The organism is Thermococcus argininiproducens, from assembly GCF_023746595.1.
Classification (GTDB): Archaea; Methanobacteriota_B; Thermococci; order Thermococcales; family Thermococcaceae; genus Thermococcus_A; species Thermococcus_A argininiproducens.
Genome location: NZ_CP080572.1, coordinates 283,746 through 511,513, shown reverse-complemented (window position 1 = coordinate 511,513; position 227,768 = coordinate 283,746). Strand labels below are relative to the sequence as shown.

General features: G+C 39.7%; 234 protein-coding genes, 3 tRNA genes, 1 other RNA gene, 2 pseudogenes and 1 CRISPR repeat array (1 of these 241 only partly in view). Of the genes and pseudogenes, 141 read left to right on the top strand and 99 right to left on the bottom strand.

What is annotated here, in order from left to right; translation table 11 throughout:
• The first annotated feature begins 102 nt into the window (after positions 1 to 102).
• Together radA and nucS are read left to right on the top strand one after the other, a co-directional pair.
• Positions 103 to 1,170, top strand: coding sequence for a DNA repair and recombination protein RadA (gene radA, locus K1720_RS02675; protein WP_251949670.1), 1,068 nt, complete (start codon positions 103 to 105; stop codon positions 1,168 to 1,170).
• 45 nt (positions 1,171 to 1,215) lie between these two features.
• The gene (gene nucS, locus K1720_RS02670) at positions 1,216 to 1,968 is read left to right on the top strand and encodes an endonuclease NucS (protein ID WP_251949669.1); all 753 of its coding nucleotides are present in this window, start codon (positions 1,216 to 1,218) and stop codon (positions 1,966 to 1,968) included.
• On the opposite strand, the gene K1720_RS02665 is transcribed toward nucS, so the two are convergent.
• Entirely contained in the window at positions 1,965 to 2,345 is a 381-nt protein-coding gene (locus K1720_RS02665; protein WP_055281052.1) for a DUF473 domain-containing protein, read from the bottom strand. The two genes, nucS and K1720_RS02665, sit on opposite strands and share 4 nt — an antisense overlap.
• A gap of 9 nt (positions 2,346 to 2,354) precedes the next feature.
• Positions 2,355 to 3,077: a proteasome assembly chaperone family protein gene (locus K1720_RS02660; protein ID WP_251949668.1), complete on the bottom strand. Its 723-nt coding sequence runs from the start codon at positions 3,075 to 3,077 to the stop codon at positions 2,355 to 2,357.
• 160 nt (positions 3,078 to 3,237) lie between these two features.
• On the opposite strand from K1720_RS02660, the gene K1720_RS02655 reads away from it, so the two are divergent.
• The 7 genes from K1720_RS02655 (at position 3,238) to K1720_RS02625 (ending at position 10,689) form a co-directional block, all read left to right on the top strand.
• Entirely contained in the window at positions 3,238 to 5,058 is a 1,821-nt protein-coding gene (locus K1720_RS02655; protein WP_251949667.1) for an S-layer protein, read from the top strand.
• Positions 5,059 to 5,140: 82 nt separating this feature from the next.
• A complete protein-coding gene (locus K1720_RS02650) occupies positions 5,141 to 5,914 on the top strand; it encodes an S-methyl-5'-thioadenosine phosphorylase (protein WP_055281059.1) in 774 nt (257 codons plus the stop codon).
• 59 nt (positions 5,915 to 5,973) lie between these two features.
• On the top strand, positions 5,974 to 7,248 hold the full coding sequence (locus K1720_RS02645; RefSeq protein ID WP_251949666.1) for an amidohydrolase family protein: 1,275 nt from the start codon (positions 5,974 to 5,976) through the stop codon (positions 7,246 to 7,248).
• A 40-nt stretch (positions 7,249 to 7,288) separates the two neighbouring features.
• Positions 7,289 to 7,876 (top strand): [protein ADP-ribosylglutamate] hydrolase, encoded by a 588-nt coding sequence (locus K1720_RS02640; RefSeq protein WP_251949665.1) that lies wholly within the window; start codon positions 7,289 to 7,291, stop codon positions 7,874 to 7,876.
• A 355-nt stretch (positions 7,877 to 8,231) separates the two neighbouring features.
• Positions 8,232 to 8,861, top strand: a complete 630-nt coding sequence (locus K1720_RS02635) for a molybdopterin-dependent oxidoreductase (RefSeq protein WP_251949664.1) — start codon at positions 8,232 to 8,234, stop codon at positions 8,859 to 8,861.
• Positions 8,858 to 9,199, top strand: coding sequence for a hypothetical protein (locus tag K1720_RS02630; RefSeq protein WP_251949663.1), 342 nt, complete (start codon positions 8,858 to 8,860; stop codon positions 9,197 to 9,199). The genes K1720_RS02635 and K1720_RS02630 overlap by 4 nt, the downstream gene beginning before the upstream one ends.
• Before the next feature lie 47 nt (positions 9,200 to 9,246).
• Positions 9,247 to 10,689 (top strand): NAD(P)H-hydrate dehydratase, encoded by a 1,443-nt coding sequence (locus K1720_RS02625; RefSeq protein WP_251949662.1) that lies wholly within the window; start codon positions 9,247 to 9,249, stop codon positions 10,687 to 10,689.
• Here the strand turns inward: K1720_RS02625 and K1720_RS02620 are convergent.
• The 3 genes from K1720_RS02620 to K1720_RS02610 are packed head-to-tail and all read right to left on the bottom strand — an operon-like array spanning position 10,686 to position 12,162.
• Positions 10,686 to 11,246, bottom strand: coding sequence for an ArsR/SmtB family transcription factor (locus K1720_RS02620; RefSeq protein WP_251949661.1), 561 nt, complete (start codon positions 11,244 to 11,246; stop codon positions 10,686 to 10,688). The genes K1720_RS02625 and K1720_RS02620 overlap by 4 nt on opposite strands.
• Positions 11,247 to 11,250: 4 nt before the next feature.
• Positions 11,251 to 11,556 (bottom strand): DUF211 domain-containing protein, encoded by a 306-nt coding sequence (locus K1720_RS02615; RefSeq protein ID WP_048160675.1) that lies wholly within the window; start codon positions 11,554 to 11,556, stop codon positions 11,251 to 11,253.
• 24 nt (positions 11,557 to 11,580) lie between these two features.
• Complete coding sequence (locus K1720_RS02610; RefSeq protein WP_251949660.1) at positions 11,581 to 12,162, bottom strand: transcriptional regulator; 582 nt, start codon at positions 12,160 to 12,162, stop codon at positions 11,581 to 11,583.
• Between the two features lie 156 nt (positions 12,163 to 12,318).
• On the opposite strand from K1720_RS02610, the gene K1720_RS02605 reads away from it, so the two are divergent.
• The 4 genes from K1720_RS02605 to K1720_RS02590 all read left to right on the top strand — a co-directional run bounded on the left by K1720_RS02605 (position 12,319) and on the right by K1720_RS02590 (position 16,977).
• Positions 12,319 to 13,707 (top strand): acetate--CoA ligase family protein, encoded by a 1,389-nt coding sequence (locus K1720_RS02605; protein WP_251949659.1) that lies wholly within the window; start codon positions 12,319 to 12,321, stop codon positions 13,705 to 13,707.
• A gap of 119 nt (positions 13,708 to 13,826) precedes the next feature.
• Entirely contained in the window at positions 13,827 to 14,981 is a 1,155-nt protein-coding gene (locus tag K1720_RS02600; RefSeq protein ID WP_251949658.1) for a tryptophan--tRNA ligase, read from the top strand.
• A gap of 223 nt (positions 14,982 to 15,204) precedes the next feature.
• Positions 15,205 to 16,254 (top strand): aromatic amino acid transport family protein, encoded by a 1,050-nt coding sequence (locus tag K1720_RS02595; RefSeq protein WP_251949657.1) that lies wholly within the window; start codon positions 15,205 to 15,207, stop codon positions 16,252 to 16,254.
• 45 nt (positions 16,255 to 16,299) lie between these two features.
• On the top strand, positions 16,300 to 16,977 hold the full coding sequence (locus tag K1720_RS02590; RefSeq protein ID WP_251949656.1) for a fumarylacetoacetate hydrolase family protein: 678 nt from the start codon (positions 16,300 to 16,302) through the stop codon (positions 16,975 to 16,977).
• Between the two features lie 5 nt (positions 16,978 to 16,982).
• Here the strand turns inward: K1720_RS02590 and trm14 are convergent, their stop codons facing one another.
• The 6 genes from trm14 to K1720_RS02560 form a co-directional block, all read right to left on the bottom strand.
• Entirely contained in the window at positions 16,983 to 18,071 is a 1,089-nt protein-coding gene (trm14, locus tag K1720_RS02585) for a tRNA (guanine(6)-N2)-methyltransferase (RefSeq protein WP_251949655.1), read from the bottom strand.
• Between the two features lie 37 nt (positions 18,072 to 18,108).
• The gene (locus tag K1720_RS02580; protein ID WP_251949654.1) at positions 18,109 to 18,831 is read right to left on the bottom strand and encodes an ABC transporter ATP-binding protein; all 723 of its coding nucleotides are present in this window, start codon (positions 18,829 to 18,831) and stop codon (positions 18,109 to 18,111) included.
• Positions 18,828 to 19,535, bottom strand: a complete 708-nt coding sequence (locus K1720_RS02575) for an ABC transporter permease (RefSeq protein ID WP_055281080.1) — start codon at positions 19,533 to 19,535, stop codon at positions 18,828 to 18,830. Before K1720_RS02575 ends, K1720_RS02580 begins: the two co-directional genes overlap by 4 nt.
• A gap of 41 nt (positions 19,536 to 19,576) precedes the next feature.
• Positions 19,577 to 20,605: an ABC transporter substrate-binding protein gene (locus K1720_RS02570; RefSeq protein ID WP_251949653.1), complete on the bottom strand. Its 1,029-nt coding sequence runs from the start codon at positions 20,603 to 20,605 to the stop codon at positions 19,577 to 19,579.
• Positions 20,606 to 20,683: 78 nt separating this feature from the next.
• Positions 20,684 to 21,757: a GTPase gene (locus K1720_RS02565; RefSeq protein ID WP_251949652.1), complete on the bottom strand. Its 1,074-nt coding sequence runs from the start codon at positions 21,755 to 21,757 to the stop codon at positions 20,684 to 20,686.
• Positions 21,714 to 22,046 (bottom strand): TIGR04076 family protein, encoded by a 333-nt coding sequence (locus K1720_RS02560; protein WP_251949651.1) that lies wholly within the window; start codon positions 22,044 to 22,046, stop codon positions 21,714 to 21,716. Before K1720_RS02560 ends, K1720_RS02565 begins: the two co-directional genes overlap by 44 nt.
• A gap of 96 nt (positions 22,047 to 22,142) precedes the next feature.
• Between K1720_RS02560 and K1720_RS02555 the strand changes: the two genes are divergently transcribed.
• From K1720_RS02555 to K1720_RS02535, 5 genes are read left to right on the top strand one after another with little or no spacing between them, the layout of a single operon-like run.
• Positions 22,143 to 23,549 (top strand): DUF515 domain-containing protein, encoded by a 1,407-nt coding sequence (locus tag K1720_RS02555; protein ID WP_251949650.1) that lies wholly within the window; start codon positions 22,143 to 22,145, stop codon positions 23,547 to 23,549.
• A gap of 5 nt (positions 23,550 to 23,554) precedes the next feature.
• On the top strand, positions 23,555 to 24,460 hold the full coding sequence (locus K1720_RS02550; RefSeq protein WP_251949649.1) for a hypothetical protein: 906 nt from the start codon (positions 23,555 to 23,557) through the stop codon (positions 24,458 to 24,460).
• Positions 24,402 to 27,743, top strand: a complete 3,342-nt coding sequence (locus K1720_RS02545; RefSeq protein WP_251949648.1) for an ATPase, T2SS/T4P/T4SS family — start codon at positions 24,402 to 24,404, stop codon at positions 27,741 to 27,743. Before K1720_RS02550 ends, K1720_RS02545 begins: the two co-directional genes overlap by 59 nt.
• Positions 27,744 to 27,754: 11 nt before the next feature.
• Positions 27,755 to 28,816: a type II secretion system F family protein gene (locus K1720_RS02540; protein WP_055281093.1), complete on the top strand. Its 1,062-nt coding sequence runs from the start codon at positions 27,755 to 27,757 to the stop codon at positions 28,814 to 28,816.
• A gap of 4 nt (positions 28,817 to 28,820) precedes the next feature.
• A complete protein-coding gene (locus tag K1720_RS02535) occupies positions 28,821 to 29,747 on the top strand; it encodes a type II secretion system F family protein (RefSeq protein WP_251949647.1) in 927 nt (308 codons plus the stop codon).
• On the opposite strand, the gene K1720_RS02530 is transcribed toward K1720_RS02535, so the two are convergent.
• Complete coding sequence (locus K1720_RS02530; RefSeq protein ID WP_251949646.1) at positions 29,727 to 30,209, bottom strand: FKBP-type peptidyl-prolyl cis-trans isomerase; 483 nt, start codon at positions 30,207 to 30,209, stop codon at positions 29,727 to 29,729. The two genes, K1720_RS02535 and K1720_RS02530, sit on opposite strands and share 21 nt — an antisense overlap.
• A 130-nt stretch (positions 30,210 to 30,339) precedes the next feature.
• On the opposite strand from K1720_RS02530, the gene K1720_RS02525 reads away from it, so the two are divergent.
• A complete protein-coding gene (locus K1720_RS02525; protein ID WP_251949645.1) occupies positions 30,340 to 30,627 on the top strand; it encodes a hypothetical protein in 288 nt (95 codons plus the stop codon).
• Between the two features lie 28 nt (positions 30,628 to 30,655).
• Here the strand turns inward: K1720_RS02525 and K1720_RS02520 are convergent, their stop codons facing one another.
• Complete coding sequence (locus K1720_RS02520; protein ID WP_251949644.1) at positions 30,656 to 31,153, bottom strand: DUF2118 domain-containing protein; 498 nt, start codon at positions 31,151 to 31,153, stop codon at positions 30,656 to 30,658.
• Positions 31,154 to 31,226: 73 nt separating this feature from the next.
• Here K1720_RS02520 and K1720_RS02515 point away from each other — a divergent pair, with 73 nt between their 5' ends.
• The 5 genes from K1720_RS02515 to K1720_RS02495 are packed head-to-tail and all read left to right on the top strand — an operon-like array spanning position 31,227 to position 35,063.
• Positions 31,227 to 32,060 carry a DUF4129 domain-containing protein gene (locus K1720_RS02515; RefSeq protein ID WP_251949643.1) on the top strand — a complete coding sequence of 278 codons (834 nt, stop codon included), beginning with the start codon at positions 31,227 to 31,229 and terminating at the stop codon, positions 32,058 to 32,060.
• The gene (locus K1720_RS02510; RefSeq protein WP_251949642.1) at positions 32,050 to 32,487 is read left to right on the top strand and encodes a hypothetical protein; all 438 of its coding nucleotides are present in this window, start codon (positions 32,050 to 32,052) and stop codon (positions 32,485 to 32,487) included. The genes K1720_RS02515 and K1720_RS02510 overlap by 11 nt, the downstream gene beginning before the upstream one ends.
• Entirely contained in the window at positions 32,453 to 33,406 is a 954-nt protein-coding gene (locus tag K1720_RS02505; protein WP_251949641.1) for an AAA family ATPase, read from the top strand. The genes K1720_RS02510 and K1720_RS02505 overlap by 35 nt, the downstream gene beginning before the upstream one ends.
• 5 nt (positions 33,407 to 33,411) lie before the next feature.
• Positions 33,412 to 34,647 (top strand): DUF58 domain-containing protein, encoded by a 1,236-nt coding sequence (locus K1720_RS02500; RefSeq protein ID WP_251949640.1) that lies wholly within the window; start codon positions 33,412 to 33,414, stop codon positions 34,645 to 34,647.
• Positions 34,644 to 35,063, top strand: coding sequence for a hypothetical protein (locus K1720_RS02495; protein ID WP_251949639.1), 420 nt, complete (start codon positions 34,644 to 34,646; stop codon positions 35,061 to 35,063). Before K1720_RS02500 ends, K1720_RS02495 begins: the two co-directional genes overlap by 4 nt.
• On the opposite strand, the gene K1720_RS02490 is transcribed toward K1720_RS02495, so the two are convergent.
• The 4 genes from K1720_RS02490 to K1720_RS02475 form a co-directional block, all read right to left on the bottom strand.
• Positions 35,060 to 35,890: a carbohydrate kinase family protein gene (locus K1720_RS02490; RefSeq protein ID WP_251949638.1), complete on the bottom strand. Its 831-nt coding sequence runs from the start codon at positions 35,888 to 35,890 to the stop codon at positions 35,060 to 35,062. The two genes, K1720_RS02495 and K1720_RS02490, sit on opposite strands and share 4 nt — an antisense overlap.
• A 34-nt stretch (positions 35,891 to 35,924) precedes the next feature.
• Positions 35,925 to 36,842 (bottom strand): LAGLIDADG family homing endonuclease, encoded by a 918-nt coding sequence (locus tag K1720_RS02485; protein WP_251949637.1) that lies wholly within the window; start codon positions 36,840 to 36,842, stop codon positions 35,925 to 35,927.
• Positions 36,843 to 36,955: 113 nt separating this feature from the next.
• A tRNA-Met gene (locus K1720_RS02480) sits at positions 36,956 to 37,033 on the bottom strand.
• Positions 37,034 to 37,471: 438 nt separating this feature from the next.
• Positions 37,472 to 38,020 (bottom strand): lamin tail domain-containing protein, encoded by a 549-nt coding sequence (locus K1720_RS02475; protein WP_251949636.1) that lies wholly within the window; start codon positions 38,018 to 38,020, stop codon positions 37,472 to 37,474.
• 121 nt (positions 38,021 to 38,141) lie between these two features.
• Here K1720_RS02475 and K1720_RS02470 point away from each other — a divergent pair, with 121 nt between their 5' ends.
• The 3 genes from K1720_RS02470 to K1720_RS02460 are packed head-to-tail and all read left to right on the top strand — an operon-like array spanning position 38,142 to position 40,980.
• Positions 38,142 to 39,302, top strand: a complete 1,161-nt coding sequence (locus tag K1720_RS02470) for an aconitase X catalytic domain-containing protein (RefSeq protein WP_251949635.1) — start codon at positions 38,142 to 38,144, stop codon at positions 39,300 to 39,302.
• A gap of 9 nt (positions 39,303 to 39,311) precedes the next feature.
• Positions 39,312 to 39,704 (top strand): DUF126 domain-containing protein, encoded by a 393-nt coding sequence (locus K1720_RS02465; RefSeq protein ID WP_251949634.1) that lies wholly within the window; start codon positions 39,312 to 39,314, stop codon positions 39,702 to 39,704.
• A 43-nt stretch (positions 39,705 to 39,747) separates the two neighbouring features.
• Positions 39,748 to 40,980 (top strand): site-2 protease family protein, encoded by a 1,233-nt coding sequence (locus K1720_RS02460; protein ID WP_251949633.1) that lies wholly within the window; start codon positions 39,748 to 39,750, stop codon positions 40,978 to 40,980.
• 73 nt (positions 40,981 to 41,053) lie between these two features.
• On the opposite strand, the gene K1720_RS02455 is transcribed toward K1720_RS02460, so the two are convergent.
• Positions 41,054 to 41,587 carry an HTH domain-containing protein gene (locus K1720_RS02455; RefSeq protein ID WP_251949632.1) on the bottom strand — a complete coding sequence of 178 codons (534 nt, stop codon included), beginning with the start codon at positions 41,585 to 41,587 and terminating at the stop codon, positions 41,054 to 41,056.
• 360 nt (positions 41,588 to 41,947) lie between these two features.
• Between K1720_RS02455 and K1720_RS10675 the strand changes: the two genes are divergently transcribed.
• Positions 41,948 to 42,418 carry a class III signal peptide-containing protein gene (locus K1720_RS10675; protein WP_341480972.1) on the top strand — a complete coding sequence of 157 codons (471 nt, stop codon included), beginning with the start codon at positions 41,948 to 41,950 and terminating at the stop codon, positions 42,416 to 42,418.
• Positions 42,419 to 42,465: 47 nt separating this feature from the next.
• On the top strand, positions 42,466 to 42,843 hold the full coding sequence (locus K1720_RS02445; RefSeq protein ID WP_251949631.1) for a class III signal peptide-containing protein: 378 nt from the start codon (positions 42,466 to 42,468) through the stop codon (positions 42,841 to 42,843).
• Between the two features lie 54 nt (positions 42,844 to 42,897).
• Here K1720_RS02445 and K1720_RS02440 read toward each other — a convergent pair whose 3' ends face one another.
• Positions 42,898 to 43,188: a MazG nucleotide pyrophosphohydrolase domain-containing protein gene (locus K1720_RS02440; protein WP_251949630.1), complete on the bottom strand. Its 291-nt coding sequence runs from the start codon at positions 43,186 to 43,188 to the stop codon at positions 42,898 to 42,900.
• A 152-nt stretch (positions 43,189 to 43,340) separates the two neighbouring features.
• Here K1720_RS02440 and K1720_RS02435 point away from each other — a divergent pair, with 152 nt between their 5' ends.
• The 3 genes from K1720_RS02435 (at position 43,341) to prf1 (ending at position 45,476) form a co-directional block, all read left to right on the top strand.
• Positions 43,341 to 43,919 carry a HEAT repeat domain-containing protein gene (locus K1720_RS02435; protein ID WP_251949629.1) on the top strand — a complete coding sequence of 193 codons (579 nt, stop codon included), beginning with the start codon at positions 43,341 to 43,343 and terminating at the stop codon, positions 43,917 to 43,919.
• Positions 43,912 to 44,148 (top strand): pro-sigmaK processing inhibitor BofA family protein, encoded by a 237-nt coding sequence (locus tag K1720_RS02430; RefSeq protein WP_251949628.1) that lies wholly within the window; start codon positions 43,912 to 43,914, stop codon positions 44,146 to 44,148. Before K1720_RS02435 ends, K1720_RS02430 begins: the two co-directional genes overlap by 8 nt.
• A gap of 80 nt (positions 44,149 to 44,228) precedes the next feature.
• On the top strand, positions 44,229 to 45,476 hold the full coding sequence (gene prf1, locus K1720_RS02425; RefSeq protein WP_251949627.1) for a peptide chain release factor aRF-1: 1,248 nt from the start codon (positions 44,229 to 44,231) through the stop codon (positions 45,474 to 45,476).
• On the opposite strand, the gene K1720_RS02420 is transcribed toward prf1, so the two are convergent.
• Complete coding sequence (locus tag K1720_RS02420) at positions 45,456 to 46,343, bottom strand: dihydrodipicolinate synthase family protein (RefSeq protein WP_251949626.1); 888 nt, start codon at positions 46,341 to 46,343, stop codon at positions 45,456 to 45,458. The genes prf1 and K1720_RS02420 overlap by 21 nt on opposite strands.
• Before the next feature lie 86 nt (positions 46,344 to 46,429).
• The gene (locus tag K1720_RS02415; RefSeq protein ID WP_251949625.1) at positions 46,430 to 48,364 is read right to left on the bottom strand and encodes an arginine--tRNA ligase; all 1,935 of its coding nucleotides are present in this window, start codon (positions 48,362 to 48,364) and stop codon (positions 46,430 to 46,432) included.
• 69 nt (positions 48,365 to 48,433) lie between these two features.
• Between K1720_RS02415 and lplB the strand changes: the two genes are divergently transcribed.
• Both lplB and K1720_RS02405 read left to right on the top strand, forming a co-directional pair.
• Positions 48,434 to 48,724: a lipoate-protein ligase small subunit gene (lplB, locus tag K1720_RS02410; protein ID WP_251950457.1), complete on the top strand. Its 291-nt coding sequence runs from the start codon at positions 48,434 to 48,436 to the stop codon at positions 48,722 to 48,724.
• Entirely contained in the window at positions 48,711 to 49,271 is a 561-nt protein-coding gene (locus tag K1720_RS02405; RefSeq protein ID WP_251950456.1) for a stage II sporulation protein M, read from the top strand. The genes lplB and K1720_RS02405 overlap by 14 nt, the downstream gene beginning before the upstream one ends.
• On the opposite strand, the gene K1720_RS02400 is transcribed toward K1720_RS02405, so the two are convergent.
• Both K1720_RS02400 and K1720_RS02395 read right to left on the bottom strand, forming a co-directional pair.
• Entirely contained in the window at positions 49,252 to 51,171 is a 1,920-nt protein-coding gene (locus K1720_RS02400) for a hypothetical protein (protein ID WP_251949624.1), read from the bottom strand. The genes K1720_RS02405 and K1720_RS02400 overlap by 20 nt on opposite strands.
• Positions 51,168 to 52,256, bottom strand: a complete 1,089-nt coding sequence (locus tag K1720_RS02395) for a DUF354 domain-containing protein (protein WP_251949623.1) — start codon at positions 52,254 to 52,256, stop codon at positions 51,168 to 51,170. The genes K1720_RS02400 and K1720_RS02395 overlap by 4 nt, the downstream gene beginning before the upstream one ends.
• Before the next feature lie 299 nt (positions 52,257 to 52,555).
• On the opposite strand from K1720_RS02395, the gene K1720_RS02390 reads away from it, so the two are divergent.
• A complete protein-coding gene (locus tag K1720_RS02390; RefSeq protein ID WP_251949622.1) occupies positions 52,556 to 53,842 on the top strand; it encodes a UDP-N-acetyl-D-mannosamine dehydrogenase in 1,287 nt (428 codons plus the stop codon).
• Entirely contained in the window at positions 53,839 to 54,972 is a 1,134-nt protein-coding gene (gene wecB, locus K1720_RS02385) for a non-hydrolyzing UDP-N-acetylglucosamine 2-epimerase (RefSeq protein ID WP_251949621.1), read from the top strand. Before K1720_RS02390 ends, wecB begins: the two co-directional genes overlap by 4 nt.
• Here wecB and K1720_RS02380 read toward each other — a convergent pair.
• Positions 54,958 to 55,578, bottom strand: coding sequence for a hypothetical protein (locus tag K1720_RS02380; RefSeq protein WP_251949620.1), 621 nt, complete (start codon positions 55,576 to 55,578; stop codon positions 54,958 to 54,960). The genes wecB and K1720_RS02380 overlap by 15 nt on opposite strands.
• Before the next feature lie 84 nt (positions 55,579 to 55,662).
• Positions 55,663 to 56,919: a radical SAM protein gene (locus tag K1720_RS02375; protein WP_251949619.1), complete on the bottom strand. Its 1,257-nt coding sequence runs from the start codon at positions 56,917 to 56,919 to the stop codon at positions 55,663 to 55,665.
• A 144-nt stretch (positions 56,920 to 57,063) separates the two neighbouring features.
• On the opposite strand from K1720_RS02375, the gene trpY reads away from it, so the two are divergent.
• From trpY to K1720_RS02220, 31 genes and pseudogenes are all read left to right on the top strand, one after another.
• Positions 57,064 to 57,564 (top strand): TrpY family transcription regulator, encoded by a 501-nt coding sequence (gene trpY / locus K1720_RS02370; RefSeq protein WP_055281146.1) that lies wholly within the window; start codon positions 57,064 to 57,066, stop codon positions 57,562 to 57,564.
• Between the two features lie 263 nt (positions 57,565 to 57,827).
• A complete protein-coding gene (locus K1720_RS02365; protein WP_251949618.1) occupies positions 57,828 to 58,334 on the top strand; it encodes a Na+/H+ antiporter subunit E in 507 nt (168 codons plus the stop codon).
• Positions 58,331 to 58,579 carry a monovalent cation/H+ antiporter complex subunit F gene (locus tag K1720_RS02360; RefSeq protein WP_055281149.1) on the top strand — a complete coding sequence of 83 codons (249 nt, stop codon included), beginning with the start codon at positions 58,331 to 58,333 and terminating at the stop codon, positions 58,577 to 58,579. Before K1720_RS02365 ends, K1720_RS02360 begins: the two co-directional genes overlap by 4 nt.
• On the top strand, positions 58,576 to 58,989 hold the full coding sequence (mnhG, locus tag K1720_RS02355) for a monovalent cation/H(+) antiporter subunit G (protein WP_251949617.1): 414 nt from the start codon (positions 58,576 to 58,578) through the stop codon (positions 58,987 to 58,989). Before K1720_RS02360 ends, mnhG begins: the two co-directional genes overlap by 4 nt.
• A complete protein-coding gene (locus tag K1720_RS02350) occupies positions 58,982 to 59,257 on the top strand; it encodes a DUF4040 domain-containing protein (RefSeq protein ID WP_055281153.1) in 276 nt (91 codons plus the stop codon). Before mnhG ends, K1720_RS02350 begins: the two co-directional genes overlap by 8 nt.
• Positions 59,251 to 59,964 (top strand): Na(+)/H(+) antiporter subunit B, encoded by a 714-nt coding sequence (locus K1720_RS02345; RefSeq protein WP_251949616.1) that lies wholly within the window; start codon positions 59,251 to 59,253, stop codon positions 59,962 to 59,964. Before K1720_RS02350 ends, K1720_RS02345 begins: the two co-directional genes overlap by 7 nt.
• Complete coding sequence (locus K1720_RS02340) at positions 59,961 to 60,302, top strand: NADH-quinone oxidoreductase subunit K (RefSeq protein WP_251949615.1); 342 nt, start codon at positions 59,961 to 59,963, stop codon at positions 60,300 to 60,302. The genes K1720_RS02345 and K1720_RS02340 overlap by 4 nt, the downstream gene beginning before the upstream one ends.
• A complete protein-coding gene (locus tag K1720_RS02335) occupies positions 60,299 to 61,783 on the top strand; it encodes a proton-conducting transporter transmembrane domain-containing protein (RefSeq protein WP_251949614.1) in 1,485 nt (494 codons plus the stop codon). Before K1720_RS02340 ends, K1720_RS02335 begins: the two co-directional genes overlap by 4 nt.
• Complete coding sequence (locus tag K1720_RS02330; protein ID WP_251949613.1) at positions 61,780 to 63,633, top strand: proton-conducting transporter transmembrane domain-containing protein; 1,854 nt, start codon at positions 61,780 to 61,782, stop codon at positions 63,631 to 63,633. The genes K1720_RS02335 and K1720_RS02330 overlap by 4 nt, the downstream gene beginning before the upstream one ends.
• Positions 63,634 to 63,636: 3 nt before the next feature.
• On the top strand, positions 63,637 to 64,566 hold the full coding sequence (locus K1720_RS02325; RefSeq protein WP_251949612.1) for a respiratory chain complex I subunit 1 family protein: 930 nt from the start codon (positions 63,637 to 63,639) through the stop codon (positions 64,564 to 64,566).
• Between the two features lie 11 nt (positions 64,567 to 64,577).
• A complete protein-coding gene (locus tag K1720_RS02320; RefSeq protein ID WP_251949611.1) occupies positions 64,578 to 65,159 on the top strand; it encodes a NuoB/complex I 20 kDa subunit family protein in 582 nt (193 codons plus the stop codon).
• Between the two features lie 3 nt (positions 65,160 to 65,162).
• Complete coding sequence (locus K1720_RS02315) at positions 65,163 to 65,690, top strand: NADH-quinone oxidoreductase subunit C (protein WP_251949610.1); 528 nt, start codon at positions 65,163 to 65,165, stop codon at positions 65,688 to 65,690.
• Between the two features lie 10 nt (positions 65,691 to 65,700).
• Complete coding sequence (locus K1720_RS02310; protein WP_251949609.1) at positions 65,701 to 66,876, top strand: NADH-quinone oxidoreductase subunit D; 1,176 nt, start codon at positions 65,701 to 65,703, stop codon at positions 66,874 to 66,876.
• A gap of 6 nt (positions 66,877 to 66,882) precedes the next feature.
• Positions 66,883 to 67,494, top strand: a complete 612-nt coding sequence (gene nuoI / locus K1720_RS02305) for an NADH-quinone oxidoreductase subunit NuoI (RefSeq protein ID WP_251949608.1) — start codon at positions 66,883 to 66,885, stop codon at positions 67,492 to 67,494.
• Between the two features lie 51 nt (positions 67,495 to 67,545).
• Positions 67,546 to 68,301, top strand: coding sequence for an N-glycosylase/DNA lyase (locus tag K1720_RS02300; RefSeq protein ID WP_256468524.1), 756 nt, complete (start codon positions 67,546 to 67,548; stop codon positions 68,299 to 68,301).
• 88 nt (positions 68,302 to 68,389) lie between these two features.
• Positions 68,390 to 68,920: pseudogene (locus K1720_RS02295) on the top strand (peroxiredoxin); the annotation flags it as partial.
• Between the two features lie 141 nt (positions 68,921 to 69,061).
• On the top strand, positions 69,062 to 70,774 hold the full coding sequence (locus tag K1720_RS02290; RefSeq protein ID WP_251949607.1) for a 2-oxoacid:acceptor oxidoreductase subunit alpha: 1,713 nt from the start codon (positions 69,062 to 69,064) through the stop codon (positions 70,772 to 70,774).
• The gene (locus K1720_RS02285) at positions 70,771 to 71,643 is read left to right on the top strand and encodes a thiamine pyrophosphate-dependent enzyme (protein WP_251949606.1); all 873 of its coding nucleotides are present in this window, start codon (positions 70,771 to 70,773) and stop codon (positions 71,641 to 71,643) included. The genes K1720_RS02290 and K1720_RS02285 overlap by 4 nt, the downstream gene beginning before the upstream one ends.
• 96 nt (positions 71,644 to 71,739) lie before the next feature.
• On the top strand, positions 71,740 to 72,966 hold the full coding sequence (locus K1720_RS02280) for an FprA family A-type flavoprotein (protein WP_251949605.1): 1,227 nt from the start codon (positions 71,740 to 71,742) through the stop codon (positions 72,964 to 72,966).
• Between the two features lie 140 nt (positions 72,967 to 73,106).
• A complete protein-coding gene (locus K1720_RS02275) occupies positions 73,107 to 73,649 on the top strand; it encodes a ferritin-like domain-containing protein (RefSeq protein WP_251949604.1) in 543 nt (180 codons plus the stop codon).
• 9 nt (positions 73,650 to 73,658) lie between these two features.
• On the top strand, positions 73,659 to 74,750 hold the full coding sequence (locus K1720_RS02270; protein ID WP_251949603.1) for an NAD(P)/FAD-dependent oxidoreductase: 1,092 nt from the start codon (positions 73,659 to 73,661) through the stop codon (positions 74,748 to 74,750).
• An 86-nt stretch (positions 74,751 to 74,836) separates the two neighbouring features.
• The gene (locus K1720_RS02265; RefSeq protein WP_251949602.1) at positions 74,837 to 75,352 is read left to right on the top strand and encodes a rubrerythrin family protein; all 516 of its coding nucleotides are present in this window, start codon (positions 74,837 to 74,839) and stop codon (positions 75,350 to 75,352) included.
• 76 nt (positions 75,353 to 75,428) lie between these two features.
• Complete coding sequence (rd, locus tag K1720_RS02260) at positions 75,429 to 75,593, top strand: rubredoxin (RefSeq protein WP_167888546.1); 165 nt, start codon at positions 75,429 to 75,431, stop codon at positions 75,591 to 75,593.
• A 10-nt stretch (positions 75,594 to 75,603) separates the two neighbouring features.
• Positions 75,604 to 75,963 (top strand): class II SORL domain-containing protein, encoded by a 360-nt coding sequence (locus K1720_RS02255; RefSeq protein WP_251949601.1) that lies wholly within the window; start codon positions 75,604 to 75,606, stop codon positions 75,961 to 75,963.
• Between the two features lie 87 nt (positions 75,964 to 76,050).
• Positions 76,051 to 76,671 carry a hypothetical protein gene (locus K1720_RS02250; RefSeq protein ID WP_251949600.1) on the top strand — a complete coding sequence of 207 codons (621 nt, stop codon included), beginning with the start codon at positions 76,051 to 76,053 and terminating at the stop codon, positions 76,669 to 76,671.
• Positions 76,672 to 76,765: 94 nt separating this feature from the next.
• On the top strand, positions 76,766 to 77,287 hold the full coding sequence (locus tag K1720_RS02245) for a ferritin-like domain-containing protein (protein ID WP_251949599.1): 522 nt from the start codon (positions 76,766 to 76,768) through the stop codon (positions 77,285 to 77,287).
• A gap of 61 nt (positions 77,288 to 77,348) precedes the next feature.
• Entirely contained in the window at positions 77,349 to 78,158 is an 810-nt protein-coding gene (locus tag K1720_RS02240; RefSeq protein WP_251949598.1) for a ZIP family metal transporter, read from the top strand.
• Between the two features lie 79 nt (positions 78,159 to 78,237).
• On the top strand, positions 78,238 to 79,140 hold the full coding sequence (locus tag K1720_RS02235; RefSeq protein ID WP_251949597.1) for a glycine betaine ABC transporter substrate-binding protein: 903 nt from the start codon (positions 78,238 to 78,240) through the stop codon (positions 79,138 to 79,140).
• Between the two features lie 27 nt (positions 79,141 to 79,167).
• A complete protein-coding gene (locus tag K1720_RS02230; protein ID WP_251949596.1) occupies positions 79,168 to 80,262 on the top strand; it encodes an ABC transporter ATP-binding protein in 1,095 nt (364 codons plus the stop codon).
• Between the two features lie 9 nt (positions 80,263 to 80,271).
• Entirely contained in the window at positions 80,272 to 80,904 is a 633-nt protein-coding gene (locus K1720_RS02225) for an ABC transporter permease (RefSeq protein WP_251949595.1), read from the top strand.
• Positions 80,891 to 81,508: an ABC transporter permease gene (locus K1720_RS02220; RefSeq protein WP_251949594.1), complete on the top strand. Its 618-nt coding sequence runs from the start codon at positions 80,891 to 80,893 to the stop codon at positions 81,506 to 81,508. The genes K1720_RS02225 and K1720_RS02220 overlap by 14 nt, the downstream gene beginning before the upstream one ends.
• Positions 81,509 to 81,629: 121 nt before the next feature.
• On the opposite strand, the gene K1720_RS02215 is transcribed toward K1720_RS02220, so the two are convergent.
• The 3 genes from K1720_RS02215 to dps form a co-directional block, all read right to left on the bottom strand.
• Complete coding sequence (locus tag K1720_RS02215) at positions 81,630 to 82,076, bottom strand: ferritin family protein (RefSeq protein ID WP_251949593.1); 447 nt, start codon at positions 82,074 to 82,076, stop codon at positions 81,630 to 81,632.
• Between the two features lie 176 nt (positions 82,077 to 82,252).
• Positions 82,253 to 83,293: an encapsulin gene (locus K1720_RS02210; protein WP_251950454.1), complete on the bottom strand. Its 1,041-nt coding sequence runs from the start codon at positions 83,291 to 83,293 to the stop codon at positions 82,253 to 82,255.
• A 140-nt stretch (positions 83,294 to 83,433) separates the two neighbouring features.
• Positions 83,434 to 83,985: a DNA protection during starvation protein gene (gene dps, locus K1720_RS02205; RefSeq protein WP_251949592.1), complete on the bottom strand. Its 552-nt coding sequence runs from the start codon at positions 83,983 to 83,985 to the stop codon at positions 83,434 to 83,436.
• Between the two features lie 103 nt (positions 83,986 to 84,088).
• Here dps and K1720_RS02200 point away from each other — a divergent pair, with 103 nt between their 5' ends.
• Positions 84,089 to 84,466 carry a Fur family transcriptional regulator gene (locus K1720_RS02200; RefSeq protein WP_251949591.1) on the top strand — a complete coding sequence of 126 codons (378 nt, stop codon included), beginning with the start codon at positions 84,089 to 84,091 and terminating at the stop codon, positions 84,464 to 84,466.
• Here the strand turns inward: K1720_RS02200 and K1720_RS02195 are convergent.
• Complete coding sequence (locus tag K1720_RS02195; protein ID WP_251949590.1) at positions 84,463 to 84,939, bottom strand: ferritin-like domain-containing protein; 477 nt, start codon at positions 84,937 to 84,939, stop codon at positions 84,463 to 84,465. The two genes, K1720_RS02200 and K1720_RS02195, sit on opposite strands and share 4 nt — an antisense overlap.
• A gap of 113 nt (positions 84,940 to 85,052) precedes the next feature.
• On the opposite strand from K1720_RS02195, the gene K1720_RS02190 reads away from it, so the two are divergent.
• The gene (locus K1720_RS02190) at positions 85,053 to 85,577 is read left to right on the top strand and encodes a GNAT family N-acetyltransferase (RefSeq protein WP_251949589.1); all 525 of its coding nucleotides are present in this window, start codon (positions 85,053 to 85,055) and stop codon (positions 85,575 to 85,577) included.
• 68 nt (positions 85,578 to 85,645) lie between these two features.
• On the opposite strand, the gene K1720_RS02185 is transcribed toward K1720_RS02190, so the two are convergent.
• Positions 85,646 to 86,146 (bottom strand): PUA domain-containing protein, encoded by a 501-nt coding sequence (locus K1720_RS02185; protein WP_251950453.1) that lies wholly within the window; start codon positions 86,144 to 86,146, stop codon positions 85,646 to 85,648.
• A complete protein-coding gene (locus tag K1720_RS02180; RefSeq protein ID WP_251949588.1) occupies positions 86,130 to 86,651 on the bottom strand; it encodes a YkgJ family cysteine cluster protein in 522 nt (173 codons plus the stop codon). The genes K1720_RS02185 and K1720_RS02180 overlap by 17 nt, the downstream gene beginning before the upstream one ends.
• Before the next feature lie 63 nt (positions 86,652 to 86,714).
• Here K1720_RS02180 and K1720_RS02175 point away from each other — a divergent pair, with 63 nt between their 5' ends.
• Positions 86,715 to 88,379 (top strand): M1 family aminopeptidase, encoded by a 1,665-nt coding sequence (locus K1720_RS02175; protein WP_251949587.1) that lies wholly within the window; start codon positions 86,715 to 86,717, stop codon positions 88,377 to 88,379.
• Position 88,380: 1 nt separating this feature from the next.
• Here the strand turns inward: K1720_RS02175 and K1720_RS02170 are convergent, their stop codons facing one another.
• On the bottom strand, positions 88,381 to 90,147 hold the full coding sequence (locus K1720_RS02170; RefSeq protein ID WP_251949586.1) for a tRNA uridine(34) 5-carboxymethylaminomethyl modification radical SAM/GNAT enzyme Elp3: 1,767 nt from the start codon (positions 90,145 to 90,147) through the stop codon (positions 88,381 to 88,383).
• A gap of 85 nt (positions 90,148 to 90,232) precedes the next feature.
• Positions 90,233 to 90,994: a tripartite tricarboxylate transporter permease gene (locus K1720_RS02165; RefSeq protein WP_341480971.1), complete on the bottom strand. Its 762-nt coding sequence runs from the start codon at positions 90,992 to 90,994 to the stop codon at positions 90,233 to 90,235.
• A 59-nt stretch (positions 90,995 to 91,053) separates the two neighbouring features.
• Here K1720_RS02165 and K1720_RS02160 point away from each other — a divergent pair, with 59 nt between their 5' ends.
• A complete protein-coding gene (locus K1720_RS02160) occupies positions 91,054 to 91,404 on the top strand; it encodes a hypothetical protein (protein WP_251949584.1) in 351 nt (116 codons plus the stop codon).
• Positions 91,398 to 92,342 carry an RNA-guided endonuclease InsQ/TnpB family protein gene (locus tag K1720_RS02155; RefSeq protein ID WP_251949583.1) on the top strand — a complete coding sequence of 315 codons (945 nt, stop codon included), beginning with the start codon at positions 91,398 to 91,400 and terminating at the stop codon, positions 92,340 to 92,342. The genes K1720_RS02160 and K1720_RS02155 overlap by 7 nt, the downstream gene beginning before the upstream one ends.
• 69 nt (positions 92,343 to 92,411) lie before the next feature.
• Here the strand turns inward: K1720_RS02155 and K1720_RS02150 are convergent, their stop codons facing one another.
• The gene (locus tag K1720_RS02150; protein ID WP_251949582.1) at positions 92,412 to 92,666 is read right to left on the bottom strand and encodes a hypothetical protein; all 255 of its coding nucleotides are present in this window, start codon (positions 92,664 to 92,666) and stop codon (positions 92,412 to 92,414) included.
• 137 nt (positions 92,667 to 92,803) lie between these two features.
• Here K1720_RS02150 and K1720_RS02145 point away from each other — a divergent pair, with 137 nt between their 5' ends.
• Positions 92,804 to 93,562: a Nif3-like dinuclear metal center hexameric protein gene (locus tag K1720_RS02145; RefSeq protein ID WP_251949581.1), complete on the top strand. Its 759-nt coding sequence runs from the start codon at positions 92,804 to 92,806 to the stop codon at positions 93,560 to 93,562.
• A gap of 37 nt (positions 93,563 to 93,599) precedes the next feature.
• On the opposite strand, the gene K1720_RS02140 is transcribed toward K1720_RS02145, so the two are convergent.
• The 9 genes from K1720_RS02140 to K1720_RS02100 all read right to left on the bottom strand — a co-directional run bounded on the left by K1720_RS02140 (position 93,600) and on the right by K1720_RS02100 (position 105,178).
• Entirely contained in the window at positions 93,600 to 94,901 is a 1,302-nt protein-coding gene (locus K1720_RS02140; RefSeq protein WP_251949580.1) for an RNA-guided endonuclease InsQ/TnpB family protein, read from the bottom strand.
• A 757-nt stretch (positions 94,902 to 95,658) separates the two neighbouring features.
• Entirely contained in the window at positions 95,659 to 95,895 is a 237-nt protein-coding gene (locus tag K1720_RS02135) for a hypothetical protein (protein WP_251949579.1), read from the bottom strand.
• Between the two features lie 380 nt (positions 95,896 to 96,275).
• Entirely contained in the window at positions 96,276 to 97,541 is a 1,266-nt protein-coding gene (locus K1720_RS02130) for an outer membrane protein assembly factor BamB family protein (protein ID WP_251949578.1), read from the bottom strand.
• 12 nt (positions 97,542 to 97,553) lie between these two features.
• On the bottom strand, positions 97,554 to 98,945 hold the full coding sequence (locus K1720_RS02125) for a coiled-coil domain-containing protein (protein WP_251949577.1): 1,392 nt from the start codon (positions 98,943 to 98,945) through the stop codon (positions 97,554 to 97,556).
• A 135-nt stretch (positions 98,946 to 99,080) separates the two neighbouring features.
• On the bottom strand, positions 99,081 to 99,467 hold the full coding sequence (locus tag K1720_RS02120; protein ID WP_341480970.1) for a hypothetical protein: 387 nt from the start codon (positions 99,465 to 99,467) through the stop codon (positions 99,081 to 99,083).
• 13 nt (positions 99,468 to 99,480) lie between these two features.
• On the bottom strand, positions 99,481 to 102,207 hold the full coding sequence (alaS, locus tag K1720_RS02115; RefSeq protein ID WP_251949576.1) for an alanine--tRNA ligase: 2,727 nt from the start codon (positions 102,205 to 102,207) through the stop codon (positions 99,481 to 99,483).
• Between the two features lie 102 nt (positions 102,208 to 102,309).
• The gene (locus tag K1720_RS02110) at positions 102,310 to 102,588 is read right to left on the bottom strand and encodes an initiation control protein YabA (protein WP_251949575.1); all 279 of its coding nucleotides are present in this window, start codon (positions 102,586 to 102,588) and stop codon (positions 102,310 to 102,312) included.
• Positions 102,589 to 102,638: 50 nt separating this feature from the next.
• On the bottom strand, positions 102,639 to 104,366 hold the full coding sequence (locus K1720_RS02105) for a hypothetical protein (RefSeq protein WP_251949574.1): 1,728 nt from the start codon (positions 104,364 to 104,366) through the stop codon (positions 102,639 to 102,641).
• A 17-nt stretch (positions 104,367 to 104,383) separates the two neighbouring features.
• The gene (locus K1720_RS02100; protein WP_251949573.1) at positions 104,384 to 105,178 is read right to left on the bottom strand and encodes a nitrilase; all 795 of its coding nucleotides are present in this window, start codon (positions 105,176 to 105,178) and stop codon (positions 104,384 to 104,386) included.
• A gap of 547 nt (positions 105,179 to 105,725) precedes the next feature.
• Between K1720_RS02100 and K1720_RS02095 the strand changes: the two genes are divergently transcribed.
• Both K1720_RS02095 and K1720_RS02090 read left to right on the top strand, forming a co-directional pair.
• Positions 105,726 to 106,385 (top strand): metallophosphoesterase, encoded by a 660-nt coding sequence (locus K1720_RS02095; protein ID WP_251949572.1) that lies wholly within the window; start codon positions 105,726 to 105,728, stop codon positions 106,383 to 106,385.
• Between the two features lie 39 nt (positions 106,386 to 106,424).
• Positions 106,425 to 106,760: a transcriptional regulator gene (locus K1720_RS02090; protein WP_055281232.1), complete on the top strand. Its 336-nt coding sequence runs from the start codon at positions 106,425 to 106,427 to the stop codon at positions 106,758 to 106,760.
• On the opposite strand, the gene K1720_RS02085 is transcribed toward K1720_RS02090, so the two are convergent.
• The 4 genes from K1720_RS02085 to K1720_RS02070 form a co-directional block, all read right to left on the bottom strand.
• Positions 106,737 to 108,422, bottom strand: coding sequence for a DUF4910 domain-containing protein (locus K1720_RS02085; RefSeq protein WP_251949571.1), 1,686 nt, complete (start codon positions 108,420 to 108,422; stop codon positions 106,737 to 106,739). The genes K1720_RS02090 and K1720_RS02085 overlap by 24 nt on opposite strands.
• 133 nt (positions 108,423 to 108,555) lie before the next feature.
• Positions 108,556 to 108,987: a hypothetical protein gene (locus K1720_RS02080; RefSeq protein WP_251949570.1), complete on the bottom strand. Its 432-nt coding sequence runs from the start codon at positions 108,985 to 108,987 to the stop codon at positions 108,556 to 108,558.
• A gap of 5 nt (positions 108,988 to 108,992) precedes the next feature.
• Complete coding sequence (locus tag K1720_RS02075) at positions 108,993 to 109,718, bottom strand: RAD55 family ATPase (RefSeq protein WP_251949569.1); 726 nt, start codon at positions 109,716 to 109,718, stop codon at positions 108,993 to 108,995.
• A 56-nt stretch (positions 109,719 to 109,774) separates the two neighbouring features.
• The gene (locus K1720_RS02070) at positions 109,775 to 110,830 is read right to left on the bottom strand and encodes a glycosyltransferase (protein ID WP_251949568.1); all 1,056 of its coding nucleotides are present in this window, start codon (positions 110,828 to 110,830) and stop codon (positions 109,775 to 109,777) included.
• 131 nt (positions 110,831 to 110,961) lie between these two features.
• On the opposite strand from K1720_RS02070, the gene K1720_RS02065 reads away from it, so the two are divergent.
• Both K1720_RS02065 and K1720_RS02060 read left to right on the top strand, forming a co-directional pair.
• Positions 110,962 to 111,039, top strand: a tRNA-Pro gene (locus K1720_RS02065).
• 19 nt (positions 111,040 to 111,058) lie between these two features.
• A complete protein-coding gene (locus K1720_RS02060; RefSeq protein WP_251949567.1) occupies positions 111,059 to 111,685 on the top strand; it encodes a hypothetical protein in 627 nt (208 codons plus the stop codon).
• A gap of 259 nt (positions 111,686 to 111,944) precedes the next feature.
• Here K1720_RS02060 and K1720_RS02055 read toward each other — a convergent pair whose 3' ends face one another.
• The 7 genes from K1720_RS02055 to coaD form a co-directional block, all read right to left on the bottom strand.
• Positions 111,945 to 112,244 carry a DUF2103 domain-containing protein gene (locus K1720_RS02055; RefSeq protein ID WP_251949566.1) on the bottom strand — a complete coding sequence of 100 codons (300 nt, stop codon included), beginning with the start codon at positions 112,242 to 112,244 and terminating at the stop codon, positions 111,945 to 111,947.
• A gap of 14 nt (positions 112,245 to 112,258) precedes the next feature.
• Positions 112,259 to 113,974 (bottom strand): archaeosine synthase subunit alpha, encoded by a 1,716-nt coding sequence (gene arcS, locus K1720_RS02050; protein ID WP_251949565.1) that lies wholly within the window; start codon positions 113,972 to 113,974, stop codon positions 112,259 to 112,261.
• Between the two features lie 3 nt (positions 113,975 to 113,977).
• A complete protein-coding gene (locus K1720_RS02045; RefSeq protein WP_251950451.1) occupies positions 113,978 to 114,877 on the bottom strand; it encodes a coiled-coil protein in 900 nt (299 codons plus the stop codon).
• A gap of 183 nt (positions 114,878 to 115,060) precedes the next feature.
• The gene (locus K1720_RS02040; RefSeq protein ID WP_055281248.1) at positions 115,061 to 115,903 is read right to left on the bottom strand and encodes an SDH family Clp fold serine proteinase; all 843 of its coding nucleotides are present in this window, start codon (positions 115,901 to 115,903) and stop codon (positions 115,061 to 115,063) included.
• 124 nt (positions 115,904 to 116,027) lie between these two features.
• Positions 116,028 to 116,975, bottom strand: coding sequence for a carbamate kinase (arcC, locus tag K1720_RS02035; protein ID WP_251949564.1), 948 nt, complete (start codon positions 116,973 to 116,975; stop codon positions 116,028 to 116,030).
• Positions 116,976 to 117,131: 156 nt separating this feature from the next.
• Positions 117,132 to 118,394 carry a phytoene desaturase family protein gene (locus K1720_RS02030; protein ID WP_251949563.1) on the bottom strand — a complete coding sequence of 421 codons (1,263 nt, stop codon included), beginning with the start codon at positions 118,392 to 118,394 and terminating at the stop codon, positions 117,132 to 117,134.
• Position 118,395: 1 nt separating this feature from the next.
• Positions 118,396 to 118,866 (bottom strand): phosphopantetheine adenylyltransferase, encoded by a 471-nt coding sequence (gene coaD, locus K1720_RS02025; RefSeq protein ID WP_055281254.1) that lies wholly within the window; start codon positions 118,864 to 118,866, stop codon positions 118,396 to 118,398.
• A 76-nt stretch (positions 118,867 to 118,942) separates the two neighbouring features.
• Between coaD and K1720_RS02020 the strand changes: the two genes are divergently transcribed.
• The 3 genes from K1720_RS02020 to K1720_RS02010 all read left to right on the top strand — a co-directional run bounded on the left by K1720_RS02020 (position 118,943) and on the right by K1720_RS02010 (position 123,870).
• Positions 118,943 to 120,274, top strand: coding sequence for an acetate--CoA ligase family protein (locus K1720_RS02020; RefSeq protein ID WP_251949562.1), 1,332 nt, complete (start codon positions 118,943 to 118,945; stop codon positions 120,272 to 120,274).
• 50 nt (positions 120,275 to 120,324) lie between these two features.
• A complete protein-coding gene (locus tag K1720_RS02015) occupies positions 120,325 to 120,819 on the top strand; it encodes a flavin reductase family protein (RefSeq protein ID WP_423837324.1) in 495 nt (164 codons plus the stop codon).
• A gap of 485 nt (positions 120,820 to 121,304) precedes the next feature.
• A CRISPR array of direct repeats spans positions 121,305 to 122,732; the repeat unit is 30 nt; unit sequence GTTCCAATAAGACTATAATAGAATTGAAAG.
• Positions 122,733 to 122,892: 160 nt separating this feature from the next.
• On the top strand, positions 122,893 to 123,870 hold the full coding sequence (locus K1720_RS02010) for a bifunctional N(6)-L-threonylcarbamoyladenine synthase/serine/threonine protein kinase (RefSeq protein WP_251949560.1): 978 nt from the start codon (positions 122,893 to 122,895) through the stop codon (positions 123,868 to 123,870).
• A 7-nt stretch (positions 123,871 to 123,877) separates the two neighbouring features.
• On the opposite strand, the gene K1720_RS02005 is transcribed toward K1720_RS02010, so the two are convergent.
• From K1720_RS02005 to K1720_RS01975, 7 genes are read right to left on the bottom strand one after another with little or no spacing between them, the layout of a single operon-like run.
• A complete protein-coding gene (locus K1720_RS02005) occupies positions 123,878 to 124,708 on the bottom strand; it encodes an NAD(+) kinase (RefSeq protein WP_251949559.1) in 831 nt (276 codons plus the stop codon).
• Positions 124,705 to 125,724: a flippase-like domain-containing protein gene (locus K1720_RS02000; RefSeq protein WP_251949558.1), complete on the bottom strand. Its 1,020-nt coding sequence runs from the start codon at positions 125,722 to 125,724 to the stop codon at positions 124,705 to 124,707. Before K1720_RS02000 ends, K1720_RS02005 begins: the two co-directional genes overlap by 4 nt.
• Entirely contained in the window at positions 125,724 to 126,875 is a 1,152-nt protein-coding gene (locus tag K1720_RS01995; RefSeq protein ID WP_251949557.1) for an RsmB/NOP family class I SAM-dependent RNA methyltransferase, read from the bottom strand. Before K1720_RS01995 ends, K1720_RS02000 begins: the two co-directional genes overlap by 1 nt.
• A gap of 9 nt (positions 126,876 to 126,884) precedes the next feature.
• Entirely contained in the window at positions 126,885 to 127,397 is a 513-nt protein-coding gene (locus K1720_RS01990; protein WP_251949556.1) for a DUF3201 domain-containing protein, read from the bottom strand.
• Between the two features lie 43 nt (positions 127,398 to 127,440).
• Positions 127,441 to 128,343 carry an LEA/WHy family protein gene (locus K1720_RS01985; RefSeq protein ID WP_251949555.1) on the bottom strand — a complete coding sequence of 301 codons (903 nt, stop codon included), beginning with the start codon at positions 128,341 to 128,343 and terminating at the stop codon, positions 127,441 to 127,443.
• Positions 128,344 to 128,385: 42 nt separating this feature from the next.
• A complete protein-coding gene (locus K1720_RS01980) occupies positions 128,386 to 131,079 on the bottom strand; it encodes a COG1361 S-layer family protein (protein ID WP_251949554.1) in 2,694 nt (897 codons plus the stop codon).
• Positions 131,076 to 133,331: a hydrophobe/amphiphile efflux-3 (HAE3) family transporter gene (locus K1720_RS01975; protein WP_251949553.1), complete on the bottom strand. Its 2,256-nt coding sequence runs from the start codon at positions 133,329 to 133,331 to the stop codon at positions 131,076 to 131,078. Before K1720_RS01975 ends, K1720_RS01980 begins: the two co-directional genes overlap by 4 nt.
• 93 nt (positions 133,332 to 133,424) lie before the next feature.
• Here K1720_RS01975 and K1720_RS01970 point away from each other — a divergent pair, with 93 nt between their 5' ends.
• The 10 genes from K1720_RS01970 (at position 133,425) to K1720_RS01925 (ending at position 140,002) form a co-directional block, all read left to right on the top strand.
• Entirely contained in the window at positions 133,425 to 133,955 is a 531-nt protein-coding gene (locus K1720_RS01970) for a GbsR/MarR family transcriptional regulator (RefSeq protein WP_251950449.1), read from the top strand.
• 33 nt (positions 133,956 to 133,988) lie between these two features.
• Positions 133,989 to 134,495 (top strand): CDP-2,3-bis-(O-geranylgeranyl)-sn-glycerol synthase, encoded by a 507-nt coding sequence (locus K1720_RS01965; RefSeq protein WP_251949552.1) that lies wholly within the window; start codon positions 133,989 to 133,991, stop codon positions 134,493 to 134,495.
• 61 nt (positions 134,496 to 134,556) lie between these two features.
• Positions 134,557 to 134,826, top strand: coding sequence for a ubiquitin-like small modifier protein 1 (locus K1720_RS01960; RefSeq protein ID WP_251949551.1), 270 nt, complete (start codon positions 134,557 to 134,559; stop codon positions 134,824 to 134,826).
• A 1-nt stretch (position 134,827) separates the two neighbouring features.
• A complete protein-coding gene (locus tag K1720_RS01955) occupies positions 134,828 to 135,529 on the top strand; it encodes a ThiF family adenylyltransferase (RefSeq protein ID WP_251949550.1) in 702 nt (233 codons plus the stop codon).
• On the top strand, positions 135,519 to 135,962 hold the full coding sequence (locus K1720_RS01950) for a molybdenum cofactor biosynthesis protein MoaE (protein WP_251949549.1): 444 nt from the start codon (positions 135,519 to 135,521) through the stop codon (positions 135,960 to 135,962). The genes K1720_RS01955 and K1720_RS01950 overlap by 11 nt, the downstream gene beginning before the upstream one ends.
• Before the next feature lie 95 nt (positions 135,963 to 136,057).
• A complete protein-coding gene (locus K1720_RS01945) occupies positions 136,058 to 137,035 on the top strand; it encodes an SPASM domain-containing protein (protein WP_251949548.1) in 978 nt (325 codons plus the stop codon).
• Positions 137,036 to 137,097: 62 nt separating this feature from the next.
• On the top strand, positions 137,098 to 138,306 hold the full coding sequence (locus tag K1720_RS01940) for an RNA-guided endonuclease InsQ/TnpB family protein (protein ID WP_251950447.1): 1,209 nt from the start codon (positions 137,098 to 137,100) through the stop codon (positions 138,304 to 138,306).
• A 61-nt stretch (positions 138,307 to 138,367) separates the two neighbouring features.
• Positions 138,368 to 138,856, top strand: coding sequence for an adenosine-specific kinase (locus K1720_RS01935; RefSeq protein WP_055281277.1), 489 nt, complete (start codon positions 138,368 to 138,370; stop codon positions 138,854 to 138,856).
• 76 nt (positions 138,857 to 138,932) lie between these two features.
• Complete coding sequence (locus tag K1720_RS01930) at positions 138,933 to 139,493, top strand: XTP/dITP diphosphatase (RefSeq protein ID WP_251949547.1); 561 nt, start codon at positions 138,933 to 138,935, stop codon at positions 139,491 to 139,493.
• Between the two features lie 56 nt (positions 139,494 to 139,549).
• Positions 139,550 to 140,002, top strand: coding sequence for an Lrp/AsnC family transcriptional regulator (locus K1720_RS01925; protein ID WP_055281281.1), 453 nt, complete (start codon positions 139,550 to 139,552; stop codon positions 140,000 to 140,002).
• A gap of 107 nt (positions 140,003 to 140,109) precedes the next feature.
• Here K1720_RS01925 and K1720_RS01920 read toward each other — a convergent pair.
• Positions 140,110 to 140,250, bottom strand: a tRNA-Trp gene (locus tag K1720_RS01920).
• Between the two features lie 255 nt (positions 140,251 to 140,505).
• Here K1720_RS01920 and K1720_RS01915 point away from each other — a divergent pair.
• Together K1720_RS01915 and K1720_RS01910 are read left to right on the top strand one after the other, a co-directional pair.
• Positions 140,506 to 141,249 carry a KaiC domain-containing protein gene (locus K1720_RS01915; protein ID WP_251949546.1) on the top strand — a complete coding sequence of 248 codons (744 nt, stop codon included), beginning with the start codon at positions 140,506 to 140,508 and terminating at the stop codon, positions 141,247 to 141,249.
• 12 nt (positions 141,250 to 141,261) lie between these two features.
• Positions 141,262 to 142,107: a transcriptional regulator gene (locus K1720_RS01910; RefSeq protein ID WP_251949545.1), complete on the top strand. Its 846-nt coding sequence runs from the start codon at positions 141,262 to 141,264 to the stop codon at positions 142,105 to 142,107.
• On the opposite strand, the gene speD is transcribed toward K1720_RS01910, so the two are convergent.
• Complete coding sequence (gene speD, locus K1720_RS01905) at positions 142,108 to 142,524, bottom strand: adenosylmethionine decarboxylase (RefSeq protein ID WP_251949544.1); 417 nt, start codon at positions 142,522 to 142,524, stop codon at positions 142,108 to 142,110.
• A 145-nt stretch (positions 142,525 to 142,669) separates the two neighbouring features.
• Here speD and K1720_RS01900 point away from each other — a divergent pair, with 145 nt between their 5' ends.
• The 13 genes from K1720_RS01900 (at position 142,670) to K1720_RS01840 (ending at position 155,903) form a co-directional block, all read left to right on the top strand.
• Positions 142,670 to 143,521 carry a protein translocase subunit SecF gene (locus tag K1720_RS01900; protein ID WP_251949543.1) on the top strand — a complete coding sequence of 284 codons (852 nt, stop codon included), beginning with the start codon at positions 142,670 to 142,672 and terminating at the stop codon, positions 143,519 to 143,521.
• Entirely contained in the window at positions 143,518 to 145,062 is a 1,545-nt protein-coding gene (locus tag K1720_RS01895) for a preprotein translocase subunit SecD (protein WP_251949542.1), read from the top strand. The genes K1720_RS01900 and K1720_RS01895 overlap by 4 nt, the downstream gene beginning before the upstream one ends.
• A gap of 6 nt (positions 145,063 to 145,068) precedes the next feature.
• Positions 145,069 to 145,764: a potassium channel family protein gene (locus K1720_RS01890; protein WP_251949541.1), complete on the top strand. Its 696-nt coding sequence runs from the start codon at positions 145,069 to 145,071 to the stop codon at positions 145,762 to 145,764.
• 168 nt (positions 145,765 to 145,932) lie between these two features.
• The gene (locus tag K1720_RS01885) at positions 145,933 to 146,244 is read left to right on the top strand and encodes a V-type ATP synthase subunit H (protein WP_251949540.1); all 312 of its coding nucleotides are present in this window, start codon (positions 145,933 to 145,935) and stop codon (positions 146,242 to 146,244) included.
• A 3-nt stretch (positions 146,245 to 146,247) separates the two neighbouring features.
• Complete coding sequence (locus K1720_RS01880; RefSeq protein WP_251949539.1) at positions 146,248 to 148,233, top strand: V-type ATP synthase subunit I; 1,986 nt, start codon at positions 146,248 to 146,250, stop codon at positions 148,231 to 148,233.
• Positions 148,234 to 148,246: 13 nt separating this feature from the next.
• Positions 148,247 to 148,732: a V-type ATP synthase subunit K gene (locus K1720_RS01875; RefSeq protein WP_251949538.1), complete on the top strand. Its 486-nt coding sequence runs from the start codon at positions 148,247 to 148,249 to the stop codon at positions 148,730 to 148,732.
• A 34-nt stretch (positions 148,733 to 148,766) separates the two neighbouring features.
• Positions 148,767 to 149,378: a V-type ATP synthase subunit E gene (locus tag K1720_RS01870; protein WP_251949537.1), complete on the top strand. Its 612-nt coding sequence runs from the start codon at positions 148,767 to 148,769 to the stop codon at positions 149,376 to 149,378.
• A 5-nt stretch (positions 149,379 to 149,383) separates the two neighbouring features.
• A complete protein-coding gene (locus tag K1720_RS01865; protein WP_251949536.1) occupies positions 149,384 to 150,493 on the top strand; it encodes a V-type ATP synthase subunit C in 1,110 nt (369 codons plus the stop codon).
• Positions 150,490 to 150,798 (top strand): V-type ATP synthase subunit F, encoded by a 309-nt coding sequence (locus K1720_RS01860; protein WP_251949535.1) that lies wholly within the window; start codon positions 150,490 to 150,492, stop codon positions 150,796 to 150,798. The genes K1720_RS01865 and K1720_RS01860 overlap by 4 nt, the downstream gene beginning before the upstream one ends.
• A gap of 5 nt (positions 150,799 to 150,803) precedes the next feature.
• Positions 150,804 to 152,561: an ATP synthase subunit A gene (locus tag K1720_RS01855; RefSeq protein WP_251949534.1), complete on the top strand. Its 1,758-nt coding sequence runs from the start codon at positions 150,804 to 150,806 to the stop codon at positions 152,559 to 152,561.
• A gap of 5 nt (positions 152,562 to 152,566) precedes the next feature.
• On the top strand, positions 152,567 to 153,955 hold the full coding sequence (locus K1720_RS01850; protein ID WP_167888492.1) for an ATP synthase subunit B: 1,389 nt from the start codon (positions 152,567 to 152,569) through the stop codon (positions 153,953 to 153,955).
• A 28-nt stretch (positions 153,956 to 153,983) separates the two neighbouring features.
• On the top strand, positions 153,984 to 154,628 hold the full coding sequence (locus K1720_RS01845; protein WP_251949533.1) for a V-type ATP synthase subunit D: 645 nt from the start codon (positions 153,984 to 153,986) through the stop codon (positions 154,626 to 154,628).
• A gap of 45 nt (positions 154,629 to 154,673) precedes the next feature.
• Positions 154,674 to 155,903: an alanyl-tRNA editing protein gene (locus K1720_RS01840; protein WP_251949532.1), complete on the top strand. Its 1,230-nt coding sequence runs from the start codon at positions 154,674 to 154,676 to the stop codon at positions 155,901 to 155,903.
• Here the strand turns inward: K1720_RS01840 and K1720_RS01835 are convergent.
• A complete protein-coding gene (locus K1720_RS01835) occupies positions 155,900 to 157,051 on the bottom strand; it encodes an inositol-3-phosphate synthase (RefSeq protein WP_251949531.1) in 1,152 nt (383 codons plus the stop codon). The two genes, K1720_RS01840 and K1720_RS01835, sit on opposite strands and share 4 nt — an antisense overlap.
• A 325-nt stretch (positions 157,052 to 157,376) precedes the next feature.
• Here K1720_RS01835 and K1720_RS01830 point away from each other — a divergent pair, with 325 nt between their 5' ends.
• The 7 genes from K1720_RS01830 to iorA all read left to right on the top strand — a co-directional run bounded on the left by K1720_RS01830 (position 157,377) and on the right by iorA (position 165,261).
• Positions 157,377 to 158,960, top strand: a complete 1,584-nt coding sequence (locus K1720_RS01830) for an ABC transporter substrate-binding protein (RefSeq protein WP_423837323.1) — start codon at positions 157,377 to 157,379, stop codon at positions 158,958 to 158,960.
• A gap of 11 nt (positions 158,961 to 158,971) precedes the next feature.
• Positions 158,972 to 159,913 (top strand): carbohydrate ABC transporter permease, encoded by a 942-nt coding sequence (locus tag K1720_RS01825; protein WP_251949529.1) that lies wholly within the window; start codon positions 158,972 to 158,974, stop codon positions 159,911 to 159,913.
• Positions 159,910 to 160,779: a carbohydrate ABC transporter permease gene (locus tag K1720_RS01820; RefSeq protein WP_251949528.1), complete on the top strand. Its 870-nt coding sequence runs from the start codon at positions 159,910 to 159,912 to the stop codon at positions 160,777 to 160,779. Before K1720_RS01825 ends, K1720_RS01820 begins: the two co-directional genes overlap by 4 nt.
• A 5-nt stretch (positions 160,780 to 160,784) precedes the next feature.
• Positions 160,785 to 161,870: an ABC transporter ATP-binding protein gene (locus K1720_RS01815; RefSeq protein ID WP_251949527.1), complete on the top strand. Its 1,086-nt coding sequence runs from the start codon at positions 160,785 to 160,787 to the stop codon at positions 161,868 to 161,870.
• Positions 161,871 to 161,932: 62 nt separating this feature from the next.
• Positions 161,933 to 162,637, top strand: coding sequence for a diphthine--ammonia ligase (locus tag K1720_RS01810; RefSeq protein WP_251949526.1), 705 nt, complete (start codon positions 161,933 to 161,935; stop codon positions 162,635 to 162,637).
• The gene (locus tag K1720_RS01805) at positions 162,618 to 163,298 is read left to right on the top strand and encodes a DUF4152 family protein (RefSeq protein ID WP_251949525.1); all 681 of its coding nucleotides are present in this window, start codon (positions 162,618 to 162,620) and stop codon (positions 163,296 to 163,298) included. Before K1720_RS01810 ends, K1720_RS01805 begins: the two co-directional genes overlap by 20 nt.
• A gap of 76 nt (positions 163,299 to 163,374) precedes the next feature.
• Entirely contained in the window at positions 163,375 to 165,261 is a 1,887-nt protein-coding gene (gene iorA / locus K1720_RS01800) for an indolepyruvate ferredoxin oxidoreductase subunit alpha (RefSeq protein ID WP_251949524.1), read from the top strand.
• A gap of 2 nt (positions 165,262 to 165,263) precedes the next feature.
• Here the strand turns inward: iorA and K1720_RS01795 are convergent, their stop codons facing one another.
• From K1720_RS01795 to K1720_RS01785, 3 genes are read right to left on the bottom strand one after another with little or no spacing between them, the layout of a single operon-like run.
• Positions 165,264 to 165,530, bottom strand: a complete 267-nt coding sequence (locus tag K1720_RS01795) for a hypothetical protein (RefSeq protein WP_251949523.1) — start codon at positions 165,528 to 165,530, stop codon at positions 165,264 to 165,266.
• Positions 165,527 to 165,805 carry a hypothetical protein gene (locus K1720_RS01790; protein WP_251949522.1) on the bottom strand — a complete coding sequence of 93 codons (279 nt, stop codon included), beginning with the start codon at positions 165,803 to 165,805 and terminating at the stop codon, positions 165,527 to 165,529. The genes K1720_RS01795 and K1720_RS01790 overlap by 4 nt, the downstream gene beginning before the upstream one ends.
• A gap of 5 nt (positions 165,806 to 165,810) precedes the next feature.
• Complete coding sequence (locus tag K1720_RS01785) at positions 165,811 to 166,068, bottom strand: hypothetical protein (RefSeq protein ID WP_251949521.1); 258 nt, start codon at positions 166,066 to 166,068, stop codon at positions 165,811 to 165,813.
• Between the two features lie 73 nt (positions 166,069 to 166,141).
• Between K1720_RS01785 and K1720_RS01780 the strand changes: the two genes are divergently transcribed.
• Entirely contained in the window at positions 166,142 to 166,429 is a 288-nt protein-coding gene (locus K1720_RS01780) for a hypothetical protein (RefSeq protein ID WP_251949520.1), read from the top strand.
• The gene (locus K1720_RS01775) at positions 166,419 to 167,171 is read left to right on the top strand and encodes a YbaK/EbsC family protein (protein WP_251949519.1); all 753 of its coding nucleotides are present in this window, start codon (positions 166,419 to 166,421) and stop codon (positions 167,169 to 167,171) included. Before K1720_RS01780 ends, K1720_RS01775 begins: the two co-directional genes overlap by 11 nt.
• Here K1720_RS01775 and K1720_RS01770 read toward each other — a convergent pair.
• The 3 genes from K1720_RS01770 to trmBL1 are packed head-to-tail and all read right to left on the bottom strand — an operon-like array spanning position 167,154 to position 170,071.
• Entirely contained in the window at positions 167,154 to 167,606 is a 453-nt protein-coding gene (locus K1720_RS01770) for an HIT family protein (RefSeq protein ID WP_251949518.1), read from the bottom strand. The genes K1720_RS01775 and K1720_RS01770 overlap by 18 nt on opposite strands.
• Positions 167,607 to 167,639: 33 nt before the next feature.
• Complete coding sequence (locus K1720_RS01765; RefSeq protein WP_251949517.1) at positions 167,640 to 169,010, bottom strand: glycogen synthase; 1,371 nt, start codon at positions 169,008 to 169,010, stop codon at positions 167,640 to 167,642.
• A gap of 35 nt (positions 169,011 to 169,045) precedes the next feature.
• Positions 169,046 to 170,071, bottom strand: coding sequence for an HTH-type sugar sensing transcriptional regulator TrmBL1 (gene trmBL1 / locus K1720_RS01760; RefSeq protein ID WP_251949516.1), 1,026 nt, complete (start codon positions 170,069 to 170,071; stop codon positions 169,046 to 169,048).
• A gap of 84 nt (positions 170,072 to 170,155) precedes the next feature.
• On the opposite strand from trmBL1, the gene K1720_RS01755 reads away from it, so the two are divergent.
• From K1720_RS01755 to glmM, 8 genes are all read left to right on the top strand, one after another.
• Positions 170,156 to 172,123, top strand: a complete 1,968-nt coding sequence (locus K1720_RS01755; protein WP_251949515.1) for an alpha amylase N-terminal ig-like domain-containing protein — start codon at positions 170,156 to 170,158, stop codon at positions 172,121 to 172,123.
• A 107-nt stretch (positions 172,124 to 172,230) separates the two neighbouring features.
• The gene (locus K1720_RS01750; protein ID WP_251949514.1) at positions 172,231 to 173,496 is read left to right on the top strand and encodes an extracellular solute-binding protein; all 1,266 of its coding nucleotides are present in this window, start codon (positions 172,231 to 172,233) and stop codon (positions 173,494 to 173,496) included.
• A gap of 49 nt (positions 173,497 to 173,545) precedes the next feature.
• On the top strand, positions 173,546 to 174,448 hold the full coding sequence (locus tag K1720_RS01745; protein WP_251949513.1) for a carbohydrate ABC transporter permease: 903 nt from the start codon (positions 173,546 to 173,548) through the stop codon (positions 174,446 to 174,448).
• Complete coding sequence (locus tag K1720_RS01740; protein WP_251949512.1) at positions 174,445 to 175,788, top strand: ABC transporter permease subunit; 1,344 nt, start codon at positions 174,445 to 174,447, stop codon at positions 175,786 to 175,788. The genes K1720_RS01745 and K1720_RS01740 overlap by 4 nt, the downstream gene beginning before the upstream one ends.
• 10 nt (positions 175,789 to 175,798) lie before the next feature.
• On the top strand, positions 175,799 to 179,815 hold the full coding sequence (locus K1720_RS01735; protein ID WP_251949511.1) for a glucodextranase DOMON-like domain-containing protein: 4,017 nt from the start codon (positions 175,799 to 175,801) through the stop codon (positions 179,813 to 179,815).
• 67 nt (positions 179,816 to 179,882) lie between these two features.
• Positions 179,883 to 181,001 (top strand): ABC transporter ATP-binding protein, encoded by a 1,119-nt coding sequence (locus K1720_RS01730; protein ID WP_251949510.1) that lies wholly within the window; start codon positions 179,883 to 179,885, stop codon positions 180,999 to 181,001.
• A 35-nt stretch (positions 181,002 to 181,036) separates the two neighbouring features.
• Positions 181,037 to 181,453: a UPF0146 family protein gene (locus tag K1720_RS01725; protein ID WP_251949509.1), complete on the top strand. Its 417-nt coding sequence runs from the start codon at positions 181,037 to 181,039 to the stop codon at positions 181,451 to 181,453.
• 30 nt (positions 181,454 to 181,483) lie between these two features.
• Positions 181,484 to 182,854 carry a phosphoglucosamine mutase gene (glmM, locus tag K1720_RS01720; protein WP_251949508.1) on the top strand — a complete coding sequence of 457 codons (1,371 nt, stop codon included), beginning with the start codon at positions 181,484 to 181,486 and terminating at the stop codon, positions 182,852 to 182,854.
• Here glmM and K1720_RS01715 read toward each other — a convergent pair.
• A complete protein-coding gene (locus K1720_RS01715) occupies positions 182,822 to 183,637 on the bottom strand; it encodes an MBL fold metallo-hydrolase (protein WP_251949507.1) in 816 nt (271 codons plus the stop codon). The genes glmM and K1720_RS01715 overlap by 33 nt on opposite strands.
• Before the next feature lie 253 nt (positions 183,638 to 183,890).
• Here K1720_RS01715 and K1720_RS01710 point away from each other — a divergent pair, with 253 nt between their 5' ends.
• The 5 genes and pseudogenes from K1720_RS01710 (at position 183,891) to K1720_RS01690 (ending at position 189,419) form a co-directional block, all read left to right on the top strand.
• Positions 183,891 to 185,777, top strand: coding sequence for an OPT family oligopeptide transporter (locus tag K1720_RS01710; protein ID WP_251949506.1), 1,887 nt, complete (start codon positions 183,891 to 183,893; stop codon positions 185,775 to 185,777).
• 72 nt (positions 185,778 to 185,849) lie between these two features.
• Positions 185,850 to 187,112, top strand: coding sequence for a M20 family metallo-hydrolase (locus K1720_RS01705; RefSeq protein WP_251949505.1), 1,263 nt, complete (start codon positions 185,850 to 185,852; stop codon positions 187,110 to 187,112).
• 76 nt (positions 187,113 to 187,188) lie between these two features.
• Complete coding sequence (locus tag K1720_RS01700) at positions 187,189 to 187,935, top strand: RlmF-related methyltransferase (RefSeq protein WP_251949504.1); 747 nt, start codon at positions 187,189 to 187,191, stop codon at positions 187,933 to 187,935.
• Positions 187,936 to 188,021: 86 nt separating this feature from the next.
• Positions 188,022 to 188,144, top strand: a pseudogene (locus tag K1720_RS01695) (IS607 family transposase); the annotation flags it as partial.
• Positions 188,145 to 188,288: 144 nt separating this feature from the next.
• Positions 188,289 to 189,419, top strand: coding sequence for a transposase (locus K1720_RS01690; RefSeq protein ID WP_251949503.1), 1,131 nt, complete (start codon positions 188,289 to 188,291; stop codon positions 189,417 to 189,419).
• Between the two features lie 56 nt (positions 189,420 to 189,475).
• Here the strand turns inward: K1720_RS01690 and K1720_RS01685 are convergent, their stop codons facing one another.
• A complete protein-coding gene (locus tag K1720_RS01685) occupies positions 189,476 to 190,666 on the bottom strand; it encodes a class I SAM-dependent rRNA methyltransferase (protein WP_251949502.1) in 1,191 nt (396 codons plus the stop codon).
• A 74-nt stretch (positions 190,667 to 190,740) separates the two neighbouring features.
• Between K1720_RS01685 and K1720_RS01680 the strand changes: the two genes are divergently transcribed.
• Positions 190,741 to 191,055 carry a DUF5748 family protein gene (locus tag K1720_RS01680; RefSeq protein WP_251949501.1) on the top strand — a complete coding sequence of 105 codons (315 nt, stop codon included), beginning with the start codon at positions 190,741 to 190,743 and terminating at the stop codon, positions 191,053 to 191,055.
• Positions 191,056 to 191,066: 11 nt separating this feature from the next.
• On the opposite strand, the gene K1720_RS01675 is transcribed toward K1720_RS01680, so the two are convergent.
• The 4 genes from K1720_RS01675 to K1720_RS01660 all read right to left on the bottom strand — a co-directional run bounded on the left by K1720_RS01675 (position 191,067) and on the right by K1720_RS01660 (position 195,030).
• Complete coding sequence (locus K1720_RS01675; RefSeq protein WP_251949500.1) at positions 191,067 to 192,218, bottom strand: tripartite tricarboxylate transporter permease; 1,152 nt, start codon at positions 192,216 to 192,218, stop codon at positions 191,067 to 191,069.
• Positions 192,197 to 193,399 carry a single stranded DNA-binding domain-containing protein gene (locus K1720_RS01670; RefSeq protein ID WP_251949499.1) on the bottom strand — a complete coding sequence of 401 codons (1,203 nt, stop codon included), beginning with the start codon at positions 193,397 to 193,399 and terminating at the stop codon, positions 192,197 to 192,199. Before K1720_RS01670 ends, K1720_RS01675 begins: the two co-directional genes overlap by 22 nt.
• Positions 193,400 to 193,485: 86 nt before the next feature.
• Positions 193,486 to 194,265 (bottom strand): RAD55 family ATPase, encoded by a 780-nt coding sequence (locus K1720_RS01665; protein WP_251949498.1) that lies wholly within the window; start codon positions 194,263 to 194,265, stop codon positions 193,486 to 193,488.
• A gap of 15 nt (positions 194,266 to 194,280) precedes the next feature.
• Positions 194,281 to 195,030 carry an ATPase domain-containing protein gene (locus tag K1720_RS01660; RefSeq protein WP_055281427.1) on the bottom strand — a complete coding sequence of 250 codons (750 nt, stop codon included), beginning with the start codon at positions 195,028 to 195,030 and terminating at the stop codon, positions 194,281 to 194,283.
• Between the two features lie 193 nt (positions 195,031 to 195,223).
• Here K1720_RS01660 and priL point away from each other — a divergent pair, with 193 nt between their 5' ends.
• The 3 genes from priL to K1720_RS01645 are packed head-to-tail and all read left to right on the top strand — an operon-like array spanning position 195,224 to position 198,301.
• Positions 195,224 to 196,420 carry a DNA primase large subunit PriL gene (gene priL / locus K1720_RS01655; RefSeq protein ID WP_251949497.1) on the top strand — a complete coding sequence of 399 codons (1,197 nt, stop codon included), beginning with the start codon at positions 195,224 to 195,226 and terminating at the stop codon, positions 196,418 to 196,420.
• Positions 196,413 to 197,441 (top strand): DNA primase catalytic subunit PriS, encoded by a 1,029-nt coding sequence (gene priS, locus K1720_RS01650; protein ID WP_251949496.1) that lies wholly within the window; start codon positions 196,413 to 196,415, stop codon positions 197,439 to 197,441. Before priL ends, priS begins: the two co-directional genes overlap by 8 nt.
• Positions 197,442 to 197,443: 2 nt before the next feature.
• Positions 197,444 to 198,301, top strand: a complete 858-nt coding sequence (locus K1720_RS01645; RefSeq protein ID WP_251949495.1) for a DMT family transporter — start codon at positions 197,444 to 197,446, stop codon at positions 198,299 to 198,301.
• Here K1720_RS01645 and rnpB read toward each other — a convergent pair.
• The 4 genes from rnpB to K1720_RS01625 form a co-directional block, all read right to left on the bottom strand.
• An RNA gene (gene rnpB / locus K1720_RS01640) (RNase P RNA component) lies at positions 198,298 to 198,621 on the bottom strand. The two genes, K1720_RS01645 and rnpB, sit on opposite strands and share 4 nt — an antisense overlap.
• A 40-nt stretch (positions 198,622 to 198,661) precedes the next feature.
• Positions 198,662 to 200,320 carry a COG1361 family protein gene (locus tag K1720_RS01635; protein WP_251949494.1) on the bottom strand — a complete coding sequence of 553 codons (1,659 nt, stop codon included), beginning with the start codon at positions 200,318 to 200,320 and terminating at the stop codon, positions 198,662 to 198,664.
• Positions 200,321 to 200,363: 43 nt separating this feature from the next.
• On the bottom strand, positions 200,364 to 200,630 hold the full coding sequence (locus K1720_RS01630; protein ID WP_055281437.1) for a hypothetical protein: 267 nt from the start codon (positions 200,628 to 200,630) through the stop codon (positions 200,364 to 200,366).
• A 6-nt stretch (positions 200,631 to 200,636) separates the two neighbouring features.
• Complete coding sequence (locus K1720_RS01625) at positions 200,637 to 201,044, bottom strand: DUF61 family protein (protein WP_251949493.1); 408 nt, start codon at positions 201,042 to 201,044, stop codon at positions 200,637 to 200,639.
• Between the two features lie 221 nt (positions 201,045 to 201,265).
• Here K1720_RS01625 and glnA point away from each other — a divergent pair, with 221 nt between their 5' ends.
• A complete protein-coding gene (glnA, locus tag K1720_RS01620; RefSeq protein ID WP_251949492.1) occupies positions 201,266 to 202,588 on the top strand; it encodes a type I glutamate--ammonia ligase in 1,323 nt (440 codons plus the stop codon).
• On the opposite strand, the gene K1720_RS01615 is transcribed toward glnA, so the two are convergent.
• The 8 genes from K1720_RS01615 to K1720_RS01580 form a co-directional block, all read right to left on the bottom strand.
• Positions 202,579 to 203,427 carry an EamA family transporter gene (locus K1720_RS01615; RefSeq protein WP_251949491.1) on the bottom strand — a complete coding sequence of 283 codons (849 nt, stop codon included), beginning with the start codon at positions 203,425 to 203,427 and terminating at the stop codon, positions 202,579 to 202,581. The two genes, glnA and K1720_RS01615, sit on opposite strands and share 10 nt — an antisense overlap.
• A gap of 12 nt (positions 203,428 to 203,439) precedes the next feature.
• The gene (locus K1720_RS01610) at positions 203,440 to 204,204 is read right to left on the bottom strand and encodes an NAD+ synthase (protein ID WP_251949490.1); all 765 of its coding nucleotides are present in this window, start codon (positions 204,202 to 204,204) and stop codon (positions 203,440 to 203,442) included.
• A 4-nt stretch (positions 204,205 to 204,208) separates the two neighbouring features.
• Positions 204,209 to 204,679 carry a hypothetical protein gene (locus K1720_RS01605; RefSeq protein WP_251949489.1) on the bottom strand — a complete coding sequence of 157 codons (471 nt, stop codon included), beginning with the start codon at positions 204,677 to 204,679 and terminating at the stop codon, positions 204,209 to 204,211.
• A 60-nt stretch (positions 204,680 to 204,739) separates the two neighbouring features.
• Entirely contained in the window at positions 204,740 to 205,747 is a 1,008-nt protein-coding gene (locus K1720_RS01600; protein WP_251949488.1) for an ABC transporter ATP-binding protein, read from the bottom strand.
• A 10-nt stretch (positions 205,748 to 205,757) separates the two neighbouring features.
• Positions 205,758 to 206,717 carry an ABC transporter ATP-binding protein gene (locus tag K1720_RS01595; RefSeq protein WP_251949487.1) on the bottom strand — a complete coding sequence of 320 codons (960 nt, stop codon included), beginning with the start codon at positions 206,715 to 206,717 and terminating at the stop codon, positions 205,758 to 205,760.
• 10 nt (positions 206,718 to 206,727) lie between these two features.
• Complete coding sequence (locus tag K1720_RS01590; RefSeq protein ID WP_251949486.1) at positions 206,728 to 208,170, bottom strand: ABC transporter permease; 1,443 nt, start codon at positions 208,168 to 208,170, stop codon at positions 206,728 to 206,730.
• Between the two features lie 11 nt (positions 208,171 to 208,181).
• Positions 208,182 to 209,243, bottom strand: a complete 1,062-nt coding sequence (locus K1720_RS01585; RefSeq protein WP_055281455.1) for an ABC transporter permease — start codon at positions 209,241 to 209,243, stop codon at positions 208,182 to 208,184.
• Positions 209,244 to 209,501: 258 nt separating this feature from the next.
• Positions 209,502 to 212,273 carry an ABC transporter substrate-binding protein gene (locus K1720_RS01580; RefSeq protein WP_251949485.1) on the bottom strand — a complete coding sequence of 924 codons (2,772 nt, stop codon included), beginning with the start codon at positions 212,271 to 212,273 and terminating at the stop codon, positions 209,502 to 209,504.
• Positions 212,274 to 212,777: 504 nt separating this feature from the next.
• Between K1720_RS01580 and K1720_RS01575 the strand changes: the two genes are divergently transcribed.
• The 3 genes from K1720_RS01575 (at position 212,778) to K1720_RS01565 (ending at position 213,749) form a co-directional block, all read left to right on the top strand.
• On the top strand, positions 212,778 to 213,077 hold the full coding sequence (locus K1720_RS01575; RefSeq protein WP_251949484.1) for a hypothetical protein: 300 nt from the start codon (positions 212,778 to 212,780) through the stop codon (positions 213,075 to 213,077).
• Between the two features lie 199 nt (positions 213,078 to 213,276).
• Complete coding sequence (locus K1720_RS01570; RefSeq protein ID WP_055281461.1) at positions 213,277 to 213,450, top strand: zinc finger domain-containing protein; 174 nt, start codon at positions 213,277 to 213,279, stop codon at positions 213,448 to 213,450.
• Positions 213,451 to 213,461: 11 nt separating this feature from the next.
• Positions 213,462 to 213,749 carry an elongation factor 1-beta gene (locus K1720_RS01565; RefSeq protein ID WP_251949483.1) on the top strand — a complete coding sequence of 96 codons (288 nt, stop codon included), beginning with the start codon at positions 213,462 to 213,464 and terminating at the stop codon, positions 213,747 to 213,749.
• Positions 213,750 to 213,846: 97 nt separating this feature from the next.
• On the opposite strand, the gene K1720_RS01560 is transcribed toward K1720_RS01565, so the two are convergent.
• Positions 213,847 to 214,869, bottom strand: coding sequence for a tetratricopeptide repeat protein (locus tag K1720_RS01560; protein WP_251950445.1), 1,023 nt, complete (start codon positions 214,867 to 214,869; stop codon positions 213,847 to 213,849).
• Positions 214,870 to 215,021: 152 nt separating this feature from the next.
• On the opposite strand from K1720_RS01560, the gene thsB reads away from it, so the two are divergent.
• Positions 215,022 to 216,656: a thermosome subunit beta gene (gene thsB, locus K1720_RS01555; protein WP_251949482.1), complete on the top strand. Its 1,635-nt coding sequence runs from the start codon at positions 215,022 to 215,024 to the stop codon at positions 216,654 to 216,656.
• An 11-nt stretch (positions 216,657 to 216,667) separates the two neighbouring features.
• Here the strand turns inward: thsB and taw3 are convergent, their stop codons facing one another.
• From taw3 to K1720_RS01530, 5 genes are all read right to left on the bottom strand, one after another.
• A complete protein-coding gene (gene taw3 / locus K1720_RS01550) occupies positions 216,668 to 217,261 on the bottom strand; it encodes a tRNA(Phe) 7-((3-amino-3-carboxypropyl)-4-demethylwyosine(37)-N(4))-methyltransferase Taw3 (protein ID WP_251949481.1) in 594 nt (197 codons plus the stop codon).
• A gap of 236 nt (positions 217,262 to 217,497) precedes the next feature.
• Positions 217,498 to 217,716 carry a hypothetical protein gene (locus K1720_RS01545; protein ID WP_251949480.1) on the bottom strand — a complete coding sequence of 73 codons (219 nt, stop codon included), beginning with the start codon at positions 217,714 to 217,716 and terminating at the stop codon, positions 217,498 to 217,500.
• A 13-nt stretch (positions 217,717 to 217,729) separates the two neighbouring features.
• A complete protein-coding gene (locus tag K1720_RS01540; RefSeq protein ID WP_251949479.1) occupies positions 217,730 to 218,383 on the bottom strand; it encodes a hypothetical protein in 654 nt (217 codons plus the stop codon).
• Positions 218,384 to 218,468: 85 nt separating this feature from the next.
• Positions 218,469 to 218,813, bottom strand: coding sequence for a thioredoxin family protein (locus K1720_RS01535; protein ID WP_251949478.1), 345 nt, complete (start codon positions 218,811 to 218,813; stop codon positions 218,469 to 218,471).
• Positions 218,814 to 219,007: 194 nt separating this feature from the next.
• The gene (locus K1720_RS01530; RefSeq protein ID WP_251949477.1) at positions 219,008 to 219,394 is read right to left on the bottom strand and encodes a transcriptional regulator; all 387 of its coding nucleotides are present in this window, start codon (positions 219,392 to 219,394) and stop codon (positions 219,008 to 219,010) included.
• Positions 219,395 to 219,732: 338 nt separating this feature from the next.
• Here K1720_RS01530 and hcp point away from each other — a divergent pair, with 338 nt between their 5' ends.
• Positions 219,733 to 221,103: a hydroxylamine reductase gene (gene hcp / locus K1720_RS01525; protein WP_251949476.1), complete on the top strand. Its 1,371-nt coding sequence runs from the start codon at positions 219,733 to 219,735 to the stop codon at positions 221,101 to 221,103.
• Between the two features lie 2 nt (positions 221,104 to 221,105).
• Here hcp and K1720_RS01520 read toward each other — a convergent pair whose 3' ends face one another.
• Complete coding sequence (locus tag K1720_RS01520; RefSeq protein WP_251949475.1) at positions 221,106 to 221,591, bottom strand: DUF1858 domain-containing protein; 486 nt, start codon at positions 221,589 to 221,591, stop codon at positions 221,106 to 221,108.
• A 112-nt stretch (positions 221,592 to 221,703) separates the two neighbouring features.
• Here K1720_RS01520 and K1720_RS01515 point away from each other — a divergent pair, with 112 nt between their 5' ends.
• The 4 genes from K1720_RS01515 to K1720_RS01500 are packed head-to-tail and all read left to right on the top strand — an operon-like array spanning position 221,704 to position 225,630.
• On the top strand, positions 221,704 to 222,885 hold the full coding sequence (locus K1720_RS01515; RefSeq protein ID WP_251949474.1) for an FprA family A-type flavoprotein: 1,182 nt from the start codon (positions 221,704 to 221,706) through the stop codon (positions 222,883 to 222,885).
• Positions 222,882 to 224,219: a DUF438 domain-containing protein gene (locus K1720_RS01510; RefSeq protein WP_251949473.1), complete on the top strand. Its 1,338-nt coding sequence runs from the start codon at positions 222,882 to 222,884 to the stop codon at positions 224,217 to 224,219. The genes K1720_RS01515 and K1720_RS01510 overlap by 4 nt, the downstream gene beginning before the upstream one ends.
• Before the next feature lies 1 nt (position 224,220).
• The gene (locus K1720_RS01505) at positions 224,221 to 224,532 is read left to right on the top strand and encodes a cupin domain-containing protein (RefSeq protein WP_251949472.1); all 312 of its coding nucleotides are present in this window, start codon (positions 224,221 to 224,223) and stop codon (positions 224,530 to 224,532) included.
• Positions 224,533 to 225,630 carry a M24 family metallopeptidase gene (locus K1720_RS01500; RefSeq protein WP_251949471.1) on the top strand — a complete coding sequence of 366 codons (1,098 nt, stop codon included), beginning with the start codon at positions 224,533 to 224,535 and terminating at the stop codon, positions 225,628 to 225,630.
• Between the two features lie 67 nt (positions 225,631 to 225,697).
• On the opposite strand, the gene K1720_RS01495 is transcribed toward K1720_RS01500, so the two are convergent.
• The 4 genes in view from K1720_RS01495 to K1720_RS01480 are tightly spaced (at most 56 nt apart) and all read right to left on the bottom strand, a layout consistent with a single transcriptional unit that may run on beyond the window.
• Positions 225,698 to 226,264, bottom strand: a complete 567-nt coding sequence (locus K1720_RS01495; RefSeq protein ID WP_251949470.1) for a hypothetical protein — start codon at positions 226,262 to 226,264, stop codon at positions 225,698 to 225,700.
• 52 nt (positions 226,265 to 226,316) lie between these two features.
• Positions 226,317 to 227,132 carry a hypothetical protein gene (locus K1720_RS01490; RefSeq protein WP_251949469.1) on the bottom strand — a complete coding sequence of 272 codons (816 nt, stop codon included), beginning with the start codon at positions 227,130 to 227,132 and terminating at the stop codon, positions 226,317 to 226,319.
• 56 nt (positions 227,133 to 227,188) lie between these two features.
• Positions 227,189 to 227,542, bottom strand: a complete 354-nt coding sequence (locus K1720_RS01485; protein WP_251949468.1) for a DUF302 domain-containing protein — start codon at positions 227,540 to 227,542, stop codon at positions 227,189 to 227,191.
• Between the two features lie 11 nt (positions 227,543 to 227,553).
• On the bottom strand, positions 227,554 to 227,768 hold the 3' end of the coding sequence (locus K1720_RS01480) for a cytochrome c biogenesis protein CcdA (RefSeq protein WP_251949467.1). The gene runs 1,051 nt beyond the window's last position; only the last 215 of its 1,266 coding nucleotides appear in the window; the start codon falls outside the window, past its right edge; the stop codon is at positions 227,554 to 227,556.

Sequence of the window (227,768 nt, the reverse complement as noted above, 5' to 3'; positions counted from 1 at the left end):
TTTTGTAATTTCGGCCCCTTTGAACTTTTTCTAAGGCATGAGAAAAATATATAAGCACTTTAAATTCACTACTATTTAGGATTACGCTTATGGGTGATATGCATGGCGAGAAAGAAAAAGGTTGAGAATGAAATTAAAGAACTTGAAGAGTTTGAAGAACTCGATGGGCTTGAGGAATTGCCACTTGAGAAGCCTTCTCAAAAATCTAATAAGAAAAAGATAAAAACTCTTGAAGATCTTCCTGGAGTTGGTCCTGCCACTGCTGAAAAGCTTAGAGAAGCAGGCTATGATAGTTTGGAGGCAATAGCAGTAGCTTCACCATTGGAGTTGAAAGAGCTTGCAGGTATTAGTGAGGGTGCAGCATTAAAAATAATTCAAGCTGCAAGAGATGCAGCCAACATTGGAACGTTTATGCGTGCTGATGAGTATTTTCAAAAAAGAGCAATTGTTGGGAAGATAACAACAGGAAGCAAGTCTCTGGATAAGCTGTTGGGTGGGGGGATAGAAACACAGGCTGTTTCTGAAGTATTTGGGGAATTTGGATCAGGAAAAACTCAACTAGCCCATACTCTTGCTGTCATTGTTCAAAAACCTCCTGAAGAAGGGGGTTTAAATGGGAGTGTTGTTTGGATTGACACAGAGAACACATTTAGGCCTGAAAGAATAAGACAGATCGCTGAGAATAGAGGGCTGGATCCTGATGAAGTCTTAAAGAATATTTATGTTGCAAGGGCCTTCAACTCGAACCATCAGATGCTTCTTGTAGAGAAGGCTGAGGAGATAATAAAAGAAAAATTGCCTACAGATAAACCGGTTAAGCTTCTTGTTGTTGATTCTTTAACTGGCCACTTTAGATCTGAATATATTGGTAGGGGAACTCTTGCGGAAAGGCAACAAAAACTTGCCAAACATTTGGCAGATCTTCATCGTTTGGCCAACCTTTATGATATAGCGGTATTTGTTACAAACCAAGTACAAGCAAGGCCCGATGCTTTCTTTGGGGATCCAACTAGGCCAATAGGTGGTCACATCTTGGCTCACTCGGCTACTGTCAGGGTATATTTACGAAAAGGAAAAGCTGGAAAGAGGGTTGCTAGACTAATAGATTCCCCTCATCTGCCTGAAGGTGAAGCGGCCTTTAGAATAACAGAGAAGGGTATTGAGGACTAATCCTTTAACTTTTTAAACCTCTTTTTTAATTCTCGTTGATGTGTCATGAAGGTAGAAGCAAAGCTTAATCCTAGTAGAGATGATATCGTTGACCTCTTTAGCAAGGGTCTTTCAACCGAAGCTATAGTGACGATTTTTGCCCATTGCAGGGTCTTTTATGATGGTAGGGCAAAGAGTGAGCTTGGGCCGGGGGATAGGGTTATAATAATAAAACCTGATGGCTCATTTTTAATTCATCAGAAAGAAAAAAGAGAGCCTGTTAATTGGCAGCCTCCTGGAAGTTCTGTAAGTTTGGATGTGAGGGAGGATAAGCTAATTCTGAGGAGTGTTAGAAGAAAACCCAAAGAAATCTTGGAAGTTGAACTTATTGATGTTTATCTTTTCTCGTATTTTCAAGCTGAAGATTATGAGGCTCTGGCGCTTGTTGGAAGTGAGGCTGAGATGGCAGACTTGGTCTTTAAGAATCCTGAATTGATTGAGGAAGGCTTTAAACCCATATCTAAAGAAAAATCTATTAGGCATGGTATTGTCGATCTTCTTGGCAAAGATAAAGATGGAAATATTGTTATTTTAGAGTTTAAACGAAGAAGAGCTGATTTACATGCTGTGAGCCAACTCAAGAGATATGTGGAGACAATGAGAGAGGAGTATGAAAAAGTTAGGGGGATTCTTGTGGCACCATCATTAACTTCTGGTGCTAGAAAACTTCTGAAGAAAGAAGGCCTCGAGTTTAAAAAACTAAATCCTCCCAAACAGGAAAAATCTAGAAAAGGAAGACAGAAGACACTGTTTGATTAACCCATGGCCATTTCATGTGGGAGCATTTCCCTAACTTTTACTTTCACCATATTTTCCTCTTTTGAAACTTCAATGACTTTCCCCAATCCTTTGAGTCTCAATTGAACTCTGCAAACTGTTTGTTCTCTTTCATCGCTCTCTTCCCATGGGATTCTTTGCTCCATTCTCTCTATTCTAAGAATCTCAGCTATTACACCCTCAGTTCCATGTGTTATGTCTTGGGGGGTTTCATATGTTAAGAAAAGTCTTTCTCCGGGTTTTAAGTTTTGAATGACTATCACATTCCTGGCACTTCTTATCTCTATTGTCCGGTAAGGATTTCTTAAAATTTGATCAAGAGCTTTTCGGGCTATTCCCGCAAGTACAAGAAGCTCCATAGTCTCACCTCACAGGTAAACTCTTTCATACTCTTTTTCTGCTCTCCTTCTAGCAGATTCCATTTGTTCATGCATTCTTCTTAACTGTTCTTCAATCATTTGGGCCTCTTTAAGGAGTGGTTCTGTTGAAACACCTATAGGAACAAGTTTCTTTAGAATCTCTATAATGTTTGCTGCGGCCCTTGGATCTGGCCTATCTCCAAAAGTCTCACCTAATAAAGCGTACGCCTTAAGTTTTTCTTTACTGGCCTCCCATAGAAGTTTTCCACTCATCCCCATGATTGAGCCATATTTTAGTATTTTGACACCGAGATTTTCTAAATCTTTATTTTCTTCTTCACTTCCTCCAATTCCCCAAACATCCATGTGTTCTTTGAAGAGTCCAATACCCATTCCACCAAGAGAGATTACTTTTTCAGCATTGTTACGCTTTAAATATGTTGTTATTTCTCTTGCTATTTCGTTTACAAGGGTTGGGGGAATATAAATATCTGCCACAGCCACAATTATGTTGTCCTTCTTGTAAAATCTTAACGGGGGGTTTGGTTTTCCTTCGAGAATTATAGAGACAGGGGGTAAGAAAGAACTTTCAACATACCCTATTGGTTCCATTTTAAGCTCTTTTGTAAGAAAATTGGCGGCTATGTGGCCCACTAATCCTATTCCTGGATATCCTTCAATGAAAATGGGGTTTTCAATGTCTGGCAGAATAAGCTCTACGGGCTTTTTCATGTTATCACCCTTACATCATTTAGTTATGAAAAGTTATTAAAGTTTTTGATGTATTTCACAGCAAACGCGTGTTTGAGGGATACTTTGAAAACTTAGTTAAGAGCTAGTATAATACAAAAACCCTTATAGGGTTTAAATACTAATTCTATAGGGTGATTATATGAAAGATTCAACTGCATTGGTTTTCGTTTTATTGGTATTTTTCAGTCTCTTTTTAGTTCCTCCTGTTAGTGCTGGATCATTTCATAGTGGAACTTTGATCATAGATGGCACAGAATATAAAATAGAAGATTCTACACTTCTTCAAGAGGGCAACATAATAGTACAGAATGGTGGAAAACTAATAATTAAAAATGCCACTCTCGAGCTCCTTCAGGATTATCACGCCCACTATGGGATTATTATTAAAGATAACTCTCAACTAATAGTAGAGAACTCCATAATTACATCGGACTACCAATTCTACATTAGATTCCACAGTAATTCAAAAGGGAGTTTTGTGGGGTTATCATTCACCAAGAAAGCTCCCATTATTTCATTATCTAGTGGTCGTCCGATTCTTGAAATCGTTGATTCAATCTTTGATGGATTAGAAGTGACCTCTTACTTGTCTGGGGCCCAGGTAACTATTAAAAATTCAGAATTTGCTCTTTATTCTTGGTTAGTTGGAAAAGTAAATGTTACGAATCTCTATGAGGGATTTAAACTTGGAAGTGCGTCAATAGTTTCTGAGAAATACACGGTAAACATTCACAATTCTACGATCTCTGGAGCATGGATGTGGATCCAAAAAGATGCTGAGGTCATTATCAAAGATTCGTATGTGGGTACTATTGAGATAAGGGACTTTCCCAACATTTACCTCGTGAATTCTACTGTTGGGACATTTACTCCACGTTTGGAGGGTATTGAAGTTAGCATGAGTTTAAACCCTGGGTTTTATGAAAACTACACCATTGACCTAACTCATGAAGGAGCTTGGTTTTTAAGACTTGAAAATTCAAGGATCCTTGAATGGGATGTGAACATACTTTCCAACACCAAGGTTACACTCCAAGGGTCTAAACTTGCCCATATTGCTCTTACAGCACAGGATACGAATTCTACAGTACTTATAAAAGACTCAGAAATATCTTGGCTTGAAATAAAAGACTTCAAAGGCTCAATAACATTTGATCACGTCACAATAACTGGGTGGGTTAGTATCTACAAAGAAACTGAAACAACTCAAGAAATAAGGATTGATGGTAATGTAACCATATTCCCAAATACTCTCAACTTCATGTTTGGACTTAAATGGCATGATTCAATTGTTAAGCGTAGGTATCCAATTATTCTAAAGGAAGGGATGTTCTACAATGCTTATAAGAACTATTCAATTGAGATAAAGGATCCTGAAGGAAATTCGGTTTATTCTTCCTCCATAGTTAATATGAAACCCCCAACACTAATATTCAACTCGAGCAACTATGATAAGAGCTTTTCCTTGATTTTGTATGGAGAGAATAGTGAACTCACAGTGACTCCAATTTCCCTCCTCACAAGTACTCCCATCTCTCTTAAGGTTGGAGATAAATTAGATGTGTCTAGGATTCGTGCTTCTCCAGTAATTTATGGGGAAGGAAGAGTCGACAAAGAGTATGCATGGACATTCTGGAGGAAAATGTGTTCCGATAGAGTTCCCGCACACTGTACTGAATCCGAAATAGTAGTATTAATTGGGGGGCCTGTGGCCAATAAGTTGACTAGAGATTACATGGATAATTTTCCAGTGGAAGTTACAAATGAGTATCCTGGAAAAGGAAAAGGAGTCATTGAGGCAACAGTGATAGATGGGAAAATCTATATTCTAGTGGCTGGCTCAGATAGGTGGGGAACAAAGGCAGGTGTTGAAATACTTAAGGATCTAGATTATATTTCAGAAAAGCCAATTTTTGTAGATTGGAACGATGGAAATCCTAAAATTGTTCCTGGTGGATAGCAAACTCTCTTGGTTTTTCTTTTTTAATCTAATCAAGAAAACTTAAATATTGCAATATTCTATACCTCGGATGGTGATGTCAATGCCAAAAATAGGGATAATTGGTGGTTCTGGCGTTTACGGAGTATTTGAGCCAAAAGAGAGTATAAAAGTCCACACTCCATATGGAAGGCCATCAGCTCCAGTGGAAATCGGAGAGATTGAGGGTGTTGAGGTGGCTTTTATTCCAAGGCACGGTAAAACTCATGAGTTTCCTCCACACGAGGTACCATACAGGGCAAACATTTGGGCTCTCAAAGAACTTGGAGTAGAGCGGATTATAGGAATAACAGCGGTTGGATCTCTTAGAGAGGAATACAGGCCTGGCGATATTGTGATAACTGATCAATTCATTGACTTTACAAAGAAGAGGGACTATACATTTTATAATGGCCCAAGAGTTGCCCACTTTAGCATGGCCGATCCGTTCTGTCCTGAGATGAGAGAAATATTCTACAATGCTGCAAAAGAGCTTGAGATCCCAGTTCATGAAAGGGGTACTTATGTATGTATTGAAGGCCCAAGATTTTCCACAAGGGCTGAGTCAATGATGTTTAGACAATTTGCTCACATAATTGGGATGACACTTGTTCCAGAGGTTGTTTTAGCTAGGGAGCTTGGAATGTGCTATGTTAACATAGCAGCGGTTACGGACTATGATGTTTGGGCAGAAAAGCCAGTAGATGCTCAGGAGGTTATAAAAGTTATGCAAGAGAACAACGAGAAGGTTAGAAAGCTTTTAAAAGCGGGTGTTCCGAAGATTTCAGAAGAAAGAAAGTGTGGCTGTGCTGATGTTCTTAAGACTGCTTTTGTTTGAATTTTTCTTTTGCAAAATTTTATTAATTCTATCTTTTATCCCCCTTAAGGGGTGATCTAATGAGCATCTTAATTAAAAATGGACGGATAATTTACGGTGAGAATCTTGATATTATTAACGGTGATATTTACATCGAAGGAAATAGAATAGCTAAGGTTGGTAGAGGTCTTAAACTTTCGGCAGAATACGTTATTGATGCAAACGGGAAGGTGATTTCTCCAGGATTTATCAATGCTCATACACATTCCCCTATGGTCCTTTTAAGGGGGCTTGCCGATGATCTCCCCTTAATGGAGTGGCTTCAGGAATATGTGTGGCCTGTTGAAAAAAAGTTGACCTCAAAACATATCTATTGGGGTGCCCTTCTTGGTATTCTTGAGATGATCAAAGGTGGGACAACGACTTTTGTTGATATGTACTTTCACATGGAAGAAGTAGCAAAAGTTGTTGAAAAAACCGGGATAAGGGCCTATTTGAGTTATGGTATGGTGGATTTGGGGGATGAAGAAAAGAGAAATGTTGAGATTAAGGAAACTCTCAAGCTTTTAGAGTTCATTAAAAAATTAGACTCACCAAGAATAGAGTTTCTCTTTGGGCCTCATGCTCCTTACACCTGTTCCCCTGAGCTTTTAAAATGGGTTAGAGAGAAAGCGAATGAAACGGGAAAAATGATAACTATTCATCTGAATGAGACAAAAAGAGAAGTGCAGGATATAAAAGAAAAATATGGGATGACTCCAGTTGAATTCCTCGATGAACTTGGATTTCTTGGAGATGATATCATAGCGGCCCATGGTGTTTGGTTGAGTGATAAAGAGATTGAGATTTTAGCCAAGAGGAGGGTAACGATAGTTCATAACCCTGCAAGCAACATGAAACTTGCTAGTGGTGTTATGCCCATTGAAAAGCTCCTAAAAGCGGGTGTTAACATTGCTCTCGGTACTGATGGGGCAGCAAGTAACAACAGTTTGGACATGCTTGAGGAGATGAAATTGGCTGCCCTAGTTCATAAGGTACATACATTAAATCCAACGGTTGCTGATGCAAAGACTATTTACAAAATGGCCACACAAAATGGTGCAAAGGCTTTGCATTTGAATGCCGGGATTATAAAAGAAGGAGCTCTTGCAGACATTGCCATAATTGACTTCAACAAGCCCCATTTAAGGCCAATAACCAATGTAGTCTCTCACCTAGTATATTCGGCCAGTGGCAACGATGTAGAGACAGTGATAATTGATGGGGAAATCATCATGCTTGATGGGGAAGTCTTAACTGTGGATGAGGAGGAGATTATAAATAAAGTGCAGAAGATAGTGGACAAGCTTCACTAATCTTTTTATTTTGTAAATTCAACTTATTTTTGGTGGGAGCATGGTTGAGCTTAGTTTTGGTTCTCTCACATTTAAAGTGACTCAAGGAGACATAACAAAGTTCCCTGCTGAAGCTATTGTTAACGCTGCTAACAAATATCTTGAACATGGTGGTGGCGTGGCCTATGCAATAGCAAAAGCAGCAATTGGAAATGTGAGAGAGTACATAAAAATAAGCAAAGAAGCCATGAGAGAGCAGATTGGAAGGGATTGGATTGAACATGGGGAAGTGGTTGTAACACCAGCCTTAAAAATGGAACAACATGGGATTAAGTATGTCATTCATACAGTTGGTCCTTATTGTGGCGGTAAGTGGGATGAGAATAAAAAGGATAAACTTAGGAAAGCTATTCTTGGAGCTTTGAGAAAGGCTGGTGAGTTGAAAGCTGAAAGCATAGCATTTCCAGCTATAAGCGCTGGGATTTATGGCTGTCCTTTTGAAGAAGTTGTGAAAACGTTCATAGAGGTGGTTAATGAGTTTTCAAAGGAAGCAAAGAGTTTGAAAGAAGTTTATCTAGTGCTCTATTCTAAGAAGGACTACGAGAGGGCCAAAGACATTTTTGGGGCTGAGAAGGATGGAAACTCATGAAAAATGATCTAACTCTTTGGTTCCCTTTCCTTTTCATATTCAGATTGGCTTTTCGCTTCATCACGGTGATGGACTTTGCTCTTGAAGTGGTCTTTTTCTACAATGTACCATTGTTCACTCATTTTCGAATTCTCATATGTACTGTTAAAAACTCTTTTAGTGGGTAATTTAAGTGGTTTGTTAGTCTTTGCCCTGGTATGACATTTAAGTGCCTTAATCGGGTTTTTTGCAGTTCTCTTTTTTAAAAAAGAGAAGCTAATTATGGCTGATATATTCTCATTAATCCAATGAACTTCTCAAAAATGTCCAGTTAATGTTATAACTCTGGAACAATTATTCAAAAATGGTGGGTATTGTGGAGAAAAAACTTATTGTTGCTGCCTTTTTTATTGCCATTTTGGCAATATTTACTCTACTGCGATTGGATTCCGAACCAAAAGTCGATCAAGTTTCTGAGAAAGAAATTTTTCAAAACTCTTCCTATGAGCAGCCCTCCCCAATATTGGGGGAAAATACTTCCCAAGAGGTGGGTGAGTGGGTTATAGAAGTTACAGGACTTGTTGAAAGGCCTATGAACATTACCCTCTCGCAGCTTAAGGATATGCCGCAGACTTTGGTTTTTTCTGAACTTTATTGTGTAGGTTATCCCGGTAAAGCTAGAAAACAAGGTTTATGGAAGGGAGTTAAGCTCTCTTATATCTTGGAGCGAGCGGGTGTGAAAGAAAATGCAATAAAAATAGCTTTTTATGCACAAGATGGTTTTATGACAGACCTTCCAGTGGATGAGCCATTTAAAAATGAGGAGATAATTATTGCTTATGAATTCAATAATGAGTCTATCGAGCCCAGGCTGGTTGCTCCAGATATGTGGGGTTATAAATGGATAAAGTACCTTATTAGAATAGAGCTTGTTGATTACAATTTCTTAGGGACATATGAAAGCGAGGGTTATCCTGACGATGCTTACATAGGTGAGAGGTCGTGAGAGCATTCAAAATTGTCGAACTTACCTCTATTCCTTTGTTCATACTCTCCCTTATTTTGGTCTTGAGTGGTTACGGGATCATAAGTCCAAAAACCCTAAACACTTTCACTTTTGGCCTCTTATCTTATGAGAACTCTTCTTCAGTTCATTCTTATGTTTTGATTCGCTATGGGTTTACAGCTTTGTTACTCCTTCATTCATATGCCGGTTTTGAGATTTTTGGGCTCAAGAAGATTAGAAATCCGAAGGTAAGAACAGTTTTAAGCCACTCCCTTCTGGTTGTTGTATTATATACTCTTTGGGTGGTCACGGTAGTTGAACTGAGAACTCTTTTCTAGCGATATCCTTTAATTCTCCTGCTCTAAATCTTCTCATGGTGATGCTCATGAAAATTGAGGATGTCTACATCTGGGACATAAATGCTAAGTGGCTCGGCATTTCGCCATTTCAGCTCATGGAAAATGCTGGGGCTGGAGTTGCTCGAATTATAGAAGAAAAATTTGGAAAGGGACTTAAAGTGGCGATTTTTTGTGGGACAGGCAACAATGGCGGGGATGGTTTTGTAATAGCGAGGCATTTGAGCTTTGAAAATGATGTTACCGTGTTTTTGGTAGGGGATGAGATAAAGATCAAAAGTGAGGAAGCCAAACACAACTGGGAAATTCTCAAAAAGCTTGATTTTGTAAAGATTAAAACTCTAAAAGACTCAACTCAAATAAAAGGATTAGATCTTGCTAAGTTTAATGTGATTGTTGATGCTCTTCTTGGTGCAGGTACTAAAGGTGAGCTAAGGGAACCAATAAAGAGTGCTGTCGAGAAAATCAATGAATATTCAGGAAAAGCTAGGATAGTTAGCGTTGATTTGCCAACCGGCTATCCATCGAGCGTTAAGGTAAATTGTGACTTTGCAGTAACTTTCCAATGGGACAAGGAGGAATATGGGGGTTTTGAGCGGATAATAGCGAAAATCGGTTATCCAAAAGAACTTTACCATTTAATTGGTCCGGGAGATGTAAAATTTGCCTTGAGGAAAAAAGGTGAACATAAAGGCCAAAATGGGAAACTTTTGGTGATTGGGGGGAGTGAAGATTACTTTGGCGCACCCTACCTGGCAGCGAAAGCTGCTAGCTATATAGTGGATTTGGTTTATCTAGCCATGCCTGAATATTCGGCTAGAAGGATTAATGATCCAGATTTAATTTTGAGGCCTTTTAATGGCGAAAATTTCATAGAAGTTCATGTTAAAAGAGCTTTAGAGCTTTCAAAAAATGTTGATGCTGTTGTTATAGGCCCTGGAATTGGCCAAAAAGAAGAAACTAAAAAATTTGTTAGAGGGTTTGTAAAACAGTGTGAAAAACCTTTAGTTATAGATGCTGATGGATTAAAAGCGATAGCAGAAGATCTAAATATTCTTGAAGGTAAAACATTCGTATTAACCCCACATGCAGGGGAGTTCAAGATTCTTTTTGGAGAAAAACCTGAAGGAGACTTGATTGAAAAAGTCAGAATTGTAATGGAAAAAGCAAAGCAAATAGAAGGTACAATTCTACTAAAAGGGGTTTATGATATAATAAGTGATGGAACTACTTGGAAATATAATAAAACAGGAAATAGGGGAATGACCACTGGTGGAACGGGGGATGTTCTCTCGGGGATTATTGGTGGTTTATTGGCTTTGGGCAACAATCCATTGAGAGCTTCCGCAGTAGGGGCCTTTCTTACGGGATTTGCAGGGGATATTGTAAAAGAAGAAATGGGGGAAAATTACACTGCATTAGAAGTTGCTAAAAAAGTTCCTTTTGCTATTAAGTGGGCTTTGGAGTTTTAGTCCTCAAGTTTTAAAATCTTCCTTAATTTTTTTGCTTCTTCTTGCAGTTTGGGGGAGTTTATGAGGGCCAGTAATACCATTATCCGAATAAACTCAAGACGATTCATTTCGACGCCTTCAAGTCTTTTAACGATGTCCCTGGAGAGAAATTCAAAATTACTTAAAAACTTCTTTATCAGATTTACGAACTCTTTTTTATTGGGTATTATGAATCCGGCTTCAGTGAATATCTCATAGAGTCTCACGGCCTCCTTCGTGTGTATCCTGTCCATCGCTACCCACGCACTGGCATCATTTTCATAAGGGGATATTAGGAACACTTTTGCGCTCCTTCTATAGAGTTTTTCACTTCCTTCCCTTCCAACCTCTTCAATGAAACCTGCCTGCTTAAGCAGGTTTATGTGTCGATGTATTGTTGAAGGGTCTTTATTAAGTAACATGCTAAGTTCAGATACTGTCATTGCACGTTCCCTGAGCAATGAAATAATATCTAAGCGGGTCGTCTCAGCTAATATCCTAATTTTCTTGGGGTCGGTAACTATAAGAACATCTTTCATGATATCAAAATTCCTCTAATCTATCTTGAGGAGTTTCACTTTCTTCAATAATCTTTTTACCAGCGGCCACCATATCAATACTGTGTACAACTCCCCCGAATTCCTCGATGGTTCTCACTATTTCTTCATAATCCAAATTGTCACCAACAATGGTTATCTTAACATTTTCAGTTTCTTTATCGATTTCCACAAGGGTAATGTTAACCCCATCAACCCCTTTTAGCTCACTTAACCCCAGAGCCAGCTCAGTTACCATGGGCTGATGGGGTTTGAGCACATCCAATACGAGAAGTCTAATTCCCTTTGCCATCTTTTATCCCAACGACTCTTGAAATTACTCCTTTTTAAGGATTTCTCCAAGTTTTCTCAGGAGCTCTAGGGCCTCCCCATCCCTTCCTAACTCGGCCATGGTGAGCCAGTCTACGGCGTGGATTATGTCTTCGTTTGAAAATTCTTTCAGAGCCTCCCCTTTTTCCTCCAATTCTTTGGAAATCCTTGTTGTATACGAATGTTCCTTTTCTGTAATTTTGTCCATGAGATTCAAAAGTTCTTCTTCGTCAAACTTGTAGCCCAGTATTTTAAAGATCTCGAGTTTTGTTTTTAGTTTGGACTTTGCTAAATATCTCAACTCCTCATCTCCAAGATATAGGTTTATGTAGAACACATCTGCGGTTCTTCCATAGTACTTCTCTACTAGATTTCCCTTCATCTCGGTTCTTTTTACCTCGACGAGGCCAGCTTCTTTGAGTTTTTCGATGTGGTGATAAACAGTTTGTGGGGTTTTTCCAAGTATTTCAGAAAGTTGTGAAATTGTCATTTCTCTGCTTCTTAACAGTCTTAGTATCTGTCTTCTTGTATCCTCAAGCATAAGTTTTATTACCTCTGGATCTGTGATGACTTTAACTTTCTTTTTCATAACTCTCACCAATTTTAACGTTCTAACAGAAATTTAAGCGCTCGAGAATATAACCTTTTCTCTTTTTAGAGATTTCTCTTCTCTGGAAAATTTTATAAATGTAAAATCCCCACATCACACAGCAAGGATGAACATTACTGTAAAGAGGTGAAAAACATGGATTTAGATTTTCTGTTCTACCCACAGAGCGTTGCTGTCATTGGAGCTTCAAATAAAGAGGGAAAAATCGGTAACGCAATAATGAAGAACCTCATAAACTTTGGATTCAAGGGAAAAATATACCCTGTTAACGTGAAGGAAGAGACGGTAATGGGCCTTAAAGCCTACAAAAATGTTTTAGAGATTCCAGATCAGGTTGATGTTGCAGTAATAGCGATTCCAGGAAAATTTGTTCCCCAAACCCTCGAGGAATGTGGACAAAAAGGAATTAGGGGGGCAGTTGTAATAAGTGCCGGTTTTAAAGAGGCTGGAAACATTGAACTTGAAGAAAAACTTGTTGAAGTAGCCAAAAAATGGAACATAAAGGTGGTTGGGCCAAATTGTTTGGGTGTCACTAACATTGAAAACGGTTTTGACTGTACGTTTAATCCACCTGAGAGACAGGCTAGGCCAGAATTTGGTGGTATAGCATTCATGAGTCAGAGTGGAGCGTTTGGAGCGGCAATTCTTGATTGGGCTGCGAGGCACGAGGTTGGAATGAGCAAGTTCATAAGCCTTGGAAACATGGCTGATTTGGATGAGAGTGACTTTATGGAGTATTTAAAAGATGATAATGCTACTAAAGTTATAACGGCGTATCTTGAAGGAGTTAAAGATGGAAGAAAGTTTTTACAGGCAGCGAGAGATGCTACAAGGAAGAAGCCTGTTGTAATTCTTAAAAGTGGAAGAACTGAGGCTGGGGCAAAAGCTGCGGCCTCCCACACAGGGTCTCTCGCGGGAAGTTATGCTATTTACCAGGCAGCATTTGAGCAAAGTGGAGTTTTAGAAGCAAGAAGCATGAGACAGCTATTCAACTATGCTAAAGCTTTAGCAATGCAAAAACCTGCAAAAGGGAACAGGATAGCGATAGTTACAAATGGTGGTGGCGCAGGAGTTATGATGAGCGATGGGGTGCTAGAGTCCGGGCTAAAAATGGCCGAATTGAGCGAAGAGACTAAAGAGAGGTTTGCAAAAGCTATAGAAGAAGGAAAACTTCCAGAACACATGAGTTATAAGAACCCAATTGACATTATTGGTGATGCTCCCTCAAGTAGGTACGAAATAGCCATGCGCTATGCTATAGAAGATGAAAATGTTGATGTCTTAGCTGTTATAGCCCTTTTCCAGAGTCCCGCGTTGGATGATGGCATTGTTGATGCAGTTGCAAGAATGCAAGAATACGGCAAGCCAGTTATATTCATAGCTCCTGGAGGAGCTTACCCAGAGAAGATGGCTAGAAGAATAGAAAAAGTAGGAGTACCAGTTTTTGAGACTGTAGAAGATGGAGTCGATGCAGCGTATGCACTTGTTAAATATGGACAATATCTCAAAGAAGTTGAAGGTTAGGGAAAACTTTAAATTTTCTTTTCCCATTTTTAGTTCATGTTCGGTGATTGCTTTTGGCTTTGGTAGTAAAAATTCTATCCTTCTTTTGACTAGCTTAGTCTTTTTAGGAGGTGAATTCTGTGCCAGAATTTGAGGTAACTCCATGGGAAGTTACGGGAATAGTGGACTACAACAAGCTTATCAAAGAATTTGGAACAACACCCCTTACAGACGACCTACTGGAGAAGACAAGAGAACTTACAAAAAGTGATCTGCCACTTTATTTCAAGAGGAAGTTCTTCTTTTCCCACAGGGACTATGATTTAGTGCTTAAGGACTACGAAGCAGGAAAGGGATTTTTCCTCTACACGGGTAGGGGGCCAAGCGGCCCAATGCATATTGGTCACATAATTCCATTCTTTGCCACAAAGTGGCTTCAGGATAATTTTGGAGTTAACCTGTATGTTCAAATCACAGATGATGAGAAATTCCTCTTTAAACCCAAGCTTACCCTTGAAGAAACAAAAAGATGGGCATATGAGAACATACTTGATATAATTGCTGTTGGGTTTGACCCCGATAAGACATTCATCTTTCAGGACACTGAGTTCACCAAGATATACGAGATGGCCATCCCTATAGCGAAAAAAGTAACTTACTCTATGGCAAAGGCTGTTTTTGGATTTAATGATCAAAGCAAGGTTGGAATGATATTCTACCCTGCTATTCAAGCTGCTCCAACATTTTTCGAAGAGAAACGTTCTTTAATCCCTGCTGCTATTGACCAAGATCCCTATTGGAGAATTCAAAGAGACTTTGCGGAGAGTTTGGGGTATTATAAAGCGGCAGCACTTCATTCAAAGTTTGTACCTGGTTTATTGGGTTTGGGGGGAAAAATGAGTGCTTCAAAGCCAGAAACAGCTATTTATCTAACGGATAATCCAGAAGAGGCTGGTAAAAAAATCTGGAAATATGCTTTAACTGGTGGGAGGGCTACTGCAAAAGAGCAGCGCGAAAAGGGAGGCGAACCCGACAAGTGTGTTGTATTTAAATGGCTTGAAATATTCTTTGAACCTGATGATAAAAAACTCCTCGAAAGGTACAATGCCTGTAAGAGTGGAGAAATACTTTGCGGTCAATGCAAGCGCTATCTCATAGAAAAGGTCCAGAACTTCTTAAAAGAACACCAGGAGAAAAGAGAGAAAGCAAGAGATCTGGTAGAGAGATTCAAGTATACTGGAAAACTTGCCCAAGAACAATGGGACAAATCGATTCCCGAAGCTCTAAAGAACTGACCTCCTCCCCGTCCTTAAGGGCGAGGCTTTCAAAGAAAAGTAATATATGGCTTCGGGATTTCCCATTTTTCTCTGAAAATTATTTCATACCGTGTTCTTTTCTTTTTGTCCTTCGTGTACATGTATGCAGATGGACGTTTCTATTTCTTCATTAAAGAATGAATTTTACATAGAGCAAGTTTTATTACCTTCGAAAAGCTTTCGTTTTTTGGAGGTGAAAGAAGTGGCATTGAGTAGGAATGAAGCTCTTGCTTTAGCTATAGGAACCCAAGTTGGTGCAGGTGTTTTGGGTTTGCCCTATGCAGCAAGAAAAATCGGTTTGATCCCAAGCGTGGCTCTAATGTTTTTGGTGGCTTTAACCATGTATATTACTGCCCTTTTTGTTCTTGAACTTTCTGCAAAAAATGGTGGAAAACAGATGTCTACTTTGGCTAGGGAGATATTAGGAAGGCCAGGGGGAGTACTAATGTTTGTTAGCATCTCTTTAATGAGTTACGGTGCTCTTTTGGCCTATGTTGCTGGTGGTGGGAGTGTTTTTGCAAACCTTTTTGGTATAAGTGAGGAAATGGGTGCGTTGGTCTTTTGGGCATTTGCCAGCTTTATTATCTACAGAGGACTGGAAATGTCAGGGAAGAGTGAATTGATACTAAGTGGTGTTTTATTGGCCCTTTTTGTAGTGGTTGCGATAATGGCTATACCCCATACAAAGGTTGAGAACGCATTTTATGTGGGGAGTGAGGGAATTGTAACTCTCTTTGGGGTTGCGATATTTGCATTTGGCTGTCATACAATAGTTCCGGATATTTATAAGGGGCTTGGGAGTTATGAAGAGGCTAAAAAAGTGTTGCTTTTGGCTTTCTTAGTTCCGGCTATAGTTTATTCACTATTTGTGGCTTCATTCCTTCTAGTCTTTGGTGAGAACACCCCCCAAATAGCTACTCAAGCCCTCGAACAGCTATATGGACGAATAGGGATGCTTGTTGGAAGTTTAATTCCGATCTTTGCTATCTTGACAAGTTACATAGGCCTTGGTTTGGCTCAACTGGACAACATGGAAGAGTACCTAAAGATGAATAGGAAATTCGCTTGGATCATAACAGTTTTCCCACCATTGATACTTTATATGGTGGGAATTAGGGACTTCGTTGAGGTTTTGGGGGCTGCAGGCAGTACGGGAGATCTTATGGCTTTTATAATAATGCCAATTGTCCTCTATATAACTTATAAGCTTAAGCCTGCGTTCCTTAGGGATAGAGAAGCGGAAGTCAGCTGAGGGCAAACTCTTTATTTTTTCTTCATTATTTCATTTGGTGATGTAATGATTCGGTTACCCTTTAGAGATGGTTTTTATGAAGTTAGGCCAACCAAGATAATCTGTCTTGGAAGAAATTATGCAGAGCATGCTAAAGAATTGGGCCACGAAGTTCCAAAAGAGCCTGTGATATTTTTAAAACCTTCATCCTCCTTAATAGGCCCAAATCAGACTATAATACTCCCCAGAAGAAGTAAAGAGGTTCATCATGAAGTAGAGCTTGCTGTGATAATTGGAAAAAGAGGGAAAAACATTCCGAAAGCAAAAGCAATGGAATACGTATTGGGTTATACTATCTTAATGGACATAACGGCCAGGGATCTTCAAAGGGAGGCAAAGACGAAGGGTCTTCCTTGGACAGTACCTAAGGGGTTTGACACATTCGCTCCGATTGGTCCGCGTGTAGTTGATAAAAGAGAGCTTGATGTGACTGATCTTGAAATAGGCCTCAAGGTCAATGGTGAAGTCAGACAGCTTTCAAGAACCAGTAAAATGATCTTTAAAATAGATGAGATAATTGAATACATCTCAAACATAATGACGCTCGAAAAGGGTGACATAATTGCAACAGGGACTCCAGAAGGTGTTGGACCTTTACGGCATGGTGATGTAGTAGAGGCATGGATAGAAGGGATTGGGGTTTTAAAAGAAGATGTGTTGGCAGAGCGATCGATTCTTTGCTAACCTCTTCATTTAACTATGTACAAATGCACCATTAACCCCCCGTGTCCAACTAACCGATGGTGGAGTATTTTGAATCCATTTTCCTCGAAAGCTTTCTCTATAGTTCTTTTTTCAGTGGTTAAAAAGACACCTCGTTTTTCTAAAACCTTTGAAAGCTCGTTAAAAAACTTCATATAGAGCTCAGGAATCAGGCTTTTTCTCCCAATCTTCAAACCGTAGGGTAAATTGCTTAACACAAAATCAACACTTTCAATATACTTGGAAAGTTTTGTGGCATCGCCATGAATAAACTCTATTTTATTTGAAACCCCAGCAGCTAAAGCGTTCATTTTAGCTCCTCTCAAATGCTTTTCATATTTCTCAATTCCAATTATCTTTCCATCATATTCTCTTAATGCCAGTTCTATCAATATGGTACCACTTCCACACATCGGGTCTAGAACGCTCCCTCCATCCAGTTCTGCTAGTTCTATCATTGCATTTGCTATTGATGCTTTCAAGTGGGCCGGATGGTCATAAACGCGCCAAGGTCGTTTATGGAGGGAGGAATCTCCCGTGGTGTCAATACCCAAGAAAAAGACATCATCAATCAATTCTGTCCTAAAAATCACGCTTGGATGGTCTAGATTTACCTTTGGCATGCCAAACTTTGAGAGCTTATCATATATGGCACTTCCTGCGGTTTTTGCGATATCAACACTTGTAAATTCATGTTCTCCTTTTCTGAAACTCCTAACGGCGAAGTTTTCACTTATCTTTACGTAGTTCTCGATGGGGGAATTAAACACGAAATTATAGATCTCATTGAGAGCTTTCTCTTTTTCTAAGCTAGGGAGCTTTGTGGATGAGATATGGAGAATGACTCTATGCAAGAGTCGGGAGTTTTCATTCAAAAAAGAGGCAATCTCAAATTCTCTCTTTTTTCCCTTTCTATTAAAGTAATAGCTCTCTTCAATCTCGGCCCATATCCTACCTTCGACTCCCAAAGGCTTTTCTTCGACTTTTCCTTTTAAGCCTGCTCTTTTTATGAGCCCCTCAACTTCTTTTTTTGCTAAATCCTCAATACCTCGAGATGTTGTTAACAGTAACTTCATGGTTCAGAATACTTAACTCCCTGTTATAAGTTTTAGCTCAGAAGAGCTCTCCATTAATAAACCTCTTTGTTAGTTCATTCTTCGGTCGTTCAAAAACTTCTTTTGTCTTTCCTATCTCGATAATCTTCCCTTTGTATATATGGGCCACTCTGTGGGCCAATCGTTTTGCTTGGAATAGATTATGAGTTGAAAAGAGTATTGTAGTTTCCTTTTCTTTAACTATTTCCTTAACTATTTCCTCGATTATAGCAGAATTTGTTGGATCTAAATTTGCAGTTGGTTCGTCCATAAGTAAAAGCTTTGGCTCGAGGACAATTGCCCTTGCTATGGCAACTCGTTGCTTTTCTCCACCTGAAAGATATTTTGCTCTTCTATTTTCATAACCTTGGAGTCTAACCAGCTCTAAAACTTCCTCGACTTTTTTCTTTATCTCTTCTTTTGAGTATCCCCTGATTTTTAGCCCATATGCTATGTTCTTAAAAACGGTAGTGTTAAACATCACGGGAATTTGAAAAACCATTGTAATATGTTTTCTTAAATTGTCGTTCCAGCTCACTTTGACTCCATCAAAGTAGTACTCTCCCGAATCTGGCTTTTCTAAAAGGGCTAAAATCCTTAATAGTGTGGTTTTTCCAGCCCCGCTATGTCCCATTATGCAGAATATCTCTCCTTTTTTAATTTCGAGATTTACATCTTCAAGAGCGGGAGGTTCTCCATTATCATATCTCTTTGTAATTCCAATTGTTTTGATGAAGCTCATGTTAACCACTTCCTGATGAGATTCGATAGAAGATTTACTCCCAAAACAATCCCCATTAGTATTATCCCAAGGGCTATGGCAACGCTGATCTCAGCTCTTACAGTGTACATCTGAATTGCCGTGGTTAGTACTCTCGTGTTGTAGTGGCCTCCCTTAACGTATATATTTCCTCCAATCATAAGTGCTATTCCCAGTTCAGCGATTGCTCTATTAAATCCAGCGATTATTGCTAGTATTATCCCTCCAACACTCTCTATAACCACTTGAAATGATGCTCTAATCTCATCCGCACCCAGGGTTAAAGCCAGTTCCCTGATCTCATTTTCAATTGCCTCGAGAGAGTTCACCACTATGCTCATTATTATCGGAGTTATGAGTAAAGCTTGACCAAAGCTTATTCCCATTTCTGTATAGAGAAGACCAAGTGTCCCAAGGGGCCCTCGTGGCACAAGAAGGAGGTAAAGTATGAGGCCCCAAATAACCGTTGGTACTCCCATAAGACCATTAATGAAGGTTTTAACAAGCCATTTTCCTCGGAAATTTTTAAGACCTATTAACATGGATAGGGGAAGTGACCAGGCAACGGCCATTACTGTAGCTATTCCCGATACTTTTATTGATCTTAGGGCTATTTCAATAATATAAGGCTCTGTTATAAGCCCTAGGGCCTCTGAAAATCCCTGGATTATATACTCCCATGCCATCTTTTGTCCTCCTCAATAAATAGAGAGATAAAATAAAAGTGTTATCCTTCTACCATTGTGGCTGGAAACTCAAAAAAGTCGTAGGCGGCATTATATCGGAATTTGGTTGGACACTCAGTATACACCCCGCCATCTTTCATGAAGCCGTATTTGAGTAACCACTTAAAGACTTCTCCTTCTTTTTGCTCTAGCACTGGAACAGCTGGGTAGAAAAGAGATCGCCCAAATTCCTCTTTTCCATACTCTGCTATTGCTTTTTGCCCTTCTTCAGAAGTGAGCCATTCTGCAAGAAGCATTGCGCCTTCAAAGTCTTTATCTCCAATCTTCTCTGGATTTATGATGATTATGGCATACACATTTATAAGCTCCTCTCCTTTGTCAACTAGCACATCCAAGTCAATTTTACCCTCTTTCTGGTATTTAAGATACGTTCCGATATCAGAGAGAGTGTAAGCTTTTCTCTCACTTGTGTATAGAAGCGTGTTTCCCATCCCTGAACCTGTCGTTCCAAACCACTTTTCATTCTTAAGCTCTTCGAAACTAAACCCTGCTGCCTTCCACAATGCGATCTCTTTTGTGTTGGTTCCAGAACCATCATCCCTTGAAATCCATATGAGTTGGTTAGGATGCATTCTTCCGTACTCAACTAACTTTTTAAGGGCCTCTGTGACACCCAATCCCTTAATTCCAGCGGGATCACTCTTTGGGCCAACAATTACAAAAAAGTTGTATGCGAATACTTTTCTATTAACACCATAGCCTTCTTCCATAAATGCCTGTTCTCTGGAAAGTGCATGAACTAGAATAGCATCACTTGCACCGTTTTTCGCATCCATAATTGCTCCACCTGTACCTTTGGGGATAAAACGTAATTCAATGGTGTATTTTTCTTTAAATGCTGGTGCAACAACTTCTTCTAGAATTCCTGTGTCATATAGACTTGTTGTAGTTGAGATTGTCAAAACTCTTGGAGTTTCTGTAGTGGTGTTCTCTACTTTGGGAGTTCCAATGCATCCAATAGCGACACTCATAATTAGAAATACCACAAAGATGAACGTCATCCTCTTCATAGCTGTATCCCTTTTTGGGTATGGAAAAATATTTTATAAACATTCTGCACAAATAGTAAACATCTTTGCTTAACAAAGTCATTCCAGAATTGCTATTACTCCCTTCCATTTCCCACCAAAGCATTCACTTGCAATCACTTTTTTACCTGTTAACTCTTCAAGGAATCGTATGGCAGAAGGGCATTTCTTAAATCCTGTTGCTATTCCTACTATAACTCCTTCAATTTCTCTGATTCCAACACGTCGTTCTTTTCTGGGCCAGAGCTGGTCCTCATATTTCCAAAGGATCCTCCTTGGGTCGATTAGGAATTCACGTTCAATTTCATCCAAGATCTCTTCAAAATCCCCGATAAAGCTTTCCCCTCTTTTCTCTTCTTTGCCAAAAAGGGTGAACTTTCCAGTCTGCCACTCTCTTAAAAGGTATCTCGCAGTTTCTTCGAGGTCAACTTCTCCCCCTTTTCTTAAGAGGCCTTTTCTCTTTCCTATAGCCTCTAATATTTGTTCCTCATCTTCGAATTTGTCGATTCCATATTTTTCAGTTATGGCTTCTTTTCTTGTTTCCAAGATTCTACGTATGAGTCTTAAGGCTGGTTTAACAGGATCTTCGATTTTATCTGCAGGAAAACCGCCCCTAATAACAAGCTCTTCAAACTCATCGATGGGAACTACTCCAGGAGAATCAAGTAGCCATATTCTCTTGGAAAGCTTGATTAGCTGCTTTCCCTTTGTATATCCAGGTATTGGGGCAGTGCCGACGGCATGCTTTCCTTTTAGGACATTTATTATTGTGCTTTTTCCTACATTGGGGTATCCTACTAGGACAACCTTTACTTTTTCCTTGCCTTCATTAAAAAGCTCCTTTGCAATCTTTTTTATTTCTTTTCTTAAGATGCCGGTTCCTTTTCTTTCTCTTGCACTGATAAAGACTATTGGGAGATTTTGGTTTTTCTGTTTGTATTCTTCAGCCCACTTCTTTGGCACTAAATCAGCTTTATTCATAACTATTAGTAACTTTTTTCCTTCTTCCTGTACCAGTTTTTCAACTTTAGGATTTCTGGTCCCTATTGGATCTCTAGCATCCACTACCTCGACTATAATATCGCCTTCTTTAATCGCTTCCCTTACTATCCTCCAAGCCTTTTTCTGTTTCATCTCGTATCACCGTTATCTCAAAGATTACAGTTCCTCCATTTGTATATGGTGGTCCTGGATCTAAACATTGAACGTAAGCCTTTTCCCCTCTACCCAATCCTATCTCTTGGGGTTTAACACCTTTTCGCAAGGCCACTATGTAGGGTAAGAATGATGCAAAGGCATGTGTGCAAATTGCAGTAGTTTCTTCTAGATTGACCTTTGGGCCTTCTATAACTATCTTGTCCCCTACTTTGAATACTGGGCACCTCCCCTTAATATTTATGGCTTTTATTACCAGTTTTTCCATTTTTCATCACCAAAAGGTAAATAAGGAATGAAGACTAAAATATTTACTAGGACTATTAGTTCATAAAAGAAAATTATTATTGTGGTGGTGCTCACCGTGGCGGAAGATATTGAAGAAAAAATTAGACGTTTGAGAGAATTAGGGAAAGTTTCTGTTGAGGAGAGGGGGGAATCAAAAACTCCCTCTGTGCCAGTTGCAAGACCATCTGGTCCCACTAGAAAACCCTCTAGACTTGGTAGACTTAGAGAGAGGGAAAGACGTAGGAGGATTATTATTGGTGCTTCTATTCTGGCGATAATTATCATAGCTGTTGTTGTTGGGGTATACATAACTTATCAAAATAGGGCAGCGAAACAGCTTGAGGAGGCTAAACTTGCAAAAATCGCAGAGGTCAATAAATACTTCACTGGGGAACTTCAAAATGATACTTTGAAAACACAGCTAATAAATCAAATTAGCAGGGCCCAAAGCGTAGAAGAACTTGAGAAGATTGATGTGAAAACTTTGGCAGAACAGAGAAAAGCACAATTAGAAGAAGAAAAGCGTCAAAAAGAACTTCAAGATGCAAAGACGGTTAAGTTATCAGAGATAGAACAATCATTTGAACTCCTTCTTTCTCAGCCCCTTCCAGCAGACATAAAAAGTGAGGCTATTCAGTCATTAAACCAATTAAAGGAGAGAGTTAATTCAGCAGAAACTAAGGATGAGGTGTTGTTAATTGATCCCAATCCGTATCTGCTTGATCTGTGGAGGAAGTACTATTATTACCTTATAGATGCCACTCCGACTCAAAAAGTTATTCTTAAGAAAGGTGTTGAGAAGAGCATATATACAAAACCAGAGGCCAAATACGTTCTAAGTAAAATTACAGACTTTGCTGAATTAATGCAGTATACAATCGAGAAAGCAGAGATGGTTCAAGTTGCCTTGGTTCTCCCAAGAGAAAACGTTAACGGGGCGTTCTTGTCTTCTGGAGACAAAGTAAAGATTTTTGCTCAGGTAAATGCAACTTCCATCCAAAAGATAGCTGATGAAGGATACATAACCACTGTACTTCTTTTAAAAGACTCAGGCGAAATTTCAGTTTCTGAGTCACAGACAGAGAGTAATAACATAGAAAGTTCTACGGAGACCTCTTACTCAGATCAATACTCTGAGAGTTATGCCCCTGGTGATCAGTCAATCACCTACGAGCAGAGCAAAGATGAAAGCCATTCGACTACACAGTCAAGTTCCCAGACAATAACTGCTTCCTACACCTACAATGTGGCGTTATCAGAAATATTGAAAGCAATTGCAGCTAACAAAATAGCAGCTCCAGACGAGGTTAAGGAACAGCTGAGCAGATACATGTGGAAAGTATTTGGTCTAGAGCAGGATACAGGTCTCATGGCCACAGACCCAACGGCCAAAGTTCTAGTGATAGTTGAAGTACCGGCAGAGTTCGTTGAGGACATACTCAAATATAGAAACGCGCTTTACATAACAAAGATTGTAGGGTGAGTGGCATGATAAAAAAGGTGGCTTTTGCCTTTTTCTTTATTTTGTTAGTTTCCAGTTTAGTAAATGCCCAAGAGGGGGGAAATATTGAGGCTTCTGGGATAGTTGACTTAAATGTGACTTTAGTAAATGCAGGCCCCTTTTATAAGTTTGTATTAATCAATCCGGATTATGAATACACTCTAATCAGAAAAGGAAATGAGATAGTTAATGTAAACAACATGGGATTTTGGATTGCCCCCTACGAAACTTTGCAAGTAAATGTAAAAATAGATGAGGATTTATCTGTGAGTTCTGTGAGTGGAGTAGAAGGGCCAAACCTTTTCTATAGTCCGGTTTATCCAGAATTAGTGTTGTATCCACAAAAATATTACATGGTTGATACCTTCTTCATTTCCGATGGTTATGTGAAGGTAGTTGAGTATACAGGTAGTGTGAAAGTGACCGTGAAAAATCCCCTGGCAGAAGAAGTTAAGTATATTGCTGTCGGAATACCAATCCTCTTTGATGGAGCAGAGATTTATGAGTTTGAACCCGAATACACTATGAAATACAGTGAGTACGTAGATGTGATATTGTCTCAATACGCCCAGTATGTAAGAGAGTTCATGCCCACTTACCTTGATAGAGAATCTGAGAACAATACAGACCTATCGGAGCTTTCTTCAAGGGTTGTTGTTTATTCTCTAACGGATAATCTCCTGGCAAAGAGTAAAGAGAAGCCTGAAGTGGCAAAGACCGTACAAAGATCAGAGTTAAAGTTTGATTATCCTGTATGGATAGTATTTTTAGGGGGCCATGATTTTGAATATGAATACAGAGTTAAATGGGAAAATCTAATGTGGGTGAGTGAATTTGGAAGAGAAAAAGAAAAAACGTTCAGGTTTATCATGGATAGAAGAAATCCTCAATGAGGAGGCTCCCCCATTAGAGGAAATAATAAAAGATGAACATGAAGAAAAACCCCCTAGTCTGAGGGATAAGGGGGACATTTCTACGATACCTGAGGTTAAGACTCCAACTTCGTATAGAAGTAGCGAGACATGGGGAGACAGAAGTTTAGAGAGGATATTGAAAAAGACTCGTGGTCCTCCTGTGAGAACTCCTACACCCACGTATTATGGTGAAGAGGCAAAAGTACTTGATGTTTATGGCAATGTGAGAATTCTAAAAGTTAGTGGAGAGCCAATACCGATATATGAAATTCGACTTCCACAATTAAGTGAGGAGGAAGAAAAGCTGGTTAGGATAGTTCGAGATAGGGCGATCGCTGAAATTCAAATAGATCCAGAAAGCATCCCTGACCCAGAAGAAAGAAGGAGGATTTTTGGCAGGGCCGTGAAGAACATAATGAGAGAACTTGCCCCAAATGTTTCAGAAGGAAGAATGGAGATTCTAGTAAATCTAGTGGTTCAGAATATGATTGGATACGGTAAACTAGATCCATTAGTTAGAGACGATAATTTAGAAGAAGTCATGGTTATTGGGACTAGAAAGCCAGTCTATGTGTGGCATAGGAAGTTCTATATGTGCAAAACGAACATATTTTTTGACGATGAAAGAGAGATATTAAACATAATCGAACGTATAGCTAGACAGGTTGGAAGAAGGATTGACCAGCAAACACCCCTTTTAGATGCCCGTCTACCCGATGGAAGTAGAGTTAACGCAACAATTAGACCTATAAGCTTGGAAGGTCCTACGTTGACCATAAGAAAATTCAAAAAGGATCCTTTGACGATAATTGATCTTCTGAAGTATGGTACATTTAATTTGGAAATAGCATCCTTATTGTGGATCTTTGTTGATGGACTTGGAGTTAAGCCAGCAAACGTGCTCGTAGCGGGAGGAACAGGTTCGGGTAAGACAACAACTCTTAATGCATTGGCAATGTTCATTCCTCCAAGTGAACGTGTAATTAGCATAGAAGATACAGCTGAGCTCCAGCTCCCAATTGAACACTGGGTGAGGCTTGAAACTAGGCCACCAAATATCGAAGGTAGAGGAGAAATCACAATGGACGACCTAGTTAAAAATACCTTACGTATGAGGCCAGATAGGATTATTGTGGGTGAGGTCAGAGGTCCAGAGGCAAGAACGATGTTCACTGCAATGAACACGGGACATAATGGTGCTCTCTACGATTTCTCAGTTATCCAGCTATCAAATGGTAAATTTGAGCTTATCGGAAACCTCGTAGAGAAACTCTTTAAAAAGTATGCGGACAGGATCGAAACCTACAAAGACCTTGAGTACATAGTCCTTGATGAGGAAGATCGCTTCGAGGTTGTGAGTGTTGGACCTGACCTAAAGGCAGGAAAACACATTGTTTCAAAAGTTTGGAGGAGAAAGGTTAGAGAAGATGAGAAGTTGATACGTATAAAAACGAGGACAGGCAACGAGGTCATACTTACCAAGACTCATCCATTCTTTGTCTTCTCTGAGGGTGATGTTTTAAGAAAGGAAGCAGGGAAGCTTAAAGAAGGAGACAGAGTTGCAATAATGATGAATCCACCCAAACCGCCCCAAAGAAAGGCCATCATCCCACCTGAGCTTTATGTAAAGCTAAGTGATTATTATCTCGTCCCCAATGGGAAGGGCCTTTTAAAAGTCCCGAACGATGGAATACCGCCCGAAGAAGCCCAATTCTTGGCATCAATTAATTCTAATCCTGTAAAGTTGGTGAAGGAGGCCGATGGAAACTTAGCTTATCTTGCAGGAGTAATCCTTGGTGATGGGTATATAGCATCGAATGGCTACTATGTTTCAGCGACTTTTGATGATGAGGAGTACATGAGGGCTTTCATAAACGCTACCTCGAATTTCCTGCCCGGGTATTCACCGCAGGTTAGGGGCAACAGAACGAGTATGGTCGTTACCTTAGGTTCTAAAATCTTTGCAGAAATGCTTTCAAGGATATTCAATATACCCAAGGGCAAAAAGTCAGAAATATGGGACATTCCTGATATTGTTTTATCCAACGATGACCTCATGAGATATTTCATTGCCGGGCTTTTCGATGCTGATGGGTATGTAGATGAGAGCAGGCCAGCACTTATTCTCACTACCAAAAGTGAGAGTGCAGCAAGAAAAGTTTGGTATGCTCTCCAGAGGCTCGGTATAATAAGCACCGTTTCTCGTGTGAAGAATAGAGGCTTCAAAGACGGTTATATATTCAGGGTCACTGTCAGTGGGATTAGGGACTTAGAAAAGTTTGCTAAACTAGTCCCACTTAACCACTCAAGGAAGAGAAGGAAACTTGAGGAAATAATCAGGGACAAAAAATCCTATCGTGGAAGGAGGACATATCGCGTTCCAATATCGAGTGCAATGATAAAACCGCTTCGTGAAAGGCTCGGGCTAACTGTTGCAGAGCTTTCAAAAATGGCATCACACTATGCTGATGAAAAAATCTCAGAGAGTCTTATAAGGCATGTGGAGAAAGGAAGATCCAAGGAAATAAGACGTTCAGCGCTTAAGGGGATTGCTCTTGCATTCCAACAGATTGCAAAAGATCTTGGTGATGAAGAAGCCTGGGTTACTGCTAAGAGACTTCAACTGATAGCTGAGGGTGATGTCTACTGGGATGAGGTTATAAGTGTTGAGGAAGTCGATCCGAAGGAGCTTGGCATCGAGTATCTCTACGATTTGACTGTTGACGATGACCACAACTATGTGGCTAATGGAATTCTAGTATCTAACTGTATGGGAACAATACACTCCAACTCCGCCAGAGAGACTATTGTTAGGCTTGAGAGTCCTCCCATGAACGTTCCGAGAATTATGATTCCAGCTCTTGATGTCATCATAATGCAAGTGAGATTCAACAACAGAAAGAAAGGAACTATAAGAAGAATAACTGAGATTGCAGAGGTTTCAGGAATAGAAGGAGAAAGCGTTCAACTAAATACAATCTACAAGTACAATCCAGCAAAGGATGAACTTTATCACACTGGAGTTCCAAGCAGGGTCATGAACCAGCTTGCTGAACATACTGGGCTCACCACAGAGGAACTCTTAGAAGAGAGACTAAAGAGAGAAGTCGTTCTTCAATGGATGGTAGAAAAGGGAATAAGAAGTATCGAAGAAGTTGGGCACTATATAAGAGAATTCTACATTAATCCGGAAGAGACTTTAATGAGGATCGAAAAAGACGCTTCCCTTGAACTGACTGAGAAAGTAAGAAGAATCATATAAAGGTGAGACATTTGGGATTGAAGGCTAGAATATTGGAGTTCATAGAAAGGTTAGGACAAAAAACTATTGAGGTGAGTGAACGACCTATTCGTAGAATTCCTAAGACGCTTACATTAGAGGAAAGACTCCAACTATTGAAAAAACTCCAAGAAGAGATCAGTGAAGAAAGAGAAAAGAGATATGAAGAAGAGATTGAGGAATTAGTAGAGTGGAGAAAGAAGGAACTGGAAAAATCTTTCAGTCACAGATTTTCAGAATTCATGTTGAGGCGTTTCAGAGGTCCAGTCGAATCTTTCACAAGATCTATCAAAGGTCTAGATTATGATTTGCTTCGTGCAAATATCAAAATGAGTAAGGAACAGTACGTCGCTTTGATGATAGGAGTATCAATTTTTTCTGCCATTTTTGGGTTTATACTTGGCATTCTTCTCATTCTCCCAATTGACATATCAATAATGCTGGGACTTCTCGGTTTCATTGGTGGCTTTCTTTACATGAGGAATTATCCAAGGTTAGTGTGGAGAGGAAGAGTGATAGAGGTAGAGAAGGCGTTGCCATATGTATTGAGGCACATGGCATCTCTCCTAAGTGCAGGTGTTGGTATAGCTGAGGCTATGGTTTCAGTGGCTAATGCCGATTATGGCCCAATCTCTGAGGAATTTGATTTAATGATAAGAGACATGCATGGTGGGACCTCTTTTGAGGACGCTTTAACAAGATTTGAAGAGAGAATGGCTTCTGAAAACGTTAGCAGGGTTGTGAAGCAGATATTAAGGGCTACAAGATTCGGTGGAAACTTGGCGGATATATTATACAAACTTGCTGAGGACTTTTCCTTTGAATATAGGATGAAGCTTGTAGAATACATACAGAAGGTTAATGGTATAGCATTTGTTTACATGTTCATGACGATAATTATGCCGACACTCTTTGTTGTGGCTATACTTGCGGCATCTATGATGTCGAGAAGTGTTGTATTGCCACCCTCCGCACTAGCTGTTATCTTATTGTTTGGGTTCCCTGCCATGTCTACAATGGTAGTGTTCATGATAAAACGAAGCGAGCCGAGGTGATAAAATGCCTGAAATTACCTTTCTACATCCAATTGCGAAGGCCCTTGAAAGGGTAATTCCAAAGAGGTGGACTAGGAAGTACACCCTGTTTCTGTATTCTGCGGGCATATCATTCTTGGCACTAGAATTTTTGATAGTGTCTTTGCTACTTGCACTTTTAGTGAGTATTGTGGTCTTCATAATTTCTCCAGTCAAGCTTTATGCTCTACCTGTCTTCCTTGCTGTATTCATTGGAGTTGCGTGGGTGTATCCTTACTGGAAGCTCATCAAGAAAATTGAAAACATGGAAAACAACATTCCTGATGCGTTTTTCTATTTGGCGAGTTCTCTTAGGGCTGGAGTATCGTTTTCGGAGGCATTGGAAGAGGCCTCTACTGCTAGATTTGGAGCCTTAACAGAGGAGTTTAAAAGAACAGTCAGTGAGATAAAGAGAGGTAGGTCAACTTATGAGGCTTTAAAGGCTTTTGCACTGAGAAACAGGAGATCAATAATAATATACCGATCTACGATGATCATCCTCGAGGCCTATGAAAGAGGTGCACCAATGGCTGATGTGCTGGTAGCTGTTGCTAATGATGTTCGTGAGATCCTAAGAATAAAAAAAGAGAGAAAAGCTTCTACGGGAATGCAGACAATGTTTTTCATAATTGCAAGTGGATTCCTTGGCCCGATAATTCTCGGGATAGTCTCTCAAATTATGGGAGGCATGAATACGCCAGAGGTAGGTCTAAACCTACCGCTGGATGCTATTTATAATATTCTCTTAGCATTCGTGGCACTGCAGGCAATAGTTTCTGGATTGGGAATTGGAATAATAAGAGAAGGAAAGTTCTCAGCAGGCTTCAAATACAGCGCAATGCTTGCCGTAATGGGCGTCTTAACATTTCTCGTAGCTACTAAGGTCCAAATATCAAGCCTCGGCTTTATCTGATTTTTCTTTTTCTATGTCCACTATTTCTACTTCAAAAATCAATGTTTTTCCGGCAAGTGGATGGTTAAAGTCAAGGGTAACATTCTCTTCTCCAACAGCAGTTATTCTTGCAATTCCACTATCAGTCATAATATAGGCCCCTTCTATCGGCTCTATACCTGCTTTTTCGAATTCACTCGTTGGTACATCGATTATTAAGTCATCACGTGGCATTCCATATCCTTTTTCTGGGGGAATCGTTATGGTTTTCTTCTCTCCAACTTCCATCCCTATTAGGTCTTCGTCCATTCCAGAGATAAGCTCACCAACCCCTACATTGGCACCAAGGGGACCATAAGTCCTGTCTTCGGTATAAATACCTGCTTCTTTAGCAATATTCTCATAAGTCGTATCGAAAATTTCTCCATTCTCAAACTTCCCAATGTAATTAAAAACCACAAAATCGCCTTTTTCAACTTTCATTCTTTCCACCAACTAAATTTTCTCAAGCTTAACTCTTTCATTGCCCTTATAACATTTTTGGTCAGCGTTATACAATTTTGTGATAAAGTATATATAGGTGTTTAGCATAAATACTCCTAGGTGACGTTATATGGGAGAATTTGCGGAAATGCTTGAAAGAGAGTTCAGTGGATTGAAAACTACGGAGATTTATTCCACAAAGCTTGGTAATAGGAATATTGAGATAATTGAAGTGGAGGTAAAGGGTTCCAAAATGCTTGTAATGTTCCAAGACGAGCCAATGAAACATGAATTGCATAGATGGTCTTTAATAATCACAAGTGCGAAGAATACAAGGACAATCCAGGGAATGGACAAAATAAAAACTCTAAAAATGAGAATTAAAGAGAATGTAAGGTCGATAATGGAAGGTATGTGATTAGCTCTCACTAATTCTTTAAAGGATATTAACGCTCCTCTGGGAGAAGGTAGTATACATAGTGTGGTCTGTTGCTGAATTCATCGATGTAGACAACTGTTCCGTTCCTAGGTGGCTTGAGGTAGTGTACCTCTCCTTTTTTAGTTGTTATTGCAGCAAATGCATCGCTTTTTCTGACTCTATTTCCTACTTCTGCGATTATACTTGAGACGTATCCTTCTACGGGTAGGAGCATTAATTCATCCCCTTTGTAAAGTCTTATTTCCGTTCTTCTATCTGGCAAAACTATTATCACATCACAAACCATTCTATGCTCATATTTATCTACATAGAAATGGAATCTGTCATAGACTTCTTTTTTCATGAATTTTGCTTTTTTTACATCTATAAACGCGGGAAGCTTTTCTTCTTTCTTTAGCCTCACTTCTACGTTTTCCTGAATAATTATACAATCTACTTTTGCCTTATCATTCTCAACACATTCCTCAGCAGTGCTCTCAACGAAAAGCCGTGGGACTTTTTCCATATTCTCACCCAGCTTTTCTCCCGCTATAAAACTTTTTAAACCTATCTTTGCATAGATTTACAGATGAGAGATTATGAGGCGTAGATTGACAATCCTTTATTTTATCATTGTTCTACTAATGAGTGCCATAATAAGCTCTCAAGCTAAAATTGGAGAGATTAAAAAGGGAACTCAGGATTATTACTTAATTGGACTGTTCTTTGCTATTTTGATAGTTATTGCGGGGATAATATTAATTCAGATCTTTCTTGCAGTTGGAGATCCATTTGCCAAAGAAGGCCCAGGTTACAAAGTAAATTGGGGGATATTTCTTGCCATAATTGTTGGTTCTACCATATTGGCCCTTCCAATTCTTTACAAGCTGTATAAAACACCTTTGCCAAACGCGACTATTAACCAGACAGAAGGAATCTATCATGTTAACCAGAGTTACCGTGTCAGCTTTTATGAGAGGTATTTCCAAAACCCATTAGGCCCCTCTGTGGAAGGAAGTATTTATTTATATGCCTTTTTTGGAGTGCTTGTGGCTCTTTTGGCTTATGTTGCTGTTAGATTTTATCTTGATTTAAGGACCGCAAGGGAGAGGAGAAAACTTAAAGAGATGGTAGAGGAATTTGACAAAAAATTGGAGGAAGAAGGCATAAGTTTCCTTGGAGATCCAAATGAAATAGTTGTCAAATTGTACAAAAACGCAGTGATATGGCTCAAACTTTTGGGCATCCCTTACAGAGAAAGTTGGACTCATTGGGAACATGCTGAGAGAGTGAAGTATAAGCATGAAGCATATGTGGCCCTTGCAAAGCTATTTGAAAAAGCGAAATATGCACCTGAGAAAGTCACAATGGAAGATGCTAGAAGGGCTTATGATCTTTATATGAAGATTAAGGGGGATGTGAATGAGGTTTAACCTTGTGTTTTTCCTGGTTTTGCCATTTGTGCTGATAGCATTCTTCGCTGGTTCGTATCTAGTTAGGTGGATCGCCGTTTTAATTGCGGGTGTAATCCTGCTCGCATTCATCTTAGAAGAGACTGAACTCCCCTATATCCCGAGAAGGAGAGAGAGTAAGCGAGAAAAGAGAACCGATGTTGAAAGACTCGCCGATATTATAAAAATGGCAAAGAAGGGAACGGTTGCAAGACAAATTATTTCTGATACAGTTCTTGAAATATATGAGGTTCTAGAGGAGAATAGAGAAAAAGCAGTGGAGAGAACAAGGGAGGTTTTTGGTTCTTCATATCAAGGGGGAAACTTTTTGGAGAATCTTGAAAATGCTCTTAAAATTGTGGAGGAGGATGTAAATGAAAATAGAAGAGGTCCACGAAAAGGGAAATGAAATTTTGAATGAGGTAGGTAGGGCAATAGTTGGAAAAAGAGAAGTTTTGAAACTGATGCTGGCAACAATATTGGCAGATGGCCACATACTTATTGAAGACTTGCCAGGCTTGGCAAAAACACTAATGGCAAAGAGCTTTGCTGCGGCTTTAGGCGTTAAATTTAGAAGAGTTCAGTTTACCCCCGATTTGTTGCCTTCTGATATTCTGGGAGTTAGTGTCTTTAACCAGAAAACTCTCGAGTTTGAATTCAAAGAGGGCCCAATATTTACAAACATTCTTCTTGCAGATGAGGTCAATAGAGCGCCTCCAAAAACCCAATCTGCTCTCCTTGAGGCTATGCAAGAAAGACAGGTAACAATAGAGGGAAAAACTCGCTATCTTGAGAGACCGTTTGTGGTCATAGCAACTCAAAATCCCATAGAGCAAGAAGGGACATACCCCCTTCCAGAAGCTCAGCTAGATAGGTTTTTGGTTAGACTTAGAATAGGATATCCCACAAAGGAAGAAGAAGTCGAAATACTAAAGAGGAGAATTGGGAGAAAGAAGGAGGAGGTTGATATAAACCGGGTGAGCTCTTCTGAGGAAGTCATTAAAATGCAGAAGGCAATTGAAGAAGTTTATGTAAGTGACGCAGTGTTGGATTATATAACTGAGATAGTACGGGCTACAAGGGAGAATAAGAAGGAGATTGAAGTTGGAGCATCACCAAGGGGAAGTTTGGCCTTACTTAGGCTTTCAAGAGCTTACGCTGCTTTGGATGGAAGAGATTATGTGATTCCTGATGATGTAAAGAGAGTGGCCATTCCTGCTTTAAGTCACCGCCTTATTCTAAAGAGGGAACTCTGGTACACAAGAGTCAGCCAGGAAATGGTAGTAGAGAGAATGCTTGAGAAAATACCAGTTCCAAAATTCGAGTGAGGAATATGAGGGAGTTTTACCCAACTGGAAAGGCACTTCAACTTTTACTTGCTTTATGGTTAGGGGTATTAATAGCGTTCTTCACATTAAGATGGGACATGATTTATTTAACACTTCCAATAATGTGGCTTTTCTTCATTGCTGTGGCCTTTTTCAAACCTCGACTTGATGTAGAGATTGAGCGCATTCTTCCTCATGATAGGATCCTCGAGGGAGAGATTATAGAAGTGAAGCTTAAAGTCAAATCAAAAGAGAGGATTCCAAGCTTAAAAATAACCGAAGATGTTCCAGAAGAGCTTGAAATAATTGAAGGCAGTAAGGAATTTTTACTCTCGCTAAAAAAAGATGAGGTTAGAGAAGTTTCCTATAAAATTAAAGTTCGCAGAGGAGTTCACGAGTTCACCCGAATTAGGATGAGTTACCAAGATCCTTTTGGCTTTTTCAAAAAGGATAGGGAGGTTGAATTATACGATGAACTTATTGGCGTGCCCCTTATTGAGGATGTAATAACTCCTTATTCCACAAAGGGAACGAAAATCACCGTTGGCCCATTACCATCTCCCAGAATTGGTGAGGGGGTTGAATTTCATGCAATTAGAGAGTATCAGCCTGGAGATCCATTTAAAATAATTAACTGGAAAGCAACAGCCAAAATTGGTAAAGTAATGAGTAACGAATATGAGAGCGAAAGAAAGGTGGATGTTGTAATAGTTCTTGATGCAGGTTACCTAGGTGCTCAGGTTATAGACTATTCCGTAAGAGCAGCAGCTTCCCTTATGTTAGACTGTCTCAAAAATGGAACAAGCTTTGGTCTTCTGCTTTCTGAAAGTGTTCCCCTCTGGGCTAGAGTGGATTATGGAAAGAGGCATTTCTTTAGATGTGTTGACCTCTTGAGCACAGCAAAACCCGATAAGAACAATCTCATTGCCTATCAAGTGGAACATCTCATAAGAACCCGCTTCCCGGCAAATGCTCAGATAATTTACATTTCTCCACTTGTAAGTGAGGAAAGCAGAAAAGCCCTGAAGATGATGTACTATTATGGCTACAAGACAATAGTTGTTTCCCCTGACCCCTATTCTGCTTTAAAACCGAGAAGCAGAGAACAGGAACTTGCAATTAAGATCTTAGGCCTTAAAAGAAAAGCCTATCTCAGGAAGCTTTCTCCCTATGCGTTGATAATAGATTGGGATGTCAATAAACCTCTTAAAACAGCTATCGCGGAGGTCGTTAGCTTATGAAGATTGGAATAAGATTTTCTCCAATTCTGCTTATAGTCATGGCCATTGTTTTGTTAAATTATAGGGAAATTTTGCCTGTATTAGTACTAGCCCCATTGGTGTTTTTATCATATTTCTTTGGTACCCTATTTCTTGTAGCTCTTATAGGATTCTTAGTATATTATAAAGTAGGGAGTATTGAGGGCCTGTTTTTGGTGGCCTTGGGTCTTATTTTTATTGAATCTGCGTACTTGGACAGAGAAAAGGCCCCAAGGGAGCACTACTTAATAGTCACTGTAGCATCTCTTCTGGCAATTCCGACATACATTTTAATAGCGGGACTTTCGGCGGTCATGCCTAAGTTTGAGGTTACAGCAATTGCAGTGCTTGTTTTACTCTCCCTCTACTTGTTTTCAAGAATGGTCACAAGGGATTAGACTTCAATGCTCCAGCTTCCCTTCTTCTTCAAGACTTCTCTTGCTCTTAGCAGCCCTTGTTTTACACATTCTTCTATAGGTTTCTCTTTTGCATAATAGGCCAAAAATCCCCCGGCAAAGGCATCTCCAGCCCCAGTAGGGTCGATGATTTTGTCAATAGGGAGAGCCTTGAAGTGCATAAAGTTTTCTCCATTATATAAAAGAACACCATTTTCACCCATAGTAACCACGATAATCTCAGCTCCCCATTCATAAAGTTTTTCGATAGCTTTTTTAATGTCTCTTTCTCCAGTTATTGTCAGGGCTTCTCTTTCATTTGGAAAGATTATTTCTGATTTCGATATGATTTCCATCATAAGGTCTTTTTTAGTTCTGTAGTCTTCCATGTATGTTGGATTAAAGTCCAGACTTATTCGTCTATTCTTTAGGCGTCTTATAGCTTTAAGCTGCTCTTCAGGAGGGATTGGAGAAATATGGAAGATCTTTGCATTTAAATACTCATCGGGAATTTTTGTCTCTCCCATTTTCTGAGCTACTCCCATATCCACAGGAGCATCAACACTTCCGTCTTCATGGTAAATCATGTATATGTGAATGGTATTTCCTTCAAGAATCTGAACCCCTCTTATATCTATGATTTCCTCAAGCTTCTCGAGCCACTCCTTTGGAAAATCTTTCCCTATTTTTGTCACTAATCCCACTTTGGCACCACTTAAGGCTGCTGAAGTAGCTACAGCGGTAGCGGCTCCTCCAGGGAGAATTATCTCCTCTTTATTTGGAAAGATGACATGGTCGATTGCAACGTGTCCGAGTACTACTAATTCCATAATCGCCCTCTCTGAGCTATTGGTGAGGGATTTATTAATGTTGCTTTAGAGGTCGTTTTATATATCCTCTTGAGCCTTTCATGTAGTTTTGGTGCCAGATTCTAATGGCTTCTTCTGTTGGCATTTCACTTAAATGTAGGGCATCTTCTAATTTCTCTTGTTTTCTACTGGATGTAAAGCCAATTTCCTTTGCAAATCTCCAGACATGTCCTAAACGATAGATCCAGAGGAGGTACATATTTACGTTGTATTTGTATTCCACACCCCGGATTACAATTGGAGTGCCCTTTTTGTGGGTTTGAATTAAACGCGTGGAAATTCCAAACTTTTCTAAAAGTAGTCTTTTAGTCGTGTTGAGAAGTTCTAAATCTGAATTCGCTAGTGCTACGCGAACTTGAAACCTATTTTTGGCGCTAATCACGGGAAATCCCTCGCTATCGAATAGGCCTTGTAAGAATTCTCGAGGGTATTCCCTCGCCACTTTGAATAATTGTTCTCTGGGGCCGTTTAAAAATTGAAAAAGAGTTTTATTGCTCCCCTCCGCATACCATCTGTCAACACGTGTAGAATCGTGTTCAAAGCCGAAGGTAGTTTTAATGCATAAATTCCCTAGCGCGTTTCTGAATCTCTCCACAAATTCTCTATCAATTGCTTTTAACTTTATTATATATCTCCCATTTTTCAGTTTGGTTGTGCTCCCATCACCAAGAAAAACTCCAATAACATAAGATAAGCTTGGTGAAGGCTCGAGTGGGATTTCTTTTGTTTTATTGAATGGGTTGTGGAGCCCTTTGCACCAACGCATAACCGTTGGCTTGGAAACTCTAACTTTAAACTCTTCTCCAAGAATCGAGGCTATTCGGGAGTAACTGATGTTCTGATCTCTTAGCTCTTTAGCCCGTTGTATTACTCTATGCAACTCTTCAATATTTAATTCTTTTAAACTTCTCATAGTAAAAATGCCAACACAAGTAGTTTTAAAATTTTTGGTGGGATTGATAACCTCTTAAGAATCTCTTATTCAAAAATTGCACTGGTTTGTACATCAATGTACAAAAATGTACCTGGTAGCGGGGGGCCGATTTGAACGGCCGACCTCCGGGTTATGAGCCCGGCGGGCACTCCTAGCTGCCCCACCCCGCTGCTTGACCCGATATCTCTTATCTGATGGGAATTTATAAAGCTTACGGTTCTTATAAGGGACTACTTATTACCTTGGAATTGCTTGTCGTACGCTGTATACCTAGCATTCTAAATGTGAAGGATAGGATTTATTTAAGCCTGTGAACTACCCCGTCCGCAAGGGCAGGGTTTTGTGAGAGTTCATTTGGCATCCCGTTACCGGTAGCCTCACTCTCGCCGGCCGGTTCACGCGGCCACTACCAGCTATCCTCTCAACGGAGGAATCGCCGGCTACTTTTCAAATTGTCGAACTACTAATTACTACTAGCAAGAGTATTTAAACCTTTCGGCGCTCACTTTTTAGAGTGTTTACATCCCCCCTTTCTAAAGAGGCCTTCCCAAAAAAGATAAAAATTTCTCTGGTTGTAGTTGTTAAGCCTCAAATGAAAGGAAAAACGCTTAATGACATTTTATACTCCCTTCTCCTCTTTCGCTCCAAGAACATTTGTCTATTAGGGTCCCATCCGCTGAATAGAGATAAGCGGTATCTTTCTCATTATTCCACACAGGGAGTGAGTTTCCCCAATAGATGTCAGTTTCATTATCGGTTCCTTTCCCTGTGTGAATGGTTATCATGTCTCCAGGATTTATGACTATTTCTGGAAAAGTGAACACATGGTCTTTCTCATCCGTCAGTCTCCATCCCTTTAAATCAACGTCCTTGCACCAGATATTGGCTATTATTACATACTCATCGTTCAAGACAAATATGTCGCTAATAAATCTGCCTCCTGCATCATAGTTAACATAATAAATCACGACATTGGGAATCCCATCACAATTTTGATTTGAGTATGCTGTAAGTTCTTCGTTTATTTCAACGGAGATCTGATTTATGATCTCTTGTGGTCCGAGGTTTATTCCCGCTAAGGTGTGAAGCACAAGGAAGATTGTAAGTAAAGCTCCACTTAGCATAAATGTATATTCAATGGAACCTTGTCCTCGCATTTTTATCACCTTTAAGATTAGATCTTATCTGATTATTGAAATCATTACTTGCTGGTTATTTGACCATACTATGCTTAGCAAACCTTTAAAGTTCTTTTGTATAAAGGGTAGTGGTGATAAAATGTACCTCACGAAAGAAGAAGAGTTAATACTGGCTGGGGAGTATGGTTTTGCACTTCAAAAGGCCATGGAAATCCTCGTGGCCTTGGGAGAGATTTATGGCGCTGATAAACTTATCCCAATTAAGAGTGCTCAAGTTGCAGGAGTTTCTTACAAAAATATTGGGGATGCAGGAATAGAGTTTCTTAAGGACTTTGTAGACGCGGGGGCAAAGGTGAGTGTTTACACTACTCTAAACCCAGCGGGAATTGGGGAAGAGGTTTTCATGGAGAAGCAGAGAGAAATTTTAAACCTTTATAAGGCCATGGGCATTGAGATAACCTCTACTTGTACTCCTTATTATGGGGCAAACCTTCCTAAATTTGGGGACCATATAGCATGGAGTGAAAGCTCGGCAGTTGTTTTTGCAAACTCTATAATTGGGGCTAGAACCAATAGGGAGGGTGGTCCTTCTAGTTTGGCTGCGGCAATAGTGGGAAAAACCCCTAACTATGGACTCCATTTAGAAGAAAACAGAAAAGCAACTATAATAGTGGAGGTAGAAGCTAAAGTTAGAGGATTTGCCGATTACAGCTTTCTAGGTTATCACCTCGGTAAGGCTCTGAAAAATGACGTTCCTTACTTTAAGGGTCTCAAAGTTAAAGCTCTTGATCACTTAAAAGAGCTTGGGGCTTCAATGGCCGCCACTGGTTCAATCGCCCTCTATCACGTTGAAGGGGAGACTCCAGAGTATAAAGAAGCTTTGGTGGATAGTGTAGAGAGGCTTCAAGTGGGTGATGAAGAACTTAAAGAAGTTAAAGAGAGATTTAACGCTGAGTGGGAGGAAATAGATGCAATAGTTATAGGGTGTCCTCACGCTTCTATTCAGGAGGTAAAGGAAATTGTTGAGCTCCTTAAGATACGAGAAAAACCTTTGAAGATTCCCCTCTTAATAACCCTCAGTAGAGTTGTAAAAGCTTTAGCAGACGCTTTGGGGTATACTGATGTAATAGAGCGGTACAACGGAAAAATGATAGTTGATAGCTGTCTAATAGTCTCTCCAGTTGAAAAGTGGTATCAAGGAATAGCAACAAACAGTGGAAAGGCGAGCTTTTACTTCTCTTCCGCTGGCTTGAAAGTTAGATTAGAGAACACGGATGAACTTATACTCGGGGCACCGTGAGGTGAGAAGATGAGACTTAAGGGGAGGAAAATTTTTGGCGGAAAAGCCAAAGGTATTGCCCTAGTATCTAAAAAACCCTTGTCCTTTTTGGGAGGTGTTGATCCAAAGACAGGGATTATTAAGGATGTGGAGAGCGATATTAGAGGCGAGAGTGTGAAGAATAGAATTCTAGTTTTTCCGAGAGGGAAGGGGTCAACCGTTGGTTCTTACGTAATCTACCAGCTCAAGAAAAATGGGGTTGCACCTAGGGCAATAATTGTCGAAGAGGCTGAAACCATTGTAGCTACGGGTGCAATAATAGCCGAAATTCCCATGGTGGATAAAATAGATATAAGCAAAATCAAGACAGGGCAATTTGTTGAGGTTGATGCTGATAAAGGGGAGATCATTGTAGAGGAATAATTTTTAAGCTCTCCTTTCCAATTTCTTTTTAGTGGTGGAAAAAATGCCAAAAGGTATTTATGAATGTGTTAACTGTGGTCATAGGGAGGTTATAGATTCAAATGAGGCCCTCTTGGAGAAGGCTTGTCCTAAATGTGGATCTGACATGGTTATTGTGGGGTTTGAAATTGAACCTGTGGTTGAGGAGGGGCCTGCGAGAGATTTAATTGAAAAACTCAGTCAATTCTATTCTTTGGGAGAGACGCAGTCTAGAGGGAATGTCACTGCTTTTGAGGTTCTTGAGATAAAAGAGAGCAACTTTGAGAAAGTTCTCCGGGAACTTGAAAAGCTTGGCTATTGGGGAGCTCTAAAGAAGAAGGAAGGAAAGGTCATTCTCTACCTCTTCCCAGCCCAGGAAGTGAAGGAAGAGAACCCATTCATTGGTATAGGGCTTTTCATAGCAACTGTATTGAGCACACTCTTTGCGGGCTACTGGCTTTCGGGGTCTTATATATCATTCCTTGATGAATACAACCTACCTGGGATTAGGAACATCTATCTCAATGCCCTGGCCTTTTCGATTAGTGTTTTGGCAATTTTGGGAACGCATGAGATGGGTCACAAGATAGCGGCCACATTTCATGGAGTAAAGTCAACTTTTCCATACTTCATTCCATTCCCTAATATTCTAGGTACTCTGGGGGCAGTTATAAGAGTTAAGTCCCCAATCCCCACGCGAAATGCTGCCATAGATTTAGGCTCAAGTGGTCCCATAGCTGGGTTTATTGTCGCTATACCGGTTTTACTCATAGGTTTGAGACTTTCTCCCGCTTTACCGATGAGCGCCGTTGCTCAAGTTGAGGGAGGAATAGCATTTGGTCAGAGTTTAATAATGGTGCTCCTTGAGAGATACATCTTCAGAATTCCTGAGAATTATGTGATCTACCTTCATCCCGTGGCAATAGCTGGATGGGTTGGAATTCTAGTAACTTTCTTGAACTTAATCCCCGCAGCCCAGCTCGATGGAGGCCATATAGCCAGGGCTTTTCTTGGAGAGAAGTTCCACTCAATTTTAACCTTTGGACTCGGCTTGGCCATGATTGGTTTAAGTGTTCTATGGGCTGGCTGGCTCATATGGGGGTTCATAATATTATTGATGGGGAGAATAGGCAATCCAGGGGCCTTGGATGAGGTTAGCCCAATAACACCGAGAAGGATAGCTCTGGCCCTGATAGTACTGGCAATATTTATTTTATCAGCGACTCCAGTGCCAATAAGTGTTGTACAAGGGGGCTGATGAAGGGTTATTTCCAATTCCAGTCTGACCTTCTCGTCCTGAAGAGCGAGGCTTTCAAAAGAAAAAAGTAATCTTATCTCTCTTTCATTATCTGCTCGATGTCGTTGTATATGGAATCCCTTGAAACATTGAAGAGCCTCGCTATTTCAGAGATGTTTAAAGCCTTTGGATTCCATCCAAAGAGTTCAAGAGCCTTTCTTAAAATCGCCCGCCTTTCTTCTATGCTTGGATTCTCAAAGTTCCTTTCTTTTTTAGGCCTGTTTACCACAGCTACTCCAACAGCATATTTTCTTCTTGTCACTGGCATTGTATATGTGCCAAAAGTGAAGTCTACTATTTCGGTGTCCGTTATTCCGTTCTGCATTTTTTGTTGGAGTCTTTCTATAACGTCTTTTCCTGAGGTGTATTCGGCTATTATGTATTTTTCCGCTTTTTTTGTTGGGTCTATATTTAGAGCTATTTTTATTCCCATAAAAGCTCCAAAAGATAGCTCTATTTTAGCCTTCTCTATTGAGCCGGGCATCTCTTCGAGGATTTTAGCTTTTTCTTTCAGTTCTCTCAAACAACCTTCCACACTTACAGCTTCGCATTCAATGAAGACCAGCATTTCACTCACCGCAATTTTGAGACTTTTGTATACATAATTTAGTGTCCAAAATATTTATAGAATTTGGTTGGCTTATTTATTAATGCAAAAAGCTATGGCAGATTAGATTAAAAACTCAAATTATGGCAGATATCTAATGATTTGGAAATTTATTGATACATCTCCTAATGCTTACAATGGGCCCTGTTGTTATTTTGACTTATATTGGGTTTTATTCAATGGTAATATGGTGATATTGGAAAATTTCCAATCAATATTCATCAATTTTGAGGTAATAATAGACATAATTGGGGGGAAAGGTATTTATACAACTTTGATGTAAGTTATATTTGAAAATTTTCCATAGGGGGTGTTGATGAAATGATAAACTTGAAAAAGTTGTTTAGAAGGAAGAAAGGTCAGGGTGCGCTGGAGTACCTCTTCATGATCGCAGCAGCACTGATAATCATCTTCGTTGTGGTGAGGTACATCTCAAGTAGTGGGCAGCAGGCCACATCACAAAGTGATATAGCTGCTTTACAAAGTCAAGCAGAACTTGGAAAATCTTCACTACAAGCAAAAGACTGGTGGGGAGACAATTACGTAGTGGTAGTAGATTCTACTAACGATGAGTTAGAGATATACACTTCTGCTGGAGGTACTCTAGTAGCCACTGTAGATATCTCGGGTAGTGAGTATCTGACGGATATAGAAAACATGAATACAGCTACTGGTAACTATATTGATTTGGATGATGATGACGCTGCAGACACTCTAGACAACTTGTATGATGATTGTATGGGTGGTAATGCAGACGCTTGTAAAGTCTTAGCCGCTCTTGGTGGAACATGATTTTGTTTTCTTTTTCTTAACTCTTTCAAATTTGTGAGGGAATGTTAATGAAAAAAGCTCAAGGTTCTCTTGAGTATTCTGCTATGATTGCTCTTATCCTTGTGATGATATTGGTAGCGGTTTTTTACTTTGGTGAAGGTGTCGTTCCAAAGGCGATAAAATCTACCCAACAAAATGAAATCTTGCAATACCAGAATACTGTGGAAGTTATAAAATCTAACTATGAAGCTACAGGAGCTTGGAACTCCCTCAAAAATGAAACCATCTCTTGTTCAAACTCTCAATGCACCTTTAACGGCGAAACAAAAAGTATAGATGACCCTGCATTTTCCTACTCAGATACTCTTGAGAATGCCTATAATAAGTGCATCTACGAGAACGATATAAACTCATGCAAAGCGATAGTTTATGTTCTTGGAGAATGAAATTAATTTTCCTTTCTCGAGGGTTTGAAGTGGGTTGGGTTCTAAAACTTTGAGCTACTCCTTCTCACACTCACAAGGGTTCTTCCCACAGTAAGGGCAAACTCCAGGATACTTCTTCTTGGTGGCTTCCTCCACATCCACCCCTACTATGTTGGCTAAACTCACGAGCCAGGCTAAGACATCGGCAAATTCCTCCTCTATAGCCTTTCTATCATTTTTCCTTAAGGCCTCTGCTAGTTCACCAACTTCCTCACTAAACCAGAGAAAAGTCTTCTCCAATCCTCTTTTTTCATCCCTATGAAAGTAGAGATCCTTAATAAGTTCTTGGAATTCTTTGATGTGCATAATCTCACCTCTTAAGGGCTCGGACTTCTTTTTTCATCATAGCTCAGCGCAATTCGCTTTCCTCATAGCCTAGCTTTAAATCCTCCTCTTCTTTTTTAAAACTTAAGGAAAATGATTTAAAGTTTAATGCAGAATTGCAATAGGGTTGTGTAATGGGATTATTTTCATTTGGGTCCAAGAAGAACAAGGTTATTAAGATGCTTTCTCAAGGTGACTTGGAGGATATTATCATCTCCGCAATGAAGGATAAAAAATATGTAGATGCAATAATAGAGCTTCTTGATGAGAAAAATCCGGGTCTCAAGGGAGATGCTCTCTTACTCCTTGGTGAACTCGTCTCAAGACACAAGGATTTGATGATGGAGTATGTTGAAGCAGGTCTTCCATTAAAAGCCCTTCTTCTAGTGAACGATCCGGATCCATACGTTAAAGAGAATGCCATGCAGGCCTTTGAACTAATGCTAAGGTTTTTCCCATGGATTGAAGGGATGTTCAGAGATGAGATAGTAGAGGAACTCATAGACATCTTAGAAAAAGGCGATAAAAACAGAAAAGCATTTGCAATGTTGATGCTTAAAAAACTTAAAGTTAGAGGGGCCCTTCCAATGATTGAACAGTTCAAAGATGTTAATGAAGCCGTTATTTTACCGCTTGAGGGTGTTAAATGGGTTTCATTGGGCGAAATCGCCCGGGAAGTGATAAAAGATTTAGGAGGTGAAATGAATGATTAATGTCCTAATATTCATAATATTGTTAATAATTGCCGCAGTGATAGTTGTCAAACTGACCTTTGCAGTGCTGAGATGGATGGCTATGAATGCAGTAGTTGGTTTAATCCTCTTGGGAGTTCTGAATTATCTTGGTGTAGCACACATAGAGATAAACCTAATAAACTTCCTTATAGTGGCTGTGGGTGGAATTTTGGGCGTTTTTCTTTTGTTGTTCTTGTCTTATCTCTAACTTTTTTCCAAATCTTTATAAAGTCGAATTTTTTAAGAGGGTTGTAGTGAGAAAAGGGAAGAGTTGGTGAGGTGATAATCATGTCTCACAGGTCTGCTGAAATGTATGAACTTAAAAAGAAGGTAGATGAGCTTAAAAAGTTCCGAGGTCGAGCTACAGAATTAGTTTCCCTTTACATTCCAGCAGGTTATGATTTGAATAAGGTCATGCAGCAACTTAGGGAGGAGTATGGAACGGCCCAGAACATTAAATCAAAGAGCACTCGAAAGAATGTTCTTGGTGCTTTGGAGAGGGCTATGCAACATCTTAAACTTTACAAACAAACTCCTGAAACAGGATTAGCACTCTTTGTTGGGAACGTGAGCGAGCAGGAAGGTGTTTCCGATATCAGGGTATTTGCCATAGTCCCGCCGGAGCCCTTAAACATCAGACTTTATCGATGTGACCAAACTTTTGTAACAGAACCCCTTGAGGAGATGCTCCGTGTTAAAGATGCCTATGGTTTAATAACTGTCGAAAAGAATGAGGCTACAATAGGAATTCTCAGAGGGAAGAAGATAGAACTTGTTGAGGAATTAACCTCCAATGTGCCCGGAAAGACAAGAGCTGGTGGTCAGTCAGCTCGAAGATATGAGCGAATTAGAGAACAAGAGACCCATGAATTCATGAAAAGAATTGGTGAGCACTCTACCAAGGTCTTTCTGCCTCTTCTGGAAAAGGGAGAGCTCAAGGGCATTATTGTGGGCGGTCCAGGACCAACAAAGGAGGAATTTGTTGAAGGGGATTACTTGCATCATGAACTCAGAAAAAGGATTCTTGGAGTCGTAGATATAAGCTATCATGGCCAGTATGGTCTTAGAGAGCTTGTTGAAAAGGCAAGTGACATTTTAAGAGAGCATGAGGCTGTTAAAGAAAGGCTCCTCATACAAGAGTTCTTCAAGCACTTGGTTAAAGATACAGGCCTTATAACATACGGTGAAAAGGAGGTCAGGAATGCTCTAGAGCTTGGGGCCGTTGATAAGTTATTACTCAGTGAAGGTTATGATAGGGTGAGAGTAAAGGCCAAGTGTAACAATTGCGGATGGGAAGAGTTAAAAACTATGAGCGAGCCTGATTTTGAGATTTACAAGAAAAATCTCAAAAATTGTCCTAAGTGCAACAGTCAGAATATAAGCTTTGAGAAATGGGATGTGGCTGAGGAACTTATAAAAATGGCAGAAGAAAGTGGATCAGATGTTGAAATAATCTCCCTCGACACCGATGAAGGTCAGCAGTTCTATAGGGCCTTTGGAGGGATTGGTGCAATCCTAAGGTACAAGCTCCAATGAAGCTAGTAGTTGTTTTATTCTTTCTCTGGCGTTTTCTCCATCCATTATATAAGGTGGCCTGAGGATTGGTTTTATTGAAAAGCCTCTTATATTCATAGCAATTTTTATTGCAGAGCCGAATGAGGATGCTAGATCATAGACTTTTGAGACCTTTGCAAGCTTTTGGGAGTACTTCATGGCTTTTTCAAAGTTTCTCTCTTCAAATGCTTTATATACTTCAAGATGAAGCTCTGGGGCAAAGTTGGCACATGCCATTATTCCTCCATCCCCTCCCAAAAAGAGCGTGTTTAAAAGGTGTTGATCTAGACCTGTGAACACTTTAAAGTCTTTTCTTTCGCTTTTCACTTCAAATATTACATCTCTAACGTGGTTGATGCTATCTATGGTTTCCTTTATCCCAGCTATGTTTGAGTACTCGAGAGCAAGGCGTTTTATTAGATGGACACTCATTGGATTGGCACAACTGGGGATATTGTAGAGGATTATTGGAACTTCTGTTTTTTCTGCCACTAGAGAGTAGTGCTTAAAGAGGGCATCATCATTGAGGGGACAGTAGTAGGGAGGAGCTATGACTACATAATCAGCTCCTATGTCTTGAGCATGTTTGGTTAGCTCAATAACCTCAAAGGTATTTGTTGAGGCAGTCCCTACTAAATAAAATGCTGAGCTTACGAATTCTCGGCCTTTCTCTGCAAGGAGCTTTCTTTCTTCATAGTTTAAGCTCGTAAATTCTCCAGTTGTTGCATTTATGAAAATACCATGCACTCCAACTTTCTGAAGGTAATTTATGTGCTCTTCAAGACTGGCCAGGTCAATGGAATAGTCTTCATTAAAAGGTGTTACAAGAGGCACTATAACTCCGCGCATAGGATCACCAGAATAGTTTGGCTTTGGTATATTTTAGGTTTGTGGAGAATGGGTTCTACGCCAAAATGTATAGAAAAGAAAAGGGCTCACATAACCTCGGGAGCTTCGATTCCCATTAGTTCAAGAGCGTTCTTGAGAACTTGTTTTGTTGCTATCACCAATAGAAGCCTCATTTCTCTTGTTCCTTCTTCAGCCTTCAAAACTGGAAGGGCCATGTAAAATCTGTTGAATATCATGGCGAGCTCATTTGCATATGTGGCTATTAAGTTTGGCTTTATGTCCCTTCCGGCCGTTTTTACGATCTCAGGGAATTTTGCCATGGTCTTTATCAGTTCTTTTTCTTTTTGGTCCAATCTCGAAAAGTCTGCCTTCTTTAAGAGTTCTGTGGGATCAATTGTCATACCTGTCTCCATAGCCTTTTTCAGAATTGATGCACACCTAGCATGTGCATATTGAATGTAGGGTGCACTTTCGCCTTCGAAATTAAGTACGTCCTCCCACCTGAAAGTGATTATCTTTTCTGGGGAGTATTTCACGAGGTTGTACCTTACAGCGCCTACTCCAACGATCTCAGCTATCTTCTCTTTCTCCTCCTCACTTAAACCGGGGTTTTTCTCCTCTACAAGCTCTTTAGCCCGCTTAACGGCCTCATCCAGTACCTCGTCAACAGTGAACCCTATCCATGTTCCTTTCCTTCCACTGAATTTTCCTTCGGGCCTTATTACATGTTCATAAGCTAAGTGGTGGAAGTTCTTGTATGATTCTTCATACCCAAGAAGTTTTAGTGCGTAAGCGACGGCCTTTTGCTCATACCTTTGCTCTGAACCAATGACGTTTACCACGATATCTGCATTTGCGAATCTTCCGGGCATTTTTTCACCGTCTTTGGCAGTAGTCCATGTTTCGTGCTTTTCGACTTTGTCCCAGAGCTTGTAAAGCATATCTGCATTTACCTTTCCAAATTTCCAGAGGTGGTATGCTATGTCCTTTCCAGTATATGTTGCAGTTCCATCACTTCTAATAAGTACAGTGTCAGGATTTTCTAAGTCTGGGAAGAGATCGCCAAGTTTCATGATAAAAGCTCCCTTATATTTACCCTCTTTGGCCCACTCAAAGTGTGGATTGGCTTCAATCTTCTCGTAGGCCTCTTCGAATATTCCACTTCTTACAATGTCGCTTTCCCAGCTAAGGAGGTCATATGAGATGTTGAGTCTATATGTTGTTTTCATCTGGGCTTTAAGAACATCTTCAGCAAGTTTTCTTCCTTTTTCTGCTACTTCACTCTTTCCTTCTTCAAGCTCCTTCATTAGGGCTCGTATCTTCTTCTCTACTTCGGGGTCTTCTTCCATTTTCTTGTGGACCTCAACGTAAAGTAGGCCTAAGGCGTGATCAATTATATCGTCCTTTGAAAGTCCTTTTTCTTTGAGCTCTTCCATTATTTTCTCAAATTCCTCTCTCATATTGAGATAGCCCCAGAGGACCTGGGCAAACTGGACACCGAGATCATCAATGTAGTTTTGAACCTCTACATTGTATCCAAGAGCCCTCATTATTCTGGCTATGGTGTCCCCTAATACGGCGTTTCTCGCGTGCCCCATATGGAGGGGTTTTGTGGGATTAACGGAGGTGTGCTCAACAATAACTTTTTTACCTTCCCCAAAATCACTCTCTCCAAAATGCTCTCCCTTTTGTAGAATCTCTTCTACTGTGAACGCTCCAAATTTTTCATACTCTAAAAAGAAGTTTATGTATCCAGCCCCAGCTACCTCAACCTTTGCTATATACTCAGGAAGTTTTCCTTCTAGATTTGATACTATTTCTTGAGCTATCACTCGGGGGGCTTTTCTAAATACCTTTGCAAGTTGAAAGGCAACGGTTGTTGCAAAGTCTCCAAACTCCATGCTGGGTGTTTCATCAAATAATATCTCACCTTCCCATGATTTTTCTTCTTTTTTGAGCATTTCTGAGATGACATCTTCCAGTAATTCCTTTATACTCTCTTTAATATCATCGTAACTCATGATCACCACCAGACTTCCTTTTTCATAAACCTTTAAAAACTACCCGCTTTAAATTTGTTTGTGAGTGTCATGAAAAGGATTGGAGAACATAAGGCCAAAAAGGGCCTTATAAGGTTTGAGATTGAAGAGGAGAACAGTATTGCTAAAACTGTGAGAATTACTGGAGACTTTTTTATCTATCCTGAAGAAACCATTCTTGAGCTGGAGGATGCATTAAAAGGAAAGAGGCTAGAAGAACTTGAGAGTATAATAGACGAGTTCTTTTCTGTAAGAATGGATATCGAAATGCCCTATATAGATGTTGAAGACTTTAAGATGGCCCTTAAAAATGCATTGAGTGGTGGAAATGAAGAAAAGTAGAATTTTTTACGGGTTTGTAGCCTTATTTTTAATAGGATCATTCTTTGGTATCCTTTTTGCTCGGATAAATCCTAGTTCAGCTGAGATAATATTTTCAAATTTAAGGGAATTCTTGGGGGGCAACATTAACGAGAATATGGATAGGTTTAGCCTTTTCACGTTCATTTTCTTTAATAATTCTAGGGTTGCAATTATTTCAGCAATTGGTGGGGTTTTATTTGGAATAGTGCCAGCTGGAATATTGTTCTTCAATGGGTTTATAGTTGGAATAGTGATAGAGTACTTCCATTTACAAGGTGAGGATTTGTTAAGAATTGTGCTAGCTATACTCCCTCATGGATTGATTGAAATTCCAGCTTTTGCTGTTGCAGGAGTTGGGGGTGTTGAATGGTATTTTGAGCTTGTTAGAGGGGAAGGTACTTTAGGAGAGCGCTTTTTAAATGGATTCAGGAAGTCTATGAAAATGCTTGCCATAGCGCTTGTGATGCTTTTGATAGCAGCTTTTGTCGAGGCTTATATCACTCCAACTATTGCATCTGCTGTTTGAGTGCATACCCTCCTAAAATAAAGGATATTAGCAAAAGATATATGACTGAGAAGATGCTATTTGAGTCAGGGTTATTCATTTGGTTGTTTGGTATTGTTAAGCCGTGCTTTTCCTCCCATTTGTCTGTGATCAATACATCAACGGCTCCTCCAGATAGGAGCTCGATAGTTTCTAAATCCTTAAGATGCAGGACATAAGTGTCTCCTGGCCTTAGGTCTCCGATATAATAAGTTCTATCGTCTATTCTTAAGCTCACATTTTTTGAGTAACTTTCTCCTATTAGGAATTTTCCGTTTGGTTTGGATGTGCTGATGTCACTGGATAAAAACAGGCATCCAATTGAATACGTTGCTGTCCCGTTAAAGAGAAGGGAGAGTTTCACTGTTCCCTCAGCATCTACGTAAAAGACATAGTAAAAAGGCCGCCATTCATTGCTTACCTGTGCAAGGCCGCCATAAACATCTTTTTTTGTATAAATAGTAACATGTGCTGGGCTAATTTGGCTGTCCCATGGTTGAGAACTTTTGATGCACATTCCTAGGGTATACCACCCTTTTTTGAGATTTAATCCTGGGAGTTCTAGGACTGTGGGCGGCTTTGAGGCAAATATAGTTAAAATGTCTCCATCTCTCTGCAGGATTCCATTTATTGTTTTCCAGTCTAGTTTAGTAGAAAGGATATTTTGGAATTTTTTTCCTTTTATGACAATTGCAATTGGATATTTCGTGTGTATTGGAAGTATCATAGGTCTATTTTCAACAAGAGTTCCAGAAACTGGAAAGCTAGGTCCTTTTCCATAGATCAATTTTAGGGCCTCTTCTCGTGTGAATAATTTCATTCGTAAATTGTTCATGTAAAGATAACCGTTTGCTATGTGGATGGGATAGAGAATATTGGTACCATTTATTAGTCCTCCACTTATCTTCCTCCATACTATTCCGTCGAGGGATATCCAGAGATAATCCATGCCTTCTTTATGATAGTCCACACTTACTACATAATGAATTCCGGTTTCTGGATCTCTTAGAGCATCGTAGAACTTCATTTCTGCTTTATAATACTCCCCAAACCATGTTGCTAAGGGTTTAAGTTCGTCCTTTTTCTTGTTGTATTCTATTACCTGAGGGAAGTTATCATTATAGAAGAAAGCTCTATTTTCATCAGGATACGTGACAGCTAATGGTCCACTGTTCATTACATAATTGATTACATGGTTGTTAGTATTTCTAAATATCCAAGTGCCGTTTTTATAGATATACAGTCCTCTATATGGGGGATTATCGCCAACTCCAACGTAAACGATTTTATCGTAGGGATCTACGCTAACTAAGTGGATATGACACCCGTTGTCTTTGACCTGGTAGTGATCTTCTATGTCAAAGAAAACTTCAAAATGCCTCCCGTCAAAAGTTCTATAGACTTTCGCACTGTTGGACTTCTTCCCATATTCTCCTATAAGCAGAAAGTCTTCATTTCCTGCCCATGACCACCAGATGGCGTATTTGCCATCGTCGAGCCTCATAACCTCTTCAAAGGCTTGTCCATTCCACATAAATATTCTCCCTTTGATATCTGAGAAGAAGAGTGTATCCTTCCACAGATAGAGAGAAGTTACCTCAGTGTTGTGCGCATATAATACTTCCCAGTTTTCTCCATCCTGGCTTTTTAATATTCGCATTCTCTGATGTCTCAATCTCTTATACTCTACCCCATAAAGGTATCCTCTTGAGTCAGGCCCCACTACATACGTAACGGGAAGTTCTTGAACGCTTAAGGTGAAAGAGGGAGGGAGAGGATCGTCAATTACTTTCCCAATTCCATGAAGATAATATTCAAATGATCCTGCCGGAGAGGCGTAAATGAGTAAAAGAAAAATAATCGTGGCCAACTTGGCCCTCATTTTCTGCTCACCAGTTCTTCGGGAGCAGTTTCTTGGACAGGGAATGTTCCATATTCTTCATACGTTTCGATTTCGTTCAAAAATGCATCTATGGGATTTTCCATAGTCATAATCACGTTTCTAACATGCTTTCTAAAGGCTCCATTCTTTCTCATGAGCTCCCAGGCTTTTTCAGAAACTCCTATGGGGTCTGTGGAATGGAATTTAATCCCCAAGTTTATGAGCCACCGGGTTATTGCGAGTAGCTTACCTGGATATGTCGATATGGTTGGAGTTCCTAAAGCTAGTGCCTCTCTATTCATTGTTCCACCGGCTCCTATCATGAGTTTTGCGTAATATAGAAGCGATAGGCTGTCGGTAACATGGTCTGGGATTATAACATTTTCAAAGTGTTTAAATCGCTTTGCCTGACTTTCAGTTCTCGGGAAAAGGACAATGGGGATGTCAGGGAGAAGAGGGATGATATTCTCAAGTATGCTCTTCTCAGCATCCCCGTTAAAGTAATTGGCTTTTATCGGTTCAGTTCTCATGACGATATAGCTGTAGGCAGTTAAATCTAGCTCTTTTAGTGGCTTTTTGCTTGGAACGAATCCATATAGGTGAGCAAGCTCAGGTATGCCGTTTATAGGTCTTAAAGAATTTGCATCGGCTCCGCATTTTATAAGCTCGTATGCATCAATGGCTTTCGGATAAACAAGTCTCCTTGTGAACGGTAACATGAGTTTATTAACCGCTGTTGCGGTGTCATTATCTGCAAATCCTATAGTTGGAATCCCCAAACCAAAGGCAATTCTTGGAGCCTCTGGGGAATTTTTATAGAGGGCTAAATCGGGTTTTTCTTCAATTATTAATTTAGCGAGCTTATGCTGTCTTTCAACACTTGCTATAAGCTTTCCTTCAAGTGTAGAACCACCATGTTTTCCAACAATGTAGTAATCTATTCCCAACATGTCCAAAATTCCAGTTAAACCGTCAAATTCCCTTGTAGTGACCAAAACCTCATGTCCTCTCTTCTCGAGTTCCCTGATTATACCCTTGAAAAAGTGAGCGTGAGGTGCGTTGACAATGTCTATCCAGATCTTCACAGATTTCACCCAATATTATGAACACCTTTGTCCATTAAAAGGGTTTCCGTAAAATGGTTTTTTTGAGTCTGGATACTCATATCCCAAAAGCTTCTTTTTGGTTGCAAACGTTTATTACAATTTCTGTTAATGAAAACGATGTTTTAGAGGCAGATTTTGTAATTTCGTCTTATTATCAGTCTCCCATCTTAAGAAAAATCAAAAATTCTGGAGAAATCTTTGGGAGTTTTGGTTTGAAATTGTTGCGTGGAAAAACCTTAAATTTGGGTTTTCAGTCTCTTTTACTTAGGGTGGAAGAGATGAAAGAGAGAATAATTGAGAAAAGTGCAGAAATCGCAGTCATTGGATTGGGATATATTGGGCTTCCAACCGCTATAATGTTTGCAAATGCAGGTTTTAATGTGATAGGGTATGAAATAAGGGATGAAGTTGTGAAAAAATTGAATTCTGGTAATTCTCATATAGTGGAACCTGACATAGATGAACTTTTACATAGGGCCATAAAAAGTGGCAGATTAAGGGCCACCTCTGATAAGAATGATATAAGGGAAAAAGACGTTTACTTAATATGTGTTCAAACGCCATTAAAGGATGATAAGACTCCTGATCTAAGTTATCTTGAAAATGCTGTTAGAACAGTTGCTGAGACTATGAAAAGGGGCTCTCTAGTGATAATTGAGAGCACGATTCCACCAATGACCACTATAAGAATGGCAAAGCTCATAGAGGAAGTAAATGGCCTAAAAGCTGGAGAAGATTTCTACATGGCACATGCTCCTGAGAGGGTAATGCCTGGAAGAATATTTAAGGAGCTTGTTTATAATTCGAGGATACTTGGAGGTATAGATGAAGAGAGTGCAGAACTAGCTGAGATTTTATACCGCTCTTTTGTAAAAGGTCAGATATTTAAAACCAACTCCACAACCAGCGAAATGGTAAAACTGATGGAAAACACTTTTAGAGACGTGAACATAGCACTGGCAAATGAATTTGCTCTTTTAGCTCATCAATACGGTGTTGATATTTTTAAAGCAATAGAATTGGCCAATACTCATCCACGGGTCAAAATTCACACTCCGGGAATAGGTGTTGGAGGGCATTGTTTGCCAAAAGATCCTTATTTATTATTAAGCTCGGCTAAAGAAGATTTTGGATTGGTGAAGAAAGCTAGAGAAATCAATGAAGATATGCCCCTCTTTGTCAAGGATCTTCTAGTAAGTGCTCTAAAGACTATAAACTTACCTCCGGAGGACGCCATTGTCACAGTACTGGGGTTGGCGTATAAAGGAGATTCGGATGATACGAGGAACTCTCCAGCTTTATTCTTTATTGAAGAGATAAAAGAGGAAGTGAAGGATGTAAGGACCTATGATCCATATGTAAAAGGTACTCACGAAACTCTTGAGGAGGCTTTAAGAGGGAGTGATGTGGCAGTGATAGCAACAGATCACTCGCTATTTAAAAATCTTAATTGGGAAGAATTGGGGAAACTCATGAGAAATAGAGTTTTAATAGATGGAAGACACGTAGTGCAGACTCCCCCAAAGAGCTTTGTGTTTAAGGGGATTGGGAGGGGCGAGTATTGAAACCAGCTTTTGTTTTTGGAACAAGGCCTGAGATAATAAAGTTGGCACCTGTAATAAGGGCATTTGAGGAAAGGGGTATTGACCCATTACTCATTCATACTGGTCAGCATTATGACTATGAAATGAGCAAGATCTTTTTGGAAGAGCTTGAGCTTCATAGGATTGATTACCATCTTGAAGTTGGTTCTGGGACTCAAGCCTATCAAACTGGCACCGCCATGATAAAAATAGAAGAGGTTCTGATGAAAGAAAAACCGGATGTCAGTCTAGTTCAAGGGGACACAAACACTGTTTTAGCTGGTGCTTTGGCGAGTGTAAAGCTTAAGATCCCAGTGGCTCATGTTGAAGCAGGTTTACGGAGCTTTGATAGAACAATGCCTGAAGAAATAAACAGGATTTTGGCAGATCATGCTAGTGAGATTCTTTTTGCACCTACAGAGGAAGCAAAGAAAAATCTCGAACGGGAAGGTATATCTGAAGGAGTTTATGTTGTTGGGAACACAATTGTTGATGCGGTTCTTCAGAATTCGGAAATAGCCGAAAGGAAGAGTAAAATCTTAGACGAGCTTGGATTAAGACCTAAAGAGTACGCCGTTTTAACAGCCCACAGGGCAGAGAACACTGATAGTGAGGAGAACCTCAAAAAACTCGTGGAAATAATAGAATCCTTGCCGATAACTGTAATTTATCCGGTACATCCAAGAACGGAAAAGCGCTTAAAATCGTTAGATCTTTGGGACAGGCTAGAGCAAAAAGCTCATGTAATTTTAACGAAACCCTTGGGTTATCTTGACTTCTTAAAGCTTCAAAAAAATGCAAAGTTTGTGTTAACTGATTCAGGAGGAATTCAAGAAGAAAGCATAATACTAAATGTGCCCTGTTTAACGCTCCGCTACAATACTGAGAGACCAGAGACGATAAAAGCAGGTGGAAACGTCCTCGTAGGCCTAGAAAAGGGAAGAGTTCTTTACTATGTTGATAGACTCTTGAATGATAAAGAGTTTTATGAGAAGATGGAATCAGCAAAGAATCCTTTTGGAGACGGGAGGAGTGGAGAGAGAATAGTTGAGATTCTGTTCAATCTTTACAATAAAGGAGAACTGAAGGTGAGAAGCTCAAGATTTATTTAATACCGTTTCGTTTATTCTTTCTACTTCAGAAACCAATGCTTTTACCATGAACTTTACGAGCATGTCCTTATATCCAGGGTAAGTCATAATACCTTTGGATGTATCTCTTATCAAGATTATTCCGCCTGACATGGTCTGGCCTCTAATATATTTTCTTGAATCAAATGTTCGCAGAACTTGAGTCAAATTTGATTGGCTTGCATGCTTAACCTCGAAGTAATGCGCTGTGTCTCCAATAGTTGAGTGCACCATAAGAGCCTTTAGGCTTCCTTTGGAGTAGATGGGTGTGTATGTTATGTTATTCTCGAGAACTCTAACTGCTAAAAATTGTCCATCATACTTTTTCTCAAGCTCCTTAATTTCAAACGCTTCATACCCCTTTTGGGCAAACTCTCTTAGGAGAGCCTTTTTTAGAGCAATACTAAGACTATCATTTCCTTCAATATAAATGTATATCTTTCCTTGAATTAGGGTTGTGTTCTGAGATGAAGCTCCTCCAATCGTGGAGGTTACCTGAGTCTCTGACTTTACAAATGAGAAGGTTAGAACAAAAAACGACAAACCCAACAGCAGAATGATACACAGTATAACAACTTTCTTTGACATAAATTTCACCACAATGACTACTAAGATATGTAAAATATTTAAATCTTTCTTTGTGTATATTAAAAAGCCCTAAAAAACAGCTAGTCAAATAGGCATTCCAACATAAATTCCATGTCTTGTTCTTACTATTTTTACCTTAATTTCCTCACCAACTTTTGCATGGGTGTTTATAACTTCTATGAGTCTGTTTCTGGCAACAGCGAGCATTTCACCCTCAATTCTTCCCGGAAGAATTATTTTTGCCTTAACAACTTCACCAACGTGGAACTCTAATGGGATGAATCTTCTTTTATGCATTCCAAAGTGTTCTGGCTTTAGTACTAAAGGCCTCATACCAGTTTTTTCTTCGAGTTCTCTAAGCCATGTGTAGAATTTTTTGAAAGATAAAAACCTAACAGAGGGATGTCTTCCAAATTTGTATGGCACATAGTTCTGAAATCCTAGAGCAGGCCATCTTTTTCCTGCTCCAATTCTCCTTGCAAATTCAATAAAAGCCTCAGCTTCCATATCGTTTATTCCAAAAATAATTACTGGGGCAAAAAGGACATCAATTCCAGCATTTATCAAGGCCTCGGCCATTTCCAAGACATGATTAAGGTCGTAATTTTTCATTCCCATAAGCATTTTGGCTTTTTCTGGATCGAGGGAGTGAATAGAGAGGTTTACTCTGTCTAATCCGGCTTCTGCTAACTCTTCAATTAGCTTATCGCTGAGCAAAATTCCATTACTCTGCATTGAAATGATATTAACATTTGGATTTTCCCTAAGTCCCTGTACGAGTTCTACTATGAATGGGTAGAGTAAAGGTTCCCCTTGGCCATCCAAGTGGGCCTCAAGTCCTTTTCCTTTAAACTGGGCAACTTCGTCGAACCATTTTAGTAGATAATCTACATCTACGACGTAGTCAAGAATTCTAGTTCTTGAATACGGTCCCTCATCTACAGAACAGAAAATACACGAAACGTTGCACCCTGTAGAGCCTCTAACCTGAATTAAGTTTGTTCCTCGGTCTATCAACCCAAATGCATTATATCCTAAAAGCGGGACGTTCATCCCTTCGTGGATGTAAAGCACCTTTCTTTTTGTATATCTACTTCTTAGAAATTCCCCCAAATGACTTTGGATTAAAAATGTAATTAGTCTCTCAATCTCTTCATTTTCAGCATCTACAATGAGATATCCATCTTCAGCACTTATGGTGGTTTTTATCCTAAACTTTCGTTTAATAGCCCGCTCAAGAAGCTTTTTTTCAAAATCGGCATAGAGAGTTTCTCTCCAAATTAATCTTATAGTGCTTTCGTGATCTTCAAAATATGAGTTGGGAAGCTTTATTCTCATCATGTACTCCTTTGAAAAGAACGTCCTTTTAAAATTTTTAGCAAGATTTATAAAATAGATAATTGAGCACATTACCGCATGGAAACATTTTAATACTTTTGCAGCAAAGGGTCTAATGATGGACTATTGTGGACAGAGGTGAGGAAAATGTGGGGTAAGCTTGAACATTACTTTGATGAATATCCCGTGAGGAAACAAATAGCTAAACTGCTCTTAAAGTATGGTTTAAAGGTTTCGGATGACATGAAAATTAAGTGTGGGGAAATAGAGGTCCCCTATACAAAAATAGCAAAGGCACTTGATGTTGATAGGAGAGTCGTTAAAGAAACTGTCACAATGATTCTGAAAATTCCCGAACTTAAGGAGGTTTACGTTAATCTAGAACCTACTGTGCACATGAAGTTTGTTGGAAGGCACGTTGGTTATGGGGTCATAGAGATTGAACCAGAACCAAGGGCTATCGGAATCTTGGCAAAAGTGGCCTCTAAGATTGCTGATAGAGGCATAAATATTATACAGGTAGTTGCGGAAGACCCAGAACTTTATCCAGAGGCTACACTCACAATAATCACAGAAAAACCAATTCCTGGCGAACTGATAAATGAACTATCAAAGCTTGAGGGAGTTAAAAGGATCTCAATTTATTGACCTTTTTATTTTTCTTGAATTATTTAAGGAAGGATCCATTCTATATCTTGCCAATTAAATATGCTGGCTTTTTTAGCTTTTTGTGCCTCTTAAATATTGTAGATCTTGATTTTCTCTTATTCTCAAAGACATGTTTCTAATCTATAACCAATGGTTATTAACCATTTGCTCTCTTGGGAAGGTTTATAAATGTATATGTCTCAATAAACGTTAGAAACATTAGGTGTAAAAACTTTCAACCTTTGCTTACGGAGGGTTGTTAAATGGGAGAAGCAAGCAAAGTAAGCCGCTATCTATACACGGTTTTAATCCTGTTTATTATTTGGATGTTTTTGACAAGCAGTTTTGATCCACAAGAGCTAGTAATGGGAGTAATATTTTCATTAATCGTTGGAGCACTCACATACGAGGTATTTACTGAAAAAGGCCTAGCAAATCTTAATCCGAGAAGAATAGCCTACTTCGTAGCATACATTCCATATTTTGTCTGGGCAATGATAATGGCCAATCTGGATGTTGCCTATCGGGTTTTACATCCAAAACGCCCAATAAACCCAGGAATTGTTGAATGCAAAACAACACTCACAAACAACACTGGAAAACTCGTTCTTGCAAACTCAATAACCCTAACTCCGGGAACGATAACCCTTGACATCAAAGGAGATAGATACTTCATCCACTGGATTGATGTGAAAGATGAGAGTGTAGAAGGAGCTTCTGAGAGTATAACAAAACCGTTTGAAAAATTCCTAAAGGTGATCTTCGAATGATAGAGATTTACCTAATCCTAATTGGGATTGCGGTGATTTTAAGCATGTATAGATTCTTCAGAGGTCCAACAACAGCGGATAGAATTGTCGCTGTCGATATAATGACGACACTTACCACTGGATTAATGGTGCTTTTTGCCCTTTACTACAGGAGAGCAATATTCCTTGATGTGGCCCTAGTTTATGCGGTGCTTGCATTTGTAGGAGTTATAGCTTTTGCCAGATACATGGAGGGAGGACTATGAGTATTGCTTCTATAGTTGGGCAAGCACTTGTGTTGTTTGGAACATTCTTCTACGTACTATCATCCCTTGGTCTAATTAGGATGCCAGATGTTTACAACAGAATGCAAACTGCGACAAAGAGCGCTACTTTGGGCTCCCTCGGTGTTATTATTGGAGTTGGAATATGGGCAATTGGAGAAGTAAACAGTTACTCTTGGATCTCAAAAACTTTGATAATTGCCGTATTCTTGCTTTTAACTAATCCAATAGCAGCTCATGCGCTTATTAGAGCAGCATATAAGAGTGGAGTGCCTCTCTGGGAGGGGAGTATCATTGACAAATACAAAGAGGCGGAAGCTTCGTTGGAGAGAGTAGAGCAGATAAAGGAGGCCTTAGGGGAATCAGCTAAGGAGGTTGAAAAAAATGAGTGATTTGGTAGCCATTTTTATTGCTGCACTAATGGTTATCTCTGCAATTTTTGCAGTGGAATGGAGAGATCTCTTGGCAGCAGTTGTTGGAATGGCTGCAGTGAGTCTTTTTGCCTCAATAGCGTTCTTTTTCCTTCAAGCTCCAGATGTTGCAATGGTTGAAGCTGCTATCGGGGCCGCATTAAGCGCTGCAGTGTTTATCTTTGCAATAAAGAGAACTGAGAGATATGAAAAGGAAGAGGAAGGCACAGGATGGTGGGTGAGATGGTAAAAAGAGTTCTAGCAATAGTTTTCATACTTATCATAGGCCTTTGGATGGCAAAGGCACTTGATCAAGTTCCTTTTGGCGAAGACAGAATGCTCGTGGGTAAATACTACCTCGATCATGTGAAAGAAGAGACAGGGGCTGTAAATGCTGTAACCGCTGTAGTTGTTAACTATAGAGGTTTTGATACTCTTGGAGAGGTCACAGTACTCTTCATAGCTTCTACTGGTGTTGCAGCACTCCTATGGAAAAAAAGAAAAGAAAGGTCTGCTAAAACCGAAGGAAGTGTCGTCTTAACAACAGGTGCGAGAATTCTTTTGCCCTTCATAATGCTCTTTGGGGCTTATATCTTTATTCATGGACATCTTACTCCAGGAGGAGGCTTCCCGGGCGGGGCAACAATTGCAACAGCATTTTTGTTCCTCTACTTGACGTTTACTCTCTATGAAGTTGATCATAAAATCTTCGAGCCACTTGAAGGTCTTGCAGGAATTGGGTACGTTACAGTTGGTCTTATCGGTCTAGCAGTAGGTGGTTACTTCCTCTTTGACTGGATATGGCAAACATGGGGAGTAGGAAAGGAGAATATTGGACGACTCATTAGCGCAGGATTCATTCCAATAATCTATACCTTAATCGGAATTAAAGTTGGTACTGAGCTTACTGGAATTATTGACAACATGATTAAAGAGCCCGAGGAGGGAGGGCAATGAATCCGTACTACTTTGCTTCAATAGCTCTCATATTAATAGGGTTCTATGCGATATTAGCCAAGAGGAATGTTCTAAAGATGCTTGTAGGTCTGAGTATCATGGAGACAGGGGTTAATCTTCTGCTAATTAGTGTTGGCTATGTGAGTGGTAAAAGTGCCCCAATCTTAACGGAAGGAATAACCCCAAATAATGCGGTGGATCCAATTCCACAGGCTTTAGTGCTTACAGCAATTGTGATAGGTGTTGCAACGACTGCAATGGCCTTGAGCGTTGTGATAAACCTCTATGAAAAGTACAAAACCCTTAACGTAGAAGAGATAAGGAGGTTGAGGGGATGAATCAGTATGCTTCACTTCTCATTGCGTTACCATTATTTGGCGCGTTCCTTATACCTGTCCTCAAGAAAGTAGGCAAAAACCTCGTAATGCCCTTCCTGGTCTTGGTAACTTTAATACAAACTGGAATTGCAGCTTGGGTATTTAATGAAGTTTACACAAGTGGGAAGCCAATAATAATCATGGCAGGCGGATTTAGACCACCAGTCGGGATTAACCTCTACATAGGACATTTCGCAGCATTGTTCGTTCTTATAGTCGCAGTTGCAAGCTTTCTAATGGCTGTATTCAGTATAAAAGCTGTAAAAGTTGAACCACAGGATAAATACGCAATGCTGTTCCTTCTTTTGATGCTTGGTGCAACCGGTATGATTGCAACTGGGGATATATTCAATCTCTTTGTCTTTATGGAAATAACGGCAATAAGTGCCTATGCTCTAACTGCTTACAATAAAACAGGGGAAGCGAGTGAGGCTGCTCTCAAATATGTGGTTCTTGGGGGTATTGGTTCGAGTTTCTTCCTAGTTGGCGTTGCTTTAATCTATGGAAGCCTTGGAACACTAAACATGGCACACATCGCTCAACTGGCTTCAATGATTAATCCAACTGTTGCCAAGGCAGGATTGGCACTTCTTATCTTTGGTTTGGCGGTTGAAGCTGAACTATTTCCGTTAAATGCTTGGGCACCCGATGCTTATCAGGAAGCACCTCATCCGATAACTGCAGTATTTTCAGCCTTTGTGGTCAAGGCCTCTCTCTATGCAATAGGGAGGATACTCTATATTCTCAGCGCTTCAGAGGGTTGGAACTCAGTTTTGAGCCTTCTCATAATTATGGGAACTATTACCGTAGTGATTGGTGAACTCAGTGCTTTAAGGCAAACTAATGTTAAGAGAATGATTGCATACTCAAGTATTGCTCAAGTTGGTCTTATAGCTGTGGGTATAGCATTAGGAACCCAAAAGGGACTTGATGCAAGTATTTTCCAAATGTTCAACCATGCGATAGTGAAACTCCTGATGTTTCTGGCTGTTGGATACGCTGCTTTAGAACTTGGTGGGCCAGAGATGGAGAATTTCAAGGGCCTAGGAAAGAGAATGCCAATTACAGCATTCGGGATAACTCTTGGAGCCATAGCCATTATTGGAATTCCACTCTTCAATGTATTCTGGAGTAAGATGCAGCTAATCATGGCTGCATTAGAAGCAGAGAAAATCGGCGTCGTCGCTTTAATCCTCGGTGCAAGCTTGGTGGAGATGGTTTATTACGTTAGGCTAATTCACACGATTTGGTTCCAAGGGGATGGCGATAAGATCAGGGAAAACAGTGCCCTAGCTTTGGGGATGCTCCTCCTAATAGCGTTCATTATCCTCATAGGAATCTATCCACAACCCTTCTGGGATATAATGCAAAAAGCTGGAAGTGACATCTTTAACGTTGCCGAATACATTAAGAATGTTCCTCTAATGGGGGTGAGCCCATGAATGAACTTGCCATAATCATTTTCGCTCCTCTGTTAGCTGGAGCCTTAGCGTGGCTTATAGAGGTAAAGGGGATTAGGGAATTAATTGGAGTAACTGGAGCAGCATTACCTTTAGGATTTTCCCTTTTACTGTACCAAAAAACGACTGAGGGCATCAATCTTGCTCTCAATATTGGGGTTTTCAATTTGACTTTTGCCCTAAATCACCTTAATTGGTTCTTTATTGGAATTGGAACTTTGGTAGGATTTGCCTCAATACTAGCTTTAGTCTCAACAGCTAAAGACAGTTATGAATGGCTCTTTGCTTTAATGAGTCTCACTGGTGTACTGGGAGTGTTCCTTGCAAATGACATGATGACATTCTTCATCTTCTGGGAGATAATGACATTTGCAAGCTTTATGATGGTGCTTCGCTACAACCGCAGTGCATCGCTAAAGTACTTCCTATTAAGCGTTTTCGGAGCATATGCAATGCTGATTGCATTGGGAATCATTTATGCAAAACTAGGAACCTTTGACTTTGGAACAATTCAACAAGCAATGTACCAAGAGGCATATGCAAGTGCATTTGGCGCTGAGACACTACTAAGCAAGAACGAGAGTGCATTAATTTATTTGCTGTTCCTCATTGCATTTGGAGTTAAAGCGGGCATGTTTCCACTGCATGTATGGGCACCAGATGCATATGGAGAGACAAATCAAAGTTATACAGCGATGTTTAGTGGAGTTTTGAGCAAAGCGGGAGTTTATGGATTCATTTTACTTTACGTACTTATGGGAACCCGTTTGGCACTTGAATTTGGAGCATTCAGAAGCACAACGAAATTTGGTTATATCATAGCATTCCTTGGAGGTTTAACTATAATTGTTGGTGGACTGTTAGCTGCTCTTCAGGAGGATATAAGAAAACTCTTTGCATATTCAAGTATAAGCCAACTTGGATACATATTAGTAGGAATTGGCGTTGGCACAGCGTTAAGCATTCAAGCAGCAATGTTCCATGCTCTTAGCCATGCGTTGTTTAAAGGCCTTTTCTTCCTCATAGTAGCTACAATAGTATACAGGACTGGTAAAACAACCTTTGCAGACATGGGAGGGCTTGCTGAGAAAATGCCATTTACATTTGCAATGGCCTTTATAGCCATTCTTAGCCTTGCTGGAATTCCGCCTTTAGTTGGGTTTGCCAGCAAGTGGGTTCTCTTTGAAGCAGTAATAAGCCAGAACTTGCCGATACTAGGTGGCATGGTGTTCTTTGGAAGTGCAATTGGGTTTGTTTACCTCATAAGATTTGTATACGCAGTATGGTTTGGACAAAGACCCACTGATTTAGATGAAACCAAAGATGCACCCTTACCAATGGCCATAGCGATGGTAATTCTAGCTCTCTTCAATGTAATACTTGGAATTGCACCGGGGCTTGTTGCAAAGGAGCTTAATAAAATATTTGGAAAAGAAGTTATCGGTGGAGACCTCTTCATACTAGATCTAGGGTTTGGAAAGTACAATGCACTGGCAGTCACGATTTATCTTGTAGTCGGCATAATAATAGCGGGGATAATCTATTTCCTCGGTGCAAAGGTTAGAAAAGTGCCTGTTACAGACACCTACCAGTCTGCTAACCCTGTGACGATGGAATATAATCTTACAATAAGGAGAAACTTCTTCCTTCCACTCAAAGAGACATTGGCATTTTGGCTTAGGATAAGCTTTGACAGGCTTTATCGCACCATAGGAACATGGGTTGAAGATCTAGCGGAAGTTATGAGGACTTATATCTACAATGGAAATACTCAGAGCTATGCATGGTACCTTGCAATACTGTTACTAATACTAGCACTTTGGGGGGTGTGAAGAATGATTGAAATTGCTTTAAAAGCTCTCTTTATCTTAATTTATGCAACTTTCGTAGGTTTCATGTTCATGGGAATAATAAGAATAGTCACTGCAAGAATACACAGAAGAGTTGGGCCTCCTATCTATCAGCCCATCTTAGATACGATTAAGCTCCTTTCAAAGAAGAGCAATATAACTCATGGTTTAATATATGACTTTGGCGTGATCTACGCATTGGGAGCAACAATACTGGCTATAATGTTCATACCTCTTGGAAATATTGGTGTTCTCAGGGCGTACGGTGATCTAGTATTAATTACCTTCCTCCTTGAGATCCCAATGCTTGGGATAATGTTTGCAGCAATGAGTTCAGGAAACCCCTATGCTGGCATTGGTGCTCAGAGGGCCTTGTTGACGCTCTTAGCAATTCAAGTACCACTGGGCTTTGCAATAGTTGCCCTTGCTGAATATTATGGTACATTCAGCACCTATGAAATAGTGATGGCCCAGCAGAGCATGGGATGGAGTATAACAGCGCTTCCACTCTTGTTTGCAGCAATTGCTTACGATCTTGTACTTCAAGCAATGTTTGGTAAAGAGCCCTTTGACATCATGATTGCACCTGGCGAGATATCTCTTGGCCCAATGGTTGAGTTTGGCGGTAAACACATGGGAATACTTCAAATTCAACATGCGATAGCCCTCTTTGGAGAGACACTGTTCTTCTCAAATATATTCCTTGGAGGAGCAGCGATTACAATATTTGGGAGTTCGATACTCAATACAATAGCAACTTTGGTTGTACTCCTCATCAAGCAAACTGCAGTACTTTTGGTAGCAACTTTCATGGGTGCAATATTCCCAAGGTTCACCATAGATCAAGCTGCTAGGTTCTACTGGAAATGGCCTACAATAATAGCCGCTCTAGGGGCAATATTAGCGAGTCTGTGAGGTGAAGAAAAATGGTTGATTGGAGACTATATGAACCGCTTATTAACTTTGCGAGAAAAAGGAGCATGTGGATTGTGGCGTTTTGTACGGGATGTGGCGGTATAGAAATGCCTCCGCTAATGACCTCAAGATATGATCTAGAGCGTTTTGGTATGATGCCTAATCCAGCTCCAAGAATGGCTGATCTCTTCCTAATTACTGGATACGTGACTCCTAAGACCCTCAAAAGAATAATAATCACCTATGAAATGCAGCCTGATCCAAAGTACGTCCTTGCTCACGGTTCATGTCCACTAAATGGCGGAATTTATTGGGACGCTTACAATGCTATCAAGCACCTTGACAAGTATCTGCCAGTTGATGTTGCAATAGCTGGATGTATGCCGAGACCTGAGGCAGTTATGGACGGTATCAAAAAGATAATGGAACTCATTGATAGTGGGAAGGCCGATGGATGGAAACGCTACAAGGAGAACTACGAGTACTACAAGAAAAATCAGGACGAGCTCTTTGGTGAAGGGTGGAGAGAAAAGACTGCGAGAAGATGGATTCCATGGCTAATGGACAAAAAGAAGAAAGTTAGGGAGGAATGAAACATGACACTGGAAAAAGAGGAGAATATATTGAGGCAAATTCTTGAAAAGGCACCATATGCAGAAGGCAAGGTTAGAAGGGCTAGGAGAATAGAGTTTCGTATCCCTGCAGAGAGGATTAGAGAGTTTCTCACTCTGCTTAAGGAGAGTAACTTTGAAACTATGATGCAAATAACAGCAGTAGACTGGATTAAAGATGGGGAGATAGAGCTTGTTTATCAAATGTGGAGTTATACTCACGCTGTTCATGCATTTGTAAAGACGAGAATTCCAAGGGAAGTGGAAAAAGCGAAAGTACCTTCAGTGAAGGATATCTATCCAGTGGCAGAAACCTACGAGAGAGATGCTCATGAATTTTACAAGGTGTACTTTGAGGGTAATGAAAAACTGGAAATGCCGTGGATTCTCGAGGATGAGGATAGAGAAGCAGGAGTTTGCCATAGAAAAGACTTTGACATGCTCAATTACGTGAAAAGGAAATACAAGATTCTGGATAGGTTCGAAGAGGATAAGGAGGACTATGTGATTTGAGGTGATGGTGATGGTTTCACAGGAGGAACTCATTAGAGAAGCGAGAGAAAATGGGATGGAGCTCTTACCCCTGGATAAAGACACTTATGAGTTGTTTTTTGGTCCCCAGCACATGGCCACTGAGAATTACAGCTTAATTCTAAAACTGGATGGGCATAGAGTTGTTAAGGCCATAGCTAATCCCGGTTTCCTTCACAGAGGATTTGAGAAACTTGCCGAGCTAAGACCATGGTACACAAACATAGCACTCCTACTGAGAGTCTGTGTCCCAGAGCCTGATGTTCCAGAGGCTATTTATTCCATGGCTGTTGATGAGCTTATGGGATGGGAGGTTCCAGAAAGGGCTCAGTGGATCAGGACGGTTGTTCTTGAGATGGCTAGAGTTACTTCGTACTTATTCTGGACAATGGGATTATCATTTAAGCTTGGTGTTTACACCGCAGGACAATGGGCTGCTGCTTATAGAGAGAGGTTTATGGCACTCTTTGAACAGCTTACTGGGGCGAGAGTTTACCATATTTACACAATCCCTGGTGGAGTTAGAAGAGATATCCCTGGAGACAAGTGGCTAAGGCAGCTCAAAGACACTGTGGAATATGTTAAGAATAAACTTCCAGACTTTGACAACATCTTATTTGAAAATTACATCACTTACAACAGGCTTGAAGGGATTGGAGTAATGGACAAAAAGTTTGCTTTAGCAGAAGGCGTTACTGGGCCAAACTTAAGGGCTGCAGGAGTAAAAGCAGATGTAAGAAGATTAGATCCCTATTTACTCTACCCCGAGCTTGATTTTGAGATACCTGTTCTTAAAGAGGGTGACTCTTTGGCCAGAGCACTTGTAAGGAGATTTGAAATTGAGCAGGATCTTTACATCCTCGAACAGCTTCTTGAGATGGGGCCACCGGATGGGCCCTATAAAGTGGAAGATCCAAGACTTAAGGCACTTCCAAGGTTTAAAGTCCCTGCAGGAGATGCTTATGCTCATGTAGAAGCTACTACTGGAGATTTTGGAGCCTATGTTGTAAGCGATGGAGGAAACAAGCCTTATAGAGTCCAGATAAGAGGTCCAAGCATATCCCATGGAATTAGGGTAATAGAACAGCTTTTGGTAGGGGCTAGAATAGCAGATGTGCCAGTTATATTGATGACCTTAGGAAACTGTCCACCCGACATAGACAGGTGATGAAAAATGAGTGAAGCTAAATTTAAAATTGCGCCTGAGGAGAAGGTTAAGAAGAGGCCCTCTTTCTTGAAACCTTGGCTTAGTCTAAAATATCTCTTCAAAAAGCCTGTAACTATAAAGATCCCCTATGAACCTACACAAATTGCTGAAAAATACCGTGGATTCCATACTCTCAACTGGAAGACGTGTATCGGTTGTAATATGTGTGGTCAGATATGTCCCGCAAGAGCTATAGAGATGACATGGATTGAGGGAGAAAAAAGAGCACATCCAAAGATAGACTATGGAAGATGTACCTTCTGTCAGTTCTGTGTTGATGTGTGTCCTACTGGAGCATTGGGCCATGTAGAGCACTATATTTTAACTACAGAGTGGAAAGAGGAAGAACTTGAGCTCTTTGACTGGGTTCCACTGCCAGAAGATATGGTGAAGAAATTCGAAGACTACAGGCATCCATTAGCCAAGATTGAATATCTTGAAGATGGGAAAGTTAGATATATCCTGAGAGATGGGAGCACTTTTGAATTTAAAATACTCAGTTATGGCCTTAAGCCACCAGCAAAGCCAAAACCATCTAAAGAAAAGAAAGAGTCTGCAGAAGAGAAAAAGGTTGATTAGTTCCCATTTCCTTTTTTCGCAAACTCTATAAGTCCTTCATCCCTTTCTATTTTGGTGGAAGCGTTGAAAGTTGAGGTGCTTAAAAATATCCTTATGGAACTGGGGGTCGAATGCGCGAGAATTATCGAAGAAAAAGTGGATCTCCAGTTTTTAGCATTAAAAAATCTCTATAAGAATCTTGGTGATGATGAACTCTTCATTAAGCTTGTTATAGCGAATTCTATTGTTAGTTATCAGCTCTCTGCTAAGGGTGAGCAGTGGTGGTTAGAATTCTCAAATTATTTCTCTCGAAATTATCCAAAGACTACCATCTTAAGGTCTTATTCTGAGTTTTTACCTAAATCTAAAACTAACAAAAGGCTAATTCCATCAAAGCTAAACCGTTTGGAAAGACTTGAACCATTTTTAATGAATCTGACATTAGAGAATTTTGAAGGTTATTACAACAACATGCTAAAATTTAGGAATGATCTTGTGAGGGTCATGAGAGCCAAGGAAGATGCTAAAACGATAGTATTTGCTGTTAAAATGTTTGGATATGCGTCTAGAATTGTTTTTAAAAACTTTGTTCCTTATCCAATAGAGATCCCTATACCCAAAGACTTTAGAATTGAAAATTACACAAAAAGGTTTACATCCGAGAATCCTGTGAAGTTTTGGGAGAGAATTTCAAAGGATGTTGGAATCCCACCTTTGCATATAGATTCTATTCTTTGGCCTGTTTTGGGGGGAGAAGAGGAAGTAAAGAAACGGCTTAAAGAGCATTGTGAAAAAGCTGAGTTAGTTTTAAGGCTCTCCTCTTTGTAAGAAATTTTTTCAGAAGATGTAGAATTTAGGAGAATAATGGAGACTTTTACATTTTTCCTTTGAAAGTCTCGTCCTTTAGGGCGGGGAGGAACTCAGCCCAGTTTGTACAACTGAATTCTACGGGATGCAAAAAAGAGTTGAACAGTTCAGAGAGCTTGGAGTTGAGCCTATTGGATTAAGTGTTGATCAAGTGTTCAGCCACCTTAAATGGATGGAATGGATAAAGGAGAACCTTGGAATGGAGATAACGTTCCCGGTTATCGCTGATGATCGCGGTAACCTTGCTGATGCTTTGGGCATGATACCCAGTGGAGCAACGAGTACAGCAAGAGCAGTTTTTGTAGTTGACAATAAAGGAATTATCCGGGCTATTGTATACTACCCGGCAGAAGTTGGCAGAGATTGGGACGAAATACTTAGACTTGTGAAGGCTCTTAAAATAAGCACTGAAAAAGGTGTTGCATTGCCTCATAAATGGCCCAACAATGAATTAATTGGAGATAGGGCTATTGTGCCACCTGCCGGAACAGTTGAACAAATCAAAAAACGCAAAGAAGCCAAAGCAAGAGGGGAAATTGAGTGCTATGATTGGTGGTTTTGCCATAAAAAGCTAGAATGACTTTTTCCAATTCTGTCTTTTTTCTTCTAAAAATCTTCTTTAATGGAGATCTTGTTATTAGCATTCCAAAAGAAAATTATATAAACCTAACTCACAAACCTTATTATGACGGAAGTCGAACTTAATGTGAGGGATTGAGATATGGTTGAGTTTAAAGAAGATGTTTCTATTGTTTTGGGTGGTGCAGCGGGGCAGGGAATTCAAACCGTAGAGGAAATCTTAACAAGAGTTTTGAAACTTTCTGGATACAATGTCTATGCGAATAAAGAATACATGTCTCGAGTGAGAGGAGGTATAAATACAACCGAAATAAGGGTTTCTTCTAAGAAAGTAAGAGCTTTTGTAAAGAGAATTGACATTCTAATTCCATTCAAGCGTGGAGTTTTGCCCTGGCTGGAAAATAGGCTCTCAGAAAATACAGTTGTTCTTGGAGAGCGAGAAAACGTTGAAGAGGAATTTATGGAGAAAATTACTTTTGTTGAAGTTCCTTTTAACAAAATGGCAAAAGACGTGGGCAGTCCTTTATATCTAAACACAATAGCCGCTGGAATAGCAGTTGGTCTCTTCCATGGGGATTTTGAGATTCTTAAAGAGTACTTAAGGAAGAGGTTTGGCTCTAAGGGTGAAGATGTAGTCTCTAAAAACATCGAAGCGGCTGAAAAGGGATATAGCCTTGGCGTAAAGTTGTGTGAAGAAAAGACCATTGGGATCAATGTGAAAAAAGATGAGAGAGTTAAGGAAGAAGTGCTCTTGAGTGGTACTGAGGCTATTGCTTTAGGGGCTATTGCTGGAGGAATGAACATTCTAACTTTTTACCCAATGAGTCCGTCAACTGGAGTTGCTGTTTTTTCCGCTCAACATGCAGAGGAGTTTGAGATAATTGTGGAGCAAGTGGAAGATGAGATTGCAGCAATAAACATGGCACTGGGTGCATGGTTTGCTGGTGCAAGAGGAATGGTTACGACTTCTGGTGGGGGATTTGCTCTAATGACTGAGGCCTTAAGTTTGGCTGGAATGGCAGAGAACCCAATAGTAATTCATCTAGCTCAAAGGCCAGGCCCGGCAACTGGTTTGCCAACAAGGACACTGCAAAGTGATTTGAACCTTGTTTTATACTCTGGACATGGGGAGTTTCCACGTATAGTTCTTGCTCCGGGGAGTATAGAAGAGGCGTTCTACCTAACAGCTACTGCGTTCAACTTGGCGGATAAGTATCAGGTTCCTGTGATAATTCTTACTGATCAATACTTCGTTGATACATACTATAACTTGCCAGAGTTTGATTTGAGTGGACTTAAGGTTGAGAAACATATAGTCGAGACAGATGAAAACTATAAGCGCTATCTCCTCACAGAAGATGGTATCTCTCCAAGGGGAATACCTGGTTATGGAAAAGGAATTATAGTAGCAAATGGAAATGAACATGATGAATGGGGAGATATTACAGAAGATGAAGAACTCTCAAGACTTATGCAGGAGAAAAGGGCCATTAAAAAGCTTAGGACAATAAGAAAAAATGCAATGATGCCAGAGCTTATTGGAAGTGAGGAGGCGAGGTACCTTGTTATTAGTTGGGGTTCAACGTATCATGTAATAAAAGAGGCTCTTGAGAATCTTGGAAGGGAAGATATAGCATTTTTACATTTTAAATGGCTTTACCCCCTACCAAGTACCGTTAAAGAGGTATTGGAAGATAAAGTGCTAATTGATATTGAGCAGAACGTTACAGCTCAGTTCGCAGAACTCCTAAAGAAAGAATTTGGAGTAAGCGTAGATCACAAGATTTTGAAGTATGATGGGAGGCCTTTCTCGGTTGAGGAGATTCTTGATGCTCTTAAGGGGGTGTTAGAATGACCTCTCCAATGCTTTTTGAACCAAACAGGCCTGGAAGTAAAGATGTAGCGTGGTGCCCTGGATGTGGGAACTTTGGAATTAGAAATATATTAAGGAAGGTTTTTGCTGAGCTTAATCTAACCCCTCAAGAAGTAGTGATCATAAGCGGAATAGGGCAAGCTGCAAAGATGCCTCACTACATAAAGGTCAATGGTTACCACACACTTCATGGGCGTTCAATACCTATAGCGACTGCTGTAAAGGCAAGTAATCCAAAGCTTACTGTGATAGCGGAAGGTGGGGACGGGGATATGTATGCCGAAGGAGGGAATCATTTCCTTCATGCAATAAGAAGAAACCCTGACATAACGGTTCTCATCCATGACAACCAAATTTATGGGCTTACCAAAGGTCAGGCTTCCCCTACAACAATGCTCGGAATGAAAACTCCAACTCAACCTTGGGGTGTCTTTGAAGAGCCATTTAACCCAATAGCATTAGCAATAGCCCTCGATGCATCATTTGTTGCGAGAACTTTCATGGGGTACTTCGAGGAAAGTGTGGGGATTATAAAGAAAGCAATTCAGCACAAAGGATTGGCTATAGTGGATATATTCCACCCCTGTGTAAGTTTCAACAAGGTAAATACTTACGAATGGTACCACAAGCATACATACTGGATGGAAGATCATGATCCGTACAATAGGGAGGAGGCTTTTAAGAGGGCAATAGAAACTGATCCTCTTCCACTTGGAATATTCTACATCCACGAAAAACCAACATTTGAAGAGCAAGTTATGGCTTATAAGAAGGATAAAACACCATTATGGCAAAGAAAACCAAAATTTGGGGAGATTAAGAAGATTTTGGGGGCAAAGAAAGGCTTTTAATTTTCTTTATTGAATTCTTGAAGTATTTGGATTTTTTGAAAGGTGAAAAACCTTTTTATATTTTTGATTTCTGAACTAAATTGGGGTGATGAAAAAATGTCAAAGGTTTGGATTGAGAAACTTTTAGAAGAGCCAGAGCTCTACCTTTTGAGAATTGATGATGACCAGATAAGGTATTTTGAGGCTACGTGGGACATCCCAGAGGGAATAACTTACAATGCCTATTTGATGAAAACAGATAATGCTGTTATACTCTTTGATGCTTGGAAAAAAGAGTATACTGAAGAATTTCTTGAAGCACTTTCTAGTATTGTTGATCCTAAGGAGATAACTCATATTGTAGTCCATCATATGGAGCCTGACCATAGTGGAGCACTACCGAAAGTACTTGAGGTCAACGGCTATAAAGCGAAAATAATTGGGACCATCTTTGCAAAAAGACTTCTAGAGGCATTTTTTGGGATAAAAGAGAATGTTCATGCAATTGAAGATGGAGAAGAGCTTAGAATAGGAAACAGGACTTTTAAATTCATAACAGTTCCATGGTTGCACTGGCCCGATACAATGATAACGTACTTGATTGAAGACAAGATAATCTTTGGCTGTGATGCTGGAGGAGGGTACTCAATACCTGAGGCAATAGATGACAGTGACGATAAAATCGTTGAGAAGTACCTCCCATATGTAACGAAGTATATTGTAACTGTCATTGGTCACTATCATAAGTACATCGTAGAAAATCTCGAGAAAATAAAGAACATGGGTATCGTGAACGATGTTAAAATGATTCTCCCTGGCCATGGTCTAATATGGCGTAAAAACCCCCAGATGATTTTTGAATACTATGCAAAAGTTGGAGCTGGAATTCCAACGAAAGGAAAAGTTTTGGTGGTCTATGATTCAATGTATGGATTTGTTGAAAAAAGTATCCAAATAGCTATTGATGAATTAAGGAAACAAGGGTTTAATCCAGTAGTTTACAAGTTTACAGACAAAGAAGCACCTGCAGTTGGTAATATCCTTGGAGAAGTTCCCGATAGTGAAGCCTTGATAATTGGGGCTTCCACTTATGAAGCAAACATACATCCCCGCATAAGGTACACTCTTTACGAGCTACTTGATAAAGCCAACTATGAAAAACCTGTGCTTATACTTGGTACTTTTGGATGGGCAGGAGTTGCAGGGAGAGAAATAGAGACACTCATTAAAAGATCAAAGTTTGATCATGTGGATACAATTGAGGTAAAAGGTCAAACCATTCCAGAAGATGAAGTAAGGATAAGGAAAGGGGTGAGAAAGCTCATCCAGAAACTTAGGAAATGACTCCTCTTTAAATTTTTATTTTCTTCTGAAAACCTAGCTCTTTAGGATGGGTAGGTCACTTGTTTTTGAAGGGAACTATTAGGATTGTTTTGGATACTCTTAAATAGAAGCTATGAAAAAATATTATTGAGGTAATGTCCATGGAAGAAGAAATTGTTAAAAAATTAGAGAAACTGCCTGAAAAGGAGATTTTGGGATATGCAATTGCATCTGAGGAGGATGCAAAACAGTTCTACTTAAAACTTGCCGAGGGAAAAGGTGAGTTGATAGGGGAATTCTTTAAAGACCTCGCAAAGGCCGAACAGGCCCATAAGACACTTCTCTTAAATCTCTATGGGAAGATCTTTGGGAATAAGGAGTATACAGTCCCAAAAAGCGTTCCGTTTGTAGAGAGTACGGTAAATATTGTAACTCTGGGAAACTTAGTGGAAGCGTTAAAAACAGCTCTTATGAACGAGAAGACTGCTGAAAGAGTTTATACTCTTTTGGGTCAAAAACTTCCCGAACATAAAGCTCTTTTTGATTTCCTAGTTGCACAAGAAAAAGCCCACTATAAAGCTATTGAAGCTCATAAGGAGTATCTTGAAGGGCTGATGAGAGGAAAGCCCGAATATGCTGAGATACCAGCGCATGTAATATTTAATCAAGTGGAGATATATTACAAACCTAGAACTCAGCCATGAGGGAATTTTATGAGGCTTTTGATTGTTGGAAATGGCCCCGGGGGAGTTGAATTAGCAAAACAGCTTTCTGACGAATACGAGGTGGCTATTATAGAGCAGGAGGATCTTCCTTACTATACTAAACCCATGTTGAGTCATTACATAGCAGGGGCTGTAAAAAAGGAGAAACTTTTTCCTTATTCATTTGAGTGGTATGAAAATAAAGGGATAGAACTAAGACTGGGGACTAAAGCAGAGGTTATAGATAGACTCCGTAAAAAATTGATAACGAGTGCAGGGGAACTTCCTTATGATCTTCTCGTAATAGCTACAGGGGCCAGCCCTAGGGAGCCAATGATAGAAGGAAAAGAGAATCTAATGCCACTCAGAACATTAAAAGATGCAGAGAAAATAAAGAAACTAGTTGAAAATGAAGGTGATGTTCTTATCGTTGGAGGGGGATTTATAGGGCTTGAACTGGCAGGCAACTTATCAAAAGCTGGATATAGGGTTAAACTTGTCCATAGAGGAAGTAATCTTCTTGGCCTTGATAATGAGCTTACAGAGCTGATAATGGAAGAGCTTGCATCTAAAGGAGTGGAGTTCTATTTAAATGCCAATGTGTTAAAAGCAGATAGAGAGGGCGTTTTTACTGAGAAGGGATATATAGAGGGAAGAGTAAAGATCTGTGCAATAGGGATAATTCCAAACAAAGAGCTTGCCCTGAAGAGCGGTATCCATGCAGGCAGGGGAATTTTAATTGATGATCGATTCAGGACTTCGGCTCGTGATGTCTATGCTATTGGGGACTGTGCAGAATATAATGGAATAATCTGTGGAACCGCTAAAGGTGCAATGGGACACGCGAGGGTTCTTGCAAATCTCATACGGGGGAAAGAAGATAGCTATGCTTTTGAGTTTCGTTCTACCGTTTTTAAGTTTGGTGACTTCCCCATAGCTATCATAGGAGAAACAAAGGGGGAGGGGCACTGGCTAGATAATAGAACAAAGGTATTTCTTAAGGAAGGAAAAGTTGTGGGGGCAGTTATCATTAAAGACGTGAAAAAGGCATTAGAACTTGAAAGGAAAATAAAGTCTAGAGTTAGCATTGACGAACTTTAATATTTCCTCTCCTCTTTATAAGTTTCGGATAGAAAACCTTTTATATTTCTCTATCGAATTAATAATGTCGTTTTGGGGTGGTAGCTATGGTAGTCGAAAGAAAAATGACCAAGAAGTTTCTTGAAGATGCATATGCAGGAGAAAGCCAAGCGCATATGAGATATCTAATTTTTGCGGACGTTGCTGAAAAGGAAGGATTCCCTAATATAGCAAAGCTCTTTAGAGCGATAGCTTTTGCTGAGCTTGTACATGCTAAAAATCATTATCAAGCACTCGGCAATATTAAGGACACTCCTAGCAACCTTCAGGTAGCAATAGATGGGGAGACTTTTGAGGTTGAAGAAATGTATCCAGTTTACAAAGCAACTGCTGAGCTTCAGGGTGAGAAAGAAGCTGTGAGGAGTACTCATTATGCTTTAGAGGCAGAAAAAATCCATGCAGAGCTTTACAGGGAAGCCAAAGAACTGGCAGAACAGAAAAAGGATCTTGAAATAAAGAAGGTCTACATATGTCCAGTATGTGGATACACGGTTATAGACGAGGCTCCTGAATATTGTCCAGTGTGCGGAGCTTCAAGAGAAAAGTTTGTAGTTTTTGAGTGATTTTTCATTTTTAACCATATTGGTTTGGAGCACAAACTTTTTAAGGTCGATCTAATAATATTAGGATGGTGGAAACATGGCAAAGTGGAAATGTATAGTATGTGGGTATATATACGATGAGGAAGCAGGAGATCCAGATAGTGGTGTTAATCCAGGAACAAAGTTTGAGGAAATCCCAGATGATTGGGTATGCCCGCTCTGTGGAGCACCAAAAGATATGTTTGAGAAGATAGAGGATTGAGGTGGTTTTTATGAAGAAACTTGGGGAAATTATTTATACTTCAGATGTGAGTGAAGGCCCAGCTGCAGGCAAAAGGGAAAGCCACGTGCCTAAGATTGAAGTTAAGAAAGAAGAGGATTACTACAAAATTAAGGTTTGGGTTGGTCCTCACCCCAATACCGTCGAACACTCCATAAGATGGATTGAAGTTTTCTTCTATGAGGAAGGAAGACAGTTCAATCCAATAAGCCTAGGAAGATTTGAGTTTGAACCTGGACTCGTTGAGCCTTTTGCCAAACTGAAAGTTAAGCTAGAGAAAAAGGGGATAATTTATGCTCTAAGCTACTGTAATATTCATGGCCTTTGGGAGAACAGAGTCCCACTTGAGTGATTTTTCTTAAACTTTTTTCAAGATATACGGAAGATTTATTTACTTTTCTGTATAAACATAATAGTCAAAGATGTGGATGATGAGAACATGGTTGACCAATATCAAATCTTCATGAGTGTTGGTGGTATTTTAGTGCTTGTGGGAATTTTTCTTACATGGAACTTATCACAGCAAATAGAAAAAGTAAGACTTGGAGGTAGGCGACTCTCTCGCTACATTCTTGTTGGGGGAATTTTAACGTCACTTGGATTTATCGCTACTATGTTTGAGATTCATGAAGCCATCATAAGTGTTGCGATTCTCTTAGGACCTGCCATGATAGCTTATTCCCTCTCCGAAAGTAAGCTTGTGAAAGCGACTTGGACAATGCTCTTACAAGTAGTGCTTATAATGGCCTCTACCATTTTTGTTGAAAAGAAGGGATTTTATGTCATTGAATTGGGTTCTTCAGTTTCTTTGATTCTACTTATTAATGCAATTGCAGGCTACATTAGAACGCCAGAAAATTACAAAACACTCGCAAAAATCTCCTCTTGGGTATTTGTGGTCTTTATCTGGCTCAATGCACTTCAATCTACTAGAACAATGGCTCCAGTAGTCTATTTATTGTCGCTCGTTATTTGGATTTATACTCTGGTGAGATTGCACTACGTAGCTAGAATCCGATTTAACAGTCTCGAGATAGAATCTCAGTATCTCCGTGAATAGTTTTCTGTTATTTAAAACCCTCATTAAATGGAAAGGTTTTAGTATTAGGGAGTTCTATTAGATAATGTCAGGTTTTTGAAATGAGGTGACGGAAATGGTAGTTGATATAGATATGGGAATCCCTCTTGAGAGGGTAAATGAATTCTCCCTTAAGGAGCTTCTGGGAATGGCTATAAAGGCCGAGATTGGGGCAAAAGAGTTTTATAGAAGCATGGCTGAGAATGTGGGTGTAGAAACCTTAAAAAAGAAGCTTGAGTTCCTTGCGGGTGAAGAGGAAAAGCATGAAGAGTTTTTAAGAAAGCTTTATGCTCAGTCTTTTCCAGGAGAGGATATTGTATTTCCGAAAGAACATGTGGGGCCTGAATTGAAACCGGTTTTGGAGAAAGTTAAAGATGTTCACGATATATTAGAGCTTATTCGTTGGGCGATGGAGGCTGAAAGAATAGCTAAAGAGTTTTACTCAAAGCTTGAAGAGATGACGGAAGACAATGCTAAAAAAGGCCTTCTTAGATATCTTGCTTCTATGGAAAATACCCACTACTTCATCCTGAAGACAGAATACGAGGTTCTTCTTGACTGGGAGATGTACTCTCAAATGATGCATGTCGGTCCATAGTCCTTTGTTTTTAGCAATTTTTATAATATTTCAACATTTTATTTATTAGGGTGGGCTAAAAGTGTTAGAGAACTCTATCGCAAGGCTTGGAGAATACCTACTCAACATATCTGGGGGTAATCTCATAGTAGTATCTTTCTATGCGGGTCTCTTTGTAGCAATAATGACTACATTGGGTTCTTTATTGGCCATATTCTCTAATAAACTGCCAGACTGGGGAATTGATGTAAGTTTATCTTTTGCTGCTGGAGTCATGATTGTAGCTAGTTTCACCAGCTTAATACTACCAGCGATTGAATTTACGAATAGTTTTACTCCAGCAGGAATTGGAATACTTTTGGGAATATTACTTATCTATGCTATAGACAGGTTTATACCTCATGAACATCTGGTTAAGGGATATGAAGGCCCAAAAGAGCTGAAGGATAAGCTTAGAGTGGTTTGGCTCATAGTTCTTGCTATTGTAATTCACAATCTTCCTGAAGGCCTTGCAGTAGGCACTTCAATAGTCTTTGATCTGAGGACTGGTATTATCACAGCTATAGCGATAGGCATTCAAGATTTTCCTGAGGGGGCTGTGGTTTCTCTTCCTCTTGCCACTCTCCAAAAGAAACGGCTCCAACCAATTCTGATGGGGAGTTTAAGTGGTATAGCGGAGATGGTCATGGTGCTTGTTGGTGCGGTCTTCTTTACAGCATTTCGTAGTCTCCTTCCTTATGGTTTGGGCTTAGCAGGAGGGGCAATGCTTTACGTAACTGTGAAAGAAATGATTCCAGAGATATACAAAAGGGAAGAAAATGAGCTCTATGTAACCCTTGGATTCTTCATTGGCTTCTATGTAATGCTCTTCTTGGATTCTATGCTAGGTTAGTTCGAACTCTATACTTTTACTTTTAATTTTTCGAAAAGTTTATTAAAATGCTCGAACAATATAGTAAAGGTGTATAAAAATGCACAAGGTAGCTGCTTTGATTGTAGGGAGCTTGGTTTTGGTTTCTTTTCTAAGTGGTTGCATAAGTGAAAAAGAAGAAGTCCCTACGATAGTTATTGGCTCTAAACCATTCAATGAACAGTACATTTTGGCCCATATGATAGCTCTCCTCTTAGAAAATAATGGCTATAAGGCTGAGGTAAAAGAGGGACTTGGTGGGACACTGGTAAATTATGAAGCATTAAAAAAAGGCCAAATTCATATTTATGTTGAGTACACTGGAACAGCGTACAATAATATCCTTAAACTTGATCCTCCAGAAAACTGGGATCCTGATTATGTATATGAGAAGAGTAAAGAGGAAATGCTCAGTCGCGATGGTATTTTAACAGTTGTAAAATTGGGTTTTAGGGACGACTACGCGATAGCTGTGAAAAAAGAGTTTGCTGAGAAAAATGGCCTTCAAAAGTTGAGTGATCTGGCCCCATACGCCCCTAAGATGGTTTTGGGTACAGATCCAGAGTTTGCTACGAGACCAGACGGGTTGCCGAGGATTAAAGAGGTATATGGTTTCACATTTGGAGATGTTAAGCAAATGGAGCCCACATTAATGTATGAAGCTATAAAGAACGACCAAGTAGATGCAATTTCCGCTTACACAACAGATGCCCGTGTTGATCTTTTTGATCTTAAGATACTTGAAGACGATAAAGGTGCTCTGCCTCCCTATGATGCGGTTATACTTGTAAAGAAAGATTTTGCTGACAAATATCCTGAAATTATTGAAATTCTTAAGAAACTTGAGGGGCTTATCGATACTAACACAATGAGATTACTAAACTACAAATACGATGTAGAGAAAAAAGATGCTAGGGAGATAGCAAAAGAATTTTTAGTCGAAAAAGGCCTTATAAGTGGTTGATTTTTCTTTTTCTTTTTGGTGGTGGATATGCTCTTTGATAAAATAGAAAATGTTAAACTCAAAAATGTCACAAAACGCTATGGGAATTTTAAAGCTGTTGATAACGTTAATCTAGATGTGATTGGAGGCGAGCTTCTTATACTAATCGGACCAAGCGGTTCAGGGAAGACAACACTTTTGAGAACCATAAATAGGCTTGTTGAGCCAGATGAGGGTGAGATCTTCATAAATGGAAAAAATGTGAAAGAATTTGATGTAGTGGAACTTAGGAGAAGTATAGGCTATGTGATTCAACAGATAGGTCTTTTTCCACATATGACGGTCAAAGAGAATATTGCCCTTCTTCCAAGGCTTGAAGGATGGAGTGAGGAAGAAATTGAAAATAGAGTGAATGAACTTTTAGATCTTGTTGCCCTCCCAAGAGAGTTTGCTAACCGTTATCCTCATCAGCTAAGTGGGGGGCAGCAACAGCGTGTTGGACTTGCTAGGGCTTTAGCTTTAAACCCGCCCTTACTTCTAATGGATGAACCATTTGGTGCTTTGGACCCCATCTTAAGGAAACAGCTTCAAGAGGAGTTTGCTAAGATAAAAGAGACTCTCGGGAGAACAATAGTGTTTGTAACACACGATATAGAAGAGGCCTTTAGACTCGGGGATAGAATTGCTATAATGAGGAAAGGTAAACTTATTCAAGTTGGATACCCCGATGAACTTGTTTTAAATCCCGCCAATGAGTTTGTGGCCAGACTTGTAAACGCTGATAAAAAATTTAAGCATCTTGATACTCTAAAAGTCAAGGATCTAATGATGCCTGTTGAATCTTATTTGGTAGAGGCTCAGGAGAAGAGTCAATTAATAAAATGGATGAAAGAAAAGGATGTTGAATTTGCTGTTCTCGTTGATAAGGGAGTGTTAAAAGGTATCGTAGAGCTTAAGACACTTTTGATCTCAGAAGATTTGGAGAAGGCAATTAAAGAGCCCATGACGTTTTCGCCAGAGGACTCACTAGCTTCTGCTCTCGCTGAGATGAAAATGAAAAACACCTTTTTAGGTATTGTAGTGAAAAGAGAGAGACCGGTAGGGATACTCCTTGCAAGTGAAGTGCTTCTAAAACTTTTGTGAGGGAAAGAAATGGACGTTCAGTGGGTGTGGGAGAGTCAAAAGCTAACTCAGAGAACGATAGAACACCTAAGAATGTTTAGTATATCTTTGTTATTGGCTATAGTCATAGGTGTTACTTTAGGTCTATTCCTTTATCGCAGACCAAAACTTGCCTCATTAACTCTGAACATACTAAATGTGGTCGAAACAATCCCAACATTGGCTCTTCTCGTGTTGTTCCTCCCTATCCTGGGTATTGGGGAAAAACCCACTATAGCAGCTTCTGTACTCTACTCTATCCTCCCTATAGCGAGAAACACTTACACTGGATTAACAACGGTTGAGAGAAGTTACTTGGAGGTTGCCGAAGCAATAGGTCTGAGTGATAGGGAAATATTGGTGAAGGTAAGGTTTCCATTGGCTTTACCTTTAATTGCAGCTGGGGTTAGGATAGCTGTTGTTTTTACGATGGGTGTAGTGACATTGGGTGGCCTGATAGCTGCTGGAGGTCTTGGGGCCCCAATTCAGACAGGAATACACCTCTATGATAAAGAGATAATAATTGTCGCGGGTTTGTGGGTAGGAATTCTTGCGTTACTCTTAGATGGTATTGCAGCTTTGATTGAAAAGTACTTAAGGAGGCGTTATCGTGGTGGGGATTGAAAGAATTTTAAGTGCTTTCAGTGAACACCTTGTTCTAACGTACGTCTCACTCTTTGTAAGTATCTCGGTTGGAATTCCTCTTGCAGTACTGGCACTTAAAAGCAAAAGACTTGCATCGATCATAATGGGATTTGCGAACTTGGTACAGGCCATTCCCAGCTTTGCCGTTGTTGCAATAGTAGTGCCACTTCTTGGCATAGGGTTCACTCCTGCAATCTTTGCAATATTTCTCAGGGCCCTGCTTCCAATAGTTAAAAACACCTATGTGGGTCTTAGTGAGGTAGATGAAGCCATGATTGATGCTGCTGAGGGTATAGGGCTAACTGAATGGGAGATAATTCGCCATGTTCGCTTTCCCCATGCCTATCCAGCAATGTTTGCAGGGATAAAATTCGCGGCAGTTTTGGCTAATTCAATAGCAATCTTAACGGCTATAATTGGTTCTGGAGGCCTTGGAAGGCTGGTTTTTGAGGGTTTGGCAAGCTTTAATACAGACAAAATTTTAGCAGGCTCTATTCCTGCTATTCTTATGGCGGTTTTTATAGATGTGAGCTTTTCTTACGTCGAAAAGAAGATAACTCCAAAAGGAATTGGGAGTGAATGATGCTCTTTTCTGAGTAACATGCGTTTGAAAACTGAAGAAAAATTAAGAGAAAAAACAAGAAATAAGTTAGAAGACTCTCTTATTTTTTCTTTTGAAAGTCTCACTATTCAAGGGGATGAGGTCACTCTTTGTGTTTTTCTATAAGTTGTTTTAGAAGCCTGTGGTGCTCTTCTTCATTTTTAACAAGGGCCTCTGCTAACCCCTTAAAGAGTGGATGGGTCATTTTTTCGGCCATTTTTTGGTATGTTTCGATCATATCTTTCTCAATCTCAAGATGCATTTCAGCAAATCTTTTAACAAGAAGGGCTTGTTCTTTACTCATCTCCATCTCCATGGGTTCTTTAACTTGTTCATATCCTTTTCTCACTTTTTCAAGCTCTTTTTGTGCTTCTAGAATAGCTTTCATTAAGTGTTTGTGGACAATTGTGTCAACAGCTATCCTACTTACAACCGCCTCAACATCTGTGTACTTTAAACCTTGCCCTCTTAATTTCGCAAGTCCTTCAGTATAGCTTTTAGCAGCTTCATTCTCAACATCAGCCGCTTTCTTTACAAGAGGTTCGACCATCGGAATCACCAGTTCATATTATTGTATTTGAAAGTTATATATTTTTCTCATTGTGGAATGAAGAAGGCTCAAAACTCGATGTAAAAACCCAATGTTGTTTGAGAAACTCTCTAAACAAGTTCGAGAATATTATCATATGCCGAGGCCCCGTCTATTAAAAAATAAATTACAAAAAGTCACTCCAAGATTACAATAGCTTCAGGGCTCTTAACTCTTAGAGCTAAAGCTTCACCGACCAAGAATGCAACGGCATCTCCTTCAGGTCCGAGCTCCTTTAACTCAACGTCTTGACCTATTACAATGTCCATAACTGCGGGGGTATTTGCAAATACTACAACTTTATCTTCCGAAATATTGGGGGTAACTAAAATACCTCCTTTGAAGACATTTTTTAGGACTTCTATTAGTATTCTACCTCCTTTTTCATGAACTCTTAGCAACTTTGCATATCTTTTTGGATTCAGGATTATTCCAAAAGGTCCAGCTGAGGCTTTTGAAGCTTCTTGGAGGGCATTCATGAGGTCATCCAAGGCTTCCTCAGTGTTCTCCCAAGACCTTAATGTTCCTCTCTTTATTCCTTCTGTAGATAGGAGTTCGTTGATAATTAGTTCTTCTTCATTTTTTACCAGAAGTTCTCCTGCTTTAACTGCTATTGCGGGGTCATAAGTGCCATCATCAAGTTCCCTTAGTCCAATATAGAACTTCTTTGTGAGCATAGGGATAGGTTTGTACTCCTGTTTTGTGACTTTTACTCCATCTTCATAACGTATTAAGTCCACTCTAAAAGATTGCATACCTATGATCTTTGTTTTTGGTAGGGAACTTACAATTATTCTGCCTTTGCTAATAACTTCGATTAAAGCCTTTTTAAGCACTTCAATATATCCACTTCGCACTTCTTTTTCCTCCGAGGGGTTTAATTCTGTTTTAATCCCCGTTAATTCTTCAACTTCTTCAAAACCCTCTTTAAGTTCACTAAGCTGTTCAGAGTCTAGATTAAGTAGAAGGGCCATAAACTCTCCTACATGAGCTTTTTCTTCTTTTGCTACATCTAAAAATACTTTCTTTATGTTTTCATCTTCTATTAATCTTGCAAATTGTTCATAGAATGTTATGGCATCTAGTTCTGCAATAGTAGCCCATCTTAGGGCCTGGGCAATTTCTTCTTTTGATAGGGATTTTTCACGAGATATCGAAATGGGGTTCAATCCCAACATATTTATCACCAATTTTATTTAGTTTTCAAACTAAATAAGTTTTTCTTCGGAGATTTATATTTTTCCTTTGAAAACCTCGCTTTTCAGAATGGGGTAGCTCGTTCTTTCCCTGAATTCAAAAAGATTCAGAGGAAAAGAGCTCATTTCAAAAACTTTGAAACATAGGGACTTTCACCAGGTCTACTCCTTCTAAAATGGCCGCTTGGTTTGCCTGTTAGGAGTTCCTCAAACCATGCTTCGTGTTCTATTTCCTCATGGAGTATTGCAAGTGCCAAGTCATACGTTCTTGGGTCTTTACCTATAGTATAGTTGCATATCTCCGTGTAAACCCCTACAGCACAGCGTTCTGCTTCAAGTAGGACTTTTAGGATATTTTCAATGGTGGGATCCTCTGGGAGATAAGCATCACGGCACCAAGCCATATCAGCAAAATCTTTTATGTCTCTTGGGAGGTCTCCTCCAAGCTCGTATATCCTAGGTACTAGTGCTTCAAAATGGTTTCTATCTTCTATGCGGGCATCTTCTACGATTTCCTTTATGGCTTCTCCCTCAAGTCCAGTGGTATGGTTTCTTAAAACTGTATAATAATAGTAGGTCGTAAATTCTGCGGCGGCAGCTTTAAGAAGCATTTCTAAAAGTTTTTCCACGTCTATTCCGGCTCTCTCTACAAGTTTTCTATTGTGTTCAGACATATTTTTTCACCAGAGGAAATTGTTTTCCTACCTAATAAAGCTTTCTATTTAGAAGTTATTTCTAAATAGGAAAATTTATAAACTTCTCTTCTTACGAGTATTCATGTGGAGAGAAAAAGCTGTGACGGCTCTTAGGAAGGCAGGGTATAAGTTAACCCCTCAGAGGCTTAAACTTATTGAGATCTTGGAAGATATTGGAAGTGAGCATCCTGCTCTAACAGAGGTGCTTAGAAGAGTCAGAAAAGAATTCCCTACAATGAGTTTTTCAACACTTTACTCCAATGTACTCACCCTTAAAAAACTTGGACTTATTGAGGTATTCTCACTAAATGGTGAAACAAGAGTGGAGCTAAATATAAATCCTCATATAAACCTGATCTTTGGTGATATGATTGTTGATCTTGATGCTCCTGAAATAATAATAATGATAGAGAATAAGGTTAAGAAAAATGTAAAATTGGTAAACGTCCTCTTGGACTAATCCACCTCAAGACTGAAGTCCTGATAATCCATCCAGATGCCAGTTTTCATAACAGAATCGTATTGAGCCTTAAGAAGTTCATAATGAGATTTTTCAACTTTTGCAAGTTCATCGAATATTTTTCTCACATTTTTATCCTTAGCTTCTTCTGCAGCTTTCTCATAAAATTCCCAAGTCCTTTTTTCCTGTTCCATTCCTATTTCCACGGCCTTGACTTCACTTAATTCTCCTTCATATTTTGGGATTAACTTTTCAAACATCTCTTTGGTAATGGAGGGAAGTTCACACTTTTCTACAAGTTTATTGATCAAATTTTTCTCAAAAATATCCCAGTGTTCAGCTTCTTCATGTGCCAAGAAGAGAAACATTTTTTTGGCCTTTTCATCACTTGCTTTTTTGGCCATCTCAATATAAAACTTTAATTCAGCTTTTTCAACCTCTAAAGCTATCGCTAAAGCTTCAAGTTCGTTCATAATACCACCCTTTCTTATTCTATCTTATCTCCTAATTAACTTTTTGACCTAACTTCTCTGTTTCATCCGTTGGATTTATTAGCCAGTTTTCTTAATTTTTACATGGTGAGAGCATGAAAATAACTAGGGTTAGAAATCCATTAGAATTTAAAGATGAGTTGATAAAGTTTGTTTTCCGCGTCTATCAAGGGACCAATGGAGCATATCCTGCCCTTGAATGGGTGGAAGATAAGCCAAGCATAGATGATTTTGAGGGTTTTAAGAGAGTATATGAGCCATTCCTTGAGTTTAGACTAGGAAAAGAGTTTGATGAACTGTATTTGGGAACTGAAGAAGAGAAAGTCATTGGTACCATAGCTCTCGTTTACAATCTTGAAGGCAAGGATGTGTGGTGGGTGCCAGAGGATATCAAAGGTGAAGAGACTGGTCTTATAGAGTTTTTCATGGTGGATCCCGCATACAAAGGTAAAGGCTACGGTTCACAGCTTCTTGAATTTGCTGTGGAACGTTTAAGAGGATTGAAAAAAGAGCCCTATATAATAACATTTCCAAATCTCGAAGCTTATAGTTACTATCTAAAGAAGGGTTTCAAAAAGGTCATGGATTACAAAGAGTTCGTAGTGCTGAAGAAGGAATAAATCCCTTTATTTTTTCTTTTGAAAGGTTGCTCTTCAGAGGAGGAACGAGAGCAGCGTCTGTTGGTAGGTCACCGGTGTCTTCGAATAAACTCTCCTATATCGGTAATATTTTTGATAAATTTTCTTTCGCTTTGGGGGTTTATTAGGCCTATCCCAAGAATTATGCCCTCTTCGTTCATAACGACTATTTTTTTACTGCCCTGCCAGACGTATTCTCTAACCCCATTCTTTGGAACATCCTTTCCTGTAGTAAAGAGAAATGCTGGTTTGGGCTTCAAAATTGCATAGTTTTTCTTTATATCCACGAAGTAAAAGAACTCAATATTGGGGTAGAATCTCTCAACGAGATTTTTATCCTTTTTAATTGTCCCAATAAATGTTCCAAAAGAATAAGGGTGCACTTTTAAGCTTTCTATTTTCCTCCAAATTTCTTTGTTTACAGCGTAAATGTCCCTGAATTTTCCTTCAACCACACCAAAGAATTCATGCTTCAGTTCCCCAAACTTCTCTGCTTCTTTTGTTATTAATTTAAGCTCTTGGGAGGATGCCCTTCTATACTGAAGCTCCATCTCTTTCACCGTCTAAGAGTTTGTTTAAACCATCTAAATCAGTTTTCTCAAACTCTTTTTGGAACTCCATGCCGAGTTCTGCTATTTTCTCTCTTGTTATAATCTCTTGCCCCTCTCCAACCCCAGGACAGTTTTTGTCGTAATAGATCCAGAGCTTTTCTCCTTTGTACTCAAACGGTTTCTCTCCTTCAATGCCGAGAGGTTGGTGAGAAACCATGAACGGATAGATCTGGCAGATTAATGGGTTGTAATCGTGGACTTTGCATTTTCCTGTTTCTGGATCGTGAAAGATGCATCCTAGATCCCATTCTCTGTATGCAAGTACGAAGCGGATTTTTCCCTCTTCTGCGGTTAAAAGAGTGAAGTCTTGAGGGTCGTGGCTATGTTTCATTATTTTCTCAATATCTGAAAGGGTTAAATAGATAAATCTACCCCGACAACAATCAAGGCAGAATTTACACTCAAAGTTTACATCCTTTGTTAATGGGCTTGGTTTGAACCGCACTTTTTAACCCTCATGAAAAGCTATCCTCGAAACTTTTAAATCTCTCGGAATAAAAGTAGAAATATGAAAGCACGTTCTGTTGTAGTAGTATTGTTAGTAGCTTTCATAGTTATGTGCATCAGTTCTTCATATACATTCGATAAGTTCCAATTCTCAAAAACAGATAATGCTAAGCTCCTTTTTGAAAGAAGTGGGGAATTTATTGGAGGTAATAGCAGTATTTCTTTAGATATAACCTTTGATGGTTGGAATGTCACAATTAAAGGAGTTCAGGAGATTGAGCTTTCTCTAAACTCTCCAGCTACAATTCCTTTTCTCTTTGAGAACTCATCCATTTTGAACATTAACCTTGAGAAAATTGAAGTATACGGTGCAAGAGCTGATGTAACGGCTTTTTATGATGACAAATACGGCCTTCTTCTGCTTAATATAACGCCTATTGAGAATGTCCAGCGAATTAAAATTTTCTATACCTCAAAATATCAGCCTCTTTTTGATATTAATATGAGAGATATAATAGAGTGGCATATGAAATCAACCAAGGAGCACTTCTACCTTCCACCTGAGGCTTATATGCTGCTTTCGAATCTGAAGGGAGATTTCATAATTAAAATTTCTTCTTATCCTTCTAATTACGCTCTTGCTGGTATTCTAAAACTCCCAAACAATAAATACAAGCCGTTCCTCCCAGAGGAAAACACTTTCCATACAGATGGCGGGAGGTTTTATGTTCTTTTGGGAAAGTGGAAGGTTTATGAGAAAACAACAAAAATAGGTGAGAAAAGCGTGAAAATTACAGCGCTCACTGATGAGTCAGATCCAACAGATGAGCTTGCAAAAATCCTAAAAATTTATTCCTCCTATTTAACTCCGTATCCATATGACGAGTTCATTTACATCAGGATCAAAGGGCATAGAAGCGAAATTGAAGGATTTGGGCTCTATGGAGGGGCGGTAGGGACACAATTTGAGAACGTTATCCCTCATGAAGTCGCCCATAACTGGTTTGGAATGTATGCGGAGCTTGGACTTTTGGATGAATCTCTCGCAACATATACTTCCTCCTTTTATAACATGACACCTGTGCAGCTGGACTACTGGGAAGGAATATGCCTCAGCTCAAGGGATAGGACTCCAGTAGTAGAGATTAACGCAGTTACAAGAAGACACCAAACCAATCTCTATCACAGGGGTGGTTTTATCTTCCGCTCTCTTCAGTTTGTTGTAGGAAATGAAACATTCTTTCAAGGGCTTAGAGAGCTCCTTGCAATTTGCCACGTTAAGGAGTGCAACAATACTGAAGAAACACTAAATCTGATCAAGGAGATCTACGAAAATCTGACTAAGCAGAATTTGGAGTGGTTCTTCAGGGAGTGGTTTTATACAGCAGATTATCCAAACTTTACTGTCTCCAGCTTAAAAGTAGCCCAAAATGACAGCTACTACACTCTAATGCTCAACATAACTGATAAGAATGGTTTTGCAATGCCTCTCGAAGTGGAGGTCGTAACTCTAAGCGAAAACATCACGAAGAGAATCTTTGTTAATGGTTCTGTCATCTTAAGGCTTGAGTTAAAAGAACAGCCATTCAAGATAATTCTTGATCCAAACGATTGGATTGCCAATATTAACGGATCTTCTTACAGGGTTAACTGGGAAAAGTTTACATTTGAAAAAATTGAGAAAAAAGAAAGGGAAATTAATGGAGTTAAAATAATTGTGAACTAACTCATGTGTTTAAGTGTCCATCGAACTCTCTGCTCTTGGCAAAGTTGGCGTATCCTTTCTTGTCAAGCCTCTTACTCACGTACGGTCCATCTTTACGGTAGCCGAACTTTCTGTAGTATCCTCTAACGCCAACGCCGCTTATAATAAGCATTTTCTTTCTATCAAATTCTTCAAAGGCTATTCTCTCAGCCTCGGCTAAAAGTTCCTTTCCATACCCTCTGTGCTGCCATTCATATTTTGGTTTTCCTCCTATTGGCACAAGCGGTCCATAAACATGGAGTTCTCTAACTATTGCAGATGGGCAGCAGTTAATCTCCTTTCTATGGGCCTTTTCACTTGGAATTCTAAGTCTTATAAAACCAATTAATATGTCGTTCTTCACATCTTCAAAGCTTAGGAATATTTCGTGCCCTTCACTTGCCTCATAATCCTCTCTCAAAAGTTTGATGTGTTCTACTTCAGGTTCCACCCCGAACTTCTGCATTTGATGCCCTACCTCTCTAAAGCGAATCTCTCTGGGTCTTATTCCTCTTTTAACGAGTTCATTGAATACAAGCTGACCCAAATTGGAATGTTTTACCCCGGCTTCCACAAGTTGTACAGGTATATCCCTCTGAATTCTCATAATTCTAACCCACTTTGGAAGAAGTTTATAAACTTCAACCAGGAGTTCTACGGCTTCTTCAGTTGTATAGGGCCTGTACTTGCCCTCTTTATACCATTTATAGAGGAGAGTATCTCTTGTAACCAGAGTAGGATAAATCTTGAGCATATCTGGCCTAAACCGATCGTCTTCAAATATAATCTTAAATGACTCCAGGTCTCTTTCAAAATTACTTCCCGGCAGGCCAGGCATCATATGGTAGTTGATTTTAAGGCCAGCGTCTTTGAGCAGCTGAGTTGCTCTAATTGTGTCCTCAACGGTGTGGCCTCTCTTAACTCTCTCATAGATGAAGTTAAAAACAGTCTGAACTCCAAGTTCAACTCTTGTGGTGCCGAGTTTAAGCATCCTATCGATTTGCTTTTCCATGGCCCAATCCGGTCTCGTCTCAATGGTTAATCCTACCATTCTAACCTTTGCCCTTTCATTTTTCCTCTGCTCTTCTTCGAGGTAGTAATAACGTTTTTTATGTGTTTTCTTCCATGCTGCCCTAAAAAGTGGATCCTCGTCAATGTCTCCAAAAAGCACGGCCTTCCTTATCTTTTCCTCGAGATTTTCAATGTCTTTGAAATGTGGAAAGTCATTCATAGCCTTAAAGGCCTCTTTGATAAACCATTCTTGGTAATCCAAATCTACTGCTGGGAAGGTTCCTCCCTGAATTATGACTTCTACTTTGTCAATATCATGGCCTATATCATAAAGCTGCTTAAGACGATTTATCATTATAAGATATGGATGGTAAACATTTTGAAGGGCTCTAAGAGCGGATGGCTCTTTTCCAGTATAACTTTGGGGGGAGCCTTCACTTGGTCCTCCTGGACAATAAATGCATCTACCATGGGGGCAGGGAAAGGGTTTAGTCATCATAGCTACAACGGCCACACCACTTATTGTACGGGTTGGTTTCTTTTTGAGGAAGTCCTTGAACTTCTCCCTATCCGCTTTATTCATTACTCTGAGAATGTCTGAATTAGTGGGAATCTTACTTAAGTGGTATTTTCTCGCGATTTTAACCTTAAATCTGTTGAGTTCTCTTCTATCTCTAATCTCACCACTTATTATTGCCTTTGCAATATCCTCACATGCTTTTTGATATTTTTTCTCCATACTTCTCACCTTACAGTTCATTTAGGAAAAAAGTAGGAAGCTTAAAAGTTTTTGCACAATGAAATAAATGAGAAGAAAAAAGGTCTCAAAAGAGCAGTCCTACAAGATACGGTGCAGCAACCAGCACCATAAAGAGTATTCCAATTGAGACACCGTTTCTAACAAATGTCGCTGAGATGAGACCCACTAATATTGAACCAAAGATTCCTGCAATTCCTGCATCATTGTATGCTAACACCAGTACTATTGCCAGGAATGTGGCATATAATGCTTCTGCGGGCACTTTTTTGAAGACAAACCGGGTTAATTGCTTTGAGTACTTGATCAATATGAAGTATGCAAGGAATGCTGCAAATACTGTCGCGTAGATTGTTACGAGCATTATGGTTGAAGTTGAATACCTCTGCAATAGGACATCTCTTGGTGTAGATCCTCCAAATGCTGCGAGTTCAGCAAAGAATGGATGTGCTGGACCAGCAGACATTGGACCAGTGGGCACTCCCAGTGCTATAAGTGGTATGAGGGTTCCCCCAATGTAAGTGGCGTTCTTTATAGCGTCTCTCACTGCGTATGCCATGAGAGATCCCTTGAGCTCATCTTTTTGACTTTCCTTTGTGAGATCTCCAAAGAGAACTGTTAATCCAACGGGGCTCATGAAAGTTGCTAGGATGCCACTTAATCCAGCTAAGACTGAAGAAAGAGTAACTTCGGCCTTTGTGAGATGGTGGAGTGGATTTAGTGAGATCTTTCCAGTCCTTACGAGTTTAATCCGTGCGTAATCCTCCCGCTTTAGACGGTGATTATCTTTTTGTGAAGACTCCTTCCGAGAGGGAGGGGGTGCAAGCACTCTAAAAGCAAACACCGAAAGACTTAAATACTTTTTACTCTGCTGCATAGTAATGAGTGATGTCAATGTACTTAACGCAAAAGAATCACTTGCGAGTGGACAAGAAAACGTACAAACACCTTCGTACTCTAACCCACCTATCCAAGGATCTCTACAACCTCACCCTCTACGTGACTAGACAACACTACGAGTTAAACGGTTCATTCCTACCATTCGTTAAAGCCTACCACTTGCTCAAAAACAGCATCCCATACAAATTATTGCCAAGTCAAGTTGCCCAACAAACCATGAAAATTGTGGAAAGAAACTACCGCTCATTCTTTAAACTCCTCAAAGAAAGGCAAAAAGGAACTACAATAGGCCAATTCACCCGCCAAGGTTTTTGCCCAAGGATGGACACTTTGTGTTAATTTTCCCCTACCAGTCCTTCAAGGTGGAAGAGGATAGAGTGATCCTCACTCTCGGGCGAAACTTTGCGAAAAAGTTTGGCGTAATGTACTTGGAAATTCCCCTCCCAAAGAATGTTAAGGGCCATAGAATAAAGGAAGTCCGTATAATTCCACGATACAATGCTCTCTGGTTTGAGGTGGAGTACGTTTACGAGATTCAGCCTGAAAAGAAGGAATTGGACTATTCAAAGTACTTGGCCATCGACTTGGGTGTTGATAACTTCGCCACTTGTGTTTCCTCCACCGGGACGGCCTTCATCATTGAAGGCCGGTGGTTAAAAAGCTTCAACCGGTGGTGGAACAAGAAAAAAGCCAAACTCCAGAGTCAGTACGATAAGCAAGGAGTAAAGTTTGGCAAAAGGATGGCTCGGCTTTTGAGGAAGAGGAAAAACGTGATGAATAACTTCATGAATCAAGCCGTGAATTACATAATAAAATACTGCTTGGGGAATAAAATTGGGAATGTAGTTATTGGAGAGTTGGAGGAGGCGAAACAGAGGGCCTCCTTGGGGAAAGTGAATAATCAGAACTTCCAATTCATTCCTTACGGCCTCTTCAAGCGAAAATTAAAGGCAAAGTGCGAGCGTTACGGGATTAACTTCATTGAAGTTGATGAAGCTTACACGAGTAAGGTTGATGCCTTGGCTTTAGAGCCTTTGGAAAAGAAGGAAAAGTATTGGGGGAAGAGGGTGAAGAGAGGCCTCTTTCAGTCTTCCACTGGAGTTTTAATTAATGCTGATGTGAATGGTGCTTTGAACATTTTGCGGAAAGTAGTCGGCGATTCGCCCGTCAGGGCGATAGCTGGTAGTGGCCGCGTGAACCGGCCCGTGAGAGTGAGGCTACCGGCAACGGGACGCCGAATGAACTCTCACAAAACCCCGTCCGCAAGGGCGGGGTAGTTCACGTATAGCAGAACTGAGAATGTTGTTAGAAAGGTAGCTTGGATTAAAAGGGTTGCAATCTCCATTTTATTCCTCCTCCACAACCCGTTTTGGTTCAATGGTTGCTGTTGATATTATAAAACCTAAAAATGCCCCAAGAGCACTCAAAGTAACCCTCAAGGCGTTTAACAAGTCCTCCCTTCCAAGCATTTTGACTATCTGGGGGGCACTGAAGTACATTAGAAATGCCAACATGCTTGTAATTAAAAATGCTTTTAGAAAGTCGTGTTCTGCTATAACTTCTCCGAAAATTTCGTATAGGTTTTGTCCCACTTTGTCCATAGTGGTTTCACCAAATAGCAGCTTTTACATTTCTGTATTTAAAATTTTCGGCTATAGCCGGTAAATTTTTAGATAATTGTCGAGTATTATGAAAAACATTTAAACACGTTAAAAGCAACTATTAAGAGGTGAAGAAAATGGTAACTAGAAATGATATTATTGCTTTCCTCGATGAGTACCTGGGAGTAAACTCCTTCCCCGACAAGTCTCGTAATGGGCTCCAAGTGGAAGGCAAAGAAGAGATAGAAAAAATTGCCTTCGCAGTTGACGCATGCATGGATACTTTTGTGAAGGCTAAAGCTCTGGGAGCTGATATGGTGATAGTTCATCATGGTCTTATCTGGGGTGGGATAGAGTACGTTAGAGGGCTAGTGCAAAGAAGGCTTAAATTCCTTCTTGAGAATGAGATCAACTTATATGCAGCTCATTTGCCCTTAGACGTCCATCCAGAGGTTGGCAATAATGCTCAACTTTTGAAACTTCTGGAGTTAGAGCCTATAGAACCCTTCGGAGAGTATAATGGTTTAAGCATTGGATATGTGGCCGAGTTTGAGGAGCCAAAACCTCTCCCGCTTATAGCCCAGATTCTTGTGGAAAAGCTAAAGACTGATTACGTGAAAGCTTATGAATTTGGAGTTGAGGAAATAAAAACCCTTGCCGTTGTGAGTGGTCGAGGAGGCTTTGCTATACCTGAGGCTATAGAAAAGGGGGTTGATCTTTTTATAACAGGTGAATTTTTACACGATGACTACCATAAGGCCAAAGAAGGAAGGCTCAGTGTTATTGCGGCTGGGCATTATGCAACTGAAACCCTTGGGGTTAAGGCCCTTATGCCCCTCTTAAGAGAGAAATTTGGGGTTAAAACAGTGTTTATTGATAATCCCACGGGGTTCTGACCTCCTCCCCGCCGTGAACGGCGAGGGTTCCGACGAGTTAACCCCTCGCTATTGACGAGAAGGTTTGAGGGGTTTCATTCAAACCCAGCATAAAGCGGGTCTTCGACCCCTCCGGGAGGGTCTTCCCCCAATTACCCCTACCCGCCGTTAAACCCGGCAGGCTCGGGGTTATCTTTTCAGCAACCTTCTTTAAAATGTTGAAGGCACCAACCAAGTCAGCATTCATTACAAACCCTTCCGCGGGACACTTAAACAAACCACGAACAAACCTAGCCCCTTCATGAGGCTTCCCGCAGAAGGGGCAAAGCTTTGAAGTGAAAGCCTCATCAACAAGCAAGACTTGAATACCAAACTCTTCCGAGACTTCCTTCAAGCGTTTGATAACGCTATTGAACCGCCAAACGTGGGAAAGAATGAAATTCTGCTTTTTGCCCTTTTCAGAATTTCGAGTGATTCCCTTTGGATAACCAACCACAATTCTGCTAACGCCTAATTGGTAAAGTTTCTCGACAGTTTGTCTTATTAAAGTGTTAACGTAGTGTCTCGCTTGAAGTTTGGCCTTTTCATGCATTCTCTTGAGTTTCCTACTCTTATTTGCTCCACTCTTATTGATTTTAGACTGGTACTCCGCAATCCGCTTTTGCCAGTAAAAGGCAATACTCTTGAGCGGTCTTCCATTAACTAAGAATGATTCACCATTCTCAAGGTAAACGGCCATTAAGTTGTTCACTCCCAAGTCAATGCCAGCAGTTAAACTTCCCAAGGATTGTCTTGGAATTTTAACCCAACCATTTCCATCCAATCTTTCTTCAACTTTTGAAATGGTGACGTGAGCGTACCACTTGCGTTTAACGGGATTGTAAATTAATTCTAACTTCCCTTGCTTGCCCTTCAAGTGAATCCTACCCTTGAATTGAACTTCCAACCGTTTAAATTTTCCAAGGCCTTTCAAAATCAGTTTGTTGTCTTCAATTTTATATTGAGTGTTCCTGAGAATTATGAGTCGCTTTTCCTCCCTTTTATAACCCGGCGGGTTTGGTTTTAACCACTTGGGAAGTTCTTTACTCTTCTTCATTCTAATTTGCGAGAAGAAGTCCCGCCAAGCTTCAGCATTCTTCCTGCAAACTTGTTGGACTGTTGCTGAGCCGATTTCACGCTTGTATTTTTCGTAAACGATTTTCTCAGTTTTGTTAAAATCCACAATTTCATGGTTAAAGAATTGTTGTCTTCTTAGGTAATTCACTTCATTCCAAACTTTAGCTCCAAGATCAGCTAACTCGAAGAGTGCTTTTTCTTGGGGTTTTGAAGGTTGTAGTTTGACTATTACTGTCCTCTTCATGTCAACTTGTAGTATGATTCTTAGGCTTTAAAAAAGTAACGCTTTCCAGCTCAAAAGCTTGCTTTAAAATTTCTGCATCCCCGCCCTAAAGGGGCGAGGCTTTCGAGAGAAAAAGTAAGACCATTGTTCCTAATTAAGGATCTCATACCTTAGAAGGTTGACTTCCTCCTGCATTAAAGGACGAGGCTTTCAAGAGGTAAGAGACTTTTTATTTTCCCTGCTTTCTTTTTCTGAAACCTTAAGCTTGAGTATTATATGTGGATTATTGAAAGAGGAATAACCCACACAAGCAGGTACCACTTGGCTAGTCTGGTAATTTCAAGTATTAGAGATTTTGTTACGATACTTACGAGAATTACAGGCGTGAAGTTGGCTTGGCAAGAGTTCAACAAATAGCAAGAAAAATGCTGAAGCTTGGAGGGATTTCTTCTAACGAATTAAAAAGAAAAAAGAGTAAAGAGTTACACTTTTGAAAGCCTCGCCTTTTGGGATGGGGAGGAGGTCAGCAAAGTGGGACTCCATCGAGTATTGTCACTACCAAAACAAATATTGAAGAGAGCAAGAGGAATATTCTCCCTATCTTTCTCATGCCCATCTTCCCTACATTATGGACCGGGATCTAACTCTTCGCAATATGGTCCCCCTCTTCACGATGATCCCGAGCACAATATGGACACCAAGAGACTACACAACTGGGACATATTCCATATGCTAAGCATTTCCTCTTGTATACGATTCAGCCGAAGCTTCATTTTGTTTATCTAACTCTCCTTCTTTTTATGAAATGAATGAGGATGCTGAGCGCTCCTGAAGCTGTTGCTACTATGCCATAGTACATTAAGGGAATTTTATTTTCGTTAGAGTGGAGTGAAGCAAAAATTAAAAGAAGCCCAAGTACAAGGACAAATACTCGAATGGTTTCTGACCTCCTCCCCGCCCTGAAGGGCGAGGGCTCCTCTCGGGAGTCATAACCCTCACCCTTCAAGGCTTTCATTGGTTTGCGGGCCCATCACCTATTCCTCTTGCGAGTTTCGGTTCGGCCCGAGGGCCGGGTCTTCGGCCCGTTACCCCTACCAGCCCGAGCTGGCTCGGGGTTATCGCCCCAAAGGCCACTCCTTAAAGTTTTAAACCACTTGAAGGCGGTTTTAAGGGGACGCCTAACGGCGTCTTCCCCCATGCAGGGGGACACGAGTGAAACCCTCACTAAAGGTTGCCCTTGGAGTGGCCTCTTCGAGACCCTATTACGTTGCAAGAGTTTAAAAAGGTTTCTACTTGAGGATCGAATTTTAGAATTCCTGCATCCCCGCCCTAAAGAACGAGGCTTTCACGAGGTAATGAAGGCACCTCAATCACCTCAATGTCCAGGTGGAAATTTCATTTTTTCATCCTCCCATTGTCCTTCATTAAAAATATCACCCCACAAGAGATCAAAATAATGAATCCACTTCCGCATACGGATTTTATATCGTTTTTTGTTTCAGTTACAATTATTGTACTCGTTTCTGTTTTGTTCAGAACCTCTGTTATGGTTTTGGTTACTATTTTAGTTTTTTCAGGAGTTTCTGCATACCTATTAAATAGAAGCTCGATCTTGCCGCTTTGTGAACCAATTACAATCAATTTTCCATCTCTTGAGATTTTACCGCTTGACCATTCCCCAACTTCAGACTCCCAAAGAGCTTTACCTTCTCTATCAAAAAGATAAATTTTGTTTCCAACAACAGTAATAATGAATTCGCCATCTTGAGACATTGACACCTCAAAATAGTAAAGCACCCCGCTTGCATCACTAATTGCACTGCTGAAAGAGTAGTATGAAGTCGGACTTAAAATCTTGGACCACAATAGATTCCCATTCTTGTCAAGAAAATATATATGAGTCGTTCCAACTGTTGGACTCCCTAAAATCTCCCCAATCTCGACAGATTCAACAGCTATATAATTGTTCTCAGAGAGTTTAACATCTACTACACTACCATCTACAGAATAACTCCACAGCAATTTCCCATTACTTCCAAAAACATGCAACTTTGATCCTATTCCAAAAACAATATAATTTCCATCAGCTGAAATCGAAAGAGGGTAAATTCTTCCACCAACTCGCCGAGTCCATATTAATTTTTCATTTTCAAAGAAATACAAAGTTCCGTTTTCCGTGCCTATTGCGATGTAGCTACCACAGGAAGATGTTGACAATCTAATTGATTCATTAAACTTGAACTGGGCAATTAACTTTCCATTTCTATCTAAAACATAGGCTTCCTTCTCCCCAACTCCAATCACTCTCTCTCCATATCTCGAAATGAAGATTCTATTTATCCTCGACGTATTATCATACTCCCACAAAAGGTTCCCATTTCCAGTGAGTAATGCAATGCCTTTTCCGCCAACAGCTATATAGTTGTTTTTTGAAAAAGAGATTGAAAATGCGTCATCGCGTTTCCAAAGCAAGCTCCCATTTGTATTAAATACATAAACTCTTTCCCCATTAGACGTCCCAATTGCAGCTATGTAAGAACTATTAGGAGATATTTCAACCTCGTTAATAAAGTCCTCTGTGTTATACACCCATTGAGACTCAAACTGAACTAGAGATATGAAAACGAAAAACAAAATAATGGAATAGGGGAGGATCTTCACTCAAATACCTCCTTACTTCTTTGCAAAATACTGAGAGGCAGTATCATCCGGTGCAAAGCATCCCCTGCAGTGTCCATTAGCCCATTCACACGCCAGGCCACAATCTCCCTTATATTTACATGCTAATACATATGGCCATACCATTAAATTAGTTACCATTGAATACGGTGGGTTTTGTGGATTTGTAGGCAGTTCTCTAAGCCAACTTGCTGATGGTTGACAATACCCCGTGCTCATATAGCAGTTATACTGGAAGATTAAATGAGTTTGTTGATATGTATGAACTTCTAGATTATATGCAGTTGCAGTATAAAAGAACTTTATTTGAATTGACCCTATATTAAGGTTATATTCTCTGCTCATGTAGTCAACATAAGGTTTATATGTTTCGAAAATCGCGCTTGGAGTATTACTGGAAGGAAATTCATATAAACAATAGTCTGCAACATGAGACTCTCCACTTGGGTAGGTATCTGAGTACATTCCAATCCATACTGCAGAAGGTCTAAGATTTGCGAAATTAGTTCCATCGCCTAATGGGTGTCCAAGTGGATCCGGACAACAGTTCACTACCTCCCCCTTTTCAATTTCTCTACAAACATATACGCCTCCAGATGTTACCCAACATTCCCACGGGGATGGAGAAGAACTTAAGGGCACTATGCCAAACATGCCAATACGAAGTATTTGTTCTCGTCGGGTTTTCTCCAATGCCGCATAGGTATACAGTTCATCTCTTTTCCTTAAATATTGGTAAATTTTATTCCAAAGTTTTCTTTTTTCTTTAAGTAATTGTGGAATACGCCCACTTAGATCTTGTTTATCGTTAATTTTTTTGAATATTGTTTGAAGATTGGTTTCTAAAGTCATTATTTCATTAAAAGTATCTTGAGCCAAGTCCCAATATAACTCAGCTAACTCGCTTGGGGTTTCTATTGTTTTATTCATCATGGGCAATAATTTTTGAACCTCTTTGGTATAATTATCAATAATGATCCTACTATCATATATAGTGTAAAGATTTTTTCCCGAGTATCTATTTAGAATTCTCCTTATAATCTTTTGTCTTTGATAAAACTCCGTTCTACTTTTTAAAAGTTGAATTTCATCTTCAAGCTTAACGATCTCTTCAAGAGTTTCAATGCTCTTAGTCCTGTTAAATTCGGCATAAAGCTTATGTAATTCTGCCTCTTTTTGATTAATTATCCTTGTTAAGTTCTCAATTTTCAAGTTCACTTCAACCAAAGCTTTCCCAACATCAAAATCCTGACAAAAACTACAAGCACCACAAGTTCCAGAACTAACTGGAACTCGAGAATCCTTGACTTCCTGGAACTGCCCAGCAAAACCAAAACTACTCAAAAACAACACTCCAACCATAAACAACACTACCCACCTTCGCATTCGCCCCCCCAAACAGGAACACTCACCAAATAATAAACACACAAAATATATAAACATTACTCTAAGACAACGTCAAGAAAACTCAACGACAATTGAGATGTTTGGAAAAATACCACTTGGTTAAAGAAGGAAACGCTACTTAGCAATAACAGTTAAAAATGTTCTTAATTCGTCTTCCACCTCTTTAGGATGAACAACCTCAACTTTCACTCCAAGCTCAGTGATATACTCAGTCACCCAGCTATTTCTTAATGGTCTGCCCCTGAAAGGATACACCACCCAAAGGTGCTTAAACCCATCTCTATGAGCCTTTATTGCGTTGTAAAGAATTCTCTGCTTTATCCACTTGTAGGAGTTCTCAAACTCAATCGCCAAAATTTTTTCATCCCCTCTCAAAATTGCCAAATCTATCCGGGCGCCATCTTTTGTAGAGAGCTCCTTTATGGCTCTAAATCCCATCATTTCTGAGATTTCAATTATATCATTGGTGAGAGCTTTTATCTTAATCTCAAAACCCTCCAAAAAGTTGAAAAAGTTAGAGAGCCTTTTTAAGCTCTTCAAGGGCTTCTTTGGCCTTTAGGATGTTCTTTATCTTTCCTTGGGCTAAGTCTTTCTTGCCTCCACCACCACCGCCAGCGACCTTTGTGAGTATTCTTATCAAATCACCTGCTTTGTAATCGAGATTTTCGCCTACGGTAACCACCACCGCACGGCTGTCTTCGCTTATCAACGCCACAATGCGGTTTGGTTTCTTGAGTTTAAGGGCTGCCTCTCTCAGGTGATCTATCTCTCCTTCGACCACAGCACCGATGAACTCTATTTCGCCTATTTTCTCAACTTTACTCTCGAGCTCATAGACTAAAAGCTTTGCAAGTTCTTTGTTAAGCTTTTCCACTTCTTTTCTTGCCTGTTTCCATTCTTCGAAGAACCTCTCCGCGGTCTCGGGTAATTTCTCTGGCGGTACTCTAAAGACTTCACTAGTTTTACTCAAAATCTCCTTTTCTTTCTGCCATTGTTTAATAGCCGCTTCACCACATGCAAAGATTATCCTCTCAACACCATCTTGTATTCTCTCTGTTCTTAAGATTTTTATTGGCCCAATTAGGCCAGTGCTTGATAAGTGTGTACCACCACATGCTTGAACGTCCCAGTCTTTGATGTTAAGCACCCTGATTATCTTTCCAGGCACAACACCACCTTGGTAGAGTCTGAAGCCATATCTTTGTTCTGCTTCTGTTCTTGGAAGCCATTCCCATTTTACCTCTCTATCTTCCATAACAATCTTGTTTGCTAGAAGTTCTATTTTCTTAAGTTCCTCCTCGCTGATACGCTTGTAGTGAGCTATGTCTAATCTTGCCCACTCAGTGGTTAACTGGGAACCGGCCTGCCATACATGTTTCCCAAGAACCCTAACCAAGGCACCCATAAGAACGTGGGTTCCGGTGTGGTGTCTCATATGTTGTATTCTCCTTTGCCAGTTAATTTTACCGTGGACAACTTCTCCTTCTTTGAATTTTTCTGGGTTCTTGACCTTGTGTAGTATTACCTTTCCTATTTTTTGGACATCCATCACTTCAACGTCATTTAGCTCTCCTAAGTCACACGGTTGCCCACCGCCTTCGGGATAGAAGGCTGTAGCGTCTAAGACAATCCAATTCTCGATCACTTTGAGGACTTTTGCGTCAAATTCTTTCATAAATGGGTCTTCATAATAGAGTGTCCTTGTATCTGGTAAATCCTGAACAAGCTCAAAGTCTACTATCTTTTGTTCTCCCTCTTCTTTTTTGGCAGTCTTCTCGGCTTCTTTTGCAATTAGGCTGTAGAAGTTATCTGGAACATGAACCTTCATACCCTCTTTTTCGGCTATTTCCTTTACAATTTCGGGAGTTAATCCATGGCTCTCATAGAAGAGCATGAGTTTATCAAGTGGAAGTTCTCCAATGTCCTGCTTTTTGAGTTTGTCTATTTCTCTCTTGACAAGTCCACTTCCTCTTTCTAAAGTTTCGGCATATTTCTTTTCCTCAACATTTACCATGTCTAGGATGACATCCTCCATCTCTTTGAATTCTGGGAATGTCTTGTGGAGTTCTTTTATGTGCAGTGCCATTATTTCACTAAGGGGGATCTCTAAACCAAGCTCTCTGAGATGTCTTATACTCTTTCTTATGAGAAGTCTTGCTAGATAACCGGCTTTTACATTTGATGGAACAACACCATCGGCTAGCATGAAGGTGAGAGCTTTTGTATGGTCTGCTATTGCATAGATGAGCTCGTATGGTCTAACGAGTCTTGTAAGTTCGTCTGGAGCAATTTCAACCTTTTTAGCAACCGTCTCTCTCAATACTCTCAGATCGCCCATATCTTCTATATCAAACATTCCAGCGAGGCGGGAGTTCTCCATTAGGATTCTATCATCTATCTTCTCCACTCCTGCCAGTCTCTCGAGCGGCTCAACGACATATCCAAGAACGGCATCATAGGCTGTGGGTGTCCCTTGGCTCATCCATACGAGCCTCTCTAGGCCGTAACCGGTGTCAACTACCCTCGTATCCATGGGAATGTATTTGTCTCCTTTTATCTCCACTATTTGAGATGGATCTGCATCGGGTGGGGCTAATTTATATTGCATGAAAACGAGGGTTGCCACCTCTAGGCCGCGGTAAAGCACTTCGAAAGCGGGCCCGGCATTTCCTCCTCCAGCCCATGGGTTTTCTTTGAAAGTTATATCCTCTCCTTTCATACCTAGATCTTTAGTAAAGAACTCATAAGCGTACTCAACAGTCTCATCCATCCAGTATATTGGTTTTCCAGGATAGTTGAAAGTGTGATGTGCCATCATTTCGAAGATTGTGAAGTGTCTGCCGGTAATACCCACGTTGTCAATATCAGTAAATCTAATTGAGGGTTGCGAAATAGTTAGGGGGTTTGCTGGGGGTTCGGCTTCTCCACTTATAACCCATGGTTGGAAGTCCATAATGCTTGCACCAACTAGAAGAACGTCATCTCTCCATCTAGGGAGTACTGGATAGCGTTTTACTCTTCCATGTCCGTTTCTCTCAAAAAAACCTAGAAATGCCTCTCTCATCTCGTCTAGAGTATATTTCTTTGGAATTCCTGGATTCCCAATGAACTCGTACTCATCACAGGGTGGGTCTCCACATGTCTCTCTATCCGGATCTAGAGTCCAGAATGGTTTCCCACATACTTTACACGTTTTTCTTATCCATCCTTCCTCTTTGAACATTCTAGTACTCATGTCCATGATTATCACCATTTCTAATTCTAACCTAAAAGTTGTGCTTTATGTTAAAAAGCCTTTGTCTGAATGAGGCTTCATAACTTTGGAGTAGAGATGAAAAATACGTTATTTGTCAACTTCTATATCTTTGAATTCGTCCTCATCAATTACTACAAATGGTATTTTCATCTTCTTAAGCATTTCAATGAGCTGGTTGTGTGTCTTTTCTAGTCTTTCTATTTTGTGCCTTAGGCTCTGGTTCTCAATGTAAAGACTAGTTGCTTCTTCTGTTTTCATGTTGAGTTGGGTTTTTAACTCAATTATTTCTTCTTCAAGCTCAATAATAGAACGTTCAAGTCTCTCTATTTCCTGATAGAGGTCCTTACAGAGGATTCTTTTTATCATTACGGTCAGCCCCGCGAAACTTCCTCATCACTCAGGGGGCTCCAGATTCATCATTCCGATTTTACATAATTTTCTATGTTTCTTTGGCCTTTTAATTTTTTGTTTATTTCTTCAATCAAAATTTTTATTCTTCTTTCCATGATTTCTGGCACTTTGGGGTTTAGACTCCCCAAAATCGCCATCAATTCCCTTAGTCTTTCCGTTTCCTCTGGTGGGATGGTATCGATAATGATTTCTATGATTCCTAATGCCCATATTGCAGTTTTCTTTTTTGTGAGTAATCTAGGCAAATATTTTAATATCAGTTCCCATGCATTCTTGTCCCACTTGTTTTTTAGATAATATTTAAAGAAAATTAGAGCTCTCATTTTGTGTTTATCTTCTAAAAACAGGAATTTGGCGATATCATTTGTATATTCTTGTGAATTTGGGAGGATACCTAATATTTTTGCAAGAATTTTCGCAGTTTTATCTACCATCCATTCATTATTTGTGGAAGAGAAAATTCTAAGCAGTTCAGGAACAAAAAGTCTAAACTCCTCTACGTTCTGGGAGTTTATCTCATCAGAAAGTTCATAAAGCTCCCAGAGAGCATCTATAATTTCTACACTATCACTGCTCCTTAATTTTGTCATGAGGTTTGAAAGATCTTTTTTCATTTTGTTCAATTCAAATTTACTATTTACATTCCCATCATTTCCAACTGTCTTTTTTCTGAGTGCTAGAGAGCTTAAACTGGGTATATAAATTGTTTTTTCTGTTAGGTCGGAGGGGATATTAAGGTACTTGGGCCCACTCACTAATCTGGGGAGACCTTCAATCCCTTTTTCTTTTTCTCTTTTGTTTTCTTTTATCTTCTGAGAAACCCATTTGATAATGTCTTCATTGCCTATTATCCCAGCTAAAGTCATGGCGTCTTCATACCTTTCTTCTTGAATTAAGTCCTCCAGTACTCTAAATGATTCGTTTATTCTCATACGATAGTATTCACGGATAAGCTCAATGAGATAATTGATAGTTCTTTTCAGTTCGCTTCTTATAAGCCAGCTTCCAGATTTTTCAATTTCTTTCATGACTTTTATCCATGCAAAGGATCTTTTGATAATCTCACCTGAATCTTGGTATTTTGTTGCAATCTCCTTGATAAGTTCAAGTGTAACTTCCACCACAGTTTCATCCTCACTCTCTAATAGACTGGGGATCTTTGATAAAATCCCTTCCAGAATCTCTGTTGATCTGATATCTCTAGTAGAATTCAAAAACCTCCAGAGGCCCCATGTTCCCAAGACTCGTACTCTATCATCCCCTGAGAGTGTCATTTCAGTAAGGTAGTTTAAAATAGACGGATGAGGTTTTATGAACTTCAAAGCTTTGAATGTATTTGCAAGCTGTAGGAATACAAAATCATTCTCTAGTATGCGTGGAATGCTAATTGTTTCAAAAATTTTTAAGGAAGCGTTAACTGGTAGTGATATTCCCTTTATTAATGATTCCAGCACTCTCAGGGTTAGTTCTTGGATTCTTTGATTTTCATCAAAGAGGTTTTCTAGCAGTGTCTCCAAACCTTCTTCTAAAAATCTCTTTCGTTGTTCTATATCAGTAAGTTTAACCTTTTCATTCAATATCTGAAGTGTTCTGATTTTTATGGGGAGATCTCCTTCTTTAATTCGCTCTAGTAATTTATTTAGACTCTCTTTGTCCACTCCTTTTTGAATAATTTCTTGAGTGTGTGAAGGCTGTTCTTTTATTACATAATCATTTTTGAAGAGCCCACCCATTCCACACCCCTTCGGACTTAAGGGGCATAATATTCGGGTCTTCTATCTTTAAATAGATCGTTAAATTCATTTAATTTTTTATTCCTGGCTTCTTCAACATTTATTTCGACGACACCAACTTCTTCTTTATCTTCACTTGCTCTAAGTAGGATTTCTGCTTTTGGTGAGTTTACCTGACTCATTCCTATGAATCTCAATCCTCTCTCTTGTCCAATTCTGTTTGCGGTTATGCTGAATACCCTGTTCTCGAGGCTCCTTATTGGCATGGCCCTTGGTGCATATGGGAGAACAAGGTTAGCTGGATGTGCTACAATGTCAGCTCCTTTTAGTGCGAGGGCCCTCATGGCCTCAGGGAAAATCCAATCAAAACAAATCATTATTCCAACTTTAGCAATTCCAATATTAAATACATGAAATCCAAGATTGCCTGGTTCAAAAAAGAGTTTTTCTCTGTAAAAAAGGTGGATTTTTCTGTATTTTCCAATGTAGCCTCCTCCAAGGGGCCCTACAATAACGGCAGAATTGTAAAGTTTTCCCTTTTCATCTTTTTCTGCGGTGCCGGCTACGATGAACATTTCATGTTCTTTTGCCTGTTCGACTAAAAATTGGGTTGTTTCACCATCCGGGACTTCCTGAGCTATTTCTATAACCTCATCTTTTGTCTCAAAGTTATATCCTGTGTCAAAGAGTTCAGGTAGCACAATAAGCTTAGCATCCTGTTTTGCAGCTTCTTTAATCAGTTTTTCTGCCTTGCTCAAGTTGGCATCTAAGTCTAAGAGTTTTGGCTCCATCTGAATGAATCCAACTTTCATTTTTCTCCCCCACAATTATTAGGTTTAATAAACAATATAATAATTTATCGGGAGTGCAAGGAGAGGCTAGGCGGGGATAATTGAAAAAACAAAATTTTAAGATCTTTTAATGACCTTAACATAGTTAACAACTCTTTACAAGTATAGATCGATATTGTGGGTATCACAAAGATGTTAAGGAGAGTTTTTGTTTCTATTTATCAATTATCAACTCTTTTCGTGGCTGTGGTATATTCAAAATAAGGGAAAAGTTCTGATTGGTCAAAATCGTTATTTATCTCCTTTATTTTGTCTTTTTTATTTTTGCTATACTCTGGTATCTTTTGATGGAAAAGCTTAAAAACCAAGCAAAGCGAGGATACTCTGGAACGATCATAGAGGTGATCATCATGAAGAGGAGACCAAGGAAATGGAAAAAGAAGGGAAGAATGAGGTGGAAATGGATTAAAAAGAGAATCAGGAGACTCAAGAGGCAGAGAAAGAAGGAGAGAGGACTGATCTGATCTTTCTTCCTTTGCCTTATCACTTCTATTTTTAAGTGATGCGTATGGAACCATTTTCTCTTTATGAGGAGCTTTCTCTTGAACTTAACACATCCTTTGGGAAAGTTCTTGTTTTGGGTGATCCTCACATAGCATTTGAGCTTTCTAGAGGTTTAAGGGTGAGAACTTGGTTTGAAAAGACCCTTGCAGAGTTTGTAAAATCGAAAAGACCGGATTTACTTATTGTTCTCGGAGATGTTAAAGAGCCTATTGGATTGGGAACTTTCACTAAAAAGCTGTTAATGGAGTTCTTTTCTGAGCTTACTGAGTTTAGAATTGTTATCACAAAGGGAAACCACGATGGGAAGATAGAAGAAATAACAGCAAAGTTTGAGAACATAAAAGTTGTGGATTATTTTATTTTGGATAACATGCTTTTTCTTCATGGGCACCAATCGCTTCCAAAAGTTGAATTCAAAAGAGCGATTTTAGGTCATATTCATCCTGCAGTTAGTGTAAAGATTGGGAATAGGACTAAAAAGGCCAAATGTTTTTTTAAAATTGGTAACTTCTTAATTCTTCCTACAGTAAATCCATACATAGAGGGGTTTGATGTAAGGGAAGGAATAAAAATGGTGCCCTTTTTAAAGAGATCTTCAGAGGGGGAGGCTTATCTTCCAGATGGCACGTACCTCGGAGTGATTGAACTAGACCCGAAACCTTAAAATATTATGAAGATAAATTTTCATAGGTGTGAGGCAAAGATGGGAGAGATTTATGATAAACTGGAAGGGCTCCTAAGAAGCTTGGGTTTTAAAAAGAATGAACTTAGGATATATCGTCTTCTTCTTGAGAAAAACAGTTCTATGAGAGTTACGGAAATAAAAGAAGAGCTGGGAATAAGTGAAAGGAGTGTTAGGGAGCATGTGCTTAATCTCTATAGGCGTGGAGTTCTTAAAAGAGAGCTTATAGAGAGGGGTTGGCTTGGTTACGCTTACTCCGCAGTTTCTCCATCGGAACTCTTGGCAAAACTTAGGGAAAATGTCGTGAAGAAAATAAATGAAATTGAAAAGGAACTAAAAAGAGACAATGTCGAGTGATTTCAATATCTCAAGAGCCTTCTCAAGTTTTTCCCGGTCTATTTCTCCAAATTCCTCTTTCAACACATTGTAGGTTTCCTCTTCTGATAGCATTTCACCAAGCATTAAGAGTTCGTGGAGGAGGATTCCTATTTTTCTATCTTCGAGTATTTTAGCCAATTCTGTTCCTTTCTTTTCGTCTAACTGTCGGATGGAACGGGTAGAGATTATCCCCTTTCTTTGCCACTTTAGCCAGGGGGTTGATTTCAATTCATGTCCTAAATTTATTCCTAAAAAGTCCGAATCTCTGTTTAATCCATTCATGACGAGTTTCTCGGCAACTTCAAGATCTTTTTCCATATTCAGCTCTCCTAAGTACTTCATTGTATATGCCCTTGCAAACCGTTTGAGTTGGTTGATCTCTCCTTTAGAAAGTGCTAATGAAGTTGCTAGAACGGCTTTTCCGATAATTTCGAGGATCTCTTTACTAATTTTCTCAATGCTGTCTTCACTTGAATGATAAAACTTATCAGGCCATGTTATAGGCATCACACTTGGAATCCCAAAAATGTTGAAGACATCATGATCACTTCCCATCTCGTAGGGATAGCTTTTCGCTTTCATCTTTGGTAATGGACTTCCCCCAAAACTTTCTCCCTCGGAGTTTGCCAAGTTAATGAAGTATTCCAGTAGTCCTGATATTATAGAAAATCGTGAAAGAGGGGTTTTTATTATCATTATAGTCGATCCAGACCTGTCTTCGCTACCGCCAACCATGTCTAGATTTATCACTGCATAATACTCTTCAAGACGAGCCCAATTTTCTATAAAAGCCTGAGTGCCATAGTGCTCTGGAATCCAGAGAAATGCAAATCCAAATCTGAAGGAGTTGTTGTAGAACTCTTTGAGAACTCTGGCTAGCTCTATTAACATGGCCGCGCCACTTGCATTATCATTTGCTCCGGGTTTGGGATGGCACATATGTGCCGTAAAGAGAATGTAAGGAGGACTTCCTATTTTGGCATATACAAGGGGTAAGGTTTGTTTCTCTGAGATAACACTCTCAACTTTGAGTTTCACTTTTATTTTTTCCCCTTTTTTGAGTTTTTGAATAATCTTGTTTGCAATTTTTTCGCTGAGAGTAACTGCCGGGATTTTTGCCCACTTTAAATCATTTTTGGTCAAAAACAGCCCTATATATGGAAATGCTTTTCCGGTCCCTTTTTTGTATGCTATGAATCCTATGGCACCATTTTCGTTAGCTTTTTTATAATTTTCGTACCATTTTTCTCCGATAAGGACTACTTTTCCTTTTACTTCTTTCCAATCTTCTTCTTTATCGACTGCTATAACTTCGCCTTCAACGTCACCTGGTGGTGAATGAGCCATCACGATCAGAGGGGTTTTTGATGTGGTTATCTGTTCTTTATCGATCTTTATCTCTCCATAAACGAGATCCCATGGAATCGGGGAGGCTAAGGTTAAATGCCATTTTTCCCCATCGTAAACTTCTTCTAAGAGTTCAGCTTTAATACCATTTATTCTGAGTTCTTCCAAAATATATCTTGCAGCCTCAACAAGCTCTTTAGAGCCCTGGATTCTGTGAAATTTGCTGATTTCTCCAATATAATTTATGACATTTTCTGCATCAAAAACATCGCTTTCTTTCAAAAACTCCCTCATTCCCAACACCAGATAAAATGAGTTAGAAAAAGCAATAAAGTTTACTATTCGGATTCTTTTCTTGGCTCTAGAGAAATGACCTTGTAAAAGATAGATTCAATTTGAGGATATGCTTGTTGGGGCGATGGAGAAATCATTCTTCTCCACCGAGCATCTTAGGGAAAGAGAGCATTTTTGGGGCTTCTATGGACTTTATGAGTTTGAGTATCTCAGGAGGTTCCATTATTTTTGGTGTTTTTGCAAATGCTTGGTATTCTTCTTCAATTTCTTTTTTTTCTTTGGTTTCGGCAGCTTCTTTTGTACTCTCAGGAATGATCTCAGATTCTAATTTACTGAGTCCAAGTTCTATTTCTTTTAATCTTCTGGCCTTTCCATCTTCTAGCCCCTTTTCATATGCTGTTCTTACTTCATTATATATACCAAAGAGCTTTGCCTTTTCGTAGATTTCTCCTTTTTTCTTGGAGACCCAGGAGACCCATTCTGTATGTCCCTTATACCCAACAAAGTATCCAAACCTATAAGCCTCTTTTATAAGTTCTTGCTTTTTGGTTGCTTTTTCACTCATCTCAGTCACCAGGGTGCTTCGTTATACACCTCTATGCCATTTTCCGTGATTTTTATTTTCTTCAAATTATTGTCATGTGAGGTTCCTCTCATTTTTAGTATTTGAAGCGCTCTTATCATGTTATATTGTCGCATAAAATGATGCATCATTATCACTCCACTGGCCACGTAGTAGTCATCTGTGTATTTTTCAGACTCCATCATCTCTGTTATTATGATTGCAGTTATTTCCATGGTAGAAAGCAGTTTTATTAACCTCACAACCTCTTTTCTTTTATTTTCAGGATCTTTTACCATGAATTCTAATGGAGTAAAGGAATCTATGACAACTCTTTTTGCATTTTCATGCAATATGATACTTTTTATTTCCTCTAAAATCTCTGCCCACGTTGGTTTTTTGCTTCCTTGGGTTAAAACAGCTCCTAAGTCATATATCACAATTCTTTTGCTCCGAATGTGGGAGAGAAGGTTGAACTTATAATAGAGCATGTCCTGAATTATAGTCTTGGGGTCATCAACTAGGGAAATATAAATCCCCTTTTCCCCGTTCTTAGCTCCTTCAACTAAAAACTGAATTCCCAAGGTGGTTTTACCACTACCTGGGGGCCCAGTAACAACGTAGACTCTGCCGGGGATAAGTCCTCCTCCGATGAGACTATCAAGCCCCTTTACTCCAGTAGAGACACGGGTATATATTGGGAGTGATTTATTTTCCATCATGTTCTCCTCCACTTATATTTCAGCACGGAAATATTTATTCTTTTCTTTCTCCTTAAGGATAGGGCGGATCATCCCCATGTAATGTTTCGATTGAAGATAAACCGAACTATAAAGGAGAATCCGATACCAATGAGGTTTGCAATTAAATAGTGGAGTCCCATGTAAAGGAGGATTAAGTAAATAACCCATTGTACTAGAGCTCCAGTGAGAGCAGCAAGATGGAAGTTTAGGAGTCTTAAGTGAAAAGGTTTTCTTTTTAAGTCTTTAAACGTCCAGATGTCATTCCATATAAAATTGTTGAGTATTGAAAGCTCGGTAGCTGGAAGAACGGCCAGTCTTTTGTCCCAACCTAGAAACTCGACGAAACCTAGGAGTGCTCCCTCATTTACAAAAATCCCGCTTAAACCCACAAAAGAAAATTTAATCAATCGATCTATTTCCCCTTCCCATCTCATCAGGCGATAGATGTGCCTCAGGTAGTTAATGATCTGTTTTTGGCTTAGCTTGCTTTCTCCGGCTCGTCGCAGGCCAAATGTGAACGGGATCTCAACAACTCTCTCATATTGTCCTTTTATGAGTATTTCAAGAAGTATTTTGAATCCCACTGGAGTTAGATCAGTTTTCGCAATGACATCCTTTTTGAGGGCAAAGAATCCACTTACCGGATCTTTCACGTTTCTTATCTTCGGTAGAGCAACTCTCCCAATCATTATGGCTCCTTTTGATACGAGCTTTCTCCACCAGTACCAATTTTCAACTTTCCCTCCTTTTGTATACCTGCTCGCTATGGCGATCTCTGCTCCGTTTTCAATAGCCTCAATAAGCTTGGGAATGACTTCAGGGGGGTGCTGAAGATCTGCGTCCATAACTACAAATATATCTCCTTTGGCTTCTTTAAATCCTCGTATGACTGCTGAAGATAGGCCTTTTTCTCTTGTTCTCCGTATAACTTTCACAGGATATATCTTTCCGAGAGTTTTTGCTTTTTCCCAAGTTTTATCGGGGGAATCATCATCTACCACGATTATCTCGAATTCATGGTCTCTTAGGGCTCTTGAAATTCTCTCAAAGAGTTCCTCAAGGTTTTCCCGCTCGTTGTAAGTTGGTATTATTATGGATATCATAAAAACCCCTCAATTTTATGCGAATATACCTTTATATTGTTTTTTGAAAACTTCACCCTTTAATGCAGGATCTATCCCATTTGTTTGTTCTTAGAAAGATTTATAACTTGGCTCTTGGAAGTTAGCGCTGGGGGGCCGTGGGGTAGCTTGGCCTATCCTTCCGGCTTCGGGAGCCGGGGACCCGGGTTCAAATCCCGGCGGCCCCACCAAAGGTTTCTGGGTGAGACCATGCCCTACCTTGTGATTGAGCATCTTGAGGAAATAAGCGAATGGCTTTGGTTAGAATACTCCCACGTTTCAAAGTGGTGGGGGAACAAGCTTATTTTTACAAATGTAAGGGAAGATGAGAGGGAAAAACTTGCAAAGCTTGGGAGCGTTGTCTCAGAGAGTGTTGTAAGATTTCCTTTTGACCGCTCAAAGATTATTGTTCTCGATCTCCAAGCTGAGGAGGAATTAAAACCTGAGGATATAGAGGAGGACACTATAATAATAGTCGGCGGGATTCTTGGTGATGCTGTTCCAAAAGGAAGGACAAAAGAATTTATTACATCGAGAATGGAGGGTGTTAAAGTCAGACACATTGGGAAACCCCAGTATTCAATTGACGGTGCCTCAATTGTCGCTAAATTAATAGCAGATGGTAAATGTTTGAAGGATATAGAATATGAAGAAAACCCAACAATAAGGCTTGATGAATTTAGTGAGATTACCCTCCACTATGCTGTTCCAAAACTTGATGGGAAGCTTTTGCTTACACCTGGATTAATTGAGCTACAAAAGAAAATGCTTGGATTTGATGAGGATATAGGTGATGAAGAGCTAATAAAGTTTTTTGAGGGGAAGATAGAGCTTTAAAACCTTTTTTCTAACTTTTCCAAGATATTAACTTCTGTTTTCTTAGGCCAGACTTTATTGATCGAACGTATCCTTACTACCGCAAATCCATTATTTATCCTAATCAGGCCTTTCAGGAGTTTTTTGAACTTTTTGTTCACAGACTTCATCCCAGTTAATTAGAATTCCTAAAAACTATATAATATTTTCCAATACTGCTCTCGTAAAAGGCTTGCTTCGTTCCTCATATCTACCCACAACTATCTTTTCATGAGTGGAATCAACTCTTTCTCCATTTCTCACTAATTTGAGCTATCTCTCTGCTAACGTCCTCTCTGTCTTCTTTGTCTACAATAAGAAATATTTCTTGAACACTTCCATCACTCTTTGCTAGAAGCTTTAGGCCGGTAAGCGTTTCTCTAACCACTTTAATCTCAAAACCTCTTGAGTCACTCGAATAAATTCTCCCTGGAATGACTTTTTTAACTCCTTTTAACGCTGAAATCTCCTCGAGAACCTTCTCAATACCCTTGAGTAAATGGTGTTCTCGTTTAACACCTCTTTTGAAGTACTTTGGCATGCTCTCACCAGGAGCTATGCTTTCTTTCTAACCTTAACAGCAATTCCTCTTCTCGCTTTTATCATTTCTTCTCCACTTAGAACAGCTTTACCGACACCAACCACTTTTTCGTCTCTTACAACACCAACAATATCGTCCGGCCTTATCTTGGTATCAGCCTCGTTCACCCCGATAGCAAAAACGTCTCCCCTGAGATCGAAATCTATCTTTACGTAATAGCTTTTTGTTGCTTCATAAATGAGCTGCATACCAAACGGAGTCACACTTATTACTCCATCCTGATATGTCCCAGTTTGATTGTTGTCTACCATGAGGCGAAGCATTTTAGATCCAATAATTCTGGCGCTTTCTGGTAAAACAGCATCTCCTGCTCCGATACCAAAGTAGAAGTCAAATACTTTTCTTATATTTTCATAGAAACGATAAGTTTTGTCTTTTTTTCCGCCTTTTGGCTCGAGAGTTATTTCTCTTATTGTTTCCTTTAGGGAGCTTAAACTTTCCTTGCTTGTTGTTCTATTTTTAACTTTGGTAAAAACTATTTCTCTTCCACTTATTTCGCTCGCTCTCTCTGCTACTTCTACATAGGCCTCATCCAGGTGTGCTATGATGGGAATGTGTTTTGGATACTTTTCGAGGGTTTTAGCTAATAACTCTGCTGCACTGCTTATTTCTTCCTCACTCCAGTGGCCAGTAACAACAATGTCATATTTAGCCAACCACTCCCATTCTCGTGGCACTACGCCATAGGGTGACGTTAGGATAAGCTCATGTATTCTATAAATCCCGCTTCCAAGAGTTTCTTTAAGTGCTCTTCTATACAACATGTGGCTCCTTGAGTGCGAGTATGGCTTTTTAGCCGAGCAAGGAAATAAAAAGAGTGCTTCTATATTTTCTGGAGGAGTAAATCTCTCAACTACTCTTTCCCTCCATCTTATGACCTCTGGTCTATTCTGAGATGCATCACTTATGAAGTACACGGTTTCTTTTTGGATTGGTGTGTATTTTTCCAAATAATCTGCGTGCTCTTTGTCAGCTATCCTCAATATGCCCATGTGAGATTGAGTATAGAAAAAGTTTTCAACAAGATAGCGAAGTTTATTTTCTTCAAGAGCTTTTCTAACTAATTCTATTGTTTCTTTTGCAAATTCTAGAGAATTTGCTCCATCTTTCCATAATATTGGTGAAAATTGAGTAAAACCTATATTGCGAAAATCGTAAAGTTTTAGAGAACGGGTATCAAAGGCGTCTATTCCTAAATACACGGCTAAGGGGTAAAAGATGGGTTCTAGATCAGCGATAATCATTAGATTTGGGTCTTTTTCTCGGATTAGGCGAATTATTTCTACAAATTTCCGATATTCCCTTATCAGAATTTTAGAATTCCCAAGGTAAAGAGCATCAAAATTCTTTTGAGAGAAAAGTTCTTCAAGAAATTCTTCCATGTATCTTGTATCTCTTACTGTAGGGAGGTAGATAGCATTAAATTTTGAATAATCAACATTATAGAGTCTTTTTAAAGCTTTCTCTATTATTTCTCTTGGAGTGTAAAAGCTGAGGGGAATCGACGGTGCAAGGGTAAAGTCATAGTCTTCAAACTCCTTAGGGTAGAAGTATGAATTGAAAGGAGAGAGTGTAAAATCAACATTAACAAGTGCAGGAGTCTTAAAACTTCTATCTTTAACTCTAACCAGGCCAAGTCTTCCAGGGCCTTCGTGTTTTATGATTTCCATATTTCACACCAAGTTGTATCTCTGCAGGAGCAGTAGCTCATCGAGAGTAAGTTTTTCGCCGCGTTTGAACTTTTCGAGAGCTTCTACAGCTCTTTCAAAGGTAGCATCCTTCTTTGATCTCATTTTTGCTACCATTTTATATGCTATGAGCTCCTTGTGTTTCTGGTCAAACTCAAGTATCTTCCTTTCTACTTCTCTTAGTTCCCTTCTGATTTCTATGATCTTTTCTCTTAGTTCAAGGACTTTCTGGTGGTATTCATCCGCCTCCTTTTTAATTTCGTCTGCTTGTTGGTATGCCTTGAGCATTTGTTCATGGAATTGTTGGCTTTGGTTTGCTAGTTTTTGTATTTCCATACCCATGGCCCGTCTAGCTCTCTTTAGACTTTCGATCTTTTTTCTTGTCTCCTGTAATTTTTTGTGAAATCTTTCAGCTTGTTGGAGAATCTCAAGCTCTGTAGCTAAAACTTGGATTTGATCAACTATTTGTTTCTCTCTTTCAGGGGTGGTTGGGTTGGTTTGCAACTCCCATTCTAGCTTTTCTATCCTTTCTTCAATTTTCTCCTTTGGCATCTTAAGTCTTCTAAGTTGTCTGTATTCATCCCTCTTAGCTCTGTATTCCATGGCCTCTTGATATAGAAGATCAAGCTTGGCATTTATGTCCTCCCTGTTCTTTTTAAGTTCTTGAATTTGTTGGTTAATCTCATCTCTCTTACCCTTATATTCTCTGGCTTTTTCCCTTAGTTGCCTTACTTCGTTATTCTTTTCATCTCTCTTTTGAATCCATATATTTAGCTCTTTTTGAAGCTGGTCTAATCTCTCTTGAATTCCCTTTTTCTCTCTTTCTAAAGCCTCTATTTCGGCTTTTATCCTTTTAATTTCTTCTGGGTCTACTTTCACTTGCATGGTCTCTTCCCCTTCCTTCATTTTAGAATAGTTAATCATAATCTCACCCTGATTTAAGCCTCACTAAGTTGAAGTAAAAACCAAATAAAAACTTTTTGGCTAAAATGGGAAATCATTCAATGAAATTGAGAATATTTGTTTAACTTTTCTAAAAGATGAAGGAAATAAAAACAAACCCCTCACTTATTCTTTCCCTTGTTGTTTTACTGGATAAGGCATGAATTCCACAGTCCCTCTTTGCTTAACTGGCTGCTTATATAGCTCCATTAATGCGTAAACCTCTTCTGGGACGTTGGTATCTATGTCGAGTCCTAGTTCCTTGGCATGTTCAACAGTGATTGGATAATCATGGGTCCATCTACCTTCCGTTAAAATCTGAGCTAAGTTTTTAGCTTTTTCTTCTCCATACTTATCTTTTAAGAGATTGTATATGAAATCTTGGACTTGAGTTATTGCCTTCTTAGCAACATCCGCTAGTATCAAAGTTTGATCTTCTACCTTTTCTTTTCCTTTTTGCTCTACTGCTCTTATTATACTTGGAGCAGGATATTGGCCTAACTGGGGATCAACAGGACCTAAAACGGCGTGGGGATCCATTATAATCTTATCTGCGGCAAGGGCTATTAAAGTTCCACCGCTCATAGCATAGTGAGGTATTATCACCCTCGTCTCAGCTGGGTGGTCTTTTAGGGCTTTTGCTATTTGTGTTGCCGCCAAGACTAGGCCTCCTGGTGTGTGAAGAATTAAGTCTATGGGTTTATCCTTTGGTGCCATTCTAATAGCCCTAAGTATCTCCTCGCTGTCCTCTATGCTTATGAACTTATAAACTGGAATTCCGAAGAAACCTATGCTTTCTTGTCTGTGTATCATTGTGATTATTGTGGAATTTCTTTTTCTTGCTAGTTTTTCTAGTAGCTTTGTTCTTGCTACTTGTAATTGCCTGTACTGGATTTGTGGCCCCATGAGTAGGAAAAAGAATAATATCCACCATATCAATGATCCTATGAATCCACTGAATGGATCCATAGAATCACCTCACTCAGCTTTTTGTGGATTATTATAACTTGAAGTTTTTAAAAACTTTTGGTAAATGAAAATTGAAAATCTCGCTTGATTGAACTAAAATAGTGAAAATAAAGTTAGGATACGATTATTTTATAACTTGTGTCCCTGTTTTTCCTTCTAAAGCTTCAACGGCTTTATCTAGAGCTGCTATTATTGCTCTTTCTCCTCCCCACTCGATGAATCTTATCGCTGCTAGAACTTTTGGCCCCATACTTCCTTTCTTAAAGTGTCCTTCTTCATAATACTTCTTCATCTCATTAACGGTAACCTTCTCAAGCCATTTCTCTTCGGGCTTGCCATAGTGTATGGCTGCACCATTAACATCTGTGAGGATCATAAAAATATCAGCATTAACTTCTTCAGCAAGCTTCTCTCCAGCTAAATCCTTGTCAATGACAGCCTCGACACCCTTAAGTTGTCCATCTTCTTCTATAACAGGGATTCCTCCGCCACCTGAGGCTATTACTATAAATCCCTTATCAACTAGATCTTGAATTATTGGGGCTTCAATATGGCTGATTGGATCTGGTGATGGTACTACTCTTCTCCATCCTCTTCCAGAGTCCTCTATTACTACCCATCCCTTTTCTTTAGCGAGTTTTTTAGCAGTTTCTTCATCATAGAAGGGTCCGACTGGTTTGCTTGGGTGTTGAAAAGCTGGATCGTTTTTGTCGACAAGGGTTTGAGTGACTATCGTAGCAACGGGTTTATCGATACCTCTTCTCCTTAATTCGTTCTTTATTGCTTGTTGAATCATGTAACCGATTTGACCTTGACTCATTCCTCCACAAACATCCATGGGCTGGGCTGGAATTCCATGTACGTGCTCTCCAGCATCTTGTTGGAGGAGAAGTGCTCCCACTTGGGGTCCATTACCGTGAGTTATTACAACTTCATACTCGTTATCAAGGATAATATCGACGATTTGCTTTGCAGTCTTTTTAACATTCTCCATTTGTTCATTATAAGTACCCTTTTGGCCTCTTTGAAGAATAGCGTTCCCACCTAATGCTATGACAACTCTCTTCCTCATTCTTATTCCCTCCGTCACTGGTGCATAAGATTAGACATCAGAGAATTAAAAGGGTTTCTTAGTGTCGTAATGGATTTTATAGAAAAAAATTTTGAATATTGCTTCAATAATTTTGCAAAAGTAAAGGAAATACATCAAATCAGTTTCTAAAAGATTTCAAAGGTACCACTCGCTAAAGTTTCCAATTCCCAGACTTTGTAGAGTTTTCATTACTCCTAGGGCGATGCCTTCTACCTCAATGCCCCCTTGGCCTTTATTAGCATCTCCTACAATGTAAACGTTTTCCATCGGAAAGTCCACGTGATTACCTGAGGCAACCCTATTAACAGGGTTTTTATCAAGGTATGTTTGCACCATTAAAATCTCTCCATTCCTTTCAAGCTCTGGGAATAAGTAGTACAGATCCTCAATTCCAAGTTGTTGCTCCTTTTTTATGTTTCTGCTTTTTATAGCTTGGTGAGTCATTATGAGAGTGTAACCTTCTTTTGAAAGTTCTGGACTCAAAGCTGAGGGCTCATTGTATCCGTTTATCCTCTCTGTATCTAGCGTAAAGACCACGGTATTTCCAATTTTTGACTTCCCTTTAAGGGCAATGTTGATTTTAATGCCTTCTGCAGGTTTTAAGGAATCAACTCTCCTTAAGTACTCTCTATCAAAGTTCTCCCTCCCAAAGAGTTCCACAGTTTCCTTTATTCCAATGTTTGAAATTAGTATATCGTAAGGATACTCTGTTCCATCAGCTGTTATAATTCTCCCCTTTTCCGCTTCAACAACTTTCTTTCTGGTAATTATTTTCCCTCCATTTTCTCTCACTATTCTTGCTAGCTCTTCACTAACTGCCTTGCAACCACCCTTTATGAGGCCTGGTCCACCCCATTTAAGGGTTGCTTTGATTTCTTTGGCTAACTCTATTGCAGGAACTTCTTCTGGGGTCAAACTGATTGCCCATCCAAGGAAGCTCTTTATGAAAAGATAGACAAACTCATTGTCTCCTACTTTCTCCTTCAGCCAATCCCACGAATTAAGAGATGCCTCTTCACCTTTTGGTAGTCTATTGGCTCTTATTTCTGCAAGGAGTTTCATAGCCTTGGCTTTTTCCTTTAGACCCAAATATTTCCATCCTTTTCTATAGTGGTGGATTCTCCCATCTATAAAGAACTTCCCTTTAGGGTTTGAGTTTACGATCTTAACGTTTGCATTAAGAAGGCTTAACAGATGTGCAAGAGGACCATCTTCACCATGTGGAATCATGTGCAATGCTCCAGTTGATAATTGAAATCCCTTGTAGTTTAAATTTGTGAATCTACCACCTACAAATGGGGCCTTTTCTAAAATTGTTACATCATAACCCTTTTTAGCTAAAAATGCACTTGTTAAGAGGCCTCCAAGTCCTGCTCCTATTGTTATTACTTTCTTCATTTTATCGCCTCCTGGGATTACCAAAAGGATCTATCAATCCAGCTCTTATTAGGGAGGAACTTATTTTGCCCCCAAGTTTACTCTTAATTAGCTTTATGGTGACTATCTCAAGGGGCCTTAATCCTTTCTCCATTCTTGCCCTGTTAACAAGTAGTGCACCTTTATATGTTTCTTCACTCACGATTATAGCTTCTAAATCTCTTATTTTATCTGTAAATCCTATGGCTGTATTTATTTTTATTATCCGATAGTCTTTATATTCGTTCACTTCAAAAAACTTTAGGAGATCTCTTAAACGAACTTCATATGGGAGTATCTTTTCAGCATAAGGCTTGGTTTTTATCATTTCATCAGAAGTTACTCCAATATAAACGTATTTTCCTACCTCAAAAGCTTTTCTAAGAAGAGCTTTGTGTCCTAAATGAAGCCTATCGAACGTTCCTCCCACAACAACTTTTTTGTATCTCTTCATTTGTATCACTCGGCTTATTCATTCTATACCAATAAATTTTTTTATCACTGTTTGAAAACTTTTTGGAGGTGAAGGTATGAGGTTCTTTTTTTACCCTACATCAGTGGCGGTATTCGGGTCTTTCAAAAAAGGTGCGATCGCATATGAGATTTTAAAAAATATTGTAGATGGAGGGTTTGAAGGACAAATAATACCCGTGAATCCAAAAGGAGGAGAGATAGAAGTTGCAGGCATAAGTTTTAAAGTAGCCAAAAAGTTGGAGAAAAATGTTGATGTTGCGATAATAGCGATTCCTGCGAGATTCGTGCCTTCCCTAATTGAGGAAATCGGTGATAAAATCAAAGGAGCAGTAGTAATTAGTGCTGGTTTTAGCGAGATTGGTAATTTCGCTCTTGAAAAAGAACTTGTTGAAAAAGCTAGGAAAAAGGGAGTAAAAATTATTGGGCCAAATTGTGCTGGAATTTTTGGGGTTCATGCTAATTTCTTTGGATCATTTGAAGTTCGGGTTAAAAAAGGGGGCCTGGCTTTAATCTCCCAGAGTGGAGCCTTTGGTGGTGCTGCATTAGCAATGGGTGATGAGGAGGGGATTGGGTTTTCTGCCTTTGTTTCTTATGGAAATGCTGCTGACTTAACCGAAAGCGACTTCTTGGAGTACTTTGCAGATGATAAAAACACAAAGGTTATTGCCCTCTACATAGAAGGGGTCAAAGATGGTAAAAAATTCATCAAGGCCTTGAGGTATGCAACTAGCAAAAAGCCCGTGATAATATTGAAAGCAGGAAAAAGCAAAAGTGGAAGTAAAGCGGCTCAAAGCCACACTGGTAGTCTTGCAGGAAGTTATGAAATTTATAAGGCAGCCTTCCAGCAATTTGGTGCAATAGAAGTAGAAGAGATGGAAGAACTTTTTGATGCTGCCAAAGTGTTTGAGATGTATGAAAAAGGAGGGAAAAAAGTAGCTATAATAACGAATTCTGGAGGCCCAGGGGTTCTAGCCACAGACAAAGTTGAAAGATTAGGGTTAAAAATTGCAAAACTAACTGATAACACAATAAATGAGCTTCGAGAGTTCTTGCCTCCTCAATGCTCACTTAAAAATCCGATTGACCTAATAGCAGATGCAGATTATGAGAGATATAAACGAACAATAGAGGTAGTCTGCAAAGATGAAAACGTTGATGCATTGCTTGTTATTTGCGTTCCCCCAATATTCATCTCCAGTGAAGAAATTGCAAAAGCCATAATTGATGCAAAATGTAACAAACCGATTATAGTGAACTTTATGGCTGGTGAGCTTGTTAGGGAGGGAATAAAGGTATTGGAGGAATGTGGCATTAAGAACTTTCCTACTCCAGAGAGAGCTGCTAAGGCACTCCACTGGCTTAATCTTAGAAAGGATTTTAATGAATAGGGGCTCATATTTTAAGGGGTGGTGTGGTGGTGTATCACTTAATATATCCAATGAGAACGTACCTCATAGTTTCGGGCCAAGGAGAAGAGAGTAATGTCATGGCAGCTGATTGGGTAACTGTACTTTCCCATAGGCCAACTTTGATCGGGGTTGCGATCTCTCCGAAGAGGTACACTCATCGCTTGATCTCTAAATATAGGGAGTTCGTAATAAGTGTCCCAAGTTTGGAGATGCTTGAGGATGTGTGGATTGCAGGAACAAAGAGTGGTCCTTCTAAGCTTAGGGAGATGAATATAACTTTAGTTCCTTCAACTAAAGTAGGAACACCAAGCATAAAAGAAGCTTTAGCTAACATAGAGTGCAAAGTGATTGATGCCAGAGAGTATGGAGATCACACATGGTTTGTAGGTGAAATTGTAGGTTACACTTATAACAGGGAAGTTTTTCCACGTGGTAAGCCAGACATAACCAGAGCAAATTTTCTTGCCCATGCAGCGTGGACAGATTTTGTTACATTTGAGAAAAAGATTCACAAGGCTGAATAGTACCGAATAATTTTCGTTACTCTTTTAAAAGCCTTATTTTTTGGTTTTCTCTTTTTTGAGTGTTTGTTTTTGGATTTGAGGTATTCTGGGTAATTTGGAAGTTTTTAGTAACTAAAAGTTATTATCGATTAAGTTGTTACAAAGTTTTTAGATTTTTGTAACGAATTTTTTTCGAAGTTTTGAGTGGAGGGTTCTTGAGACTTCTTTAATACTTTCTCCTAGTGGAAATTGGACTTTTTTGTTTTTAAGGCTTTTTGAGTTCTTTAATTTTACTTTACTCTCTTGTTTGCTCATTGGAAGTCTTATGCATGGGTTTGTGCATTGGAAATTTTGAGGTTCTTGAGGTTTTTAACAGTACTTTTGAGTTTTTCAGAGTCTCGAATTGAAGCTTTTTGAGGGTTTTGTTATTAGTCCTTTGGAGAAAGGGTTATAAATTTTAAACTCTCTAATAGTTTTGTAGGGGATTTAGAGGAAAATTCGCCCCTGTTCCAATAAGACTATAATAGAATTGAAAGATGTAAAACAGTAAAAGGGCTGAAAGGCTGAGGATTAGTTCCAATAAGACTATAATAGAATTGAAAGAGAGATAGAAAAAATCAACGAAAAATTGCTTTTCAGGTTCCAATAAGACTATAATAGAATTGAAAGAGATATAGGAATGCAAGAACCGCATGGAATCATTTTGTTCCAATAAGACTATAATAGAATTGAAAGACGAATACAAAGACATCAGACGGGCTGGCTATCTTGAGTTCCAATAAGACTATAATAGAATTGAAAGACATCTTACTTGACGCTTACACAGGGATTCATTAATGTTCCAATAAGACTATAATAGAATTGAAAGGAAATCTGCTGTATATGTTAGCGAACTATATGCAGTAGTTCCAATAAGACTATAATAGAATTGAAAGGAAATCTGCTGTATATGTTAGCGAACTATATGCAGTAGTTCCAATAAGACTATAATAGAATTGAAAGGAAATCTGCTGTATATGTTAGCGAACTATATGCAGTAGTTCCAATAAGACTATAATAGAATTGAAAGCTCAGTTACGCTTAAGGATAATTTCTCTATTGTTATGTTCCAATAAGACTATAATAGAATTGAAAGTTGTCCTGCCGTTCATAAGCTCTGATTCATATATCCGTTCCAATAAGACTATAATAGAATTGAAAGTCAAACCTCGTGCCACAAGGCCTTATCATCTTTGGAGGTTCCAATAAGACTATAATAGAATTGAAAGCTCGGAAGATGCTATGGAAACAGCTACTGGTGGGAGTTCCAATAAGACTATAATAGAATTGAAAGTTCCCTGCCAAGCTCATCATAGCACTTGCCGCTGACAGTTCCAATAAGACTATAATAGAATTGAAAGTGGCCGTAGGAAACAGATCAAACGGGGCTGGAATTATGTTCCAATAAGACTATAATAGAATTGAAAGTTTTGACATCGAAAAGCTTGTGGAAATCCTCAAGCACGGTTCCAATAAGACTATAATAGAATTGAAAGTGACTTAATTAAAATTCTTGATGACTATGATGACCTTGTTCCAATAAGACTATAATAGAATTGAAAGTAGTCTTTATTTCGGGCTCAATTCTCATGTCATACTGGTTCCAATAAGACTATAATAGAATTGAAAGAATTTTCAGGATTTATAAGGTTCTCAATAGTTGCAGTTCCAATAAGACTATAATAGAATTGAAAGGTTTTGATGAGATGGTCATCTATGCATTGACAGCGGGTTCCAATAAGACTATAATAGAATTGAAAGTATAGCGCTTTCTAATCATTTTCGCTGTCTTCTCGTCATTCCAATAAGACTATAATAGAATTGAAAGACTATTCCAGCTCTATCAACTACTATAGTTCCTCTCGGTTCCAATAAGACTATAATAGAATTGAAATAGAAAAACTCTATTATCTTTATTGGATAGGAGGCCTCCTTCTGAAAGGGCAGGGCAGTTCACCTTCTATATCACTTGAATTGGATGGGAAAACTTTAACCTGTTAAGTAGAAAATTCGAAAGGAACAATGCTTTTAAATGCTTTTCTGTATTCTCTTTTGATGCTCGCCTTAGGAATTGAAGGAACAGCTCATACTCTTGGCATAGGGGTTGTTACAGAAAAAGAAGTTTTAGCCAATGTATTTGATACTCTTACGACTGAGAAAGGAGGAATACACCCAAAGGAGGCTGCGGAACATCATGCAAAGCTTTTAAGGCCCTTATTAAAGAAAACTCTTAAAGAAGCGGGAGTTTCTATAGAGGATGTAGATGTCATAGCTTTTTCTCAGGGCCCGGGATTGGGGCCAGCTTTGAGAGTGGTAGCCACAGCTGCAAGGGCTTTGGCTATAAAGTATAACAAACCTATTGTGGGAGTTAATCACTGTATTGCACATGTTGAAATTACTAAAATGTTCGGTGTAAAAGATCCAGTTGGCCTTTATGTTAGTGGAGGAAACACACAGGTTTTGGCCCTAGAAGGAGGCAAATACAGGGTTTTTGGAGAAACCCTTGATATAGGAATTGGGAATGCCATAGATACATTTGCCCGAGAACTTGGCCTTGGATTTCCAGGTGGTCCTAAAATCGAAAAACTTGCTCAAAAGGGAGAATTCTATATAGAGCTCCCTTACGCAGTAAAAGGGATGGATTTGAGCTTTTCTGGGATCTTAACTGAAGCTGTTAGAAAATATAAGAGCGGCAAATATAGGGTGGAAGATCTAGCTTATTCCTTCCAGGAAACAGCGTTTGCAGCTTTGGTTGAAGTTACGGAAAGAGCGGTAGCCCATACTGGCAAAGAGGAAGTGGTTCTTGTTGGGGGAGTAGCAGCCAATAATCGCCTGAGAGAGATGCTCAAGATGATGACTGAGGATAGAGGGATAACATTTTTCGTCCCTCCATATGACTTATGTCGGGATAATGGGGCGATGATAGCATATACTGGTTTGAGAATGTTTAAGGGCGGAATAAGATTTAATCTTGAAGAGACTATTGTTAAGCAGAAATTTAGAACAGATGAGGTGGAAATAACCTGGGATTAAGTTTTTATTAGAATTTCTTCTTTATTTTTAGAGTATATTTCGGATAGATTCTTTTTGAGAACCTTACGAACTTCGTTTTTCGTGGGGATTTTTCTATCCTTATTGTTAAATTGGGTAGGAGTTGAGTGTAGAATTGGCCATCCACTGTGAGAATAATTTCTCTTTCTGTTGACACTTCTATATCTATTGAGGAGGAATCAGGTACTACAAGGGGTCTAGCAGTTAAAGCAACAGGCGCTAGGGGGACTAGTAATATAGCATGGAGCCTTGGATCTACTAATGGGCCTCCGGCAGAGAGAGCATAAGCAGTTGAACCTGTAGGTGTCGAAATTATCAATCCATCCGCCCGAATTTCTTCAGCAAGTTCTCCGTCTATATAGTATTTTAACTGTGTAACTTTCCCTGGAACTCCAGAAAGTATTACCACATCATTGAGCGCATCAGGCACTGTGATTCCCTCTACAAAAACCCTTATTTTCATCCTTTCATCGATAAAGTAATCTCCTTCGAGCACTCTAGAAATTGCAAAAAATGTCTCGGCCGGTTCTACCTCTGCCAGAAATCCCAAGGTGCCCATGTTTACTGCTAGAATCGGGATATCTTTTGAGGTTTTATGTTCAACTCTAAGTACCGTTCCATCTCCCCCGATTACAATGATCATGTCAACGTCCATCTCTTCTAGGGGTAGAACATCCTTAGGTGAGAAATGGGGGAAATTTTCGTGAGTATCTTTATCCACATAAACCCCATAATTACTAACCCTAAGAAAATCATAAACTCTATATGCTAGTTTTAGAGCTTCTTCACGATCCCTTCGGGCCACAATCCCAAACTTCATTTTCTCACGCTCTCTTTACTGAATTTTACTCCTAAGTATATGCTTAGCCCACCGCCAATAATTGTTGGGAGCCAGAAGGATATAAATCTATCTAAGACTGTTGCAGTAACAGCGAGGCTCTTATCAATTCTTAAACTTAAATAAAGTGCAGAGTTTACAGCTTCAGTTATTCCAAGCCCTCCTGGAAGGATACTTATCATTCCCAGTGCAATACCTGCCATTTGAACCATAAGAATTTTGTGAAGCTCAAGGGTATACCCAATGCTCTCAAAAATGAAATAGGCTCGGAGGAGCATGAATCCCCACAAGGCTAAGGAATAAAAGAGTGTTTTTCCCATTACGACTGGATCTTTAGAGAGCTCCAAAAATGTTTCTCTAAATTCTAGGACAGACTTTTTAATTTTTTCTTCTAGTGTCTCTTCTATTCCTACAAACTTTTCGGGGAAAATACGTCGGATAAGGTTTGTTATTTTATCCAATACTTTAAAGGCGAGTTTCTCATTTAGGGAGATTAAAAGACTTATAAGGACTATCATAAGGAGTACTGCAGTTGATATGGAGAGAACGGAGAGTAATAGTTTAATCTTTAATGAAAGAGCGTATTTAAAGGCAATTAGGGTGAATAGCAATACGGGTATTACATCTAATATTCTATCGGCCATTATTGTGGCAAAAACCTGTCCATAGCCACTTTTTGATCTTTTGGTTATTACATACATTCTCGCTGGTTCTCCACCTGCTCTTGCTCCAGGAGTTAGATTATTTGCAAACACACCTATTAGAGTTGCTATTAGGATGTCCCTCATTCTTACAGAAACATCAGCACGTTTTAAGAAAATTCTCCATCTAAGAGTCCAAGCAATAGTTGCAAAAGCCTGCATAAGTACAGCTAAGAGAAAATATCTCAAATTAGCTTGCATTATAAGAGCTAGGGTTTTTTCTACCCCTGCCCACCAAATTAGGAGCAAGATCACGATAATTCCTATTCCAATTAAAATGAAATCCCTCCCCTTCATTAGTTCACCTTCCTCAGCCTTGCTATAAAGAATCCCTGAGTTTTGTGTTTGTGAGGGTAGAAACGTTGAACTTCTTTGATTCCAATACCGGGAGATCCAATAAAGATTTTCTGCTCCTCTAGCTTTAGGCCTTTCTTCAGCATGTATTTGACGTTTTCTTCATTCTCCTCATAACTCAGAGTGCAGGTTGAGTATATCAATACTCCACCTCTTCTAAGGCTTTTTATGGCTGCATTTATAAAGTGTCTCTGATACCTAGCGGTTGCCTCTATATCTTTTGGTGTTTTTGTTTCCCAGAGTTTTGGTCTAACTCCCAAGGCTGTGCATGGGACATCCAATAGGATCTTATCAGCCTGAATTCCGAGATCTGGCAAGTTCCTTGAGTCCATATGTATTAATTTGACATTCTTAACTCCAAGCCTTTCTAGTTCTAGTTTCATCTTTGATAGTCTGTTTTTGGACTTATCTAAAGCTAGGATTTCTCCTCTGTTTTCTAGTAGTTGTGCTATGTGAGAAGTTTTTCCTCCAGGAGCAGCAGCCATATCTATTATTAACTCTTCTTCTTTAGGCTCCAAAACATGGGGAACTATCATTGAAGGCAAACTTTGGGCATAGAAGTAGCCCTTTTCATAGGACTTTAACTCACTTAAGCTTGGGAGCTTGAACTTTGGAAGAGTGACCTCAACGGCAATTCCCCGAGTTGCTAATATCATCTCCTTGGAATTCATTTTGGCAACTCCTATCCCAACTAAAAGTCCTTTGGGGTCTCTGATCTGGACTTTATCTCCCTCTCTTATGTTTTTATCTGCTTTTAGGACTCCGGGGGCATAAAGCTGGGCTCCTTGATAAACGCTTTCAGATGCAAATTTATTTGCAACAACAGTGGGAAGCTTGGGGTTATAATCATCTGGAAAATTAGGCCCTTTTCGCTCAAAATATATTCCTTCTTCTAGATATGGGCTTCGTTTTGGTTTAAGACCCTCTTTTTGAAGTTCTTGGATAAGTTTGTCTCTACTGATCTTGAGTGTATTTGTCCTTATGTAATACTTTTCCACAGGCTCCCTTAATTTTTCCATGAGGCTCTCTGCTTCATTTCCAAAGAGTTTATAGTAATATCTTTGGAGTTCTTCGGGGAATGCTTCTTTATACATGAGATCACCTTAGATTTCCAGAACCTTGTGCTCTTTTGCCAGTTCTATAAATTCAAAAAGTTTTTTCTCAATTTCTATCGCGTCGTTTCCCTCAATTTCAAACTGGAGTATCTTCTCTTCACTCTTTACAATGTGTTTATAAATATCATCTGGAGGTTTTGGGTTGTTGTGATTGTATATGTCCTCTAAAAAGTTTTCGGTCCCGTAAATATAGCTTTGGGGGAATTTTTTCAGGAACTTGAAGATAAACTCTTTACTCACCTTTTCTCTCGGAATACCAAAAACAAAGTAAAAACTTTGAATAGTTGCCCCCACTTCTCCTTGTGGCTTTATTTCAAATGCGGGGTGGGGATAGAGCATCTCCCTCCATTCTCCCTCTAAATAAATGTATGCATTGAAAACTTCCTCAACATTTTCTACTTTGAATCCCAATGGACGAAGTTTCTCCCTGAGTTCTTCATTCAATCTAAAAATCTCGCCCCAAATTTTATTTAGATGATTGTGAACTTCGAGCATATTCATAGTTATCACCTCCAGAAAGAAATATAGAGGAAAGTTTAAATGTTTATCCTGAAAGCGCCCAATTTAGCCCTTCTACAATATTTGTTTCAACGGTTTTTTCAACTGTTGGCAGATCAAGGGTAATTTCTCTGCTAAATACATTAACATTTAACGATAATTTTAGGGCTAACTTGCTTCTTTCTCCTCTTTTTATATGTTCTGCGATCACTTTTGGTAAGATATCTGTGTCGATCACTGTTCTTATCTTGGCAGTTTCTCTACCATTGGCTGGGATTGTAACATGCTCTAGAAGTTCTCCTTGGGCCACTGAATAATCATTGGCGTCTATTGTATACTTGATTCCAAATAGGGGGAGTGGGAATGGATTTGGATTATAGAGTTTCACATCACTTAAAATTTCAATGGTGTTCCCACTGATTTCTCCCCATTTAGAAGGCATGCCTTCCACGGCAGGAGTCTTTATCAGATCCCCGCTACTTTCGATACTTATATTGCTAATGTATGAGAGTAGGTCCGTCTCTATAGGCTGGGAAAAGCTTCCTCTCAAGAATGGCAATCCAAATATTGAGCCACGTACTCTTATCTCAACTTCACTTTTTTCCCCATTTTTAATGTGTTGCTTTAGGGCTTCAACAATTTCTTTACTGTTGAGAATGAGCACACCTCTGGCGCTATCCTTAAAGAACCCTATTTTTAGGTCTTTCAATGTCCCAACTTTTATGCCTGCCCAATATAGCTCTGCTTCCTCTATTCCTCCAGATATTGGTAAAGGTTTTCCAAAGTAAACGCTTATATCTAGTTCAATACTTTTTTCGTCTACATAGCCCCATGCTCCGCTTATTTGGGGGGTTAGGGTGAGGAAGGCATAACCTAAATAGAGACCCCATAAAACAATGAGTAAACTGATGACTGCGAGTACTTTTCCAAGAATTCCCACTTCTACCACCTATCAAAAAGAAAGAAATAAAAGCTTAAAAGGTTTTTCAAGTTAGCTCTTTTTTCTTCTCCGGTATGTCCATAGGATTACTATTGCGGTCAAAATTCCAACTATTACTCCTGCTATTCTTAGAGTATTTCTAGCTTTAATATTCTCTTCTACTGGAATTGTGATCGATTTTTCAAAGACATATACATTATCATCTCCACTTTCTTTATCTCCAACAGCTCTAATTCTTATCTGTATTGTATACTCTTTAGGGATTGCATTTCTGTCTATGCCTAACTCAAGAACTCCTTCTCCTTCTTGCCCGGGATCTAATGTGCCTACATAATCCGATCTTTTTGGCAATGTGAATGGCTGATCGGCTTTTACAACTCCTTCTATTACTACATTTTCCGCTTGTTCTCCTCCAGTATTTTTGAGTCTTATGTAAACTCTGATGTCTTCACCTTGTATTGGGGACTTATCAAATCTTACACCCTCTATTTCGATTTTTGGCTTTTCTTTCACTATTACTGGGATTTTTATTAATTCTTCTTTGCTCTCCCCAGAAGCGTCTTTGTATTCTATTTTTACAGGAATTTCATAAGTCCCACCTTTTGTGTTTTCTTTTACATTTATTTTAAAACTGGTTTTTGCAGAGTCGCCTTGTCTTAGAGTTCCCAAGTTTATTATTTGTTCACTCGTTTCACTAAGTTCAAAGGGATCATTTGGCATTGGTTTTAAAATAACATATCGTGCACTTCCACTTCCAATATTCTCTACTTCAAAGGTAACTTCTACATTATTAGTTCCAGGCAAAACCCTAGTTGGAGATGTTGATATTTTAGATACAATTATGTGCTCTTTTCCGAGGATATTAACTCCAATAATTCTTTCGTCACTTAATTTTTCATCATTTGGCGTACTTAAGTACTCTATTGAAATCTTAAGAGGGTATACTCCATTTTCGAGTCTTTCATCGGATTTCAGTCGGAATTCTAGAACTTTTTCTTCATTTGGTTTTATTTCATTTACGTATTTGGTATTGTCCTCTCCGACGGGAAGGAAGGGATTTATATTCTCCTTTGCCAGTTGTTCCATGATCTGGTTTAAAGCAGTTTGGAGATTTTCACTTATAGCTTGGCTTCCTTGTATGGGGAGGTTTTGAAGAGATGATAAGTCAATTTTTGTAACTTCTCCGGGTATAGTGACTTTATTTGGTTCAATTTTAAGAGAAAACGCTTTTGCCGCTTCATCTCCGACGTTTTTTATCTTTACCTTTAATATAAATTCATCTCCTGGTTCTATGGTGCTTGGCTCAAGGTCTATGTTTTCAATCTCAATAAAAGCCTGATTTCTTTTTATTATCTGAATTGAAAACTCAAAGGTTTGTTCTTTTTGTTCTTTTGAATCTCCACTGAAATAGGAGACTTCCAGACTAAGTGGATAACTCCCCGTATTAGCATCTTCGCTTGCATGGAGTCGGAATTTGTACTCTACGGTTTTATCACTATTTATCACATATGTAAAGTGCTGATTTGTAGCGTTATCTATTAATATTGCTTCCTTAGTAAGTTCAATTGGAGAATTCATCTCAACGAGAACACTTTTCGCAGATTCGAATCCCATATTTCTAAGTCTAACTGTGATCTCAAAATCTTCTCCAGGGTGAACAATCTCAGGCTTTTTTACGTATTCTAGTTCAAAACTTGCATCACCTTCTCGAATTACAGTTATAGAAAAGTAGTTAAATCCCTGAACCATCTGCATGGTACCTTCACTTTGGATGTAGTATGCCATTGATATATAGAGGGGATAGATTCCAGGATCAATATTTTCATTTACTTTAACCTTGAACTCTAAAACTCTCTCCTCTTTCCCATCTAAGTACTCCACATACTTTACAGCAGTGTCTGCAGGGAGAAGGGCGCTTTGGAGTACCCCACTTTGGGATGCTACTTGAACCAGTACGTCAGTACTCCCACTAGGAGAGGGAGTTAGAGATACGGGTGTTGGTGAGAGAACGACCGTAATGTACTTGGCCTTTAAAGCTCCTTCATTTTTGAGATGCACTCTTATTGTTATCTCATCTCCAGGTCTAATCCTTTGTGGTGTCTCAACCCAGCTTGTGAGATATGCCGATATCATTGAGGCCTTCCATTCTTCTGGTCCGCTGATGCTTATTCTTGCTCCATTAGGGTAAACCTGAAGGGCCGTAACGAGAACTTTCTCCCCATCCACCTCTACTTCAATAGTTTCATTCTCTCCTACTAGTTCTATGTTTGGATAGGTTATAGTCGTTAAGAGCTCATCTTTGCTAATTCCAAGTTCTGGATGTTCCTCAATTGTCTTAAAGACAGCATCAATTATTTCTTCTTCACTTGCGTTCTCAAGCCATACCAAAAACTGTGCAAATTCTATTGGGTTTAGGGGATCATACCCTAAGGTTTCTGCCATGGCTGCCAAAAATGTGGTATTTGTTAGAAGCTCTTGGATTTTTTCTCCATTGGGGACTTTAATTGAGGCATATTCCATGTTGAGAACCTTTCCATCTTTTAATATTAGAATCATTGCCTTATACTGGTTGTCTGAATAGTCTTTTTGTACATCTTGAAGCATGATCACAAGTGGTCCTACTAAGATCGAGTCTCCTTTATTGAGGTAACCCTCAAATAAAAGCTCTTCTTTGGCTAGGGTAGCATTAATTCCACTTAAAAGTACTAATACACCAATCAATACCCCAATACTCTTACGATTCATTTATTATCACCTCTCTCTATCTCTCTTCCATAGAATATCTGGAGTAATGCAGGGGTGACAGTAAAAGCAGCAAACATTGAGGCAAATATTCCCACTGCCAGAGTTTTTCCAAAGTCGTGGATAGCAGTGAGTTCCCCCGCTAAAAGTGCTAGAAATCCTCCAGCTGTGGTTAGTGCTCCAACTAGAATTCCTGGCCCTACACCCTCAAGGGCCGTTATTATGGGATGAGGATTATTTTCCTTAAATTCTTCTAGAAAGCGATGTGTTAGGTGCATTCCATAATCAACTCCAAGGCCTACTATCATAGAGATCACTCCAGCAAGAGTTTGGGTAAATGGAATTCCAGCAAGACCCATATATCCGACTGTCCATAAAGCTCCCAGAAACATTGGCAAAATCATTGCTAACGAGATTTTAAAGTTTCTGAACAGGAGTACTACTATGAAAATGACCAGAAATGTTCCATATGTGGATATTTTACCTAGCTCTTGGTTTGTAAGTGAATCAAGGACATAGTTTAGGTAGTTATCTCCAGCTGGCCGAATCTCAACAGTTGGTGGAAAATCTGCACTTTTTGCTTGGTTCTCAAAATATCGCATTATTTCTCTAAAGTCATCTGGTCTAACACCTCCAAAATTGCCTCTAAATTGAATTATTGCTAGGGAATAGTCATCATTCACTAAATTTTGCCCCTGAGCATTTGCCAAGACATTTTTTATTTTTTCTTTGTCTTCAGGTATGTATCCGTATTCCTGAAGAATTAGATCCGCAATACTATTAGCTTCGAAGACGTTGTTGTAATGAGAGTCTGCCATTATGCTCTTTTCAAAGCGATACATTGCTCTAACTATAGTAGGATCTCTAACATCCTCAGCTTTAATTAGCATGTATACTTCATCCTGGCCTCCAAACTCATAACGAACATCTTTCATGACCTCTATTTCTGGTATCCCCTCCGGGATCATTTTTTCTAATCTTACTTCTGTGGTGACTTTAGTTAGCCCATATCCGAATACAATGGTTATTAAAAAGACAACCCAAAGAACGGTCTTTGGGTGCGTTTTAACTCTTCCACCTATACAATGAAATATCCTAGCAATAAACCCAGAATGGGCCCTGATTTCAGGGGTTTCATAATGTCCTTTGAACTTTTTCATAAGCTCTTCTTCAACCATTATGACTGCTGGAGTTATCACCACAGCATTTATGGCTGCTAGACTCAGCCCCATTATTAAAACAAAACTTAATCTCTGGAGACTTGGAAGAACTGAAAAGCTTAATGCAGCAAACCCAGCCATAGTTGTCAGTGCAGCCCCTAATAGAGCTTTCCCAGTCTCAGCTATTGCTTCTTCTGCAGATTCCTCAATACTACGGCCCTTCTTTCTCTCCTCATAGTAACGATTTGTCACATGGACTCCATAATCTATACCCGTTCCAATTATCATAGCTCCAATAACTGTGGTAACCATGTCTATTGGGATATTTAGTAATCCCATAAATCCAAGAGTCATGGTTACTCCGAAAGTTAATGGAATTAGCGGGATAAGAGCCTTTATTGGAGAGCGATAAAAGTATATTAGAAGCAGCACAACAAATAGGAATGCAATTGCCATGGTTCTAGTTAAATCGCTCTGAAGCATCACGAGAATACGATATGTTATCCCAAGAATACCTGTTTGTATGGCTTCAACATTTTTTGGAAAACCGGCTTCTTCTATATCAACTTGGATGTCTGTGTGAACTCTTTTTATTGCAGTAGATCCAGAAACACCAGTGAGTGTTGCCATAACAAGTGTAGCTCTATAGTCGGAACTTATTAGTCCCTGTTTCATGTCCTCTGAAAGCATACTCAAAACGAATTTAACCTCTTCTTCATTTTCGGGTAGTCTACCTAAGACTTGAATACATATGTCGGCAATACTCATTGTACTCGTTACATATTCATGTTGTCTTAACCGCTCTTCTAGGTTGTAAATGGCTTTAATCACTTCTGGATCTCTAATATCATAAACCCCTCCCTCTTGAATAGAGTTTACTCTAACAATTATGATAGCAGAATCCCCACTTTGGAACTCATTTTGAAGTGTTAAATAGTCCTTTACTGCAGGTAAGTCTTCTGGGAGTTGTTTTGTTATATCGCTTTCAAACCTTAGTTGTTGTATCCCATAAAATGAGACTATGAGAAGAAATATTGCTATAAGGGAGAAAGCACTTTTGTATTCTACTATGATTCTCGCTAATCTTTTGAGCATTTTCTCACCTCAAAACTTTTGGAATTTTCCGAAAGTTTTATATGAATAGAATCTTAAAAACCTTTGGGAAGTTACGTGAATGGGGGGATCATATTGGGTGTGGAAAGGGCCAAAAAAATAATGATGGATCATTTTGCAAATACAGCACGAAGATTTGGCTTAAGTGAGCTCTATGGGTACATATATGGGGTTCTTTTCTTTGAAGATGAACCGTTAAGTTTGGGGGAAATAGCAGAACGTACTGGATATTCTCTTTCTCATGTGAGCACTGCTTTAAAGCTTCTTGAAAATTTAGGATTGGTTAAGAGAATAAAAAAGCCAGGAGATAAGAGAGCATATTACACGGCGATAAAAAATATAAGAGAATGGAGAAAGGAAGCATATTATAAGAAAATTGAGGAAGATGTCAGACAAACTAGAGAAAGTCTCCTTAGGGCACTTAAAGCTATAGAAGATGAAGATAGTGAAGAAGCTATTAAACTAAGGGAGAGGATAGAATTTGCCCTTCAAAGAAATGCCATTACAGAAAGGATAATACATATCTTTTTGAAAAATGAAGAGGAAGAGGTTTTAAGGGTGCTCCTAAAGTGTCTTGAGGAAAGATTAAATGGTACAAAGACTTAAAAATAAAGTAGAGTTAATTACGGCGGTGGTTAAATGAATGAAATAGCCGAGGCCCTTTGGTATATTCTTCCTGCATACTTTGCAAATGCTTCTCCCGTGCTTTTCAAGGGGAAGATTCCAATGGACTTTGGTAAAAGATTTATTGATGGCAGGAGAATACTTGGAGATGGAAAAACGTGGAGAGGCTTTTTTGGTGGACTTTTTGCTGGGGTCTTAATATCACTTATTCAGTATTATTGTACTCCTAGTTTCTATGGTTCATTCTATTCTGCCTTAGAGCTAGGATTTGCTCTCTCATTTGGAGCTCTTTTTGGTGATTTGGTGGGAAGTTTCGTAAAAAGAAGGGTAGGGATGGAGAGAGGATATCCTGCAGTTGGTCTTGATCAATGGGGTTTTCTTGTCGCCGCTCTTATTTTTGCCTACCCAGTAAGAACTCTTTCAACTAAGCAAGTACTGTTTTTACTTGTTGTTACTCCATTTATTCACTGGAGTGCTAATGTCTTTGCTTATAAAATGAAATGGAAGAATGTTCCGTGGTAAGCACTTTGTTTCATAATAAATTTTTATAAATTCAGGAACCTTAACTTAGTTGGTGAAAATTATGAGGATAAAAGTGAGATATTTTGCTCGTTTTAGAGAGCTTTCCGGGGTTAACGAAGAAATTATCGAGCTTTCTGAGGGTAGCACAATAAGTGATCTAATTGAACATATAAAAAATCTTCATCCAGAGCTCGAAAAGGAGGTTTTTGGTGAAGATTACAATGATGAAGCAGATGTAAATGTGTCGAGGAATGGTCGCTATGCTTCTTTTGATGAAATGTTAGAAGATGGAGATGTGATAGCTTTGTTCCCTCCTACAAGTGGTGGATGAAATGTTAAGTAATAGAGAACTTGAGAGGTATGATAGACAAATTAGGATATTTGGGGTTGAGGGACAGGAAAAACTAAAGAAGAGTAAAGTTGCTATTATAGGAATAGGGGGATTAGGAAGTCCTGTTGCTTATTATCTAGCTGCTGCAGGAGTTGGGGAACTCCTCCTTATAGATGAACAAACTCCAGAACTAAGTAATCTAAATAGACAGATTCTCCATTGGGAGGAGGATTTAGGAAAGAACCCTAAGGCTGTTTCTGCAAAGTGGAAGCTTGAACGCTTTAATCCTGATATAAAGGTAGAGGCTTTTACTGAAAAATTAACTGGGGAAAATATCGATGAGATTATTAAAGAGGTAGATGTGATGGTTGACTGTTTGGATAACTTTGAGACTAGGTATCTTCTGGATGATTTTGCTCAGAGAAGGAGTATTCCTTTTGTACATGGTGCTGTAGAAGGACTTCATGGTCAGCTAACAACAATAATTCCAGGTAAAACAAAAAGTCTTAAAGAAATTTTCCCTATACCTCCAAAGAAAAAAGAGAAGTTTCCAATTTTAGGTGCCACTGCAGGGGTTATTGGCACAATCCAGGCAATGGAGGTTGTTAAACTTATTACTGGGTATGGAGAGGTATTGGCCAATAAATTGCTTATAGTTGACTTACTGCATAACTCTTTTGAGGTGATAGATCTTGAAGATTAAACTTTTCAAGAAACCGGAAGATTTCGACATTGACAAAGCAATAGAGCTTATATCATCATCCAAAGCAGGAGGAATAGCTATTTTCTTAGGGAAAGTGAGGGATGAGAGTCATGGGAGACACGTGAAAAAACTAATTTATGAGGCTTATGAGGAAATGGCTATTAAGGAAATGGAACGAATACGGGAAGAGGCATTAAGGAATTTCCCTATACTTGATATTTTAATATGGCACAGGTATGGTGAGCTGGATATAGGAGAGAACACAATATTAATAGTTGCTGTGGGAAAACACAGGAAAGAGGCCTTTGAAGCATGTATGTGGACAGTTGATGAGGTAAAAAAGAGGGTTCCTATATGGAAAAAGGAAGTTACCAATGAAGGTGAGTTTTGGATTGAAGGGGAGAAGGCAGTAATGTACAAGAGGAATCATTAGTCGTATAATGTAATCATAAATTCTCGTAAATAAAAAACAACTTAAAATAGTAAGATTAATAAAGGAGCTTATTTTCTCTCTTTTTTGGTGGTTGAATGGAAACAGTTCGAAATAATATCTTGTGGCCGAGGCCCAAGAATATCACCGCCTTTGGTAAACCACCATGGGTTGAAAAAGAACATACAGGAAAGCTGGAGAGACTCATAGTGCAACTTGGAGCAGGAAAAGGGAAATTTTCAGAAATAACTGGAATTCCAAGATCCATAGGCTGTATTGGTAATAATAGATTCATACTAAGAGAAGATCCAGTGGAAGTGGATCGGATAAAGGAAATACTCTATGAGTTCTCTTTGATCTCAGGTGGAGATTTGTATCTTACCAATTATGATGATCTAAGGACTCTTGAGGAAATAAGCAACTATGCGGCTTCCTTAGATATTAAGAATGTATATGCAGTTGTAAAGCTTGAGGATTTTAACAAGATTTCTCTTTCTCCTGGTGTGAAGCCCATTGTGGAGTTAGAGTATTCAAAGGAAAATGTCGAAAAAGCTATTATGCTGGAAGATGCTCACGCTTTGCTTCTTATAGTGCAAAGCAAAGATGTAGAAAGGGCCTTTGATATTCCATTTTATGGTGAAATTTATGTAGATCTGCTCTTTCCAGGTTCTCTAAGAAAAGTTGACTTCGACCTCATGGAGGTGAAAAGGGTATATACTCCTACACCTAAATACCACCCATGTTTGAGTGGTACTCTCGCGATTACGGGAGAGGGGTTTGTTCTTCCCTGTCCACTTTTGAGGAACTTTATCGGAGGGAATATAAAACAGATGACTCTCAAACAAATGCTTAGAAAACGCAAACTTAAGAGATTCTGGAAACTAAAAAAAGCCTCTTTAGAGGCATGTAATGGGTGTCCATTTGCTTCTATATGTCATGATTGTCGGGCTTTGGAGTATAGGGCATCTGGGGATATTTATGGAATTGAGTATTGTCCGCTTGATGGAGAATTTTTTAACCCCTCGGGCGGGAAGTCCTCTTCCGAAAGGGAGGGGATGAAAGCCCGAAACCCTTAAATACTTCATATGACGCTTGACATTCTCAAAGCATACGTTGAGAGCCAAGGTGAGAAAAAGTGATGCTCGCCTACCGCTTCCGCATTTACCCATCAAAAACCCAGCAGGAAACAATGCTCCAGCATATGGAACTATGCAGATGGCTCTACAACCAACTCTTGAAAGCCAAACGAGAGAATCCAAATCTCCGGAAGTATGATACTCAAAGGCTCATCGTCGAACTGAAAAAGGAAAACCCCAAGCTTAACAGCGTGTATTCAAAGGTTCTTCAGATGGTGAACCATCAACTCTGGTCGAACTTAACGGCTCTAAAAGAACTCAAGAAAAAAGGCCACAAAGTTGGAAAACTACGCTACAAAACGTCTCCAAACAGCTGGAAGATTTTAAACTACAACCAGAGCGGCTTCAAACTCGATGAAAAGCGGAAGAGACTGCACCTATCAAAAATCGGGGAAATCCCCATCAAGCTCCACCGTAGGATTAAGGGGAAAGTAAAGGGCGTCATCATTAAGAGGACGAGAAGCGGAAAGTGGTACGCAATCTTTCAAGTTGAGGAGGAACCGGAACCGCTTCCAAAAACTGGAAGGGCCGTGGGAATAGACCTTGGAGTTAAACACTTCGCCGTGGACAGCGACGGGAACGCCTTCGAAAACCCGCTCTTCTTGGAGAAGTCCCTTGAGAGGATTAAGAAACTCCAGAGGCAACTTTCAAAGAAGCAAAAGGGTTCAAAGAACTGGGAGAAGGCGAGGGTAAAGCTGGCTAAAGCTTATGAAAAGCTCTACAATCAGAGGAGGGACTTCCTCCACAAGCTTGCCCTCTATTATGTAAGGAATTATGATATTATCGTTCTTGAGGATTTGGGCGCTAAAAACATCGTGGAGAACAACTCTTCCCGGAGTTTTAGACGCCGTTTTCTGGATTCGGCTTTGAAGGAGTTCGTTAAGATACTTTCCGACAAGGCTGGGAGAGCCGGTCGGAGGGTTGTTTTCATCAAGTCAGCCTACACTTCAAGGACTTGCTCCCGCTGTGGTTTCGTCGTTGAGAAGTTGAAGCTTTCTGATAGAGTTTTCGCGTGCCCGAAGTGCGGGGTTGAGCTGGACAGGGATTTGAACGCTTCGTTCAATATTCTAAAGAAGGGCTTGGATGAAGGGTTGGGACGACCTGGATTGCCTGTGGAGGGAAGACCTCTACCCCGTGTCGTGCCTTATCAGGCTGTCGTCACGGGGCAAGTCTTCCCGATGAAGCAGGAAGCCCCCAAAAGAGTGGGGTAGTTCACATAATTGTGCAAAAAAGTTTTATGTATAGAATGTTATGTAATAAGGGGTGGGTGAAATGGTCAAGATTGAAGTTGTTAATGTGGAAAAACCAGAAGGCGCTGAATGTATAATTGGTCAAGGGAACTTCTCAATATTTACTGTTGATGACTTAGCTCGAGCACTTTTAACTGCAGTACCAGGAATAAAGTTTGGAATTGCTATGAATGAGGCAAAGCCTCAGTTAACCAGATATACTGGGAATGATAAAGAACTAGAGGAAGTGGCAGCAAAGAATGCTTTAAAAATTGGGGCTGGACATGTATTTGTTATAGTTATGAAAGATGCGTTTCCAATAAATGTGCTAAACACAGTTAAGAATCATCCAGCAGTTGTGATGGTTTATGGGGCTAGTGAAAATCCATTGCAGGTTATAGTTGCTGAAACTGAGCTTGGTAGGTCCGTTCTTGGAATAGTTGATGGAAAAGCTGCCAATAGGATTGAAACTGCTGAACAGAAGAAAGAAAGGAGGGAATTAGTGGAGAAGATAGGATATACCATTGATTGAAATCCTTCACTAAGATGAGGAGCACTGAGCTCAATCTTTTTAACTTTCTAATTCTTTTGATGAGTAGGTGGAAAACATGAGGATGATTTTTGTAACATCTAACAAAGGAAAATTAGACGAGGTTAGAAGCTATCTTTCCCCCCTTGGGATTGAAGTTATACAAAAAAAAGTGGAATATCCAGAGATACAAGCAAATACTCTTGAAGAAGTTGTGGCTTTTGGGGTTAATTGGTTGAAGGACTATTTTGATGAACCTTTTTTCATAGACGATTCAGGCCTTTTTATTGAGGCTTTTCATGGTTTTCCGGGAGTTTATTCTGCATACGTTTATAGAACTCTCGGAAATGAGGGGATACTAAAGTTAATGGTGGGGCTAGAAAATAGGAAAGCTTATTTTAAAAGTGTAATTGGATATTATGATGGAGAGTTACATCTCTTTAAGGGCATTGTATATGGAAGGATCATTGATCAAAAACGAGGGGAGCATGGGTTTGGGTTTGATCCAATCTTTTTGCCAGAAGGAAGTACTAAAACATTTGCTGAGATGACCACTAGTGAGAAAAACAAGATTTCACATAGGGGTAGGGCATTGACAGAATTTGCAAGATGGTTAAAAGAAAACCTTAAAAAGAGTTAATTGACAATACCTATCGGTAATTTGTTGGAAATATGACAATTATGTGGGGGATTTGGATGAGTGATGCAATTGATGCTGTGGATTTAAAACTGCTTAAAGAGCTTAAAGAGAACTCAAGGGAAAACATCGCTACTCTAAGTAAAAAACTTGGAATTCCAAGGACGACTGTGCATTATAGAATTAAGAAACTCATTAACGAAGGAATTATAGAAAAATTCACAATCAAACCTAATTACAAAAAGCTTAACTTGGGGACTACAGCATTTATCTTAGCTAGGTATGACCCGGAATTTGGACTTTCTCAAAGAGAAGTGGCTAAAAAAATTGCACAGATTGAAGGAGTTCATGAAGTTCACATAATTGCTGGTGAATGGGATCTCTTAATAAAGATTAGGGCACCCTCAGCTGAGGAGATAGGAAAAGTTGTCGTTGACAAACTTAGAGAGGTTAAAGGAGTAGGGCAGACCGTAACAATGGTTTCGTTTGTAACAGTTAAAGAAGAGCTCTGAATTTTCGGGGCGATGATTACCGTTCTCCTTTCTGATTTTATGATGATGCGAGGAATTGTATGAGCCCCCTAAGTTTTCTTCTTAACTTTTCTCAGAAGAGCGTGGGATGGTGGGGGCGCGGGGATTTGAACCCCGGTCCGCGGGTTTCTCCGGGTCAGAGCTCCAAAGGCTCATCCCCAAATCAGCAAACCCGCTCGTCTTCACACCTCTGGAGCCCGCGATGATAGACCAGGCTACACCACGCCCCCGCCAATAACACTAAATTAGGTCTCAATTTATAAAGTTTGCGATAAAATTAGGAAGATTGATACATCATTTAATGTCCTTTCTGCCCTGAAATGGGTCTTTTGGATATAATCTGGGCTATTTATAGTTGTTCATCATTTCTAAGCACCGTAAAATTTAAATACTTTTACTTAATATAATACCAAATGGTAACTAAAATCACTGTTCTCTTGAAATCCTATAAAACTTATCAACAATCTCCATAGGAGGTGATAGAAGTGATAAAAAGGGTTGAAACAGGGATACCAGGTATGGATGAAATACTTCATGGTGGAATTCCTGAAAGGAACGTAGTTCTGCTTAGTGGAGGTCCAGGAACAGGAAAGACGATTTTTAGCCAGCAATTCCTGTGGAATGGGCTGCAGAAAGGAGAACCAGGAATTTATGTTGCATTAGAGGAACATCCAGTTCAGATTAGACAGAACATGGCCCAATTTGGTTGGGATATTAGGCCTTATGAGGACCAAGGAATGTTTGCTATGGTGGATGCTTTTACAGCAGGGATTGGGAGATCAAGGGAATATGAGAAATATATAGTCCACGATTTGACAGACCTCAGAGAGTTTATTGATGTTCTCAGACAGGCCATAAAGGATATAGACGCTAAGAGGGTAGTGGTAGATTCTGTAACAACCCTTTATATAAACAAGCCGGCCATAGCGAGAAGTATAATTCTACAGTTAAAAAGAGTTTTAGCCGGAACAGGGTGTACAAGTATATTTGTGAGCCAGATTAGCGTTGGAGAAAGAGGATTTGGTGGGCCTGGAGTAGAGCATGGAGTTGATGGTATTATAAGGTTAGATCTAGACGAAATCGATGGAGAACTCAAACGTTCTCTTACAGTATGGAAAATGAGAGGTACAAGTCACTCAATGAGGAGACATCCCTTTGATATAACAGATAAGGGAATTATAGTTTATGCAAACAAAATACTGAAGAGAGGTGGAATCGTAGAAATCTGAGGGGGTGAGGGGATGGAAATAGAAATACCCCTTAATCCAATCGGAAGACAGGAGATTCACCAATTAGAGAGTATTCTTCTCTTTGCAACTCTCTTTAGGCCAGAGGTTATCGAGTTAATTAAGGACTCAGCAGAGAGGTTGACGTGGGTTGATAGTCTGGCAGTTGCAGCTGGAGCGATAGCAAGAGAAAAAGCAGGAATGATAACAAGTGAAATCGCAAGGGAGCTTGGAAGAACGGAGCAGACCATAAGAAAACATCTTAAAGGTGAAAGCAAGGCAGGTCAGCTGGTGAGGGAGACTTACGAACTAATCAAGCAGGGAAAGCTGGATGAATTAATAAAAACAATTGAAATAATTGAGAAGGGCGGACTAAAGGAAGTCATTGCAAAAGAGGAGTATGAAAAATTGATGAAAGAGTACGAGAAGCTCAAATTAGAGTATGAGACTGTCAAAAAAGAACTTGAGAAGATGAAAGAGATTGCAAAACTTGCGGAAGCTGAAAAGGCCCAAGAAGAAATAGAAAGATTAAGAAAGGAACTTGAAAAAACAAGGGTGGACTTTGAGAGACTTAAAAAAGAGAAGAAAAATATTGAGAAGGAGTTGATGGAAACTAAACTAAAACTCATGGAGCTCCAGAGTAAAAGAGTGGAGGAAGAAAAGCTTAAACAGCTCGAAGAGGAAGTTAAAAGGCTGGAAAACCAGCTTCGCGAAAAAGAGGAAGAAATCAAAAGATTAAATGAAGAAAAGAGGTCTTTAGTTCAGAAAATCGAAGAGCTTGAGGCTTATAAGATCAAGTTTGAGAATATCAAGGATAAGATAGAGAAAATAAGGATGGAACTTGAAAAGCTTCTTGAATGACTACCTTTCATTTCTTCTATCAAGTTTTTCCTCCCAAGTTAGTATCATATGGGTAAAAGTGCCTTCTTCTTCCTTAATACCTCTCTTGACTTCTGAGACGTGAGCATATTGGGCCTTGAATTGTTCAAGAATATAGTCCACGGCTTTCTCCGGGTCTGCTTTCTCTCCACATGTGTAAACATCTAGTGCCGCATAACCTTCTTCGGGCCATGTGTGGACTGATATATGACTCTCAGCGACAATGACTACACCACTAACCCCAGTCGGAGAGAACCTAAAGAAGTAGCTGGCTTTTATCTCCATGTTTCCTGCTTTCGCTGCACCGATGAAAATCTCTCTTATTTTGTTAGGGTCTTTCAAAACTTCTGGATCACATCCTGAAGCCTCAACCACGTAGTGATATCCAATAGTGTCCATGAGCATCACCTAATCCAGTTATTCACCTTAGGTTTTAAAAGTTGCGTGTCTAGTAAGTGCGCTATTGAATAGATTTTTAAATGCTACGGTGGAGTATCTAAAAAGACAATGCCGTACATTAAAAACCACGTAAGAGGTGAACAGGATGCTTGAGAATACTCTCAAAAAGCTTGCTGCTACTGATCCTAAAAAAATGATAACCTATCCACTAATTGTTTTTCTTGTAGCAGTTTTAATACTCGCAGTTCACTTTCCAAACCTTGGAATAGATCTTGGAGGAGGAGTTGCAATAACAATTTATGGAGTTGATGCAAGTGCCTCTGAAGTCGAGGTATTTCTTAAGCAGAATAATTTTGATGTAACTGCTAGGGCGATAATTGATCCTACCGGAAAAACCAAAATAGAGATAAGAGCACCTTTAGATACAGATCCTCTTGAGATAATGAGTATTTTACGTTCTGAATATCCAAATGCAGAAATGCATCCTGTGAAAGTTGGAGCAGCAATCTCAAAAACTGCACAACACCAGGGATTAAAAGCAGTAATATTGGCATTTATTGGAATGGCTATTATTGTTTTTATTTTCTTCAGAGATCCCATACCTTCTCTGACAGTGGTATTCTCGGCTCTTTCAGACATGACAATAGCACTTGCACTAATGAGCATTTTTGGACTTGAATTACGTCAAGCCACTATAGCAGCTCTCCTACTACTTATAGGATACTCCGTTGATAGCAACATTCTGCTCACTACTAAACTTTTAAGGAGAAAAGAAGATACTATAGAAGATGCTTACTTTTCAGCAGTTTCCACAGGATTTACAATGAGTACTACAACGCTTGGAGCCTTGGCTTCGTTATGGTTGCTTTCTCAAGCTGAAGTCATAGATATGATAGCGAGTGTCCTTATTTTTGGACTTCTCGCGGACTTTATGAACACGTGGATACTTAATGCTGGAGTTCTGAGATGGTACATCTATAGAGGTGAGAAAAAATGAACTGGAAAAAGGTTCTTTTAAAGACAAAAGTAATCTTTCTTATACTTACTGTCGTTGTTTCATTGACTCTCATTAGAGGATTTACCATTGGTGATACAGTTGTTGGAGGATTGAGCTATGGGACTGATATTAGTGGCGGCGTTGAAATAACAGTTGTTCTTGAAGAAAACAACACAGTACTTCTAGAAGAGGTCAAAAATTCTCTTGAAGAAAGATTGAATATTCTAGGAGTTAAAGATATCAAATTAGAACCTTGGGGGAATAATACAATTAAAATAAGTGTGGCTAGAGTAAGTGATAAAGAAGTGGATAACATTATAAATACAATAACTCGTCAGGGTGTATTCTATGCAGAGTTTAATGGAGTAATCTTTGCTACTGGAGAGGACATTAAAAGAGTTGACCAGGTGGGTTACGATGCAAGTAAAAGTGCTTGGATAGTTCCATTCTCGATTTCAAAAGAAGCTGCAGAAAAATTTGCTCAACTCGCCCTTGGAAAGGTCGGATATCCGGTAGATATATTCCTTGACCCTCCTGTGAACTCGGTTTTAATAGTTTCCCAAGATGTCTACGCGGTTATGGTTATGATAAATGAGTTTCAATTTGTACCAGATGCTAAATCACTTCCCCAGAGACTCAAAGAGGCATTTAATATTGATGTTATCGCATATGGAAATCAGACTGCAGAAGAAATAGCTAAACTTGCAGAAGGCAAAGAAAAGGTTATCTTAATTGGGATTAATGGTAATCTCGAATCTCAGTTGAGAAACTTTGGAATAAAAGTAGAAAAAAGAGAACCACGTGCAGGAGAGGCTATAGACGAGTTTATTAGGAGGATTATAGGTTTGTATGGTCCATATAAGCTACAAGAAGGCCTCACAACAGGAGAACCACGGACTGAATTAGCAATCTCAATTGGAGGAACTCGTCAAGATGTTTTTGCCATAGAACAGGCGAAAATTGTCAGGACAGTTCTTGAAAGTGGTTCTCTTCCAGTTAAGGTATCTCTGGAGGGAGTTAATTATATATCTCCGACGTTAGGGGAACAATTCAAAAAACAAGTGGTACAAGCAGGTATGATGGCTCTTATAATGGTGGGAGTTATAGTGTATTTCCACTATAGGAGAGCTAAGATAGCAATTCCAGTAGTTTTAACAAGTTTAAGCGAAGTGCTTGCGATTTTAGGATTTGCTGCACTTATTCGGTGGGATCTTGATCTTCCAAGTATAGCAGGTATAATAGCTCTCATAGGGACGAGTGTAGATCAACAAATTGTGATAACTGATGAACTTTTGGGAGGAGTAAAAAGGGAGAAAATAACAAAAAGAAGTGGTATCTTAAAGAGAATGGGAAGGGCATTTTTTGTTATATGGGCATCTGCAACAACTACCATTATTGCAATGCTCTTTTTGTTCTGGTACTTTATTGGTGGACTTAGAGGATTTGCATTCAGTACCATTGTAGGTACAATAACGGGAATACTAATAACAAGGCCAGCATATGCTGAAATCGCGAAAATACTCCTCGCTGAGGAGAGGTGACGTTGAATGTTTGTTGTGATAATGGGTGCTGGAAGGGTTGGTTATCTTGTGGCCAAAATGTTGGAAAATGAAGGGCACGATGTTACGATAATTGACATAAACAAAGAAAGAGCTAAGGAACTATCTTTCCTTATTAATGGGCTTGTACTCGAAGGAGATGCAACAGATCAGAAAACTCTAGAAGAGGCTAATGTTAAGCAGGCAGATACGTTTGCGGCTTTAACTGGTAGGGATGATGCAAATATTTTAGCATGTATCCTTGCAAAGCATTTGAATCCCAAAATAAAGACCATCCTCAGAATAAGCAAGCCTAAGAATAAGGAAGTCTTTGAAAGGGTTGAAGATTTAAAGAAATACTTTGATGTGGTCATAAGCCCCGAAGAAATTGCGGCCAACTACATTTTCAGAAGCATAACAATTCCTGGCTTTGATAGAGTGCTTTTCCCAAGAGAAGGTGCAGAAATTGTAAAGTTTCCATTGAATGATGGAAGTGAGATCTCAGAAAAGGTTGTTAAAGAGCTTAATTTGCCCAAGGACTCTCTTATAGTTGCAATATATGACGAGAAGGGAAATCTGATTATCCCATCAGGGGATACGAAATTACCAAAGAAAGGAGAAGTAGTGGTTTTTGCAAAGAATGCAGTATTAAAGGATATTAAAACTGTATTTGAGCGAAAGAAAACCAGTGAAGGTCAGAGTTGACTAATGTTCAATAGTGAATATGAATCTTTATTTCTGTTTTATCATTTATGCAAAAATCTTCATCTTTTCTGTTCTTCTTTGTGCACTTTTGAGCATAAATTATTTAAAGTATTCACTTAACACTCCTTTGAAACGGTTACTTTCATTAACTTCATCGGAGGGCTTTTCATGGAGACAATCATTAAAGAAATTGTAGATGCGGAGAAAAAGGCAGAAGAAAGGATTGAAAAAGCAAAAGGAGATGCAAAGATAATAATTGACCGAGCAAAGGAGGAAGCAAGAAGGATTGAAGAGCAAATAATAAATGAGGCCCAAAAACAGGCAAACTCTTTAATAGAAGAGAAAAGGAAAGAAGGACAGGTTGAAGCAGAGAAGATTACAAAGGATGGAGAAGAGGAGATTGAAGAGATAAAACTCAAAGCAGAACAAAATTTTGAGAAAGCTATTAATGAGGCAGTAAAACTCATTAGAGGGAGATGATGTATGTTTAAACCTGAAGAAATGGTGAAGATCGAGATTCTCAGTTTAAACCGTTATAAGGATTCCCTTCTTACTTACCTTCATGAAGAAGGAGTTTTGGAGATCAGGGAAATAGAAATAAGTTTGGCTCAAAGAGATGCTCCTAATGAATTTTACAGAAAAGCAGCATCTTACAGTATAAGTCTTTCGAGATTAATCGATTTCTTGGGTAACTATAAGGAAGGGGTACAGGGAGGCCTTAAAGCATTTATTTTTCCACAATTAAAGTCAAAGAAGAGATATAAATACAGAGGGATAGAAGAGCTGATAAAGGAGATAGAGTCTTTTCTAAAAATTGCTGAACCTAAAATTAAAGAAGTCGAGGCTAAAATAACCTCTCTAAACACAGAACTAGAGAGGATAAAAACAGAGATAGAAATCTTGGAATTGCTTGCTGCAATTGATTTGGAAATAGAATATCTTAAGCCCACGAAGAGTGTAGAGATAGCAGTTGGTTTTATTGAAAGAGAAAAATTTGATCCTCTAATTAAAGAACTACTCACCACCCTACAAAATAGAATTGCCTATGTGTCAAAGGAATTAAAAGGAAAATATCTGGTCGTTTTTGCTATCTTGAAAAAAGATTATGATAAAGCTAACCCACTCCTTGCAAAATACTCCTTTGAACGTCTCGAGGTGCCGGATGTAAAGGGTAAACCAATGGAAGCTATAGAAGACCTTCGAAAGGAGATGGAGTTAAAGAAACAAGAGCTGGAATCTGTTGAAGAAGAGGCTAGAACCCTTGCAAAACAGTACCATGACGAGCTTGTATTTTACCAAGAACTTATGGAGAATGAAAGAGAGAAAGCAAACATGCTAGGTAATCTGGTGAGAACCAACATGACATTTGCACTTGTAGGATGGGTGCCTAAGAAACATGTGCCCCATATAACAGAGGGCATCGAAAAAATAACTCACGGAAAGGTGTATGTTAATACAAAAGCTCCAACAAAGGAGGAACTTGACGAAATACCGATTAAGCTCAAGAACCCAGGATTTATAGAGCCATTTGAACTGTTAACTGAAATGTTTGGGGTTCCAAAGTATAATGAGTTAGATCCCACCCCAATACTGGCGTTTACATATTCATTCTTCTTTGGTTTCATGCTTACAGACTTCCTTTATGGGCTGATCATAGCCACTGTGGCAGCTTTGCTGATTAAAGGTCACAAAAAACTAAATGATGGGACCTATAAGTTTTCAAATATCTTGGTCTGGAGTGCCTTCTTTACAATCACAATGGGGGTCCTCTTTGGTAGCTATTTTGGGGATGCTCTCCAAAGGGCTGGAATAAACGTTCCAGCATTATTGGATCCATTAAGAGGTGCACTGACAGTTTTAGGGTTAGCACTGGCAATAGGGCTTATTCACTTGTTTATAGGATATACTCTGGGATTCATAGTAAAGTTCAGGAATGGGGAAGTGAAGGATGCTATCTTCGACCAGCTCTCTTGGATGCTGATAATCATTGGAGTGACCCTCTTAGCATTAGCAATGGCCAACGTGATGAGCATACTCGCAGGAGAGGTCGTTTTTGGACTTGGATTTATACTATTCGTAATATCCCAATTCAGAAGTGATTTGCCACTACCAATGAGGTTCCTCATGACAATTTCCAATTTCTTTGGATTTGTGGGGAACTGGCTTAGTTATGCACGTTTAATGGCACTAGCACTAGCAACTGCAGGGATAGCAATGGTCATAAACATAATTGTTCAATTAATATGGGGGATAAAAGTTGGGCCTGTACCATTGGGAATAGCGGTAGGGGCCGTGGTCTTTATTGGGGGTCATATATTTTCAACCGCTATAAACGCCCTTGGGGCATTTGTTCACGCTTTGCGTTTACACTATGTTGAGTTTTTTGGAACCTTCTATTCAGGTGAAGGTAAAAAATTTGAGCCGTTTAAAGCTAAAAGAGAAGTATCCGAACTTGAATTAGAGATTTAGGAGGTGTAGGAATATGGAACCAATAGTTTACGTTGCATTGGGTGCTGCACTTGCGGCTGGTATTGCTGGAGCTGCCTCTTCATTTGGAGTTGGTATTGCTGGAGCTGCTGCAGCTGGAGCAGTTGCTGAAGATGAAAAGAACTTTAGAAACGCCTTGGTACTCCAAGGTTTACCAATGACCCAGAGTATTTATGGGTTGATTACTCTCTTCCTTATAGCTCTAGTCTCTGGAATACTTGGAGGAACCTTCAGATTTGCTGAAAGTACCATAGATAATTTAATTAAAGCGGCAATACTTTTGGGCGCTGGTTTAACTGTTGGGTTAACAGGATTATCAGCAATTCCACAGGGTATTATTGCATCAGCGGGTATTGGAGCTACTGCAAAGAACCCCAAGACATTCACACAGTCAATTATCTTTGCTGCTATGGCCGAGACAATGGCTATCTTTGGTTTGGTCGGTGCGTTGATCCTCATAATTACGGGAGTTGGCTTCTGAGCCTTCTCCCTAACATTTCAAGGAGGAGTCACTAATGGAAGGAGCTAAGCTAATTATCGAGGAGATTAACAGAGAGGCAGAACAGAAAATAAAATACATTTTAGAAGAGGCGGAACATAAAGCAGAGGAGATTAAAAAAGAAGCTGAGAGAAGAGCCAAAGCAAAAGCAGATTGGATCATTAGGAAGGCTCAGACCCAAGCGGAACTGGAAAAACAGAGGATAATAGCAAATGCAAAGCTTGAGGTTAGGAGGAGGAAGCTTGCACTTCAAGAAGAGCTAATTAATGAGGTTATAGATTCCATGAAGGAAAGGTTAGCTTCAATTCCAGAAGAAGAGTATTTAGAAGTACTCAAAGACCTGATACTCAATGGAATTCAGGAGCTTGAAGAGGAAAAAGTGCTGCTCACCTCAAATGAGAGGACACTTTCTTTGATAGAGAAACATTTGGAAGAAGTAAAACGGATTGTAAAAGAAAAGATTGGTAAAGACGTAGAAATCTCACTTGGGGACTCTGTGGAGACACTAGGTGGTGTGATCATACAAAATTCTACAAAAACGGTAAGAATAGATAACACTTTTGAGGCTAGGATGGAGAGACTTCAATCTGAGTTAAGGGCTAAAATAGCAAAAATCTTATTTGGGTGAGGAATGTGGAAGTAGGAACTATAACTGCACTGTTGGACACGAGCTTGGCAGTGATTTTTACATGGATAGCATACAAAACGGGTCAGATATTGTGGAAATATACTCCCTATTCATACCCTAATGCAAGGATTAAGGCTATGGAAGCGAGGTTATTTACTGAACAAAAACTAGGAGAACTTGCTGAGTCAAAAACACTTAACAACTTTGTCATGAATTTAGAAGATAGTGATTATAAACCATATTTAGGAAATTTGACTTCTTTAAATGCAGAAGCTATTGACAAGGCTCTAGAAGTATCTCTAGCAGACACATACAGATTAATGATGAAAATTTTGCCAAAGAGAACAAGGGTATTCTTCCAACTTCTTCTTGAAGAGTGGGACATTAGAAACATTTCTTCAGTAGTTAAGGCCAAATTAAGAGGAGAAGTTGCAAGAGACTATGTCCATGGGTTGGGGACCATGGTGGAAAAGGTAAAAGCAATGGCAGAGGCAAAGACCTTAGAAGAAATTCTCGTTATCCTTGAGGGTACGGAATATGAAGAACCTTATCAAAGGCTACTCCTTAAGGAGATAACTTCGGAAGAATTTGAAACTGAATTGTATAAAAAACACTATTCCAAGCTTCTTGGATATGCTGCTTCTCGGAAGGCGGAGGAGAAAAAGATTCTTGAAGAGTTTGTGAACTTGAAAATAGATAAAATAAATCTAATCACAATCTTAAGGGCAAAAGTGCATAGGTTAAGCGCGGATAAAATCAGAAAATCTCTTATTCCAGGTGGAAGGATGAACAGGAGAACACTTGAAACTCTACTAAATGTTGAGGACATTGAAATGGCACTAGCAGAACTCGATTCTACGGAATACTCCCCAATATTGAAGGATGTCCGAGATAAGGTTGTGGGAGATATATCAGCTTTTGAAAGAGCGTTTGACAAGTATATCCAACAAAAAATGGCAGAACTTACAAGATTTTACCCCCTCAGTATAGCTACCCCCGTAAGCTATATCCTTCAAAAAGAATCAGAAATTAGAAAGCTTAAGGCGATTGCTAAATTAATAGAGGATGGGCTAAAGCCAGAAATAATAAAGGGAATTGTGGGTGACCAGCTATGAAGATAGTAGTATTGGGTGACAAGGACACAGCACTTGGCTTCAAACTTGCAGGAGTTCATGAAACGTATTCTTTTGGAGACGCACCGCTTGAGATAGAGCGAGTGAGAAATAAACTAAGAGAGTTGGTAGAAAGAGAAGATATTGGTGTGATATTTATAACAGAGCGTTTAGCTCAAAAAGTTGAGATTCCAGATGTTACACTCCCTATAATTCTTCAAATTCCTGATAAATATGGGTCATTATATGGTGAAGAACAACTAAGAGAAATTGTTAGACGGGCCATAGGTGTTGAGATAAAGAGGTGAAAGAAATGGGAAAGATAGTTAGGGTTACTGGACCATTAGTCGTTGCGGATGATATGAAAGGCTCTAGAATGTATGAAGTAGTTAGAGTAGGTGAATTGGGGCTTATTGGAGAAATCATTAGGCTGGAAGGTGACAAAGCAGTTATTCAGGTTTATGAAGAAACTGCTGGTATTAGACCAGGAGAGCCTGTTGTAGGTACAGGAGCATCTTTGAGTGTTGAACTTGGACCAGGATTGCTCACTTCAATATATGATGGAATCCAAAGGCCTCTTGAGATATTGAGAGACCAAAGTGGAGACTTTATAGGTAGAGGACTCACAGCTCCTGCTCTTCCAAGAGACAAAAAGTGGCATTTTACACCAACCGTTAAAGTAGGAGACAAGGTAGTTGAGGGGGATATAATTGGAACTGTCCCAGAAACGGGAATTATAGAGCACAAAATAATGATTCCACCAAGGGTTAACGGAGAAATCGTTGAAATCGCTGAGGAAGGAGATTACACAATAGAAGAAGTTATTGCAAAAGTTAAAATGCCCAACGGCGAAATTAAAGAGCTAAAAATGTATCAGAGATGGCCAGTTCGTGTAAAAAGGCCCTATAAACAGAAACTTCCTCCAGAAATTCCACTTATTACAGGACAAAGAACTATAGACACTTTCTTCCCACAGGCCAAAGGTGGTACTGCAGCAATTCCTGGACCATTTGGCTCAGGTAAGACAGTCACCCAACACCAACTTGCAAAATGGAGTGATGCAGAAGTTGTGGTATATATTGGATGTGGGGAAAGAGGAAATGAGATGACAGATGTGCTTGAAGAGTTCCCCAAGCTTAAGGACCCGAGAACAGGAAAACCATTAATGGAGAGAACAGTGCTCATAGCTAATACTTCAAACATGCCTGTTGCAGCAAGAGAGGCTTCAATTTATACCGGAATTACAATAGCAGAGTACTTTAGAGACATGGGATATAATGTGGCTTTAATGGCAGATTCAACCTCAAGATGGGCAGAAGCTTTGAGAGAAATTTCTGGAAGACTTGAGGAAATGCCAGGTGAGGAAGGATATCCCGCTTATTTAGCTTCAAAGGTAGCAGAGTTTTATGAAAGAGCTGGTAGAGTAAAGACTTTGGGAAGCGATGAGAGAATTGGAAGTGTTAGTGTTATTGGAGCAGTATCACCTCCAGGTGGTGACCTAAGCGATCCTGTTGTGCAGAACACATTGAGAGTTGTTAAAGTATTCTGGGCATTAGATGCGGATCTTGCAAGAAGAAGACACTTCCCAGCTATAAACTGGCTCACAAGTTATTCCCTTTATGTGGACTCAATAAAAGATTGGTGGCATAATAATGTTGATTCAGAATGGAAATTAATGAGAGACGAGGCAATGGCACTTTTGCAGAAAGAATCTGAACTTCAGGAAATAGTCAGAATAGTTGGTCCAGATGCACTGCCAGAAAGGGAGAAAGCTATTCTTCTCGTAGCGAGGATGATTAGGGAGGATTACCTCCAACAAGACGCCTTTCACGAAGTTGACACTTATTGCCCACCGAAGAAGCAAATAACAATGATGAAAGTTATACTCAACTTTTACAAGTACACTATGGAAGCTGTAGATGCAGGAATTCCAGTTGAAGAGATTGTAAAATTGCCCGTTAGGGAAGAGATAGGAAGAATGAAGTACAATCCAAATGTTGAGGAGATAGCCGGCCTAATAGAAAAAACCAGGGCTCAATTTGAAGAACTCTTTAAGAAATACGGAGAGTGATAAAAATGCCTGCTATGGAGTACTCCACAATAAGCAAGATTTACGGTCCTTTAATGATTGTCCAAGGTGTTAGAGGAGTAGCATATGGTGAAGTTGTAGAGATTGAAGTTGAAGGTGGAGAGAAGAGGAAGGGACAAGTTCTTGAAGCAAGAGAGGATCTAGCAATCGTCCAAGTTTTCGAAGGAACAAGAGATTTAGATGTAAAAACCACGAGAGTAAGATTCACAGGGGAGACACTTAAAGTCCCAGTTTCAATGGACATGCTTGGGAGAGTATTCAACGGTATAGGAGAGCCAATAGATGGTGGACCGGAGATAATTCCAGAGGACAGAAGAGATGTCCATGGAGCTCCCCTTAACCCTGTAGCAAGAGCATATCCGAGAGACTTCATTCAAACGGGTATCTCTGCAATAGATGGGATGAACACACTTGTTAGAGGTCAAAAGCTCCCAATATTCAGTGGTAGCGGTTTGCCTCACAACATGCTTGCCGCTCAGATTGCAAGACAAGCAAAGGTTTTGGGAGAAGAAGAGCAGTTTGCGGTAGTGTTTGCAGCTATGGGTATTACCTATGAGGAAGCAAACTTCTTCAAAAAGAGTTTTGAAGAGACTGGTGCGATTGAAAGAGCTGTATTGTTCTTGAACCTCGCAGATGATCCAGCCATTGAACGTATCATCACTCCTAGAATGGCCCTTACAGTTGCTGAGTACTTGGCCTTTGACTATGACATGCAGGTACTTGTGATCTTAACAGATATGACAAACTACGCAGAGGCTTTGAGAGAAATATCCGCTGCAAGAGAAGAAGTTCCCGGAAGAAGAGGTTATCCAGGCTACATGTATACTGATTTAGCTACAATTTATGAAAGAGCAGGGAGAGTGAGAGGTAGAAAGGGAAGTATAACTCAAATGCCAATATTAACGATGCCTGATGATGATATTACTCACCCAATACCAGACCTTACAGGTTACATCACAGAAGGGCAGATCGTTCTGAGTAGAGACCTCCACAGAAAAGGTATCTACCCACCAATTGATGTTCTTCCAAGCCTTAGCCGTCTCATGAAGGATGGTATAGGAAAAGGAAGGACTAGGGAAGAACATTCACAGCTCAGCCAGCAGCTCTATGCAGCATATGCTGAGGGTAGAAGCTTAAGAGATCTTGTGGCAGTAGTTGGTGAAGAAGCTCTCTCAGAGACTGATAGGAAATATCTACAATTTGCGGATAAGTTCGAGAGGGAGTTCGTTGCGCAGGGATATGATGAGGATAGAGGAATATTTGAGACTTTAGACCTTGGATGGGATCTTCTCTCAGTACTACCAGAGTCAGAACTCAAGAGAGTTGAGAGGAAATACATAGAGAAGTATCATCCAAAGTACAGACACTCCTCTTAATTTCTTTATTCCTACTGAGGTGAGTTGAATGGCAGGAATACTAAAAGTGAAGCCAACCAGAATGGAATTGCTTAGATTAAAGAGGAGAATAAAACTTGCAGAAAAGGGTCACAAAATCCTTAAAGAGAAGCAGGATGCTCTTATAATGGAGTTCTTTACTATCTACGATGAAGCAATAGCTTTGAGGAGAGAACTTAATCAAAAAATAGCGGAGGCTTTTGAGCAACTTAGGTTGGCTGAAATTGATATGGGAATAGTGAGATTAAGTGAAACGGCTCTAAGTGTTAAACCTAATAGAGAGATAAATATAAAGAGAAGGAATATCATGGGAGTCCCGGTGCCTCTTATTGAAGCAGAAGGATTTAGAAGGGATCCTTATGAAAGAGGGTATGCATTTGTTTCAACTTCTCCTAAAGTAGATGTTGCCGCAGAGAAATTTGAAGAGGTTTTGGAATTGGCCATACGCCTTGCAGAAATTGAAGAAACATTAAAGAGACTTGCAAAAGAGATAGAGAAGACTAAAAGAAGAGTGAATGCTTTGGAGTATATCATCATACCGAGAATGAAAGATACTGTGAAATACATCAGCCAGCACTTGGACGAAATGGAAAGGGAAAACTTCTTCAGATTGAAGAGAGTTAAGGCTCTTCTTGAAGCTAAAGCTCAAGGTTAGTTATCTTTTTATCTTTTCACTGAGATTTTTATTCTGGTGAGGGATGTGACAGTTAAGTTATTTTATGCTGATCCATATTTAAAAGAAGCTGTGGCAAAGATAGAGGGAATTGAAGTTAATGGAGATAATATTAGACTAAAATTGGATAGGACTATCTTCTATCCTGAGGGAGGAGGCCAGCCGGGTGATATTGGAATTATAAAAGGAGAAGGATTCAGAATTGATGTGAGAAAGGTAGAAGGAAAGGAGGAAATTTGGCATGAAGGTAGGATCAAGGGCAGGCTCCCCCAAATTGGGGAAAATGTAGAGCTTGAACTTGATTGGGAGTGGAGATATGAAAACATGAGACAGCATACCGGCCAACATATTCTTTCTGCTGTTTTAAAGAAGATGTACAATAGTGATACAACAGGGTTTCAAATCTTTCCCGATTATAATAAGATAGAAATAAACTTTGATGAGGAGTTGACATGGGAGCACCTTCTTGCTGCTGAGTTAGAGGCAAATGAAGTTGTTTGGAGTAATGTTCCTGTGGAGGTTAGCGAGTACGACGAACTCCCTGAAGAAATTAGGAGTTCTCTTAGAAAGGCCCTTCCAAAAGAGGTAACAGGGAAAATTAGAATTATAAAAATAGATGAAGTGGATTTAATTCCCTGTGGTGGTACACACGTAAGAAACACCGGAGAAGTTGGTTTTATAAAAATAGTTAACTTTTATAAAAAAGCCAGAAACATATGGCGTATAGAGTTTGTTTGTGGTTATAGGGCCTTAATATATCTGGACAAGCTATTAGAGGACTATTGGAAAAGCCTAAGTGAAATGTTAAATAAAAACAGGCCTCTTTTTAATAGAATACTTGAAGTTAAAAGAGAGCTTGAGACTCTTGAAGAAGAAAAAGACAAGTTGAGGAGAGAGACGTGGAAATGGAAGAGCAAGGCACTTCTACAGAGTGCTGAGAATATCAATGGGATAAGAGTTGTCTCCATTGTAGAAGATGCATCTATGAAGGACGCCCAAGCGTTTGTAGTTTATTTTGTAGATAAAAATCCTGATACAGTAGCATTAATAGTGGGGAGAAATTACTTGATTTTTGCAAAAAATAAGGAGGTTAAAGACATTGCAATGAATGAACTCCTTAAAGAAGTCCTCAATGAAGTCGGTGGTAGTGGAGGAGGGAGTGAGGTTTTAGCCAGAGGAGGAGGGTTTAGAGAGGCTCCAGAGGAGGTCCTTAGAATAGCAAGGGCCCTCCTAAAAGAAAAAATCAAAAAGAGCTAAAGCCACTTTGGTTTTAATCCTGCCCATGTTCTCATTTTTTCATGGGCGATGATCCTTGGTATGTTGCCTTTTTCCTGTGGTCCAGGGTTTTTCATATAAAAAGCGTTTACTTCGTAAATTGTTCCGAATTCTTTTCTTTCGATGGCAATTTTGCCTAACCTTACCAAATCCACTAGAAGACCTGCTAAGGCTGGGCTGTCGTTGATCCTTCCATTTATTATAAGCTCGTCAACTGCTCCATTAAAGCTTACATATTCAATGTGCATTGCAATGAACTTCCTATCTCCTAAGGGTTCCAGAAATCCTGTGGGCTTAATGTAGTGGGGAGCATCATATCCAAGGAGCTCTTTAACAATGCTAGACTTTGTGAATTCCTTACTTTTGTTTCTCTCTTTGTCTGTTAGGGCTAGAAAGTCTGTATTTCCTCCAATATTAAATTGAGCAATATCTTTAACGTATCTGTTTCTCTGGGCCAAATGGGTCAGAATATCTGCAGTAAATGGAGTGGCACCTGTTGCTCCATCATCTCCGAATATTACCAAATTACTCTCTCTAGCGAGTTCTACAAAAGCAGGGTCGTTTGCTATTAAGGTTGGAATTGCATTTACAAAAGCCGCACCATTGGTTTCTTTTGCGTAAAGAGCTGCAGCATATGCATATACTTGGGTGGCAGTTAGCCTCTCTCTATCATCATTTTCAATTGCTGCAATGAGGTCTCCCTTGTTCTTAAATGGAACAAATGCTTCTGTTGTACAGACGTTTACTATTACATCGACCTCTAGCTTTTTCCATTCATTAACAAGAGTCTCAACGGCTTCTTTAAGAGACATCTCATCCTCTAGTCCTTCAACTTCAAAAGGTAGATTTCTTAAGCTGTTTAAGTGAATTCCTTTTCTCACAACAATGTTTTTTAGGTTCTTGGGCACGTGGCCATCCCAATAGTTTCCAATTATCTCATAGAGAGATTTTCTAATTTTGTCTTTATCCACATCGTAACTACCAACTATTTCAATATCTTCGATTTTTATGGGGAGATCATTTTCCAAAGGGATACCATAATATCCTAATTCGCCGTTTTTTATTCTCTCTACCCCGAGAGCAAAAATACTCCCCACATATCCTTGACCCAGTATCACCACACGCACCATTCATATCACCTCTCTCTAGTTATTTTATAATCGTTAAATATTTTTTGGTTTATAATCTTTTATCTTCAGTATATAACACTTTCAGTGATACAAAAAGGCCTGATAAATGAGCTTTTGTTCTAAAGAGAAAAATTTTCAAATGGATTATGTAAATGTTTATAAGAGTTAGTTTCCAAAAATGTCTTCGGTAAAGTTGCTACTGGGCTTCCTCTTATAATAACATTATGCCTTTTTGGCCTTTGAATCTTCCGAAATTTTCGGGAGGTGGGAAGTTGTGAAAGGGAAACTTGGAGCAGTAGTTATATTGGTGGTTCTTTTTGGAGTGATGGCAAGTGGGTGCATTGGTGGCCAAGAGACTTCTGAGACAAAAATAACTACTGTTGAGTTGAGTGGAGACTTTCTCAAAGATGCAGTAGCTATAGGAAAGGTTCTTGAAGAAAACGGAATAAACGAAGTTAAGTTTTCTGCATGGGGCTCTGGAGACCCCAATAGTGTCATGAGAGTTCACGGGATTGTTGAAGCAGCTAGAAGGATAAACAAAATCTGGGAAGAGAATGGTGTTAATGTAAAGATAATAATAACCGACAAACATTATGCCGCAGCTTTTCAAGATGCTTATCAAGAGTATCTTAGCAAGCAACCTCTTGGTCAGGCTGGAGACTTCTTTGTAAATTCCTACGCATTCTTACCAACCCTAGCAGATGAAGGCTACATTCTTGATATAACAGAATACGCCAACGCATACAAGAGTGTAATAGAAGACTTCTACCCATCCCTTATCGAGGCTTCTAAGTTTGATGGAAAGCTATATGGGTTGCCTCAAGATACAGAGGCAAGACCTCTTTACATAAGGAGAGACGTAGCTGCAAAGATTGGTTTCAATTTAGAGGGAATTGAAGAGAAGGTTAAAAATGGAGAATTCACATGGAGCGACGTTTATCAGTGGGCAAAGAAAGCAAAAGGAAATGGAGTGGCAGAATGGGGTCTTATACACAGAAAAGGCTCTGCTCATCCAGACTTAATTCAATTCATCTTCGCCTTTGGTGGAAAGCTCTACAATGAAGAGTCTAAGAAGCTTGTTGTTGATGTTCCTGCAATTTACAAATGGTTTTATGTTGAGTGGAAATTTGCTCAGGATGGTCTTCTTCCAGAGGATATAATGAGTTGGGACTGGGCGAAACAGATCCATCCTACGATTGTTGAAGGGAGGACACTCTTTGACATTGGTGGAACATGGTATTGGACAGAGTGGCAAACGAAGGATTACTATGGAAAAGAAGGGACTCCAAGACCTATAAAGCCCGACGAAGTCCAGAAATGGTTTGCTTATACATTATTCCCTGCTGGTGAAAAAGGACTACAACCAGTGACTCTGAGCCAACCCTTTGTATGGATGATAAACTCCAAAGCAGGTCAACAAAATCCAAAATATGAAGAACTGGAGGAAATATATCATGAGCTTGCTTTCTTAATGATAATAAAGGCAAGTGACCCGGATATAAATGCAATACACAGTGTAATAAGTGCTCATTTGCCTGTTAGAAAAGCTGCTGCGAAGCTTATTAGCGATGAAAAGTGGCTTAACGACTTAAAGAGTCTTAATCTAGACTTGGATCAAGAAGTGAAAGATAATCTGAAAGATATAGTTGCAACTACAGTGCATCCAATAAATGCCAAGTTCCTTGCTGACGTGAGCTATATGCTAGAATATACAAAGTTCGCTCCAGCTCATCCAAAATATCCTGCATTGGCCGATATATTCAAAGAGGCTTTAGATAAGGTACTAAGAGGAGAAATGACTCCAGAAGAAGGTGTTGATTATATAATCCAGAAAGTAAATGCAGACCCAGAGCTTGCCGAGAACGTAGAGGTTATTGGAGAAATTCCAAAAGACTGGCAATTCCCATGAGGTGAAGCTTTATGAAGGGAGAAAAGCTTCGAAGTCTTTCCTTTTTTCTTTCTCCGATGATAGCAATGGTGGGCATATTCTATTTAATCCCCCTTGTATTCACTGTTTATATAAGCTTCACGAAAATGAGGAACTGGAATACGGAGAAGTATTTGAGTGAGATTGTTGGTCTTTATAACTATCAAAGGCTCTTTCACATGTTTCAGCATGATCCTATGATTAGGGCGATTCTTCTAACTACTGTTGTTTTCGTGGGGATAACGCTCCTCATAAATGTTTTTGGAGGACTTCTTTTAGCATTAGGAACGTTCTTTATAAATGAGAGTTCTGCTTCAAGTATTAGGCTTCTCTGGCTACTTCCCAGGATGTCCCCAATAGCTGTTTATAGTTTAGTGTGGTACTACTTCTTCCATGGGAGTGATATCGGGACATTGAATTCTATTTTGCTTAAGTTGGGTGTTGTCTCTGAGCCAATTCCCTGGGGTCAAATAACTCCTTGGGGAGTGTGGAGCATTATTATCTTTGTTAATGGGCTTGTAGGGGTTAGTTTTGGCATGATAGTCTTTACGTCCGCGTTAAATCAGATACCTAGAGAACTCGTGATAGCGGCTAGGGTAGATGGGGCTTCTGCATGGCAGATTTCAAGGAAAATTTTAATCCCCATGCTAAAATGGCACTTTCTTTACGTCCTTACCTGGCAGTTCCTTAGCTTACTCACTACTTATCCTCACCTTTTCCTGCTAGTTGAATGGGATTTAGTGAATAGGGATTATGGAACAACACTTGCTTTGTATGTCTTTAACACTGCTTTTGGACGTGGAGAACAAGACCAGGGTTTGGCAGCAGCGGCAGCAGTTTTATTATCCATAATTGGCATCATGGGCGGTTATGTTACTCTAAAAGTACTCCAATTTGAAAGGATGATTCATGAGCCGAGGGGTGATGTAGAATGAGGGATGTGGAAACTAGGCCCAAGAGATATGAATGGCTGATAATAGCAGTCATCATCTTTGCAAGTCTCCCTCTTATATTAGGATTTGCTCTGCTGGTTCTATCGAGCTTTAGCAAGGATATGATAACTAATCTAAGTCTAGAGTCTTTTCGGCCTACTATTGAAAATTGGGTAAATGTCTTTCAAGGGAAATTGGCCATAACAGGAGGTATACGTCAGAATATATTAAAAATAACATTTAATACTCTAGTAGTTGCTCTTGGAGTTTCTGGTATAGTTACCTTGATTAGTACACTTGCTGGTTATTCCCTCTCGAGAATGAAATTTAGAGGGAGAAAAGCAATGATGCTTCTTCTTCTTGTACTTCATGCTTTTCCAGGAGTTGCATTGATTGTAGGAGTTTATCTTTTCTATCGTCTGACTTTTCCTCAAGATCCGTCTCTGGTTCGAATTTATTCATTTTTCTATGTAGTACTTGCAAGAGCAGCTCTAGAAATTCCAATGTCTGTATGGTTAATGAAAGGTTTCTTCGATACAATTCCCTGGGAGTTTGAATGGTCTGGAATAATAGATGGGGCCTCTAGGATCAAAGTGTGGTGGAAGATAATGCTACCCTTAATAAAACCAGGTATATTGGCGGTAGCTTTGTTTGGATTTTTAGCTGGTTGGCAAGATTTGATCTATGTAAGAACATTTTTAATAGACCAAACTCTTGCAACGTTTATTGAGGCCAACATTGAGGCAGAGTACTCACACATGCCTCTCATAGCAGCCGCTGGAACGCTATATCTTTTACCTACTATAATCTTTTTCCTAACGGCCCAACAATTGCTCCTCCAAGGTTATTCAGGAGGAATCAAAGGGTGATGGAGATGGTTATGATAACATTGGAAGGGATTACAAAAAAATTTGGGGATTTCACGGCGTTGGATAGAATCAATTTGAAAATAGAAGATAAAGAGTTTATGGCATTATTAGGACCATCAGGGAGTGGAAAATCTACCCTATTATATACGATAGCAGGGATATATCGACCAACGGCTGGAAGGATATACTTTGATGATAGGGACGTTACAGAAATCCCTCCAAAAGACAGAAATGTAGGTTTGGTATTTCAAAATTGGGCTCTCTATCCCCATATGAAGGTATTCAAGAATATAGCTTTCCCTCTTGAACTTAAAAAAGCTCCAAAAGGGGAAATAGAAAAGAAGGTTAGAGAAGTTTCTAAAATGTTGCATATTGAGCGTCTTTTAGATAGATATCCTTGGCAACTTAGTGGTGGTCAGCAGCAAAGAGTAGCAATAGCGAGGGCCCTAGTTAAAGAGCCAGATGTTTTACTACTGGATGAACCGCTAAGCAATCTAGATGCCCTGCTTAGATTGGAGGTCAGAGCGGAACTTAAAAGACTTCAAAAAGAGCTTGGTATTACTGCAGTTTATGTAACTCATGATCAGGCAGAGGCCCTAGCAATGGCAGATAGGATTGCCATAATCAAGGAAGGAAAGATACTTCAAGTGGGGGACCCAGACGAGGTGTATTATAAACCAGCATATAAGTTTGTAGCTGGATTCTTAGGTAGTCCACCAATGAACTTCGTTGAAGCTGAAATAAAGGAAGGGAATCTCTACATCTATCAGAGCATAATTCCAGTACCACAACAATATAGAGAGATCGTCAAAAAACTAAATATTAGTGAAGCACTCTTTGGATTCAGACCTCATGATGCAGAGATTGTTAAGGGAGAAGGGAAAGGCATTAAAGGAGAGGTTTATTCCTTTGAACCCCTTGGAAGAGAACAAATAGTCACTGTGGCAGTAGATGGTGAAGTTTTTGTGAAGGTTTTTGCTCCAGAGGGAGAACACTTCAAATTTGGGGAGAAAGTGACTATAATTCCAAATGAGGGCAGGGTTATTCTTTTTGACAAGAAGACTGAGAAAGCCTTAGAATTTCTTCTCTAGTTTTCCAAAATTTTTTAAAGTGCTACCCTAATTAGGTTAAAAACATGAAGAGGGAATAGAAGATGAGAGTTGCAGTACTTTTTTCTGGAGGAAAGGACTCTACATATGCTCTCTACTGGGCATTAAAGCAAGGATTTGATGTTAAATATCTTGTGAGTATGCATTCTGAAAGTGAGGAGAGTTATATGTATCATGTGCCAAACATTCACTTAACCGAGTTACAGGCCAGGGCGATTGGGATCCCCCTTGTAAAAGGCTTTACAAAAGGGGAAAAAGAAAAAGAAGTGGAGGATCTTAAGAATGTATTAGAAGGATTGAAGATAGATGGTGTGGTTGCTGGGGCGTTAGCCAGTACATATCAAAGGGAGAGAGTGGAAAAGGTGGCAAAAGAACTGGGATTAGAAGTGTTTGCTCCCTTCTGGCAAGCTGATCCAGAGGAGTATATGAGAGAAATTATTAAGGCAGGTTTTGATGTGGTAGTAGTTGGGGTGTCAGCATATGGCCTAAATGAGCAGTGGCTTGGGAGAAAAATAGATGAAAGGGCCATCCAGGAATTAAAAGCGCTCAATAAAAAGTATAAAGTGCATATAGCTGGAGAGGGCGGTGAGTTTGAAACGTTTGTTAGGGATGCTCCATTTTTTAGAGCGAGGATTGTATTTGATGAAGTTGAAAAGATATGGGATCCGTATACTTCTTCGGGAGTATTGTTGATTAAGGCTGCCCATTTAGAGCCTAAGAGTGATGATTATGAGGATAGTGGCTGCTGATACTGGAGGAGCAGTACTTGATGAGAACTATAATCCAATTGGTCTTATAGCAACTGCTGCCGTTCTCGTGGAAAAACCATACAGAACAGCTAAAATAAGTATTGTGAGGTATTCAAATCCCTTTGATTATGATTTAAGTGGGCGACAGGCACTAAAAGATGAAGCTTTTTTAGCTTTAAAACTTGCAAAGAAAGTTAAACCTGATGTAGTCCACTTAGACTCAACTCTTGGGGGAATAGAGATTAGGAAGCTTGATGATCCTACAATCGATGCTTTGAGAATCTCAGATAGAGGAAAGGCAATATGGCACAGCTTACGCAAAGATCTACAGCCGTTAGCGAAGAAATTCTGGGAAGAAACAGGAATAGAAGTGATTGCTATTGGAAAGGAAAGTGTGGCTGTGAGAATAGCTGAGATCTATGCGGGTCTCTATTCAGTCAAATGGGGAATTGAACATGGTCTAGAGAAAGGTTTTATTAGAATAGGCCTTCCACGATATATGAAGGTTGAAGTAAAAGACGATAGGATCTTTGGAGAGAGTTTAGACCCTCGAGAGGGCGGACTTTATGGCGAATTGCTTATTGAGAAGAAAGATTTTGGGTGGCAGGTTTACCCCAACCCAATAGCCAGGACTTTTATGGTATTTGAGATAAGAGTCTAAAAATTTTCGATTTTTAAATCTTTTTTCCGAACTATAAGTTTTATAGGCCTAAATTGAAAAAGCTTTGGTGGTGTCTATGGAAATAGCGAATTCACAGTCCTCGGTTGCTGTCCCTAAAGTTTCAAATAAAAAACTTCTCATGGGGAATGAGGCGATTGCGTATGGAGCTTTAGAGAGTGGTATTTCATTTGCTACTGGTTATCCAGGAACACCATCTACTGAGGTTATTGAAACAATAGCTAGGTTAAACCCAGAAGTTTTTGCAGAATGGGCACCTAATGAAAAGGTTGCACTTGAAGAGGCTGCGGGTGTTGCGTATACTGGCCTTAGGACCCTTGTGACTATGAAATGTGTTGGACTTAATGTTGCAGCTGATCCTTTAATGAGCTTGGCCTATTCTGGGGTTGAAGGAGGATTAGTTATTTTAGTTGCGGATGATCCTGGTCCTCACACATCCCAAACAGAACAAGATGACAGGTATTACGGTAAGATTGCTTTATTGCCAGTATTGGAGCCTGCAGATGTTCAAGAAGCGCATGATCTGGTAAAATACGCTTATGAGCTTAGTGAGAAGTACAAAGTCCCAGTTATTTTCAGGACAACTACTAGGGTTAATCATACCACTGCAGATGTTGAAGTTGGCGACTTTATTAACCTTAATAGAGAGCCTAAATTTAAAAAAGACATTCAGAGATACGTGAGAGCTTCAATGAAAGGCAATCTTGAGAGACATAGATGGCTTAATCAAATATTAAAGGAGATTGAACTTGAATTTGAGAGTATTCCATTTAATTGGATCGAAGGAGAGGGAGAGATAGGAATCATAACTGAAGGAGCACCCTATAACTATGTTAAAGAAGTCACCTCAAAGATGGGAGAGAACTTTAAGATCTTGAAACTTTCAACTCCTCATCCCCTACCCAGAAAACTTGTAGTGGAGTTCTTAAGAAGCGTCAAGAAGGCTATAGTGATTGAAGATGGAGCTCCTTTTTTAGAGGAAGAAGTCAAAATCGCTGCTTATGACGAGGGAATATTGATCCCAATTTATGGGAAGAGAACTGGACATTTACCTCTTGAAGGGGAGCTGACTCCAAGAATTGTAAGAAATGCCCTCTTAAAGATTCTTGGTAATGAAGGGGAAGAGTACGTGAAGTCTAAAGAGGTGGAAGAAGCTGAGAAATTAGCTCCTTCAAGACCACCAACCATGTGTCCAGGTTGTCCACATAGAGGCTCTTATAGGGCTTTGCTTGATGCCCTTAGGCAGTTAAAATTCAAAAAGGATGAACTCCCAGTCCACGGAGATATAGGATGCTATGCTCTATCACTTCTTCCCCCGTTAGAAGTGATATGGACTGAATATGTAATGGGGGCGAGTATAAGCTTAGCAAACGGTCAGAGTATAGCAATGGGGAAGAAAATAATAGCAACAATAGGAGATTCTACATTCTTCCACAATGGATTACAGCCACTTGTAGATGCTGTTTACAAGGATCTTGATGTTCTTATCATGATTCTTGATAATAGAACAACGGCAATGACTGGACATCAACCACATCCTGGAACTGGGGGAAGTGAAACCGGTAGGAAATTCAATGAAATAAATATTGAGTCTCTTGTGAAGGCATTAGGAGTTAAGTATGTGAAGACAGTTGATCCCTATGACCTCAAAGCTACAAAGGAAGCTATAAGAGAAGCGATGCAGACCAAAGGGCCAGCGGTTATCATAGCAAAGAGAGAGTGCATAATCCCAGTTATAAGGAGAGGTGAAGTCGGGAAAATTCCCGTGGTTATTGAAAGCAAGTGTACTGGATGTAAAGCGTGTGCTTTGTTAACAGGATGTCCTGCATTGGTCTTTGATAGTGAAAGCGGCAAAATGAGAATTGATTCGCTTATATGCACTGGTTGTGGACTTTGTGAACAGTTGTGTCCTTTTGATGCAATTGTATATCCAAGTGGAGAGTAATTTCATTTTCTTTTATACCATTTATCGTCATAGAAATACTTTCCATGGGCCTCTGCATAAGCTTCGGAAGTTCTTCTCCAAACGATAAAACCATAGAGAGCGGCTATTATGATCATGAAGAGTCCTATCTCGAGGCCAAATCTCTTTATGAGTTCTACCATTCCCAATAGGGGCACTACAAAAAGGCCGAGTATTACAAGGGCCATTATTCCAAGAAGGATTTTGAATCCATACCGTTCCATGAAGAGATCAAGATCCAAAATTCTCACCTCCTCGTCTTTTTCTGAACAATTTTATACAAACTCTCTCCATGAACTTTTCTATGGGACTTTTTGTACTCGGTAATTATTCCTTTTGTACTTCTGAGAACTAGTGCAAATGCGAGAGAGAACCCTATTACTAATATTGCATATGCTAGCTCTTCTTTTTTGATAGCTATAAGATAAAAGAAGAGATAATGCAGAGGGACTATCAATGCTATCACTGTTATGAATACCATCAAAATTTTAAACCCGTATCGCTCCATGAAAATGTCAAAATCCATTTTCCTCACCTTTTCCATTTGTACCAATATCTGCCAAAGATTCCACCCGCGAAGACTCTTGATTTGTGGGCAATTCCACCGAGGACTACTGCAAAGAGTAGAATGAATGCAATGATTTGCAATGCTTCGGAGTACTCTCCTCTGAAGAGATCTGGGAGTGCAGGGGCTATGAGAAATGCTCCTATCATGATAGCAGGCACTCCGAAGACTAATGGAAGAAGAATTTTGAATCCATACTTTTCCATAAATAGGTCGAGGTCCATTCGACCCACCTCATTTTATTTTCCTAAATTAAACTTTAAATAATTTGTCTGTTAACTCTTGACGGTGTGAAAAATGAAAATAGAAGAGTTGATCAAACTGGTTGATGACGCAATAGCAAATGTAAAGATAGCAATAGTAAGTAGTAAGCAGAGAATTTTTGAGAGTCCACACACTTCATGGGAGTTCACTAAAAGGTCTCTTGAACTGGAAGATGAACTTGAAAAGTTGAATAAAATAAGGGAGTATCTATTGACTTTTAGCGCGGATGAGGACGTGGAGGAGAAATTCTCAAAAGAAGAATTGAAAGAGCTTCTAGAATACTTGAAGGTTATGCGGGAGATGAGGATACATGAATTTTAAGGGAATTGAAGAAAAAGTAATTAAGTTCAGGGATGAAAGACTCTGGAGAAAATATCATACCCCAAAGAACCTTGCAATCTCATTAGCAATCGAACTTGGGGAACTTTTGGAGCATTTCCAGTGGGAAACGAACGATGAAATCTTTGAAAAGATCCAAAATAAGGAAGTACAGGAAAAGATTGAAGAGGAGATGGCGGATATAATAATCTACCTTGTTATCTTAGCTCATGAACTGGGAATAGATCTAGATAAGGCAGTAGAAGAAAAGTTGAAGAAGAATGAAGAAAAATATCCTGTAAAAGAAATAAGAATTGAAGAAATAGTTAAAGAGCTTGGAGGGGAGATAATAGAACCGAAAGGAGAGGTTAAGAGTGTAAAGCAAGTTGTGAAACTTCTTGGTGTTCAACCAGATCAGATAATTAAATCTCTGGTTTTTATAGTAAATGAAAGTGAACCTATCCTTGTTATAGTGGATGGAAAATCAAAGGCAAGCATTGAAAAATTGAAAAAGGTCTTTGGGAACGTTAGAATGGCAAAAGCCAAAGAAGTCGAGATGATTACGGGATATAAAGTTGGTGAAGTTCCACCAGTAGGAGTTCCCATAAGAACAATAATGGATGAGAAAGTTCTTGGGAAAGAATTTGTAATTGGAGGGGGAGGGAGGATAGATAGATTAAGTAAGCTCAGTCCAAAGAAAATCCTAGAATTTCAAAAGGCTGAGCTTTTAGATATTGCGGAATAATTCCACCAGTTTCTTCTTTTCGTCTTCTTTTAGTCTGTTCTTTATCCATTTTTCCTTAAGACTTAAGTTTTCGTCCTCAACATTAAGAACAGCCTTTCGTATGCCTCCTCTGGGAAAGGTGCTATCTCCCTTATATCGAGGAATAACGTGTATATGGAGATGAGAAACTGTCTGTCCTGCAGCTTCTCCAAGATTTATCCCTATGTTAAATCCATCCGGTTTTAAAGCTTCTTTAAGTTTTTTAATCGAGATTTCAATGCCGTTTAAAAGAGCAAGTTTTTCATCCTCTTCTAATTCCTCTATCCGTTCTACATGTTTTATGGGGACTACAAGCAAGTGCCCTCTGCTTGCTGGATATGAGTCAATAAGGATTCTAATCCTTTCATCTTCATAGAGTAACACTTCTCGTGATGGATTGCAAAATGGACATTGCATAATACCACCTCAAAAATTATAGAGGAAACAAAATTATCTTAGAAATTCTACTGCTTTGTCTATATTGTTTTTATATGCTCTTAGGTATCTCTTACAAGCGTTTTCCCATGTAAAAACATCTTTTGAGCGTTTTTTGCCATTTTGGCGCATTTTTTCGAGGACCACTGAGTTCTCTTCTTTTAGCTTGCTCATTCTTAAAATAGCCTGTGCAAGTGCATTAGGATCTCTTGGTGGGACTAGCAATCCAGTAGCGTTTTCTGTATCTTCATCTAGACTTATTATTGTGTCTTTTATTCCCCCAACGGCCGAACCTATAGGAATTGCCCCTAAGCACATCGCCTCCATTTGTACAAGCCCAAAGGGTTCAAAGTACGATGGAACAATTATAAAGTCAACACTACCATAAAGCTCTCTTGTAAATTCTCTCTTTAGCATCTCAGTTATTACTTTGATATTTTCTGGGTACTTAGTTCCCAAAGCATGAGCCCAACTTTCAAGCTCTGGATCACCTTTTCCTATTATAAGAAAGCGCATTTTTGAGAACTCACTTGGATGTTCATGTGCGATAGTTTCAATTGCTTTTAGAAGGGTATCGACACCTTTCTGGCCTCTGTCAAATCTACCAATGAACATAAATGTAATACCGTCGCTTAAGCCCAGGCTCTCCAGGATCTTTCTCCTTCTTTCTTCCCTTGGAAGAGCTTTATTTTCTAATAATTCTTCATTCCAAAAATCACAGGCTATGCCATTATAGACATATGTTGCTTTTCCCTCAAAGTTCTTATAAAACTCCCATTCTTCCCATAAATAAGTTCTGCTCACTGTCGTAACTAAATCTGCTATGTATGCTCCTACATATTCAGGATCTATATCAGGATATGGTGCGAGTTCTCCTAAGTGGGCCTCGTGGAAGTAATATGCCGGGACTTTGGATTTGTTTAATCGGTGAATTGTAAAAACTGCCGGAAGTTGGAAATATTTCTTAATTAAAGCACCTGCAAAGACAGTGTGCCAGTCATGGAAATGTAGGACATCTGGCTTTCCTTCCCTCTCTATGAGGAAATTTAAAAGTCCAACTGTGGCCTTTCCGAATTGTATTGCTTTACCTAGCATTCCCTCCCATCCTGGCCCGTAAACATCTTTGTTATCTAGGAGTGGACTGCTTATAGCAAATACTCTGACTCCATTTTGGAGTCTCTCATATACTTGTATCTTCTCTTTCCCATTATAAATTGCAATCTCGAATTTTAGTATCATCTCACCTTCTATATGTCCGTGGGAAGGTGTAAACACCCAAACTTCATTACCAAGTTTTGCTAAGGTTTCAGCAATGCTTGTTATAGCTTCTGCCAGCCCTCCGACTTTTACTGGCAAATACTCAAATCCTAATATTAGTATTCTCATAATACTGACCTCCTATTTCTTAGTTTTGTGAGATGTTATTCAAGGAGGATGAACTTTTCTCCTTCTATATCCTCAAAATAACTTCCTAATCCTCCAATTTTCCATGCTTTTCCATTCTCATCTATAAGGGTTATATTGGCGGTTAGGGAGGTGTATTCATACTCTGTTACTTTGCCTTTGATAGTTGCCTCTTCCCGGGTATCAACGAAATGACCAATAATTTCCATGGCTTTAGGTAGTTTTGTTTGATTAAGAATGGTTATGAGAGTTCTTATATTCGCGACTTCAAAGGGTTTTTTGAGTTTTTCATAATCAACAGGTTTCACGACTTCACTGTTATCAAAGTACATTGTATAAAACCAGTGCATGTAGTTTTGGATTAATTTTGGAGACTTCCCCCAGAAGGAGTAAAACTTTTCTCTTCTCCGATCCTTTGGAAGGGCTCCAAAGAAAAGAGCATACTCAATATCTCCAATAACCCAAGTTGCCATTAGCCAAGGTGCTCCTCCACTTTTAGCTAGAATGATATTCTCTCTATTTAACCAGTCTGGAATTTCATCAAAGTTACTTACAATGACGAAGATTATGTCTTTTCTCTTTCTAATCTCATCCTTGAGTAGTGTGAGGAACTCAAATGGAGTGTTTATTAGCACCTCTCTTCTAGCACTCCTCACTATGTATTCTGCCCTTTCGAGAGTGTTTTCAAATCCATGGATTGTCCAAATTTCTGGAATATCCTCTCCGTGAACGGATTTATATAACTCCAGAAGGGCGTCCTTTATAACTCCAATATCGTTTATTATTTCTTCTTTTAATTTTTCAAAAACAAGTTCTGGGTTTACTGGTTTATACATCCTTGGAGTACCATGCATTATATCGACGAATCCTTTTCTATGAAGGGAACTGAGAACGTCGTATATTCTAGTGTGGGGAATCCCACTTTCTTTTGTAAGGTCTGTAGCTTTACTCGTACCAAGTTTTAGGAGGGTTATATAGGCTAGGCTTTCATATTTTGTTAAACCAAGTTTCTGTAGCATTTTAATTATCTCTTCTTCTCTCATTTTTCCTCCTCCTAAAAATTTTTAATATTCACTACTAATAATTTAAACATTAGAGGTGATATATAATCATTAGGGGTGTTTATTATGTATAAAATTTTCGGCTTTAGAAATGATGAATATTTAGGAAAAGTTGGGATTGTAGAATTTTCAATACCAAAGAGTGGTACATATGCTTATCTTCTGGGAAATTTCAATGCATTTAATGAAGGGAGCTTTAGGATGAGAGAACAAGGAAGTAGATGGAGTATAAAGATTGAACTTCCTGAAGGATTTTGGTATTACGCTTTTTCGATTGATGGTAATTACGTTCTTGATCCTGAAAATGAAGAGAGAGCTAATTTTAGAAGGATTTCATACAAAGCCGAAATAGAAGCTAACATTGCGAAAATTTACTCAGGAGAAAAATTCTATCACTATCCTTCAGTTAGTTATCTCTATTCTTTGGGTCACTATACTTATATTAGGTTTAGGACCCTTAAAGGGAGTGCTAAAAAAGTATTTTTTGTAGAAAAAAAGAAGCATGAAATGGAGAAAAAAGCTGCCGATGACCTTTTTGAATATTTTGAAGTTAAAATTCCCAGACAAACCAAGCTTTCTTACTATTTTGAAGTTCATAGTAAAGATGGTATTTTTCATTATGGGGATTTTGAGGTTGATCTTAAGGAACAATCCAAGAAACACTATGTCCCTTTTTGGGTTTTCGATAGAGTGTTATATCAGATAATGCCTGATAGGTTTGCTAACGGAAACCCAGAAAATGATCCAAAAGATGAAATTAGATTTGGGAATATATCCCACCATGGAGGTGATTTAGAGGGAATACTCCAAAAAATTAGTTATTTAAAGGAATTGGGGGTTAATGCTCTTTACTTGACTCCAATCTTTGAATCAATGACGTATCATGGATATGATATACTGGATTATTATAAAGTAGCTAAAAAATTTGGAGGAGACACGGTATTTGAGGAATTTATTACAAAAATGAAAAGAGAAGGGATAAAAGTTATTTTGGATGGAGTATTCCATCATACGAGTTTCTTTCATCCGTATTTCCAAGATGTCCTAAAAAATGAGAATAAAAGTAGGTATAGGAATTTTTACCGAATAACTGGATTTCCAGTAGTTTCTAAGGAATTTCTTGAGCTCTTAAATTCTGATCTTCCTTGGAACGAGAAATACAAGAAACTTAAGTCTTTTAAGTGGAATTACGAAAGTTTTTTCTCTGTGTGGTTAATGCCTCGTTTGAATCACGACAATGAGGAGGTTAAAGAATTTATTAAGGACGTAACTCAATTCTGGCTTAGAAAGGGGATCAGTGGATGGAGATTAGATGTTGCCCATGGAGTGCCACCAAAACTATGGAAAGAGGTGCGGGAAAACCTACCTAAGAGTGCATATCTAATTGGAGAAGTTATGGATGATCCAAGGTTATGGGTATTTGATAAGTTTCATGGGACTATGAATTATCCTCTTTATGAAGCAATTCTTAGATTTTTTGTCAATGAGGAGATAAACGCTCAAGAATTTCTAAATTGCCTCGAACTGTTGAGTATCTATCTTGGGCCAGTAGAGTATACAATGTATAACTTTCTTGAGAACCATGATGTGGATAGAATGCTCGGCTTACTTCAAGACAAAAGGAAGTATATGTGTGCATTGGTTTTTCTTTTCACATACAAAGGAATCCCTTCAATTTATTATGGAAGTGAGATAGGTATGAATAATACAAAGGGAGCATTTATGGAACGCTCAAGAACACCTATGGTGTGGGACATGGAAAAGTGGGATAAGGAGTTATTTAAAATTACTCGGGAATTAATAAAACTCAGAAAAACCAGTAAGGCACTTCAAATCGGAGCGTTTGAACCTATAGAGTTTAAAGATGGTTTGCTTCTTTACAAGAGAGTGCACGAAGATGAGAGTATCTTAGTAGGGATCAATTATTCAAAGAAGATGGTACCAATAAAAGAAACTCCTAAGCAGGTTTTATTGGGGCATTTGGATGGCAAGTATCTGAGCCCATTTTCGTTCTTTATTGCACATTCATTGTGAATATCTGTACTCTTTTATCATCCTGAAACAAAGTGAACATTAAAGCGTAAGGTATATATATCACCGACGATGATACTAAATTTGAAATCTTTGATGAGGTGAAGGGGATGAAAAAAACTCTATATGCCTTGTTATTTATTGGAGTATTAGTCGTGGCCGTTGTGGCAAGTGGGTGTATTGGGGGAGAAACCACTACTCAACCAACGTCAAGCCCCACCCAAACCACGACAACTACTGAAGAAAAGAAGGTCACGATTGTTATTTGGCATGCCATTGGTCCGAATGAGCTTAAGGCTTTTGAGGATCTTATAGCAGAATTTGAAATTGAGTATCCAAATATTGATATCCAGCTTGAGCAGAAAGCTGATCTTGAGACCTCACTCAAAGCTGCCATTCCTGCAGGTCAGGGCCCTGATCTCTTCATGTGGGCCCATGACTGGATTGGTAAGTTTGCTGAAGCTGGACTTCTTGAGCCAATTGATGAGTATGTAACACCAGAGATTCTTAACAAGTTTAGTCCAATGGCCCAAAATGCAATTGAGTATGGTGGGCACTATTATGCAATGCCATATGCTGCTGAAACTGTTGCATTAATTTACAACAAAGATCTAGTTCCAAACCCACCAAAGACTTTTGATGAGATGAAAGCCATTATGGAGAAATACTATAACGAAGCTGAAGGAACTTATGGCCTTGCAACTCCAATGGATCCATACTTCCTTTCAGGATGGGTGCATGCATTTGGTGGCTATTACTTTGACGACAAGACAAAGACTCCAGGTCTCGATAAGCCCGAGACCTTACAGGGCTTCAAGTTCTTCTTCGAGCAAATATTCCCCTATGTTGCTAAGACCCAAGATTATAATGCCCAAGTAAGTCTTTTCCATGATGGAAAAGCCCCAATGATGATAAACGGGCCATGGAGTATCCCTGATGTTAGAAACGCTGGAATTAACTTTGGAATAGTCCCATTACCCGCTATCAACGATCAGCAAAGACCTCACCCATATGGTGGAGTTAGATTAATCTATGTTGCCAAACTCACAGATCCAAGTAAGAAAGATGCTATTTGGACGTTCCTCAAGTGGTTCACTACAAATCCAGATGTTATAAAGACTCTTTCACTCCAAAATGGATACATTCCTGTTCTCACTGAAGTGCTCAATGATCCAGAAATCCAAAATGATCCAGTGCTCTATGGATTTGGACAAGCAGTTCAGTATGCAATTCCAATGCCAAAGAGCCCAGAAATGGGTGCTGTATGGGGGCCTGTTGGAACAGCTATCACTGATATAATTGCTGAAAAGAAGACTATTGAGCAAGCCCTTCAAGATGCACAAACAGAAATCCTTGATGCCCTTAGTGGCGGTTGATAATTTTCTTTTCTTTGTTCTGCTTTTATTATTCTTCGGGGGTGAATAAATGGGCAAAAAAACCATGGCTGCTCTCGCTTTAATAATCCCTGGTATGACGGCATTTTTATTCTTCAATATCTATCCGATACTCTATTCTATATATATTGCGTTCACAAATGCTAAATTGGGCAATTTTCCAATTCAAGCTCCAAATGCTGAGGCTTTGACATTTGTTGGGTTAGAAAACTTCAAATGGGCGTTGGCTGATCCAAAATTTAGATCTGCATTTGTGTGGACATGGGGTTTTGTTGCAACAAGTGTGACTTTAAAAGTTGTTGTTGGAATTCTTTTGAGTGTTCTTTATAACAATAAGTATGTAAAAGGAAAGTTCTTCTATAGGGCATTGTTAATAATCCCTTGGGCGTTACCTTTGCTCTTTTCAGTGATGGTGTGGCGTTTTATGTTTGACCCTGTAGTGGGACCTATAAATATCATATTGAAGGATGTTGGAATGAGTAATCCTCCAGATTGGATGACAAGTGTAACTTGGGGTTTTGTGGCTCTAAATCTAATTGAAGTATGGCTTGCTTATCCCTTTATGATGACGGTGATAACTTCAGCCCTCCAAAGTGTACCGGACACCCTTATAGAAGCAGCGATTATTGATGGGGCAAGCTACTGGCAGAGATTGACTAGAGTTGTTATACCAATTGTAAGTAAACCAATCGCATTTGCTACTATACTAACATCTGCGGCAAGCTTCCAATACTTCCTGGTGCCATTTATCTATAACGCTGGTCTTTTTGAAGATAGATTCTTACTACTTTATGGATATAGAAAGGCCTTCGGCAGTTCAGTGCCTCACTATGGAAGGGCCGCTGCAATTCTTCTAATAGCCACAATAGTATTGGCTGTTTACATGTTTGTCAACATGAGGATAACTAAACTTCAGGAGGGTGTCAAAGGATGAAATTCAAAATTGGGATTCCTAAAAGGAGAGATGAATTAATAAAGTCGATTTTATTAACGCTATTTGCCTTGTTTGTATTAGCCCTCCTCTTATTCCCAGTTTATTATATGGCAATGCTTTCAATCAAACCTTCGGGGGCTCTTGCGACTACTGAGATTGATATAGTCCCTGATGAGGTGACCTTCTCCAATTATAGGAACCTGCTTTTTGGCCATGTAGAAGGGCTAATAAAAACAACAGACTTTGGGATAAAAGCAGAAAGTGGTACGATAAAGGATACCCTAAACAGGTATGAGGTGAGATTTCAAGAGGGCGAGATAACTGGAAGTTATCCGAGTAGATTTACTCTAATAGATACAGAGGTCATCGAAAGAAGTGGTGGGGAAGAGAGAGAAGAGCCGGATGGTACAAAAGTTATAGTACGGGGAGACAGTATAATACTGAAAACGCAAAAAGTTGAAAGCACAGGCGGCGTTAAAAATCTCAAACTACTTGCAAAGAAAGTGACTTTGATTATACATGATCCTGCTGAGGTACCAATAGATATCTCAAAGTTTACTAAAGTCGGAGAAAATACGTATGAAGCTGAAAACATTGAGCTTGTTTTAAAAGATGGAGGGATAATCTCTACTGAAAAAGCAACTTTTACAACTACTAATTTTGCATTCATACGCCTTGCAAAAGTTGGTGGAGAAGTCCCGGATTACATGAAACGAAGTTTGTTAATAGCAAGTTTGACTGTTATCTTAACCCTGCTCTTTGTTATTCCTTCTGCGTATGCATTCTCTAGGCTGAAGTTCTTTGGGAGGGAACATGTATTGTACTTTTACCTGATGTTTACTCAAGTGGCTGGTGGATTAGGAATAGCTGGGTTGGTTGCTCTTTATGGGATGTTGGTAAAGCTTCATCTAACTAATAATATCTTTGTCTTACCCATTATTTATGCTGCAGGAGGTGTGCCATTTAATACTTGGTTGCTCAAGTCCTATTTGGACTCAATTCCACCAGACTTTGATGAAGCAGCATTAGTAGATGGTGCAGGGTATCTACAAATCATAAGGCACGTTCTTGTCCCAATGGCATTACCTGGATTAGCAACTGTTGCAATATTTGCGTTTATTGGGGGTTGGACAGAGTTAATTCTGGCCAATCTGCTTCTTAACCAAGAGAATTATCCTCTTACCGTATGGCTCTACACAATGCTTGCTAATTTAAGGTCTATTTCGTGGAATCAATTTGCAGCTGCCGCATTGGTATTTGCTCTTCCAGTATTTATCATGTTCCTCCTAGCCCAGAACTATGTTAGGAGTGGGCTTACTCTTGGAGGATTGAAAGAATGAGGTGATAAAGATGAAAAAAGGTTTGGCCCTACTTTCAATATTTTTGATTCTTCTGAGTGTATTCGGAACAGGAACAAAAGCAGAAGAGCCAAAGCCACTGAACGTAGTAATTGTATGGCATCAGCACCAGCCCTATTACTACGATCCAATTCAAGATATGTATACAAGACCATGGGTTAGACTACATGCAGCAAACAACTACTGGAAAATGGCAAATTATCTGAGTAAATATCCCGATGTCCACGTTGCTATAGATTTATCAGGGTCTCTTTTAGCTCAACTTGCAGATTATATGAATGGTAAAAAGGATACTTATCAAATAGTTTCAGAAAAGATAGCTAATGGAGAACCACTAACTCTTGAGGACAAATGGTTTATGTTACAAGCCCCAGGAGGATTTTTCGATCATACAATACCATGGAATGGAGAACCAGTTGCAGACAAAAGTGGCAACCCATATAGGGATGAGTGGGATAGGTATACAGAGCTCAGAGAAAAAAGAAATGAGGCATTCAAAAAATATGGAACTCTTCCTTTGGATGAGCAAAAGGATAAGATAACAAGCGAATTTACGGAGCAAGACTATATTGACCTGGCAGTTCTTTTCAACTTAGCTTGGATTGACTATAATTATATAATAAACACTCCAGAACTTAAGGCTCTCTATGATAAAGTAGATGTGGGAAGATATACAAGAGATGATCTTAAACTAGTGCTGAACCATCAAATGTGGCTTCTAAATCATACATTTGAGGAGCATGAGAAGATAAATTATCTTCTTGGAAATGGAAACGTTGAAGTGACTGTAGTTCCTTATGCACACCCAATTGGGCCTCTGCTCAATGACTTTGGATGGTATGAGGACTTCGATGCTCACATTAAGAAAGCTCATGAGATTTACAAGAAGTATCTGGGCGATAATACAGTTGAACCTCAGGGAGGATGGGCAGCAGAGAGTGCATTAAATGATAAGACCCTTGAAATATTAGCTAATAATGGATGGCAGTGGGTGATGACAGATCAAATGGTTCTTGATATCCTTGGGGTCCCAAATACTGTTGAAAATTACTATAAGCCTTGGGTGGCGGAATTTAATGGCAAAAAGATTTATCTCTTCCCCAGAAACCACGATCTAAGTGATAGGGTAGGATTTAGGTATTCCGGAATGAACCAGTATCAGGCAGTTGAAGATTTCGTAAATGAGCTTCTAAAGATACAGAAGGAAAATTATGATGGAAGCCTTGTTTATGTCGTTACTCTTGATGGCGAAAACCCATGGGAGCACTATCCATTTGATGGTAAGTTGTTCATTGAAGAGCTCTACAAGAAACTTACCGAGCTTCAAAATCAGGGTCTTATAAGAACAGTGACTCCAAGTGAATACATTCAAATGTACGGAGATAAAGCCAATAAACTTACTCCAAAGTTGATGAAAAAGCTTGACTTTACTACGGAAGAGAGAGTTAAGGTATTAACGGAGGCTCAGAGCCTTGGAGAGCTTTATGATCTAGCGGGTGTTGAAGAGAACATGCAATGGCCAGAGTCCAGCTGGGTTGATGGAACACTTTCTACATGGATAGGAGAACCTCAAGAAAACTTGGGATGGTATTGGTTATATCTTGGGAGAAAAACATTATTTGAAAACAAGAACAAGATAAGCAATTGGGATACTGTATACGAGTACCTCCTAAGAGCAGAGGCAAGTGACTGGTTCTGGTGGTATGGAAGCGACCAAGATAGTGGCCAAGACTTTACTTTCGATCGCTATCTTAAAACCTACTTGTATGAAATGTACAAATTTGCAGGCCTAGAAATTCCAAGCTATCTTTTTGGAAACTACTTCCCCAATGGAGAGCCATATACATTAAGAGAATTGACAGGCCTTCCTGAAGGAGAAAAGAAAGTTTGGTCAAGCTTATCTTCACTAGCTGAGGGAGTGGAGGTCTATTTCGATGACAAAGGAGTACATTTCATTGTAAAGACCACAAAGGACTTTGAAATAAGCATATTTGAGCCTGGAAAAGTTATGGGCAACACCTTTACCCTTCTTCAATCTAAACCAACTGAACTGAGATATGATATCTTTCCATTTAGCAAAGACAGTGTAGGTCTTATGATAACTACCCACATACTAGTAAAGGGTGGAAAAGCTGAGATATACAAAGCAACGGACTATGAAAATAGTGAGAAAGTCGGAGAAGCAGAGATTAGCCAAATAGAAAGTGGAATAGAAGTAATACTTCCATTTGACTACCTAGATAGTCCAGCAGACTTTTACTTTGCTGTTTCAACAGTTAACGAGCAGGGAGAACTGGAGGTAATAACCACTCCTATTGAAGTAAAACTTCCAAAACAAGTTGAAGGGGTCGTCGTCGCTGAGATAAAGGATGTAGAGGAAGACGATCACGGTCCTGGAACGTATACTTACGCTACAAACAAAGTGTTTGTTCCTGAGCATCTTGATCTCCTTAAGGTTAGAGTTCTTGAAAAGCCAGGATCTTATGTGTTTGAATACTACTTCAAAGAACTTGGCGATAATCCATGGAATGGACCTAATGGTTTTAGTTTGCAGATTATTGAAGCCTACTTTGACTTCAAGGATGGTGGGAACACGAGTGCGATAAAGATGTTCCCAGATGGACCAGGAAGTAATGTAAATTTAGATCCGGATCATCCATGGGATCTCGCTATTAGAGTTGCTGGTTGGGACTATGGAAACATAATAGTACTGCCAGATGGTACCAATTATCAGGGAGAGATGAAGATCTCCGCTGATCCGGCTAGAAATGCAATAGTTGTTGAGATTCCAAAGAAGTATCTTCCAAAACTTCCTGAATACATGGCTGTGCTTGTTGGTTCTCAGGATGGTTATGGGCCTGATAAGTGGAGGCCTATAGCTGTGGACGCTGAAGAGTGGAAAGGTGGTGGCGGTGACGTTAATGCAGTGATAGCAGGAGTAGCTCCAAGAGTCTATGATCTATTAGCTCCAGAAGGATTTAAGCCTACTCAAGAAGAACAATTGAACAGTTATGATGTCGAAAATAACAAGAGAGCAACAGTGAAAATGATACCTGTCACAACAAGTACGAATGTAATAATTGAGATTGATGACCCTCAGGGAGACGATCATGGACCTGGCACATATACATATGCTACAAACAAAGTGTTTGTTCCAAATCACCTTGATTTACTTAAATTTAAGATGCTTGATACTGGGGAGACTTACACTTTAGAGTTCTACTTTGCAGAACTGGGAGGTAACCCATGGAATGGACCTAATGGTTTTAGTTTGCAGATTATTGAAGCGTACTTTGACTTCAAGGATGGTGGAAATTCATCTGCCATTAAAATGTTCCCAGATGGGCCTGGTTCAAATGTAGATCTTGACCCTGAACACCCATGGGATTTAGCATTAAGGATAGCTGGCTGGGACTACGGAAACATAATACTCCTTCCAAATGGGGAATCAATTCAAGGGGAATTGAAGATTTCCGCCGATCCTACTAAGAATGCAATAGTTGTCGAGGTTCCAAAGAAGTATCTTGAGATCAACAAGGACTATGGGGTATGGGGAGTAATTCTCGTTGGTTCTCAAGATGGTTATGGGCCTGATAAGTGGAGGCCTATAGCTGTGGACGCTGAAGAGTGGAAGGGTGGCGGTGGAGACGTTAATGCAGTGATAGCTGGAGTGGCCCCAAGAGTCTATGACATGCTTGTTCCAAAGGGATTCAAACCCACTCAAGAGGAACAATTGAACAGTTATGATGCCGAAAATAACAAGAGAGCAACAGTGAAAATGGTATTGTGGGTAAGGGGAGCTGAAGAAAAACCCACGGAAACTGAAACGCCAACTGAGACAGAAACCCCAACTGAAACTTCCCCTACGACCACTTCACCAACAACAAGTTCTCCAACAGAATCCCCAACATCACCAACCGAGTCGCCAACAGAGACTGGTGGAATCTGTGGCCCAGCAGTATTCCTTGCACTACTCCTAACACCATTAGCATTAAGAAAAAAGAGGTGATTCGTCTTCTCTTATTTTTTAATAATTTTTTACGAAACATTAAATAAAATGAGAGAGGTGGCTAGAAATGGCTGAAGTTAAGCTTGAAGGGGTTTGGAAAATATTTGATGGTGTTGAGGCAGTTAAAGATCTTGATTTAAAAGTTAGAGATGGTGAATTCATGGTTCTTCTTGGACCGAGTGGATGTGGGAAAACTACTACTCTTAGGATAATAGCTGGCCTAGAAGAGCCCACAAAGGGTAGGATTTTTATTGGAGAGAAACTTGTAGCAGATGCAGAGAAAGGTGTTTTTATTCCTCCTAAAGATAGAGACATTGCTATGGTTTTCCAAAGTTATGCACTTTATCCACATATGACAGTTTACGACAATATTGCTTTTCCACTAAAATTACGGAAGGTTTCCAAGCAGGAGATTGATGATAGGGTTAGAGAAGTAGCAGAACTTCTTGGTTTAACTGAACTCTTGAAAAGAAAACCTAGAGAACTGTCAGGTGGTCAAAGGCAGAGAGTGGCTTTGGGTAGAGCAATTGTTCGGAAACCACAAGTTTTTCTCATGGATGAGCCATTATCAAATCTTGATGCAAAGTTAAGAGTCAGAATGAGGGCTGAGCTTAAAAAGCTCCAGCGTCAGCTTGGAGTGACCACAGTCTATGTTACACATGATCAGGTTGAGGCCATGACTATGGGTGATAGAGTTGCTGTCATGAATTTTGGTGTTCTTCAACAAGTTGGTTCACCTGATGAGGTATATAACAGACCGGCTAACGTTTTTGTTGGTGGATTTATTGGATCACCTCCAATGAACTTCTTAGAGGGTACGGTTACTCCCGATGGCTTTATAAGCTTCGGGGCTTTCAAGTTAAAACTGCTTCCAGACCAAGTAAAAGCACTTGAAGAGTTGGGATATGCTGGTAAGGATGTTCTTTTTGGATTTAGGCCTGAGGATGTTTATGATGCATTGTTTGCTCAAGTGAAGATTCCTGGAGAGAACATGGTTAGGGTTAAAGTAGATATTGTTGAGAATTTAGGTGGAGAGAAGATTGTCCACTTAAGAGTTGGTGATTTAAGCTTCATTGGTAAATTCCCTCCTGAATCTCTGGTTAAGGAGGGCCAAGAGGTTGACGTTGTTTTTGATATGAAGAAGATTCACATCTTTGATAAGAGAAGTGAAAGGGCAATATTCTGAAAAGCTTTTTAACCTTTCTTTTTCTTGTATTTTTCATGAGTTTTGAGGAGATAGCTATATTTTTAAATGAGAGACACCCAAAGGGGAAGCTAATAGAGGTAGGAGTGGGATTTAACTTTAAAATTGCCTTAAAACTAAAAAAGCTGGGAAGAGAGATTATCGTTGTGGATTGGAATCCAAAAGCTGTTAAAAAAGCCAAAGAACTTGGTCTTAAGGCATGTATTGATGATGTGTTCTCTCCTAACTTAGCCATCTATAGGGATGCCGAGGTAATATATTCAATTCGACCGACTCCAGAGCTTATTAAACCCATTTTAGAATTGGGAAGAACGCTGAAAATTCCGGTATATATTGTTCCATTTTCTCTTGATGGCATGCCAAGATTTTTGAAGCTTGAAAACTATAGAGGAATTCCCATATATGTATGGAACCCTCATCAAAAAGATATATAAAGCAAGTTCCAACATTAGCATGGTGGTGACATGAGACTATTTGGTACAGCGGGAATTAGGGGGCCTATTCATTCAAAGATCACACCAGAACTTGCTTTAAATGTTGGGAAAGCTCTTGGGACGTACGTTGACAAGGGGACAGTTGTAGTTGGTAGGGATGCTAGGACATCAAGCATAATGCTTGAAAATGCCTTGGTGAGTGGACTGCTAAGCACAGGAGTTGATGTACTCAGAATAGGTTTTGTGCCAACTCCAATGTTGGCATGGGCTACTAACAAGCTTGGAGATGCAGGAGTCATGATAACAGCATCACATAATCCGCCAAGTGATAATGGCATCAAAGTATTCAATGAAAAAGGGATTGAATTCTTTTTAGAACAGGAAGAAGAGCTGGAGGAAATTATATTCTCTCAGAGTTATAAAAAAAGCCCGTGGGATCATATTGGGACGGCAAGGGACTTGAATCTAAAAGAACAGTACATTGATGAGATATTGAGATACGTAAATCACGAAACCAAGCTTAAAGTACTCTTGGACATGGGGAATGGGGCTGGAAGCTTAATAACTCCCTATCTGTTGAGAAAAATGGGGGCGAAAGTTGTAACTTTGAATGCTCATCCTGATGGATATTTTCCCGGTAGAAAATCAGAGCCAAGATATGAGAATATTGCCTACCTAAGCAACCTCGTGAGAGAACTTGGATTTGATCTTGCAATTGCTCAAGATGGTGATGCAGATAGGATAGCGGTTTTTGATGAAAAAGGAAACTATGTAGAGGAAGATACTTTGATAGCTTTGTTTGCACGGTTGTATGCTCAGGAACACAAAGGTGGTAACATAGTGGTCTCAATAAACACGTCTTTTAGGATAGACAAAGTAGTTGAAGAGGAAGGAGGGAGAGTATACCGGGTTCCATTGGGGCAACTACATGATGGAATAAAGAAATATAATGCCATATTTGCCTCAGAGCCTTGGAAGTTCATTCATCCAGAGTTTGGGTTATGGATTGATAGCTTTGTTACAATTGGTTTGCTTTTGAAGATAATAGATCAAGAAGGCAAGCCTTTCTCTGAAATAATCAAAGATATTCCAAAGTACTGTCTAATCAAAAAGAATGTTAAGTGCCCTGAAGAAATAAAGTATCAAGTTGTAGAAAAAGCAAAAGAACAGTTGCGGGAGCTTTTAAGTGATCAGATCGAGGAGGTAATAACGATTTCTGGAATGAGGTTAAATCTTAAAGATGGTTCTTGGGTACTTGTAAGGCCAAGCGGAACTGAGCCAAAAATAAGAGTTGTCGTTGAGGGGATTACAGAAAAAAGGAAAGAAGAGCTCTTTAGTTTAGCATATAACTTGGTTACTCGGCTCGTTTTAGAGTTCTCTGGCCGGTCGAAGGGTTCTTAATTTTATATCTTTTCTTTCCATCTTAACTTTAAATCCTTCTTTTGCAATTAGAGTTTTCACTCCGGTGACGTTTTCTATAAATTTGGCTTCTTTATAGGGGTTTGCAAAATGCATTTTCATTCCTATATGACTCATGATCAGCATTTCTGGTTTTTGTTTCATGTCTTTTAGCATATAAATTATATCTTCAGTACAGAGATGATAGGGTATCTTCATGTTTGTTGGTCGTGTAACTGAGGCAATTAGTAATCTGACTCCATTGTATATCTTTTTTAAGTCATCAAAATACTCTGTGTCGGGAATATATCCAATCTTCCCGAACCGTGTTTTTAATATAAATCCTATAGCAGTAGGATCTGAATGTATTGTAGGGGTTATTGTCATTTCGTCTTCTCCAAGTTGTATTCTCTCTCCTGGGTTGGGAATATGGATTTCCTCTAAGGAATCTAAATGATACTTAGAAATTGCGGGTGTATGTTCATTATCTCCATAGACAACACTTTTTGAAGCTATTAGGGTGCCGCGTCTTTTTGTAACTCCTACAGTCATTCCTTCTACCATGATCTCCGAGTCATTACAATGATCTGTATGTCTATGAGAAACAAAAAGTACATCTATCTTTCTCGGATCTATTTTATACCTCCATGCACGTACTAGAGCTCCTGGTCCTGGGTCTACATAGATTCGCCTGCTAGTATTAATAAAAAACCCGCCAGTAGGGCGAAACTGTGTTATTGTGATAAATCTCCCGCCGCCACTGCCTAGAAAGATTATCTCAACCAATTTACCTCCCTCCGCTTTTTAGCGATATTAATAGTTATAGTAATCGTGTATATAAGTTCTATGGAAATTCTTTGATTAATTGATGAACATTACTTCACTTATAATTTCATCGGTGCGACATTTTAGACATTTTTGCATGTTATTATTATGATATAGTCCAATAATTTATATTGATGTGATATTCATATAACCGAAAGTATTTTATATAGGTCAGATATATCCCAAGTGCCAATAAAATGCGGAGGTGTCCAGTGTGGAGTTTAAACCATACGTTCCACCCGAGAAATCTTTACCAGAATATACAATCAAGGCGTTTATTTTGGGAATAATTCTCTCCATAATTATGGGTGCAGCAAATGCATACCTTGGTATGTATGCGGGTATGACTGTTAGTGCTAGTATTCCAGCAGCAGTCATATCTATGGCAATATTAATGGCGTTCAAAGACAGGAATATTCTTGAAAATAATATGGTTCAAACCGCAGCTTCAGCAGGTGAATCCTTAGCAGCAGGAGTTATATTTACATTCCCAGCATTAGTGGTTTTGGGAACATACACAGAGTTTCCCTACTGGTTAATCACGATCATAGCGGCGTTAGGTGGTTCACTAGGTGCACTCTTCACAATAGTGATTAGAAGGGCATTTATAGTTGAGGAGAGGCTCCCCTATCCAGAGGGTACAGCTTGTGCTGAGGTCCTTATTGCAGGAGACAAAGGAGGCTCTCACGCAAAGCCGATTTTTGTTGGTGGTATTTTTGGTGGTCTTTACAAACTCTTAGGAAGTTCTGGTCTATGGGCCCCAGCTGTTGAAACTGCTAAATTTGTTGGTAGGAGAGTCCTATATTTAGGAAGTGATCTCTCAGCGGCCCTCTTGAGTGTTGGGTATATTGTAGGGTTAAATATAGCCTTCCTAGTTTTCTTAGGTGGTGCAATTGCATGGTTCATTGCGATTCCACTCTATGTGGCTAAAACTGGGAATCCAGATGGCCTTAGTGCCTTGGATCTTGCATGGGTAACATGGAGTACTAAGATAAGGTATATGGGAGTTGGCGCAATGGTCGTTGGTGGCCTATGGAGCCTTATAAAACTCAGAGGGCCAATCTCAAGAGGTATAAAAGCTGGACTTGAAGCAACCAAAAGAAAACAAAGTGGTGAAATAATCCTTAGAACTGAAGAAGACATGCCAATGACTACAGTACTCATGTTAATAGCAGCATTTGTAGTGCCATTGTTCCTTCTATATGCCAACTTAATAGATTCTGTCGGAATAGCAGCCGTTATGGCGGTCATAATGCTTATTGTCGGGTTCTTCGGAAGTTCTATTGCCGGATACCTTGCTGGTGTTGTAGGATCATCAAACAACCCAGTGTCAGGTATTACAATAATGAGTTTGCTTTTCACTGCACTAGTTCTTAAGGGTCTTGGGCTTAGCGGGCCCGAGGGCATGACTGCCACAATTCTCGTAGCAGCAGTAATTTGTACAGCAGCTGCTATTGCTGGTGATACTATGCAGGATTTAGCAACAGGGCATATTGTTGGTGCGACTCCAAAGAGGCAGCAGGTCTTTGAGGTAGTTGGAACATTTACAGCTGCCCTAGTCATGGCTCCAGTACTTAACCTTCTGATAAAGGCTTATGGTATTGCTGGAACTCCCACAGCTAAAGAAAATGCTTTAGCAGCACCTCAGGCATTCCTCATGGCCAAAGTTACAGAGGGTGTATTTACCGGAACTCTTGAGTGGAACATGGTCTTCATTGGTGCTGCAATTGCCATAGGTCTGATAGTACTCGATGAGATTCTGGCCATGAAAAACTCAAAGTTCAGAACTCCAGTTATGCCAGTTGCTGTAGGAATTTATCTCCCCTTGAGCTTAGGCGTCCCAATATTTATTGGTGGTCTTTTAAGATGGCTTGTGGGAAGAGCTAGAGGAAGCAAAACAGAAGAAAAACCAACCGACGCGGGAGTCCTTGGAGCAGCTGGATTAATAGCTGGAGAAGCATTGATGGGCATATTCTTCGCAGGGTTAATAGTAGCAAACAAAGCTCCCTCAATTGGCTTCAGCAGCGACATCATTGGAGTAGTCTTCCTTGGTATTATAGCAGTGTGGCTTTTCCTTACTGGTAAGAAAGAAGTTGAATGAATTCTTTTCTCTTTTTTATTGCTTAACAAAAATCACTTTAAAGACTGTGAGAAATTAAAGGTGGTGATGTGGATGAATATCGCAGCTGTTTCTAAAGAAATAGAGACTCTTAGAGATGAAATGGTGGAAACACTAATAGAACTTATAAAAATCCCCGCAATTAGTCCTGATAGTGATGGGGAGGGAGAATATGATAAGGCAATGAAACTTCTTGAAATAATCAAAGACTGGCCGTTTGACAAGATTGAACGCTATGATGCTCCAGATAAGAGGGCCAAAAATGGTGTTAGGCCGAATATCTTGGCATACTATTATGGAGAAAAGGGCGAAGAGAGTCCAAGATTATGGATTCTCACGCACTTAGATGTTGTTCCCCCAGGAGACTTGAGAAAATGGACAGTTACAAAACCCTTCGAACCAATAGTAATCGATGGTAAGGTTTACGGGAGAGGAAGCGAGGATAACGGTCAAAGTTTAGTTGCATCTCTTTACGCTGTTAGAGCATTAATGAACCTTGGGATAAGACCTAAGAGAACAATAATTCTAGCTTTCGTTAGTGACGAAGAAACTGGTAGTAAGTATGGATTAGAGTGGTTGATGAAAGAACACCCAGAACTCTTTAAAAAGGATGATCTCGTTTTAGTTCCTGATGGTGGAAATGAGGAAGGTACTTTTATTGAAATTGCCGAGAAAAGTATACTTTGGATGAAGGTCAAAGTTAGAGGGAAACAAGTTCATGCAAGCATGCCTGGGTTAGGATTAAATGCCCATCGTGTTGCTCTTAATTATGCAAAAGAGCTTGATGAGTTTCTCCATGGGAAGTATAATGCAAAAGACAATCTGTTTGATCCATCAGAGAGCACTTTCGAGCCCACAATGGGAGGTAATCCAAGCGATGCACCAAACATAGCTCCAGGGGAGCATGAGATAGTTTTTGATTGCAGAGTTTTACCACAATATGCCTTGGATGACATCTTAACTGATGCTAAAAAGCTTGCTAGAGAAATTGAAGAAAAATACAAAAAGGAAGTAAATGGCGAGGTTTTACCAAAAATTGAGTTAGAAGTTCTCCAGAGGCTTGATGCTCCAGAACCCACTCCAAAGGATAGTGAAATAGTCAAACTTCTTCAAAAAGCCATAAAGGAGCTTAGGGGCAAAGAAGCTACAATTGGAGGTATTGGTGGAGGAACCTTTGCAGCGTACTTTAGAAAACTTGGAATTCCAGCAGTTGTTTGGGCTACGTTAGACGAAAGAGCACATCAACCCAATGAATACGCAAAAATAGATAACATGATTGAGGATGCAAAAATAATGGCCCTATTGGCCCTTCTCTGATCTTCTCATCTTTTGACCTTAACCTTTAAATTTTTCTTAGTTAGATTTATCCTATAAAAACGGAGGATCTCAATCCATGCCTGGGTGGAGAGATGGAAAATTGGGCCTCCCCGTGAGGGAAGCAATTAAAATTTTCCCAGAACTTGGAAAATATATTGATAGTAGGGGTAGGTTAGATCTTTCAAATAGGAAAGCTAGGATTTTATATAATAAAGCTGTTGCAAAGGCGGTTTTTGGTATTGAGATAGAATATCACCCAAATGGACTTATAACCACTCCAATCTCGAGATTTATATTCCTAAAGACTTTTCTTAGAGGAGGAGAAAGAGTTTTGGAAATAGGCACTGGACATTCAGCTTTGATGGCAATTATGGCAAGCAAATTGTTTAATTGCAGTGTTTGGGCGACTGAAGTAAATGATGAATTTTTTGAATATGCTAAAGCCAATGTTCAAAAGAACAACGCTAAAGTTAAACTGATTAAAAGCAATGGTGAAGTAATTGAGAAATTAATCCCAAAAGGAGAGAGATTTGATGTAATATTCTCTGCACCCCCTTATTACGAGAGAGCAACAAAGGGTGTTTTAACCCCAATTGAAGGGATTGGTGGGGGAAAATATGGGGAAGAATTTGCTGTAAGAATTCTAAGAGAAGCAAGGAAACACATGACTGAGAATGCTAAAGTTGCACTTTTCCTTCCAGATAAAGCAGGTTTATTGAGAACTCTTGTTAGAGAGGGAACTAAGCTTGGTTATGCTGTGCAGGATATCCAGTTTAAAGTGGGAACTAGGTACAGACATTCACTTATATTCTCTAAGCGATAAGCTTATATTAGGGGATTTTTAAATTGAGAAAGCAGATGAGGAGAAAGCACCTCCACTGAGGAATGCGATGATGAGACGCCCACGGGCTGAACAAGAAGGCAAAAGCTCCAAAGGAGGAGCTAATTGAAGACTTAACCACGATAATCAGCCACTTTGCGGGCAAACTTTACGGAATACGCTCTCACAAGTATAAGAAGCTCAAAACTTGAGTTAAAAAGCTAATTAAGGAGGTCGAGAATGGCTAAAGTGGTTCTAACTTACAAAATGAACCACAACTGGAACGTTGAAACCCTCCTCACGGCCTATCAAAAATTACTCCAGCGGGCGATTGATGAAATTTGGGAAAACACAACTTGGAAAAAAAGAAAGTCAAACACCGCTATTCTCTCGGCGGGAAATACAAATACTACGAGACAACCCGACTAATTCCAATCCTCCCACAGTCCAAAGAGTTCAAGAAGGGATTAAGAGATAAATTTCTTGAAGACTGGCCTTTTGCGAAGCATTACGTTGATTCGGCCATTAAGACTGCTTACTCAATTCTCGATAGTTGGAGACAGAACTACCTGAAAGAGAGGAGGAAAAGAAAGAAACCGACCGTGAAAAGGAAGTTCGTGCGGGTGAAGAGTACTCTGATGAAAGTCGAAGGCTCAAGGATAAGAATAACCGTTAAACCGAGGGAAGAATACCTTGAACTCGACTATTCTTGTGAATGGTTCTATGAGCGGATTAAAGATTGGAAGGTTGGTGAACCGATAATCAGAGAGAAAGATGTTCTTCTAACCTTCTCAAGAGAAGTCAAGTTCAAAGGAAGGATTAAAATTGGGATTGACTCCAATTTAATGAGCCTCGATATTTATCATCCGGAGAAAGGTTGGATTAAGGTGGATTTGAGTGAACTTCACAGGATTGCAGAAACCTACGATAGAATTATCGACAGATTGAAAAGCATTCAGCGAAAAGCCCCAAAGAGGATTGGAATGCTCCTCAAGAAGTATTGGACAAGGAGAAAGAACCGGATTGAAGACTATCTTAACAAACTTGCAGTTCAACTGTCAAGGGCGTTCCCAAACGCTGTTTTCGTCTTTGAGGATTTGAACAAGTTTAAAATGCTGAAGAACGGCTCAAAGAAGCTTAATCGAAAACTCTCACGCTCCACCTGGTCTAAAATCGCTCAAAAACTCTCTTACCGTGTTCCAATCGAGTTTGTGAATCCTGCTAACACTTCCTCCACCTGCCCGACGTGTGGGAGTAAGTTAGAGTCCCGAAACGGGCTGGTGGTTTGCAGGTGTGGTTTTAAATCAGATAGGCAGTTTCTCGGAGCGTTTAATGTTTTCGTGCGGGGACTTGGGGTCGCCCTAAGCGGGGGTGAGGTCGATGATTTACTCTCCAATGAACTCGGAGGGGAGTTGAGGCTGATGAAGCCCAAGTCCATCGTGAGGGTGGATTTAAGGGGGAGGACGTTCACTCACGTTCCCCCCTAAAAACTCACGACGGACAGACCCCCACGGGCTGATGCCAAAATAAAATTAAGAGAATATCACTTCATATCCTCTACGTAAAGAAACAGACATTTCAGGTACTCTGTATCTTTTGAGGCCATTAAAATTGGGTGATCTGGGGCTTGGGTTCTATAGGGCTCTACCATCTTTAGGAATTTGCCCGCTTTTGCTGCAGCTGCTATTACCATATCCTTAAACATTTGCATGTCAACGTGTTGGGAGCAGGAAGCCGTTACCAGAATGCCTCCGTCTTTAACAAGTTTCAATCCCTGATAGTTTACGTTGAAGTATGCCCTGAGACCTCTTTTTAAGTCCTTTTCATGCTGTACAAATGCAGGAGGATCCAGTATAACTATATCAAACGTTTCTCCTTTCTTTTGCATTTTCTCCATAATGCCAAATGCGGAGCCTACTAAAAACTCCATCTTATCCTCTACACCATTTAGCTTGGCGTTTTCTTTCGCTTGTTCTATTGCAGCTGGGGATTTGTCTACCGCAACAACTTTTTCGGCACCAGCAACTGCAGCGTGGATAGCAAAACCCCCTGTATAAGTAAATACATCAAGAACCCTTTCTCCCCCTTTTATGTATTTTTCCAAAGCGATTCTATTTTCTCTTTGGTCTAAGAAAAATCCTGTTTTTTGGCCTCTCATATCAACAATAAACTTAGCTTGGCCCTCTTTAATAATTGTGCGATATTTCTCTTTACCGAGGAGAACTCTTTCTATCTCTGGGAGACCTTCCCTTCTCCTTGATCGTCCAGTATTTTTCTCAAATATTGTTTCGATTTCGGGCTCAACTTCAAGAATAGCTTCTGCAACATCCATTTTGAATCTTTCCATCCCAGCACTTGAGATTTGGAGAGATGCTATATCATTAAATCTATCAACAATTAAACCTGGGAGGTAATCTGCTTCACCATAAACCATTCTATAGGCGGTGTTATATCCTAGAATACTTTTTCTGTACTCATTTGCTTTTCTTATGCGTTCTTTGAAAAGCTCTTTATTAATTTCAGTATCTTTGTCTTTTGTGAGTAGACGGATCATGATATTTGAGTTTGGATTAGCAAAGCCTTTCCCTAAAAATTTTCCTCCCCTTGAATAAACTTCTACAACATCTCCTGGTTTGATCTCGCCTTCCGTTCTCACTATACCTTTTTTGAAAATTATCATCGCACCTTTTTCAATTGCCCTGTAAGCTTGAGCATCGATGTATACTTTTGCCATTATAACTCACCCTTCTAAAGTTGAGACGATAGGTATTTAACTCTTGAGCTCTATATATTATACTGGTGAGTTCTATGAACTTTGAAGTAATAAAAGAGTTTCTGGAAGTAATTGGGGCAGGCTATACTGAGGTAGAGGGGGAAATCCATCTAGAACCAGAGGTTTTTTATGAAGTTTGGAAATATATCGGCCAACCAGAAATTAAAATGTATATTGTAGAGGATGAGATAGTAGAACTTGGTTCATATGATCCGCCCCAAATGAAATATACTGGAGCAAAGGTTATTAAAATAAAGAAGGCATATTTTGAGACCCTTGATGGGGTTAGAGTCGTTACGGACTTGGTCGGGTTTCAAAAAATACTAAAAGAGAAGAAAGAAATGTCTTGAGGTTTCTAGTCCTATTTTATCATTATTTTCAACATTAGTACTCCCATACAAGTTGTTCTTTTTACTTTTAGGATAAGGGTTGTAGTTCCAAGTATAGTGGCCACTCCAAGTACTCCTATTCCTAATAGGCCATCAAAGTAAAAAGAGCCAGCTATTATAAAGAACAATATTGAAATATTGAGAAGTTTGTAATCTATCTTCTCTATTACTCTTCCTACCTTTTTGGAAATTGAGAGTCCATACAAATTGACAACACTTCCCACGGCTATTGTTATAATAAGCAATATGGCAAATTCTTTGGAGTTTAGGGGATAGTAGTGATTCTTTATTAAAACTAAAATTCCATTTCTAGTTTTTCCAGTAGCATAAAAATTTGCTAAGCCAAATATGAAATTGGCAGTATTAACTGAGAATGAAATTGTTAAAAAAGCTCTTTCATCCTTAGATAGGAAACTTCCCAGTAGTGCTGCTTGAGAGGATGTGAATGTGGGCAAAAGGGAAGCAAGCATGCCAAACAATGTCCCGAGGAAGGAGTACCTCAGGAAATGTGTTTTTGGAAGTAGGATCTCACTTTCTCCTGGTGTTATTTTTTCATTATTTTTCAAAGAAAACAAGATAGCTGGAACACCAAACAACCCTACAAACAAGTGAAAATAAGGTTCTTTAAGAGGTAACTTATCACTAATAATTCCCAATATTCCAGCCATATAGAACATAATAAGTGCATACACTTTTTTCATGCCTTTTTCGGAGAATATAATTAAACCTGCTAAGAGGAATACAAAAATTCTCCCCACTGTTGGAGTGTAATATGGGGCCACCCAGAGATATATAGGAAGAAAAGCTAGAGAGAACAAAACTGCTAGAAAACTTGTTTTTAATGAAATATTCACAACTTCGAGAGCTCTTCCCTGGAGGGCCAGCCTATGAGCTGGAAGAATACTCAAGGCAGTGTCTTCCTCTGGAATTCCAAAAAATGTTGAAGGAAATGCATCTAGAAAAGTATGGGTTAGACCCATAGTATAGAGAAACACGACGTACAAAAATCCTTCCATTATGCTATCTACACTCCCTATAATTGAAGCTAAGGTGTTTACATGTAGAGCAGGCGTTAATCCAGTAATAGTCCCAGCCAAGATTCCTAAGAATACTTCTCTAAGCATAATTCATCCCCTGAGGGGATTTCAAAAGCTGGCATTCCTCTATACGTAGAATGGAATCCAAATGCAGTTATAGTCAGATTTTCGTGTAAAGATACCCCTAGAGATTTTGGGAGTTTTAATAGAATCCAGCATTTCTCATTAGTTATGTTGGCTATGCTAAAGCCATTGGCGTATCTTTTTATCCAGGTTACTCTTCCATGGATTTTGCTTGGGATATTGGAAAGGGGGTGACAAATGGAATTTGATAGTTTTTCTCTTGGTATTTTCACTCGACACTCAATGCAGTAAAGAGAGTTTTTCCGTCTTATGGCTTTAAATTCAATGATATCCCCAAATTTAGCAGAAAACCCATAAAGCTTCAGGGAAGTACAGTTTAATTTTAGATATCTAGCGGATTTGGTAATTTGGCACATTCCATAAGCGATGTCTCCTATATTCTCTTTTCCAATTTCTGTTATGTTGGTCCTTCCAAGGAATTTTATATCGGAGTTATCTTCCACATAGAGAGTGAGAGTAGAATAAAGTTTTGCAATACCTGTGATCTCTACAATATCACCAATTTTTAATTCAGTTTTGTAAGGTAGGTAAACTTTGATTTCTTCGCTTCCGTTCCATATTGTGGAGGGATTCCTATTATCTAACACAACTCCTTTGATAACAAAAGGCATGTTGTTTTCGGGTCTCGTCAGAAATCCCTCTTGAACATATCTGACTACATAGAATTTCTTTCCATAAAATAAACCGTCAACTTTTACTGTCTCTCCTTTAGAGACATTTAAACATTTGTTTAATCTTATTCTCTCTGGAAGTAGAAGATAGCAGGCACTTCCCTTCCAGAAAGTCCCGTTGAGTGTTTCTAAAGGCAACAATTCTGGGGAGACTTCTATGACGTCAAAAACATCTATTGTGCTTTTTGAAGAGTCAATAGTCTTTCCCATGACCCTATATACTTTATTTGGTTCTAGGTTCTTGTGTATTATGATGGTTTTGGTTCCATTATATAGAACACTGAAGTCTCCTTTTGAATAAACACATAGGCCAATAAATTGGATAATATCTTCTTTTTCACCCTCATTTGGAGTAATTGCTGTTATTTTTTCTGTTCCGATATAATAGAGCAGAGCAAGAGATAGAAAGGAGAGGACAATAAACACTATTTCAAGTTTTTTTAATTTGACCATGGTAGATAGTAATATACATGTCTTAAAAATCTTACTCTTAAAAGGTAAGAGATCAAAAACAAATAGTGTGTAAAATAAAAGCAGGCCTATTCGAGTTTAAGAACAATCCCCTTGTCAGTTATGTCGTAGGGGACCCAAGAAAGGAGATGTCTGGTTCTTCTCATCCCGTATACTCTGAGATATCTTTGAAGGGTATGATTTTCCTCAAAGAGTCTCATTTCAATTATCCCATCTACTATTGCCTTGATTATTGTCTCTACTTGGGGTTCTTCCACCCCGGAGTTCATTTCTATTATCCACACCTGTTTGTTCTTATGAGAAAATGCTTTTAAGTCTTCTAAAAATTTGTATATCTCTTTTTTTTCAGTCTCAAAGAACATGGGGGTTAGGGATGAGATTATTCCTACTGTGAGGGGTTCTTCATTGTGTGGGTTATTTAAGAGAATCCTTGTTGTGGTATCTTTAATTATGTCTATTATCTGACTAGTGTCCCTGATATCGGGAATTGCTTCCTCAGTAAAAGAAAATTTAGGACCTCCCCTGATTCTTTGAGTATACGCATCTAAAAGGTGTAGCCTTTCATTTAGGTGTGTGATAAAATTCCACCCGAAATCTAGGGCATTACTTATGAATTCATAACGAGGAATGTCTACAAGGAGGCTGATTACATTGGCTCCGGAAATCAGCTGATTATATATAAATTGGCTTATAAATGTTGTTTTGCCTGATTTTGGGTCCCCTATGAGGAGAACAACGCTACCCCGTGGAATCCCCCCCATTAATAAGGGGTCAATGATGTTTGTAGGAATGCGTTCAACTTTCTCTTCTAGCTCTGATTTAGCTAGTGGGTTGTGGTATGGATTCAATTAAAACTCCCTCCCTTAATAAATCTCTCCACTTGGATAGACCACGACTCCTTTGTTAGTTATTTCGAATGGGTATTTCCTCATTGAATGCCTGGTACCACGCATCTTCCTGACTAATAGGTATCTCTTTAGTTCTATGTTCTTCTCTTGAAGATCAAGAAGTACAACACCTCTAGAAATGTATTCTTCTATTCCATATTTGCTAATTTTACCTCCTTTGGGGTCGGGAGCCTCAGTTGTTAGAAGAGTTGTCACTCCCATTTCAAGGAGGATTGTGTTGAGTTTTAATAAAACTCCTCTAATTTCTCTTTCATCCTGGAGTCTAAATGCTATTGAGGGGATTGAGTCAATAACAAGTCTTTTTGCATTTATTGCTTTAACAACACGATATATGTATCTTAAAAAGCTGTCAACATTTATGGTGTCTTCTAGTACAAATTTTTCCTCAGAGGGAATACCAGAAATAGAACTAACGCCATCCACTATGGCTATGAGGCCTTGTTTTTCATATTTCTCGAGATCCCATCCAAATTGGCCCATTTCTCTCCTAATATCTTTGGCTCTCTCCTCTAATGTGACAAAAACACCGGGTTCTCCATATTCCTCTGCTCCTTTGTAGATGTATTGGGCGACGAATGTTGTTTTTCCGGTACCAGTACTCCCTGTGATAAGGACGGTGGATTCTTCGGGGAAACCTCCTCCTATCAGATCGTCAAACCCCGGTATCCCACTTTTAACTCTTTTAGTTGGAAACGAGTTGGTCATAATTCCCACCTTGCAGTTAACTTAATTTGTTTCTAACTATTAAAGTTATTTAATATGAGAATATAAGGTTTTTGGAAATTTACTCATATTTGCCAATACTCATTGGAATATTTCTAATATTTTAATTGTTTTTTATAAGCCTAGGCAACAAAAGAGTTTTATTCTAATGTGAGCATTAATAGGAGGTGGGTGGATGTTAGATCCGTTTGGAAAACATGCTCAGGAGATATTAAAAGAATTTGGAAGTATTAATGACCTATTAGAAGTTATTCCGAATCATATTGGTATTGATATGGCATTAGAACGGGTCAAATGGTTAAAAAGCGGGGAAGTTCCTCAACATATTCTGAGATTTGATGAATGGAAGGACTTAATAAGTTTCTACGCCTTGTTGGGGGCGTTAGCATTTTCTCCATACGGCTTAGAGATGGAACTTGTTAAAGAAGCAAATTTGAGAATATACCTAGCAAGGATAGAAAAATCGAGAAATTTTTCAGAACTGGCATTACCCATAGAAAAAGTGCAGGCAGATGAACTTCCCAGAAAAGACAGAACCATACTTGAAAAAAGTTTACATAAAGAACTACCATCTGAGGAGAAGGAGAAATACCTTCTGCAATATAAGATTGCATTAAAAGATTTTTTAATGCTTAATGAGGACTCTCTCAAAGGTTTTTATATAAAAGGGGGATATGTGTACCTTAATAGATCTCAACTTATTGAGTTGTGGAAAAGAAGCTTTGGGAGAAATATGGAGAGGGCAGTTAACATACTCTATGAAATTCGGGAGGAACTACCACAATATTACATGGAATTGTATTCAGGGCTAAGTGAAATTGCTAGAGAGCAGTTTAAAGAGAGGCTTGAGAGGCTTGGAAGTGCAACAGCCCAACCACTACGTTTTGAGCTCTTTCCTCCTTGTATTAAGATAGTTTTAAATGGCGTACCTAGTGGTTTGAGAAACTATGGAATAACAGTCCTTTTGACCTCCTTTTTGAGCTACGCTAGAATATGTCCAAATCCCTCTAAGAGAGATGTTAAAGTAAAAGACTGTATAAAGGATTTAAAAGTCATCAAGGAAGAGATTTTACCTGTAATAGTCCAAGCGGGTAATAGGTGCAGTCCACCATTATTTCAAGATCAACCAAATGAAATTAAGAATATATGGTACCATCTTGGCTTTGGGTATACGTTGGAACCAAATTTAGAAGATAGTGGAAGTTCTACTTGGTATTTCCCCCCTAACTGTGAGAAGATACGGGCAAGCGCTCCTCAACTTTGTAAGCCTGATAGGGATTGCAGGTATATTAGAAATCCCCTCACGTATTATCTGAGGAAGCTCTACTTAGAAAGTAAAAAAGAAAAATCAACGGGGGAGAACAATGAGTGAACTCTTTAGAGAGATGAGTAAAGGAGAGAGGGCAAAATATTATTCAGAGGAATGGAATGTACGGAAGATACCCTCATTCATACTTAAAACTCTTGAAAATAGGGAGTTTGGTTTCGATCATACCGGAGAAGGCCCTAATGATAGAAAAAACGTGTTCTACCATATAAAAGATTTAGAGGATTACATAAAGATAACAGCCCCATATTCGATCTATTCAAGCGTTGCTCTTTATGAAGAACCGAGAAATATGAAAGGATGGCTAGGAGCGGAGCTTGTTTTTGATATAGATGCAAAAGACTTGCCTCTGAAAAGATGCAATCATGAAACAGGGAAAGTATGTCCGATATGTTTAGAAGATGCCAAAGAGCTCACTAAAGATACTTTCATTATACTAAAGGAAGACTTTGGATTTGAGAATGTTCACCTTGTTTACTCGGGAAGAGGATATCACATACGGGTTTTAGATGATTGGGCACTTAGTCTGGATTCGAAAGCAAGAGAGAAAATTCTAAATTATATTTCCAGTGCTGAAGAGGTTGCTTTCGAGGATCTTCAAGAAAGGAGGATATTATTATCTTCCGGATATTTCAGAGTATTTCGATTTAGATTTGGATATTTTATTAAGCGTGTTTCTGAGTATCATTTGAGAAACATTGGTCTAAATAGGCGACAAATTGAACAGATACTAGAAAAGAAGGAGCACATATATAGGGATTTTGTAGAAAAAGGTATGTTAACTGCATTTCCTCGCGGAGTGGGATACAGAACACTGCTGAGACTTTTTAGTCTGTCAACTACTTTTTCTAAAGCTTATTTTGATGGTAGAGTTACGGTAGATATTAAACGGATTTTAAGACTTCCTTCCTCTCTACATTCAAAAGTGGGCCTTATAACTACATATATTGGGATCAATGAAAGGGATCTTGAAAAATTTGACCCCTTTAAAAATGCGGTGCCAAAATTCAGAGAAAAAGAAGTCAAAGAGGCATATAAGCTCTGGGTGGAGAAGTTGGAGGAGTGAGTATGCTACAGGGAAGGGCTAAAATAATATTCTCGATGTTGATATGGGGCAGTGTAGGGGTTTTTGCTCGCTATTCTGAATTAGATGGTCTAAAATTGGCCTTTTATAGGGTTCTTTTAGGGAGTATACTCCTTATTTTGATACATTTATTAAAGAATGCTGGTTGGGTTAAGGGCGCTTTTTTAAATGTGAGACCTAAGATTGGTTTGGTATTTCTATTGGGGTTTGTTTTGGCTTTAAATTGGGTATTTTTCTTTTCCGCAATCATGTATACTAACATAGCCAAAGCAACTCTTATCTATTATTTGGCGCCTATAATAGTAGTTATACTATCTTCAGTGTTTTTGAAAGAGAATATTACAAAAATAAGGATAGTTCTAGTATGTTTAGCTTTTTTAGGGGCTTTTTTAATAGGAAGCCAAACAGAGATGTCCCTTGGAAATAAGGACTTTGTTGGAATACTATTTGCTTTTTTAGGTGCAATTTTTTATGCGAGTGTAACTATTTTGGGTCGATATCTTAGGGATATTGATAGTTCCAATCTAACATTTTTTCAGTTATTTTTTGCTACGTTGATTCTTTTTCCTGTTCTAGTAAGTGTAGGAGATTTCTATGTTTCTTTAAACTCTTTCATAGTGGTTACTTTTATAGCAATTATTCATACTGTGTTTGCGCTTTTTATCTACATGGACGGCCTTAAAGAGGTTGAAGCTAATGAAGCAGCACTCTTAAGTTATCTTGATCCACTAAGTGCAATAGTTTATGCAGCGATACTTCTAGGAGAAATACCAACATTTAGAACTGTTATTGGGGGTTCGCTAATATTGGTGGCTTCGTTTTTAGATATGAAAATGAAGTGAGGGAGCTATAGCCCGCCTTCTGTAAAAATGGGGCATTCGACTAAGCGGCCCACCACGGGACTCCCACCGGGAATTCATCGTCCCTAGCTTGGCCTTGCACCCCGCGGGACGGCCGTTTCACCGTTCCCCCTCAAATCGTCTGCGGGTTAGCTCGGTCTTCGTTGCCGAAGACCTTCACCGCTTTCATCCTCCTATTTGAGGGGACGTGTCGTTTCTGCGCCGTTGCCCTCCCTTTCGGGAGGTGCCTTACGACACCGCGGCCCCGGTGAGGTGGGCGGAACTTCCTCAGGCTTACTACCCGACAGCCCCAGCCCCCTCACTATTTAATTTTAATAAAAGTAGAGTTATAAATATTTTGGACTATTTTTTCGGTAATTCTCTGTACTCTTTGATCTCGGGTTCTTTTGGTCTCTTGAACTTGCCTATGGGGGATCTCCTCTTGGGTTTTGGTCTCTCACGTCTTTTCTTTGAAGGTGCTGGTTTCAAATAGAGGATCAGTAATACTAAGAAGATTATTATGAGTAGTATGGCAATATATGTAAGAATATTTCTTTGTTGAGGGGCTGGAGTAGGAATAGTAGTGTTTGTTGTGGAAGTTAGAGGGGTTGATGACTGTGAGAAAGTGGAAGTTGGAGGAGCAGGAGGTTTTATCTCCAGATCCCCACTGATCTTCTGTTCCTTATTATTCTGTATTAGGGAAAACTCGTAGTATATCTTCTCTCCTATTGGAAGTTCCAGGGTAATATTCACGTAATTTTCTCCTGGAGATAGGGATAAGTCTCTTGATCCTTTGTGGATAGTTTCATTGGGCCTGAAGAATCTATAGGATAGTTTAGTAACCACTTCCTTCGAGTTGGCATTGCTGAGCGTTATGGAAAACTGAACTGTTGCCTTATTCTCGTTTAAGGAGATTTCTTTGTACAGTATATTCTCGATTTGTGGGTATGCAAGTACATTGTAGGAGATGGATCCCTGATCAAGAGTTATTTTCCCAAAGCTAATTTTGCTCATGATTTTTTTGCTTCCTGGGGATAAAGAAGGTATCTCGTCTTGTATTATTGTACTTCCTTTTTCTATTTTGATAGCTTTTGTAGAGTTGTGTAAAAGTTCGTTGTTGACTCCATAGACTTCTATAGTGTAATTAACTACGATGTCCCTTTCCGAAAACAGGGTTAGATATAGGGTATTTTTTTCATCTTCCATAACTTCTGTCTTTTCCAAAGAAATTGCTGTTAAATCCACTCCAAAAGTGATGTAAAAAACTTTTGAGAAAAGATATGTGCCTTTAGAATATTCTAACTTGTATATGAGTCTATATTCGCCAGCTTGGAGATCATATGGGATTGGGATCTCCACTTGAAGTGAGTTATCTCCTGGAGTCAGATTCATGGCTATATCTGTTTTAAGATATCGCTTTCCATTTTTCTCTAAGTACGCTGTTCCATTTATTGATACTGGAGAATTTTTGAGATTATGAACCGTAGAGTATATTACAATGGTCTCTCCAGTGAGTATTCTGTTTGTTTTAACTGACCGTTCTTTAACTTCAACAAAGGCCTCTTTGAACATTAGAGGTACATCTGTTATTTCAAGAGTAACTGGAATTTGTATAACCCTAAGATCCCCAGAGCTTAAAAATCCCCAAAGCACCATGAAAAGTGTATAAGTTCCTGGTTTGACACTTTCATTTACATAAATCTTATACCTTAGAGTTCTTTCTTCTCCTGACTTCCAATATGTATAGAGAACACCAGTAGATAGAGGCTCTCCATCAGGTTTGTATATTTCCAGCGTGATTCCAGAGATCTCGTTGTTTTTGGAATCCAAAACGTAATATCTGCGAAACGTCACAATTTGGAAGTCTTTATCTGCATTGTTTATCAACGTTAGAGTCCCTTCTTTATAGTCTCCCGAAATCACGACTATTTTTTCTTCTAGAGTTGAGAATAGGAGGGTTTGTGAAGATACCATAGATGTGATCAGTAGGAGTACTATAAGGACTATAAGTTTCCTTCGCATAAATCTCCCCCTATATAGTTAGTATCTCAACAAATATAAAACTTCACATTAAAAGTAGGAAAATTCCGAGCACAGTAAAACCTACAAAGAACAATAAGCTTGCTCTGTATAGTGGAAGTTTTGAAAATTGTCTCTTAACTAAAAGCGCTATGATAGTCAATAGAAGTCCATAAAATGATGCAAAAATTCCAAGGGCAATTTTAATCTCTACATTGAAAATTAACATAATCCCCAAAATAGCTCCAGCAAATACGGTTATCTGGGGAATTGTGAATAGATAATAGTTAAGCAATATTTTGTTATCATCCATCTTTTCTCACTCCACAATAAATGCGTAGGTTGTTGTAGTAGGAAGTTTTTTTCGTATTTTTGGTAATAAGTAACGAGGAAGGATTATTTCAGTTTTTTCCTCTAGCATATCGTAGTTTCCAAGAATTTTTTCAATGATCTTTACAGCGACTTTACCCCTTACTCTAAAATATCCATGCCAGGTGGTGGTGATTTCGAGGATTATTGGAATATATAAGAACTCTCTTTCGTGTTCTTCGATTAATGAGAGGATGTACTCGAGTTCCTCTCGTTTAAAATAGTGAAACTGGCCATCTCTAAGTTGTACTTTTGGTTCTTCCTCTTTAAGCAGTTGGGCAAGTTTTTTTCTACTTTTCGGAAGATGGACATTCAAACGGGAAATTTCTTTCTGTATAATTTCATCATCTTTAGGCATGTTTGAATTTTTGAAGGGGGAATAAAAAGGTTTTTCCTAAAATGTTATTGACATATATGTATCAAAAATATATGTGATTTGGTCTAGTTTTGTACACAAAAATGTAACTCGGGATAAAAATTGCCATTTTGACAATAGTTCATTAGAAAAGCTTATATTAGAAATATTGTATAAAAATGCTGGACAATAATGAAAATATTATCATTAAGGTGGGGGTAAAAATGAACGATATCAAATCCGTTGCAAGAGGGTTTTCAGGTAAACCACGTTTTCTCCAACTTGTTTTTGTGGATATAGATGGTATTGCTAAAGGTATGGAGGTACCAATAGGGAGATACGAGGAAGTTATAACAGAGGGAATTTCATTTGATGGTTCATCAATTCCGGGCTTCCAGGGAATAGAGGATAGTGACCTTACTTTCAAGGCAGATCCAAATACTTATGTAGAAGTGCCATGGGAAGGTGTGGCGAAGATATTTGGGTACATATACAAGGGCAAAAAACCATATTATGCAGACCCGAGAAGAGTCTTGAGATCAGTCACTGAAGAGTTAAAAAAGGAGGGATTAACGGCATATATAGGTCCAGAGCCCGAGTTCTATTTATTTGAAAAAAATGGTTCATGGGAGCTAAAACTCCCAGATGGGGGAGGTTATTTCGATCTAATTAATCTAGACAAGGCGAGGGAGATTAAAAGGACGATAGCTCATTACATGCCATCCTTTAAGTTAATCCCAGAGGTTCTACACCATGAGGTGGGCCCCGGACAGCATGAGATAGATTTTCGATTTGCCGATGCCTTAACAACTGCGGATAATATAATTCGATTTAAGTATCTGGTGAAGGCTGTTGCAGAGAGTTATGGGCTTTATGCTACATTTATGCCAAAACCCCTTTTTGGAAAGCCAGGTAATGGGATGCACCTCCACATAAGTCTTTGGGAAGGGAACAGGAATATTTTCATTGGAGAAAAAGGGTTAAGTGAAGAGGCCCTTTACTTTATAGGGGGGATTTTAGAACATGCAAAGGCTTTAACAGCAATTACAAATCCAACTGTTAACTCGTATAAAAGATTAGTTCCAGGATATGAGGCACCCGTTTACATATCTTGGGGCTATGCAAATAGGAGTGCTTTAGTAAGGGTTCCTGCATATAAAGGAAATGGTGCAAGAATTGAATATAGGTGTCCCGATCCGAGTGCGAATCCGTATTTTGCATTTGCTGCAGTCTTGAAAGCTGGTATGGATGGAATAAAACGGCAGATTGAACCCTTTGCATATGTTGAGGAAAACGTCTATGAATTAGACGAGAAAAAACGAGCTTTGCTGGGAGTGGATACTCTACCCTCAACCTTAGAAGCCGCGCTTGAAGCCCTTAGAAAAGACAAGGTTGTTAAAGGTGCACTTGGTGAAGCATATCACAACTTCATTAAGTATAAAACGAAAGAATGGAGAAGTTATCAGGAATATTTGGAGAAAACTGAGATTCCCATAGATACAATAGAAATTACTGAGTGGGAACTAGAGAGATATTTTTATGTTTGATCTTTTTCTTTTTCTTCAATATGGAGAATAAGTGATCCTAAAATTATGAAAACTGCTCCTATTATCTGCTTCAATGTTAAAACTTCGTGGAATATTGAGTAGGCCAAAATTAAAGCCACTACTGGTTCTATCGTAGATATGATGGATGCTTTACTAACTTCGATTTCCTGAAGGGCTCTATTGTAAAGAATATATCCCAAGAATGTTGGAAAGAATGCAAGCCCTAATAGGTATGGGATAGATTCATAGGGTACTTTAAAATTAGAAAATGGGGCTAAAAATAATGCTCCAAAACCGATCGTGTAAAGGAGAGCTTCTTCTGGTCTTTCACTTTTTACAGCAATTTTAGCCAGGATACCGTAAAGTGCATATGTTAATCCAGAGAGCAGGCCTAACACTGTAGCGATCTTGTTACCATTCCAATGATCAAGGTTTACAACTAAAAGGATTCCAAATATTGCCATGAGTAGAGCTAAAAGTTTTGTTGTGGTTATCCTCTCTTTAAATAGGAGATATCCTAAGATGGTTGAATAAATGGGAGCGGAATAAAGAAGAAGGACTGCGAAAGATACAGAGGAAATTTTTACTGTATAAAAGTATAGAATGTAAAACAGAAACACTGCAAAAAAACCGTAGAATGCATAGAATGGCAGTCTGTACCGCTTTATTTGGAAACCATTTGAGTAGTTGTACGCTAGGAGGAGGGAAAATGCTATCAATGCTCGATAAAAGGTTATGGTAAATGGATCCAGATTAAACTGGTAAAGCAACTTTGCAAAAATTCCAAGAGTGCCCCACATACTTGCAGCTAAAAATACTAAAAAATAGCCTCGTTTCAAGTCGTTACCTCCTTAAATTTCTGGCCCTACTGGAAGTCTGCGTTTGTGTTCACTTTTTAGGATTAATGATTCTACATATTCCACTCTTTCATGGGGGATATTTAATTCTTCCGTGATTTTTTCTTTCTCCATCTTCAAGTCGATCAGTCTGTACAGAATCTCATCTAATTGTCTATATGTTATTCCCAGCTCGTCTTCGTCGCTCTGTCCTTCCCAAAGCCCTGCACTTGGTTTTTTATTTATTATTCTTTCTGGAACTCCTAAGACTTTTGCAATTTTCCAAACTTCTGTCTTGTATAAGTTAATTAGCGGAGCGTAATCGCTTGCTCCATCTCCCCACTTAGTGAAATAGCCGGTCAATAACTCACTTTTGTTTGACGTTCCTAGAACAAGGTAATTTCTAGAGTTTGCATGAGCATAAAGGAGAATCATTCTAGTTCTTGCCATCAAGTTTCCCTTGGAGATATGATCTAATTCAGATCCCAAGCTCTTTTCAATTTCATCTACAATACTTTTTATGGATATAACTTTGTACTTTATTCCAAGGGTTTTGCAAACTAAAATGGCGTCATCAAGGTCTTTGTTCTTATAATATGGCATTATGAGCCCTAAAACCCGCTCCTTTCCTAGTGCATTAACGGCAAGATATGTTACAGTCGCACTGTCTACTCCACCGCTTATTCCTATAACAACTCCTTTTGCTTTAGTTTCATTAACTTTGTCTTTTATGAATGATATCAGTTTGTTAATGACTTCTTCATAGTTTAGCACTCTCATCTCATTACCCTCCTTTTAATTCCTCCATAAATCTCACATATCCTACCAAACTTAGGGCACTTCCCACAAGCATCATAACAAAAGCAATCCACGCGAGAGGAGCGTAGGGATAATCTACCCCTTTCACATTATAAGTGTAATTTACCTCTCCACTTTCTATATTTATTTGGGGCTGAGAGAGAGGGTTCAGAATCACAGACTCGTTTTTTAGCTTGTAAACATCGATTTTATTCCCATGAATGATAATTAATGAAGCATTTTGAGAATATAACATAAGGGTTCTGTTACTTATGAAATATTTTTTCTCAAACTGGGAATCCCCAAGTAGGTGTTCTCCTGCTTGAAGATCTCCACTCCAACTTCCACTTTTTGGAACTTCATACATGGAGATGAGAGACAATATAATTGCCAAAAGCAAAAATAATAGGCCTACTCTTATTAAACGGTACTTTATGGCATCCATGAAAGTTACCATGAAATCACCCACGAATCATTATTCAAGGCAAAATATAAAGATTGAGGTAAGAAAAGAGAATTAAATCTTTCCAGCTAGCCAGCACTCAACCCAGTGTTCATGCTCATACTCGACTAATTGAGGATGTTTGACGTCACAAAGTCCTTTTTCCATATAGAGGCATCTTGGGTGGAATCTGCATCCTGGTGGAATATTGGCTGCATTTGGAACTTCACCTTTAATTGGAACTTCTTTGATAATGTTTCTCCTCTCTGGTATTGGTTCTGGAACAGCGGCCAATAATGCTCTGGTATAGGGATGGATTGGATTATCGATAACGACCTTTGCTGGACCCATTTCAACTATCCTTCCTAGGTACATCACTGCGATATGATCTGCGAAGTATCTTGCTGTTGAAAGATCGTGTGTAATGTAGAGGTATGTAACACCCATCTTTTCTTTAAGCTCCTTCATTAGTTCAAGGATTTCTGCTCTAATTGAAACATCAAGCATTGAAACTGGTTCATCTGCAACAATGAATGTTGGGTTGAGGATTAATGATCTTGCTATTGCTACTCTTTGTCTCTGACCACCTGAGAGCATGTGTGGGTGTCTCCCTACGTAGTCCTCAGGTGGCACTATCTTTACCATTTCAAGGGCTTTATAGATGAGCTCTTCTCTTTCAGCTTTAGTCTCACCAATACCGTGGATTAATAGTGGTTCTTCCAAAACGTTGTATATTCTGAATCTTGGGTTCATTGAAGAGAATGGATCTTGGTATATCATTTGGACTTTTCTTCTATACGCTTTTATCTCTTCTTGAGTTCTTAGTTCGGTTACGTCCTGTCCCTCTAAGTATATCCTACCATCAGTTGGTTCAAGAAGCTTCATTACTAGCTTTCCAGTAGTGGTTTTTCCACATCCGCTCTCTCCCACTAAAGCAAAGACCTCTTGCTTATGAACCTCAAAATTAACTCCATCGACAGCTCTGACAAACCTTTGTGCCTCCCCTCTAAGTCCCGCTAGTAATCCTCTCTTAATTGGGAAGTGTTTTTTGAGATTTTCAACTTTTAATACAGGTTCCGCCATTTTTCATCCCTCACAACAACCAGCATGCAGCATAGTGATCTTTTTCAATTTCTTTCAACTCTGGAACTTGTTCTTTACATTGTTGCATTGCGTATGGACATCTTGGGTGGAATCTGCATCCGTTTGGTGGTGTTATGAGGTTTGGTGGTTGACCGGGGATAAATTCCAGTCTTTCAACGTCTTCATGTAATCTTGGAATTGCGGAGAGGAGTTTTTGTGTATAGGGGTGGGCAGGTTCATAGTAAATCTTCTCACTGTCACCGATTTCCACGATCTTTCCGGCATACATTATTGCTACCCTGTCACTAACTTCTGCTAAAATGCTCAGGTCGTGGGTAATGAATATCATGGATAGACCAAGTTCCTTCTTTAATCTCTTCATGAGGTTTATGATTTGGGCTTGGACAACAACGTCTAGAGCAGTAGTGGGCTCGTCCGCAATGACAACCTCTGGGTCAAGCAGTAAAGCAGTTGCAATGACAACTCTTTGTTTCATACCACCACTAAGTTCGTGTGGATATCTATATACGATCTCTGGGGCAAGTCCTACCAGCTCTAAGTACTTCATGGCCCTGTCTAAGGCTTCTTCTTTTGTCATACCCTTATGGTAGATTAGTGGTTCTATCATTTGGTATCCTATTGTGTAAACGGGGTTCAATGCGTTCATGGCACCTTGGAATATCATAGCGATCTTTTGCCATCTTACTTCTCTCCTAAGGACTTCTTCTGGCAATCCCACTATTTCTCTACCATCGATTTTTATGCTCCCACTGACAATTTTTCCTGGGGGTGTTGGCATTCCCATTAAAGTGAAACCTAAGGATGATTTTCCACATCCACTCTCTCCTGCTAGCCCAAGCACTTCTCCTTTCTTGAGTTCAAAGGTGAGATTATCAACCGCTCTTACAGCACCTCGTGAAGTGAAGTAGTACATTTTAAGATCTTTAACTTCAAGTACATTCCTAGCCATTTTATCCACCTCACAGTCTCTTCAGTCTTGGGTTAAGGACTCTATCCAATGATATACCAATCAACACGAAGGTAAATGCTACCAAGGTGATTGCTAGCCCAGGTGGAATAACCCACCACCAATATCCGTTGATTGTAGCACTTTGTGTCTGGGCATCATAGAGAATTTGTCCCCATGTAACTGCAGTTGGATCACCAAGTCCAAGGAAGCTGAGGGAAGCTTCTGTTAATACAGCTCCAGGAACGTTAAGGGCCATTGCAGCGAAAGCATATGGCATGATCTGGGGCATTATGTGTTTGAAAATTATTCTTCCAGTACCAGCACCAAGAGCAATTGCTGCCTCTACATATGTTTGCTCTTTAATCTGGAGAGCCATACTTCTGGCAACTTTTGCAATTCCAGTCCAGTAGAAGGCCACCATTAAGAATACTATGGTCCATAGGCTGACGTGTCCCTTAAATGCGGCACCTAAGAGAATAAGTATTGGTAATGTTGGAATTGAGGCCCAGAATTCGTTAACTCTTTGCATGAACTCATCTTTCCATCCTCCAAGGTAGGCACTTGTAACTCCGTAGAAAATACCAATAAGAACTGTAAGAACTGCCACCGTAACACCTACAGTAAGTGAAACTCTAGTTCCCCAGACAAGACCTGCCCATAAGTCTCTAGCTTTATAATCTGTTCCCATTAATCCATATGTTCTTCCTGAGAGTACGATTTCTGTGTTGCTTAGGTCTATTTGATCTCCTTCTTTGAATGTGAATATGTCTACTTGGAATGTGTATGTTCCTTTAAGGGCTTCTGGATTAGTGAGGATACCCTCCTGAGCTTTTGCAAATATCACTCTCATAGTGTCCATAGTGCTTTTGAGAGTCTCTCCACTCTCAGCGATCTTTTGGGGATCTTCAAATTCAGAGGCCCAACGGAATACGGTGTTTCTCACTTTTCCATCTTTTGCCAACTGATATATAGAACCCTCTCTCAAGTCGGTGTTGAGTAGTTCAATTTTAACTCCATCTGGTCTTACGAGGGTTATTATGATCTGTGCTGGAGAGTTTAAGTCTGTAAGTTTGACTCCTATATTCCTTATGATAATATCCGAAGGAGGAGTGTCGTAATTATTTTCGTATGTAAACTCAAATCCATAATATTTCATTCCTCCGCCGATATCTTCTCCTTCTGAGACTATTGTCAAATCATTGGATGTTAAAATTTCATGAGGGGCTAGTTTCTTGGTAGTGAAATAGTTATACCATACAGGTGGTACTGTGGTTGGATTTCCTTCCCAATATTGACCCCATTTTTTGGGAATATCTGGCTCAGTTATATATGGAGCTCCAAGTGCAGTGACTATTAAAAGGAACAAAAGTACTAATCCGAATAATCCTCCTTTTTGTCGTTTAAATTCGAACCAGAACTCTTTCATACTTGCTTTTACGTCGACCCATCTCATCCTTCCTCACCTCATGTTTGCTGTGATGCACCAACTTTAACTCTTGGATCGAGGTATCCATAAGCTAGGTCTGCTATAATCATTGCTATTAAATAGAGAGCAACTGTAACGAATGTCACACCCATTAGAAGTCTAGTTTCATTTTGTTGTAGTGCAGTCCAATAAAGTCTTCCCATTCCTGGCCAGTTGAATACACTCTCGGTAATGATAGCACCACCAATTGAACCTAGAAGGCTGAAGATTGTCATGGTAACTATAGGTGGAGCTGAAGCCCTGAGGGCGTGTCCATATATAACTTTCCTTTCAGGTACACCTTTGGCTCTTGCAGCCATGATAAAATCCTCTTGCATTGTACCAATCATAATATTTCTTGTTGTCCAGGCCCATCCACCGAATAAAACGAACACTATTGTGGTTACAGGAAGTACCATATGGTAAAGAACGTCTAAGTAATACGCGACTCCCTCTTTTGGTGGCATTGAGGTCATTCCACCACTTGGGAACCACCCCATTTTGAATGAGAATATGAGGATTGATATCATTCCGAACCACCACATTGGTATACTACTTGTGACCATTGCTACTATTGAGACACCTCTGTCCAAAAAGCTCCCTGCCATCTGCGCTGCTTTAACACCTAAGAGTAGACCTATGAATATAACAAATATTTGGGCTGTAGTGAAGAGGATAACAGTTCTTGGGATAGCTTTCGAGATTATTTTACTAACAGCAGTCTCACCAAATATCGGGGATTTGGTATTTCCAAAATTCAGCGTTAACGTGTCTTTTGTTCTTTGCACCACTCTAACCCAAAATGGCTTGTCTAATTCATAAACGTGAATAAGTCTGTTGTATTCTCTTTGATACCACTCTTGAAGCTTTGCAGGATCGGCAGCCAATTGCCTTTGGAGTTCTGGATTTGACCTAAGTTTAAGGTTTATTTGTTCTTGGATTGTTGATCTAATGTCCTCTTCTGCAACTTTCGTGAAGAGAACTGAAACTAGCAGGGTAACTAAAGCGAGAACTAGTAGTGCATTGAGAAGTCTAATTGTAATGTATCTACCATATCCCAACTTACACACCTCCATTCAAATGTGTACATTAAGGCTTTTTATCATTCATCAACATTTTCAAGTCTGTAAAACTTTATATATTTTTCTATTTAATGCGCAATAAAAGGCTTATAAGTACAAGCAGAGACATAGAAACACGTTTAGATGCATATCAAAAGGCAGTTCGTAAGTTTAATGAAAAATACACCAAAGTTTTGAGAATTTTCCTTTGATAAAAGCAAATAGAAAAGAAATTAAAAATCTAAAGGAAAAAGGAGCTCACTTTCTTTTTCTCAAGAGTAGTGGTACTAGTGCAAGGCCTACAAGTACAGCTGGACCACAGATTCCACCGGTCTCTGTTGGTGACTCGGTTGGTGATGTTGGTGATTCTGTTGGTGATTCAGTTGGAGATTCTGTTGGTGACTCGGTTGGTGATTCTGTGGGTGATGTTGTGGGCTCTTTCTTTATGACAATTATTGTCTTCTTATCAGTAAATGAGACAACGCCTTCCTCTAGTCCACCTTTTACGTAAACTTCGTATTTTCCAGCTTCCCAGTTGGCAGTTTCTGAGCCTGGGATTGTTATTTCAAAGTTTCCAGCTGTTGCAAGTTTGGCCTCTCCACTGAAGACAGTTTGTCCTTGCTCGTTCTTTACTTCAACGAATACGAATCCCATGTCTGCGGGTTTGGTACCAGTTTCTGGATACTCTTCGACCATGTTAGCCTTTATGGTTACCTTCACGTCCTCGCCAGTGTTTACCTTGGTTGGAACATCGATTCCAGCAAGTTCAAGCTTTGCGAGTATTAGTTTTTGCTTCCAGTAATCGAGATCGAATGGATATGTTGGGTCTCTGAATGCTCTTAATTCGAGGAAGATCTTGTCTGGGTCGTATTTCTCGAGGTAGAATGGACCGTTGCTTATTACTGCATGGCCTTTGCTGTTGATCCAGTCAAGGATCTTGGTGTATCCTTCACTTGGGTCGCTAACGTCTCCAGCAATGGCGGGTGGGATAGCGTTCTTGTTCTTTAAGGCTTCGAGGACTTTCTTCAAGTCAGCAACGTGGTCTGCTACGAGAAGATCAAGCTGGGCAACTCCCTCTGCCTCTTCACTGAAGGAGTATTTCTGTGATGCACCGTATTCGTCTCCTTTTGCAACGAGTTCGCCCATTGCATAGAGGAGTTGCCATGGTAGTGAAGCCCAGAAGACGTTCATGTTAGCCATAACGTCATCAGCAACTGGGTGTGTCAAGTCAGTGTAGACAACATAAGTGTCCTCATCAACCCATTGAATACCTTTAACTTTTGCAAGGCTTTCTGCGGCTGAAGAAAGCTTGTCATCGTAATACACGTCGTCATCTCCGTCTTTGGTTGACCATTCCCAGGTGAATGCTGCGGCATATTTGATGTCGGCCATGCTCATTGGGTGGCCGTCATGCCAGTTGCCAAGCCTACAATCGTAGGTAATCTTGGCTTTTGCTTCCTCACCGGCGTGGGCGACGACCCACTTGTCTTGTACTGTGTCATAAATTACAGCATCGTCTGGGACTGTAACTGGGCCTCTCTCAACCTTGTACTCACATCTAACTGGAATGTAAGTTCCAGTTGCTAAGTCTGTGTACATAGCGTAATCGTAAATTACTCTCCAGACTACTGCGCTGTAAACGTCGTCAATACCTCCAATTGGGTTGAATGCACTCATGAAGAGTGCTCCAGTAGCTGAGAATTCTGCCACTTTAACTACTTTGTCTGGGGTTTCAGGTGTTATGAGAGCCCACCTGCTCCATAATCCTGAGGAAACATCTCTTGCAATTGCCTTGACTCTATCTTTGTTGACTGGGAAGTATTCCCAGGTCTCCACAAGGAAGGTCTTTTGTGAGTCTCTTACACCAAGGGCCATTGAAATCTTCTGGAGGTCCCAGTATTGGTCAACGTTACCCTCTTCCATTTCGTAAGTCTTGCCGTTGAACTCAACACTACCAAGAACAAGCATCTTGGTGATCTCTTCTTCAGTCATATCATAAAGTTCGGCAAGTTTGTCAGGAGTGTTGTAGTACTTGAGTTGGAATGATTCTATGACAGCTTCAGCTCCTCCGAGTTCGTCAATTAATTCTTTTACAGTTATTAAGTCACTTTCTGGCATGTGCCATCCTACTGCTGCGGGGAGCCATCCATACCAGCTTGTGTACCACCATGCGGTGTAGTCATCAGGCCACTTGATGTTAACTGTGGAAACCCAACCAGCAGTGTACATGCTCCATTGGAAGTTCTTTGGATCACCCGCATAAACAGTGCTTGAAGCTTTTCTTCTATCCCACAAGAGTCTGTCAACTTTGAAGCCCCAGAACTTCTCAATTAAGTCAGCAACGTAAAGACCAAGGTCTTTTCTGTGGTCTTCAATTCTGATGATGAACTTGAGTGTAACAGGCTCGCCATTAAAGTACCAGAATCCGTCGTCACCTTTCTTAAGCTCATAACCTTGTTTTGCCAAATCATCAGCGGCTTTCTTCATAGCGTCTTCAACAATCTTTTGAGCTTTTGCTAAGTCAGCAACGGCTGTGATTCCCATTGCTTTATAAACTGGCTCGAAGTATGAGTTTGCACCAGTGCTTGGTCTTATACCACCAAGCATTGGTTGTCCTGAACCTTGGAGAATGTTTTGGACAATGTATTGCCTGCTTATGAGGAAGTTTAATGCATATCTAATATCTCTGATTGCGAATGGGTTGAAGTACTTCTTTTCACCAACAGTGACGAGGTATGGGCTGTCGTCATCGTGGACGGGGTTGACCTCAATGTCGTTGTAACCGCTTGCAGTCTTAATAAGGGTTAATTTGTCAAGGACGTCTGAGGGCAAGTCCTGGAATGCTGCTCCTCCAACGCTCCAGAGGAAGATGTCTAAGTCCCCTTTTGCAACGTCAGTAATACCTGTTTCTTCGTTTGTCCTAATACCAATGTAGACAACATCAGGCGCTGGACCCTTCTCAGCCGCTGCTAGAGGGCTTAGTACCATAACAAAAACAAACAACAATGCCAAAATTCCAGACCTCTTCATTCACTTCGGCCTCCTTACATTTTTCCTTCAATATTGCATGCCTTAGTGTATAATGGCATAAGAATATACATCAAAAGACCTATTTAAGAGTTACGTTTCTGTAAAACTTGACTTTATTATAACGGCCTGAGATGAGGCATAAAAGAGAATCTTACGCTTAATGCACATCAAACTTGTCTTGTGATGTCAATAATGTCAGTATGGGTAGGAATGCCAAAATTTCTGGACAAAATAATTAAAAAAGGCAAGAGAAAAGTGTAGAAATTAGAAAAAATCGTTTGGTCAGGTTTTGATGTTTAAATCTTGTGTATTTTGACTGTTGTCTTAAGCTCTAAAATAACAACCCAAGCTCTGACATACTGTCTAAGTAGTCTATCATATTTCAGGGAGTTTTTGACCTTTTGACAATAAATACAGCGAAAAACTAATTTACTTAAGACGTATCTTTGAAAGTGGTGATACCTATGAGGAGGGAGTGGGAAACCAATTGCTAGACAGAATGAAATGAACTATTCTGAAATCGAAATTCTTGGTGAAATCTTAAGAGAGGGTATTTACTGGGCCTACATGGGCCGGCCGTTTGAAGTGTTGCCGTTTTTGAAGGGTAAACTTTTGAGTAAAGCTGCAAGTCGCAATGGAAATAGCAAGGAAGCAGAAATAAGTGTTGAGAGGATTTTAAAAGAGCTTGAAGCTATGTACAAACAGATCAGCATGGCTAGTAAAGTGGAGAAGAAGCAGATAGAGGAAATTTTGGCATATAAAGAAAAGTTTGTGGAACTTCTATTATTTGAGGAAGGTTTATAAGCCCAATTCTTTATTTTTTATTGGGATGATGAGGGAGATTTCGACCGAGCGATGAGGAGACTCGCATGGTCTGACTACCCCTTAAACACACTCTTCAAGTTGGAAGTTATGCTTATCTCGAAAGTTTTATAAATGGACTTCCTTTACTGCGTTAAGAGTTACGATAACAAAAAACCTCACTTCTTGGAGGTGGTTTGAAATGGCTGAGAGCATACCTGTATGTACCTCATGTGGAAAAGAGATAACACCAAGAGAGCACGCTACACACTTTATATGCCCAAACTGTGGAGAGGAAATCATATGGAGATGTGAAAGTTGCCGCGTATTGGGAGTTACATACACATGCCCCAAATGTGGATGGGAAGGACCTTGAGGTGAATAAAAATGAGTGATTTCAATTTAGTTGGAGTTATTAGGGTCATGCCTACCGACCCAGAGGTGAACCTTGACGAACTTGAAGCAGCGATCAAAAAAATACTCGAGGAGAAATTTAAAGGCAAATATGGGATATCAAAGGTTGACAGGGAGCCAATAGCTTTCGGATTGGTTGCACTTAAGGTTTATGTGCTTGGAAAGGATGCTGAGGGATATTCCTTTGACGAAGTTGCAGATGCTTTTAGAGAAGTAGAGAACGCAGAAAGTGCAGAGGTTGAAACAGTATCAAGATTTTGATCTCCAAAACTTTTTAAATTTTTAAAATATTCTCTATATAGAATGTTTTTCTGAACACGAACACTTATTAGGGTTTAAAATAGTTAAAAAGAAGGTTTTAAACTCCTATGTTCAACACAGTTGCCCCTATTTTTTTGAGCTCATCAAGAAGTTCTTTAAGTTCATTCACTTCAATACTCTCATAGATACTATTGTAATTGTTATCTAAACCTTCCTTGAGTTTTGCCAGTTCTCCAATTGCAGTGAAAAACTTTACATATTCTTTATTCACTTCTTCGAAGGATTCAGCTAACTCTTGAATGTTCTCATAGACTTCTTTATACATTTTCTCATCAAAAAGCTCGGTTATGAATTCATAGATTGCTTCAAACCCAATGCTAAAGAGTTCCTCACTGTTCACTTCCAAAGCTTTGATCAAAGCAGCCCTTAATGCAGAAAAAGCTCTCTTAAAGTCTTCTTGGGCAGCTTTTACTTCTGCTTCTACAATTTTTGTGTTAACTTCTATTTCTGCATCCCTGGGACTTTTTAAGATCCTAGCGATTAGTTCTTCGGATTTTTCATAATCCTCGGTTTCGTAATAGAAGTGAGCTAGATCCAGTAAGCTTATCAAGTAATTTTTCTCGTCACCAAGCTTGTTGAACATTTCACTGGCTTTTTTCATTGTGGTTATTGCTTTTTCCACTTCTCCAAGATCAGCATAGTTTATAGCAATATGTGCTAGTGTTAATGCCTCCTCTCTCTTGTTTCCAACTTCTTGTTCAAGTTTTAACAGTTCTTTATATGCCTCTATGGCCTTTTCTGGAATTCCAAAATGCTCATATGCATCTGCAAGATGATATAGAGCATCCAAGTACTTCTCTCTTTCTTCCTTGTATTTCTCAGCAAGTTTCTTGTAAATCTCCATCCCTCTATCTAATTCACCTAAATGAGCATATATATGTGTAATTTCATGTGCAAGTTCATAAGCATCAGGGCCTTCACACTTTAGGATTAATGTTTCCACTTTTTCTAAGAACGCCCTAAGTTCATTCTCATTTTCTATTTTTTCAAGATAATCATCAAGTATCTCGAGAATTTTTTGGCAATTTTTGCTTTCTAATGCTTTTTCAAACTCCTCCATGGGTTTCACCGATTTTTGCTTTGCTAAAAAGCTTAAAAACATTGACCGAAAAATTTATAAATAGCACAAAGGAATGCATAATCGGAATGCAAACACATTGTAACTAAAAGCAATCCTCCCACAAAAAAGAAAAATATGGGAGGTGGGTGGAAATGGCCCAACTTGCAGGACAACCAATTTTGATTCTACCTGAAGGAACTCAGAGATATGTTGGAAAGGATGCCCAGAGATTAAACATTCTTGCTGCAAGAATTGTGGCAGAGACAGTAAGGACTACTCTTGGTCCAAAGGGTATGGATAAAATGCTTGTTGACAGCCTTGGAGATATAGTAATCACAAACGATGGTGCAACAATTCTGGATGAAATGGACATCCAGCACCCAGCAGCTAAGATGATGGTTGAAGTTGCAAAGACTCAAGACAAGGAAGCTGGAGATGGAACTACGACAGCTGTCGTTATTGCAGGCGAACTCCTAAGGAAAGCTGAAGAACTTCTCAACCAAAACATACACCCAACAATAATTGTAAAAGGTTATACTCTTGCAGCTGAAAAGGCCCAAGAGATTCTCGATAACATTGCAAAGGATGTTAGCCCGGAGGATGAGGAAGTCCTCATGAAGGCTGCTACAACAGCTATAACTGGAAAAGCTGCTGAAGAAGAGAGGGAGTATTTGGCTAGGTTGGCAATAGATGCAGTAAGACTTGTTGGCGAAAAAGTTGGTGAGAAGTACCAGGTTGACATTGACAACATTAAGCTTGAGAAGAAAGAGGGTGGGAGTGTTAGAGACACCCAACTCATCAGAGGTGTAGTTATTGACAAAGAGAGAGTTCACCCAGGTATGCCAAGAAAGATTGAGGATGCCAAGATTGCTCTTATTAACGAGGCACTTGAGGTTAAAGAAACTGAGACAGATGCGGAGATTAGAATTACAAGCCCAGAACAATTACAAGCGTTCCTCGAACAAGAGGAAAGAATGATAAGAGAGATGGTTGACAAAATTGTTGCTACCGGTGCAAATGTAGTATTCTGTCAGAAAGGAATTGACGACCTAGCACAACACTACCTTGCCAAGGCTGGTATATTGGCTGTTAGAAGGGTTAAGAAGAGTGACATGGAGAAGCTTGCCAAGGCAACTGGTGCAAAGATTGTCACCAATGTGAGAGACCTCACAAGTGAAGACCTTGGTTATGCCGAACTTGTTGAAGAGAGAAAAGTTGCTGGAGAAAACATGGTCTTTGTTGAAGGGTGCAAGAATCCAAAAGCAGTCACAATCCTAATCAGAGGAGGAACAGAACACGTCGTTGACGAAGTAGAAAGAGCCCTCGAGGACGCAATAAAAGTCGCCAAGGACATCGTTGAAGATGGAAAGATTGTTGCTGGCGGCGGTGCAAGCGAAATCGAGCTTGCCATCAAACTTGACGAATACGCCAAAGAAGTCGGTGGAAAAGAACAACTTGCCATTGAATCATTTGCTGATGCATTGAAGGTGATTCCAAGAACCCTTGCAGAAAACGCTGGACTTGATCCAGTTGACGTTCTAGTGAAGGTCACTGCAGCTCACAAAGAGAAAGGTCCAACAGTCGGTGTTGATGTCTTTGCTGGTGAGCCAGCCGACATGATGGAGAGAGGTGTTATTGAGCCACTTAGAGTCAAGAAACAAGCTATCAAGAGTGCAAGTGAAGCTGCAGTAATGATTCTCAGGATTGACGATGTGATAGCTGCAAGCAAGCTCGAGAAAGAGAAAGAAAGTGGTAAAGGGCCAGGAGAAGAGGAAACTGAATTCTGAAGTCCTTTCCTTTATTTCTTGAGCTTTTCAATTTTATTTTCAAGTTTTCTGAGCTTTTCTTTGGCTCTTCTTAATTGGAGATTTGCCATTGAAGCTATTTTCGCAAGATAACTCTCATTCACCCACAGTTCGCCATCTCTGCCTAAAGGAACATCCATTCTTTCGGTTGAACGAATCTCTACTACAAGCTTTTTGTGGCTTACGCTCTTGATATTTGAGTGCTTAAACCCACAGGCTATTGCAAGATTTAGGAGTTCAACAGCATCCTCCAAAGTCTTTGCTGAAACGTGGAGAATTGGACTGTGGACTATAAACCACAACATTCCCCCATCATGTTTATTTATGGCATCGAGCACTTCCTCAATTTTGACTTCTCTGTGCCATTTTCCAAGCCATATTGCATTGAGCTTGTCCCCAAAATCGGGCATTTGCATAATGCTTATCCTGCCTGAGCAGGAGGATGTTGTGAAGTAATTCTCCAGGGAGTTTATCTTATTAAGTAGGGATATTATATCACTATCTACTAACCCTTTTTCTAGGGCCTCATTTAGACTTTCTAAGGCTTTCTTTTTTTGAAGCTTAAAATTTTTCTCATATAGGAACATGAGGGGAAAATCAAAGAGAGAACTTTTAAATTTTATCTTTTTTGTGTGGGAAGCCCCCTTCCGAAAGGGAGCAGTTCACCTTCTTGGAAAGTTTTACCTTTTAAAGCTTGGAACCTGTAATTTCAAAATGTTCCTCTCTACAACTTTCTAAAAAGGAAAGACAAAAAGCAAGTAATGGAACTTTTTTGTTATTGCTTTTTCTTTTGAAAACCCCGTTCCTTAGGGCGGGGAGGAGGTCAGTTTTTGTCTTCTTTGCAACAGCTACATTTACAAAGGCGATAAAAGCTGATAATCCCCCCGACTATTGGTGCAAGATGTGCGGATATCACAATGAGATTATCAACAATGTCAGGGAGGTGCCTCCCCAATCTAAAAACCCACCACACTGAAAATATTCCTACACCATATATCAACCCAAGCAAAAATGGAAAAAGAATGTAAAGCTTATTTTTCATAAGCTCTTACCTCCTATGGGAAGTCTATATACATATAGTCATAGTGTACATTCAAACTTAGGGAGGCCGAGCTCAGGCCACCACTAGAATAAACTCTAGATGTCAGTTCTATATAAACTGCGTATCTATGACCACTTTTAAATATATATGATGGAGTACGGTATAAAATCTGCTTGTTTACTTGTTTATTACCTGTTTGTTGAAATTCCTCTTCGTCAATGATAAAGGATGTAATCGCTCCGGTTGTTAAATCTTTGATATATACTTTGACCTTGTACGACGCTTCTCCGAAACCTAAATCCACCCATCCGTTAATCTGTACTGGAATTTCTATAGCCGCAGAAGCACTTCCGGTACCACCAATGTCAAACTTCTCCCCGACTGCTGCATAAGTTTCAACATATCCGAATCCAACTGCTTCAATTGAAGTGGAGACTTTTTGAGCATCCTTTGCATAGACCTCATTTTTTAATATATAGTATACTCCATTGTGATCGTTAACGCCCTTATCTTCATATTCTGCATATGTCAATGTTTGATCATTTCCAAGATATACAATGGTTCCTCCACCATTTCCAGGGTCAAGATATATGGGAAAAATCTCCTCTGTTGCACTAGTTATTTTTCCCATTCCTCCCAAAACCAACATTCCAATTATTATTCCCAACAATTTTTTTGCATTATTATGCCACCTCGAATTAATTTAAGACTTTTGTGATTATAAATTTTTTACCTTTCGAAAGCCTCGCCCTTTAGGGCAGATACTGTCGTACTCTTCTTTCAAATTCAGCAAAATTGGGAACCCCTATGAACTCAACTCTGTTGTTTATTAGAATCGTTGGAGTTCCCATTATATTGTGTTCCATGGCTTTTCTCTGGCCCTCTGGAGTGGCAACACTAACTTCTTTTGCTAGAACTCCGTCATACTTCTTTTCTATTTCTTGAGCCATGGCCCATGCTATCGGACAGTATGGGCAGCCTGGGGAGGTTATCACTTCTATGATAACTTTTGGCTTCTTTTGTTTAACCTCTATTATTCCGGCTTTTTTCATGAGTTCTAACATCTTCTTTCTTCTGATCATTTCTAGCTCATCCACCATTCTCACCTCGGAATAATTTCAAGTGAATAAATTTAAAAATGAATTTATGAAAAAAGTTTCAAACTTTTACTCTTTGAGCAGAGGAATCCTGAGTAAAGCGTTTTGCTATCGGTATGAGGGTGGAAAAAGACTATCACGATTTTAATCTTGTGGATAAACCCCTATCCCTAAAGACACTGGTTCATAGTGCTCTATCCAAAAATATCTAAACAAATATTACACATAGCTGGATCAACTTCTGGATCAACTTTAGAGTGAAATGAACACACATAGCCCTTTCCAAGCATTTTTAAAGCAATTTTGACGAGTTCTGAGTGAATGTAATACTCGTCGGGTTTCTTTTTAATAATTTCATTGGCTAATGCTTCAAGTTTTTCTTCTATGTCCCTAAATTTTTCAACTTCCACTAAAGCCCCTCTATCCATTTTCAAGTATCTGGAAACAGCTGATTGGGTTATGTGGAGTAGTTCTGCCACTTGAACCTGAGTTAGTCCTTTCTTATATAGTATTTCCACTAATCTTCTCCTTAAAGAGGGATAAACATATTTGGCTGCCGCTTCGAAGGCATTAATTCTCATGAAAAGGTATATGACACATGGAATATATAAGTATTTTGGTCAATTTATATTTGATTTAACTGCTGTAAATATTTGCTAAATACTAAAGATTTACCGGCATCTAATTTTGTATGACACATGTCATAATATTTTTAATATTTGTTATTAATTATGATACAAAAACTATGTGATATCAATGCTATATGCTCAAATATATGGATTTAATAGAGCAAAAATATCCTCTCTAATCATGTAAACATCACGTTTTAGGTTAAGAAACCGCAAAGCTTTTATGAACAGAAATTCATAAATTAAACCGCATGATATGACACGCGTCATAAAATTGGAGGTGGACGGAAATGGCGATAAGAATACCTGAAAATTTGGAGATGCTCTGCAATCAGTGTTCAATGAGCCTGGAGGGAGGGTGTACAGTACAGGGTGTGTGCGGAAAGGATCCAGATTTAAACTCTCTCCAGGAGGCTCTGCTGTACGGTATTAAGGGTACGTCAGCCTACTACTACCACGCACTTGAGGTTGGTTACGACAATCCGGAAATCGGCCATTTCTTGGCTGAGGCATTATACGCAACGCTCACCAACGTTAACTTCGATAAGAACCGTTTTCTTGAGCTCATTCTTGAGAACGGAAGGGTTCACCTTGAGGCCATGAAGCTGCTCGACAAAGCTTATGTGGAAACCTTCGGAAGGCCGGAGCCCGTTGAAGTTCCTACAGGCAGCTTTGAGGGACATGGCATACTCGTTACCGGCCACAGCTACAAAGCCCTCTATGAGCTCCTGAGACAGATTGAGGAGAGAGGCCTTGAGGATGAGCTTAAAGTTTACACCCACGCGGAGATGTTCCCGGCTCACGCTTATCCGGAGCTTAAAAAGTTTAAGAGCTTGACCGCCAATTGGGGTGGTTCATGGCTCTACCAGAAGAAGGAGTTTGCAGAATTCCCGGGTGTTATTCTGGGCACAAGCAACTGTGTTCAGCAGCCCACAGAGGCTTATAGGAACAGGATCTTTACCGTCGGCATAGCGGGTCTTGAAGGGGTTCCACATATAGAGGACTACAACTTCGAGCCTTTGATAAAGAGGGCATTGGGAACACCGAAGATGGAGAAGGTTGAAGGAGGAAAGCTCCTCACAGGCTTCCACCACACCAACGTCCTGGCCATGAAGGACAAGCTCCTTGAGCTCATCAACGAGGGCAAGATAAGGCATATCTTTGTCGTTGGTGGATGTGATACCCCGCACAAGGGCATGGGCTACTACGAGAGGCTCACCGAACTGATTCCAAAGGATGCGCTCATACTTTCGGCCGCCTGCGGAAAGTTCCGCTACAACGCGAGGAACTACGGAACCATTGAAGGCATTCCAAGGTTCCTCGACTTCGGTCAGTGCAACAACGTTTACTCAATAATTGAAATTGCCGTCGCTCTGGCGAATGAACTCAGCACTGATGTGAACTCACTTCCGGTCTCAATAGTCCTCTCATGGATGGAGCAGAAGGCAATTGGAATACTCTACTCCCTGCTCTACCTTGGAGTTAAGGGCATCTACATAGGCCCAAGGCCTCCGGAATTCCTAACTCAGGGAGTCTTCGAAATCCTCAGGAAGCAGTTCGACCTCAGGCTGACGGGCGACCCCGAGAAGGATTTGAGGGACATGCTCAACAAAGGCGTAAAAATAGAAGAAGGCTCCGCCCTTGCAGAGGAGCTCGACTGAGCTCACCTTTTCAATTTTTTAAGCTTTTCTAAAAGTTCCCTGAACTTCTCATCTGGGAGGTTGCCCAGTTTTTTGGCCTCTTTCAGCGTTATTGTCCTTGCCAAGGTCTTTCTCAGGGTCTCGTCTTTGAGCGGGGTGAAGCCGTACTCAATGAGCACTTCGAGAGCTCCGGGATACCTCTCTATGAGCATCCCGACGTTTGTGTTCTCGTTTATTTCGATTTCCTTTGCGCACTCCACATCACCGAGTCCTGAAATTTCCCTGGCATTTCCCTCGTTCCATATCCTCAAAATGTAGGCATCTCCAACTTTTTTCAGCTCGTATTTGTATTCTGCCTCCTCAAGCTTTGGGAGGATGCCTTTGAACGGCCTGTCGCCGATTGCCTCGATACCCTCCCCCTTGTCCAGATCCTTCAATGCCTCAACTATCCTTACAGCGGGTTCCGGGGGGTTTAGCCCCCTCAGGTCCACCACAGCTTTAATCTCCATTCGTTTCACCATAAACTTATAATGACAAATGTCATATAAACTTTGCTGGCCATGAATAGGTAGAAAGGTTTAAAAGTATTTGATATGACATATGTCATGAAGGTGCGTAATGATGAAAGCTGTGAAAATTGTTGAAGATGTTTACTGGGTTGGAATTAAGGACTGGAACAGGAGAATCTTCGATTCTCTAATTCCCCTTCCGGAAGGAACTTCCTACAACGCCTATCTGGTCGTCGGGAGTGAAAAAACCGCCCTCATAGACACCGTAAATCCCAGTTTTGAGAGGGAGCTTGAGGAGAAAATAAACGAAATCGCAGACGTGGCCGATATCGATTACATAGTGATGAACCACGCCGAGCCCGACCATTCGGGCGCAATTCCATACCTGCTGGAGAGGAACGAAAAGGCCATCCTCATTGCAACCGAAAAAGGCGCGGACATGGCTAAAGCATACTACGATGTCCCCGATGAGAGGATTATGGTGGTGAAGGATGGCGACACCGTCTCACTGGGAGGGAAGACCCTCAGGTTCATAGAGGCCCCATGGCTCCACTGGCCTGAGACCATGTTTACATATCTGGTGGAGGATAAAATACTCTTTCCATGCGACTTCTTTGGGGCCCACCTTGCTGGGGGCTTTTACGACGATGACGTGCCCGACCTTCTAACGCACGCCCAGAGATACTTCGGGGAGATAATGATGCCCTTCTCGGCCATGGCGAAGAGAGCACTCCAAAAGATCGAGGGGCTTGAGATTGAGATAATCGCCCCGAGCCACGGCCCGATATACAGGAATCCCGCGAGGATAATCGAGGCGTATAAAAAGTGGAGCAGCGGGGAGACGAAGGAGAAAGTGTTGATAGCCTATGTCAGCATGTGGGGGGCAAATGAGACCATGGTGAGGGAGCTCGCGGCTCTTCTGACCGCTGAAGGGGTGGATGTAAAGGTGCACAATCTCGTGAGCTCGGACATAGGGGAGGTCGCCAAAGACCTCGTGGACTCAAGGGTCATAGTTCTGGCAGCCCCGACAGTCCTTGGGGGTGCTCATCCCCTTGCGATCTATGCCGCATACCTCGTAAAGGCCCTCAGGCCGCCCGCAAAATATGCGGTGATAATGGGCTCCTACGGGTGGCACGGGAGGAGCAAGGATTCACTCCTTGAAGTGCTGAAGGGCTCGAATATAGAGCTCCTCGGGAGCCTTGAGATTCGTGCGAGGCCGAGGGGAGAGGATTACGAAAAGCTCCGCGGGCTTGCGCTTCTCATCAAAGAAAAGGTTAAGGGTGGTGTTGAATGACCGAACTCCTGAAAAACCGCGAGTACAAGAAAGAAAAGATGAAAGAACTTTTAAGAAAAATCCACAGGGGAGAGGATGTTGAAAAGCTCAAGGAGGAGTTTAAAGATCTCTTGAGGAACATCTCACCGCTGGAAATACCCCTTATTGAGCAGGAGCTCGTTAAAGAGGGTATCTCAGCGAGAGAGATAGCCAAGATGTGCGATATTCACGTTGAGCTCTTCAGGGAGGCGGTTGCCGGCACTGAAAGGGAGGAGATGAAGGACATTCCTCCGGTACATCCCCTCTATACGCTCTATGAGGAGAACAGGGAGATAATAAAAGACGCCGAAATGCTGAACCTCTATGCATCTACCCTCGCAAACACGAAGGATGAGAGGATGAGGGAGGAAATTCTTGGTGTTCTCAAAGGAATAGCCAACCAGCTTAGAGCTGTCGGTTTTACCCACTACAACAGGGAGGAGATGCTTATCTTCCCGTACCTTGAGAGGAGAGGCATTACAGCGGTTCCAACGGTCCTCTGGACAAAGCACGATGAGACAAGAGGCATGATCAAACAGCTCCTTGAGATTCTAAACAAAGCGGACGGAATGGAGTGGGAGGAGTTCACCAGAGCCCTCAAGGAAAAGGCCTCCGAGCTCTCGAACGCCCTCGTGGACATGGTGTTCAGGGAGAACAACATACTATACCCGACGCTGAGAGCCTTGCTCTCCGAGGGGGAGTGGGTTGCCATTAAGCAGCAGGAAGAGGCAATAGGTTACTACAAAGTTAAGCCCGGAGATGAGTGGAAGCCAGAAGCCAAGCCTCTCCATCCCTACGAAATTGACACCACCTTAACAGCTGAACAGATTTTGAGCTTGCCAAAGGAAGTTCAGATGGCACTGAGGGGACAGAAGCTTGAAGGAGACAGAACTAAAGTAAAGAGGGAAGGTGACTTAGAACTTGAGACTGGATACCTCTCTCCAAAGGAGATAAACGCGATTTTCAAGCATCTTCCAGTTGATGTAACTTTCATAGATAAAGATGATAGAGTAAGGTTTTTCTCCGGTGGGGACAGAATATTTACGAGGACACCCTCGGTTATCGGAAGACCCGTGCAGCTCTGCCATCCACCGAAGAGTGTCAGCGTGGTTGACAAAATCCTCAAGGCCTTCAAGGAGGGCAAAAAGGACGCCGCAGAATTCTGGATTCAGATGGGCGGGAAGTTCATTTACATCAAATACGTCCCTGTCAGGGATGAGAAGGGTGAGTACCTTGGGACGCTTGAAATAACGCAGGAGATAAGCAGAATTAAAGCCCTCGAAGGGGAGAAAAGGCTTTTGGACTGGAGGGATTGATATGATTGTTGTAAAGGTTGAGGATGCGGAAAAGTTTGAGAACCCCCACGGGGTTGATGTTAAAAAGCTGATTGGTATGGAAAATGTCCAGATACTTCACGTAACGCTGAAGCCGGGGGAAGGGCTTAAAAAGCACACCGCCCCTGTAGATGCCTTCCTGTACGTCATAAAGGGCAAAGGAATGGTTGAAGTTGGAGAGGAGAAAGAAGAGGTTAGAAAGGCAACCCTCGTTTACCTCCCCAGGGAAGTGCCTCACAGCGTTGAGAACACGGGAAGTCTGGAGATGAAGTTTCTTGTGATTAAGGTGAGGTAAATGAGGGGGAGTGAAGGGATATTTAAAAAGAGGGTTGAAAAGTTCCAGGATCTCTTAATGGAAAATGAGATAGACGGAGCCGTTATAAGGACACTCTCCACTTTTATTTACTTCACCGGTACCAAATGGCTCCGTCCGAGCCTCCTCATTCCGGCCGAAGGGGAGCCGGTGGTCATTGTGGCCAAAGGTGAGAAGGAGCTCTTCATGCAGAAGAGCTGGATTAAGAACGTTGAAGAGTTTCAAAAGACGGAAGATTTGATGGCAATGGTGACGATGTGGATCGGGAAAAACGGTTACAGCACCGTCGGCATGGAGTTCTCCATCGAGAGGGATGCCTACATTCTGTTCTATGAGATTTTCAAGAAGCTCAACCCGGGGGTGCAGATCGAAGACATCAGAGGCCTTTCAATGCAGTTGAGGATGATAAAGGATGATTGGGAGCTTGATAACATAAGGAAAGCAGGAAAGATTGCGGTTAAGGGAATGGAAGTGGCGATGGAGGAGATAAAGCCTGGGAAGAGCGAGCTTGAAATCGCTGCCGGGATTTACCGTGAGCTGATGCTCAATGGGAGCGAAGACCCGAAGGTCTATGTATCCGCAACGCCGAGGGCACATGCCGAGCCTTTTAGAGACGTTAAAGTTGAGAGGGGTAAGTTTGTAACCGTGGTAATCGGTGCGGACTACAACCATTATTATGCAAACCTGACGAGGAGCTTTTTCATCGGAGAGCCAAATGAGAGAGCGAAGAATGCCATTGAGGCGATGGAGGAGGTCCATAAAATCGCTTTGGAAAAGACCCGGCCGGGAGTCACTTTTGCTCGGGTGGAGAAAGATATAGCTGCGGTTTACAGGGAGAAAGGACTTCAGGAGTACTACATAACCGGATACACTCACGGAGTTGGGCTCTTAATTGAAGAGGATCCCATAACCACGATAGTGGTTCCACACAGGGCAATGAAAGCCCGGGAAGGAATGGTGCTGGCGATGGTGCATGCACCGCTCATGGTTCCGGAAGGTGCGGTAAAGAAGGAGGATACAGTGATACTCGGCAAAAAGGTTGAAAATGTTACTTCTTTTGATGCTTCCGTGTTTCTTTAGTTTTTTATTGTTTAAAAAAGCCATTTTCAGGAAGAATGAAAATAGATAGATGGGATACTTTGAAAGATCAATCTACAAAGATAACGTGGAGCACAAGAAGGAAGTACATGACCAGAGTCCACGCGATGTGAAGTTCCCTCCATATCCTAAACTTTTTTAAGGTTCCTTTCAGATAGGGGTTGTTGACCTCTCTTCTCAGCTTCTCAACCTTTGCATGAAGATAACGTCCATAGAACCCGCTTACATTTTCAATGAGCAGTATGAAACCGAGTAAAAGGCCGGTTAAGCCAGCAGGCGTGCTGTAGTCCTGGCACGATATGAAGTGGGGTAGGGTCAGGAGAGAACCGATAACCACAAGGATATGATGGATATCGAGGAGGGAGAGGGGGACGCGAGCCTTCAAAAAGGACATTTCTTGGCTTAGCTCTATGGAGAAACTTCCTTTCCTGTATTCTACAAAGGAAGTTCCCTTGATAATGGAGTAAAGAACTATTCCTGCGGTTATTACTATGAAACCTGCTCCAGCCAACTCACCAAATTGGGCTTCGTTGTTTTCATAATCCTCGTCGGCAGCTGCCAGGGGCAGAAGTAGAAACATGATAAGGAAGATCCAAGCTGCCCTGCTTCTTTTCATTGCCCTTCCCTGACTAAACCTTTCTCAAATATTTATAAATTTTTAGAGAGGGCTAAAAAGCGCCCGTTCCAATTCCACAGATCTTCGCAAATGGACATATAGAACAGTCTTCAGTGTATGGTTCTAAAGGAGGTTCACCTTTGATGGCTTTTGTAATCTCCTTAGCTCTCTCCATATCTTCGTCATCCCCCTCTAGGACAAGAGTAACGCTCCCCTCTGCACCCCCTGCTCCTCCAGATGCTATGGGGATCGCATCAACGTTAGCTAGGATGTCATAGGCCTCCACTTCCGTAACTGGAATGGCATGTGGGATTGGAACTAGTGCAGCATAGAGGCCTGTTCCCCAATCAAAAGAATGAATGCCTGTAAGTTTGGCACTAACCTCAACTGGTGTAGGAGTGAACTTCTCAAGGCTTATTGGGGTTATCGTGATGACTCCCTTTGTTATTGTCCATCCAAAGGTTTTTCCTATTGTTCCACCATCGGGAGCAGCTGCAAAAACAGCTACATTCCAGTTCTGGTCTATTGCATTTGCTCCTTTTATAAATACATCCTCTGGGCCCATCTCCTTTAGGGCCTCAAGGGGTTCACCTTCATATGGTTTTCCTTTGTAAAGAACAAGATGTTTTGGCCACGTCTTTTTTGCCGTTACACATGTTCTCCCTTTGCTTATAACTCCTACTGTCCATTTTTCTTTTTCGATTTTTTCTCCTAAAATCTCCTCTGCTACATATGCGGCAGTTGTACCAGTGGCAATATATACAAAACCGTTCTCAAGGGCATGTTGCACTTCTTCAAGTGCCACAATAGCTTTAGCAATCAAGCGTTTGCTTTCAGTGGGGGTAAGAGTAACAAGGGCTCTTTTCATGAAAATCACCTCATTAAATTTTGTATCTTAACCTTATTAAAATTGTGGAAAAGAAGTTAGAGAGAGTCTATGACAGCCCTGACATCTTCAAGAGGGTCTTTGATGACCTCAACGATATCTTCAGCAGTGTTTATAGCAACATATACATTTCCTTCTTTTTCATAAAGCAAAACCGGACATGGGGCAAATGAACCAATTTCATACTCGACCTTAGTCATCTCATAAAACTTCTTTGGATTGCAGACGTAGAAGATTCTATAAGGTTCCATTTCAACACCCAACTTAGCTTTTACAACTTCACTGGGGGTAAACTCGAGTACAACCTTGTATCCCTTCTTTTCCAGCTCTGCCTTTAACTTTTCTTCAACCTCTTTTAGGGATATTCCAACATTCCTTCTGTATCTAAACATCCAATCACCCCCTAAATTTTTGACAAGCTTTCAAAAATTGCACTCCATAGTCTAAGAGGAGTTAGTTCTGTTAACATGAGAATGCCGAGGATAATTATGACGATTCCTATCGCCTTTTCCCATCTTGCCTTTTGCTGGATATCCAAGCTCAGTTTATTTGAGAGGAATTTTTCATTTATCCATTCTGCCAAATCTTTGGAACCCATAATCAAGTATATTGTAAGGC

Excerpts from the sequence above, each read along its gene's own strand:
- radA (WP_251949670.1), top strand. The coding sequence starts at position 103 with ATGGCGAGAAAGAAAAAGGTTGAGAATGAAATTAAAGAACTTGAAGAG.
- nucS (WP_251949669.1), top strand. The coding sequence starts at position 1,216 with ATGAAGGTAGAAGCAAAGCTTAATCCTAGTAGAGATGATATCGTTGAC.
- K1720_RS02665 (WP_055281052.1), bottom strand. The coding sequence starts at position 2,345 with ATGGAGCTTCTTGTACTTGCGGGAATAGCCCGAAAAGCTCTTGATCAA.
- K1720_RS02660 (WP_251949668.1), bottom strand. The coding sequence starts at position 3,077 with ATGAAAAAGCCCGTAGAGCTTATTCTGCCAGACATTGAAAACCCCATT.
- K1720_RS02655 (WP_251949667.1), top strand. The coding sequence starts at position 3,238 with ATGAAAGATTCAACTGCATTGGTTTTCGTTTTATTGGTATTTTTCAGT.
- K1720_RS02650 (WP_055281059.1), top strand. The coding sequence starts at position 5,141 with ATGCCAAAAATAGGGATAATTGGTGGTTCTGGCGTTTACGGAGTATTT.
- K1720_RS02645 (WP_251949666.1), top strand. The coding sequence starts at position 5,974 with ATGAGCATCTTAATTAAAAATGGACGGATAATTTACGGTGAGAATCTT.
- K1720_RS02640 (WP_251949665.1), top strand. The coding sequence starts at position 7,289 with ATGGTTGAGCTTAGTTTTGGTTCTCTCACATTTAAAGTGACTCAAGGA.
- K1720_RS02625 (WP_251949662.1), top strand. The coding sequence starts at position 9,247 with ATGAAAATTGAGGATGTCTACATCTGGGACATAAATGCTAAGTGGCTC.
- K1720_RS02620 (WP_251949661.1), bottom strand. The coding sequence starts at position 11,246 with ATGAAAGATGTTCTTATAGTTACCGACCCCAAGAAAATTAGGATATTA.
- K1720_RS02615 (WP_048160675.1), bottom strand. The coding sequence starts at position 11,556 with ATGGCAAAGGGAATTAGACTTCTCGTATTGGATGTGCTCAAACCCCAT.
- K1720_RS02610 (WP_251949660.1), bottom strand. The coding sequence starts at position 12,162 with ATGAAAAAGAAAGTTAAAGTCATCACAGATCCAGAGGTAATAAAACTT.
- K1720_RS02605 (WP_251949659.1), top strand. The coding sequence starts at position 12,319 with ATGGATTTAGATTTTCTGTTCTACCCACAGAGCGTTGCTGTCATTGGA.
- K1720_RS02590 (WP_251949656.1), top strand. The coding sequence starts at position 16,300 with ATGATTCGGTTACCCTTTAGAGATGGTTTTTATGAAGTTAGGCCAACC.
- trm14 (WP_251949655.1), bottom strand. The coding sequence starts at position 18,071 with ATGAAGTTACTGTTAACAACATCTCGAGGTATTGAGGATTTAGCAAAA.
- K1720_RS02580 (WP_251949654.1), bottom strand. The coding sequence starts at position 18,831 with ATGAGCTTCATCAAAACAATTGGAATTACAAAGAGATATGATAATGGA.
- K1720_RS02575 (WP_055281080.1), bottom strand. The coding sequence starts at position 19,535 with ATGGCATGGGAGTATATAATCCAGGGATTTTCAGAGGCCCTAGGGCTT.
- K1720_RS02570 (WP_251949653.1), bottom strand. The coding sequence starts at position 20,605 with ATGAAGAGGATGACGTTCATCTTTGTGGTATTTCTAATTATGAGTGTC.
- K1720_RS02565 (WP_251949652.1), bottom strand. The coding sequence starts at position 21,757 with ATGAAACAGAAAAAGGCTTGGAGGATAGTAAGGGAAGCGATTAAAGAA.
- K1720_RS02560 (WP_251949651.1), bottom strand. The coding sequence starts at position 22,046 with ATGGAAAAACTGGTAATAAAAGCCATAAATATTAAGGGGAGGTGCCCA.
- K1720_RS02550 (WP_251949649.1), top strand. The coding sequence starts at position 23,555 with ATGATAAAAAAGGTGGCTTTTGCCTTTTTCTTTATTTTGTTAGTTTCC.
- K1720_RS02535 (WP_251949647.1), top strand. The coding sequence starts at position 28,821 with ATGCCTGAAATTACCTTTCTACATCCAATTGCGAAGGCCCTTGAAAGG.
- K1720_RS02530 (WP_251949646.1), bottom strand. The coding sequence starts at position 30,209 with ATGAAAGTTGAAAAAGGCGATTTTGTGGTTTTTAATTACATTGGGAAG.
- K1720_RS02525 (WP_251949645.1), top strand. The coding sequence starts at position 30,340 with ATGGGAGAATTTGCGGAAATGCTTGAAAGAGAGTTCAGTGGATTGAAA.
- K1720_RS02520 (WP_251949644.1), bottom strand. The coding sequence starts at position 31,153 with ATGGAAAAAGTCCCACGGCTTTTCGTTGAGAGCACTGCTGAGGAATGT.
- K1720_RS02515 (WP_251949643.1), top strand. The coding sequence starts at position 31,227 with ATGAGGCGTAGATTGACAATCCTTTATTTTATCATTGTTCTACTAATG.
- K1720_RS02510 (WP_251949642.1), top strand. The coding sequence starts at position 32,050 with ATGAGGTTTAACCTTGTGTTTTTCCTGGTTTTGCCATTTGTGCTGATA.
- K1720_RS02505 (WP_251949641.1), top strand. The coding sequence starts at position 32,453 with ATGAAAATAGAAGAGGTCCACGAAAAGGGAAATGAAATTTTGAATGAG.
- K1720_RS02500 (WP_251949640.1), top strand. The coding sequence starts at position 33,412 with ATGAGGGAGTTTTACCCAACTGGAAAGGCACTTCAACTTTTACTTGCT.
- K1720_RS02495 (WP_251949639.1), top strand. The coding sequence starts at position 34,644 with ATGAAGATTGGAATAAGATTTTCTCCAATTCTGCTTATAGTCATGGCC.
- K1720_RS02490 (WP_251949638.1), bottom strand. The coding sequence starts at position 35,890 with ATGGAATTAGTAGTACTCGGACACGTTGCAATCGACCATGTCATCTTT.
- K1720_RS02485 (WP_251949637.1), bottom strand. The coding sequence starts at position 36,842 with ATGAGAAGTTTAAAAGAATTAAATATTGAAGAGTTGCATAGAGTAATA.
- K1720_RS02475 (WP_251949636.1), bottom strand. The coding sequence starts at position 38,020 with ATGCGAGGACAAGGTTCCATTGAATATACATTTATGCTAAGTGGAGCT.
- K1720_RS02470 (WP_251949635.1), top strand. The coding sequence starts at position 38,142 with ATGTACCTCACGAAAGAAGAAGAGTTAATACTGGCTGGGGAGTATGGT.
- K1720_RS02465 (WP_251949634.1), top strand. The coding sequence starts at position 39,312 with ATGAGACTTAAGGGGAGGAAAATTTTTGGCGGAAAAGCCAAAGGTATT.
- K1720_RS02460 (WP_251949633.1), top strand. The coding sequence starts at position 39,748 with ATGCCAAAAGGTATTTATGAATGTGTTAACTGTGGTCATAGGGAGGTT.
- K1720_RS02455 (WP_251949632.1), bottom strand. The coding sequence starts at position 41,587 with ATGCTGGTCTTCATTGAATGCGAAGCTGTAAGTGTGGAAGGTTGTTTG.
- K1720_RS10675 (WP_341480972.1), top strand. The coding sequence starts at position 41,948 with ATGATAAACTTGAAAAAGTTGTTTAGAAGGAAGAAAGGTCAGGGTGCG.
- K1720_RS02445 (WP_251949631.1), top strand. The coding sequence starts at position 42,466 with ATGAAAAAAGCTCAAGGTTCTCTTGAGTATTCTGCTATGATTGCTCTT.
- K1720_RS02440 (WP_251949630.1), bottom strand. The coding sequence starts at position 43,188 with ATGCACATCAAAGAATTCCAAGAACTTATTAAGGATCTCTACTTTCAT.
- K1720_RS02435 (WP_251949629.1), top strand. The coding sequence starts at position 43,341 with ATGGGATTATTTTCATTTGGGTCCAAGAAGAACAAGGTTATTAAGATG.
- K1720_RS02430 (WP_251949628.1), top strand. The coding sequence starts at position 43,912 with ATGATTAATGTCCTAATATTCATAATATTGTTAATAATTGCCGCAGTG.
- prf1 (WP_251949627.1), top strand. The coding sequence starts at position 44,229 with ATGTCTCACAGGTCTGCTGAAATGTATGAACTTAAAAAGAAGGTAGAT.
- K1720_RS02420 (WP_251949626.1), bottom strand. The coding sequence starts at position 46,343 with ATGCGCGGAGTTATAGTGCCTCTTGTAACACCTTTTAATGAAGACTAT.
- K1720_RS02415 (WP_251949625.1), bottom strand. The coding sequence starts at position 48,364 with ATGAGTTACGATGATATTAAAGAGAGTATAAAGGAATTACTGGAAGAT.
- lplB (WP_251950457.1), top strand. The coding sequence starts at position 48,434 with ATGAAAAGGATTGGAGAACATAAGGCCAAAAAGGGCCTTATAAGGTTT.
- K1720_RS02405 (WP_251950456.1), top strand. The coding sequence starts at position 48,711 with ATGAAGAAAAGTAGAATTTTTTACGGGTTTGTAGCCTTATTTTTAATA.
- K1720_RS02400 (WP_251949624.1), bottom strand. The coding sequence starts at position 51,171 with ATGAGGGCCAAGTTGGCCACGATTATTTTTCTTTTACTCATTTACGCC.
- K1720_RS02390 (WP_251949622.1), top strand. The coding sequence starts at position 52,556 with ATGAAAGAGAGAATAATTGAGAAAAGTGCAGAAATCGCAGTCATTGGA.
- K1720_RS02380 (WP_251949620.1), bottom strand. The coding sequence starts at position 55,578 with ATGTCAAAGAAAGTTGTTATACTGTGTATCATTCTGCTGTTGGGTTTG.
- K1720_RS02375 (WP_251949619.1), bottom strand. The coding sequence starts at position 56,919 with ATGATGAGAATAAAGCTTCCCAACTCATATTTTGAAGATCACGAAAGC.
- trpY (WP_055281146.1), top strand. The coding sequence starts at position 57,064 with ATGTGGGGTAAGCTTGAACATTACTTTGATGAATATCCCGTGAGGAAA.
- K1720_RS02365 (WP_251949618.1), top strand. The coding sequence starts at position 57,828 with ATGGGAGAAGCAAGCAAAGTAAGCCGCTATCTATACACGGTTTTAATC.
- K1720_RS02360 (WP_055281149.1), top strand. The coding sequence starts at position 58,331 with ATGATAGAGATTTACCTAATCCTAATTGGGATTGCGGTGATTTTAAGC.
- mnhG (WP_251949617.1), top strand. The coding sequence starts at position 58,576 with ATGAGTATTGCTTCTATAGTTGGGCAAGCACTTGTGTTGTTTGGAACA.
- K1720_RS02350 (WP_055281153.1), top strand. The coding sequence starts at position 58,982 with ATGAGTGATTTGGTAGCCATTTTTATTGCTGCACTAATGGTTATCTCT.
- K1720_RS02345 (WP_251949616.1), top strand. The coding sequence starts at position 59,251 with ATGGTAAAAAGAGTTCTAGCAATAGTTTTCATACTTATCATAGGCCTT.
- K1720_RS02340 (WP_251949615.1), top strand. The coding sequence starts at position 59,961 with ATGAATCCGTACTACTTTGCTTCAATAGCTCTCATATTAATAGGGTTC.
- K1720_RS02335 (WP_251949614.1), top strand. The coding sequence starts at position 60,299 with ATGAATCAGTATGCTTCACTTCTCATTGCGTTACCATTATTTGGCGCG.
- K1720_RS02330 (WP_251949613.1), top strand. The coding sequence starts at position 61,780 with ATGAATGAACTTGCCATAATCATTTTCGCTCCTCTGTTAGCTGGAGCC.
- K1720_RS02325 (WP_251949612.1), top strand. The coding sequence starts at position 63,637 with ATGATTGAAATTGCTTTAAAAGCTCTCTTTATCTTAATTTATGCAACT.
- K1720_RS02320 (WP_251949611.1), top strand. The coding sequence starts at position 64,578 with ATGGTTGATTGGAGACTATATGAACCGCTTATTAACTTTGCGAGAAAA.
- K1720_RS02315 (WP_251949610.1), top strand. The coding sequence starts at position 65,163 with ATGACACTGGAAAAAGAGGAGAATATATTGAGGCAAATTCTTGAAAAG.
- K1720_RS02310 (WP_251949609.1), top strand. The coding sequence starts at position 65,701 with ATGGTTTCACAGGAGGAACTCATTAGAGAAGCGAGAGAAAATGGGATG.
- nuoI (WP_251949608.1), top strand. The coding sequence starts at position 66,883 with ATGAGTGAAGCTAAATTTAAAATTGCGCCTGAGGAGAAGGTTAAGAAG.
- K1720_RS02290 (WP_251949607.1), top strand. The coding sequence starts at position 69,062 with ATGGTTGAGTTTAAAGAAGATGTTTCTATTGTTTTGGGTGGTGCAGCG.
- K1720_RS02285 (WP_251949606.1), top strand. The coding sequence starts at position 70,771 with ATGACCTCTCCAATGCTTTTTGAACCAAACAGGCCTGGAAGTAAAGAT.
- K1720_RS02280 (WP_251949605.1), top strand. The coding sequence starts at position 71,740 with ATGTCAAAGGTTTGGATTGAGAAACTTTTAGAAGAGCCAGAGCTCTAC.
- K1720_RS02275 (WP_251949604.1), top strand. The coding sequence starts at position 73,107 with ATGGAAGAAGAAATTGTTAAAAAATTAGAGAAACTGCCTGAAAAGGAG.
- K1720_RS02270 (WP_251949603.1), top strand. The coding sequence starts at position 73,659 with ATGAGGCTTTTGATTGTTGGAAATGGCCCCGGGGGAGTTGAATTAGCA.
- K1720_RS02265 (WP_251949602.1), top strand. The coding sequence starts at position 74,837 with ATGGTAGTCGAAAGAAAAATGACCAAGAAGTTTCTTGAAGATGCATAT.
- rd (WP_167888546.1), top strand. The coding sequence starts at position 75,429 with ATGGCAAAGTGGAAATGTATAGTATGTGGGTATATATACGATGAGGAA.
- K1720_RS02255 (WP_251949601.1), top strand. The coding sequence starts at position 75,604 with ATGAAGAAACTTGGGGAAATTATTTATACTTCAGATGTGAGTGAAGGC.
- K1720_RS02250 (WP_251949600.1), top strand. The coding sequence starts at position 76,051 with ATGGTTGACCAATATCAAATCTTCATGAGTGTTGGTGGTATTTTAGTG.
- K1720_RS02245 (WP_251949599.1), top strand. The coding sequence starts at position 76,766 with ATGGTAGTTGATATAGATATGGGAATCCCTCTTGAGAGGGTAAATGAA.
- K1720_RS02235 (WP_251949597.1), top strand. The coding sequence starts at position 78,238 with ATGCACAAGGTAGCTGCTTTGATTGTAGGGAGCTTGGTTTTGGTTTCT.
- K1720_RS02230 (WP_251949596.1), top strand. The coding sequence starts at position 79,168 with ATGCTCTTTGATAAAATAGAAAATGTTAAACTCAAAAATGTCACAAAA.
- K1720_RS02225 (WP_251949595.1), top strand. The coding sequence starts at position 80,272 with ATGGACGTTCAGTGGGTGTGGGAGAGTCAAAAGCTAACTCAGAGAACG.
- K1720_RS02215 (WP_251949593.1), bottom strand. The coding sequence starts at position 82,076 with ATGGTCGAACCTCTTGTAAAGAAAGCGGCTGATGTTGAGAATGAAGCT.
- K1720_RS02210 (WP_251950454.1), bottom strand. The coding sequence starts at position 83,293 with ATGTTGGGATTGAACCCCATTTCGATATCTCGTGAAAAATCCCTATCA.
- dps (WP_251949592.1), bottom strand. The coding sequence starts at position 83,985 with ATGTCTGAACACAATAGAAAACTTGTAGAGAGAGCCGGAATAGACGTG.
- K1720_RS02200 (WP_251949591.1), top strand. The coding sequence starts at position 84,089 with ATGTGGAGAGAAAAAGCTGTGACGGCTCTTAGGAAGGCAGGGTATAAG.
- K1720_RS02195 (WP_251949590.1), bottom strand. The coding sequence starts at position 84,939 with ATGAACGAACTTGAAGCTTTAGCGATAGCTTTAGAGGTTGAAAAAGCT.
- K1720_RS02190 (WP_251949589.1), top strand. The coding sequence starts at position 85,053 with ATGAAAATAACTAGGGTTAGAAATCCATTAGAATTTAAAGATGAGTTG.
- K1720_RS02185 (WP_251950453.1), bottom strand. The coding sequence starts at position 86,146 with ATGGAGCTTCAGTATAGAAGGGCATCCTCCCAAGAGCTTAAATTAATA.
- K1720_RS02175 (WP_251949587.1), top strand. The coding sequence starts at position 86,715 with ATGAAAGCACGTTCTGTTGTAGTAGTATTGTTAGTAGCTTTCATAGTT.
- K1720_RS02170 (WP_251949586.1), bottom strand. The coding sequence starts at position 90,147 with ATGGAGAAAAAATATCAAAAAGCATGTGAGGATATTGCAAAGGCAATA.
- K1720_RS02160 (WP_251949584.1), top strand. The coding sequence starts at position 91,054 with ATGTCAATGTACTTAACGCAAAAGAATCACTTGCGAGTGGACAAGAAA.
- K1720_RS02150 (WP_251949582.1), bottom strand. The coding sequence starts at position 92,666 with ATGGACAAAGTGGGACAAAACCTATACGAAATTTTCGGAGAAGTTATA.
- K1720_RS02145 (WP_251949581.1), top strand. The coding sequence starts at position 92,804 with ATGGTAACTAGAAATGATATTATTGCTTTCCTCGATGAGTACCTGGGA.
- K1720_RS02140 (WP_251949580.1), bottom strand. The coding sequence starts at position 94,901 with ATGAAGAGGACAGTAATAGTCAAACTACAACCTTCAAAACCCCAAGAA.
- K1720_RS02135 (WP_251949579.1), bottom strand. The coding sequence starts at position 95,895 with ATGAAAGCCTTGAAGGGTGAGGGTTATGACTCCCGAGAGGAGCCCTCG.
- K1720_RS02125 (WP_251949577.1), bottom strand. The coding sequence starts at position 98,945 with ATGCGAAGGTGGGTAGTGTTGTTTATGGTTGGAGTGTTGTTTTTGAGT.
- alaS (WP_251949576.1), bottom strand. The coding sequence starts at position 102,207 with ATGGACATGAGTACTAGAATGTTCAAAGAGGAAGGATGGATAAGAAAA.
- K1720_RS02110 (WP_251949575.1), bottom strand. The coding sequence starts at position 102,588 with ATGATAAAAAGAATCCTCTGTAAGGACCTCTATCAGGAAATAGAGAGA.
- K1720_RS02105 (WP_251949574.1), bottom strand. The coding sequence starts at position 104,366 with ATGGGTGGGCTCTTCAAAAATGATTATGTAATAAAAGAACAGCCTTCA.
- K1720_RS02100 (WP_251949573.1), bottom strand. The coding sequence starts at position 105,178 with ATGAAAGTTGGATTCATTCAGATGGAGCCAAAACTCTTAGACTTAGAT.
- K1720_RS02095 (WP_251949572.1), top strand. The coding sequence starts at position 105,726 with ATGGAACCATTTTCTCTTTATGAGGAGCTTTCTCTTGAACTTAACACA.
- K1720_RS02090 (WP_055281232.1), top strand. The coding sequence starts at position 106,425 with ATGGGAGAGATTTATGATAAACTGGAAGGGCTCCTAAGAAGCTTGGGT.
- K1720_RS02085 (WP_251949571.1), bottom strand. The coding sequence starts at position 108,422 with ATGAGGGAGTTTTTGAAAGAAAGCGATGTTTTTGATGCAGAAAATGTC.
- K1720_RS02080 (WP_251949570.1), bottom strand. The coding sequence starts at position 108,987 with ATGAGTGAAAAAGCAACCAAAAAGCAAGAACTTATAAAAGAGGCTTAT.
- K1720_RS02070 (WP_251949568.1), bottom strand. The coding sequence starts at position 110,830 with ATGATATCCATAATAATACCAACTTACAACGAGCGGGAAAACCTTGAG.
- K1720_RS02060 (WP_251949567.1), top strand. The coding sequence starts at position 111,059 with ATGCCCTACCTTGTGATTGAGCATCTTGAGGAAATAAGCGAATGGCTT.
- K1720_RS02055 (WP_251949566.1), bottom strand. The coding sequence starts at position 112,244 with ATGCCAAAGTACTTCAAAAGAGGTGTTAAACGAGAACACCATTTACTC.
- arcS (WP_251949565.1), bottom strand. The coding sequence starts at position 113,974 with ATGGAAATCATAAAACACGAAGGCCCTGGAAGACTTGGCCTGGTTAGA.
- K1720_RS02045 (WP_251950451.1), bottom strand. The coding sequence starts at position 114,877 with ATGCAAGTGAAAGTAGACCCAGAAGAAATTAAAAGGATAAAAGCCGAA.
- K1720_RS02040 (WP_055281248.1), bottom strand. The coding sequence starts at position 115,903 with ATGGATCCATTCAGTGGATTCATAGGATCATTGATATGGTGGATATTA.
- arcC (WP_251949564.1), bottom strand. The coding sequence starts at position 116,975 with ATGAGGAAGAGAGTTGTCATAGCATTAGGTGGGAACGCTATTCTTCAA.
- K1720_RS02030 (WP_251949563.1), bottom strand. The coding sequence starts at position 118,394 with ATGAAGAAAGTAATAACAATAGGAGCAGGACTTGGAGGCCTCTTAACA.
- coaD (WP_055281254.1), bottom strand. The coding sequence starts at position 118,866 with ATGAAGAGATACAAAAAAGTTGTTGTGGGAGGAACGTTCGATAGGCTT.
- K1720_RS02020 (WP_251949562.1), top strand. The coding sequence starts at position 118,943 with ATGAGGTTCTTTTTTTACCCTACATCAGTGGCGGTATTCGGGTCTTTC.
- K1720_RS02015 (WP_423837324.1), top strand. The coding sequence starts at position 120,325 with ATGAGAACGTACCTCATAGTTTCGGGCCAAGGAGAAGAGAGTAATGTC.
- K1720_RS02010 (WP_251949560.1), top strand. The coding sequence starts at position 122,893 with ATGCTCGCCTTAGGAATTGAAGGAACAGCTCATACTCTTGGCATAGGG.
- K1720_RS02005 (WP_251949559.1), bottom strand. The coding sequence starts at position 124,708 with ATGAAGTTTGGGATTGTGGCCCGAAGGGATCGTGAAGAAGCTCTAAAA.
- K1720_RS02000 (WP_251949558.1), bottom strand. The coding sequence starts at position 125,724 with ATGAAGGGGAGGGATTTCATTTTAATTGGAATAGGAATTATCGTGATC.
- K1720_RS01995 (WP_251949557.1), bottom strand. The coding sequence starts at position 126,875 with ATGTATAAAGAAGCATTCCCCGAAGAACTCCAAAGATATTACTATAAA.
- K1720_RS01990 (WP_251949556.1), bottom strand. The coding sequence starts at position 127,397 with ATGAATATGCTCGAAGTTCACAATCATCTAAATAAAATTTGGGGCGAG.
- K1720_RS01980 (WP_251949554.1), bottom strand. The coding sequence starts at position 131,079 with ATGAATCGTAAGAGTATTGGGGTATTGATTGGTGTATTAGTACTTTTA.
- K1720_RS01975 (WP_251949553.1), bottom strand. The coding sequence starts at position 133,331 with ATGCTCAAAAGATTAGCGAGAATCATAGTAGAATACAAAAGTGCTTTC.
- K1720_RS01965 (WP_251949552.1), top strand. The coding sequence starts at position 133,989 with ATGAATGAAATAGCCGAGGCCCTTTGGTATATTCTTCCTGCATACTTT.
- K1720_RS01960 (WP_251949551.1), top strand. The coding sequence starts at position 134,557 with ATGAGGATAAAAGTGAGATATTTTGCTCGTTTTAGAGAGCTTTCCGGG.
- K1720_RS01955 (WP_251949550.1), top strand. The coding sequence starts at position 134,828 with ATGTTAAGTAATAGAGAACTTGAGAGGTATGATAGACAAATTAGGATA.
- K1720_RS01945 (WP_251949548.1), top strand. The coding sequence starts at position 136,058 with ATGGAAACAGTTCGAAATAATATCTTGTGGCCGAGGCCCAAGAATATC.
- K1720_RS01940 (WP_251950447.1), top strand. The coding sequence starts at position 137,098 with ATGCTCGCCTACCGCTTCCGCATTTACCCATCAAAAACCCAGCAGGAA.
- K1720_RS01935 (WP_055281277.1), top strand. The coding sequence starts at position 138,368 with ATGGTCAAGATTGAAGTTGTTAATGTGGAAAAACCAGAAGGCGCTGAA.
- K1720_RS01930 (WP_251949547.1), top strand. The coding sequence starts at position 138,933 with ATGAGGATGATTTTTGTAACATCTAACAAAGGAAAATTAGACGAGGTT.
- K1720_RS01925 (WP_055281281.1), top strand. The coding sequence starts at position 139,550 with ATGAGTGATGCAATTGATGCTGTGGATTTAAAACTGCTTAAAGAGCTT.
- K1720_RS01910 (WP_251949545.1), top strand. The coding sequence starts at position 141,262 with ATGGAAATAGAAATACCCCTTAATCCAATCGGAAGACAGGAGATTCAC.
- speD (WP_251949544.1), bottom strand. The coding sequence starts at position 142,524 with ATGGACACTATTGGATATCACTACGTGGTTGAGGCTTCAGGATGTGAT.
- K1720_RS01900 (WP_251949543.1), top strand. The coding sequence starts at position 142,670 with ATGCTTGAGAATACTCTCAAAAAGCTTGCTGCTACTGATCCTAAAAAA.
- K1720_RS01895 (WP_251949542.1), top strand. The coding sequence starts at position 143,518 with ATGAACTGGAAAAAGGTTCTTTTAAAGACAAAAGTAATCTTTCTTATA.
- K1720_RS01890 (WP_251949541.1), top strand. The coding sequence starts at position 145,069 with ATGTTTGTTGTGATAATGGGTGCTGGAAGGGTTGGTTATCTTGTGGCC.
- K1720_RS01885 (WP_251949540.1), top strand. The coding sequence starts at position 145,933 with ATGGAGACAATCATTAAAGAAATTGTAGATGCGGAGAAAAAGGCAGAA.
- K1720_RS01880 (WP_251949539.1), top strand. The coding sequence starts at position 146,248 with ATGTTTAAACCTGAAGAAATGGTGAAGATCGAGATTCTCAGTTTAAAC.
- K1720_RS01875 (WP_251949538.1), top strand. The coding sequence starts at position 148,247 with ATGGAACCAATAGTTTACGTTGCATTGGGTGCTGCACTTGCGGCTGGT.
- K1720_RS01870 (WP_251949537.1), top strand. The coding sequence starts at position 148,767 with ATGGAAGGAGCTAAGCTAATTATCGAGGAGATTAACAGAGAGGCAGAA.
- K1720_RS01860 (WP_251949535.1), top strand. The coding sequence starts at position 150,490 with ATGAAGATAGTAGTATTGGGTGACAAGGACACAGCACTTGGCTTCAAA.
- K1720_RS01855 (WP_251949534.1), top strand. The coding sequence starts at position 150,804 with ATGGGAAAGATAGTTAGGGTTACTGGACCATTAGTCGTTGCGGATGAT.
- K1720_RS01850 (WP_167888492.1), top strand. The coding sequence starts at position 152,567 with ATGCCTGCTATGGAGTACTCCACAATAAGCAAGATTTACGGTCCTTTA.
- K1720_RS01845 (WP_251949533.1), top strand. The coding sequence starts at position 153,984 with ATGGCAGGAATACTAAAAGTGAAGCCAACCAGAATGGAATTGCTTAGA.
- K1720_RS01835 (WP_251949531.1), bottom strand. The coding sequence starts at position 157,051 with ATGGTGCGTGTGGTGATACTGGGTCAAGGATATGTGGGGAGTATTTTT.
- K1720_RS01830 (WP_423837323.1), top strand. The coding sequence starts at position 157,377 with ATGGCAAGTGGGTGCATTGGTGGCCAAGAGACTTCTGAGACAAAAATA.
- K1720_RS01825 (WP_251949529.1), top strand. The coding sequence starts at position 158,972 with ATGAAGGGAGAAAAGCTTCGAAGTCTTTCCTTTTTTCTTTCTCCGATG.
- K1720_RS01820 (WP_251949528.1), top strand. The coding sequence starts at position 159,910 with ATGAGGGATGTGGAAACTAGGCCCAAGAGATATGAATGGCTGATAATA.
- K1720_RS01815 (WP_251949527.1), top strand. The coding sequence starts at position 160,785 with ATGGTTATGATAACATTGGAAGGGATTACAAAAAAATTTGGGGATTTC.
- K1720_RS01810 (WP_251949526.1), top strand. The coding sequence starts at position 161,933 with ATGAGAGTTGCAGTACTTTTTTCTGGAGGAAAGGACTCTACATATGCT.
- K1720_RS01805 (WP_251949525.1), top strand. The coding sequence starts at position 162,618 with ATGAGGATAGTGGCTGCTGATACTGGAGGAGCAGTACTTGATGAGAAC.
- iorA (WP_251949524.1), top strand. The coding sequence starts at position 163,375 with ATGGAAATAGCGAATTCACAGTCCTCGGTTGCTGTCCCTAAAGTTTCA.
- K1720_RS01790 (WP_251949522.1), bottom strand. The coding sequence starts at position 165,805 with ATGGATTTTGACATTTTCATGGAGCGATACGGGTTTAAAATTTTGATG.
- K1720_RS01785 (WP_251949521.1), bottom strand. The coding sequence starts at position 166,068 with ATGGACCTCGACCTATTTATGGAAAAGTATGGATTCAAAATTCTTCTT.
- K1720_RS01780 (WP_251949520.1), top strand. The coding sequence starts at position 166,142 with ATGAAAATAGAAGAGTTGATCAAACTGGTTGATGACGCAATAGCAAAT.
- K1720_RS01775 (WP_251949519.1), top strand. The coding sequence starts at position 166,419 with ATGAATTTTAAGGGAATTGAAGAAAAAGTAATTAAGTTCAGGGATGAA.
- K1720_RS01770 (WP_251949518.1), bottom strand. The coding sequence starts at position 167,606 with ATGCAATGTCCATTTTGCAATCCATCACGAGAAGTGTTACTCTATGAA.
- K1720_RS01765 (WP_251949517.1), bottom strand. The coding sequence starts at position 169,010 with ATGAGAATACTAATATTAGGATTTGAGTATTTGCCAGTAAAAGTCGGA.
- trmBL1 (WP_251949516.1), bottom strand. The coding sequence starts at position 170,071 with ATGAGAGAAGAAGAGATAATTAAAATGCTACAGAAACTTGGTTTAACA.
- K1720_RS01755 (WP_251949515.1), top strand. The coding sequence starts at position 170,156 with ATGTATAAAATTTTCGGCTTTAGAAATGATGAATATTTAGGAAAAGTT.
- K1720_RS01750 (WP_251949514.1), top strand. The coding sequence starts at position 172,231 with ATGAAAAAAACTCTATATGCCTTGTTATTTATTGGAGTATTAGTCGTG.
- K1720_RS01745 (WP_251949513.1), top strand. The coding sequence starts at position 173,546 with ATGGGCAAAAAAACCATGGCTGCTCTCGCTTTAATAATCCCTGGTATG.
- K1720_RS01740 (WP_251949512.1), top strand. The coding sequence starts at position 174,445 with ATGAAATTCAAAATTGGGATTCCTAAAAGGAGAGATGAATTAATAAAG.
- K1720_RS01735 (WP_251949511.1), top strand. The coding sequence starts at position 175,799 with ATGAAAAAAGGTTTGGCCCTACTTTCAATATTTTTGATTCTTCTGAGT.
- K1720_RS01730 (WP_251949510.1), top strand. The coding sequence starts at position 179,883 with ATGGCTGAAGTTAAGCTTGAAGGGGTTTGGAAAATATTTGATGGTGTT.
- K1720_RS01725 (WP_251949509.1), top strand. The coding sequence starts at position 181,037 with ATGAGTTTTGAGGAGATAGCTATATTTTTAAATGAGAGACACCCAAAG.
- glmM (WP_251949508.1), top strand. The coding sequence starts at position 181,484 with ATGAGACTATTTGGTACAGCGGGAATTAGGGGGCCTATTCATTCAAAG.
- K1720_RS01705 (WP_251949505.1), top strand. The coding sequence starts at position 185,850 with ATGAATATCGCAGCTGTTTCTAAAGAAATAGAGACTCTTAGAGATGAA.
- K1720_RS01700 (WP_251949504.1), top strand. The coding sequence starts at position 187,189 with ATGCCTGGGTGGAGAGATGGAAAATTGGGCCTCCCCGTGAGGGAAGCA.
- K1720_RS01685 (WP_251949502.1), bottom strand. The coding sequence starts at position 190,666 with ATGGCAAAAGTATACATCGATGCTCAAGCTTACAGGGCAATTGAAAAA.
- K1720_RS01680 (WP_251949501.1), top strand. The coding sequence starts at position 190,741 with ATGAACTTTGAAGTAATAAAAGAGTTTCTGGAAGTAATTGGGGCAGGC.
- K1720_RS01675 (WP_251949500.1), bottom strand. The coding sequence starts at position 192,218 with ATGCTTAGAGAAGTATTCTTAGGAATCTTGGCTGGGACTATTACTGGA.
- K1720_RS01670 (WP_251949499.1), bottom strand. The coding sequence starts at position 193,399 with ATGGTCAAATTAAAAAAACTTGAAATAGTGTTTATTGTCCTCTCCTTT.
- K1720_RS01660 (WP_055281427.1), bottom strand. The coding sequence starts at position 195,030 with ATGACCAACTCGTTTCCAACTAAAAGAGTTAAAAGTGGGATACCGGGG.
- priL (WP_251949497.1), top strand. The coding sequence starts at position 195,224 with ATGTTAGATCCGTTTGGAAAACATGCTCAGGAGATATTAAAAGAATTT.
- priS (WP_251949496.1), top strand. The coding sequence starts at position 196,413 with ATGAGTGAACTCTTTAGAGAGATGAGTAAAGGAGAGAGGGCAAAATAT.
- K1720_RS01645 (WP_251949495.1), top strand. The coding sequence starts at position 197,444 with ATGCTACAGGGAAGGGCTAAAATAATATTCTCGATGTTGATATGGGGC.
- K1720_RS01635 (WP_251949494.1), bottom strand. The coding sequence starts at position 200,320 with ATGCGAAGGAAACTTATAGTCCTTATAGTACTCCTACTGATCACATCT.
- K1720_RS01630 (WP_055281437.1), bottom strand. The coding sequence starts at position 200,630 with ATGGATGATAACAAAATATTGCTTAACTATTATCTATTCACAATTCCC.
- K1720_RS01625 (WP_251949493.1), bottom strand. The coding sequence starts at position 201,044 with ATGCCTAAAGATGATGAAATTATACAGAAAGAAATTTCCCGTTTGAAT.
- glnA (WP_251949492.1), top strand. The coding sequence starts at position 201,266 with ATGAACGATATCAAATCCGTTGCAAGAGGGTTTTCAGGTAAACCACGT.
- K1720_RS01610 (WP_251949490.1), bottom strand. The coding sequence starts at position 204,204 with ATGAGAGTGCTAAACTATGAAGAAGTCATTAACAAACTGATATCATTC.
- K1720_RS01605 (WP_251949489.1), bottom strand. The coding sequence starts at position 204,679 with ATGGTAACTTTCATGGATGCCATAAAGTACCGTTTAATAAGAGTAGGC.
- K1720_RS01600 (WP_251949488.1), bottom strand. The coding sequence starts at position 205,747 with ATGGCGGAACCTGTATTAAAAGTTGAAAATCTCAAAAAACACTTCCCA.
- K1720_RS01595 (WP_251949487.1), bottom strand. The coding sequence starts at position 206,717 with ATGGCTAGGAATGTACTTGAAGTTAAAGATCTTAAAATGTACTACTTC.
- K1720_RS01590 (WP_251949486.1), bottom strand. The coding sequence starts at position 208,170 with ATGAGATGGGTCGACGTAAAAGCAAGTATGAAAGAGTTCTGGTTCGAA.
- K1720_RS01580 (WP_251949485.1), bottom strand. The coding sequence starts at position 212,273 with ATGAAGAGGTCTGGAATTTTGGCATTGTTGTTTGTTTTTGTTATGGTA.
- K1720_RS01575 (WP_251949484.1), top strand. The coding sequence starts at position 212,778 with ATGAACTATTCTGAAATCGAAATTCTTGGTGAAATCTTAAGAGAGGGT.
- K1720_RS01570 (WP_055281461.1), top strand. The coding sequence starts at position 213,277 with ATGGCTGAGAGCATACCTGTATGTACCTCATGTGGAAAAGAGATAACA.
- K1720_RS01565 (WP_251949483.1), top strand. The coding sequence starts at position 213,462 with ATGAGTGATTTCAATTTAGTTGGAGTTATTAGGGTCATGCCTACCGAC.
- K1720_RS01560 (WP_251950445.1), bottom strand. The coding sequence starts at position 214,869 with ATGGAGGAGTTTGAAAAAGCATTAGAAAGCAAAAATTGCCAAAAAATT.
- thsB (WP_251949482.1), top strand. The coding sequence starts at position 215,022 with ATGGCCCAACTTGCAGGACAACCAATTTTGATTCTACCTGAAGGAACT.
- taw3 (WP_251949481.1), bottom strand. The coding sequence starts at position 217,261 with ATGTTCCTATATGAGAAAAATTTTAAGCTTCAAAAAAAGAAAGCCTTA.
- K1720_RS01545 (WP_251949480.1), bottom strand. The coding sequence starts at position 217,716 with ATGAAAAATAAGCTTTACATTCTTTTTCCATTTTTGCTTGGGTTGATA.
- K1720_RS01530 (WP_251949477.1), bottom strand. The coding sequence starts at position 219,394 with ATGAGAATTAATGCCTTCGAAGCGGCAGCCAAATATGTTTATCCCTCT.
- hcp (WP_251949476.1), top strand. The coding sequence starts at position 219,733 with ATGGCGATAAGAATACCTGAAAATTTGGAGATGCTCTGCAATCAGTGT.
- K1720_RS01520 (WP_251949475.1), bottom strand. The coding sequence starts at position 221,591 with ATGGAGATTAAAGCTGTGGTGGACCTGAGGGGGCTAAACCCCCCGGAA.
- K1720_RS01515 (WP_251949474.1), top strand. The coding sequence starts at position 221,704 with ATGAAAGCTGTGAAAATTGTTGAAGATGTTTACTGGGTTGGAATTAAG.
- K1720_RS01510 (WP_251949473.1), top strand. The coding sequence starts at position 222,882 with ATGACCGAACTCCTGAAAAACCGCGAGTACAAGAAAGAAAAGATGAAA.
- K1720_RS01505 (WP_251949472.1), top strand. The coding sequence starts at position 224,221 with ATGATTGTTGTAAAGGTTGAGGATGCGGAAAAGTTTGAGAACCCCCAC.
- K1720_RS01500 (WP_251949471.1), top strand. The coding sequence starts at position 224,533 with ATGAGGGGGAGTGAAGGGATATTTAAAAAGAGGGTTGAAAAGTTCCAG.
- K1720_RS01495 (WP_251949470.1), bottom strand. The coding sequence starts at position 226,264 with ATGAAAAGAAGCAGGGCAGCTTGGATCTTCCTTATCATGTTTCTACTT.
- K1720_RS01490 (WP_251949469.1), bottom strand. The coding sequence starts at position 227,132 with ATGAAAAGAGCCCTTGTTACTCTTACCCCCACTGAAAGCAAACGCTTG.
- K1720_RS01485 (WP_251949468.1), bottom strand. The coding sequence starts at position 227,542 with ATGTTTAGATACAGAAGGAATGTTGGAATATCCCTAAAAGAGGTTGAA.